The following is a 227,984-nucleotide window of genomic DNA, read 5'->3' as shown; positions in this document are numbered from 1 at the left end:
CGCCCAGGCCTACGGCGAGGAGGCCGCCGACGCGCTCGGCGTGCCGTACGAGCGGATCTTCAAGACGCTCGTCGCCGAGGTCGAGAGCGGGCTGGCGGTGGCGGTGGTGCCGGTGGCGGGCAAGCTCGATCTGAAGGCTCTGGCGGGAGCGCTCAACAGCAAGCGGGCCGCGATGGCCGACGCCGCCAAGGTCGAACGGGTGACAGGGTACGTCGTGGGCGGGATCAGCCCGCTGGGGCAGCGCAAGCAGCTTCCCACCGTGGTGGACTCGTCGGCGCTCGACTTCGAGACGATCTACTTCTCGGCGGGCAAGCGGGGGCTCCAGATCGAGACGGCTCCCGACAACCTCATCACGCTCACCCGCGCGGTCACGGCCCCCATCGGCAAGGCCGGCTGAGCCCCCTCCGCCCGCCCCCTGCCCACCGCGCTCCGGCCGAGGCCCGCGAGGGGCCGCGCGACGCACCGCCGGCCGACGCCACGCCGGGACGCGGTACCGCTCAGGCGACGCTCGCCGCCTCAGCGCCCGCGCCCATGGCGGTCTCTCTCAGGTGCCCGGCCTGGGTACGGCGCGATCGCGGCGGGGGCGGTCGAGGAGCCGGCCGGGCTCGCGCGGCGGCCCCTCCAGGGACGGCCCCGGGCCCTGCCCGAGCAGCCACTCGAACAGCCGCCGGGTCCGCCGGCCGAACGGGTTGTTCCCCCGCTTCTTGCGCTCCTCCTCCGCCAGCGCCTTCTCCAGCCCCGGCGTGTGCCCGCCCCCGAAGCGCGACATGTCGGGCCGGATGAACCCGCGCGGCTCCGTGCGCCGCAGCGCCGCGCTCATCGACTCCACCCAGATCGGCCCCGGCAGCGACGCCCCCTGCACCGACCCGTAGTACCGGTCCCCGATCTGCACCCCCTGCAGCGGGAACCGGTAGGACCCCCGGATGTCCCCCACGCTGACCGCCGCCGCCAGGTGCGGCGTGTAGCCGGCGAACCAGGCCGAGGTGTAGCCGTTGTTGGTGCCCGTCTTCCCCGCGGCGGGCCGCCCGATGCTCTGCCCCTTCATCGTGCCTTTGTCGAACACGCCCTCCAGCACGTGGTTGACGGCGTCCGCGATGGGCCGTTCGAGTACCTGCTCGCACGACGGCGGCACGTGCGTGCGCCGCCCGTCCCTGCCGACGATCTCCACGATGGCCAGCGGCCGGCAGTACTGCCCGCGCGCGGCGAACGCCGCGAAGGACGCCGCGACCGTCACGGGGTCCATCTCGTTGACCCCCAGCGTGAACGTCGGCACCTCCTTCAGCGGCCCTCCGTCCGCCCTGGTCACGCCGAGCGTCCTGGCCATGCGCACGACGTTGCAGAGCCCGACCTTGCGCTCCAGCATCATGTAGAAGATGTTCACCGACTTCCAGGTGCCGGTCTCGATGCTGTGCGGCCCGCCCTCGCCCTCGCCGCTGGCGTTCAGGACGCGGGTGTTCGGGTCGTTGACGGGCTTGCCCGAGCAGTCGCGGTAGCCCTGCCCCGGCACCAGCGAACCCGGCGTCTGGAAGCCGTCGCCGAAGCGCCACCCCTGCTGCAGCGCGGTGGCCAGGGTGAACACCTTGAACGTGGAGCCGGCCTGGAAGCCCTGCCCGCCCCCGTGCGCCACGTCGGCCGGCAGGTTGAAGGTGGTCTTGGGGCCGTTCTTGCGGTTGCCGGGGTTGCGGCCGAAGCGCTTGCTGGCGGCCATCGCCCTGATCCGCCCGGTACGCGGCTCCACCATGGCCTCGGCGGCCACCTCGGTGTCCTCCGGCGAGACGTGCTCGCGGATGGCCCGCTCGGCGGCGCGCTGCGCGATCGGGTCGAGGCTGGTCCTGATCGTCAGGCCGCCCCTGGCCATCCTGCGCTGCCGCTCACGGGCCGTGTTGCCGAAGACGGGGTTGGACAGGAGCTCCTGCTGCACGTACAGGCAGTAGAACGGGTACTCGCTCTGGGCGCAGCCGCCGGGCTCCGGCCGCAACCGGATGCCGAGCGGCGCGGCCTTGCCGCTCGCCGCCTCCTGCTGGGTGATCTGCTTGAGCCCCGCCATGCGGTCGAGCACGAGGTCGCGGCGCATCTTCAGGCGCTCCCTGTGCGCCTGCCCGAGCGAGGGGTCGGTCGAGTACGGCATGCGCACCGCGCCGGCCAGCGTGGCCGCCTGGGTGAGCGTCAGCCGGGAGGCCGAGGTGGAGAAGAAGCGCCTGGCCGCCGCCTCCACCCCGTGCGCGCCCGCGCCGAAGTAGGCGATGTTCAGGTACCGCTCCAGGATCTCGTCCTTGCGGTACTTCTTCTCCAGCGCCAGCGCCAGCCGCAGCTCGGTGATCTTGCGGGCCAGGTTGGGGGCGCGGGCCTTGTTCCGTTCGGCGTCGCTGCGCGCGCTCTCCACCAGGATGTTCTTGACGAGCTGCTGGGTCAGGGACGAGCCGCCCTGCCGGATGCCGCCTGCCTGGGTGTTGGTGAGCAGCGCCCGGATCGTGCCCCTGACGTCGAGGCCGCCGTGCTCGTAGAAGCGGGCGTCCTCGATCGCCACGATGGCCTTGCGCATCACGGGCGCGACCGCGCCGAGCCGCACGGCCGTCCTGTTGGCCTCGTAGAACTGGGCGAACGGCCGCCCGTCCTTGTCCAGCAGCCTGGTCACCTGGGCGAGCGGCTCCTCGCGCGGGGCGGGCGGCAGGTCCACGAAGGTGTTCGTGACGCTCATCGCCGCGAGGCCGCCCCCGCCCACCAGCGGGGCGGCCAGCGCGGCCGTCAGTACCCCGCCGAGCGCCCCCGCCAGGCCGAGCGCCCCGACGGATCTGAGTACGGTCACGTAAGATGATCTGCGACGTCCCGATCAGCGGCAAACGCCCGCTTCCGGCCTCTTTACCGTTGCCGTGTGATGTTCAGACCGAGCGACACGAACTGCTCGAACGGCCGGTGGTAGCCGCGCTCGATGTGGTGCACGCCGCGCAGCGTGGACGGCCCGTCGGCGACCGCCGCCGCCAGCACCGCCGAGAAGCCGGCCCTGATGTCGGGCAGCGTCACGTCGGCGCCCTTGAGCTTGGACACGCCGCGCACGACGGCCGAGTGACGGGCGTTGGTGTCGTGGTAGCGGCAGGCGGGACCGCCGAGGCACTGGTCGAACACCTCGATCTCGCAGCCCATCTTCTGCAGCGCCGGCACGTACACCAGGCGGTTCTCGAAGACCGTCTCGTGCAGCACCGACATGCCCTGGCTCTGCGTGAACAGCACCATCAGCGGCGTCTGCCAGTCGGTCATGAACCCGGGGTGGGTGTCGGTCTGCACGGCCGCCGAGCGCAGGCCCTCGGGGGGCGCGGTGGCGCACAGGTACTCGTCGTTGATGTCGAACTGGGCGCCCATCCTGGCCAGCGTGGTGATCGCGGTGACCAGGCGGTCCTGGGGGCAGCCGTGCACGCGTACCTCGCCCTGGGTGACCAGGCCCGCCGCCAGGTACGAGAACGCCTCGATGCGGTCGCCGGTCAGCCAGGTCTGGGCGCCGCGCAGCCGTTCGACGCCCTCGATGACGATCCGGCGGTCCGGCGACAGCTCGATCCTGGCCCCCATCCGCTGCAGGAACAGCGCCAGCTCCACCACTTCCGGCTCCGTGGCCGCGTTCTTCAGCACGGTCTTGCCGTCGGCCAGCACCGCCGACATCAGCACCGTCTCGGTGGCGCCCACGCTCGGGTACGGCAGCTCGATCCGGGTGCCGTTGAGGCGCTTGGCCTTGGCGTAGATGCCGGTGTCGCCGACCTGCACCTCGGCGCCCATCGCGCGCAGGGCGTCCACGTGGAAGTTCACCGGCCGCCGCCCGATCGGGTCGCCGCCCACCAGCGGCACGAACGCCTCCCCCGCCAGGTGCAACAGGGGGCCGAGCATGAGGATCGGGATGCGGTTCAGGCCGGTGAACGCGTCGGGGACGCGGGGCTCGATCTCCGCGCCCTTCTCGATCCTGATCTCCGTGCGGGAGATCTCGACGTGGATGCCGAGCGCCCGCAGCATCTCGGCGGTGATGCCCACCTCGCCCACCTCGGGGGCGTTGTGGATGCTGCTCTCGCCGTTGCCCATCATGGCCGCGACCATGTGCTTGGACACGCCGTTCTTCGAACCGCGTACTTCGACGTCACCCCGGAGCGGGCCGGAGGGTTCAATCTGCCAGACCTCTTCTGCAATCACGAAGTGAGCCTAGCCGGGGGATACCATCGAGCTGATTCGGACGTACATGTGAGGGGGAGTGGCGTGACGAGGGAAGTACGCGCTTTTGCGGTAACTGTCCTCGCACTCGCCGCTCTCGGGGTCGCCGCCGGACTGCTCTGGTCAGGGCTGACACCGCGGGCGCCGTACCAGGTGACCGATCAGGGCACGGTGCTGGCCGATCCGACCACGCAGGCCCTGATCGCGGCCGACGGATGGTTCGCGGTGATCACGGGCGGGCTCGGGCTGCTGTGCGGCGGGGTCGCCTGGTTCTCGGCGCGGCGGTTGATGCTGCCGGTGCTGCTGGGGCTGTGCGCGGGCGGGGTGGCGGCCGCGTTCCTGACGTTGTGGGCGGGCTCCACGTTCACGCTGGGGGCCGTCATGGTGGAGGCGGCCCCCGCCGCGACCGGGGTGAAGATCGTCCCAGGCGCGCTGAAGCTGACCGCCGAGGGCGTGCTGGTGTCCTGGCCGCTGCTGGCCGTGGGGTTCTTCGGCCTGCTGGAGGGGATGCACGGCTACCGGGAGTCGCCGCTGCGGCAGCCGTACGGCGGGATCGGGCCGACCTAGAGCGGGGGACGGCGCAGGCCGTGGCCGGTGGCCTGCTCGAAGGCGCGCGCCACCCGGAGCACCCTGGCGTCCTCGAACGGCCTGCCCACGATCTGCACGCCCACCGGCAGCCCGTCGCCGGTGAACCCGGCGGGCACGGAGGCGGCCGGCGCGTGCAGCACGCTGATCCAGTACGCCGAGCGCATCCACGCCAGGTAGTCGGGCAGCTTCTGGCCGTTGATCTCGCTGACGTGCGGGTGCTCGATCGGGAACGGCGGCACCTGGCTGACGGGCGCGATCAGGACGTCGTAGGTGTCGAAGAAGGCGGCCATGCGCTGGTAGAGGCGGCTGCGCGCCCTCTCGGCCCTGGCCAGGTCGGCCCCGGTGACCTTGCGGCCCTGCTCGACGTTCCAGGCCGTGTTGGGGCCGAGCCCGCTCTTGTCGCCGTGGACGAGCAGGTAGTTCCACGCCCGGTAGGTCCTGAACGCGTCCTCGGCGTCGCTCAGGTCCAGCTCGACCTGCTCCACGCGGGCGCCGAGCCGCTCGAACACCCCGGGCGCGGTCGCGGTGACCGCCGCCGTCCGCGGGTCCACGGGCAGCCCGCCCAGGTCGGGGCTCCACGCCACGCGCAGCCCGGCCACCCCCTGCTCGGGCTCGGGCGCGAACACCTCCTTGATCGAGTACGGCGAGCGCCGGTCGAACCCGGCGACGACGCCGAGCATCAGCGTCACGTCCTCGACCGTCCTGGCCATGGGCCCGGAGACGCTCAGCGTGTACCAGGCGTTGATGTCGGAGATGTCGGGCACCCGGCCGGGCGTGGGGCGCAGGCCGACGACGTTGCAGAACGAGGCGGGGTTGCGCAGGGAGCCGCCCATGTCGGAGCCGTCGGCCAGCGGCACCATCCCGGTCGCCAGCGCGACCGCCGCTCCCCCGCTGCTGCCTCCGGCCGACTTGGACAGGTCGTAGGGGTTCCTGGTGGCGCCGAACACCTCGTTGACGGTGTGGGAGCCGGTGCCGAACTCCGGGGTGTTGGTCTTGCCCACGGTGACGGCCCCCGCCGCGCGCAGCCGCTGGACGATCAGGTCGTCCTGCTCGGGCACGTGGTCGGCGAACAGCGGCGAGCCGTAGGTGGTCCTGATCCCCGCGGTGTCGACGAGATCCTTGTGCGCGACCGGCACGCCGTGCAGCGGCCCGGCGGCCCCCTCCGAGGAGAGGGCCGCGTCGGCCGCCTCGGCCGCCCGCATGGCCTGCTCGGCGACGAGGGTGACGATGGCGTTGACGTGCGGGTTGACCTGTTCGATCCGGTCGAGGTGGGCCTGGAGGACCTCCACGGCGCTCACCTGCCTGGTCCTGATCAGTCGGGCCAGCTCGGTCGCGGTCAGGAAATGCAGTTCGCTCACGCCTGCGATCCTGCCCCACGGCCGCCCTGTCGGGGAACGGGGGTCAAGCGCCGAGGCACGCCGGGCCGAGGAGCTGCTTCAGGTCGCCCATCAGCGCCGGCGAGGGCGTGACCCGCAGCCGGTCGTCCACCCGCATCACCGTCGTCTTGGGCCCGTTGTGGACCTGCAGATGCACCTCGGACGTGCCCGGATGGGTGGTGAGGATCTCCTTCAGCCGCCCGACCACCGGCGGCGTGCAGCGGGTCAGCGGCAGGCTCACCAGCAGCGGCCCCCCGGCCTCCACGGTGAGGTCGGGCGCCGTCACCTCCATCGCGATGATCTTGGCGACGTCCTCCCTCTTGTCGATCCGCCCCTTGACGAACACGATCGCGTCCTCGGCCAGCAGCGTCGAGCAGAGCTGGTACGCCGACGGGAAGATCATCACCTCGATGGAGCCGGCGAGGTCCTCCAGCTGGGTCAGCACCCAGGTGTCGCCCTTCTTGGTGACCTTGCGCTGCACCCCGCTGAGGATGCCGCCCACGGTCACGACCTGCCCGTCGGTCCGGCTCTCGTCCTGCACGGCCGCGACCGAGCAGTCGGCCCCGGCGGCCAGGATGTGCTCGACGCCGAACAGCGGATGGTCCGACACGTACAGGCCGAGCATCTCCCGCTCGAACTGCAGCAGCGTGTTCTTGTCCCACTCGCCCACCGGGATCTGCACGTCGAACGTCTGGTCCTCGCCGCCGTCGATCGCGCCGAACAACGAGTCCTGGCCGATGGCCTCGTTCTTCTTGATGTCGATGATCGCGTCGACGGCCTGCTCGTGCACCATGACCAGGCCCTTGCGCACGTGCCCCAGCGAGTCGAACGCGCCCGCCTTGATCAGCGACTCGATCACGCGCTTGTTGCAGACGATGGCCGGCACCTTGCGCAGGAAGTCCTTGAAGTCGCCGAAGCGGCCCTTCTCCTTGCGCGCGGCGATGATGCCGTCGACGACGTTGCCGCCGACGTTGCGGACGGCCGACAGGCCGAAGCGGATGTCGGTGCCGCGCGGGGTGAAGTCGAAGTCGGAGTCGTTGACGTCCGGCGGGAACACCTTGATGCCCATGCGGCGGCACTCGTTGAGGTAGAGGGCCGACTTGTCCTTGTCGTCCTTGACCGACGACAGCAGCGCGGCCATGTAGGCGGCCGGGTAGTTGGCCTTGAGGTAGGCGGTCCAGTAAGCGATGAGGCCGTAGGCGGCGGTGTGGGCCTTGTTGAAGGCGTAGTCGGAGAACGGCAGCAGGATGTCCCACAGCGCCTTGATGGCCTCGGCGGGATAGCCGTTGTCCAGCATGCCCTTCTCGAAGCCGGCGTACTGCTTGTCCAGCTCCGCCTTCTTCTTCTTGCCCATCGCGCGGCGCAGCAGGTCGGCGGCGCCGAGGGTGAAGCCGGCCACCTTCTGGGCGATGGCCATGACCTGCTCCTGATAGATGATCAGGCCGTAGGTCGTGTCGAGGATGTCCTTGAGCGGCTCCTCCAGCGCCGGGTGGATCGGCGTGATGTCCTGCTGGCCGTTCTTGCGCAGGGCGTAGTTGGTGTGGGAGTTGGCGCCCATCGGGCCGGGGCGGTAGAGCGCGAGGGCGGCGGAGATGTCCTCGAAGTTGTCGGGGCGCATCAGGCGCAGCAGCGAGCGCATGCCGCCGCCGTCGAGCTGGAACACGCCCAGCGTGTCGCCCTTGGCCAGCAGCTCGTACGACTTGCGGTCGTCGAGCGGCAGCGAGAGCAGATCGACCTTCTCACCCGTGGTCGCCTCGATCATCTTGAGGCAGTCGTCCATGATGGTGAGGTTGCGCAGGCCCAGGAAGTCCATCTTCAGCAGGCCGAGCGTCTCGCAGGTCGGGTAGTCGAACTGCGTGATGATCGCGCCGTCGGAGTCGCGGCGCATGATCGGGATGTGGTCGGTCAGCACCTCGGCGGACATGATCACGCCGGCGGCGTGCACGCCGGTCTGCCTGATCAGGCCCTCCAGGCCCTTGCCGAGGTCCATCGTCGCCTTGACGTCGACGTCTTCCTCGTAGAGCCGGCGCAGCTCGCCCGCCTCGGCGTAACGCGGGTGGTCCTTGTCGAAGATGCCCGACAGCGGGATGTCCTTGCCCATCACGGCGGGCGGGAACGCCTTGGAGACCCGGTCGCCCAGCGCGTAGGGGTAGCCCAGGACGCGGCCCGCGTCCTTGATGGCGGCCTTGGCCTTGATGGTGCCGAACGTGGCGATCATGGCGACCTTGTCGGCGCCCCACTTCTCGGTCACGTACCGGATCACGTCGCCGCGCCTGCGCTCGTCGAAGTCGATGTCGACGTCGGGCATGGAGACGCGCTCGGGGTTGAGGAACCGCTCGAAGATCAGGCCGTGCGGGAGCGGGTCGAGGTCGGTGATGCCCATCGCGTACGCCACCAGCGAGCCGGCGGCCGAGCCACGGCCGGGGCCGACCGGGATGCCGTTCTGCTTGGCCCACATGATGAAGTCGGCGACCACGAGGAAGTAGCTCGGGAAGCCCATCTGCTCGATGATCCCGATCTCGTACTCGGCCTGCTTGCGGTGCTCCTCGTCGTAGCCCTCGGGCCAGCGCCGGGCCATGCCCTCCCAGACGGTCTGGCGGAAGAACTCGCTCTCCGTCATGCCGTCGGGGATGGGGTAGGTCGGCATGAGGTTCTTGAACTCGAAGAACCCGGTCGCGTCGACCTTCTCGGCCACCAGCAGGGTGTTGCGGCAGCCCTCGGCCCACAGGTCGGAGGAGTCGACCGCGCGCATCTCGTCGGCGCTCTTGATGTAGTAGCCGGAGCCGTCGAAGCGGAAGCGGTCGGGGTCGGACAGCTGCTTGCCGGTCTGGATGCACAGGAGGGCGTCGTGGGAGGCGGCGTCGGCCTCGTAGGTGTAGTGCGAGTCGTTGGTGACCAGCGGCGGGATGCCCAGCTCCTTGCTGATCCTGGTCAGGCCGTCGCGGACGCGGCGCTCGATGTCGAGGCCGTGGTCCATGATCTCCAGGAAGAAGTTTTCCTTGCCGAAGATGTCCTGATATTTCGCGGCGGCCTTGAGCGCCTCGTCGTACTGGCCGAGCCGCAGCCTCGTCTGCACCTCGCCCGACGGGCAGCCCGTGGTGGCGATCAGGCCGTCGGCGTGCTCGGCCAGGATGTCGGCGTCCATGCGCGCCCACTTGCGCACGAAACCCTCGGTGTAGGCGCGCGAGGACAGCCGCATCAGGTTGTGCAGGCCCGTCTTGTTGCGCGCCCAGATCGTCATGTGGGTGTAGTAACCACCCGCCGAGACGTCGTCGCGCTTCTGGTGCGGCTCGCCCCACAGCACCGGCTTCTTGTTGTGGCGCGACTCCGGCGCGACGTACGCCTCGATGCCGATGATCGGCTTGATGCCGGCGCCCGTGGCCTGCTTGTAGAAGTCGTAGGCGCCGTGCATGTTGCCGTGGTCGGTGATCGCGATCGCGGGCATGCCCAGGTCGCCGACCTGCTTGAACATCTGCTTGAGGCGGGCCGCCCCGTCCAGCATGGAGTATTCCGTATGAACATGCAGGTGCACGAACGAGTCGCTGGACGACATGGAGCGGCGCCTCCCGGTCTCGATGGGGTTGTGGCATCTGACTTTAGTGGCCCCGACCGACAACCCGGGGCCCATCCGGCGCCCCCGGGGACCGGCGCGCCGCGGGTCGCGGCGATCAGCAGCACCGATATCCTCGGATTCACACTGGGTGATCAAGGAGTCACGGGGTGCGCACGCAGACCGAAGAGGGATACACGCACGCGCTGGGCAACCGCCAGGTCCAGATGATCGCCATCGGCGGCGCCATCGGCGTGGGGCTGTTCCTGGGCTCCGGGGGGCGGCTGGCCGCCGCCGGTCCCGCGCTGGTGCTCTCCTACGCCGCCGCCGGGGTGGCGGCGTTCTTCGTCATGCGGGCGCTCGGCGAGCTCGTGCTCTACCGGCCGGTCTCCGGCTCGTTCGTCGAGTACGCCGGTGAGTTCATCGGCCCGTGGGCGGCCTTCGCCAGCGGCTGGATGTACTGGATCAACTGGGCCGCCACCGGCGTCGCCGAGCTGACCGCGATCGCCGCCTACATCCATTACTGGGCCCCGGCCTTCCCCCAGTGGCTCACGGCGCTGATCGCGCTCGGCTTCGTCATGACGGTCAACCTGCTGTCGGTGCGCCTGTTCGGCGAGCTGGAGTTCTGGTTCGCCATGCTCAAGGTCCTGGCCATCACGGTGTTCCTGGTCGTCGGCCTGGTGCTGGTGGTGTTCGCGATCGGCGAGGCCGGGCCGCACAACCTGGTCTCGCACGGCGGGTTCTTCCCGACCGGGTTCCCGCTGGTGCTGATGAGCCTGCAGTCGGTCGTGTTCGCGTACGCCTCGATCGAGCTGGTCGGCATCACGGCGGGCGAGACGGCCAGGCCGCACGAGGTCATGCCGAAGGCCATCAACGGCGTGGTGTGGCGCATCGCGGTCTTCTACGTGGGCTCGGTGGCGCTGCTGGCCATGGTCCTGCCGTGGACCGCCTACCGCGCGGGCACGTCCCCGTTCGTGACGGTCTTCTCCGGGCTCGGGGTCCCGTGGGCGGCCGACGCCATGAACCTCGTCGTGATCACCGCAGCGCTCTCGTCCTGCAACTCCGGCCTGTACGCCACGGGCCGCATCCTGCGCTCGATGGCCATGAAGCAGGAGGCGCCCCGCTTCGCCGGCGCCCTCAGCACCAGGCACGTGCCGATCGGCGGCATCCTGTTCACCGCGGCCATGTTCCTGGCGGGGGTGGCGCTGTTCTACTTCCTGCCGGAGCGGGCCTTCAACATCGCCACCGCCGTGGCCTCCCTGGGCGTGATCACCACGTGGGGGGTGCTGGTGCACTGCCAGACCCGGCTGCGCCGCACGGGCCACCGCTCGGCCTTCCCGATGCCCGGCTCGCCCTACACCAACTGGCTCACCATGGCGTTCCTGGCGCTGGTGGTGCTGCTGATGCCGTTCGCCGACCAGGACCAGCGGGTGGCGTTCTACCTGATCCCCCTGCTGGTCGCCGCCATCGCCCTGGGCTGGTGGACCGTCCGGCGCCGCCGCCCGTCCTGAAGGCCGCCGCACGGGCACGCCCGCGGCGGCGGGGTCGCTGGGTAGTCTCGATGGCGCAGCAGAGGAGTCGCCGGGCAGGGAGGTCGCACTGGACGCTGCGAGACGGAGGATCGTCCAGACGGCGGCCGCGGCCGCGATCGGCGTCGCGCTGGCCGTGGCGTGCCTGCCCCTGGGCCTCTACCCCAAGCTGGCCTGCGCCGTGCTGGACGCGGGCTGCCCCACCGGCGCCGCGCCGCGGGGCGAGTTACCGCGGGTCACCAGGCTGACGGCCGTCCAGGTGGCCCAGAGCGGCACGTACGTGGCGCTCGGCGACTCCTACTCCTCCGGCGAGGGGGTGTGGGAGCTGAGCCAGGCGCCGGTCAACGACGGGGCCGACCGCTGCCACCGGTCCGAGGGCTCCTACGTGCCGCTCGTCGCCCAGGCCTACCGGTTCGGCGGCGGCACCGCCTTCTACGCCTGCAGCGGCGCCACCACCCGCGAGCTCCTGTCGGGCCAGCACGGCCAGCCGCCCCAGATCACCCGCGTGAGCGCGGCGGCGAGCCTGGTGACGCTGAGCATCGGGGGCAACGACGCAGGCTTCTCCAAGGTGCTGACGGGCTGCATCGTCAAGATCCCGTGGTCGACGGCCTGCGTCGACCAGGACGCCGCGGTCAACCGGCGCATCGAGGAGCTGCGTACGAGCATGCTCAAGGTGCTCAAGGAGGTGCGCGTGCGCGCGCCGGCCGCGCGCGTCATCGTGCTCGGCTACCCGCGCCCGTTCCCGAAGGAGCCGGTGGAGACCGTCGACAACCTGACCGTGGCCGACCAGCGCTGGCTGAACACCATGACGCGGCGGCTCAACGACACGGTGGGGTCGGTGGTGGCCGAGTTCGACCGCGCCATCGCGGCGTTCGGGGCGCCGGGCAGCGCCGAGTACGTGGACGCCTACGAGGCGTTCACGGGACACGAGGTGGGCCGGCCGCGCCCGTTCCTGAACGGGCTGGCCGTGGACATGGACGAGCTGCGGGTCAACGCGCGCAGCTACCACCCGACGGGCGACGGCTACCGCCGCTTCGCCGAGCTCATCACCGGGCAGATCGCCGCCGGCCCCGGCCGCCCGATGAACAACGTGCTGGTCACCGACCCGAACGCTCCTCGGCGAGGTGCAGCCCCGCCTCGATGACGGCGTTCATGATGGCCGACAGGCGCGACTCGCCCAGCGCGGGCGCCCGCACGGCCATCCTGGCCACGACGTCGCGCTCCCTGCCCAGGTCGCGCCCGGCGAAGCCGCCGACGGGCTTGAGCCGCTGCACGATGCCCGCCAGCTCGGCCCGCCGCTCCAGCAGCGTGGCCAGGGCGGCGTCCACCCGGTCGATCGCCTGCCTGCACTCGGGCAGCGTGCCGGGCGTCTCGTCGCGCAGCAGCGCGCCGACGACGGTCACGGCCTCCTCGGCGACCCGCCGTCCGGCCGCCGGGGTCTGCGCCTGTCCCGTGCCGATGATCAGGCCGTCGGCGCCGGCCGCGACGGCGGCGGCCGACAGGCCGAGGTCGGCGGAGACGTCCACCAGCGCGGGACGCCCCGAGGCGGCCCGCGCGGCCCGGACGAGCGCCAGATCGGGACGGCCTCCCCCCTCGCAGAGGATCACCCTCCCGTCGCCCTCGCCCGCGCAGTAGGCGGCCAGCCCCAGCCACTCCTCCATGGAGGCCGACGCCCGCCGCTCCACCACGACCGGCAGCCCGAGCCCTGCCGCCGCGCGCACCAGGGGGATGTCGCGCGTCCACGACGCCCCCACCACGACGGCCGCCGCGTGCTCGGCGATGGCCGGCAGGTCGGCGGCCGTGGCCGGCTCGGCGAGCGTGACGCCCGCGCGCAACGCGGCAGGCGGGTCGGTGCGCAGGCTCACCCGGTCGCCGATCACCACCGCGGGCCCCGCTCCCACGAGGAGGCCGCCCACGGCGACCGCGTGCCGTTCCAACGTCGATGACATCCCGACTCCCCACTGTGGCCGGCCCTCGGAGCCGGCGGAAACCAAAAAGGCAGAGACGGTTGTCTCTGCCTCGTGCCGACTCCAGGTGGTCGCTAGCTGACGACCGGCTCTCCCGGAGCCGGCTCGGTAAACGCGTAGCGACGACAAGTCATATCTGAACCCTACACCCGCGCCTCCACCTGCTGGGCGGCGCTTCTCACATGCCGGACTGGCCTTCGGGCGAGTCGCCGTTGATCCCTGCCCGTGAGAGTATTTCTTGGCCTAGAGGAGGGTTTGAGGCCGTTGATGTCGGATCGCAAGCAGGACGGACGCCGCATCGCCGGCCGCTACCAGCTGCAGGAACCCATCGGCAGGGGCGGGATGGGCATCGTCTGGCGCGCCTACGACGAGCTCCTTGACCGCACGGTCGCGGTCAAGGAGGTCAGGTACGCCGCCGCCCTGGGCGAGGAGGTGCAGCTGCTGAACCGGCGCACGATGCGCGAGGCGAGAGCGGCGGCGAGGTTCGAGCATCCCAACGTGATCGTCGTGCACGACGTGATCGAGGAGGATGAACGTCCCTGGATCGTCATGCAGCTCGTCCAGTCGCGCTCGCTGGGCGCCGTGATCAAGCAGGACGGGCCGCTGCCGCCCAAGCGGGTGGCCGAGATCGGCCTGGCCGTGCTGGACGCGCTGCACCGCGCCCACGAGGCGGGCGTGCTGCACCGTGACGTCAAGCCCGAGAACGTGCTCCTGGCCGACGACGGCCGCGTCGTGCTCACCGACTTCGGCATCGCCACGCTGGAGACCGAGACGCAGCTCACCGTGACGGGCCTGGCGGGCACGCCGGCGTTCATCGCGCCCGAGCGGCTCAAGGGCCTGCCCGCGCGGCGCGAGTCCGACCTGTGGTCGCTGGGCGCCACGCTGTACACGGCGGTGGAGGGCCGATCCCCGCACGAGCGCGGGATGGCGCTGGCCACCATGCACGCCGTGCTCACCGACGAGCCCGATCCCCTCACGCACGCGGGCCCGCTCACCGACGTGATCAACGGGCTGCTGGTCAAGGAGCCGGTGCAGCGGCTGTCGTACGAGGAGACGCAGCGCATGCTGCGCCGGGCCCTGCGCGACATGAACGCCGCCGAGCCGGACACCGGCTCGACCTCGCCGTCGAACCCGCCGCTCACCAAGCAGTTCCCCGCCGCGCAGGAGCTGCACGTGCCGGCCCCGGCCGAGCCGAAGCGCCCCGCCGCGCCCCCGGCCAGGCCGAAGCGGCCGGGCCCCGCCAAGGCCAGGCGCCCGTACGAGCCCGTCGAGGACGACACCCCGACCGACCCGAACCTCCTGGCCGCCCGCGCCCCCCAGGAGGCCATGCCCGAGACCGGCGCGCGCATCCCGCAGACGCCGACCGTGGAGCCGCCGCGGCCACCCGCCGAGTCCACGATGGACGCGGCCAGGCCAGACCCGCAGCGCAAGCCCACGATCGTCATCGCTGCGGCCGTGGCGGTGCTGCTGGTGGCGGTCGTGGGCGGCTACCTCGGCCTGAACTCGGCCCCCGACGACGAGGCCAGGCAGCAGGCCGGCGCGCGTGCGGCGGCCGTCACGACGAGCCCGTCGCCGAGCGCGCCCGCCTCGCAGTCGCCCTCGTCCACGCCATCGTCCTCGTCGTCGCCCACGTCGTCGGCCACGTCGTCGCCCACGGTCTCGTCCTCCCCGCCGGCGTCCCCGAGCTCCTCGCCCACCTCGGCCCCCGAGGAGACCAAGGAGGCCGAGAAGGACCCGCTGCCGTCCGGGTGGAAGTACTACACGGACAAGAAGCTCGGCTTCAAGATCGGCCTGCCCAAGGGCTGGGACGAGTGGACGCGCACCGGCAGGAGCGTCGAGTTCAAGGGCCCCGGCGGGGCGCCGAACGCGCACGTGCGGGTCGAGGAGATGCCCAAGCTGGGCAAGGACCCGCTGAAGGGCTGGAAGAAGCTGGAGCCGAGCCTCAAGGACCGCTACGGCGGCTACAAGAAGATCGGCATCGACAAGGTCGACTTCCGCGAGGCCGCCGCCGACTGGGACTTCTACTGGCCCACCAACACCGGCAAGAGCCGCATCCGCTACCGGGGGTTCGTCGCGGAGGACGGGAAGTCGTACGCCATCTACTGGCACACGCTGAGCAGCCACTGGAAGAAGGACTACGACTTCTTCGAAGGATTCTGCGCGACGTTCGTTCCCCCCAAGTAGGTAGGCTCGCTGCGTGCACGTCAGCAACCGCTATCGCCTCATCGAGCCGCTCGGCGAGGGTGGGATGGGCGTCGTCTGGCGGGCCCACGACGAGCTGCTCGACCGTACGGTGGCGATCAAGGAGGTCCGCTACACGGGCGTCGGCGACGCCAAGCGGGCCGAGCTCAACCGCAGGACCATCAGGGAGGCCAGGGCGGCCGGGCGCCTCGACCACCCGTCGGTGGTCGTCATCCACGACGTCGTGGAGGAGGACGGCCGGCCGTGGATCGTGATGCAGCTCGTCCGCTCGCGCTCGCTGGCGCAGGTGATCGGCGAGAGCGGGCCGCTGCGGCCGGCGCAGGTCGCGGTGATCGGCGGCCGGCTGCTCGACGCGCTGCGCGCCGCGCACGCCACCGGGGTGCTGCACCGTGACGTCAAGCCCGAGAACGTGCTGCTGGCCGACGACGGCCGCGTCGTGCTCACCGACTTCGGGATCGCCTCGATGGAGACCGAGGCGGGGCTGACGGCCACGGGCGGCCTGGTGGGCACGCCCGCGTACATGCCGCCGGAGCGGCTGAACGGCGACCCCGCGCGCCCCGAGTCCGACCTGTGGTCGCTGGGCGCCACCCTGTACGCGGCGGTCGAGGGCCGGCCGCCGTTCAAGCGCGACTCGTGGGCGGCGACGGTGGCGGCGGTGCTGCGCGACGAGCCGGAGCCGCCGGTGCGGGCCGGCGTACTGGAGCCGGTCATCATGGGCCTGCTGCGCCGCGACCCCGGCGCGCGGCTGCCCGCCGAGCAGGCCGCCAGGCTCCTGTACGAAGCCGCCGCCGCCCCGCCGACCGGCACGCCCGGCGGCCCCGCCCCGCACTCCAGCGGCCTCACACCGCGCCCCGGCACCCCGGCCCCGCACCCCGGCGGCCTCACACCGCATCCTGGCGGCCTCACACCGCACTCCGGTGCTGGAACGCCGCACCCCGGCGCGCCCGACACGCCGCCGCCGTCCTGGCAGCCGGGCGCGGGCACCGGTCCGGGCGGGACCGGCTGGCAGGCGGCCGGCACCGGCCCGGACGCCGGCCCCTCGCACGCGACGATGCCCGACCAGCGGCGCGGCCCCGCCGGCGGGCGCCGCAAGGCGTTGTGGATCGGCCTGCCCGCCGCGCTGGCGACCGTGGCGGTGCTGGGCACGGGCGGCGTGCTGCTGTCCGACCGCTGGACGGCCACGTCCCCCACCACGGGCCCCACCACGGGCCCCACCGCGGGCCCCGCCACCGGTCCGACCGGGGCCGGCCCGTCCCCCACGACGGGCGAGCCCACCACCAAGCCCGCCGAGCCCACCCCGACCGCCACCACGCCACGGCCCACCCGCACCGCGGTCCCGGCGGGCTGGCGCTCCTACAGGAGCGCGATCGGCCGCTTCCAGATCGCCATGCCCGGGCAGTGGCGCCCGACGAAGAACCCTGACCGGGACAGCATCGCCATCAAGGGCCCCGGCACCCCCGGCACGCTGATCGTGGAGTGGACCGTCCCCGACATCCCGTGGGACGACCCGGAGCAGCACTGGCTCGGCCTGGAGAGGGCGATCCGGGCGAAGGGCGAGTTCCAGCAGTACAAGCGGGTCCGCATCAGGCCGGTCGACTACCTGGGCGTGAAGGCCGCCGACTGGGAGTTCACCCGGGTGCGCAACGGCCAGACGATCCACGTGATCAACCGCGGCTTCCACACCGAGGACGGCCGCCCGTACGCCCTGTACTGGGAGACCCCGCACGCCCGCTGGGCCGAGGACCGGCACTACTTCGAGACGTTCGCCAGGACGTTCAGGCCGCTGTGAAGGAGCAGGCCCGGTTCTGGCGGCACCCGGCGGTGCCGGAGACGGACCTGCTCAAGGCCCGCTACGTCACCCACCGCTTCTCCAGGCACGTGCACGACGGCTACGCGATCGGCCTGATCGTCTCGGGCGTCGAGGAGTTCGACTACCGGGGCACGCTGCACCGGGCGGGAGCGGGCGAGCTGGTCCTGGTGAACCCCGACGCGGTGCACACGGGGCAGGCGGGCGTGCCGGGCGGGTGGGCGTACCGCATGCTCTATCCCTCGATCGACGCGCTGAGCGGCATCGCGGCGGAACTGGGCGCGCCCCGCGGCACGCCGCACTTCCCGCGGCAGGTGGTGCGCGACGACCAGGTGGCGGCGCTGCTGGCGCGGGCGCACGAGGCGGCCGAGCGGGGTGACGCGCTGGCGGCCTCGACGCTGAGCCGCACGCTGTTCGCCAGGCTGGTGGCCCGCCACGCCGCGCCCAGGCCGGCCACGGTGCTGCCGGCGGAGGGCAGGCGGGCGGTGCGGGCGGCGCTCGATCTGCTGCACGAGAGCCTCGTCGACCCGCCGACGCTGGAGGACCTGGCCGGGGCGGTGGGGGCGCGGCCGTTCGCGCTGCTGCGGGCGTTCAAGGCCGCGACAGGGCTGCCGCCGCACGCGTACCTGACCTCGCTGCGGGTGCGCCGGGCGCGCCACCTGCTGCAGACCGGCGTGCGGCCGGCACAGGTGGCCGCCGAGGTGGGCTTCACCGACCAGGCCCATCTGAACCGTCACTTCAAGCGCATCGTGGGTGTTCCTCCTGCCGCCTACCAACGCGCTGCAGGAACGTACAAGACGGACGATTCGCCCAACGCCTAGCCTCGGGCGGCATGGAAGAGACAACCTCCCGTTCCGCCGCCGTGCGGGACGGTCTCGGCGTGGGACTGGCCGTGGGGCTGTCCGGGATCGCCTTCGGCGCCGCGGCGGTCACCGCGGGCCTGTCCGTGCCGCAGGCGTGCGTGCTGAGCCTGCTGGCGTTCACGGGCGCCTCGCAGTTCGCGCTGACCGGCGCGGTCGCCGCCGGCGGCGACCTGGCGGCCGCCACGCTCGGCGCGGTGCTGCTCGGCGGCCGCAACACGCTCTACGGCCTGCGCATGGCCGGCCTCCTGCGCGTACGCGGCCCGCGCCGGCTGCTGGCCGCCCACGGCGTCATCGACGAGACCACGGCCGTCACCATGGCCCAGCCGGACCCCGAGGCGGCCCGCACGGGCTTCGTCACCACGTTCGCCAGCCTGTACATCGCCTGGAACCTCAGCACGCTGGCCGGCGCGTACGGCACCTCGTTCCTGGGCGACCCGGGCGTGCTGGGGCTGGACGTGGTGGGCCCGGTGGCGTTCCTGGCCATCCTGTGGCCGCGGCTGGCCGAGAGCGCCGAGCTGCGCTGGCTGGCCGCGGGGGCGGCGGCGATCGCCCTGTGCGCCACCCCGTTCCTGCCCGCCGGCGTGCCGGTGCTGCTGTCGGCCGTCGCGGTGCTGGCGGTGATGCTGCGATGACGCTGTGGTGGGCGATCGCCGCCGTCTGCCTGGGCTGCTACGCGCTGAAGCTGGCGGGCCTGGCCGCGCCCCGGCGGGTGCTGGACCATCCGCGGGTGCGCAGGTTCGCGGAGCTGGTGCCGGTGGCGCTGCTGGCGGCGCTGATCGCGGTGCAGACGTTCACCGCTCAGGGCGGGCTGAGCTTCGATCCGGCCCGGACGGCGGGGCTGGGGGCGGCGGTGGTGGCGCTGCTGCTGCGGGCGCCGTTCCTCGTCGTCCTGGCGTCGGCGGCCGTCGTCACCGCGCTTGCCCGGATGCTTCTTGGGTAGTCGCCGTCCATGTCCGATTCAGCTGGCTTGGTGGTCGGTGGGCGTTACCGGCTGCTCAAAACGATCGGCAAGGGCGGCATGGGCATGGTGTGGCACGCCCACGACGAGGTGCTCGGCCGGGACGTGGCCGTCAAGGAGGTCCTGCCGCCGCCGAACATGAGCGGCCCGGAGCGTGACGAGTTCGCCGTGCGCACCTTCCGTGAGGCCAGGGCCGCGGGCCGGGTGGCGCACCCCGGCGTGGCCACCGTCTACGACGTGCTGGAGGAGCGCGGCCACCCCTGGATCGTCATGCAGCTCGTGCCCTCGCGCACGCTGGGCGCCCTGATCCGCGACGACGGCCCCATGCCGCCCGCCGAGGCCGCCGGCATCGGCGTGCAGCTCCTGGAGGCGCTGCGCGCGGCGCACGCGGCCGGCGTGCTGCACCGCGACGTCAAGCCCGACAACGTGCTGCTGTCGGAGGACGGCCGCGCGGTGCTGACCGACTTCGGCATCGCCACCACGGAGGACGAGGCGCCCGTCACGAGGACGGGCATCCTGGTCGGCACCCCCGCCTTCATGGCGCCGGAACGCGCGGCCGGCGGGCAGGCCAGGCCCGCCTCGGACATGTGGTCGCTGGGCGTGACGCTCTACATGGCCGTCGAGGGCAACTCCCCCTTCCAGCGGGACAACGCCCTGGCCACGCTGGGCGCCGTCATGCACGCCGAGCCCCGGCCGCTGGCCCGCGCGGGCGCGCTCGCCCCCGTGCTGCACGGGCTGCTGCGCAAGGACCCGGCCGAGCGCATGTCGCTGGACGAGGCCGAGCGGCGGCTGGCCGCGATCCTGACGGGCGACGCCCCCGAGCGGACCGGCCCCGTCACCGTGCCGTCCGGGGCGCGGCCGTGGCGGTCCAGGCGGCGCCTGCTGCCGCTGGCCGCGATCGCCGGGGGCGCGCTGCTCGTCGGGCTGGTCACCGGGGGCGCCGCCTGGTGGTCGCAGCGCCCGCGCGAGGCGATCTCCCCCAGCCCCGCGCCCGCCGTGGTGACCACCGAGGCGACGACCGTGTACGAGTCCCCCACACCGGAGCTGAAGACCACCCGCCCGGAGAGCACCCCGACACCGCAGGGCGTCCAGCCGCAGGGGAGCCAGCCACAGGGCACCACGACGCCGCCACCGCCGCGGAGCACCCCGCCGCCGACCCGCGACCAGCCGCGCAGCCCGTCACCCAGCGGGAACAAGAAGAGCCCCACCAAGGAGCCGAAGCCGACCAAGAGCAAGGACGAGGAGGGCCCCGGCCGGGTCGAGGGCTCGGACAACGGTCAGGCGGCCGACAACGACGAGGAGCGGGGGCAGGGGGAGGAGGAGTCCTTCTGAGCGGCGGGCTCAGGACTCCGCGCGGACGATGTCCAGCGCCTTCTGCAGGTCCTGCGGGTAGTCGGTGCTGAACGACATCCACTCCCCCGACGAGGGGTGCTCGAACCCGAGCGCGACCGCGTGCAGCCACTGCCGCGTGATCCCCAGCCGGGCCGCCAGCGTCGGATCGGCGCCGTACAGCAGGTCTCCGACGCACGGATGGCGCAGCGCCGACATGTGCACCCTGATCTGGTGGGTGCGGCCGGTCTCCAGCTTGATGTCCAGCAGCGACGCGGCCCTGAACGCCTCCACCGTGTCGTAGTGCGTGACGGACGGCTTGCCCCCCGCCACCACCGCGAACCGGCCGTCGCCCGACGGGTGCCGGTCGATGGGCGCGTCGACCGTGCCCCTGAACGGATCGGGATGCCCCTGGACCAGCGCGTGGTAGCGCTTGTCGACCGTGCGCTCCTTGAAGGCCCGCTTGAGCCGCGAGTAGGCGTGCTCGCTCTTGGCCACCACCATCGCGCCCGTGGTGTTGGCGTCGAGCCGGTGCACGATGCCCTGGCGCTCGGCCGCGCCGCTGGTCGCGATCGTGTGCCCGGCGCCGAGCAGCCCGCCGATCACGGTGGGGCCCGTCCAGCCGACGGTCGGGTGCGCCGCCACCCCGATGGGCTTGTTGACCACGACGATGTCGTCGTCCTCGTACACGATGGCCATGCCGGGCACCGGCTCGGCCACCGGCATGGGGGTGGTGACCGGCGGCGGCAGCGTCACGTCCAGCCACGCGCCCGCGTGCACCCGGTCCGACTTGGCGGGCTGGCGGCCGTCCACGAGCACCTCGCCGGCCGTGATCAGTTCGGCCGCGCGCGTGCGGGAGAAGCCGAACAGCCGCGAGAGCGCGGCGTCGAGCCGCTCGCCCTCCAGGCCGTCGGGCACGGGCAGGCTGCGCTGCTCAGTCATCCTTCTCCACCTCCCTGGAGCCGTCGATCTGCACGTTGCGCCAGGCCAGGAACACGGCCAGGATGCCGCCGCAGACGATCGCCGAGTCGGCGATGTTGAAGACCGGGAAGTAGTCGATGACGGGGAAGTTGCCCGGCAGCACCTCGATGAAGTCGACGACGTGCCCCTGGAGCTGCGAGGAGCGGCCGATCCCCGAGGGGTAGCGCAGCAGCCGGTCGGTGAGGTTGCCGGTCGCGCCGCCCAGCAGGAGGCCGAGCGTGACGGCCCAGGACCGGCTGCCGAGCTTGCGCGCCGTACGCACGATCGCCACGACCACGCCGGCCGCGATGAGGGTGAAGACGAACGTCATCCCCGTGCCGATGCTGAACGCGGCGCCCGAGTTGAAGATCACCCGGAACTGCAGCACGCCCGGGATGACGACCAGCGGCGGCTCACCCTCGAGCGTGCGCAGCACCACCGTCTTGGTGGCGAGGTCGGCCGCGTAGATCACGGCCGCCAGCGTCACGAGGACGGCGAAGAGGCGCCGGCGGGGCCTGCCCGCTGCGCCTCCCGAGCCTGCGGCGGAGCCGGTTACCTGCGCTCCTCCTTCTGCTTGCAGGCCACGCACAGCGTCGCCCTCGGGAACGCCTGGAGGCGTTCCTTGCCGATCGGCTTGTGGCACGATTCGCACACTCCATAGGTCCCTGCGTCGATCCTGGCGATCGCACGTTCGTTCTGCGCGACCAGATCGCGCGCATTCAGGGTAAGGGCGATCTCGCGTTCGCGCTCGTACGTCTTGGCGCCGGCGTCCGCCTGGTCGTCGCCCGCGCCCTGGGTGACGTCTCCAGAGGCTATCTCCGACTCGTGGCGGAGGATGTCCGCCTCGAGCTCCTCGATCTCCTCCTGGAGCCTGCCGCGTACCTCGGCCAGCTCCTCTTCCGACCACATCGAGGGTGTCGCGGTCTGCGTGACTGCCGCCATGGCTGCCTCCATTGCTGATCAAGGCCGTGAATGGTGCGGGCAGCTTAGGATCCATATAACGGAACGGCAAACGACCCGCCGGACGGTTTACCTCCCCCGTACTATCCCGCCTCGCGCATTCAACTCCTCACCGTCGGCGTCCATTCCCACAACTTTGCGCCGTTTACGACTCGCGTACCGGCGCGGGGCCGCCGCCACCAGGAAAACAGGGAAGCCTTCGCCCCCACTCTGCGTTATGGTTTGAGTCTGCAAGGCGTCGATGGGGCCCGACTGTGAGGGATATCACCCCGGAGCCGCCGGAAGAACGGCTCTCGCGAGCTCATTAGAACCGGCAGCAGACCAAATGAAGAGGGCCCCGCCCGAGGCGGGGTCAAGAAGGGTGGTACCGCGGAGCCGCCAGGCTTCGTCCCTTCACGCGTCCAGCCAACCGGCCGATCAAGCGTGGAGGTCACGCCCGAGATGTCTTCCCCATCATTCCGCTCTCTTCCCGCGCAGGTCGACCTGCCCGCGCTCGAGCGCGAGGTCCTCGACCGCTGGCGGGACGGGAAGATCTTCGAGCGTTCCGTGGAGCAGAACGCGGGCAACCCCGCCTGGGTCTTCTACGAGGGCCCGCCCACCGCCAACGGCCTGCCCGGCGTGCACCACGTCGAGGCCCGCGTGTTCAAGGACCTGTTCCCCCGCTACAAGTCGATGCGTGGCTTCAGCGTGCCGCGCAAGGCGGGCTGGGACTGCCACGGCCTGCCGGTCGAGGTGAGCGTCGAGCGCGAACTGGGCCTGTCCGGCAAGCGCGACATCGAGACGTACGGCATCGCCGAGTTCAACGACAAGTGCCGCGAGTCCGTGCTGCGGCACGTCGACGCGTTCGAGCAGATGACCGAGCGGATGGGCTACTGGATCGACCTGTCCCAGGCCTACCGCACCATGGACCCGTCCTACGTCGAGTCCGTGTGGTGGTCGCTGAAGGTCATCTTCGACAAGGGGCTGCTGTTCCGCGACTTCCGGATCACCCCCTACTGCCCGCGCTGCGGCACCGGCCTGTCCGACCACGAGCTGGGCCAGCCCGGCGCGTACGAGACCGTCTCCAGCCCGTCGGTCTACGTCCGCATGCCCGCGACCTCCGGCCCGCTGGCCGAGCTGGGCGCCGCGCTGCTGATCTGGACGACCACGCCGTGGACGCTCGTCTCCAACACGGCCGTCGCCGTGCACCCCGACGTCACCTACGTCGCGGCCCGCACCGCCGGCGGCGAGGTGCTGGTCGTGGCCGAGCCCCTGCTGTCGGTGCTCGGCGAGGGCGCGACCGAGGTGGCCCGCTTCACCGGCCGCGAGCTGGAGCACACCAGCTACACCCGCCCGTTCGACCTGGTCGACATCCCGGGCGCGCACTACGTCGTGCTCGGCGACTACGTCACGGTCGAGGACGGCACCGGCCTGGTCCACCAGGCCCCCGCCTTCGGCGCCGACGACATGGCCGTGATCAAGAAGTACGAGATGCCGGTCGTCAACCCGATCGGCCCCGACGGCCGCTTCCTCGACGACGTGCCCATGGTCGGCGGCAGGTTCTTCAAGGACGCCGACGAGGAGCTGACCGAGGACCTGCGGGCGCGCGGCCTGCTCTACCGCGGCGGCCACTTCGAGCACAGCTACCCGCACTGCTGGCGCTGCCACACGGCACTGCTCTACTACGCCCTGCCCTCCTGGTACATCCGCACCACCGCGGTCAAGGACCAGATGCTGGCGGAGAACGCGAACACCAACTGGTTCCCCGACACGATCAAGTGGGGCCGGTTCGGCGAGTGGCTGCGGGGCAACGTCGACTGGTCGCTGTCGCGCTCCCGGTACTGGGGCACGCCGCTGCCGCTGTGGGTGTGCTCGCAGGACGAGTCGCACGTGACGTGCGTCGGGTCGATGGAGGAGCTGGGCGCCCTGTCCGGCCAGGACGTCTCGGCCCTCGACCCGCACCGCCCGTTCGTCGACGACGTCACCTTCGACTGCCCGTCGTGCGGCGCCCTCGCCACGCGCGTGCCCGACGTCATCGACGCCTGGTACGACTCGGGCTCCATGCCGTTCGCCCAGTGGGGCGAGCGCGGCAAGCCCGAGGGGGTCTACCCGGCGCAGTTCATCTGCGAGGCCACCGACCAGACGCGCGGCTGGTTCTACTCGATGATGGCCGTCGGCACGCTCGTCTTCGGCCAGTCCTCCTACGAGAACGTGCTCTGCCTCGGCCTCATCCTGGCCGAGGACGGCCGCAAGATGAGCAAGCACCTGGGCAACATCCTGGAGCCGATCCCGCTGATGGACCAGCACGGGGCCGACGCGCTGCGCTGGTTCATGGCCTGCGCGGGCTCGCCGTGGGCGGCCCGCCGGGTGGGTCACGGCACGCTGGAGGAGATCGTCCGCAAGGTCCTGCTGACCCTGTGGAACACCTCGTCGTTCTTCACCCTCTACGCCAACGCCGAGTCCTGGTCGCCGGCCATGCTCGCCGAGGCCACCCCGGCCGCGCAGCGCCCGCTGCTCGACCGCTGGGCGCTGGCCGAGCTGCACCGCACGGTGGCCGAGGTCACGGCGGCGCTCGACGAGTACGACACCCAGCGCGCCGGCCGCCGCCTGGCCGACTTCCTCGACGACCTGTCCAACTGGTACGTGCGCCGCTCGCGCCGCCGCTTCTGGCAGGGCTCGCAGGACGCGTTCGCGACGCTGTACGAGTGCCTGGAGACGGTGCTGCGGCTGATGGCTCCCGTCACGCCGTTCGTCACCGACTACCTGTGGGACGTCCTGCGCCCGGCCGACGCGCCCTCCTCGGTCCACCTGGCCTCCTGGCCGGAGGTGCGCGAGGACCTGCTGGACCCGGCGCTGTCGGACCAGATGGCTCTCGTGCGGCGCCTGGTGGAGCTGGGCCGCTCGGCCCGCGCCTCGTCGGGCGTCAAGACCCGCCAGCCGCTGCGGCGGGCCCTGGTGGGCGCGCACGGCTGGCCGTCGCTGCCTGCCGAGCTGCGCGGCCTCGTGGCCGACGAGCTGAACGTCCAGACGCTGGAGGACATGTCCGGCTTCAGCGCCGACCTCGTGTCCTACACGGTCAAGCCCAACTTCCGGGCCCTGGGCAAGCGCTTCGGCTCGCAGACCAAGCTCGTGGCCGCCGCCGTTACCGCCGCCGACGCCACCCGCGTCGCCAGGGCCCTGCGCTCGGGCACCACGGTCCTGGTGGAGGCGGACGAGCTCGGCGAGGTCATGCTGGGCCCCGACGAGGTGATCGTCAACGAGCAGCCACGCTCGGGCTGGGCGGTCGAGACGGGCGCCATCGGCACCGGCACGGGCGAGACCGTGGCTCTCGACCTGGAGCTGACGGACGAGCTGCGCCGCGCCGGCCTGCTGCGCGAGGTCATCCGCCTGGTGCAGGAGGCCCGCAAGTCGACCGGCCTGTCCATCACCGACCGCATCGACCTGTGGTGGACCGCCACGTCCGACGACCTCGCCGCGGCGCTGCGCGCGGAGGGTCACGTGGTCGGCGAGGAGGTCCTGGCGACCGGCATCACGGAGGGCACCGCCGCGGACCTGCCGTCCCACACGGACGCCGACCTCGGCCTCACCTTCCAGCTCCGCCGCGCCTGACGCGCCCCGCGAGGGGCGGCACCCGGCCCGGGTGCCGCCCCTCGCGCTCAGGGCCCGTGCCAGGGCGGGACGTCCTCGACGTCGCGGATCCCGCGCAGCGCCGCGTACACGGGCAGCGGTGACAGCAGGATGACCACGGCGGCCGTCCAGAGTGCCTGACGCGGCCCGGCCGCCTCCCCGAGCACCCCGCCCACCAGGGCGCCCAGCGGGAACAGGCCCATCATGAGGAAGCGCATGGTGGCGTTGACCCGGCCGAGCAGGTGCTCGGGGCACAGGCGCTGGCGCAGGCTGACGTTCGTGACGGCGTACACGATCTGGCCGAGCTCGCCCGCGGCCGTCCCGGCCACCAGCAGCGCCACCGCCCAACCCGGCCGCGCCAGGGGGCTGAGCAGCCCGATGGGGCCCGTGACGGCCAGGGACAGCCAGATGACGCGGGCCGAGCCCGCGCGGCGGGCCAGGCGAGGCGTGAGGGCCGCGCCGGCCAGGGCGGCGAGCGAACCCGCCGCGAGCACGAGCCCGATCGCGGCAGGCGAGAGGCCGAGCGTGCGGACCATGAAGACGAAGCTCACCGCCGAGGCGATCGCGAACGAGAAGTTGCCGGCGGCGCTGGTGATCGCCACGGCCCGGAGGACCCTGGTCCTGGCGACGAACGCCAGCCCCTCCCGGATCTCCGCGACGAGCCGGCCCGGCAGCGGGCGCGGAGGCGGGGGCGGCTCCGGAGCCCTGATGGCCAGCAGCGACGCGGCCGAGACGGCGAACGTGACGGCCTGGACGAGCACGACGTTCGCGGCGCCGAGCACGGTGACGGCCCAGCCTCCGACGCCCGGCCCGGCCACCTGGCCGCCGGCGCGGATGGTCTCCATCGCCGAGTTGCCGGCGAGCAGCCCGGCCCGCCCGACGACGGACGGGAGGTAGCTCTGGTAGCCGACGTCGAAGAAGACCCTGGCGGCGCCGGCCAGCAACGAGACGACGACGAGCTGCGCGATGGTCAGCATCCCGAGGAACGCGGCGAGCGGGATCGTGACCAGCAGCACCGCGCGGGCCACATCGGCCGCGACGAGCACGGGGCGGCGCCGCCAGCGGTCGATCCACGCGCCGGCGGGCAGGCCGATCAGCGCGAACGCGACCGTCCCCGAGGCCGTGACGAGGCCGAGCTGCAGGGGTGAGGCGTCGAGGGTCACGACGGCGAGCAGCGGGATCGCCACGCCGCTGACCTGCGTGCCGAGCTGGGTGGTGGTCTGTCCGAACAGGAGCAGCCGGAAGTCGCGCCGCCGGAACGGCGAACGGCTGGACATCGAGGAGCCTCCAGAGAACGCGGGTGGGTGTCGAACCCCACCCGCAGCTCCGAAAGCGTCGCTAGGGGTGGGGTACGTTACCGACCCCCACCCCGCACGTCAACCACCGCACTCCACGCCACCACCCCGCACCCAACCGCGCATGCCGACCGCCACACCCCCACCCCGCACGCCCACCGCCACACCCCACGCCGCCACCCCACACGCCCGACCCCCGCACCACCACCCCACACGCCCGACCGCCGCACCCTCACGCCCGATCGCCGCGCCCCCGCGCCACCACCCCACACGCCCAACCGTCGCACCCCCACACCCCAGCGACGTCCCGTATCACCAGGCCTACCGGACTCAGCGCCCTAGGCACACCGGCCGGCCGATCGCCCCGCCAAGCCCTCTGGCGCGTTGGCAGGAGGAATCCCCGCCCGGTCTCGGCCCTCGCACGCCAAAACGGCCTCCAGCATCATGCCGGAGGCCGTGGCCAAGGTTCCCAAGGAGGGTGATCGGTTGGCGGCACTCAGCCGACCGTCTCGCGTCGAGCGCTCAGCCGAGCGCCCCACGACCGGCGCTCAGCCGGCCGTTCGGGGAGCGGCGCTCAGCCGACCGTCTCGCGGTCGTGCTGGCACACCGAGCAGCTCGTCAGCCCGGCCGCCTCAGCCGCGGCCAGCGTCATCGTCTCCACGCCGGTCTCACCCGCGCCCCGGATCAACGGGCAGGCGGTGCTGTGGTAGCGGCGGGTGCCGACGATGACCTTCACCGTGTCCGGCCGCTCGCCCTTGCCGCTCCCGCTGCTCCCCTCGCCGGGCTCGTCACGCTCGTCACCGCCCTTACCGGCCGCGCCGCCCTTGGAGCCGCTCTCCGCGTTCCGCGGCGGCTCCCCCTTGGCGACCCCCGCCTTGGGCGCGGGCGGACGCTCGGCCGTGGTCTTCCCCGGGACGGCCGCGGGCTTGGCGGCCGACGGCCTGGCCGGAGCACCGGTAGGCAGCGGCCCCTTGGGCTTGGCCGTCGACTCGGCCGAGGACGCGGGCCGCTCGTGCAGGACCACGGTCTCTCCGGACGACGGCGGCTCCTCAGCGGAGCCGGACGGACGCTTGGCGGCTCCGCCCGACGGCTCGACGGGCATCCCGGACGCGGTCACACGCGGCTGCGGCGCCGTGTCGGACCCCGACACGTCATCGTCATCACCCCGCCTGGCCGCCGCGCCTGACGTCTTCCCTGGAGCACCGGAGGCCGCTCCAGGCGCACCAGAGGCCGGTCCGGAGGCCGACCCGGTGGCACCAGGGGCCGACCCGGGTCTGCCACCTGCCTGGCCGCCCTTACCACCGGCCGTCTGAGGCTTGCCACCCGACGTCTGGGGCTTGTCACCGGCCGTCGGAGGCTTCCCGCCGGCGCTCTCCGGCTTGCCCCCGGATGTCTGCGGCTTGGCCTCGGAGGTCTGCGGTCCGGCCTCGGGCGTCTGGGTCTTGGCTTCGGAAGTCTGCGGCTTGCCGCCCGCCTGCCCCGGCTTGGGCCCGGGCTGCGCGGGCTTGTCAGCGGCCTCGCCAGGCCGTCCGGCACCGGCACCCGGCCTGGCGGGCTGCTCGCCCCGCCCCGGCTCGGCCGCACCGGGCGGCGGTACCGCGGCGCCGGGTTGCCCGGATCTGCCGCCTTGCTGCTCGGGCGAAGCAGTCGTCCGGCCGGGCCTACCGCCCGCCTGACCGGCACCGGCGCCGGGCCGCTCGGACGTGCCGTTGGCCTGCCCGGGCCTGGCTTCGGGCTTCGCACCCGGCCGCCCGGCTCCAGGCTTCGTGCCCGGCCCGCCCGGCTGCTCGGGGCTGCCGGTGGTGGCAGGCCGCGGGGGCTTGCCCACCGGTCTGGGGTTGCCCGGTGACGTCTCCGTCTCGTCGGAGGAAGGCTCGTCCGGGCCCGGACGGGGCTCGCCGGAGGAGGGGCCGGCCTGGCGCGCGAAGGGCGGCGGCCGGAAGTAGGAAGTCTGTGAGTCGTCCGCCTGCTCGTCATCCGAGCCGGGCTCGGGGGCGGCGGACGAGGCGGCCTTGGCCTGGCCCGCGGGGGCGGCAGGGGAACGGCCGAACCACCCGGTTGCGCCTTCCTCCTCGTGGGAGGCGGCAGGCTCCGGGCTGGGGGTGGAAGCCTTCGTGTCGGGCTTCGGCGGGGCGACCGGCGGACGTACGTCGCGGGTCTCCGCGGAGTTCTCGGCCCGGCTCGCCGTGGGAACGTCGGCGGCGGGGCCGGGGGTGACGGCGGGCTCGGGGTCGGCGGCAGGCGGTAGCTGCCGTCCGCCGAGCGCTGCGTCCGGCAGGCACGCCGTGCAGGGCGTGAAGCCCTCCTCGCGCGCCTCTTCGTAGGTGAGCTCCTCGTGATCCCGGCCGATCAGCTGCCTGCAGCCGGGCACGTGGTAGCGCTTGCGCCCGGGGATCACCAGCACGATCGCATCCGGCGCGATGCCGCCCGGCGCGGGCCTGCGCGGAGCGGGGCCCGGTGCGGTCGCCGTACGCTGCGGCGGCGCCTGGGGATGCGCCTGCGGAGGCTGCCGCGGCTGCGTGTGCTGCGGGTGAACCATCGGACCGGTCTGGTTGTACGGCGGCGCGGACGGCATGAGCCCCTTCGGGGGGGTGGCCGGCGCAGCGGCCTGCCCACCTCCGGGAAAAAGCTCGTTGCGCCGCAGGAACGCCCCGATCACCAGGAACAGCGCGGACAGCACGCTGACCACGATGGACCACATGATCAGGAACGGCTTCGCCAGTACGAAGCCCGCGATCAGCAGAACCACTGCCGCGAGCACCAAACCAGCACTGATAAGGATCACAGGGGGCTCTTTCGAGTGTCAGGTCCTAGTGACCCGCTACTTTACCGGCGGTCGTTGTGCGGACCGTCACCGCCGGGGAAGGCGCCCTGCGGAGCCTCGCCACCGAACGGGCTCGGACCACCGGGAAGAGGCTGCTGTCCACCCTGAGGCACGGCGTGCGACATGGCGGGAGCCTGACCCTGCGGACCACCGGACATCACCGGGAAACCACCGCTGCCCTCGGCGGAGACGTTGAGCTCGGCGAGCTGGTTCTCCAGGTAGAGCTTGAGGCGGCTGCGGTATTCGCGCTCGAAGCTGCGCAGCTCCTCGACCTTGCGCTCGAGCTCGTCACGGGTCTGCACCAGCGAGCCCATGGCCTGGCGGTGACGCTCCTGCGCGTCGCGCTCGAGCGTCTCGGCGCGGGCGCGGGCGTCGCCGATGACCTGCTCGGCCTGGCGGCGGGCCTTGGTGAGGATCTCGTCGGCCTCGCGGCGGGCGCGGGTGACCGTCTCGTCCGCCTCGCGGCGGGCGTCGGAGATCGCCTGGTCGGCGGTCTGCTGGGCGAGCGCGAGCACGCGGGCCGCGGTGTCCATGTTGTCCTCGGCGGGAGGCATGCTCATCGCCACGGGGACCGGCGGCTGCTGCTGCATCGGCGGCGGCTCGGGGGCCCGCATGGGCTCCGGCTGCGGCGGCGCCATCATCTCGGGCTTGGGCTGCTCCTGGACAGGGGCGGAGGCCATGGGCATGTTCATGCCGCCCGGCACCTTCCCGCGCAGGCACTCGGCCAGCTTGGCGCGGAGCTCCTCGTTCTCTTGGATCAGGCGGTCGAGCTCAGCTTCCACCTCGTCGAGGAAGGCGTCGACCTCTTCCTCGTCGTAGCCCGGCCGCAGCCGGGTGGTACTGAACTGCTTGTTCCGCACATCAGCGGGCGTCAGCGGCATTTTTTGGTCTCCTTGGCGCGCTTGGAGTCTGTCCGGAGGACGGTAACCCGAATCACCTCAGCGCGGACACGAGTTGGATCACGACCGGCGCCCCACCGGCCCCATCATCGCAGCGTTCCGGCGATCTGGATCAAGATCAGGACCACGATGAACAGGACAGTGAAGCTTAGGTCAAAGGCCACCGTACCCAACCGGAGCGGAGGAATGAAACGGCGGAGGAACTTGAGGGGTGGGTCAGTTGCGGTGTATGTGGCCTCAGCCAGCACCAGCACGACACCGGAAGGCCGCCACTGGCGGGCGAAAGCCTGAACCGTCTCAAAGATCATCCTGCCGATGAGCAGCACCAGATAGAGAGACAGGACAACGACCAAGATCCCACCGATGATCTCCACGGCCCGGCCGCGCCTCCACTTCTGATGTGCCCTCCCGGCCTCGGCGAGACCAGGTTGGGTCCGATAGGCATACAGAGACTCTAACTCTGATTGAAGAACCCGCGTTCCGCGATTCGAGCCTTGTCCTCGGCGGTCACCTCGACATTGGCAGGGGACAACAGGAACACCTTGTTGGTAACACGTTCAATGCTGCCGTGTAGGCCAAAGACCAGACCTGCCGCGAAATCAACGAGCCGCTTGGCGTCACTGTCAACCATCTCGGTCAGGTTCATGATGACCGGGGTGCCGTCGCGGAAGTGCTCGCCGATGGTGCGGGCCTCGTTGTACGTGCGGGGGTGCAGGGTGGTGATGCGGGCCAGATCGGTCGTGCGGCGTTCCAGGATCGTCGTGGTGGGCCTCGGTGCGGGGGCCCCGGCGTCGGGCTCGTCCTCGCGCTCCTGGACCGCCACGGCACGCTCCTCGCCGGGCCGCTGCACCTCGTCGTCGTAGGTGTAGTCGTCGGTGTAGGTCTCGTACCTCTCGTAGCGGTCGTCCTCCACGAGACCGAGGTAGACCGCCATCTTGCGCATCGCGCCGGCCATCGCTACGTCGTCCTCCTGCTCATGGTCGCACTCGCTCGGGCCCGTCGCCGTGTCCGAGGCGGTAGCCGTACCCCCTTGGAGCTCACCGCTGATCGACCTCTACTTGGTCATGGGCCTGAAGACCCACTTGAGGGGACATTACCTGACGAAGGGCTTGCGACGACCGAGCAACGCCGTACCGACCCGCACGTGTGTCGCGCCGTAGGCGATGGCCTCCTTGAGGTCCTCGCTCATCCCGGCCGAGATCATGGTGGCGCGCGGGTGCTGCTCCTGGAGGCGGAGCGCCAGGTCGCGCAGCCGGGCGAACGCCTTGGCCGGTTCCTCGCCCAGCGGCGCGACCGCCATGACCCCGCCCAGCCACACCCCCTCGGCCAGCGCGATCTCGTCGGCCAGCTCCAGCAGGCCGGCGGGGGGCACGCCGCCCCTGGCCGGGTCGTCGTCGAGCGAGACCTGCACCAGGCAGCCGACCCTGCGGCCCTGGCGCACGGCCTCCTTGCTGACCGCCTCCACCAGCCTGACGCGGTCGACGGAGTGGATCACGTCGGCGTACCCGACCACGGAGCGGACCTTGTTGGTCTGCAACTGGCCGACGAAGTGCCAGGTGAGCGGGAGTCCGGCGAGCTCGTGCGCCTTGGCGGCGGCCTCCTGGTCGCGGTTCTCGCCGACGTCGCGCACGCCCAGCTCCGACAGGATGCGCACGTCCTCGGCCGGACGCGTCTTGGTGACGGCGATCAGCGTGACCTCGCCCCGGTCGCGCCCCACCGCGTGGCACGCCTCGGCGATGCGCGCGTCGACCTCGGCGAGACCGGCCGCGATCTCGTCCCTTCTCACGTGCCTTCCCCCTCCCCCTCACTCCAGGTGTCCTCGCCGGCACCCCGTACGCACGACGGCGCCGCTCCCGTGTCCCTGGGGGGAGCGGCGTCAGGCGCGGCTACTTGACGGCTATTTGAGGAAGTCGGGAACGTCGAGTTCCTCTTCCTGCTCCTCGAAGATCACTCGAGGACGTTTGGGGGGCTCCGACATGCGGGAGGTGATGGGCGTGGGCGGGTTGGCGGGCTCGGGCGTGGGCCGAGGGATCGAGACGGGACCGGACGGCTCGTCCGCGGCGTCGTCGCCGGACCCGGTGTCGCGCACGGAGTCGCGCACCGTCTCCCGCGCCGTCTCCCGCACGGCCTCCCTGGGGACCTCCCGCACCGCTTCGCGCACCGGCTCGACCGGGCGCACCGGCTCGGGCCGGGGCGGCTCGGGCCTGAACTCCGCACGCGGCTCGGGCCTGAACTCCGCACGCGGCTCGGGACGGGGCTCGGGGCGCGGCTCGGGCCTGAACTCCACACGCGGCTCCGGGCGGGGCTCAGGGCGCATCTCAGGGCGCGGCGCGGGCGGCTCCGACTTCACGCTCGGGGCGGCCGCGCTCGGCCGCGGAGGCGAGACAGGAGCCGCGGCGGGCGGCGGTGCGGGCGCGCGGCCCACCGGGCGCGGCACCTGCTTCTCGGCCGGCCCCGGCACGTCGTCGAAGCCGGCGGCGATCACGGTCACGCGCACCTCGTCGCCGAGCGCGTCGTCGATGACTGTGCCGAAGATGATGTTCGCGTCGGGCGCGGCGGCCATGGAGACGAGCTGGGCCGCCTCGTTGATCTCGAACAGGCCGAGGTCGGAGCCGCCCGCGATCGACAGCAGCACGCCGTGGGCGCCGTCGATGCTGGCCTCCAGCAGCGGGCTGGAGACGGCCATCTCGGCCGCCGCCACGGAGCGGTCGTCGCCGCGCGCGTGGCCGATGCCCATGAGGGCCGAGCCGGCGCCCGACATGACCGACTTCACGTCGGCGAAGTCGAGGTTGATCAGACCGGGGGTGGTGATCAGGTCGGTGATGCCCTGGACACCCGACAGCAGCACCTGGTCGGCGGCCTTGAACGCGTCGAGCACGCTCACCTGCCGATCCGAGATCGACAGCAGCCGGTCGTTGGGGATCACGATCAGCGTGTCGACCTCGTCGCGCAGCGTCTCGATGCCCGCTTCCGCCTGCGACGCCCTGCGCCGTCCCTCGAAGCTGAACGGCCGGGTCACGACACCGATGGTGAGCGCGCCGAGCGATCTGGCGATGTTGGCCACGACGGGAGCGCCGCCCGTGCCCGTGCCGCCGCCCTCGCCCGCCGTGACGAAGACCATGTCGGCCCCCTTGAGGACCTCCTCGATCTCCTCACGGTGGTCCTCGGCGGCCTTGCGTCCGACGTCGGGGTTGGCGCCCGCGCCCAGTCCGCGCGTGAGCTCTCGGCCCACGTCGAGTTTCACATCGGCGTCACTCATCAGCAGCGCCTGGGCGTCGGTGTTTATCGCGATGAACTCGACGCCCTTGAGTCCCTCCTCGATCATCCGGTTGACGGCGTTGACTCCGCCGCCGCCGATGCCGACGACCTTGATGACCGCGAGGTAGTTCTGCGGTGCTGCCACGACGAGGGGCCTTTCCGCTCGTTGACTTGCCATTTCGGTGCGGATTGTCTCCGCTTTTTGTCAGTTCGGGTAACTCTCAACCTCAGGTTGAGATTTAGATTTATGTCAACCTGAGGATTGATACGGACAGTAGGAGTTACGCTCCAGGCGGGTCAACTAACCGCGCCGCAAGCACGTCCGGCGTGTCGCGGGCTGTCCGGTTCGCTCCGCAGTCGCGCCTGGTGGCGGCCCTCCTTCGCCGAAAGTCCGGCTTACAGGCTCTCACGCCGCGGCCCCCGCCTCGCACAGGCTCGGCGATGCCCTTGCCCCTGAGTTGCCAGACCCTGACGATCACGATCACTTCAGCGTCACCACGTCGGGCGAGCTGACGTCGTACAGGGTGACCGACCTTTCGCGTTTGAGCAGCGAGCTCAGGATGCGGCCCTTCTCCTCGGGCCGGTCCGGGCCGCCCCAGATGACGGTACGGCCGTCCGACAGCACCAGCGTCACGCCTTCGGCCGTGCCCGCGCGTACCTGCCTGACCTTGGCCGCCACCTCGTCGGGCACCGCCTCGATGACCTTGAGCGCGGCCATCATGGTCGGGTCGCCCTGCTGCGGGCGGTCCACCTTGAGCAGCGGCAGCATGGGCGGGGCGGCCGGCTTCAGCTCGATCACCACGCCCTGCCCGTCGACGATCGCCACCTTGTCGCCCACCGGGACGGCGGCGACCGGCTGGCGCTCCACCACCTCGATCTTGAGGGTGCCGGGCCAGACCCGGTCGACCTTGGCCGAGGCGAGCTGTCTGATGCCCAGGACGCGCGTCTGGACGTCGGCGAGGTTCACGGTGGCGAGGGGATGCAGGTCCGCCACGCCGGCCTGCTGCTCGATCCGCTCGCTGGGGACTGTGAGATTTCCCACGATCTCGATCGAACGCACTCCCAGCACGGGCGAGAAGAACACCAGCCACGCGGCCGATCCCACCACCCCTGCCGTCAGCAGCACCAGGAACGCCGTGCGTGCCTTCATCGCCCTCCTACCAACACGCGGCTCATGTCGGCACCGAACCTACGCCGACGCGCGGCCCGGCACCCGCACGCCACGCCCAAACGCCCTTCGGGCAAGGGCCTGGCGAGTGGCGCCCGGATGGGCGGCGGGCAGGTGCGGGCGGCACGGCACAGCCCGCGGCCGCGCGGCGCGGGCCGGCCTCCGTCAGGACAGGCGGGCCACGATCTGCGGCCCCAGCTCCGTCACGTCACCGGCCCCCATCGTCAGCACGATGTCACCGGGCCGCGCCCGCTCGGCGACCATCCCCGGCACCGCGGACCGGTCCGGCGCGTACGCCACCCGCTCCGGCGGCAGCGGCACCCGCCCCGCCACCATGGCCCCCGACACCCCGGGCTCCGGATCCTCCCTGGCCCCGTAGACGTCGAGCACGATGGCCTCGTCGGCCAGCCCCAGAGCCATGCCGAACTCGTCGGCGAAGAACCGGGTCCGCGAGTACAGGTGCGGCTGGAAGATCGCGATCACCCGCCCGGTGCCGGAGTAGGACGCCACGACGTCCCTGGCGGCCCGCAGGTCGGCGGTCAGCTCGGTCGGGTGGTGGGCGTAGCTGTCGAACACGGCGATGCCCCCGGCCTCGCCCTTGGCCTCGAAGCGCCGCTTGGCCCCGGTGAAGGCCCCCAGGCCCTCCCTGATCTCCTCGAACGGGAGCCCCAGCTCGTCGGCCACGGCGATCACCGCGGTGGCGTTGAGCGCGTTGTGAGCCCCGGGAACGGCCAGCCGGACCTCGCCCCTGCCCTCGATGGTGAAGACGGTGCCGAAGCCGTCGGGCCTGACGCCGGACACGCGGTAGTCGTCGCCCTCGGCGCCGTACGTCCGCACGCGCAGCCCCCGCTCCCTGGCCCGCCGCGCCAGCTCCGCCGCGCCGGGGTCGTCGGCGCAGACGATGAGCAGCGAGCCGACCCGCTCGGCGAAGCGGGCGAAGCTGTCGTGCACGGCCCGCGGGTCGCCGTAGTTGTCGAGGTGGTCGGCCTCGACGTTGGTCACCACGGCGATGTCGGGGGCGAGCATGAGGAAGGAGCCGTCGCTCTCGTCGGCCTCGGCCACGAACACCCGCCCCTGCCCGTCGTCGGCGCCGAGCCCGGTGGTGACGAGCTGGCCGCCCACGCAGTAGGACGGGTCGGCGCCGCACTTCTGCAGCGCCACGGTGAGCATCGAGGTGGTGGTGGTCTTGCCGTGGGTGCCGGCGATGGCGACCGCGGTGCGCCCGGCCATGACGGAGGCCAGGGCGGCGGCCCGCGGGATGATCCGCAGCCCCTGCTTGAGCGCCTCGCCCAGCTCGGGGTTGGAGTCGCGGATGGCGGTGGAGACGACCACGGTGTCGACCTCCCTGATGTGGGAGGCGGCGTGCCCGATGTGCACGGTGGCGCCCAGCTCGCGCAGCTCGGTGATCTGCTCGGAGCTGCGCGCGTCGCTGCCCGTCACCCGCACGCCGCGCTTGAGCAGGATGCGGGCGATGCCCGACATCCCGGCGCCGCCGATGCCGATGAAGTGCACCCGCCCCAGCTCTTCGACGGACACGGGATCGACCAGCTTCACGAGACTCATCGGGCTATCTCCAACACTTTCCTGGCAAGCATGATATCGGCGTCCTTCCTCCCCAGTCTGGAGGCGGCCTCCGACATGACGGCGACCCGCTCCGGGTCGTGGAGGATGGGCAGCACGTTGTGGATGATCCATTCGGGTGACAACTCGGCGTCGTCGACCATGAGGCCGCCGCCGCCCGCGGCGATGCGCTCGGCGTTGATGCGCTGCTCGCCGTTGCCGTACGGCAGCGGCACGTACGCGGCGGGCAGCCCCACCGCGGTCAGCTCCGCGCAGGTCAGCGCGCCGCTGCGGCACAGGGCCAGGTCGGCGGCGGCGTAGGCGAGGTCCATGCGGTCGATGTAGGGCAGCAGGACGTACTGTGGGTCGCCGGGCGGCGGCTCGTGCTCGACGGTGTTCTTCGGGCCCAGCACGTGCAGCACCTGCACGCCCGCCCGGCGCAGCACGGGGGCGGCGGCGAGCGCGGCCTCGTTGATCGACCTGGCGCCCTGCGAGCCGCCGAACACCAGCAGCGTCGGCCGGTCGTTCTCCAGCCCGAACCACGAGCGCGCCTTGTCACCCGTGGACAGCCGGTCGAGCGTGACGATGTCGCGCCGCAGCGGCGTGCCGATGTACTCGGCCTTGGGCAGCGCCGCGTCGGGGAAGCCGCTGAACACGTGGTCGGTCAGCCGCGCGCCCAGCCGGTTGGCCAGGCCGGGGCGCGGGTTGGCCTCGTGCACGACGATCGGCACGCCGCGCCGCTTGGCCGCCAGGTAGGCGGGGGTCGCCACGTAACCGCCGAAACCGACCAGGACGTCGGCCTTGACCCGGTCGAGTATGCCCATGGTGGCGTTGATCGCCCCGGCCAGCCTGCCGGGCACGGTGAGCAGGCTCGGAGTGATCGCCCTGGGCAGCGGCACGGCCGGCACCAGCTCCAGCTCGTAGCCTCTGGCAGGCACGAGCCGCGTCTCCAAGCCGCGCTCCGTGCCCACGCAGGTGATACCGACGCTCCCGTCAAGATGACGCAGCGCGTCCGCAAGGGCGAGCGCGGGCTCGATGTGCCCGGCTGTCCCCCCACCGGCGAGGACCACCCTCATCTCGGTCACTCCCTAACGTGTCGCTCGGCCTCTGGACGTACCCCCCAGGCCAAGCCAGCTTAGGGCCCGGGCGGCCGGTCCGGGGCCACGAGCCGCCAAGGCCTCACGCGCGCCTGGCTCGCGCTTGGCGAACGACAGCAGCATGCCGAGCGCGGCGAGCGTGGGCAGCAGCGCTGAGCCGCCGTACGAGACCAGAGGGAGGGGGATGCCGGTGATCGGCAGCACGCCGAGCACGGCACCCATGTTGACGGTCGCCTGCCCGACGATCCAGGCCACCATGGCGGCGGCGGAGAGCCTGATGAAGGCGTCGTTGACGCGGACGGCCACGCGCAGCCCCGCGTAACCGAGCAGCCCGAACAGCGCCACCACCATCAGCGTGCCCATCAGCCCGAGCTCCTCGCCGACGATGGCGAAGATGAAGTCGCTCTCGCCGTGCGGCAGCCAGCTCCACTTCTGCCGGCTGCTGCCCAGGCCCAGCCCGAACCAGCTCCCGGAGCCCATCGCGATCTGCCCCTGCACGGCCTGGTAGCCGGCGCCCTGCGCGTCGGCCCACGGGTCGAGGAAGGCGCCGATGCGCGCCATCCGGTACGGCTCCACCTTGATCATGATGACCGCGGCCAGCACCGCCAGCGCCATGATGCCGCCGAACAGCTTGACCGGCGCCCCCACCACCCACAGCAGCGACAGGAAGATCATGAACAGCACCAGCGTGGTGCCCAGGTCGCGGCCGAGCATGACCATGACGGCCAGGATCGCGGTGCCGGGCATGAGCGGGATCAGCATCTGCCGCCACTCGATGCGGCCCTGCCGCGCCCGCCTGGCCAGCAGGTCGGCGCCCCACAGGACGAGCCCCAGCTTGGCCGGCTCGGACGGCTGGATGGTCAGCGGGCCGATGTAGATCCACCGCTGCGCGCCCAGCTCCGAGGAGCCGATGAACAGCACCATCACCAGCGCGATGATCGACAGCGCCATCAGCGGGTAGCCGGCCCAGCGGAAGAACTTGACGGGCAGGCGCGAGCACACGTACATGACGGGCACGCCGATCGCGGCCGACAGCGACTGCTTGATGAACCACGAGAACGGGCTGCCGGTCTTCTGCAGCGCCTCGATGCTGGAGGCCGACAGCACCATCATCAGCCCGAGCGCGAGCAGCAGCGCGCTGCACATGATGATCAGGTAGTAGGTGGTCAGCGGCCGGTCGAGCAGCTCCTTCAGCACGCCGAGCTGCTCGCGCGCCCAGCCCTGCGGGCCCTCACGGGCGGGGGCGGGCGGCCGGACCCGTTCCTCAGCGCTCGTGCTCATGTCGCTGCTTCAGTTCACGTACGGCACGCGCGAAGGCCTCCCCCCGCGCCGGATAGTTCGCGAACATGTCGAGGGAAGCCCCCGCCGGGGAGAGCAGCACGGTGTCCCCAGGGGAGGCCAGCCGCGCGGCTTCGGTGACGACTTTTTCCATCGCACCAGTGTCCCGATCGGGGATGTCCACGAGGGGGACATTCGGCGCGTGTCGCGCAATGGCTTCGGCGATCCTGGCACGATCGGCGCCCAGCAGCACCGCACCGCGCAGCCTGGGGGCGGCCTGGCGCACCAGGTCGTCGACGTCGGCGCCCTTGAGCAGCCCGCCCGCCACCCACACCACCGACGGGTACGACGCCAGCGCCGCCGCTGCGGCGTGCGGGTTGGTGGCCTTGGAGTCGTCGATGTAGTCGACCTCGCCGATCCGGTCCACGTGGGCCAGCCGGTGCGGGTCGGGCACGAAGTCGCGCAGCCCCTGGCGTACGGCCTCGGACGGCACGCCGAGCGAGCGGGCCAGGGCGGCGGCGGCCAGCGCGTTGGCCACGTTGTGCGGCGCGAAGGGACGGATGTCCTCCAGCGTCGCCAGCTCCTCGGCCGCCTCGACCGGGTCGGCCACGAACGCCCGGTCCACCAGCAGGTCCTCCACCACGCCGATCTCGCCCCGCCTGGGCACGCGCAGCGTGAACCCGACGGCGCCGGGGTACGGGGCGGCCAGCCGGGCGGCCTCGGGGTCGTCGGCGTTGAAGATCACGGTGCCGGCCCGCTCGTAGATGCGGCCCTTGGCGGCGGCGTACGCCTCCATGGACCCGTGCCAGTCGAGGTGATCGGGCGCCACGTTCAGGATGGCCGCCGCGTGCGGGGCCAGCGTGCCGGACCAGTGGAGCTGGAAACTGGACAGCTCGACGGCCAGCACGTCGTACGGCTCCGCGACGGCCTGCACGACGGGCACGCCCACGTTCCCCACGGCCAGCGCCTTGCGGCCGTCGGCCTGCAGGATGGCGGTGAGCATGCGCACCGCGGTGGTCTTGCCGTTGGTGCCGGTGAGCGCCAGCCAGGGCGCGGCCTGCGCGGGCCGCAGCCGCCAGGCCAGCTCCACCTCGCCGACGACCTCGACCCCGGCGCTCAGCGCGGCGGCGATCAGCGGATGGTGCGGCGCCCACCCGGTGGTGACCACCCGTGTCACCCCTTCGGGCAGCGCCATCTCGCCGAACCGGGTCTCCACGCCGAGCCGGGCGAGCTCGGCCGCGGCGGCGAGCTGCCGCTCGCCCTCCGTGGCCTCGACGACCACGACCCGCTCGCCGCGCGCGGCCAGCACCCTGGCGACGGCGGTGCCGGACACTCCGAGCCCGGCCACACAGGTGTAACTCATTACTTGGGCATCCACTCCACGTAGAACAGCCCGAGCCCGAGCGCCGCGCACAGGATCGCGATCAGCCAGAAGCGGACCACGATCGTGGTCTCGGCCCAGCCCTTGAGCTCGAAGTGATGCTGCAGGGGGGCCATTCTGAACACGCGTTTGCCGGTCATCTTGAAGGACCCGACCTGGATGATGACCGACAGCGTGATGATCACGCACAGACCGGCGAGGATGATGAGCAGGAGCTGGGTGCGGGTGGCGATGGCCAGCCCGGCCAGCACGCCGCCCAGGGCCAGCGAGCCGGTGTCGCCCATGAAGATGCGGGCGGGCGGCGCGTTCCACCACAGGAACCCGATCAGCGCCCCGAGCACGGCGGCGGCCACCACGGACAGGTCGAGCGGGTCCCGTACCCAGTAGCAGTTGGGGCCGAGCTGGTCGATGCAGTTGTTGCGCAGCTGCCAGTTGCCGATCAGCACGTACGCGGCCAGCACGGCGCCGGTCGCGCCGCTGGCCAGGCCGTCGAGACCGTCGGTGAGGTTCACCGCGTTGGAGAACCCGACGATCATGATGAGCACCCAGATGGTGAACCCGACGATGCCGATCGACGGGCCGATGTCGCGCAGGAACGACACGCGGGTCTCGGCGGGGGTGATGCCGTAGACGTTCGGCTGGCGGGTCACCAGGACGGCGAAGACGGCGCCGACGATGAGCTGGCCGAGCGCCTTGGCGCCGCTGCGCAGGCCGAGGCTGCGCTGCTTGTAGATCTTGATGAAGTCGTCGAGGAAGCCGACCGCGCCCAGCCCGGTCATCAGGAAGAGCACCAGCATGCCCGACACGGTCGGGGGCTCCAGCGTGGCCAGGTGGGAGGCTCCGTAGGCGAGCAGCGCGGCCAGCACGAACACGATGCCGCCCATCGTGGGCGTGCCCTTCTTGCCGAGGTGGGCCTGCACGCCCTCCTCGCGGACGTTCTGGCCGATGCCGCGCCTCGAGAACAGCCTGATCGCCAGGGGGGTGCCGAGCATCGACAGGACCAGTCCCACCGCGCCGGCGATGACGATGTTGATCACTGGGTGGCACCTCCGAGCACGAGCTCGGCCGTCCGCTCCAGACCCATCGCCCTCGGTCCCTTGATCAGCACGGCGTCACCGGGCCGCAGCCACGCGGCCAGCTGCGCCGCCGCCGCCTCGGCGTCGGGCACGTGCACGATCCGCACCGGCTGCCCGTGACCGGGCTGCCCCTGGTACGCGGGCGCCCCCGAGGCCGCGCCGGGCGGCACCTGCGCGGGCCCGGCGGGCGGCTGCGCGGGCCCCGTGGGCGCCTGCGGAGCGCTCGCCTGGGCGGCGGCGTGGGCGCCCGCCAGGACCGGCTCGGCGTCCGGCCCGGCGACGATGAGCCCCGCGAGCCCCGCCCCGCCGGCCAGCCGGCCGAGCTCGGCGTTGAGCGCGGGCCCGTCCTCGCCCAGCTCCCGCAGCGCCGCGATGACCGCGAAGCGCCGCCGTCCCTTCCCCAGCACCTCGAACGCCGAGAAGGCGGCCTTCATGGAGTCGGGGTTGGCGTTGTACGCGTCGTTGACCACGGTGACCCCGTCGCCCCGGTCGGTGACCTCCATCCGCCACCGGCTGCGCGCGGTGGCCTCCGACAGCTCCTCGGCGATCGTGGCCACCGGCAGGCCGAGCTCGTACCCGGCCGCCGCCGCGGCGAGCGCGTTCTCGACCGCGTGCTCCCCGTACAGCTGCAGCGACACGCGCGCGGCCCCGGACGGGGTGCGCAGCGTGAACGAGGCGCGCCCGCGCGCGTCCACCACGACCCCCTCGGCCCTGATCGACGCCGACTCGCCGCGCCCGAAGTAGGTGACCCGCGCCTCGGTGCGCGTGGCCATGCCGCGCACCAGCGGGTCGTCGGCGTTGAGCACCGCCACGCCCGAGCGCGGCAGCGACTCGACCAGCTCCCCCTTGGCCTTGGCGATGGCCTCCTTGCCGCCGAACACGCCGAGGTGCGCGGTGCCGACGTTGAGCACCACGCCGATCTGCGGCGGCGCGATGCGGGTCAGCTCCTTGATGTGGCCGATGTTGCGCGCGGCCAGCTCCAGCACCATGAACCGGGTGTCGAGGTCGGCGCGCAGCACGGTCAGCGGGTGGCCGAGCTCGTTGTTGAAGCTGCCCTGAGGCGCGATGGTGGCGCCGACCCTGGCGGTGAGCCGGGCCAGCAGGTCCTTGGTGCTGGTCTTGCCGGCCGAGCCGGTCACGCCGATGACGGTGACGTTCGACAGCGTACGGACCTGCGCCGCGGCCAGCTCTGCCAGCGCGGCGGCGGCGTCGGGCACGATCACCGCGGGCGCCTCGACCGGCCTGGTGGCCAGCACGGCGACGGCTCCGGCCCGGATGGCGTGCGCGGCGTAGTCGTGACCGTCGACCCGCGCGCCCTTGATGGCGACGAACAGGGATCCCGGTTCTACGGCCCGCGAGTCGATCACGACGGGCCCGCGCACCACCGCGCGGGGATCGGCCATGCCCGACAGGGCGCCCGAGGTTATCTCGGCGATCCTGGCCAGCGGCAACGGGATCATTAGTGCTTCCTGCTTTCCTTGCGTGCGTCGATCGCTCCGGCGACCACTTCGCGGTCGTCGAAGGGGATCACCTCGCCTGAAACGTACTGGCCCTGCTCGTGACCCTTGCCTGCTACGACGATCACGTCGCCGCGCCCGGCCCGGGCGATCGCCAGGCCGATGGCGGCCGCGCGGTCGGGCTCAATGATCACATGAGCGCGGTCGTGCTGCGGAACGCGGAGCGCTCCCTCCATCATCGTCGCGAGGATGGCCAGCGGATCCTCCGAGCGAGGATTGTCGCTCGTGAAAATGGCCACATCCGCCAGCTCGGCGGAGATCTGGCCCATGACGGGCCGTTTGCCCTTGTCGCGGTCGCCGCCGCAGCCGAGCACGATCGTCAGCGTGCCCTCCGTGACCGTACGCAGCGAGCGCAGCACCGACTCGACGGCCCCCGGCTTGTGCGAGTAGTCCACGACGGCCTGGAAGTCGTCCTGGGCGCCCGTGACGCGCTGCATGCGCCCCGGAACCCCGCTCAGCGTGCCGACGCCGTGCACGGCCGTGTGCAGCGGCACCCCGGCCTCGACGAGCGTGACGATGGCGCCGAGCGCGTTGGCCACGTTGAACGGGCCGGGCAGCGCGACGCTCGCGTCGGCCTCGACGCCGCCGGGCCCGACCACCCGGAAGACGCTGCCGTCGGAGCCGAGCCTGGCGTCCACCGCCCGCCACTCGGCCTCCGGGTCGCCCAGCGCCGAGAACGTGGTCATCGGCACCTTCGCCAGGTCGAGCAGCTCGCGTCCGTAGCGGTCGTCGAGGTTGGTCACCCCGGCGCGGCTCAGCTCCGGCTGGAACAGCTTCACCTTGGTCGCGAAGTAGTCCTCGAAGTCCTTGTGGAAGTCGAGGTGGTCCTGCGACAGGTTCGTGAACAGGGCGACGTCGTAGTAGATGCCGTCGACCCTGCCGAGCGCGAGCGCGTGGCTGGAGACCTCCATGGCGGCCGCGGTGACGCCCTCCTCGCGCATCAGCGCGAACAGGCCGTGCAGGTCGCTGGCCTCCGGCGTGGTCAGCGTGGGCTGGAAGCGCAGGTCTCCCGCGTGGATCTCGACGCCGCCCACCAGGCCGGCCCGGTGCCCGGCGGCCCGCAGGCCCGCCTCCAGCATGAACGTGGTGGTGGACTTGCCGCTGGTGCCCGTGACGCCGAGGACCTGGATGTCGTGGGCCGGCTGCCCGTACACCCAGGAGGAGATCTGCCCGAGCAGGGCGCGCGGGTCGGGCACGATGAGCACCGGCAGGCCGGTGGCCACGGCCGCGTCGCGGCCCGCCCGGTCCGTGAGCACGGCCACGGCGCCGCCGGCCATCGCGTCGGCGGCGAACGTGGCGCCGTGGACCCGGTTGCCGGGCAGCGCTACGTACAGATCGCCGCGGTGGACGTTGCGGCTGTCGATGGTGACGCCGGTCAGCGCGGCATGAGGCGACCGCGCAGTGCCCGAATCGGCGTCGAGCATGGTCGCGAGCCCGGTCAGCGGGCGAGGCGGGCTGGTCGTGGGACGCATAGACGACGGGGGACGCACGGCGAGAGCGTACCTTCCCTGGTCACTGTCCGGCGCGCGTACGCACCGTCGGCGCGGCGGAGCCTGTGGCAGGAATCTTCTTGCTCTTGATGGCGAACGTCATCACATCCTTGAACACGGGGGCCGCCAACTGCCCGCCGAAGTGGCCCTTCTTCGGGTTCTGCAGCACCGACAGCACCACCAGCCGCGGCTTGTCGGCCGGGGCGAACCCGACGAACGAGGCGGTGTAACCGTCGTAGCGGCCGAGCTCGGCGTCGTACCGGTTGGCCGTGCCCGTCTTGCCCGCCACCCGGTAGCCGTCGATGGCCGCGAGCTGGCCCGTGCCCTCCTCGCCCACCGCGCTCTCCAGCATGGTCGTGATCTCCTTGGCCGTCGTCTCGCTCACCACTCTGGTCTGCTTACCAGCAGGAGCCGGGACGAACCTGCCCGTGGCGTCCGTCGTGCCCGCCACGATCTGCGGCTCGATCTTCACGCCGCCGTTGGCGATGGTCTGGTAGACGCTCGCCATCTGCAGCGCCGTCACGGAAACGCCCTGCCCGTAGGCGACCGTGCAGCTCTGGCTGCCCGACCACTTGCGGTAGTCGGGCAGCAGGCCCGCCTCCGCGCTGGGCACGCCGCCGCCCGGCGTGGAGCCGAACCCGAACGCCTTCAGCATCTCGTACAGCTTCTGGCTGCCGACCTTGCGCGCCGCCATGACCGTGGCCACGTTACTGGACTGGGCCATCGCCTGGCGGAACGTCAGCGCCTCCACCTTGTGCGCGTGGGCGTCGCGCAGCACCTGGTCGGCGCACCTGATCCGGTCGGGCACCTGGTAGACCGTGTCGGGCGTCACCGCCTTGGCCTCCAGCGCGGCGGCGGCGGTGATCACCTTGTTGGTGCTGCCCGGCTCGAACACGTCCGCGGCGGCCTTGTTGACGTATCTGGACTCGGGGGCCTTGCGCCAGTTGTTCAGGTCGAGCTCGGGGGCGTTGGCCATGGCGACGATCTGGGCCGTCTGCACGTCCATGACGATCACGGTGCCGCTGTCGGCCCCGGACTTCTGCACCTGCTCGCCGATCGACTTCTGGGCGGCCCACTGGATGTCGCGGTCGATGGTCAGCCGCACGTCCTGGCCGTCGACGGGGGCGGTGCGCTGGCTGCTGGTCATCGGGATGCGCTGGCCGTCGCGGCCGGTCTCGACGCGCTGCTCGCCGTCACGCCCGGCCAGCAGCGAGTTCCTGGCCTGCTCCATGCCGCCCAGGCCGTTGCCCTCGTCGCCGACGAACCCGATCAGGCTGCCCGCCAGGTCGCCCGCCGGGTACAGCCGCTTGTAGGTCTTCTTCGTCGACAGCGCGGGCACGCGCGCCTGCAGCAGCCGCGTGGCCACGACGGGATCGACGTCCCTGGCCAGGAGCTGGTAGTGGGTGCCGGTCCTGGCCAGCTTGGCGACGATCTCCTGCTCGTCCTTGCCGAGCTGCTGGGCCAGGACCTTGGCGATCTTCGCGCGCACGTCGGCCGGCACCTTGGAGGGGTCGATCGACACCTCGCGGGCCTCGACGGTGACGGCCAGGTCGTGGCCGTTGACGTCGGTGATCGAGCCGCGCTTGGCCGGGATCGTCTCGGTGTGCCGGCGCTGGTCGGCCGCGGCGGCCTCGTACACCTTGGAGTCGAGGCCCTGCATCTGGATCAGCCGCCCGGCGAAGATCGACAGGATGAACGTCATGCCGATCAGGCCGAAGTTGATCCGCCTGCGCGGGCTGCCCAGCCGCAGCACCAGCGGCGGGCGCGGCGGCCTGGGCGGCGGCCTGCGCGGGCCTCTGGGCGGCGGCACGTCCCCGCCGCGCCGGGTCACCCGCTCGCGCGCCTCCGGCCGGGAGCTCCCCGGCTGGGCACGGCGCTGCGGCCCTGCCTCACGCCGCGCGCCCGCCCCGCGGGCCGCGGCGCCTCCGGAACCGGCGCCCCCGGACGCCGCGGGCCGGTCGCCCGCGCGACCGCGAGAACGCTCGTCCCGCCCCTGCACGCGGCCCCTGAGCCGCTCGTCGTCCTCAGCACCCCGGGGGCCGCGCCCCCTGGGCCGGTCGGTGTCCTCGCGCCCCTGGGCGCCGCGCCCGCGCGGGGGGTCGCCCTCGTCGCGCCCTCTCGGGCGCTCACCGTCGCGGGGCCTCCTGCGGGTATCGTCCCCGGCCTCCGGGCGCGAGCGGCCGCGGGCGCCGTCGTCCCGGGTGCGGGGACGTTCGCCGTCGGGCTGCCGCGAGCGGCCGCGGGCGTCGTCCGCAGGCTCCTGCCGGGAGCGGCCGCGCGCCTCCTCGCCGGGGTCACGCCCTGCCCGGCCGCGCGCGTTGTCGCCGGAGTCCCGCCCCGGCCGGTCGCGGCCGTCGTCGCGGCCGTCGTCGCGCCCGAACGTGTCACGTCCGAACGGCAGGTCGAGAGGGTCGCGCGGGCGTCGCGGCGGGTTCTCCGGCGACGCCGGACGGGCCGCCCCGTCAGAACGGCCCCCGTCAGAACGGGAGGCGCCGCCCTGGCGCCCCGCCCGCCCCGGACCTCCCGGCGTACGACGAGCGGCGCCTGGCCCTCCCTGAGAGCCGGCGCCGCCAGCGCCGCGGCCGGGACCCTGCCCCCTGCCGCCTGAATCCCTCACCGCTCCGTGTCCACCCGGTTCGCCTGGTCGCCGGCGCTGCTCCAGCTGTCGACCTCGTCCCAGTTGCGGCCGTAGCCCTGCTTCTCGGCCAGGTCGGCGATGACTCCGGGCTGGGTCTTGCGCTGGTACTCCTGGTCGATCTGCTCGTTCTGCAGCCGCGCCTCGGCGATCTGCTTGCGCAGGGTGGCGTCGGTGATGGCGTCCTGGGCGAGCATGGTGTTGAGCAGCAGCAGGCTCACCAGGCCGCCGCAGAGCAGCCCGACGACGAGCAGCACGAACGGCGCCCGCTGCCGGCGCGCGGGACCGCGCCGCGCCGCGGGACGGCCCGCGGCCGCCTCGGCACGCGAGCGCCCGCCGACCGGCCGCTTGGCGGCGGCCTGGTCACGCACCCGCTCGACGACCGGTGTCCCGCGGCCCGTGCCCCGCGCCCGCTCAGCGGCCGGCGCCTCGCCACCGGCGGCCTCACGCACCCGCTCACCCGTCTCACGAACGGCGGCACCGCGCACCCGGCCGGCGGCCTCACGCACCCGCCCAGCCGTCTCGCGAACGGTGGCACCGCGCACCCGCCCAGCGGCCTCACGAGCACCGGCGGCGCCGCGCGCGCGGCCGGTGGCGGGCGCCGTGCCGTCAGCCTCGGCCCGCGCGCGCTCGTCGGCCGGCCGCCTGCCGGCGGCCTCGGCGCGGGCCCGTTCGGCGGCCGAGCGCTTGGCCTCTGGCTCGTGCCGCGTGTCGGGACGGGGACGCGGTTTGGGCTGGTGCCCCGTCGCCGAGCGGCGCGTGCCCGTCTTGGGCACGGCGCGGCGGCCGGGCGAACCCTTGCCGGTCTCCTGCTCAGTCGTCAACACGGATCCTCTCTGCCGCCCGTAGCCGGGCCGAGGCCGCCCGCGGGTTGCGGGCGAGCTCTTCGTCGCTTGGGAGCTCCGCTCCCCTCGTCAACAGGCGGAACCTCGGCTGGTGAGCCGGTAGCGGGACGGGCAGCCCGGGAGGACTGGTGTCCCTGGTTCGCGCCGTGAGGGCCTGCTTGGTGAGCCGGTCCTCGAGTGAGTGGTAGGAGAGCACGACGACTCTCCCGCCGAGCACCAGCGCGTCGAGGGCCGCAGGGAGCGCCGCCTCCAGGGCGGACAGCTCCGCGTTCACCTCGATGCGCAGCGCCTGGAAAGTCCGTTTGGCCGGGTTGCCCCCGGTGCGCCGGGTCGCGGCGGGGATCGCCTCTCGGACGATGTCCGCCAGCCGCTTCGTAGACGTTATTGCCTCTTTGGCCCGTTCCTTGATGATCAGCCCCGCGACACGCGGGGCGAATCTCTCCTCGCCGTAGTCGCGCAGGATGCGCGTCAGCTCCGCGGCGCTGTAGGTGTTGACCACCTGCTCGGCCGTCAGCTCCTGCGAGGTGTCCATGCGCATGTCGAGCGGCGCGTCGTAGGAGTAGGCGAACCCGCGCTCGGCCTCGTCGAGCTGGGGCGAGGAGACGCCCAGGTCGAACAGCGCCCCGTTGATCGCGGTGCGGCCCGTGCGGGCGAGCACGTCCGCCAGGTCCTCGGAGGAGGCGTGGACCAGGGTGATCCTGTCCGCGTACGGGCTGAGCCTGCGCGTGGAGAAGTCGATGGCGAAGGGGTCGCGGTCGATCCCGATCAGATGCAGCCCTGGGTGGGCGGCGAGCAGGGCCTCCGAGTGGCCACCGAGGCCGAGGTTGGCATCGACGACGACCGGATCGGGCACCGAGAGCGCGGGGCCCAGCAGCTCCAGAACGCGCTCGAGCAGCACCGGAACGTGACCGCCCGTGCCGACGTCGTCACTCATCTCCAACCCCCCTCTCGCGTCCTTGCTCGCGGATGACGCGTTCATCGATCGTTCGCCGGTCCTTCCCTGGGTCCCCACCCGGAGCCGCCCGGCCAGGTCCCCATCCGCACCCTCTTCGTGGACGCCCGCCATCTGACACCGGGGAAGGTGCATCAGCTGGCGGACAGTGGTTGCGGGTGGAGACCTCGCCGAACGACATCACCGACGGATCGACCGTGGTCACTACAAGATCCCTGGCAGCACCTCCTCCGACAGCTCGGAAAACGCCTGCTCCTGCGCGCTGAGATAGGTGTCCCAGGCCTGTGCGTCCCAGATCTCCAGCCGGGTGTTGGCCCCGATGACGACGCAGTCACGTTCCAGCCCCGCGTACTGGCGGAGGCTCTGCGGGATCGTGATGCGCCCTTGCTTGTCTGGTTTCTCGTCGGACGCGCTGGCGAAGAAGACGCGGCTGTAGTCACGCACCGCCTTGGCGGTGACCGGGGCGGTGCTGAGAGCCTCGGTTATGCGCTGGAACTCCTCCACGGGAAACACGTAGAGGCATCGCTCCTGGCCTTTGGTGATCACAAGACCCTCCGCCAGCTCCTCACGGTACTTAGCCGGCAGGAACAGCCGTCCCTTGTCGTCCAGACGCGGTTGATGGGTGCCGAGGAACACCGGCCCCACCTCCCGTGCCTCGTGAAGCGCTCAGCGCTGGTGCACCGGGCCCTCCACTGCGCACCACCATACTCCACTTCTCCCCACCGTCAACTGATTCGAACCGTCTTCATCATCAGTTTCCGTTGCGTTACCGCAGGTCAGAGCGATGGAGTGGGGTGGGGGGCGGGGCGCGGGGGGTCAACCCTCATGGGCGTGTCGAGGGTTCGAAAGCCCGTGGAAATAGGACCTGGAGGGGCCGGGGAGTCGCCGGGTGGTGGAAAGTGGGGCGCTCCGCGGGGTCCGCTGTGTCACTGGATTGGCACTGCCATGCCACAAGAACAGGAACTTTGCCGGTGTTCGCTGGAATATCCGCAAATGTCGCTCAAGAACCCGCAGCGTCGTAGGGTCGTACAGACAATGGAAAAGGAATGGCATGGCTCCCGCAAAGGCACCGTACCGGGACAGCCGTCGCACTTCTCATGGAGGCCTGGTGGCAGTAACCCATGACGTCCCTCCCCAGCTCGACGAGCTGGTCTCCACAGCCCACCGGATTCGGCTGGCCATCGAATCGGTGATCGAGGGCAAGAGCGATGCCGTCCGCCTCACGCTGACCGTCTTGCTCGCGGAGGGCCACCTCCTGATCGAGGACGTGCCGGGTGTCGGCAAGACGATGCTCGCCAAGGCGCTCGCCCGCTCCATCGACTGTCCTGTGCGCCGGGTCCAGTTCACCCCCGACCTGCTGCCCAGCGACATCACCGGAGTGAGCGCCTACAACCAGCAGACCAGAGAGTTCGAGTTCAAGCCGGGGCCCGTCTTCGCCAACATCGTGGTGGGCGACGAGATCAACCGTGCCTCTCCCAAGACGCAGTCGGCGTTGCTGGAGTGCATGGAGGAGCACCAGGTGACGGTGGACGGGCACACGTACCAGCTCGACGCGCCGTTCATGGTGATCGCCACCCAGAACCCGATCGAGATGGAGGGCACCTATCCCCTGCCCGAGGCGCAGCGCGACCGCTTCACCGCGCGCGTCGCGATGGGCTACCCCGAGCCGACCGCCGAGCTGGAGATGCTCGACGTGCACGGGGGCACCTCGCCGCTCGACAAGCTCGAACCGGTGGCGACGACCGCCGAGGTGCGCGCGCTGATCGAGGCCGTACGCGGCGTCTACGTCTCCCAGGCGGTCAAGAAGTACGCCATCGACCTCGTCGTGGCCACCCGTCATTCCCCCGACCTGCGGCTGGGCGCCTCCCCCCGGTCCACGCTGCAGCTCGTACGCGCCGCGCGGGCACACGCGGCGCTGGCCGGACGCGACTACGTCATCCCCGACGACCTGCAGGACCTGGCCATCCCCGTGCTGGCGCACCGCCTGCTGCCCAGCGTCGAGGCCCAGGGGCAGCGCCGCCTGCCGGAGCAGGTGGTGACCGATCTGATCAGGCGCGTTCCGGTGCCGGAGACCCGCTGATGGATCCCCAGCGAAGCGAGAACCTCCAGCGAGGTCCCGGTCCCGGGCCGGGGGAGACACAGTGAGAGCCGGGATGCGGGCGCTGACGTCCAGGGGACGGTCGTTCCTCGCGTCCGGGATCGCCGCTCTGCTGATGGCGTTCCTGCTGGGCGAGAACGACCTGTTCAGGATCGGCGTCCTGGTGACGGCGCTGCCGCTGCTGGCCGCGATGGTGGTGGCGCGGACCCGCTACCGGCTGAGCTGCGCCAGGCGCCTGGACCCGCCGAGGGCCGAGGTGGGCGGAGAGGCCACCGTGACCCTGCGGCTGGAGAACGTCACCAGGCTGCCCACCGGCCTGCTGCTCATCGAGGACACGGTGCCGTACGCGCTGGGCGTGCGGCCCCGGTTCGTGCTGGACCGGGTGGAGCCGCGCGGCGTGCGGGAGATCGACTACCGGGTCCGCTCCGACCTGCGCGGCCGGTACACGATCGGGCCGCTGTCCATCCGCATCGCCGACCCGTTCGGGCTGGTGGAGCTGACCCGCTCGTTCACGATCAGCGACACGCTGGTGGTGACGCCGCACGTCGCGGCGCTGCCGCACGTACGGCTGTCGGGTGAGTGGACGGGCGGCGGCGACAGCAGGACCAGGAGCGTGGCGGCGGCCGGCGACGACGACGTGGCGCCGCGCGAGTACCGCCAGGGCGACGACCTGCGCCGGGTGCACTGGCGTTCGACTGCCCGCTACGGCGAGCTGATGGTGCGCCGCGAGGAGCAGCAGTGGCAGAGCCGCGGCGCGCTCCTGCTGGACACGCGCAGGCACGCCCACCGCGGCGAGGGCCCGCGCTCGTCGTTCGAGGTGGCGGTCTCGGCCGCGGCCTCGATCGGCGTGCACCTCGCCCACGAGGGCCTCGGCCTGCGACTGGTCACCGACCAAGGCGCCGAGCACCTGACCGACTCCGGCCTGAGCTACTCGCTGCTCGACACCCTGGCCATGGTGCGGCACAGCCCGGCCCGCTCCCTGGAGATGGGCATCTCGGCGCTGCGCTCGGGCGGCGGCGACGGGCTGATCGTGGCGGTGCTGGGCGCGATGGACGCCGAGGAGGCCAGGGAGCTGGCCAGGCTGCGGCACAGCGGCATCACCGGCGTGGCCGTCCTGCTCGACGTGAGCACGTGGGAGAGCCGCGACCGGGCCGCCGAGGAGAACCACCAGGCCGTGCAGACCGTGCTGGCCGGGTACGGCTGGCGCATCGTGAACCTGCCCGCCGGCACCTCGATCGCGTCCGTGTGGCAGGACGCCGCCAACCGCGGCAGGTACGCGCTCAACCCCACGGGAGGGGCGGCATGAGACTGACGATCGCCTCCGGAGTGGCCGCGTTCACCGCGGCGCTCCTGCTCTCCCCGCTCTTCCAGGGCGGCGGCTGGTTCTGGACCTCGCTCGGCGCCGTGCTGGCCGTGGTGGCGGCGGGGCTGCTGAGCAGCCGCCTGTCCCTGCCCGCGTGGGCGGCGCCGCTGGTGGGCGTGGCCGCGACGTGGATCTACCTGACGGCGGCCTTCGCCTCCGAGGAGGCGTGGGCGCTGGTGGTGCCCACCAAGGGATCGGTGGTGGAGCTGGCCAGGCTGCTGGGCGTCGGCTGGGCCGACATCCAGCGCTTCGCGGCCCCCGTGCCGGAGACCGAGGGCATCACGCTGCTGACCGCCGGCGGCGTGGCGCTGATCGCGATCGCCGTGGACCTGCTCGCCGCGCGGGTGCGGCGAGCGGCTCTGTCGGGGCTGCCGCTGCTGGCGCTGGCCACGGTGCCGGCGACGATCCTGACCGAGCCGGTCAGCTGGTGGGCGTTCATCGTGGCCGCGCTCGGCTTCGTCAGCCTGCTGATCGCCGACGGGCGCGAGCGGGTGGGCCACTGGGGCAGGGCGGTGCTGGTACGCCGCACACGCCAGGCCACGTCCGGCGCACCGGCCGGTGGCGGCGCGCCGGCGGACACCAGCGGCCTGCGGCTGTCGGGCAAGCGCATCGGGTTCGCCGCGATCCTGCTGGCCGTGCTGCTGCCGGCGGCGCTGCCGGCGATGGAGCCGGTGTCGTTCTTCACGTTCGGCGTGGGCGGGCGCGGCTCGGGGCCCGGCAACTCGATCAGCATCCCGAACCCGATCGCCAACCTGAAGGGACAGCTCGACCTGCCGCAGCGGCGGGTGGTCCTGTCCTACACCAGCTCCGACAACAAGCCCCGCTACCTGCGGATCTACGCGCTGGACACCTTCGACGGGCAGCAGTTCGGCATGACGCAGCCCAAGGGCGCGCCGGAGAACAGGACGGAGAACGGGCCGCTGCCCGAGCCGCCGGGGCTCGGCCCCGAGGTGAAGATCAACAACGTCGTCACGAACGTCCAGATCAGCGACGAGATCGCGCGGCTGCAGTTCCTGCCGCTGCCGTACCCGGCGCGGGAGATCAGGGTGGACGGCGACTGGCGGGCGGACGTGGACACGCTCATGGTCTTCTCCACCCGCGAGGAGGCCGCCGGCATCGACTACGACGTGATGACGAGCGAGCCGGAGCCGACCGCGGACCTGCTCGACTCCTTCGACGGCATCAGGCCGGAGGTGGACGAGCGCTTCCTCGCCCTGCCCGACGGCCTGCCGCCGGAGATCAGGAAGCTGGCCGAGGACGAGACGGCGGGCGCCAGGACCAGCTACGACGCGGCACTGAAGCTCCAGGAGTTCTTCACCAGACCGGGCAACTTCCAGTACGACCTGCGCACGCAGGGGCACAACAGCTCGGCGCTGCGCAACTTCCTGATCAGTGACCGGGTCGGTTACTGCGAGCAGTTCGCCGCGTCGATGGCGGTGCTGGCCAGGATGGTGGGCATCCCGTCTCGGGTGGCGATCGGCTACACGGGCGGCGTGCAGGTCGGCGACCGGTGGGAGGTGGGCACGAACGACTCCCACTCCTGGCCGGAGCTGTACTTCGAGGGCGTGGGCTGGCTGCCGTTCGAGCCGACCCCGTCGGGGGCGGCCGGTCAGGGCAGCGCGATGGTGCCGGCGTACGCGGAGCCGCGGCCGACGCCGACGCCAGGGACGAGCAGCACGCCGACGCCGGGGGCGACCAGCTCCTCCGCCGACGAGCCGCAGAGCCCGACGGCCCGGCGCAACATCCGCGAGCTGGACCGTGAGGGCACGGTCGCGACCGGCGCGCTGCCCCCGGACGACTCGATGCCGCTGATCGGCAAGATCGGCATCGGGGCGGCGGCGCTGGTGCTGGTCCTGCTGATCCCGGCTGGCCTGCGGCTGATCACCAGGAACCGGCGGGTGCGCAGCCTCGGCTGGAAGGTGTCGCAGCCCTCCGACGAGCTGACGGCCAGGATGGTGTCGGGCCGCGACCAGGTCACGGTGGCCGCCGCGTGGGCCGAGCTGGACGACGTGCTGTACGACTACGGCATGGCCCGCGAGACCAGCGAGACCCCGCGGGCGCTGGCCCGGCGGCTGACCCAGCAGTACGAGTTCGACGCCGGCTCGGCGGCGGCCATCACGGCCATCGCCTCGGCGGTCGAGCGGGTGCTGTTCGCCCGCGACCCGGGCCGGATCGAGCCCATGAGCAAGGACCTGCGCAAGGTGCGGCAGGCCCTGGCGGCCACGGTGTCACGCGGCCGGCGGGTACGGGCGGTGCTGCTGCCCCCGTCGACGCTGCGCCGGCTGCGGCTCCTGGGTGAGCGGCTGCTGGACGGGTTCGACCTGCTGGAGACGATCAGGCTGCGCCGGACGGCGACCCAGAAGGGCGGCTGAGGCACAGGACCTGGCGTGCGAATGGCGGTCGTCCCCCTGGGGGGGCGACCGCCATCTGCTGCTGGGGGCGCTCATGCGCCGGCAGGCGAGTGGAGCGCGGGGGACGGCCGGTGCGGGCGTGCCGTCGGGGCCCCGTCACTCCCCGGCGGGCAGTGCCCGGCCGTCAAGATCTGCAGAGAGCCATGGCGCCGCCGAGGAAGCGGACGGTGCCGTCGGGGGTGGTGCGGCCGGCGCGGCGACGCCGGAACTCGCGAGGGCGCGGCGCGCCGAGCCCCGCCTTCACACCGACCGCACATGCGGCCGTCCCCGTGAGGGGGCGGCCGCACGCCGTCGGTCTGCCGGTCGGGTCAGCGCTCGTCGTGGCGACGGCGCCAGCGCTCTTCCATGCGCTCCATGAAACTGCCCCGGTTTCCCCTGCGGGCCTGCTTGCCCGGAGGAGGCGCCGCGCCTGCGGCGGGGGCGGAGTCACCGAACCCGTTCATCTTTTTCCAACTCGACAGGCCCCACAGACACGCGGCGAGCATGACCACGAAACCGCCGACGCCGAGCGGGATCAGGGCAGCGCCACTCAACACCACGCCGACCATCATGGTCACGACACCGACAGCAAAGCCGATGGAGGCCTTGATGAGGCGACGCTTGTAATGGCTGCGCGGGTCGCTGATCCTTACGGTGTTGGCCCACTTCGGGTCCTCGGCGTAGAGGGCCTGCTCGATCTGGTCGAGCAAGCGCTGCTCGTGCTCAGAGAGCGGCACGGCGCCTCCCAAGGACAGCCCCAGGACGGGGAAGACGGCAACGGACGACACGGGGTGTCCGAACCTCGCGGTCGGTTATCCCCAGAATACGAGGCTGTAGACGTAGGCGAAAGCAAACGTCCAACGCAGACCAAACCGGAGGTGACGTCATGGCTCTATTGTGGACCATCTCGCCCCCCTTCCCCCAAAATCCTGACACGGACGCCCCCAGCATGTCCGCACATCGAACGTCATGTCTCTATTTCATCAAGCTTGCCACGTACAAGCGACGCCGGGAGCACCGCATCGGGTCCGAATCTTCGGATCGCCTTGTCCATGGCCTGCTCTGCCTCGCGCCACCCGGTCTCCTTCTCCCCCAGAGCGAGCTGGCGGGTGGCCTCGTCTGCCGGCCGCAGGTTCTCCATCCGGACCCCCACCAGGCGCAGCCGCACCCGGTCGAGCCCGGCCGCCTCGAACAGCTCGCAGGCGGTGGCGTAGATCACCTGTGCCACGTCAGTCGGCTCACGCAGCGTGCGCGAGCGGTTGATCGTGGTGAAATCGGCTCGGCGTAGCTTCACACTTACAGTTCTTCCCACGTGACCGGCCTTACGCATGCGGGCCGCCACCCGCTCCGACAGACGCAGCAGCTCCCGCTTGATCACTTCGGGGTCGTCGACGTCGGCCGCGAACGTCTCCTCGTTGCCGATGCTCTTGTCGGGCACGTGGGCGGTCACGGCCCGCTCGTCACGCCCCCAGGCCAGCGCCGCCAGATGGGCCCCCACGGCCTGCCCCAGCTCCCGCTGGAGCGTGCTGGACGGCACTCTGGCCAGATCTCCGACCGTGCGGATGCCCAGGCGCACGAGGGACTGCTCGGTGCGCTCGCCGACCCCCCACAGGGCCGACACGGGCAGCGGGTGGAGGAAGTCGACGACCTGGTCGGCGGGCACCACCAGCAACCCGTCGGGCTTGCACTGCTTGGAGGCGAGTTTTGCCACGAATTTGCTGCTCGCCACGCCGACGGAGCACGTGATGCCGTAGCGGTCGAGGACCTGCTCCCTGATCATGGCCGCCACGGAGGCGGGCGCGCCGAGCCGCCGCCGCGCGCCGCCGACGTCGAGGAACGCCTCGTCGGACGCGATCGGCTCCACCAGCGGGGTGACCGTATGGAAGATCTCCATCACGCCCTTGGAGACCTCGGAGTACTTGCCGTGGCTGGGCGGGATGATCGTGGCCTGGGGGCAGAGCCGGCGCGCCCTGCTCATCGGCATCGCCGAGTGCACGCCGAAGGCCCTGGCCTCGTAGGTGGCGCTGAGCACGACGCCGCGCCCCGCGGGCGAGCCCACGATCACCGGGCGGCCGCGCAGCTCGGGACGGTCGAGCAGCTCGACGCTGGCGAAGAACGCGTCCATGTCGACATGGAGGATCGGGCAGCCGCTGTCATCGACCCCGGTCCGCGGAGCGGGGCCGATGCCGGTGATCTGCTTGCGAGACACGCCTCCGAGTCTATCCGAACAGGCGTTCTATACCGAGGGGAGCGGGCATGGGAACTTCCTTCAGTTGCGGTGGCCGAGCACGTGGAGCTGCATGGCGATGTCACGCAGCACGGGATGGGTCGAGGCGGCCTGCTCCAGCGCCACCAGCGCCTCCGCGGCGCCCGGCTCGCCGTCCACGAGCCTGCTGGGCACCAGGTCGGCGAAGACGCGCACGCCGTGGATCGCGCCGACCGCGAACCCCGTCGCGGTCAGCAGCTCGACGAGCGTGTCGGCGGCGAAGCGCCTGGGCGTGGGGTCACGATCGCCCCAGGTGCCCCTCGGGTCGGCCAGCACGGCGACGGCCTCGTCGAACTGCCCGGACAGCGCCCGGTGGATGGCGCTGCCGACGGGGTTGGCGGCCAGCACGCTGACGGCCCCGCCCCTGCGCAGCAGGGCCGCGACCGCGGTCAGCGCGCTGATCGGGTCCTCCACGTACTCCAGCACGCTGTGGCACAGGACCAGGTCGGCGGCGTCGCGATCGAGCAGCTCGCCCAGGTCGGCGGCGTCGCCCTGCAGGCCGCGCACGCTGACGCCCTTCTCCTTGGCGCGGCGCTCCAGCGCGGCCAGCGAGTCGGGGCTCGGGTCGACGACGGTGACGGCGTGGCCCAGCGCGGCCAGCGGCACGGCGAACCCGCCGGTGCCGCCGCCGGCGTCGACGATGTCGAGCGACTCCCGGCCGGTGGCCGCCGTGCGCTCGGCCAGCATGGACCGCAACGCGTCCCAGACGACGGCGGTCCGCACCGCCGGGGTCCTCGTGGTGACGCCTTCAGCACGCAACGTCGGCTCGCCTCTCTCCCCGCAAAATGTGCACGCCGCGAAGGTGCACGTCGCGAACGGCTTTCTTCGTGGTCGGGCCCAGCCTACGCCGTACGCGGGAGCTCCCGCTCCCCACCGCCGATACCCGTTCCGCTCAGCCGTCACCCAGGCAGGCGGCCAGCCGCCCGGGCGCCCGCAACCGCCACGCGTCGGTCAGCGGCTCGCCCATCTCCGCGGGGTCCACCGCCCCGAACCGCACGAGCACGATGGCGTGCCCGTCGTAGTGCGGCGTGCTGCCGAACGTGCCCGGCTGGGCGGCGATCAGCTCCTGCTTGTCCTCCTGCGAGGCCACCGGGAGCACCAGCAGGTCGCCCTCCTCCTTGATCCGGGCGAACCACCTGCCTCGCACGTAGAAGGCGGGGGTGCCGTACATGAGTTTCTCGGAGGTCTCGGGCAGCGCGAGCGCGAGCCTGCGCACGTCGTCCTCGGTCACCATGGGCCCACGCCGGCCGGAGACGGAAAAGGGCGCGTCGCGGCTGGTGACGCGCCACTTTCCGTACGGGCTCGGCCACACGGTCAGGCACCCGCCCCGGGCTGACGGATGCGAAGCCTGACCGCGGACCAGTACTCGTCCCTCGCCTCGCAAGCCGTGGTGCAGGCCGGCGTGGTCAGAACGTACCCCGAACGGGCGGCCCCGGCCCGCGAACGCGTGACCAAAGGGGGTGTCTAAAGGGTGAGGCTTGGCTTGAGTTGCTTGAAGCGGGCCAGCAGGCCGTTGACGAACTGCGGGGACTCGTCGGTCGACAGCTCCCCCGCCAGGTGCACCCACTCGCTGATGACCACGCCCTCGGGCACGCCCGGCATCCAGAGCAGCTCGTACGTGCCGCCGCGCAGCAGGTTGCGGTCGACCGCGGGCATCCGGTCCAGCGTCCAGCCCTCGGCGTAGGTGGTGATCAGCTCGTCGATGCGCGCGTGGTGCCTGGCGACGCCCTCGACGATGGTCGAGGTGTACTCGTTCACCGGCGGCTCCTGCCGCTCCACGCGCTCGGCGAGGATCTTCAGCGGATTCTCGCTGCGCAGCTCGGCCTCGAACAGGATGTCGAGCGCTCGCCTGCGTGCCTTGCCCCGTGCCGACACCTCAGGCCCGGCCGAGGTATTCGCCGCTGCGGGTGTCGACCTTGACCTTCTCGCCGGTGGTGATGAACAGCGGCACCTTGATCTCGGCGCCGGTCTCCAGCGTGGCGGGCTTGGTGCCGCCGGTGGAGCGGTCGCCCTGCAGACCGGGCTCGGTGTTGGAGATGGTCAGCTCGACGGCGGCGGGCAGGTCGACGTAGAGCGCGGAGCCCTCGTTGAAGGCCACCGTGGCCAGCGTGTTCTCCAGCATGTAGTTGGCGGCGGTGCCGACCGTGGCGCTGGGCACGTTGACCATGTCGTAGGTCTCGGTGTCCATGAACACGAAGTCGTCGCCGTCCTTGTACGAGTACTGCATCTCGCGCTTGTCGACGTTGGCCACCTCGACCTTCACCCCGGCGTTGAAGGTCTTGTCGACGACCTTGCCGGAGAGGACGTTCTTGAGCTTGGTACGCACGAACGCGCCGCCCTTGCCCGGCTTGACGTGCTGGAACTCCACAACGGCCCAGAGCTCACCGCCGTCGAGCTTCAGCACCATGCCGTTCTTGAGGTCGTTGGTCGTCGCCACTCGTTCTCTCCCGCGTGTGGCCGCTCTAAAGGACGAGCAGCTCCTTGGTCGTCTTCGTGAAAAGTTCCGGCCCGCCCTCACGTGTCACGAGGGTGTCCTCGATCCGGACGCCGCCCCGGCCCGGGAGGTAGACCCCAGGCTCGACGGTGATCGGAACTCGATCCTCTAGTCTACCGGTCCGCGAGGGGCCCAGGAACGGCTCCTCGTGGATCTCCAGCCCGACCCCGTGACCGAGACCGTGCCTGAAGTGCCCGCCGTGGCCCGCACTCTCGATGACGGAGCGGGCGGCGTCGTCCACCTCCCCGGCGAGCGCGCCCGGGGCGAGGGCGCGCCTGCCCGCCCGCTGCGCGGCGGCGACCAGCTCGTACACCTCGCGCTGCCAGCCGGCGGGCGGGCCGAGGCTGACCGTCCTGGTCATGTCGGCGTGGTAGCCCTGGTAGCGGGCGCCGAAGTCGAGGGTCACCAGGTCCCCGGCGCGCAGCTCCCGCGAGGCGGGGGTGTGGTGCGGGATCGCGCCGTTCTCGCCGGATGCCACGATCGTGTCGAACGCGGGCTTGTCGGCGCCCAGCTCGGTCATGCGGCGATCGAGCAGGCCGGCCAGCTCGCGCTCGGTCATCCCGGGGGCGATCCGCGGGGAGACGTCGGCGAAGGCCTGGTCGGTGATGGCGCAGGCGGTGCGGATCAGCTCCAGCTCCGCCTCGTCCTTGACCGCGCGCAGCAGCTCCACCACCGGCCCCAGCGGCACGAGCCCGTCCCCCAGCCGGCGGTAGGCGGCCACGCTCATGCTCGCGGCCTCGATCCCGGTGCCCGGCGCCGCCAGCCTGCCCGCCACGTCCGCCGCCTCGGCCGACGGCACGTCCAGCTTGCGCGCCGCCTCGATGTAGCGGTTGTCGGTGGCCAGCAGCGCCGTGCCGTCCGCCCTGACCAGGACGGCGGCGTTCGAGCTGGCCAGGCCGGTGAGGTAGCGGACGTTGACGGGGGAGGTGACCAGCAGGGCGTGGACGTCGTGGGCGGGCAGCAACTCGGCCAGCCGCCCCCTGCGCGCCGCGTAGTCGAAGGTCATTCGCCCAATGTACGTGTAACGCCCCTCTTGTCACTATTGCCCGTCAAGTCCCAAATGCCGGTCGGCTACCTGGTGGGGAGCCGCCACTCCCCCATGAACGCCGCAGCCGGGCCATCCGGCGCCATGTCGCCCTTCTCCTGCGCCCTGGCCAGGTCACGGTAGACATCGGCGATCTGGTCGAGCGTGGCGTCGGGCTTGCCCTCGCCGAACTTCCTGGCCGCCCTGCGGAGCTTCTCCCGGGCCTTGCCCGCGACCCGGGGGTCGATGCCGCCCATGCTCTGCTGGGCCATCAGCGCCTCGTCGAACTCCTGCAGCCACTTGGCGTACCCGCCGGGCGGGATCGCCTCCCCGAGCGTGGCCTTGGGGATCGAGGTCTCGCGCAGGTAGTCGGGATCCTCGTCGGGGTCCTCGTCGGGACCGGCGGTGAGCCCGAGGTCCGGCGAGGGGTCGGGGGTGGACGGCAAGGTGCTGGGGGTCGCCGGCGGCGTGCTGACCTCGGCCGTCGGGGTGCTCTGCGCGACCGGCGGCTCCTCGCGCGCGCCCGCCCACATCACCATGCCGACGGTCACGGCCGCGATGACGACGACGGCGGCGGCCAGCTGGATGATCAGCTTGCGGTTCGGGGCCGAGGGCGGCTCCGGCTCCAGGTCGCCCGCCTGGAAGACCGCGGTGTCGCCGGCCCTCGGCGGCGCCCCGCCTGCCCCGCCCGCCGCACCGGCGTGGAAGACCTCCGTCGCCCCTTGCCCCGGACGGCCGAAGCCACCGGTCGGCGCGCCACCCGCACCCGGCCCAGTCCCAGGACCGCCCGGACCCCCGACTCCGGCGCCCGCACCCATCGCGCCCGCGGCGCCCGGGTTGAGGCCGGGGTCACGAAGGGAGACGCCGGTCACGGGCGGGCCGGCCAGGCCGGGCTTCGGCCGGGCGATGGCCGCGAGCGCGCGCCTGATGGCCTCGCCGCTGGCGGGCCGCTGCGCAGGGTCCTCGGCGAGCATGGCCAGCACCAGCCGGTCCAGCTCGGGCGGCACCTCACGCCTGATCGCGCTCGGCGGAACGGGCCGTCCCCGGCCGGCGGCACCCTGCCCCGCCGCACCACCCGGCGCACTCCGCTCAGCCGCCGCACCACCCGGCGCACTCCGCTCAGCCGCCGCACCACCCGGCGCACTCCGCTCAGCCGCCGCACCACCCGGCGCAGTCCGCTCAGCCGCCGCCTCGCCCGGCGCGGCCTCCTGGCCGGACGCGCCCGCCTCGGACGCCGCACCGTCTCCGAAGGGCGGTCGCCCGCACAGCAGCTCGTAACACACCCACCCCAGCGCGTACACATCCCCGGGAGCCCGCGCCACCTCCCCCGCGGCCCGCTCGGGCGCCACGTACCGGCTCCCGGCGGGCGCGGGCGCCCGCTCGTCCATCCCGAACCCGACGACCTTGAGCACCCCGCTGGCGGCCTGCCGGAAGCTGTCGGGACCGACCCGCCCGTGCACCACGCCGGCCCGGTGCGCGGCGTCCAGCCCGGCAGCCGCCTGCCCGACCAGGTCGCACACTTCGACGATCTTCATGGGCCCGCGCGCGGCCAGCTCCTCGCCGAGGCTGAGCCCGGTGAGGTACTCCATGACCAGGAACGGAGCCCCCTCGTGGTCACCGACGTCGAGGACCATGGCCACGTTCGGATGGATCACCCGCGCCACGGCCTGAGCGTGCTGCCTGAGCACCTCCCGGGTGGCGGCACCCGCCGCCCTGGCGCCCAGCACCTTCACGGCCACGACCCAGTCGGCCCGCGTGTCGTACCCGCGCCACACCTCGCCCATCGGCCCGCTGCCGATGCGCTCGTCAAGCCGGTACCGGTCAGCGACCAATGACGGCGCACGCTCCGTCCCGTCGGACATATCCCCGCCAATTACTCGAATATCAGGATTTCCGACCCACCATAGGGCCCTCGCAACCCCGCCCGCCCCACCTTCGCCCCCCACCCCTCTCGACATAACGACTTTCGTTATTTACGATTATCGTTATGCCAACTCGCTGGATCATCAGACTGGAAACCCTGCTGAGCACCGGCCTGGCCCTCGGCGTCCTGGGCGCCCTGGCCGGCCTCCTCGCCAACGTCGCGATCGCGTTCTTCGGCACCGCGAAGGGCATGGGCATCCCCCTGCAGGTCTTCGACGCGCCGGCGGCGGGCATGACCGTCGGCGGCGCCACGGTCGAGGCCATCAGCGCCGAGGTGACGGTCCGCCCGCGCGGCGCCGCACCGCTGGTCGGCCTGCTCTACCTGCTGATGTGGGCGCCGGGCACGGCGACGGCCCTGCTGGCGCTGTTCACGGTCGTACGGGCGCTGCGCAGGGCCAGGTCGGGCGATCGTGCCCTGTTCTCCACGGTCACGGCCGATCACCTGCGCAGGCTCGGCTGGATCCTGATCGTGGGCTCGGTCGTGTCGGCCGTGCTCGGCGCCGTGGCGCAGGCCATACTCTCCCCCATGCTGCTGGCCGAGACCCATCCCTTCTACCTGCCGTCGGGCGAGCTGGTCGGCGCCGTCGTCGCGGGACTCGCCGCGCTCGGCGTGTCGGAGATCGTCCGCCGGGGCCTGGCCCTGCTCGAAGAGGTCGAGGCCACGATCTGATGGGGGAGCCGATCATCAGGGTGCGGCTGGACGAGGTGCTCAAGGAGCGCGGCATGACGCTCACCGAGCTGTCGCACCGCGTGGAGATCACCGTCGTCAACCTGTCCATCCTGAAGAACGGCCACGCCAAGGCCGTGCGCTTCTCGACGCTGGCGCGCCTGTGCGAGGCGCTGGGCTGCCAGCCCGGAGACCTGCTGACATACGAATGAGGGGGCGGCCGGAGCCACCCCCCTCAAGGTCGAGCCGGATCAACCGGCGGCCGGATCAGGCAGCGGCCGGCTCGGGCACGCGCGGCGCGGGCGCGCGGTCGAGCGACTGCGGCGGCGCGTTGAAGACCGCCGTGTCCAGGCGCCCCTCGGAGCGCGCCACGAGCACCGGCACCACCATCTGGCCGGTCACGTTGGTCGCGGTGCGGATCATGTCGAGGATGGGGTCGATCGCCAGCAGCAGCCCGACGCCCTCCAGCGGCAGCCCCAGGGTGCTGAGCGTGAGCGTCAGCATCACCGTGGCGCCGGTCAGGCCCGCCGTGGCGGCCGAGCCGACCACCGAGACGAACGCGATCAGCAGGTAGTCGCCGAACCCGAGCGGCACCCCGAACACCTGGGCCACGAAGATCGCGGCCAGCGCCGGGTACACCGAGGCGCAGCCGTCCATCTTGGTGGTGGCCCCGAACGGAACCGCGAACGAGGCGTAGTCACGGTCCACGCCGTTGCGCTCGACCGTGACCCGCTGCGTCAGCGGCAGCGTGCCGACCGAGGAGCGCGAGACGAAGGCCAGCTCGATGGCGGGCCAGGCGTTGCGGAAGAACGTGACGGGGCTGACCTTGCCCCACACGGCCAGCAGCGTCGGGTACACGGCCAGCAGCACGACGAAGCAGCCGACGTAGACGCCGGCGCTGAACTTGGCCAGCGGCGCCAGCAGCTCCCAGCCGTACGTGGACACGGCCTTGCCGATCAGGCCCGCCGTACCGATCGGCGCCAGGCGGATGACCCACCACAGCGCCTTCTGCACCAGCTCCAGCACGGAACGGGCGAGGTTCAGGAACGGCTCGGCCTTCTCGCCGACGGCCATCGCCGCCGCACCGAGGACGACTCCCAGAAACACGATCTGGAGGACGTTCACCTCGGTGAAGGCGGTCACGACGTTGGTCGGCAGGATGCCGGTGACGAAGTCGAGCCAGGTGCCCTGGGTGTCGGAGGGCTTGGCCCCGGCGGTGTCGAGGGTGACGCCCTGGCCGGGGTTGATGAGCAGGCCCAGCCCGATCGCCAGCGAGACCGAGACGAACGCCGTGATCAGGAACCACAGCAGCGTCTTGGAGGCGAGCCGGGCCGCGCCGTTGACGTTGCGCAGGTTGGCCACGCTGACCAGCACGGCGGTGAAGACGAGCGGCGGCACGGCCAGCTTGAGGAGCTGGACGAAGATCTGACCGACCTGCTTCAGCGTCTCAGCGAGCCAGGCCACGTCCCAGATCTTGGCGGCGAAGCCGAGCACCACGCCGACGAGGAGGCCCAGCAGGAGCTGCAGGGAAAAGGAGAATCTCTTCACGGATGAGGAAGCCTTCGCGAGAAGGGCATGCCGAAGGGGCACGCCTGGTGAGGGGTGTGGACGGACGGGCAGCCGTCAGCTACAGAGCGAGCCGTGCAAGCGGCACAGATCGATGTGCAGCCGCTCTACGAGCCACACGAACACCAGGGAAAACCTCACGACGTGCAACAACAGCCGCGAAAAAGGGAGCATTCCCCCAATCCGGGTGATCTACCTCACTATGCGGCAAACTCCTTGATCGTCTCGATCAGCCGGAGCCGCTCCTCGTGCGTCCTGCCGAGCGGCGTCACGTTCAGGGTCGTCACGCCCGACTCCTTCATCGCCTGCACCCGATCGCGCACGTAGCCCTCGCTGCCGACCAGCGACATCTTCTCCAGCAGCTCGGCAGGCACCTGCGCGGCGGCCTCCTCCTTCTTGCCCTCCAGGTAGAGGTCCTGGATCAGCTCGGCCTCCTTCTCGTAGCCGTAGCGCCTGGCCAGGTCGTTGTAGAAGTTCCTGCCCTTGGCGCCCATGCCGCCGATGTAGAGGGCCGCCATCGGCCGCCCGAACTCCAGCAGCCCGGCCACGTCGTCACCGATCGCCAGGCTGGCCTGGGCGATCACGTCGAGCTCGCCCAGCTCGGGATCGCGCTTGGCCTTGCCCGCGGCCAGCGCGGGGCCCCACACCTCGGCGGCCTTCTCGGGCACGTAGAAGATCGGCTCCCAGCCCTCGGCCAGCTCGGCCGTCAGCTCGACGTTCTTGGGCCCGATGGCGGCCACCACGATCGGGATGCGGGGGCGTACCGGGTGATTGATGATCTTGAGGGGCTTGCCCAGGCCGGTGCCCTGGCCGGCCGGGAGCGGCACGGTGTAGTGCCTGCCCTCGTACTGGACGCGCTCGCGCCGCCAGACCTGCCGGCAGATCTCGATGACCTCCCTGGTACGCCCCAGCGGCGCGGTGTACGGCACCCCGTGGAAGCCCTCGATCACCTGCGGCCCCGAGGCGCCGATGCCGAGCGTGAAACGCCCGTCGGAGACGTAGTCGAGGCCGGCGGCCGTCATGGCCATCAGCGTCGGCGTGCGCGAGTAGATCGGCAGGATGCCCGAGGCGATCTCCAGCCGCTCGGTCTTGGCCGCGATGTAGCCCATCTGGCTGACCGCGTCGAAGGAGTAGGCCTCGGCCACGAACACGATGTCGAGCCCGGCCTTCTCGTAGTCGGCCAGCTCTGCCACCGACTCCTTGAAACCACCCGAGTACTTGAGTGCCATACCGATGCGCATGCCGGGCTCCCGCTGGACCGAATGATGTTCTGTTACGACTCGGACATGTTATCGCGTCGGCGATGCGGGGTGGGAGCCGCTAGCCTGGTTCGGGTGCTGAGTCGGCTCGTCATCGTCGTGTCCGTCGTGGTGGCCGCGGCCCTGGCGGGGCACGGGTTGATCCCCGCTCTCGGCGGGTTCACGCCCGTCCTCGAGAGCCTGCTGCCCTGGATCGGGCTCGCCGTTCCCGTGCTGCTCGCCGCCGCCGCGGTGGCACGTTCCACCGCTGCCGCCGCCGCGGCGCTGGTGCCGGGGCTGGTGTGGGCCGTCATGTTCGGCTCCACGCTCTTCCGCACGCCGCCGGGCGGGCCCAGCGACCTGGCCGTCGGCACCGTCAACGTGGGCGTGCGCAACAGCGCGTCCGGCGAGGCCGTACGCGTGATCGCCAAGGACCTCGACGTGCTGGCCGCGCAGGAGCTGACCAAGGGCGGGCCCGCGGCCAAGCAGCTCAACAAGATGTTCAAGTACCACTACCCGGTCAGCACGGTCGGCCTGTGGAGCCGCTACCCGATCAGCGAGACCGAGCCGCTCGACATCGGCCTCGGCTGGCCGCGCGCCCTGCGCGCGGTCGTCACCACCCCCAAGGGCAAGGTGACCGTCTACGTCATGCACCTGGCCTCGGCCAGGCCCGGCCAGACCACCTCGCGTGACGCCTCGCTGGCGCACGCGCGCAAGCTCATCGACGCCGACCGCAGCAAGCGCATCCTGCTGCTCGGCGACCTCAACACCGCCACCACCGACCGCGGCATGCGCGGCCTGACGCCGCCGCTGACCGACGCGCAGGTCGCGGCGGGCGACGGGTTCGGCTTCACCTGGCCGGCCGAGTTCCCCGTCACCCGGCCCGACCACATCCTGTTCAAGGGGATGACCGCGACCAAGGCGGGCGTGGCCCCGGCGACCGGCAGCGACCATCGGGCCGCGATCGCCTCACTGCGGCTCTAGACGAACGGCCCAGAACGGCCCGGACGAACGGCCCGGCCGGACAGCCCTGGGCTGACGGCCCGGACGGGCCCGCCTGGACGGGCCTGCCTGGACGGACGGCCTACGCGGACGGCTCCAGGCGGGCGAGGTCCTCCGGCGTGTCGATGTCGGCCGGGTCGCCGTACTCGTCGCACGGCACCTCGGTGACCAGCCCGGGATGCGCCTGCATGAACGGCCGCGCCCCGACGTCGCCCACGGCCAGCGCGGCCACGCCGGCGAAGTGCGGGCGGGCGATCAGCACGGGGTTCCTGCGCCGGCCCCCGTAGGTCGCGACCGCCAGCCCGGTGGCGCCCGCGGCGATCAGCGCGCGTACCGCGCCCGGCCCGATCAGCGGTTGGTCGATCAGCGCGACCACCACCGACTCGGCCTCCTCGGGCAGCGCGGCCAGCCCGACCCGCAGCGACGACCCCATGCCGGAGGCCCAGTCCGCATTGCGTACGGTGACGGCCCCGCGCACCTGCACCGTGGCCGCGCCCAGCACGACCACGACCGGGTGGCAGCCGCCCTCCTCCAGCATCCGCACACCCCGGTCCACCAGCCGCTCGCCCGCGAACTCGACCAGCGCCTTGGGCCTGCCCAGCCGCGTCCCCTCGCCGGCCGCGAGCAGCAGCCCGGCCGTCCTGGACGACCTCATGGCGCCTCGTGGTGGATGCGGCCCCGCGTCGTGGACAGCGGGCGGCCGGAGCCGCCCCACCGGAGCTGAATCAGCTCGGCGGCGATCGACACGGCCGTCTCCTCGGGCGTGCGCGCGCCCAGGTCGAGGCCGATCGGCGATCTCAGCCTGGCCAGCTCGGCCTCGGTGAGCCCGGCCTCGCGCAGGCGGGCCAGGCGGTCGTCGTGGGTGCGGCGCGAGCCCATCGCGCCGACGTACCCGGCTCCGGTACGCAGCGCCACCTCCAGCAGCGGGACGTCGAACTTGGGGTCGTGGGTCAGCACGCAGATCACCGTACGCTCGTCCACCTGCACGGAGGCCAGGTAGTCGTGCGGCCACTTGACCACCACCTCGTCGGCGTCGGGGAAACGCTTGGCGGTGGCGAAGATCGGCCGCGCGTCGCACACCGTGACGTGGTAGCCGAGGAACTTGCCCACCCTGGCCACCGCCGCGGCGAAGTCGATCGCCCCGAACACCAGCATCCGCGGCGGCGGCGCGAACGAGTGCACGAACACCGCCAGGTCGTCCAGCCGCCGCTCCCCCTGCCCGCCGTAGTGCCGCAGGCCGGTCAGGCCCTGGGCGAGCATGCCGCGGGCGTCGTCGTCCACGGCGTCGTCGAGGCGTTCGAGGCCGAGCGTGCCCTTGGTGCGGTCCGGCCAGATGATGCGGCGGGCGCCGGCCTGGCCGGGACCGGAGACGATGGTGGCCACGGCGACCGGCTCGTGCGCCTCCACCGACGCCGCGATCTCGCCCAGCTCGGGGAAGGTCTCGATGGAGACGGGCTCCACTAGGATGTCGATGATGCCGCCGCAGGTGAGCCCGACGGCGAAGGCGTCGTCGTCGCTCACGCCGTACCGCTGCAGGACGGGCGTCTCGATCCCGGCGGCCAGCTCGAACACCGCGCCCTCGACGCAGCCGCCCGAGACGCTGCCGACCACCTCGTCCCCGCGCACCGCCATCGCCGCGCCCGGCGGCCTGGGCGCGCTGCTCCAGGTGCCGACCACCGTGGCCAGCCCGAACCTGAGCCCCGACCGCCACCACTTCATGATCTCCGGCAGCACGTCACGCATGCGCGAGCCTTTCGCTGAGTTGCTCGAAGGCGGCCAGGCTGTGCCCGGCCACCAGGTCGTCGAGGTACGGCAGGGCGGCCCGCATGCCGCCGGTGAGCGGCTGGTAGTCCTCGTACCCCTTGTGCGGGTTGACCCAGATCACCCGGTACGCCTGCCTGGCCAGCCTCGCCAGCTGCGTGCCCAGCAGCTCGGGGTCACCTCGTTCCCACCCGTCCGATGCGATCAACGCGATCGCGCCCCTTGCGCTGAAACGGGCGAGATACTCCTTGAGTTCCTCCCCCAGCCGGGTGCCGCCGCTCCAGTCGGGGATGACCTTGGACACCTCGTTCAGCGCGGTGCCGGGGTCGCGGTGGCGCAGCTCGGCGGTGATCGGGGTGAGCCGGGTGCCGACCGAGTAGACCCTGGTGGCCCTCGGCTCGCTCCTGACCAGCGCGTGGGCGAAGCACAGCAGGGTCTCGGCGTACGGGGCCATCGAGCCGCTCACGTCCACGAACATCACCACCGTGCGCGGCCTGGTGGTGTGCCTGCGGTGCCGGAGCCTGGCGACCTCGCCCTTCCTGAGCGCGTCGCGGATGGTGCGGCGCTGGTCCAGGCTGCCCCGGTGGGCGCTCTCGAAGCGCCGTGACCGCCGCCGCGCCCGGCCGCCCTTCAGCAGCGCCATCATGCGGTGCACCTCGGCGCGCTCGGCCTCGGTGAGCCTGGCGACGTCCCGGTGCCGCAGCACCTCGATCCGGCTCGCGGTGGCGGGGGCCGGCGTGCCGTCGTCACCGCCGCTCTCGCCGTCGCCCTGCCGCTCGGCGAGGTGGCGGGTGACGCTCGTCGTCGCCGTACGCTGCAGCGCCGCCTTCCGCCCGCCGAAGTAGGCGGCGAAGCACCGGTCGTAGCGGGGCAGGTCGTCGGGGCCGGCGCACAACGTCAGCCGGCCGGCCCAGTACACCTCGCCCGGGTCGGTCACGTCGAGGTGGTCGAGCGCCCTGAGCAGGTTCTGCGTACGCTCGTGGTCGGCCGCGACGCCCGCCGCGCGCAGCGTCCTGGCGAACCCCGTCATGGTGGCGGCGAGCTCATCCATGGGAGAGCAGCCCGTTGCCGATCACCGCCGCCACGTCCTCCCGGTACTTCAGCGCCGCGCCCAGCGTGGCGGCCGCCCGGTCGGGGTCGAGCTCCTTGGCCCCCAGCGTCAGCAGCGCCTCCGTCCAGTCCAGCGTCTCGGCCACGCCGGGCGGCTTGACCAGATCGGCCTGCCGCAGCCGCTCGGCCGCCCGCGCCACCTGCATCGCCAGCGTCTCGGTGCAGCGGGGCAGCCGCCGCAGCAGGATGGCCACCTCTCGGTCGAAACTCGGGTGCTCCAGCCAGTGGTAGAGGCAGCGCCGCTTGAGCGCGTCGTGCACCTCGCGCGTCCTGTTCGAGGTCACCACGACCACCGGCGGTATCCTGGCCTTGATGGTGCCCAGCTCGGGGATCGAGATCGTGAAGTCGGAGAGCACCTCCAGCAGGAACGCCTCGAACTCGTCGTCGGCCCGGTCGATCTCGTCCACCAGCAGCACGCTCGGCTGCGTCTCGATCGCCTTTAGCAGCGGCCTGGCGATGAGGAACCTGCGGTCGTAGATCTCCCCCTCCAGCCTGCTCACGTCGGTGATCCCGGCGGCCTCGGCGGCCTTGAGGTGGAGGAGCTGGCGGGCGAAGTCCCAGTCGTACAGCGCCTGGGCGGCGTCCAGGCCCTCGTAGCACTGGAGCCTGATGAGCGGCGCCTTCAGCAGCGCGGCGAGCGTCTTGGCCAGCTCCGTCTTGCCGACCCCCGCCTCCCCTTCGAGGAAGAGCGGCCGCCCCATCCGCAGCGCCAGGAAGGCGGCCGTGGCCAGCCCTTCGTCGGCCAGGTAGGCGTGCCGGTCGAGGAGCTCGATGAGCTTGTCCGGCGACTCGATGTCCATTGCCCTGATTGTCCGCCGCAGCACGCCTTCAGGCTACGTCGACACCAGCTTCGGCGATATTCACCCGGAGCGACCATGACAGAGTGTAAGATCTTGATCACCGAGTGAGAGGATGTCAAGGCATGCCCCCTCGCCTTGCTACCGACATGACCCCGTGTGCCGTCTCCGCCACCACGGCGGCCGAGATCCCGGTCGAGGACTGATGCCCGTTCCCCCAGGCATGCCCGAGTCGTGGGAAGACCACCACGTCTCGCCGGCGACCAGAGAACAGCGCAAGATCACCGCCGCTCGCAGGGCGATCGACGTCGCCCTGCAGACCCGCTTCCTGTGGATCTGCCCGGAGAAGCGGGAAGCGATCGCCACCTGCGAAGACTTCGAGCTCCTGCAGCAGTGGCTGATCCGCATCCTCACCGTCGACACCGTCGACGAGCTCTTCGCCGAGCCGGGTTAGCCCTCGGGCGCCTCGCCGCGCTCCCGGATCAGCGCCCGCAGCTCCGCCGTCGCCTGACGGGCGCGGGCCTTCTCCGAGCCCTGGATGCCCATGACCCCGACCGTACGCCCGTCCGACAGGTCGAGCCGCGGCCACGGATCGCCCACCACCATCGTGACCTCCAGCACCTCCGGCCACGTCACCCGCTGGGTGCGGACGGCGTTGACGATCGTGAGCCCCTTCTCGTCCGCCTCCACCCGCACCCGGCCCAGCAGATGCAGCACCCACGCCACCGCGCACCCGAACGCCACGATCGCCACCCGGTCCGGCAGCTTGAACGGCTGCGCGATGAAGACCGCCATCACCACCGCCCCCAGCACGATCACGACCGCGAAGCCGTAGGCGACGACGCGGCCCCGGCGCGGACGCCAGGTGACGGGCAGGGGCGGAGGGGATACGGGCTCTGGCACGAAGGAAACCTACCGTAGGTCAGTGGAGGGTCCTGAGCAGGAGGGCGGTCTCGAGCGCGGCGATGGCCGACTCGTACCCCTTGTCCTCCTTGCTTCCTGGCAGCCCCGACCGGTCGAGCGCCTGGTCCATGTTCTCGACGGTGAGCACGCCGTTGCCGATCGGTGTCTCCTCATCCAGCGAGATCCTGGTCAGACCCGACGTCACCGAGTCGCACACGTAGTCGAAGTGGGCCGTCTCGCCGCGGATGACCGCGCCCAGCGCCACCACCGCGTCGCAGCGGCGGGCCAGGGCCTGGGCGACCACCGGGATCTCCAGCGAGCCGGGCACCCGTACCACGGTCGCGCTGGCGCCGCTGTCGTCGCACGCCTGCACGGCCCGCGAGACGAGCTGGTCGGTGATCTTGGCGTGCCAGCTCGCCGCGACCACGCCCACCGTCAGCCCCGACGCGTCGGGCACCGCGACGCCCGGCCTTCCTTCCCCGCTCATGCGTTCTCCCCGATCATGACGCCTCCGAGATGTCGTGGCCGAGGCGCTCGCGCTTGGCCTTCAGGTAACGCTCGTTGTACGGGTTCATGGCCACCGGCATGGGCTCGCGGCCGAGCACCTTGATGCCGTAGCCGTCCATGCCCTTGAGCTTGGCCGGGTTGTTGGTGAGCAGCCGGATGGACTTGACCCCGAGGTCGGCCAGGATCTGCCCCGCGTTGGAGAACTCCCGCGCGTCGATCGGCAGCCCCAGCTCCACGTTGGCGTCGACGGTGTCGCTGCCGTTGTCCTGCAGGCTGTACGCCTTGAGCTTGGCCAGCAGGCCGATCCCCCGGCCCTCGTGCCCGCGCAGGTAGACGATCACACCGCGGCCCTCCTGCGCGATGGCCGACATGGCGTTGTCGAGCTGCACCCCGCAGTCGCACCGCATCGAGCCGAACACGTCGCCCGTCAGGCACTCCGAATGCGCCCTGACCAGGATGTTCTCGCCGCCGGCCAGGTCGCCGTAGACGAGCGCGACGTGCTCGCCGCCGTCGAGCGCGCTGGCGTACCCGTACGCCCGCCACATCCCGTACGTGTTCGGCAGCCGCGTCTCGGCGACCCTGGTGACCATGCTCTCGGCCCGCCGCCGGTAGTCGACGAGCTGCTCGATGGAGACCAGCGCCAGATCGTGCTCGTCGGCGAAGCGGCGCAGCTCGGGCAGCCTGGCCATGGTGCCGTCGTCGTTGACCACCTCAGCCAGCGCGCCGGCCGCCGACAGCCCGGCCAGCCTGGCCAGGTCGACGGCCGCCTCGGTGTGGCCGCGCCGGGCCAGCACGCCGCCCTCGTGGTAGCGCAGCGGGAAGACGTGACCGGGGCGGACCAGCTCGTTGGGCTCGGTGGCCGAGTCGGCCAGCGTGCGGATGGTCTTGGCCCGGTCGGCCGCCGAGATGCCCGTGGTGACGCCGTCGCGGGCGTCCACGGTGATCGTGTACGCCGTGCGCATGCGCTCCTTGTTGTGGAAGACCATGAGCGGCAGGCCGAGCCGGTCGAGCTCCTTGCCCTCCATGGCCACGCAGATCATGCCGCTGGTGTGCCTGATCGTGAACGTGCACAGCTCCGGCGTGGCCTTGGCCGCGGCGAAGATGAGGTCGCCCTCGTTCTCCCGGTTCTCGTCGTCCACGACCACCACGGGCCTGCCGTTGCGGATGTCCTCGATCGCACGCTCGATCGGGTCGAGCTTGATGTCGTTCACTGCGCCACCGCCGCCACGCCCAGGGGTCCCGTACGGTATTCGCGCAACCACTTCACGAACCCGACCAGGACCAGCACGAAGAACACCCCATACACCGCTCCGGAGACCACCAGCCCCGAGCTGAACGCCAGCGGCACCCCGACCAGGTCCACCGCCACCCACACGATCCAGAAGTCCACGAGCGCCCTGCCCTGCGCCCAGGTGGCCATCGCGCTGCCGACGAAGATGTAGGCGTCGGCGGCCACCAGCGCCATACCCTTGACCCCCGGCACCGAAGCCCCCCAGGACAGGCCCGTCACGTAGAACAGCAGCCCGATGACGGCCGTGCCCACCAGCATGACCGCGATCAGCATCGACCGCTCCCACCAGTGGGCGGGCCTGATCGCCAGTTGCCCGCCGTTCTGGGTGCCGCGCCGCCAGGCCCACCAGCCGTAGACCGCCAGGCCCGCGAACAGCGCCTGCTTGAGCGCGTTGCCGGTGACGTGCGCGTTGATCGAGGCGGCGAACAACAACACCGCCCCGGCGAACTGCACCGGCCACGTCCACATCGACGTGCGCATGGCGAGCAGGACCGTGGCCAGGGCGGCGATGTTGCCCACCAGGTCGGTCCAGAGCACATGCGTGTTGAATATCTCGAATCCGGCGTTGAGCCAGTTCATCGCCTGACCACCAGCCTCTCCACGTATTTCGCGATCACGTCCACCTCGATGTTGACCACGTCACCCACCCGCCGCTCGCCCATCGTGGTCAGCTTCAGCGTGGTCGGGATGAGGCTCACGCCGAAGCTGTCGTCGTCAACCGTCGTCACCGTCAGGCTGATTCCGTCGATGGCGATCGAACCCTTCTCCGCGACGTAGGGGGCGATCGGCTCGGGCAGGGAGAAGCGCAGGTCGTCCCAGCTCTCGCCGGGGTCGCGGGACATCAGGACGGCGGTGCCGTCCACGTGGCCCTGCACGATGTGCCCGCCGAGGCGCTGGTCGGCGCGTACGGCGCGCTCCAGGTTCACCGCGGAGCCCTCGGCGAGGCCGCCCAGGGAGCTGCGGTCGAGAGACTCCTTGATCACGTCCACGGTGAACACGTCGTCCTTCACCTCGACGACCGTGAGGCACACGCCGTTGACGGCGATCGAGTCGCCGTGCTTGGCGTCGGAGGTGACGATCGGGCCGCGCACCGACAGCAGGGCGCCGCCGCCCGCTTGCTCGATGGCCACCACTTCGCCCTTTTCCTCAATGATTCCGGTGAACATCACTACTCCCTGCCTCGTTGGGTGAGGGGCCGGGCAATAAGCCGTACATCCGGCCCTATGGGGGAAATTTCGTCAAATGTCAGGCGGTGGAGCTCGCCGATCGTGCCCACCCCGGCCGCGCCCAGCGCGGCCCGCCCCGAGCCCAGCAACGCCGGAGCCAGGTACGCCACCACGCGGTCGACCAGCCCCCGCCGCACGAACGAGCCGGCCAGCGTCGGCCCGCCCTCCAGGAACACGCTCACCACGTCGCGCGCGGCCAGCTCCCGCAGCAGCGCCTCCAGGTCGAGACCGCCGTCGCGGCGGGGCAGGCGAAGCAGATCGGCCTTCAGCCGGGTGTCGGCGTCGTCGGCCACGGCAATGAGGGTGGGCGCCTGGTCGTCGAGGACGCGGGCCGACTGGGGCGTCCTGGCGTCGGCATCGACCACCACCCGCAACGGCACCCGCCCGCCTGGGCCCGCATCCCTGCCCGCGCCTCCAGGCCGCCCGCCATCGCCTCCGGGCCGCCCGCCATCGCCTCCCGCGGCGGCGTGCCCATCGGCACCTCCCGCACCGCCCTCGCTCCCGTCACGGCCGTCAGGTGCCTCGGCGCCCTCCCGCCCCGCGGCGCCCTCCCACCCCGCGGTGCCCTCCCGCCCTGCGGCGCCCGACCCCGGCACGCCGCCGGAGCGCTCCAGAGCCTCCTGCGCCGCCACGGCCGGGAGCTCCACAGCTGCCCGCACCTCGGCGGTGGGGCGGGCGGTGAGCTGGGGGTCGTCGGCCAGAACGGTGCCGATCCCGGCGACGATCGCGTCGGAGGCGGCTCGCAGCCGGTGCACGTCCGCCCGGGCCTCGGGCGAGGTGATCCACTTGCTGGTGCCGTCCTCGGCCGCCGACCGCCCGTCGAGCGTGGCGGCGAACTTCCAGGTCACGTGGGCCCGCCCGAGCCGCGCGCAGGTCAGCCACTCCTCGTTGACCCGCTCGGCCACCCCGGCGAGGACCCCGGTCGTGACGGCCACGCCATGGTCCCGCACCCGTGCCGCTCCACCGGCCGCCTTCGGGTTGGGGTCGGACACGGCGATCACCACCCGCGCCACCCCCGCCGCCAGCAGCGCGCGGCTGCACGGCCCCGTCCTGCCGGTGTGGTCGCAGGGCTCCAGCGTCACGTACGCGGTGCCGCCGCGCGCCCGCTCCCCCGCCTGTGCCAGCGCGACGACCTCGGCGTGCGGCCCGCCGGCGTACGCGTGGAAGCCCTCGCCCACGACCTGCCCGGCGGCGTCGAGCACGACGCAGCCGACGACGGGGTTGGGGCTGGTGGTGCCGTGCCCGTGCGCGGCCAGCTCGACGGCGCGCGCCATGTGGGCGGCGTCCTGCGCGGGTGTCTCCAACCCCGGGTCTCCTACTCGCCAGTAGCTCCAAGCCACGGCGGGCCCCGGGGGATTTCTCGCCATGATGCGGCACACGCATCACGGCAGGCGCCCGGCTGGGACACCGGACACCTCGCGCGCTTCCTCCCATCCGGACTTTAACCGTCGGTCCCGGAATTTCACCGGGTCAACCGGCCGATGGCATCGGCCGGGTCGCGGACTGTCACCGCCGGTTCGGAATTTCACCGACCCCGGAGCACGCTAGCTCTCTTCGCATACCAGTTTGCCATGCCGGTGACCGAGCACGCGACCACCCCCGCAAAAACAACCAAGCGCTCGCTTCAGGCAGCCATCAGCCGGTGCGCGCGCCGCGCCGCCGGGCTGTAGCGGACGTGCCCCGGGACCAGGCCGAGCCCGGTGTGCAGGGTCCGCAACGTGGCGGTCGCCCACAGGTCGCCGACCGGCGTGGCGGGCAGCCCGTACAACCTCCTCGCCCAGCGCGGCAACGTCGCGAACGCCAGCAGCGTCAGCGCGGGCATCGCCGGCTTGAGCGGCGTGAGCAGGCGCGGCAGCGGGGCGTTCAGCGACAGGCGCAGCGGATGCGCGGCCTCGGGCACGAAACGCAGCCCGGGACGCTCGGCCTCGATGTAGTCGCGCAGCTCCGCCACCGAACCGGGCACGTCCGCCGCCGCCAGCCCCACGACCTCGGCGGCCCTGCGCCACTCCGCCACGAACGTGTCGGCCTCCTCGTCCGACAGCCCGACCCCGGCGCGGCGGGCGACCGACAGGTACGAGTCCACCTCGCCCACGTGCACCCAGCGCAGCGCGTCGGGGTCGTCGAGGTGGAAGGTGACCCCCGTGTCGGGGTCGTACGCGGTCAGCTTGGCATGGATCTTCCGTACGCGGCGGCCGGCGCGTTCGACCTCGGCATGGGTGCCGTAGGTGCGCACGCGGACGAACTCGGTGGTCCGTACGAACCGGGACCAGGCCTCCTGCGGATCCATCAGCGCGGAGTTCTGCAGCACCCCGCGCATCGCCCTCGGATGCAGCCCCTGCATGAGCAGCGCGCGGATGCCACCCACGAGCAGGATCGGCTCGCCCATCACCCGCCACGTCACCGAGCGGGGCCCGAAGATCCCATGGTCGCCCATAAGTGAAGAATTACCCAGGTGATGCCGGGTTCATGTCAGGAAATGGCGCGATCGGCGGCGGCGCGCAACTCGTCGATCGCGGCCCCCGGATCGGAGGCCCCGTACACGGCGCTGCCGGCCACGAACACGTCGGCCCCCGCCTCGGCGCACCGCTCGATGGTGCCGGCGTCCACGCCCCCGTCGACCTGCAGCCAGACCCCGCCGCCGTGCCGGCCGATCAGCTCGCGGGCCCGCCGGATCTTCGGCAGCACCACGTCGAGGAACTTCTGCCCCCCGAACCCCGGCTCCACGGTCATCAGCAGCAGCATGTCGACCTCGCCGAGCAGGTCTTCGTACGGCTCGACGGCGGTGGCGGGATTGAGCGCGAGCCCCGCCCTGGCGCCGAGCGAGCGGATCTCGCGCAGCGTGCGGATGGGCGCCTTGGCCGCCTCCGCGTGGATGGTCACGCTGCCCGCCCCCGCCTCGGCGTACTGCGGCGCCCAGCGGTCGGGGTCGGCGATCATGAGGTGGCAGTCGAGCGGCGTGTCGGTCGCCTTGCGCAGCGCCTCGACCACGGGCAGCCCAAGGGTCAGGTTGGGCACGAAGTGGTAGTCCATGACGTCGACGTGCAGCCAGTCGGCGTTCGGCACGGCGGCGGCCTCGTCGGCGAGCCTGGCGAAGTCGGCGGCGAGGATGCTGGGCGAGATCTGTACGGCCATGATCCCCCTAGTCTAGTGACCCGCGCCGCCCCGCCCTCGCCCGGCGCCCTGAGACTCCTTCTCCCGCCGGGCCATCAACCCGAGCCTGATGAACAGCACCGGCGCCCCCACCTGCACCCACAGGGTCAGCACCGCATACCCCGCGTACGTGCCGACGGCTCCCTCCGGCAGCACTTCGCGCTCGGCGTACCAGATGAGCACCGCCACGACCGTCCCGATCACCCACCGCCCGGCCCGCGCCCCGAGCGACCCGCCCGCGTCGAACCACCCTAGCCGGTACATGATCGACGCCCCGGCCAGCGTGCCCAGCAACACCCCCGCCAGAGTCACGACGGTGTCCATGCTCTCGGGGTCGATCGTCCCCGCGGAGCTCCAGCCCGCCGGCACCACCCACCCGGCGTACGGCGCGTTGGCCAGCGCCGCGCCGCCGATCATCGCGCCGGACAGCACCGCGGACGCGGCGAGCTGCACCCACAGCGGCCGCCCGCGCCACCAGGCCGTCGCCGGCCGTTCCAGCCGCCGGACGAGCAGCAGCACCACGAGCCCGAGCAGCACGCCGACGACCACGTCCGAGATGAAGTGCACGCCCAGATACACCCGGCTCAGGCACACCAGCACGACGATCGCCCCGGCCGCCCACCACGCCCACGGCCTCGCCGCCGCCATGGCGAGCCGCCCCAGGCCCGCGGTACCGGTCTGCGCGTGCCCGGAGGGCAGCCCGAAGGCCCCCTCGACGGAGAACGGGTGGATCCTGGGGTCGATCCAGTACGGCCTGGGCTGGTGGACGGCGAGCTTGCCGATCGCGTTCGTAGCGGCGGCCGCCAGGACGGTGAACCCGAGCCGCAGCGCGAGCGCCGGGTTGACACACCAGTAGAGCAGGGGCAGGCAGAGCAGGAAGAACGTGTCCGTGCCGAACACCGAAACCAGCTCCAGCACGGGCCGGACGGCGTCAGGCCAGCTCTGGAGCCAGATGATCGGTCCCAGCTCCGCCAGGTGAAGGTCGTCCAGAAAATCCACGTTTCCGATCGGATCACACGGACGGGCGGCGCGTCAGGCGATCTTGCGCAGCGGGACCAGGAACACCTCAGGCGATCTCACGCAGCAGGACCACGAAACACGTCAGGCGATCTTGCGCAGCAGGGCCAGGAACATCGCGTCGGTGCCGTGCCGGTGCGGCCAGAACTGGGCGTGCGGCCCGTCGCCGAGCCCCTCGATCCCGGGCAGGTAGTCGCGGGAGTCCAGCTGCTCGACGTCCTTCCTGCGCGCCAGGACGTCGCCCACCACGACCCGGGTCTCTGCCAGGTGCGGGGAACACGTCACGTAGGCCACGACGCCACCCGGCCGCACGGCGTCGAGCGCCGTCTCCAGCAACCGCCGCTGCAGCTTGCCCAGTTCGGCGATGCCCGCCGGATCGCGCCGCCAGCGTGCCTCGGGCCGCCGCCGCAGCGCGCCGAGCCCGGTGCAGGGCGCGTCGAGCATGACCCGGTCGAAGACCCCCGGCCGCCACGCGGGCTCGGTGCCGTCGGCGGTGACCACGGACGCGTTCCTGGTCGTCTCCCAGACGAGCCGCGCCCGGTGCCGCTGGACGTCGGCGGCCAGCAACCGCGCCCCGCCGGGAAAGGCCTCGGCAGCAGCGCCGTCGCCCGCCGACCCCGCCTCGGCGGCGGCGTGCATCGCAGAGCCCGCCTCGGCACCGGCGTGCATCGCAGAGCCTGCCTCGGCGCCGGCGTGCATCGCAGGGCCCGGTTCGGCGCCGGCGCTGCTCGTGCCGCCGGCCGCGCGCCGGCGGGCCTCCTCGTCCAGCCCGGCGAGATCACCGTGGGTGGCGATGGCGTCCAGGAGCCCGGCCTTGCCGCCGGGCCCCGCGCACATGTCGAGCCACAGCTCGTCGCCGTCGCCGTCCACCGGCACCCGGGTGAGGGCGAGCGCCACGAGCTGGCTGGCCTCGTCCTGGACGGCCGCGCGCGTCTCGGCCACGGCCTCGATCTGCCCGGGGTCGCCTTCGCGCAGGTAGGCGGCGTACGGGGAGTAACGCCCCGGGACGGCGCCGGCCTCCTCCAGCTCCTCCACCGAGCTGCGCCCCGGCCGCGCGACGAGCGTCACCAGGGGACGGGCGTTGTCGGCGTCGAGCAGGTCGGTCATCTCATCGGCCGTGCCGAGCGCGTCGCGGAAGGCGGAGACGATCCAGCGGGGGTGACCGTAGGCGACCGCGAGGTGCCCGACCGGGTCGTCGGCCGGGTCGGGCGCCACGATGGGCACCCACTCCTCCAGCGTCCTGGAGCCGATCTTGCGCAGCACCGCGTTGACGAACTTGGCGGCCCCCTGGCCAATGCGCAGGCGTACCAGATCGACGGTGGTGCCGACGGCCGCGTGCGGGGGCACGCGCATGCGCAGCAGCTGGTGGGCGCCGATCCGCAGCGCGTCGCGCACGTCGGGGTCGGGCGCGCGGTCGCTGCACATCTCGATGATGGCGTCGTAGGTGCCGAGCCCGCGCAGCGTCCCGTACGCGAGCTCGGTGGCCAGCGCGGCATCGCGGCCCTTGATGCCGCGCTCGCGAAGCAGCCGCGGCAGGAGCAGGTTGGCGTACGCGTCGCGCTCGTCCACCGCGCGCACCACGTCGTAGGCCGCGTTGCGCGCCGGGTCACGCGACGGCCTGCGCGGCCTTCCCGCACGGTTGTCGCCGCCCCTGCCGCCGGGCCCCTGCTGCCCCCTGGTCTTCATCGCCTCAAACTCTCGCTCGCACCCGGTCGCCACGCCGCCGGCCCGATGATCCGGCCCGCTCGGTCACTTGAAGGCCTCATCGCCTTCGGGGCGAACCCCGCGGGCCCACTCCACGGCCCCCATCAACCGCTTGCCCTGCGGCTGCACCTCACCCAGCTCCACCGCGTCGCTGGCCGTCCCGACCAGCACAGCGGTCTTCGTGGCGAGGACCTGCCCGGGCGCCAGCCGCTCCCCGGCCACCACCCGCACGGGCCCCACCTTCATCCGCTGCCCCCGGAACTCGCTCCACGCCCCCGGGTTGGGGGTGCAGGCCCGGATCAGCCGATCGACGTGCATGGCGGGCTTGGCCCAGTCGACCCGCGCGTCGCCCACCGCGATCTTGGGAGCGATCGTGACGCCGTCGGCGGGCTGCGGGCGGGCCTCCAGGGCGCCGTCCTCGACCCCGTCGAGGGTGGCGGCGAGCAGCCCGGCGCCCGACACCGCCAGCCGCTCCAGCAGCGCCCCGCTCGTGTCGGAGGGGCGGATCTCCTCGGTCACGACGCCGTAGACGGGCCCGGCGTCCAGCTCCTTGACGATCTGGAACGTGCTCGCCCCGGTGATCTCGTCACCGTGCAGGATCGCGTGCTGGACGGGCGCGGCGCCGCGCCAGGCGGGCAGGATCGAGAAGTGCAGGTTGATCCAGCCGTTCCGGGGCACGTCGAGCGCCGACTGCGGCAGCAGGGCGCCGTAGGCGACCACGGGGCAGCAGTCGGGCTCCAGCGCCCGGAGCCGGTCGAGGAAGGCGGGGTCGCCGGCCTTCTGCGGGCGCAGCACCTCGATGCCCGCCTCCTCCGCGAGCTCGGCCACCGGCGAGGGGTGGACCCTGCGGCCGCGGCCCGACTGGGCGTCGGGGCGGGTGACGACCGCCACCACCTCGTGCCGGGGCGAGTCGATCAGGGTGCGCAGTGACGGCAGTGCCGTCTCGGGCGTGCCCGCGAAGACCAGACGCATGCTCTCAGAGTGCCTTTCCGCCGGTGGCGTGGGGCGAGACCTTGATCACGGGAGCGGACAGGCCGCTCCACTCCGCCTCGCGTACGGCCTTCATGGCCAGCTTGCGCTGCTTGGGATCCATGCGGTCGATGAACAGGATGCCGTCGAGGTGGTCGGTCTCGTGCTGGAAGCAGCGTGCCATGAGGTCGGTGCCCTCCAGCGTGACCGGCTCGCCGTGCATGTTGAAGCCCTTGGCCACGGCGCGGATCGCGCGCGGCGTCGGGAACGACAGGCCGGGGAAGGACAGGCAGCCCTCCTCGCCCTCCTCGTCGAGCTCGGCGGACAGGTCGAGGTCGGGGTTGATCAGGTGGCCGAGCTGGTCGTCCACGTAGTAGGTGAACACCCGCAGCCCGACGCCGATCTGCGGGGCCGCCAGGCCCGCGCCCGGGGCGTCCATCATCGTGTCGGTCAGGTCCTTGACCAGCTTGCGCAGCTCCTTGTCGAAGTCGACGACCGGGGCCGCCGGGGTGCGCAGCACCGGATCTCCGAACAGCCGGATCGACTGGATCGCCAAGGGGGTTCACTCCGTTCTCAAGCGTGGATCAGCCCAGTTTAGTGCAGGTCCGGGCCCGATCAGGTGGGCCGACTACCCGCTCTGGCGGGCGTGCTCCAGCGAACGGGCCTTCATCGCGGCCTTGCGCGCAGCCTTGACCACGGCCTGGTCGTCGTGGGCGGCGGCCAGCATGTCGAGGACGGCGATCGTGTCGGGATGGCCGACCGCCGGCATGTCGCCGACCAGCTTGATCAGGTCCTCGCCCGGCTCGGGCGGGTCGATCCGGCCGGCGGCGGGGCCCGACAGGTGCATGAGGGCCGCCAGCGAGTCGACCGCGATCCAGGTGTGGTCCTCGGGGCTGAGCGTGGGGGCCTCGAGGTCGCGGATGTGCAGCCAGGAGGCGGCGTAGCGGCGCATCAGCGGATGCTCCAGCGCCTGCCTGACCGGCGCCTCGGCCTCCGGCCCGAGCTCCTCGAGAATCGCGCCGACGGCGCCGCGCTGCCCGGCCGTGCCGGAGGCGGCGATCTCGATCAGGTCGCGGGCGGCCGACTCGGGCGAGCGGCGCTCCAGCCAGCCGGCCACCGCGCTCTGCGTGGCGCTGCCCTTGACCAGCGCCTCCACCAGCTCGGCCGCCGACAGGTCGGCGAACACCTCCACCTCCGCGGTGGTCGGCGCGTCGTGCCCCTCGCGCAGCAGGTCGCGGCGGATGGCCCAGACGCCGAGCGGGGTGAGCGCGGTGCGGCCGGCGGCGGTCTGCTCGACCAGCCCGCAGTACGTCAGCAGCGACAGCGCCTCCAGCAGCTCCGCTGGCAGCGCGGCGGCGATCTTACGCATCTCGGCGGGGCCGGGCGCGCAGGCCACCTCGTGGGACTGCAGGATGCCGCGGGCGAGGTTGGCGGTGGCCACTCCCGACCGTACGGAGTAGATCGTGGCCAGCATCTCGGCCAGGTGACCGTCGACCACGGCCGAGCCGGTCAGGCCCTCGTCGGCGCGGTCGAGCACGTCCATGACCACGCCGTCCCAGAACTCCAGCGTGGCCTCGACCGTGAGCTGCATCGACAGCGGCCCCCGCGAGGCCCGGCCGCCCAGGATCTGCAGCAGGCCGGTGTTGACCGCGACGATCCAGATCAGGCGCAGGCGGGAGGCGGGCAGGCCGAGCTCCTGCGCGGCGGCAGCGGCGTCGGCCTCGGTCAGGTGCCCGCCGGGGGTGACCTGGCGCTCGCCCGTCCACGTGGTGAGCCTGATGGCGTCGGCCACGAGCGGCACGACGGGCACCGCCCTCGCCAGCTCGGCGTCGGGTGCCAGCAGGACCGGCGGGAACGTCAGCGCCTCATGCTCCACGTGAGTCTCCTCAGGGGGCCGTGGAGGCACGGCGGCCTGCTCATCGATCAGCTTGCGCAGCTCGGCGAGGTCGAAGACGTTGTTTGCCACCCACGAAACTTACTGCACACCGGTCACATGAGCGTACTCAACGGATGCCTCGGGAGCGGGCCTTGAACGCCGCCTTGCGCGCCGCCTTGGACACCGTGCCGTCGGGGATGGACCGTCCGAGCAGCTCCAGGACCTCGACGACGTCGGGGTGGTCGACCCGCCACATCTCCTCGATGAGGTGGGCCGGCGGGCCGGAGGCGGCCATGTTCTCGGCGAAGATCTCGGGGTCCTCCTCGGCCGCGGGCATGGCCAGGGCCAGCATGTCGACGCTGACCCAGAGCAGCTCCTCCTGGGTGAGCGACGGCGCGGGCAGCTTCCTGGCGGCCAGCCAGTGTATGGCGTGCGGGCGCAGCTCCTGGTCCTCCAGGTAGCCGCGGACGGCGGGCTCGGCCTCGGCGCCCAGGCGGTCGACGATGGTGATGGCGATGCCGCGGGCCACCGCGGGCGCGCCGGAGGCGGCGGCCAGGAGCTCCGCGGCGGCCTCGCCGGGCTCCTTGCCGGACAGCCAGCGGCTGATGTCGTCCTCGGCGATCTCGGTGGGCACGCCGTCGAGCAGCCCCTCGATGAGCCCGCGCGCGTCGGCCTCGGCCAGGTCGGGCGCCTGGGGGGCGTCGACGCCGAGCGAGAGGTAGTGCTCGCGCAGCGCCCAGACGCCCAGGGGCGTCAGCTCCGCGCAGTCGCCGTCGACCCTGATCATTCCGGTACGCTCCAGCCGGCCCAGCACGGTGGCCAGGTCGACGTCGCCCTCACCGGCGATCTCGTCGAGGTACTCGCCGATCACGGTGACGGGCACCCGCACCTGGAGCCGGTAGATCATGTCGAACAGGTCGTAGAGCCCCTCGTCGAGCTCCGCCGAGCCGGTGACCGCGCCGCCGGTGTCCTGCTCCAGCAGGTCGGCGACGCGCCGCGCCCAGGCGGCCAGCGGATCGCCGCCGCCGGGCAGCGGCTCCTCCGCCAGCATCGGAACGCTCTCCAGCGCGGCACGCAGCTCCTCCGGCGCGGCCAGCCGCACGGCGGGCAGCGGCGTGCAGCCGGGGCAGTCGCAGGGCGCCTCGCCCAGGTCGGGCAGCTCGCCGGAGGGGATGGGGATCGACTGCTCGAGCGACTCGGGGCCGATGGAGCTGAACAGGCTCTTGGCCATGCCGAAGTTCGAGGTGTCGGCGAGCGCCTCGGCCATGCGGGGCGCGATGTCGTCGAGCCGCTCGCGCATCCGCGCGGCCGTGTCGCCGCTCACCTGGGCGGCCTCGTCGAGGAAGTCGACGAGGGTGCGGGCGGCGGCGATGGTCTCCGGCGCGCTCTCCGGAGGGGCGATGACCTTGCGCGGGTAGATGGACAGCAGCAGCTCGTCGAAGGTCTCAGGTGTGAAATCACCCAGTTCGTTGACGTTGAGGTAGTCGCTGGCGTAGTCGCAGAGCAGGCGGACCTCGTCCGCGTCCACCTCGACTTCCCGCGCACGCCCCCATGCACGCAGGTCGTCGATGGCCCGGTTCACCCATTCGATCGACACAGGGGCACGCTAACGGGTGACCAACAGATGAGCGAATCGGGGAAACGGTCTAAATCAGGTCGAGCGGGTCGACACTCACCCTCACGACATCTGGTGTCTTTCTGGCCGCACGCACCCCACTGGCCCCTTTGAGCGCGGCGGCCAGCGCCGCTCCCCCTGCCCTCCGTACCCGGATCATGGCGCGTTCCTGGCCGGACTCGTCCACCGGCACCGGGCCGAGCACCTGGGCGTCGGGCGGGAGGCGGACCTCGTCGAGCATCTGCCTGACCGCACTGGCCGCGCCGGTGAGCGTGGCCATCCGCACCGCCGGCGGGAACCCCAGCTCGGCGCGGTCGCCGAGTTCGCGCTCCGCGTGCGTGATCGGGTCCCACCTGAGCAGCGCCTGTACGGCCGGCAGCGCCGCGTCGCCGAGCACGACCAGCTCGGCGGCGGGGCGCAGCAGGGCCGCGGCGTTCATCCAGCGGCGCACGGTCTCCTCGGCCGCCCGCAGGTCCGCCCGCCCCAGCAGCGCCCACCCGTCCAGCAGCACGGCCGCCGCGTAACCGCCCTCCACCACGGGCTCCGCTCCCGGGGTCGCGACGACCAGCGCGCGGGTGGCGGGCACGGTCGCCAGCACGCCGTCGCGTCCCGAGGTCCGCACCGGCACGGAGGGGAAGGCCCTGCCGAGCTCCTCCGCCGTACGCCTGGCGCCGGTGACGACGGCACGCAGGCGCGGGCTGCCGCACGACGGGCACCGCCAGTCGGCGTCCACCCTGCCGCACCAGCGGCAGTACGGCGCCGCGTGGCCGCCCCTGAGCGCCAGCGGCCCATGGCACCGCGGCCCCTGCCCGCCAGACCCACCGGACCCGCCTGGCCCCTGCCCGCCGGACCCGCGTGGCCCCTGCCCGCCAGACCCACCGGACCCGCCGGATCCGCCTGGCCCCTGCTCCGGGCTGCCCAGCGCGATCTGTGCCTGCCCTGTCGGCGAGGCACCGTCCTGCGCGCCCGGTGCGGCGTGCGCATGGGCGTGAGCCGGCTCAGGAGACCGGGGGCCGGTGCGGGTCGGGGGCAGGACGCAGCGGGCGGGAGCGCGGCAGTGCTGGCATGCCAGGGCGGGCAGGTAGCCGCGCCTGGGCACCTGCACCAGCACCGGGCCGCTCTCCAGGCCGACCCGCAGGGCGCGCCAGGCGATGCTGGGCAGGCGGGCCTGCCGGGCGGCCTGGTCCTTGGCCAGCTCCGCGTCCTCGCCCGCCGGGCGTACGCGGGGGGCCAGGGTCCTGAGCGTCGTGCGCGCCGCCACGATCGGCCTGGCCCAGCCGCTCGCGACGAGCTGGGTGGCCTCGGCCGTGCGGGCGTAGCCGCCGATGAGCATGGCCGCGCCGGTCCTGTGGGCACGCAGGCCGAGCACCTCGCGGGCGTGCGGGTACGGGGCCAGGCGCTCGGAGTGCAGGTCGTCGCCGTCGTCCCAGATGACCACCAGGCCGAGCTCCGCGACGGGGGCGAACATGGCGGCCCTGGTGCCCACCACGGCCCGCACCTGGCCCCGCAGCACCCTCAGCCACCGCCGGTACCGCTCAGCGGGGCCCAGGTCGGCGGTGAGCGCCACGTGCCTGCCGGGGCCGAGCAGCCGCCCGAACTCGGCGTCGGCCAGCGCCACGTCCTTGCCGTCGGGGACCACGACGACCGCTCCCCTGCCGCCGTCCAGCGTGGCCCGCACCGCCTCGGCCACGGCTCCCGCCCATCCCCGCGCCCCGGGCAACGCTGACCACACGGCCCGGGGCGCACGGCCGTGTCGCAGGGCATCGAGGAAGGAGGGCCCGGTGGGGTACGCGTCCCACGCGCTGGCGGCCTGGGCCGCGCCGGCCGCGCCCGGGGCCTGGCCCGCCGAGCGCACAGGCGCGGGGGGCAAGGCTGCGGCCTGGGCCGCGGAACGCTCGGGCGTCGGCTGGGACGCGGAGGTCGGGCCCACGCCGGTCGCGCTAGGCGTCTGGCCCGCCGCGCTCACAGGCGCGGGCTGAGGCGCGGAGGGGAGGGCTCCAGCCTGGGCCGGGGAACGCTCGGGCGTCGGCCGGGACGCGGGGGCCGGGGCCGCAGCGCTCGCAGCCGTGGGCTGGGCCGCGCCGGTCGCGGTCGGGGTCGAGGTCGGTGTTGCGCCGGCCGCGCTCGAGGCCGGGGTCGGGGTCGCGCCGGTCGGGGTCGGGGCCGCTGATGGACGTGCTGACGGGTCCGGGGCCTGGCCCTGGGGGCCTGCGGGCACGTCGGTCTTCGGGGGCTCCGACTCGGCCTTGGCGTGGCGGGGCGGGATGGCCAGGCGGAGCACGTCGGTCAGGGTGCCCGCGTACCGGTCGGCCACCGCCCTGGCCAGGCCGGCGATCTCCGGGGTGAGCACCCGCTCGGGCGAGACCACGCGTTCGAGCGGGGTGAGCCTGCCCTCGTGCTCGCTCTCCGGCACCCGCTCCAGCAGGAACCCGTCCACGAGCTTGCCCGCGAACCGCACCCGCACCCGCACCCCCGGCTCGGCCGTCTCGTGCATGGGCTCGGGGACGAGGTAGTCGAAGGGCCGGTCGAGGTGCGGCAGCGGGCTGTCCACCACGACCCTGGCCACGGGGTTCTCGGGGGCGGGGACGGGCGCCCCCTTGGTGTCCTTCGACGACGCCGCGGGCCGCACGGCTTCGAGCGGCAGGAGCGCGTCGTCGGAGGAAGGGGTCACGCAAAAGGTCTACCAGACCCATGCCCGCGCCCACGCCCGCGACGTGAGCGCCGAGCCCGGGCCCACGCGACGGCGAAGCCACCGCGGCAGCAATCACGGGGGCCGCACGCCCGCCGAAGAGCGCACGCTGGAAGACGCGCGCATGCGGACCGGAACCGCCCTTCAGGCATGCCCAGAACCGGTGCGCCCTCAGCCACACCGATCGGCACGCCCTCGGCCGCACCACCCCTGCAGGCCCTTGGTCACGCCACCCGGCGCTCCCCCGGTCACACCACCGGGTGCTGCCTCGATCACGCGAATGACCGGTGCCGCCCCTCAGGCGGCACCGGTCAACGAGTGTGAGCCGTCACAGACCCGCGGCGGTCCGCAGGGCCTCAGCGCGGTCGGTGGACTCCCAGGAGAAGCCCTCGCGCCCGAAGTGCCCGTACGCGGCGGTCTCCGAGTAGATCGGCCGCAGCAGGTCGAGGTCGCGGATGATCGCGGCGGGCCGCAGGTCGAACACCTGCAGCACGGCCTCCTGGATCTTCTCCACCGCCAGCTTCTCGGTGCCGAAGCACTCGACGAACAGGCCCACCGGCTGCGCCTTGCCGATCGCGTACGCCACCTGCACCTCGCACCGGTCGGCGAGCCCGGCCGCGACGACGTTCTTGGCGACCCAGCGCATGGCGTAGGCGGCCGAGCGGTCGACCTTGGACGGGTCCTTGCCGGAGAAGGCGCCGCCACCGTGGCGGGCCATGCCGCCGTAGGTGTCGATGATGATCTTGCGACCGGTGAGGCCGGCGTCGCCCATCGGGCCGCCGATCTCGAAGCGGCCGGTCGGGTTCACCAGCAGGCGGTAGCCCTCGGTGTCGAGCTCGAGGTCCGCGAGCACGGGGTCGACCACGTGCTCCTTGATGTCGGGCGCCAGCATCTCCTTGAGGTCGATCTCCGCGGCGTGCTGCGTGGAGACCACCACGGTGTCGAGGCGGACGGGCGTGTCGCCGTCGTACTCGATCGTGACCTGGGTCTTGCCGTCGGGGCGCAGGTAGGGGACCGTGCCGCTCTTGCGCACCGCCGACAGGCGCTGGGCCAGCCGGTGGGCGAGCGTGATCGGCAGCGGCATCAGCTCGGGGGTCTCGCGGCAGGCGTAGCCGAACATGAGGCCCTGGTCACCGGCGCCCTGGCGGTCGAGCTCGTCACCGTCACCGTCGACGCGGTGCTCGTAGGCGTCGTCGACACCCTGGGCGATGTCGGGCGACTGCGCGCCGATGGACACCGACACGCCGCACGAGGCGCCGTCGAAGCCCTTGTGGGAGGCGTCGTAGCCGATCTCCAGGATCTTCTCGCGGATGACGCCGGGGATGTCGACGTAGGTCTCGGTCGTGACCTCGCCTGCGACGTGAACCTGGCCGGTAGTGATCATCGTCTCGACGGCGACCCGGCTCTTGGGGTCGTCCTTGAGCATGGTGTCGAGAATCGCGTCACTGATCTGGTCGGCGATCTTGTCCGGGTGGCCCTCGGTGACCGACTCGGATGTGAACAGGCGACGTGACAACTCAGTGGCTCCTCATGCAGCGGCTGCTGACGGATGTAAGGCCCGGGACCAATGGGCACGGCTGGGCCTCGCCGAAGTCTAGCCCTACCAGGCGCCAGGTCGCGAAACTGTCCACCATATGTCTCCCATCAGAGCTCGGGCAGGGGATCGGCCGGCAGGATCTCCGGGGCGAAGATCTCCGCGTCCGCGGCCGACACCACAGCGGCGTACTCCTCATCAAACTCGAACACGATCGAGCCGAGCTCGAGAACGTGTCCCGGCAGGATCGGACCGAGCCTGGTGTGCCGGGGAAACTCCGCGAAAACCGACACCGGCCTGTCGGTCCTGAGCGTTCTCGTGGCCAGCACGGAGATGGCCGTGCCGGTGACCACGATCAAGAAGTTGCCCGTCCCCGCCGGACCCTCGGAGAACGCGGGGAAGACGTAATGGATCTCCCCTTGGTCGCCGAGCAACGTTCTGCAACGCTCCCTGACAGCGGAACCCACCGGCATCCCAACCCCCTTGCCCCCAAGTATCCGCAGGCACAGAGGTTTGTTGCAACAGGTGATCGAGTAATCAGGTCTGTACGCTTTGTACGATTTTCCGCCGACTCAGCCGAGGCGTACGGCGACCAGATCCCACACGGCGTCGGCGAGATCCTCCTTGGGCCCGAACGGCACCTCCACCGGATCCCCGCCCGCCACCAGCACGGTGGCCGCGTTGTCAGGGGTGCCGAAGGCGAGACCCTCTCCCACCTGGTTGACGACCAGCAGGTCGCAGCCCTTGCGGGCGAGCTTGGCCTGCCCGTTGGCCAGCACGTCGTGCGTCTCGGCCGCGAAGCCCACGATCACCGGGGGGCCGGGCTCCAGGCGGCGGCGCTCGCCGAGCTCGGCGAGGATGTCGGGGTTCTTGACGAGGTGGATGGCCTCGGGCTCCCCGTCGGTCTTCTTGATCTTGGCGTCGTGCCGCGTCGCGGGGCGGAAGTCGGCCACCGCGGCGGCCATGACCACCACGTCGGCTCCCGTGGAGGCGGCGAGCACGGCGTCGCGCAGCTCGGCCGCGGACTCGACCCGCACCACCTTCGCACCGGCGGGGTCGGGAAGCGTGACGTTCGCCGCCACGAGCGTGACCTCGGCGCCCCGGGCGGCCGCCGTACGGGCCAGGGCGTAACCCTGCAGCCCGGAGGAGCGGTTGCCGATGTAGCGCACGGGGTCGATGGCCTCGCGGGTGCCACCCGCGGAGACGACGACCTTGCGGCCGGCCAGGTCGAGGGGCCTGCCACGGAGCACGCGCAGGCAGACCTGGAAGATCTCGGCGGGATCGGGCAGCCGGCCGGGCCCGGTGTCGGCGCCGGTGAGCCGGCCCACCGCCGGGTCGATCACGACGGCGCCCCGCTCGCGCAGCGTCGCGACGTTGGCCTGCGTGGCGGGATGCTGCCACATCTCGGTGTGCATCGCCGGCGCGAACACCACCGGGCACGTCGCCGTCAGCAGCGTGTTGGTGAGCAGGTCGCCCGCCAGCCCGTGCGCGGCCTTGGCCAGCACGTCGGCGGTCGCCGGCGCCACGACGACGAGATCGGCCCGCTTGCCGATCCGTACGTGCGGCACCTCGTGGACGTCGTCCCACACCTCCGGCGACACGGGGTTGCCGGACAGGGCGGCCCACGTGGGCGCGCCCACGAACTTCAGGGCCTCGCGGGTCGGCACGACCCGCACCCCGTGGCCCGACTCGGTGAACAGCCGCAGCAGCTCACACGCCTTGTACGCGGCGATGCCGCCGCTGACGCCCAGGACGACCTGCATCGAAGGGGTCAGGCCGCGCCTTCGATGGGCTCGGCGTTGAGCAGGCCCTCGGAGACCTCTCGCAGCGCGATGGACAGCGGCTTCTCCTGGGCGTGCGTCTCGACCAGCGGCCCGACGTACTCCAGCAGGCCCTCGCCGAGCTGGGAGTAGTAGGCGTTGATCTGGCGAGCGCGCTTGGCGCCCATGATCACCAGGGAGTACTTGCTGTCGACGATGTCGAGCAGCGCGTCGATCGGCGGGTTGGTGATGCCCTCCGCGGCCGGGGTGGTGCCTGCCACGATGTCAGACCTCTCGGTTGGTGGTTGTCGTGACCCCCTGAGGGTCAGTCATCAAGGCTATCAGCCGGTGGCACACGTCTTGGACGCTCGTGTTCACCAGTGTGAGGTCGAATTCCGACTCGGCGGCCATCTCGACCCGCCCGGCCTCCAGCCGGCGCGCGATGACGTCCTCCGGCTCGGTGCCGCGCCCGCGCAGCCGCTTCTCCAGCTCCTCCCAGGTGGGCGGGGCCAGGAACACCAGCAGCGCCTCCGGCATGCTCCTGCGCACCTGCCTGGCGCCCTCGAGGTCGATCTCGAGCAGGGTCGGCACGCCTTCGGCGAGTTTCTTCAGCACCGGCTCGCGCGGCGTGCCGTAGCGGTTGCCCGCGAACTCCGCCCACTCGAGCAGCTCGCCCGACTCCACGAGCCGGTCGAACTCCTCGCCGTCGACGAAGAAGTAGTGGACCCCGTTCACCTCGCCGGGACGGGGCCTCCTGGTGGTCACCGAGACCGACAGCCACACCTGGGGGTGCGCCCGCCGGAGCTCGGCGACGACCGTGGACTTGCCGACGCCCGACGGCCCTGAGAGGACCGTCAGCCGCCGTTCGCTCAAGGGCGGGAAGTCGACTTCCACTTCCGGTCCGACCGCCTCGTGGGCACTGACTTCGCCGGACCAGGACCTGTCGGTCACTTCCTACCCCCCGTTGAACCTGCGCTTTCGTGTGGAACAGAGATTAGCTCTCGTTGCCACCGAACTCGCGCTCGAGGGAGGCCCTCTGGTTCGCGCCGAGGCCCCGCACGCGGCGGGACTCGGCGATGGCAAGCCGCTCCATGAGCTGCTTGGCGCGGACCTTGCCCACGCCGGGGAGCGATTCCAACAGGGCCGACACCTTCATCTTGCCGATGACGTCGTCGGTCTGCCCATCCTTGAGCACCTCAGCCAGAGAAACCGCGCCATGCTTGAGCCGGTTCTTGACCTCGGCACGCTCTTTACGGGCCTTGGCAGCCTTCTCCAGGGCTGCGGCGCGCTGCTCAGGGGTCAGGGGAGGAAGAGCCACGCCGGGTCACCTCGAATTTCTGTCGATGTACTCGGACGGGAAGGGAAACTAGCTGGTCATCGCCCCCTAAGCAACGTCAAGAGCGGTTTCTCTCGCCACAAAATCCACTTCATCACTGTGCGTGGTCGTAAAATCACATTGTGCTGATCAAATCGCCCTCACTTCCCCCTTCGCGCGTCGGCTCGCGCCGGTGTCGCGAAACGCAAGGACGCTCACCGGCTCGCATCCCGCCGATGTCCGAAACCCGCCCCACACCTGGGCCGAAACCACGTCACGCGATCGTCCGCGGATGCATTATGATCTTGTGAGCAGGGCCCGGCAGGCGTGGCGCAGGCGGCGCGCGACGCATGCCCGGGCGACGCGCTTCCCGGCCGGGCGCTTCCCAGCCGGCGTGCGCCTCAGGTGGCGCGTGGCTCAGACGGCGCGCCTCAGACCGCGCGGCGCAGCGAGGCGGCGATGGCCGCCGCCGCCGCTCCCGGGTCGGCCGAGCCCGTGATGGGCCGTCCGATCACGAGCAGGTCGGCGCCGTCGGCCAGGGCCTGCTCCGGCGTGGCGACGCGCATCTGGTCCTGCGTGGCGGCCCCCGTGGGGCGCACGCCGGGGGTGATGAGCGTGATCTCCTCGCCCACCTCGGCGCGCACCGCCGAGACCTCGTTGGGCGAGCACACGAGCGCCGTGGCGCCCGCCTCGACCGACAGCGCTGCCAGGCGGCGCACGGCGGAGTCGGCCGGCCCGGCGAGCCCGATGCGCTCCAGGTCGCCCTCGGTGAGCGAGGTCAGGACGGTCACGGCGGCGATCTGGGTGTGCGGCGCGGCCTCCACGGCCGCCCTGATCATCGCGGGCCCGCCGGCGGCGTGCACGGTCAGGATCGAGGGCCGCAGCCGCGCCACCGCCCGCGCGGCCCCGGCCACGGTGTTGGGGATGTCGTGCAGCTTGAGGTCGAGGAACACGCGTACGCCGCTGGCCCCGCGCACGGAGGCGATCACGTCGGGCCCGTAGCGCAGGTAGAGCTCCAGGCCCACCTTGACCGTGCTGACGTGCGGCGTGACCAGGGCGGCCCACCGGGCGGCGGTCTCCAGGTCGGGAGCGTCGAGAGCGACGGCGATCGGTGCGGGGGTCAAGACGTGCTCTCCAGGGTCTCGGGAGTCAAGGCGTGCTCTCCTCGGTGTCGACTAGCAGGTGCCGGGGCGCGCTCCCCGGCGGGCGGTGCGCCAGGCCGACGGCGTCGGCCAGCCGCTGGAAGCCGCGGGCCCTCAGGAGCTCCTCAAGCTCGCGTTCGATGCGCAGGCAGGCGTAGGGGTCGTGGAACAGCGCCGTGCCCACTCCGACCGCGCAGGCGCCCGCCAGGACGAGCTGGAAGGCGTCCCTGCCCGTCATGACGCCGCCGACGCCGATCAGGGGCACCCCGGGCAGGGCCGCGTGCACCTGCCAGACGCACCGCACGGCCAGCGGCAGGATGGCCGGCCCCGACAGCCCGCCGGTGACGGCGGCGAGCGAGGGGCGCAGCGCCTCGGTGTCGATGGCCATGCCCAGCGGATTGTTGATCATGGACAGCGCGTCGGCCCCGGCGTCCACGCAGGCGCGCGCGACGGAGACGATGTCGGCCACGTCGGGCGCGAGCTTGGCGACGACCGGCACGTCGTAGCGCATGATGGAGCGCACGGAGGCGATCACCTCGGCCGCGGCGCTGCCCTCGCGGGCGAAGACGCGCCCGCGGTCCTCCATGTTCGGGCAGGAGAGATTGACCTCCAGCGCGGTCACCCCGGGCGCGTCGGCGAGCCTGCGGGCCAGCTCGGAGTACTCGGCGACGGTGCCGCCGCCGATCGAGACGATGGTCTTGATGCCGCGCTGGGCCAGCCAGGGCAGCTCGCGCTCCAGGAACGCCTCGATGCCCGGCCCCTGCAGCCCGACGGCGTTGAGCATGCCCGAGGGCGTCTCGGCCATGCGCGGCGTGGGCCGGCCGGCGCGCGGGGCCATGGTGATCGAGCGGGTGGTCAGCGCGCCGAGCCGGTGCAGGTCGAAGAACTGGGCCAGCTCCCGCCCCGAGGAGGCGCAGCCGGCGGCGGTGGTGATGGGGTTCGCGAGCTCCACATGCGCCAGAAATGTCCGCATATCAACTGACATGTCGTGCACCGCCTCCGGGGGCGCCGAGCGCGTCGAACGGGATCGTTCCCACGTCCTCGAAGCGCACCCGCTCCCCCCGGAACACCGGCCCTTCGGCGCACGCCCTGACCATCCTGGTCGCCCCGTCGTCGCCGATGACGGGCAGCACGCACGTCATGCACACCCCGATCCCGCAGGCCATGGCCTCCTCGACCGCCACCTGCACCGGGATGTCGAACTCCATCCCCACCGCCGTCACCGCCCGCAACGTCTCCATGGGCGCGCAGGCGTACACGGCGTCGGCCCGCGTGTCGGCGATCACCGCGGGCAGCGCGTCGGTGACCCTGCCGCGCAGCCCCAGCGAGCCGTCCTCGGTGGTCAGCGTGGTCGTCTCGGCGATCCTGCGTGCCCGCATCGCGCCGAACACCCGCTCCGCCCCGGCCCCGCCGAGCACGAAGTCCACCCGGCAGCCCCGCGCCAGCAGCGCGTCGGCCAGCGGGAACAGCACGGCGGAGCCGTACTCGGAGCCGACCAGCACGCAGTGGACGGGGTCGCGCGGCAGCGGGAAGGGCCGCCCGAGCGGCCCTACCAGGTCGAGCGTGTCACGGGCGCGCCGCTCGGCCAGCCAGGCCGTGCCGGACCCGCGGACGGTGAAGACGAGCTCGACCGTGCCGCCGTAGTCGGCCTTCACGTCGTGGATGGACAGCGCGCGGCGCGTCACCATCGACGTGTACGGCCCGCCCACCGCCACGGAGACGAAGTGGCCGGGGCGGTAACGCTCGGCGATGCCGGGCGCCACCACCGTCAGCGCATGGTAGGCGTCGACCCGGCGCGTCGTCAGCACCGTGCCCGTCACCTGCACCGGTGTGCCGGCCAGACGTCTTCACCTCCCGTGCGGGGTCAGCCCCGGAGTGCCTGTGCGTGCTCCTGGAGAGACCGTACGCCGACGTCGCCGCGCACGATCGCCTGGATGCCGGCCGCGGCGGCGGCCAGGCCCGAGACCGTGGTGATGCACGGGATGCCGCGCAGCACCGCGGCCGTGCGGATCTCGTAGCCGTCGAGCCGTGGCCCCGACTGGCCCGGGCTGCCGAAGGGCGTGTTGACGATCAGGTCGACCTCGCCGTCGAGAATGGCCTGCACGCTCGTGGGTTCACCTCCGGGACCCGTCCCCTCGCTGTGCTTTCGCACGATCTTGGCATGGACGCCGTTACGGCGCAGCACCTCGGCGGTCCCCTCGGTGGCCAGGATCTCGAATCCGAGATCCGCGAGCGCCTTCACAGGGAAGATCATCGCACGCTTGTCCCTGTTGGCCACGGATACGAACGCGCGTCCCTTGGTCGGGAGCTGCCCGTACGCGCCCGCCTGCGACTTGGCGTAGGCGATGCCGAAGAACTCGTCGATGCCCATGACCTCGCCCGTGGAGCGCATCTCGGGCCCCAGGACGATGTCCACGCCGCGGAAGCGGTTGAACGGCAGCACCGCCTCCTTGACCGCGATCGAGGCGTCGAGGGGCAGCGTGCCGCCGTCGCCCTCGGCGGGCAGCATGCCCTCCTCGCGCAGCGAGGCGATCGACGCGCCGAGCATCACCCTGGCCGCCGCCTTGGCCAGCGGGGTGCCCGTGGCCTTGGACACGAACGGCACCGTGCGGCTGGCGCGCGGGTTGGCCTCCAGGACGTACAGGACGCCGGCGGACATGGCGTACTGGACGTTCAGCAGGCCGCGCACGCCCACCCCGGCGGCGATGGCCCGCGTGGCGGCGCGGATGGCCTTGATGTCGGCGCCGCCGAGCGTGATCGGCGGCAGGGCGCACGCCGAGTCGCCGGAGTGGATGCCGGCCTCCTCGATGTGCTCCATGACGCCGCCCAGGAACAGCTCCTCGCCGTCGTAGAGGGCGTCCACGTCAATCTCGATGGCCTCGTCGAGGAACTTGTCGACGAGCACCGGGTGGCCGCCCTCCTGGGCCGCCATGTACGTGGTGAGCGTCTGCTCGTCGTACACGATGGCCATGCCGGCCCCGCCGAGCACGTACGAGGGGCGCACGAGCACGGGGTAGCCGATCTCCTCGGCGATCTCCACGGCCTCGGCCACGGTCAGCGCGGTGCCGTGCTTGGGCGCGGGCAGCCCCGCCTCGGCCAGCACCCGCCCGAACGCGCCGCGCTCCTCTGCCAGGTGGATGGACTCGGGCGAGGTGCCGACCACGGGCACGCCGGCGTCCTTGAGCGCCTGCGCGAGGCCGAGCGGCGTCTGGCCGCCGAGCTGCACGATCACGCCCACGACCGGTCCGGTCTGCTGCTCGGCGTGCACGACCTCCAGGACGTCCTCCAGCGTGAGCGGCTCGAAGTAGAGCCGGTCGGAGGTGTCGTAGTCGGTGGAGACGGTCTCGGGGTTGCAGTTGACCATGACGGTCTCGAACCCGGCCCGCGACAGCTCGAACGAGGCGTGCACGCACGCGTAGTCGAACTCGATGCCCTGCCCGATGCGGTTGGGCCCGGAGCCGAGGATGATGACCTTCTGCCGCTCCCCTGCCGGGACCTCGCTCTCCTCGTCGTAGGTGGAGTAGAGGTAGGGCGTCTTGGCGGCGAACTCGGCGGCGCAGGTGTCGACCGTGTTGTAGACCGGCCGCAGCCCCAGCGCGTGCCGCAGGTCGCGCACCCTGGCCTCGTCGATGCCGCGGATCTCGCCGATCTGCACGTCGCTGAACCCGAGGTGCTTGGCCCGCTCGAGCACCTCGGCGGTCAGGTCGTCCGCCTCGGCGACCGCCTGGGCCTCCTCGTGCAGCAGGAAGAGCTGGTCGATGAACCACGGGTCGACGCTGGTGGCCTCGTACAGCTCCTCGGGCGTGGCGCCGGCCCTGATGGCCTGCTGCATCGTGCGCAGCCGGCCGTCGTGCGGGGTGCGGCAGGCCGCCAGCAGCTCGTCCTTGGGCGCGACGTCGCCGGCCCAGGTGAAGGAGGAGTTCTTCTTCTCCATCGAGCGCAGCGCCTTCTGCAGCGCCTCGGGGAACGAGCGGCCGATGGCCATGGCCTCGCCCACCGACTTCATGTGGGTGGTGAGGGTCTGGTCGGCGCCCCTGAACTTCTCGAACGCGAAGCGCGGCACCTTCACCACGATGTAGTCGAGCGTCGGCTCGAAGGAGGCCGGGGTCTCCTTGGTGATGTCGTTGGGGATCTCGTCGAGCGTGTAGCCGATGGCCAGCTTGGCCGCGATCTTGGCGATCGGGAAGCCGGTGGCCTTGGAGGCCAGCGCCGACGAGCGCGACACGCGCGGGTTCATCTCGATGACGATCATGCGCCCGGTGCGCGGGTCCACCGCGAACTGGATGTTGCAGCCGCCGGTGTCGACGCCGACCTCGCGGATGACCGCGATGGCGACGTCGCGCATGTTCTGGTACTCGCGGTCGGTCAGGGTCAGCGCGGGCGCCACGGTGACGCTGTCGCCGGTGTGCACGCCCATCGGGTCGATGTTCTCGATGGAGCAGACGATGACGACGTTGTCGGCCTTGTCGCGCATGACCTCCAGCTCGTACTCCTTCCAGCCGAGGATCGACTCCTCCAGGAGCACCTCGGTGGTCGGGGAGGCGTCGAGCCCGGCGCCGGCGATGCGGCGCAGGTCCTCCTCCGTGTACGCGAAGCCGGAGCCGGCGCCACCCATGGTGAAGGAGGGCCGCACGACCAGCGGGTAACCCAGCTCGCCCGCGGCGGCCAGGCACTCGTCCATGGTGTGGCAGATGACGGACCTGGCGGACTCGGCGTTGAGGCCGTGCTCGCGGGCGACCTTGGCGACGATCTCCTTGAACTTCTCGCGGTTCTCGCCCGCCTGGATCGCGTCGAAGTCGGCGCCGATCAGCTCGACCTCGTACTTCTCCAGCACGCCGGACTCGTGCAGCGCCACGGCGGTGTTGAGCGCCGTCTGGCCGCCCAGCGTGGGCAGCAGCGCGTCGGGCCGCTCCTTGGCGATGATCTTCTCGACGAACTCGGGGGTGATCGGCTCGACGTACGTGGCGTCGGCGAACTCCGGGTCCGTCATGATCGTGGCGGGGTTGCTGTTGACCAGGATCACGCGGAAGCCCTCGGCCCGCAGCACGCGGCACGCCTGGGTGCCGGAGTAGTCGAACTCGCACGCCTGGCCGATCACGATCGGCCCCGAGCCGATCACCAGGACCGACTGGATGTCCTCACGCTTTGGCACGGGTCATGACCTCGCAGAACTCGTCGAAGAGATAGGCGGCGTCGTGCGGGCCGGCGGCGGCCTCCGGGTGGTACTGGACGCTGAAGGCGCGGCCGTCGAGCAGCCGCAGCCCTTCCACGCAGCGGTCGTTGAGGTTGACGTGGCTGACCTCGGCCTGCCCGTACGGGGTCTCGAACGGCCCGTCGAGCGGCGCCTCCACCGCGAACCCGTGGTTGTGCGCGGAGATCTCCACCTTCCCGGTGCGCACGTCCTGCACCGGCTGGTTGACGCCCCGGTGGCCGTAGCGCAGCTTGTACGTGGACAGCCCCAGGGCGCGCCCGAAGAGCTGGTTGCCGAAGCAGATCCCGAAGAACGGCACCTTGGCCTCCAGCACTCCCCGCAGCGCCGACACGTCGGCGGTGGCGGGGTCGCCGGGCCCGTTGGAGAAGAACACGCCGTCGGGCTCGACCGCCATGATCTGCTCGTAGGTGGCGTCGGCCGGCAGCACGTGCACCTCGCAGCCGCGCTCGGCCATCCGGTGCGGGGTCATGCCCTTGATGCCCAGGTCCACGGCCGCGACCGTGAAACGCTTCTCGCCGATGGCGGGCACGACGTAGCTCTCCCCCGTGGCCACCTCGCGCGCCAGGTCCGCGCCCTCCATCCGGGGCGACTGCCGCACGCGCTCGACGAGCTCCTCGACCGGCGCCTCGGTCGCACTGAAGATGCCGGCGCGCATGGCGCCGCGCTCGCGCAGGTGGCGGGTGAGCGCGCGGGTGCCGGAGATGGCGATCCCGACGACGCCCTGCTCCTTGAGGTAGTCGTCGAGCGAGCGGTTGGCCCGCCAGTTGGAGACCACCCTGGACGGCTCGCGCACCACGTAGCCGGCCACCCAGACGCGCCGGGACTCCGGGTCCTCGTCGTTGACGCCGGTGTTGCCGATGTGCGGCGCCGTCATGGCGACGATCTGCCGGTGGTAGGAGGGGTCCGTGAGGGTCTCCTGGTAACCGGTCATGCCGGTGTTGAAGACCATTTCGCCGAACGTCTCGCCTTCGGCGCCGTATGGAGTGCCATGGAAGACGCGGCCGTCTTCCAGGACGAGCACCGCAGTGTTCAAACCAGCTTCCCTTCGAGAACGGTCGGCCTGCCGCGCAGGAACGTCGCCACTACCCTGCCGGGCAGCGTCATCCCCTCGTAAGGGGTGTTCCGGCTCTTGGACGCGAAGGCGGACGGGTCCACCTTCGTGCGCACGGACGGGTCGTACAGCGTGATGTTGGCCGGGGCGCCCACCTCGATCGGCTGCCCCTGGCCGGCGAGCCGCCCGATGCGGGCGGGCACGACGGACATGCGCTGGGCGACGCCCGCCCAGTCGAGCAGCCCGGTCTCGACCATGGCCTCCTGGACCACGCTGAGCGCGGTCTCCAGGCCTACCATGCCCATGGCCGCGGCCGACCACTCGGTCTCCTTGTCCTCGACCGGGTGGGGGGCGTGGTCGGTGGCGACGATGTCGATCGTGCCGTCGGCCAGGGCGGCGCGCAGCGCCTCGACGTCCGCGTGGGTGCGCAGCGGCGGGTTGACCTTGTAGATCGGGTTGTAGGCGCCCACCGGCGACTCCTCCACGAGGTCGTCGGTGAGCAGCAGGTGGTGGGGGGTCACCTCGGCGGTGACGTTCCAGCCCTTGGACTTGGCCCAGCGGATGATCTCGACCGAGCCTGCCGTGGAGACGTGGCAGACGTGCAGCCGGGAGCCGACGTGGGCGGCCAGGAGGCAGTCGCGGGCGATGATCGCCTCCTCCGCGACCGCGGGCCAGCCGGTCAGGCCGAGCCTGCCGGAGACGACGCCCTCGTTCATCTGGGCGCCGGAGGTGAGCCTGGGCTCCTGGGCGTGCTGGGCGATGACGCCGTCGAACGCCTTGACGTACTCCAGGGCGCGGCGCATCAGCACCGCGTCGTCCACGCACTTGCCGTCGTCGGAGAAGACCCGCACGCGGGCGGCGGAGTCGGCCATCGCGCCCAGCTCGGCGAGCTGCCTGCCCTCCAGGCCGACGGTGACGGCGCCGACCGGGTGCACGTCGCAGTGGGCGAACTCGCGGCCCAGCCGCCAGACCTGCTCGACCACGCCGGCGGTGTCGGCGACGGGCGAGGTGTTGGCCATGGCGTGCACGGCGGTGTAGCCGCCGCGGGCGGCCGACTGGGTGCCGGTCTGGACGGTCTCGGCGTCCTCGCGGCCGGGCTCGCGCAGGTGGGTGTGCAGGTCCACGAGGCCGGGCAGCGCGACGGCGCCCGCGCCGTCGATCGTGTCGTCGCCGGCCAGGCCGGGCCCGATCTCGGCGATGGCGCCGCCCTCGACCCGGATGTCGGCGGGCTCCGCGCCCAGGATCCTCACGTTGCGGATGATCATGCGGTCTCTCCCCCGAGCAGCAGGTACAGGACGGCCATGCGGATGGTCACGCCGTTGGCGACCTGTTCGACGATCGTGGATCGCGCCGAGTCGGCCACCTCGGCGGCGATCTCCATGCCCCTGTTCATCGGCCCCGGGTGCATGACGATCGCCTCGTCGGGCATCTTCGCGAACCGGTCCCTGTCGAGACCGTAGCGGCGGGAGTACTCGCGCTCGCTGGGGAAGTACGCGGCGTTCATCCGCTCCTTCTGCACCCTCAGCATCATCACCGCGTCGGACTTCGGCAGCACCGCGTCGAGGTCGTAGGACACCTCGCACGGCCAGGTGCCGACGGAGACCGGCAGCAGCGTGGGCGGCGCGACCAGGGTGACCTCGGCGCCGAGCGTGTGCAGCAGCAGCACGTTGGAGCGGGCGACCCGGCTGTGCAGCACGTCGCCGACGATGGTGACCCTGCGGCCCTCCAGGCTGCCCAGGCGGCGGCGCATGGAGAAGGCGTCGAGCAGCGCCTGCGTGGGGTGCTCGTGGGTGCCGTCGCCGGCGTTGACGACGCTGCCGCGCACCCAGGTGGCCAGGCGGTGCGGCGCGCCCGAGGCGCCGTGGCGGATGACGACCGCGTCGGCGCCCATGGCCTCCAGGGTGAGCGCGGTGTCCTTGAGCGACTCGCCCTTGGACACGCTCGACCCCTTGGCGGAGAAGTTGATCACGTCGGCGGACAGCCGCTTGGCCGCCGCCTCGAACGAGATCCGCGTGCGCGTGGAGTCCTCGAAGAACAGGTTGACCACGGTGCGCCCGCGCAGCGTGGGCAGCTTCTTGATGGAACGTTCCGAGACCCTCGCCAGCTCCTCGGCGGTGTCGAGGATGAGCAGCGCGTCGTCCCGGGTCAGGTCTCCGGCGGAGATCAGGTGCCGCTTCACTTCGCGCCCTCCTTCATGAGCAGGACGGCGTCGCGGTCGTCGATCTCCTGCAGGTAGACCTTGACCTTCTCGCTCTTGGCGGTCGGCAGGTTCTTGCCGACGTAGTCGGCGCGGATGGGCAGCTCGCGGTGGCCGCGGTCGACCAGCGTGGCGAGCTGCACGGCGGTGGGCCGGCCGAGGTCGTTGAGCGCGTCGAGCGCGGCGCGCACGGTGCGGCCGGAGTAGAGGACGTCGTCGACGAGCACCACGACCTTGCCGTCGATGCCGTCGGAGGGCAGCTCGGTGGGGCCGAGCGGGCGCACGGGCCCGCGCCGCAGGTCGTCGCGGTACATCGTGATGTCGATCGAGCCGACGGGGATCTTGACGCCTTCGAACTGCTCGATGCGGTCGCCGAGCCGGCGGGCCAGCGTGGCGCCGCGGGTCGGGATGCCGAGGAGGACGACGTCGCCTGCGCCCTTGGTGCGCTCGAGGATCTCGTGCGCGATCCGGGTCAGTGCCCGGTGGATGTCCGGGGCTTCCAGGACGGCCCTGGAATCACCCGCAGGTGCGGACATGGCGAAGCTCACCACCTTTCCCGCCTCACGGGACGGGTCTTAAAAGGGTGTTGGTCGGGACACACAGTACCAGGGGCTACCAGGTACAACGCGAGAGCCCTCCCGTGGAGCCCGTACGGGGAGCGACGGCGCGGTCGCGGATCAGGGGGATCGTCTGGATCAGGTAATTTCCCGCGCCCCGCCGTGTCGGGGCGGCCCGCGCCGGGCACGTCTACCCGGCGCGCGGGGCGGGAGTCGGGCGTGACTTCCGCTTCCTGGAGGGGGATACAGGACAGATGACGTTCCATGTCGATTCCGAGGTCGGGCACCTGCGGCAGGTCCTGCTGCACAAGCCCGACCTGGCGCTGAAACGGCTGACCCCCACCACCAAGGACGCGTTCCTCTTCGACGACGTGCTGTGGGTGCAGCGCGCGATCGAGGAGCACGAGGAGTTCCAGCAGGTGCTGACGGACCGCGGCATCCGCGTCCACCTGCTGGCGGACCTGCTCAAGGAGACCGTCGACATCCCCGAGGCGCGCAAGCACATCCTCGACGCGGTCATCGACGAGCGCTGGCTGGGCCCGGTCGCCATCGACGACGTCCGCAACACGCTCGACGGGATGGACAGCGCGACCCTGCAGGTCTACCTGACCGGCGGCATCACCAGGCGCGAGCTGGTCGCGATGGGCTGCGACCCCAAGTCGGTGACCTTCCACGCCACGGGCGAGGACGACTTCATCCTGCCGCCGCTGCCCAACCACCTGTTCACGCGGGACACCTCGTGCTGGATCTACGACGGCGTGTCGATCAACGCGATGAAGAAGAAGGCCCGCATGCGGGAGACGGTCAACATGGAGGCCGTCTACATGTACCACCCGACGTTCGCCGGCGGCTTCGACCGGGCGGGGCAGGGCGGCTACCACTGCTGGATGCCCGGCCAGTCGGTGGCCCCCGCCACCATGGAGGGCGGCGACGTGCTGGTCATCGGGCGGGGCGCGGTGCTGGTCGGGATGAGCGAGCGCACCCAGCCGCAGGCCGTCGAGATGCTGGCGCAGCGGCTGTTCAGCGCCGGGTCCGCGCGGCGGATCGTGGCGCTCGACATGCCGAAGGCGCGGGCGTTCATGCATCTCGACACGGTGATGACGATGCTCGACGTGGGTGTCTTCACCAAGTACGCCGGCCTGGGCATGCTGCCGGCGTACACGATCGAGCCTGGCGAGACGTCCAAGGAGCTCAAGGTCACCGACCATCCGCCCGAGGACATGCACAAGGCCATCGCGCACGCCCTTGAGCTGCCCGACATCAGGGTCCTGACTCCCACCCAGGACGTCTACGCCGCCGAGCGGGAGCAGTGGGACGACGGCTGCAACGGGCTGGCGCTGGAGCCCGGCGTGGTCGTGGCCTACGAGCGCAACGCCACCACCAACAACTACCTGCGCGACAACGGCATCGAGGTGATCACGATCAGGGGCAGCGAGCTCGGCAGGGGGCGCGGCGGGCCGCGGTGCATGAGCTGCCCGCTGGAGCGCGACGCCGTCTAGGGGGACGACACATGGCGGTGGACCTGCGGGGCCGCAGCTTTCTCAAGGAACTCGACTTCACCCAGGAGGAATTCGGCCATCTGCTGCGGCTGTCGGCCGAGCTGAAGGCCGCCAGGCACGCCGGTGCCGAGCGGCAGCGGCTGCGGGGCAGGAACATCGCGCTGATCTTCGAGAAGACCTCCACGCGGACGCGCTGCGCGTTCGAGGTGGCCGCCCGCGACCAGGGCGCGCACGTCACGTACCTGGACCCGGCCGGCGCCCAGCTCGGGCACAAGGAGTCGGTCGGCGACACCGCGCGGGTGCTGGGGCGGATGTTCGACGGCATCGAGTACCGCGGCTCCCGGCAGGCCCACGCCGAGGAGCTGGCGGCCCTGTCGGGGGTGCCGGTGTGGAACGGGCTGACCGACGAGTGGCATCCCACGCAGACGCTGGCCGACATGCTCACCATGCGCGAGCACAGCGGCCGGCCGCTGCGCGAGGTGTCGTTCGCCTACCTGGGCGACGCGCGCAACAACATGGGGCACTCGCTGCTGGTCACGGGGGCGATGCTGGGCATGGACGTACGCCTGGTCGCGCCGAGGGCCCTGTGGCCGGACCCGGAGCTGGCGGCCGGGCCGGCCGAGAAGCTGGCGGCCGGCACCGGGGCCAGGGTCACCGTCACCGACGACCTGGGCAAGGGCGTCAAGGGCGTGGACTTCCTCTACACCGACGTGTGGGTGTCGATGGGCGAGCCGGCCGAGATGTGGCAGGAGCGGATCAAGCTGCTGCTGCCGTATCAGGTCAACGACGCGGTGGTGCGGGCCACCGGCAACCCGTCGGTGCGGTTCACGCACTGCCTGCCCGCCTTCCACAACAGGGAGACGCAGGTCGGGCGCGACCTCTACGACAAGACCGGGCTCGACGCGCTGGAGGTGACCGAGAGCGTCTTCGAGTCGCCGCGCTCGATCGTCTTCGACCAGGCCGAGAACCGGCTGCACACCATCAAGGCCGTCATGGTCGCGACGCTGGGGGACTGACATGCGGGTCATCGTGGCGCTGGGCGGCAACGCGGTGCTGCGGCGCGGGCAGCGGCCCGACGCGGACGTACAGCTCGCCAACGTGCGGGCGGCCGCCAGGGCGCTCGCCGGGCTGGCGGACGAGCACGAGCTGGTCATCACCCACGGCAACGGCCCGCAGGTGGGCCTGCTGGCCATGCAGAGCGCCGCCGATCCCGACCTGAACGGGCCGTACCCGTTCGACGCGCTCGGCGCGCAGACGCAGGGCCTGATCGGCTACTGGATGCAGCAGGCCCTGCAGAACGCGCTGCCCGGCAGGCAGGTGCTGGCCATGGTGACGCAGACGCTGGTGTCGGCGGTCGACCCGGCCTTCGCGGAGCCGGCGAAGTTCGTCGGCCAGGTCTACGAGCAGGAGGAGGCCGAGAAGCTGGCCGCCGAGCACGGCTGGACGGTGCGGCAGGACGGCCGGCACTGGCGGCGGGTCGTGCCGTCCCCGGCGCCGCAGCGCGTGGTCGAGACCCGGCTGATCCGGCGGATGGTGGGCGAGGGCGTGATCGTGGTGTGCGCGGGCGGCGGCGGGGTCCCCGTCGTACGCGACGAGCGCGGCCGGCTGACCGGCGTGGAGGCCGTGGTCGACAAGGACCTCACCACGGCGATGCTGGCCGAGGCGCTGGAGTGCGACGCGTTCCTCAGCCTGACCGACGTGCCGCGCGTCATGCGAGGCTTCGGCACGCCGCACCAGAGCGAGATCGGCCACACCACGCCGCACGAGCTGCGCGCGCTCGACTTCCCCGCCGGGTCGATGGGGCCGAAGGTGGAGGCGGTCTGCCGGTTCGTGGAGACGACCGGCGACATGGCGGCCATCGGCAGGCTGGAGGACGCCGGGCGCATACTCGGCGGCTCAGCGGGCACCATCGTCACACCCAACGGCCGGTGGCCGCTGACGAGCACGTTGTAGGGGGTGTCCGATGACACTGGCCCGGCGGCTCCTGCGTACCAAGCCGACGGAACGCATCGTGGCCGAGGGCGGTCACGGCGAGGGCGGCGAGCTGCGGCGCACGATGTCGCTGTGGCAGCTCACGCTGTTCAGCGTCGGCGCGACGCTGGGCACCGGGATCTTCGTGATCCTCGGGCAGGCGGTGCCCAAGGCGGGGCCGGCGGTGGTGCTGGCGTTCGTGCTGGCGGCGATCACGGCGCTGCTCTCCGCGCTGTCGTACGCCGAGCTGGCCGGCACGATGCCGGTGTCCGGCTCGTCCTACTCCTACGCGTACGCGACGCTGGGCGAGCTCGTGGCCTGGGTCTGCGGCTGGTGCCTGATGCTGGAGTACGCCGTCTCCGTGGCGGCCGTGGCCGTGGGCTGGGGCGAGTACCTGAACTCGTTCCTGCGCGCGCTGTTCGGCTTCACGCTGCCGGAGGCGATCACCCGCTCCCCCGGCCAGGACGGCGGCGTGGTGAACGTCACCGCGATCGTCATCGTGCTGCTGGCCACGTGGCTGCTGCTGTACGGGGCCTCCGAGAGCGCCAGGGCGAACGCCTTCTTCGTGCTCATCAAGATCGCGGTGCTGCTGTTCTTCTGCGCGGTGACGTTCACGGCCTTCCGGTCGGGGAACCTCGCGCCGTTCGCCCCCATGGGCGTGGCCGGCATCACGGCGGCGGCCTCGCAGGTCTTCTTCTCCTACATCGGCTTCGACGCCGCCTCCACCGCCGGTGAGGAGGCCAAGAACCCCAGGCGCGACCTGCCGCTGGCGATCATGCTGTCGCTGGCCATCGTGACGGCCGTCTACGTGCTCGTGGCGCTGGCCGCCGTCGGCGCGATGCCGTGGACCGAGTTCGACCCCGACAACACCGAGGCCAGCCTGTCGTACATCGCCGACCTGGCCGTGGGGGCCACCTGGCCGGGCTTGATCGTCTCGTTCGGCGCGGTCATCGCCATCGCCAGCGTCGTGCTCACCGTCATCTACGGGCAGACGCGCATCCTGTTCGCGATGTCGCGCGACGGGCTCATCCCCCGGATCTTCCAGAAGGTCAACCCCCGCCGGCAGGTGCCGATCGCCAACACCCTCATCGTGGCCGCGTTCATCTCCGTGCTGGCCGGGCTGGTGCCGCTCGGGCAGCTCGCCGAGGCGACCAGCATCGGCACGCTGTTCGCCTTCGCCATCGTCAACGTCGGCGTGCTCGTGCTGCGTTACCGCAGCCCCGAGCTGCCGCGCAGCTTCCGCACGCCGCTGTTCCCCGTCACGCCGGTGCTGGGCGCGATCATGTGCGTGGTGGTCATGGCGGGGCTGGCCGGGGTGACCTGGCTGGCGTTCGGGCTGTGGATGCTCGCGGGGCTGATCTGCTACTTCCTGTACGGCTATGGCCATTCGCGGCTGAATGCCGAGGTGCGCTGAATGAAGCTCGACGACGTGCTGGCCGGATACGTCCCCGGATCGCGGGGACGGGACGGGCTGGCGCTGGCCGTACTGCTCGCGGAGCAGGCGCACGCGCGCCTGACGGTGGCGACCGTGCAGCCGCCGGCCCGCTCCACGCCGGGGCCGGCCAGGGCCGAGGAGAGCGCCTGGCGCGCCTACCTGCGCGAGCAGGCGGAGGCGACGCTCGCCCAGGCCCGCGAACTGGCGGGCGACGAGGCCGAGTACGTCGCGCACACCCACAGGGGCAGCGGGCGCGGGCTGGTGGAGCTGGCGCGCAGGCGCGGCGCCGGCGTCGTGGTGATCGGCTCGGCCCCGGGCGGCGGCAGAGGACGCATCTCGGTGGGCAGCACCGCCGACCAGCTCCTGCACTCCTCCTCCGTTCCCGTCCTGCTCGCCCCGCGCGGCTACGGCGACCTGCCGCCGTCCGCCATCGACCGCCTCACCGTCGCCTACCGCCGCGGCCCCGGCTGCGACGCGGCCGTCAGGGACGCGGCGCGTACCGCCGCGGCGCTCGGGGTGCCGCTGCGGCTGGTCACTCTGGTGATCAGCAGCGGCAGGCGGGCGAGGATCGAGGAAGAGATGCTCGTACGCCTGCGCGACCAGGCGGCAGCCGACCTCCACGCGGCGGCGCGGGGACAGCGGCCGGCGGGACGGCCCGCGGGGCGGCCCGTGGAGGTCGAGGTGCTGGAGGGCCGCAACGTGGCCCAGGCACTCGGGACGACCTCGTGGCTGCCCGGCGAGATGATCATATGCGCTTCCAGCGACACCGGGCCACTCAGGCGGGTCTTCCTCGGGGACACCTCGATCAAGATCGTCCGGGCCTCGACCTGCCCTGTCATGATTCTCACTCGAGAGCCCTGACCGCCGGAATTTCTCGTCAAAACCTGACGAAGTCATCGTTGCCAGTGGGACATGAGGGATGATTGTGGCGATCCCTACCGGACCGGATTCGGCATCTTTTTTCCAATCAGCTTGACCTTAGGCGTCCGCCCCTTTACCGTCACTGTGCGTAACCACACCGCGCGGCGTTCCGGGGTAAACCCAGAGCCATGGCTACCGATGGTGCCGAGCCAGGCACCAGACCCCCCGGTGGCCCGGGCATACGCCGCAAGGGAGCACAATCTACTGAGAGCGATACATACGAGAGCCGGGGGGCCACACGATGCCGTCTGAGTACGCAAAGTCGCTGGGTGCACGACTCCGCGCCATCCGCACCCAGCAGGGCCTGTCCCTGCATGGAGTCGAAGAGAAGTCGCGTGGCAGGTGGAAAGCCGTAGTCGTGGGCTCTTACGAGCGTGGCGACCGAGCGGTGACCGTGCAGAAGCTTGCCGAGCTTGCCGACTTCTACGGGGTGCCCGTATCCGAGCTGCTGCCGGGCGGAGCCGCCCCCAGCCCGCTCGGGCCGACACCCAAGCTTGTGATCGACCTGGAGCGGCTCGCGACGCTGCCGAAGGAGAAGGCCGGCGCCCTGGCCCGGTACGCCGCCACCATCCAGAGCCAGCGTGGCGACTACAACGGCAAGGTGCTGTCGATCCGCCAGGAGGACCTGCGCTCCCTGGCCGTGATCTACGACAAGTCGCCGAGCGAGCTGACCGAGGAGCTCATCAGCTGGGGCGTCCTCGACGCCGAGGCCCGCCGGGCCGTGGAGTCGTTCTGACGTCCTGAGGTCGTCCAGGCCTCGGGACGTCGTGGTCCTGAGGCCGTTTGCGGGTCTCGGCTCCCGTTCGCGGGTCGTTCCGCTTCGGAACGCCGTGTTCGAGGCCCGTGGTTTTGAGGTCACCCGCTCCAACCGAGGGCTCGCCGCACTCCGGCGAGCCCATCGGCGTTTCTGCCCGCACCGCGACGAGCCACCGAAACCGCACCGCCTGCCGGGCCGGGCGCGTGCCAAGCGGAGCGCATGCCGAGCCGAGCACATGTCAAGCGGCCGCACGCCAGGCCGAGCGCATGCCGACCCGAGCGCACGTCGATCAAGGCGGACGCCGATCCAGGCCCATCAGGAGCTTGGCGCACGCCGATCCAGGCCCATGCCGAACAGGCCGCGCACGTCGGCCGCGCCATGCTCGACCGGCACAACGTTCAACGCCGCAGCGCCCGACGCCGCAGTACCGGGCTTCGTGGCCGCACAGCGTCAGGCTTCCTGGCGGCGCGAAGCCGCGCCTCCGGCCCCGCAGCCCTTCATGGCCGCGGGATCATGCCTCCGGGGCCGTCAGCCCGCCAGGGGCACGTCCACCGGGAGTTGTGGCTGGCTAGGGACCCCGAGGATGCCCTCGACGGTCGAGACGAACGTCTCCGCCTCCGCCAGGATCTCGTCCGCGTCCGCCGCGCTGATCCGGCGGACCATCCCCGCCTCCGCGGCGGCGCGCTTGGCGGCGGTCATCGCGAAGTAGGCGGCCCACTGCGCCAGCTCGGGCTCCGCCTCGGGCAGCAGCTCCCAGGCGCTGCGCAGCCGGCGACGGCGGCCCTCCGTGGGACGGGGGTGGGCGGCGAGGATCGCCGCTGCCGCTCGCAGGGCCGCCAGGTGGGCGGCCACGTATCGGGATGCCGGGGTGCGAGCGCCGGTCGCCTCCGCCAGGCAGGAACGTGAATCGGTCAGGTGTGCCCGAACCGCAGGCGACAGCCGGGGCCCGGGCGTTTCTCTAGGCCGTGGTGCCATCTTGCGCGCCTCCTCTGGAGTCGTGGGCGGCGTCCGGCTTCTGCGCCGATGGAGCCAACAATCGCAGACGCCACCGACATTTCCGCCGGGCAGGCCGGACGAGGAGCTTCCCCTCTCCCCGTCCGGCCAGGACACGCCCACTCGTCTCCGCCGACGACGAGGACGAGCCCTTCGCCCGGGAACCTGGCCGCGGGAATCGCTTGAGGAAGCGAACGGCCCGCGACCAGGTCCTGGTGACGTTGAGCCGCGAGCCTCACCGCCACTAGGTCGAACATAATTTCGATCACGCCCTGTTGTCAACCGATCCACGAACATAGGTTCGATGACCATGAAGTGAAAGGAGCCACACGCGGCGGAGGCCGTCCGGTTGACGGCGGCGCAGACGAAAGAGCCGCCGCCGCGGTTCGGGATGCGGCGACGGCGAAGTGGTGCTGTCAGGGCAGTGTCAAGACGGGGCCCGCATCAGGAGACCGAGATGGCCCCTGACGGGCAGAGGGTCACGGCCCGGCGAACGGCCTCCTCCAGCTCCTGCGGTGGCTCGTCCTGCAGCAGGACGACCGTGCCCTCGTCCTCGCTCTGGTCGAACACCTTCGGCACCGTCAGCGCGCACATGCCCGCACCGATGCACACCGTCGTATCTGCCTTGATTTCCATCGCGACCTACCAAGTGACAGGGAGGCGGTGCACTCCGTAAATACTCATGTCCGAGCGCATCGGCACCTCCTCGGGTGTTACCGCCAAGCGTAGGCCAGGGAACCGGCGCAGCAGCGCAGGGTAGGCGATGCGCATCTCGGCGCGGGCGAGCTGCTGGCCGAGGCACTGGTGGATGCCGTGGCCGAAGGTGAGGTGCCCGCCGGCGGGCCGGGTGACGTCGAGCCGCTCGGCGTCGGCGAAGCGGGCGGAGTCGCGGTTGGCTGCGGGCAGGTGGATGGTGACGGCCTCACCGGCCCCGATCGTGACGCCCTCGATCTCCACGTCCTCCAGCGCCGTACGCATCGGGCCGAGATGGATGATCGTGAGGTGGCGCAGCAGTTCCTCGACGCCGTTGTCCACCACCGAGGGGTCGTCGCGCATGGCGGCGAGCTGGTCGGGGTTCGTGAGCAGCGCGTACGTCCCCAGCCCCAGCATGTTGGCGGTCGTCTCGTGCCCCGCGATGAGCAGCAGGACGCCGACGCCGGTGAGCTCCTCGTCGCTCAGCTCCCCGCCCTCGATGAGCCCGCTGAGCAGGTCGTCGCCCGGCTCCTTGCGCTTGCGCTGGACGAGCCCGTAGAGGTAGGACGAGATGCCGCCGAGCGCCGCGATCGCCTCCTCGGCCTTGGCCTCGAGGCTGGCCAGCACCTTGGTGTCGGCCTGGAACTGCGCGCGTTCCTCGTACGGCACGCCGAGCAGCTCGCAGATCACCAGCGAGGGGATCGGCAGCGCGAACTCCTGGACGAGGTCCACGGGCGGGCCGGCGGCCTCCATGGCGTCGAGGCAGGCGGCGGTGATCTCCTCGATCCGCGGCTCCAGCATCTTCATCCGCCGGACCGTGAACTGCCCGGTCAGCAGCCTGCGGAAGCGCGTGTGGTCGGGCGGGTCCATGCGCAGGAAGAAGCCGGGCGGCACGCGCAGCTTCTCCGGCCGGGTGGCCAGCTCCATCCTCGCGGACGGGATCGGCGGGTGCATGTGCTCGGGCCGGTTGCTGAAGTGCGGGCTGGCGAGCACGGCGCGGGCGGCGGCGTGGCCGGTCACGAGCCAGCCCTGGTGGCCGTCGGCGTACGTCATGCGGTGGATCGCGCCCTGTTGTCGCAGCGCGGTGACTTCGTCGGGCGGGTCGAGGGGACGCTGGCGGGCGGTGGGCAGGGTCAGTTCTGACATGTTCCGCTCCTTTCCGAGCTCTCCCCTCCAGAAAACCTCAACGAATGCAAAACTTCAATGGATGAAAACAATTAGGACGTGCAGTATAGTTCCGGCATGGTGGAAGGGCTCCGGGAACGCAAGAAGCAGCGCACGCGCCAGGCGCTGATCGAGGCGGCGCTGCGGCTGTTCCAGGAGAAGGGCTTCGAGGAGACCACGCTCGCGGAGATCGCGGAGCAGGCCGACGTGTCGACCCGCACGTTCTTCAGCTACTTCGCCAGCAAGGAGGACGTGGTCTTCTACGACACCGCGGCCCGGCTGGAGCTGGCGCTCAGGGTCATGGAGGGCAGGCGGCCCGACGAGACCGTGACCGGCGTGCTGATGAGGATCGTCGAGGAGAGCTTCGAGCAGGCCGTCTCCTACCAGGACCTCACGAGCGAGGACGCGGTGCTGCGGGTGCGGCTGATCCTCACCGAGCCCGCGCTGCAGGCGCGGGCGCTGCTCCTGCTGTTCGACACCCAGCTCAAGCTGGCCGAGGCGCTGCACGAGGCGTTCCCCGAGCTGGCGCTGGTGGACGCAGCCGCGGCGGTGGGCGGGCTGATCGGGGCCGTCAAGCTGGGCGTCATGGCGACCCTGGAGGAGGAGCAGTCGCTGGGCGACGTCCTGGCCAACGCGCGCCGCGCGGCCGAGGTCGCCATCTCGGGCCTGCACACCCTCGGCTAGCGCAGGCCGGCTCCGCGCAGGTCCGTTCTGGGGCATGCCCGCTCCGCGCAGGTCCGTTCTGCGCGGGTCCGTTCTGCGCAGGTCCGTTCTGCGCGAGTCTGCTCTGCGCTCGTCCGCTCTGCGCGATTTCGCGTGGAGGGTGCCCGGATCCTTCTGAGAAGCTGTCTCACGGAAACCGCCGCGGGAAGGGAGAGCGGATGGCGGGAAGCGGTCGCCCGGCGGGGATCGTGCTGCTGGCTCTGGGGCCGGCCCTGGCGGCGGCGTACGCGGGCGCGGGCTACCTGGCCATCCGGGCGGCGGTACGCGCGCAGACCGCAGGCCCCGAGTGGGAGGGCGGCAGGATCGACGGCTCCGGGCTGACCTCGCTGGGCGTGGACACGTGGCGGCTGACCTGGTGGACCGCGATGGTCGTGGGCCTGGCGGCGGTGGCCTACCTGGTCTTCGGGGTGCTGCTGCTACGGGAGCGGCGGGGCCGGACGGTGATCCTCGTGGTGTCGGGCGTGCTCATCGTCCCGTACGCGCTGGGGTTCGGGGTCGCGCTGTTCAATCCCGTCGAGCTGCTGGCGGGCCTGTACGACTCCCCCGACTTCCTCGCGGGCCTGCCCGCGTGGCAGCCGTACACGGCCTGGCTGCTGCTGGCGGGCGGGCTGGCGCAGGCCGTGGGGATGGTGATGGCCGCCGCGCACGGCAAGCGCGCGGCCCCGAAGCCCCCGAAGCCCCCGAAGCCCCCGGAGGTCGCGGAGGTCAAGGGACAGAGCTGACGCCCGCGCCCGTACGGCCGCCGGGGACAAGGGGCGGAGTTCGCGCCCGCCGGGTCAGCGAGCGGGGCTGACGCCCGCCGGGGTCAGCGGGCGGAGTTGACGCCCGCCCGTACGGCCTCCGCGATCAGGTCCCGGGCCGGCCGGGGCGCGTCCAGGAACGCGGGCAGGTCGCTCCTCCCGGCCTCCATCAGGCCGGCCCCGATGTTGGAGAAGGTCGAGATCGTGTGGCCCGCCTGGTACGCCTCCAGCCCGGCCAGCCCCGCCCGCGCGTCCCGCAGCGGCACCGGGTGGTAGGCCACGGGCCGCCCCAGCACCTCGGAGAGCACCTCGGCCAGGTCGTGCCCGCCGACCGCGCTCACGCCCTCCAGCTCGTACGTCCTGCCCGCGTGCCGACGCGCCCCGCCCGACACGACGTCCTGCCAGGCCTCGGCCGCCACGCGCACGGCCACGGCGGCCAGGTCCTGCCTGGCCGCCACCGACACCCGCCCCTCCCCGAGGGGCGCCGCGAACACCCCGCTCTCCGCCGCCGCGGGCACGCCGGCCAGCGCCAGCCCGGCGGGGATCTCGGCGTACAGGGCGTTGCGCAGCACCGTGACGTCGAAGGGCGCCTCGGCCAGCCGCGCCTCGGTCCAGCGGTGGGCCAGGGCGATCGTGAGCCGCTCCCCCGAGCCTGCCAGGCTGGTGTAGATCACGTGCTCGACGCCCACCGCGGCGGCCGCCCGCACGACCGCGCCGTGCCGGGCGAGCACGACGTCGTCCTCGGCGTACCCGGCGGACACGAACACCAGCACCCGCGCCCCCTCGAACGCCCGCTCCAGCGTGTCCGGCCGGTCGAAGTCGGCGTGCCTCACCCCGGCGCCGTCGCCCGAGCTGCTGGCTCCCGCCACCACCGGCCCGCCGGCGGCCCGCAGCCCGACGAGGATCGCTCCGCCCAGTGCACCGGACACGCCCGTCACGACAATCATGGGTCCCCCTAATGTGGATCTGCCAGGTGAAACGAACCCAGCATGGGCGAGGCCCCGCGCTCGCCGTAAGGAGGCACTCTCATGTCAGTCGCGCACACGGAGGTAACCCCCCAGGCCGCCGGGCCGTGCGGGGACGACGACTGCGGCATCAGGGACGTGCTCGACCGCATCGGCGACAAGTGGACGGTGCTGGTGATGGTGGAGCTGGCCAAGGGGGTGCGGCGGTTCAGGGAGCTGCACCGGGCGGTGCCCGGCATCTCGCAGCGGATGCTGACGCTGACGACGCGGCGGCTGTGCCGGGACGGGCTGGCCGAGCGCACGGCGTACGCGACGATCCCGCCGCAGGTGGAGTACCGGCTGACGCCGATGGGCCGCAGCCTCGCCGAGGCCGTGCAGCGGCTGGCCGACTGGTCGCGCGAGCACAAGGACGCCATGGAGGACGCCCGCGCCCGCTGGGACGCCGGGCATCCCGGCGAGGGCTAGCAGCGTGACCAGGTGGCCCAGCCGTGCCGGGCGCCGGTGGCGGTCCAGCCCGCCGGCGGCGCGGCGTCCTGCGGGACGACGGCGGTGCAGACGCCTTCGGGAGGCGTGCCACGGAAGCGCTCGATATCTGTCCACCACACGCGGTACGACAGCGGGACCCAGATGTTCCACTTCACTCCTGCCTCCACCGCCACCCGGCCCGGCGGTGAGGGCGCGGGCAGCCAGTCGGGGCCGGGCGCGGGCGGGGCGGGCGCCAGGTGGGCGACGAACGCCACCTGGATCAGGCCCAGGACGCCTGCGGCGAGCATCGCGGGCCGCCGGACCAGGGCCGCGCCCGCCAGGCAGGCCAGCAGCGCCAGGGCGGACAGGGAGGCGGCGACCAGGTCGAGCGAGTCGGAGATCCGGGTGAGGAAGATCACTTCGGGGAAGTCGAAGGCGATGAAGGCGTGCCTGTGGAGCCGGTCCCCCGCGTACCAGGCGGTCACGCCGCCGGTCACGGCGAGCAGCCCGGCGGCCGCCAGCACGTGCCGCACCACGGCGGGCAGCCCGGTGGCCGCCACGACGTGCCGCACCACCGCGAACCGCCCGACCCCGCCCACCGCGAACCGCCCGACCCCGCCCGGCGCAAACCGCCCGACCCCGTCCAGCGTCATCCGCCCGACCCCGTCCGGCGTAGGACGCGCTGCCCCAGCAGGCAGCCGCCTCGCGCGCAGCAGGACGAGCACGCCCGCCAGCGTCCACGCCACCGCGACGCACGCCAGGTAGCGGCCGTAGGCGAAGTTGCCGACCCGGTGCTCGTCCGGCAGGGCGGCGGAGGAGGCGTACGCGATGCCCAGGGTCAGCATCAGCAGCGCCCCTGCCAGGACGCGCGGCACGAGCGGCGCCGATCTCCGCGCCAGCAGGGCCACCGCGCCCGTCAGCCCCACGCCCGCCAGGCCCCACGTGCCGGCGATGAGGTACCAGATCTGCCCGGCCGCCCCCGACAGCGCCCACGCCTGCCCCTCCAGGCTCGTCAGACGCTCCAGCAGCAGCCCTGACAGGTCACGGGGCCCGCCGGGGTAGAGCGCGGCCTGCAGCGCCCCGTTGAGCGCGTCGCCGGCCACCGCGCCCTCGACCGCGCTCACCAGCGTCGCGATCAGGGCGGCGCGCGGCAGCCTGCGCCACATCGCGACCAGCACGAGCAGGCACACCGCCACGATCACGGTCCCCCGCAGGTGCACCGCCATCGCGTACGCCGCCAGCCCGCCCGCCGCGATCCCGGCCAGGACCCGCCGGCGCCCGGGCCCGTCCGCGACCAGGTCGTGCAGGGCGACCAGCCACCCCAGCACGATCACCGGCAGGACCGCATCGGCCAGCGCGTACCCGGAGAACACCACCAGCGAGGGCGACATCCCCGCCGCGAACGCCGGCACCAGCGCCGCCCGCCTGCTCACGCGCAGCCGCCGCAGCAGCACGTACGCCAGCGGGAACGCGCTCGCCGCCGCCACCGCCCCCACCCCGACGGCCAGCCGGTACGCGAGCCCGGGGTCGGCGGTCAGCCAGAAGATCGGGACGAGCAGCAGCGCGTACCCGGCCTGGTAGAAGGTCGAGCCCGACAGATCGGCTCCCGCGCCGCCGGCCAGCCATCGGGCGGCCAGGAGGTAGCCGGTCTCGTCCGGGTTCGCCACGGGCATCGTGTGATAGCGGTTCAGCCACAGCCGCAGCGCCACCTGCGCGGCCCACCCCGCGGCGAGCAGCCACCGCACCCGCGGATCCGCCCCGCTCCGGCGTACGGGCGGAGCGGGCGTCCTCAGCATGAAAGCCGTAGTCATGAGATCCCCCAGAAGTTCGGGGGAAGCTCACCAGACCACGGATAACCGGCCTGTCACCTATTTCGGTTATGCGGGGGTTATACGGGCTCAGGCACGCTTGTACGCGCCCCTGACGTGCACCGGGACGCCCTTGCCCAGCAGCCTGGGCAGCTCCTCCGCCACGTTCATGGGCATGCGCACGCACCCGTGCGAGGCCGGGTAGAGCGGCACCGACAGCGCGCCGTGGAAGGCGATGCCGCCGTTGAAGAAGATCGGGTTGTACAGCTCGCCCAGGTACGACTTGTGCCAGCCGCTCGCCCGCCAGGTCGTGCGGTAGTTGCCCGTCGGCGTGCGGGCCGAGCCGCAGAAGCGCTGCTCCTTGCCCTGCCAGGTGGTGGTCTCGCAGTACGGGACGCCGCTGCCGGAGGAGATGTGGGTGATCAGCTTCACCTCGCCGCGCACGTACAGGACCATGACCTGCTTGCTGAGGTTGACCTCGGCGCGGGTCGCCTTGCCGTTCGGGGCCAGGACCTTCGGCGTCCGCGGCGTCTCCAGCGCCTCCCACGTGCGCCTGGCGATCGTGCTGGTCGGCTTGATGCCGTTGACCTTCTGGAACGCCCAGACGGCGGCCAGCGTGGTGCCGCCGTACTGGCCGTCGGCCTTGCCGGGACGGTACCCGAGCTCGACCAGCCGCTTCTGCATCCAGGTGACGGCCTTGCCCTTGGCGCCGAGCCTGAGCGTCTTGCGCGGCGCGGTGACGGGCTCGGGAGAGACGGCGGACGGGCCCTGCTGGGCGGCGGCCGCCGGAGGGGACGCGGGCAGGGACGTCTCGGCCCGCCGTTCCACGGGCTGCGTGCCGCAACCGGAGACGACGACCGCACCGGCCGTCAGAAGAGCAGCCACCCCGGGCAGCCGTCGAACCTGCACCCGTACCACCTCTCCTAAAGGACGGATCAGGGGACCCTACACCACTTACCAGGAATGGGTAATAGAGGCGTCAACCTGTTTAGAGTGTCTCCATGTCTGAGAAGTTGCCTGCGAACGCCGTCGTCGTGGAGTCCGCCCTGCGCGCGCTCGGGGCCGGCGGCGAGATCGTGGTCCTGCCCGAGAAGGCGCCCACGGCCGCGACCGCGGCGGCGCAGCTCGGCTGCGAGGTGGGCGCGATCGCCAACAGCCTGATCTTCGACGCCGACGGCGCGCCACTGCTCGTGCTGACCAGCGGCGCGCACCGGGTGGACGTCGACCTGATCGCCCGTACGGCGGGGGTCCAGCGGGTACGCCGGGCGACGCCGGAGTTCGTCAGGCAGGCCACCGGGCAGCCCATCGGCGGCGTGGCCCCGGTCGGGCACCCCGCGCCCGTGCGCACCCTGGTGGACAACTGGCTGGGCAAGCACGAGGTGGTGTGGGCCGCGGGCGGGCATCCGCACACCGTGTTCCCGACGACGTTCGACGAGCTCGTGCGGATCACCGGGGGCACGCCGGTGGACGTCGAGTAGTGTGCGACGAGTGATCGAGTTTCGCGGGGCGGGGCCGGCAGAGTTCACCGAGCGGCTGGAGACGGTGATCGACATTTACACGGCGGCCATGAACCCGCCGGAGGAGCAGATCACCGGCCGCAAGACCATCATGCGAAATCACGCGACATATCCCCATTTTCAGTGCTATTTCGCGGAATTGCGTGATTCATCCCCAGATATGCCTGCCCCGGAACCCCGAACCGTCGGCTTCGCGTACGGGTTCCGGGGCGCGCCCGGGCAATGGTGGCACGACGTCGTCCTCCGGGGCCTGACCGACCGGCTGGGCGAGGAGGCGGCGAACGCCTGGATGGGGCACGCGTTCGAGCTGGCCGAGATCCACGTGCACCCCGACTACCAGGGCAAGGGCATCGGCCGCGCCATGATCACGACGCTGTGCGCCGGCCGCCGCGAGCGCTCGGCCGTGCTGTCCACCCACGACCAGCCCACGGCCGCCCGCCACCTCTACGCCAGCATGGGCTTCAGCGACCTGCTGACGAGGTTCCTCTTCCCCGGCGGCTCGGAGGAGTACGCGATCGCGGGCCGCCCGCTCCCCTTGACCTGAGCTGGTAAAGCTGTGACCTGTGGGTTTGCCGTGCCATGACACCGGGCACGATCAATGACAGAAAGTAGCCGACCCTTTACCCGCTGTCCGTCCTTCCCCTGCCCGTCACCCGCCCGGTCCCCCTGCGGGCGGGTGGCGGGCATCCGCTCACGCGGAGGCGGGCAGCGGCTCCAGCCGCTGGAACACCTCGCGGGACGCGCTCGACCGGTTGAACGTGATGAAGTGGATCCCCGGCGCGCCCTCGTCGAGCAGCCGCTGGCACAGCTCGGCCCCGTGCTCGATGCCCAGCCGCCGCACCGCGGCCGGATCGTCCTTGACGGCCTCGAACCTGGTCGCCACGTCGGGCGGGAACGGCGCCCCGGAAAGCTGCTCCGACCTGGCGATCGTGCTCATCTGCGTGACCGGCATGATGCACGGGATGATCGGCGTGTCACAGCCCTGGGCCACCACCCGGTCGCGCAGCCGCAGGTAGTCGTCGGCCTGGAAGAACATCTGGGTGATCGCGTAGTCGGCCCCCGCCCGGCACTTGCGGACGAAGTAATCGGTGTCGGACTCGATGGACGGCGAGCGCGGGTGCTTGTACGGGAAGGCGGCCACGCCGACGCAGAAGTCGCCCGCCTGCCGGATCAGCCGCACCAGCTCCTCGGCGTAGAGCACGCCGTCGGGGTGCTGCACCCACTCGCCCATGGGGTCGCCGGGCGGGTCGCCGCGGACGGCCAGGATGTTGCGCACCCCGGCGTCGGCGAAGCGCCCCACGAGGTGACGCAGCTCGCGGATCGAGTGGTTGACCGCGGTGAAGTGCGCCACAGGGGTGAGCGTGGTGTCGTGGGCGATCCGCTCGACGATGTCGACCGTGCGGTCGCGGGTGGAGCCGCCGGCGCCGTACGTCACCGACACGAAGGTCGGCCGCAACGACTCCAGCTCCCTGATCGCCCGCCACAGCTGCCGCTCGCCCTCGTCGGTCTTCGGGGGGAAGAACTCGAACGAGAACGACCGGCCACCGGAGGCGAGCATCTCGCGGACGGTGGGAACACGATCGGGCCGGATGGAGGGTCGACCAAGCGCCATGAGGCAAGGTTACAGTCACATCCTCGAACCGGCGGGTGACAGGAGCTACCTGGAGATCCGGACCTGTCCCCGGGGCCACTAGTCTCAGGGGCATGACCACTGACGCCGCCGGCATGGAGACCCTGCGCGCCCAGGTGGAGCGTGCCCTCGCCGAGTTCGTCGAGCGGAAGCTGCCCTCCGCCGACGACTCCGAGTTCGCTCCGCTGCGCACGGCAGCCGACGAGCTGCTGTCCGGCGGCAAGCGGCTGCGCCCGGCGTTCTGCTACTGGGGCTGGCGCGGCGCCGGCGGCACCGACGTGCCCGGCATCTTCACCGCCGCGGCCTCGCTGGAGCTGCTCCAGGCCAGCGCCCTCGTGCACGACGACGTGATGGACAAGAGCGACCTGCGCCGCGGCATGCCGTCCGCGCACCGCCGCTTCCAGGCGATGCACGAGAAGTCCGGCTGGTACGGCTCGGCCGAGCAGTTCGGCGAGGGCGCGGCGATCCTGCTCGGCAACCTGCTGCTGATCTGGTCGGGCGAGATGTGGCGGGCCAGCGGGCTGCCGCGCGAGTCCCTGGAGGCGGCCCAGCCCGTCCACGACCACATGCGCAGCGAGCTGATGTGCGGGCAGTACCTCGACCTGCTGGAGCAGGCCAACGGCGAGAACACGTTCGAGTCGGCGCTGCGGGTGGCGCTGTTCAAGAGCGGCAAGTACTCCGTGGAGCAGCCGCTCAGGCTCGGCCTCACGCTCGCCGGCCGCGAGCTCGCGCCGTGGATGGACGAGCTGTGCACCGGGTACGGGCGGCGGGTCGGGATCGCCTTCCAGCTCCGTGACGACATTCTCGGGGTGTTCGGCGACCCGGCGCAGACGGGCAAGCCCGCGGGGGACGATCTGCGGGAGGGCAAGCGCACGATGCTCGTGGCCCGCACGCTGGCCGCCGCCTCGCCCTCGGACGCCGAGACCGTGCGGCAGCTGCTCGGGGATCCCGAGCTGGACGAGGCCGGGGTCGCCACGCTGCGGGAGATCATCGACGGCACGGGGGCGCTGCAGGAGTGCGAGGACCTGATCGGCGACTACCTCGGCCAGGCGCTGGCGGCCCTCGATACGGCCCCGGTCACCCCGGAGTCCCGGGCGGCGCTCACCGAGCTCGCCATCGCCGCCACCTCCCGCAAGACCTGACCCGCCACGCGCCCGCCGCTGCCCGCGAGCACCGCATGTCACGCTGACGCAGCTCGCGGGCCATACAGGTCACGCGGGCCTCACGTCACGCATGCCTCACCTGTCACGCTGGCCTCGCCAGTCACGAAGGCTTCACCGGTCACCTGCGCACCGCGAGTCTCGCGGGCACCGCGACTCATGAGGTGCGGGGCCGCGCAGGTTGGAGGCGCCCGCGGCGAGAGCGGGCGCCCCGGTGCTCAGCCGGCCGACAGCCGCTTGGCGAACTCCGCCGCCGCCGCCCCAGGGTCGTCGGCATCGGTGATCGCCCGTACCACCACCACGCGCCGCACCCCGTACGACATCACCTCGTCCAGGTTGCCGAGGTCGATGCCGCCGATCCCGAACCACGGCCGCGAGGTCTCCAGCGCCGCCGCGTGCCGCAGCAGTGACGGGCCGGGAGCCGGGCGGCCCGGCTTGGTCGGGGTGGGCCAGACGGGACCGCAGCAGAAGTAGTCGACGCCCTCCTCCACAGCCGCGGCGGAAGCCTCGGCGGCGGAGTGGGTGGACCTTCCGATGACGATGTCGTCGCCGAGTATCTCTCGCGCGACCGTCACAGGAAGGTCGTCCTGCCCCAGATGGAGCACGTCGGGCCGGGCGGCGTAGGCGATGTCCGCCCGGTCGTTGACGGCCAGCAGCTTGCCGTGCCGGTCGCAGGCGTCGCGGAAGACTTCGAGGAGCGCGAGTTCTTCGCCGGCCTCCAGGCCCTTCTCCCGCAGCTGGATGATGTCCACGCCCCCGGCCAGCACCGAATCGAGGAACTCTGCCAGATCGCCGCGGTCGCGGCGGCCGTCTGTGCAGAGATAGAGGCGGGCCTCAGAAAGCGAGGGCTTGGGCACGCCGCTTGACCTCTGTGTGACGGCCGGCCTTGATCGCCTCGATGGGCGACCCTGGCAGGGACTCGTCTGGGGTGAAGAGCCAGCGCAGCGACTCGACATCGTCGTAGCCGGCGTCCTGCAACACGGTCAGTGTGCCGGGCAGGCCCTTCATCACGTCCTTTCCATCGAGGAACACCGCGGGCACCTGCGGCCCGCCGCTGCCCCGGCGCACGCCGAGGAGCTTGTGGTCCCGGAGGAGTTGCTTGGCCCGCCCGATCGGGAGATCCAGGCGCGAGGCCACTTCGGGGAGCGTGAGCCACTCGTCAACGAGCTGGTCGGTCTCCCGGTCGATCTGTGCAACAGAAAGCGTCACGAAACCACAACTACCACATGCCGTGCTTGCTCAAACAACACAATCCCGTAGGGGTACTTGTGGATCTACCAGGCGTTCCGCGTCGAGGCGCGCGCCCGCGTCGATGAGCCGGCGCCCCTGTACGAGGTCGCGGGGCCGGTCCACGGCCAGCACAGCGGCCAGAGTGCCGTCGCCGGCGAGCCACACGGCCGACCACTTGCCCTCGGGTTCGCCGCGATAGACGAGCCGGTCACCCGCGGGATGGTGGCCGGCGTACTGGAGCATGTGACCGAACTGCTCCGACCAGAAGTACGGCACCGGGTCGTACACCGCCTCCTCCCCCAGGAGCGTCGCGGCGGCGACCTCGGGGGCGTTGAGCGCGGTGTCCCAGTGCTCCACCCGCAGCCTGGTCCCCCAGCGGCGCGACCACCAGGCGGCGCAGTCGCCGACCGCGACGACGCCGGGCAGCGACGTGCGCAGGTGCTCGTCGGTGACGACGCCGTTGTGCAGGTCGATGTCGGCGTCGGCGAGCCATTCGACGGCCGGGCGCACGCCGATGCCGGTGACCACCACGTGGGCCTCGACGAACTCGCCGCCCACCAGCCGCACGCCGCCCTCGTCCACGGAGTCGACCATGGTGCGCAGCCGCAGGTCGATGCCGTCGTACCAGGGCAGCGTGCGCCCCCCGAGCTCGGCGCCGACGGCGGTCGAGAGCGGAGCGGGGGCGGACTCGACGACCGTCACCGCGCAACCGGCGCGGCGGGCCGCGGTGGCGACCTCGGCGCCGATCCAGCCGGCGCCGATGATCGCGACCCGGGCGCCAGGGACGAGCATGGCGCGCAGCTCGTGGGCGTCGTCGATGGTGCGCAGGACGTGCTGGGGGCCGTCGCCGGGCAGCCGGATCGGGTCGGCACCGGTGGCGATGACCAGGCCGTCGTAGGCGACCTCGCCCTCGGTGGTCTCCACGACGCCCGCGCGCAGCGACTTGGCGCCGACGCCCGGCCAGAATTCGACGCCGAGCCCGTCGAGGTCGGTGTCGACGAAGCTGCTGTCGGCCTCGCCCTTCAGCACCGCCTTGGACAGCGGCGGGCGGTCGTAGGGCCGATGCCGCTCCTGCCCGATCAGCGTGATCCGGCCGGTGAAGCCGCGCCCGCGCAGGGCCTCCACCGTACGCACTCCGGCCAGGCCCGCTCCCACCACCACGACATGGTTCACGGTGATGACCATAACGGGGGGCGTGCTCGGACGTCGCACCGAGGCCGTAGGCTGTTCGGGTAAGACGCGCGGGAGTCCGGCCGTAACCGGGCTGAGAGGAAGGCTTTGCCGGGCCTTCGACCGCAAGACACCTGATCCGGATCATGCCGGCGAAGGGAGCGCAAGTGGATGTGATCGTGGGTGGCGGGGTCGTCGGGCTCTCCGTGGCCTGGCGGATGGCACGCGCGGGGCGGCCCGTCACCGTGGTCGACCCGGCCCCCGGCAGGGGGGCCTCGTACGCGGCGGCGGGGATGCTGGCCCCGGTCAGCGAGGTGACCTACACCGAGGCGCCACTGCTGCGGCTGGGGGTGGCCTCGCTGCGCCGCTGGCCCGCCTTCGCCGCCGAGCTGGCCGCCGACGCCGGCCTGGCCGGGGACACCGGGCCGGGACCAGGCGCCCGACCGGGACCAGGCGCAGTGCCGGGATCGGGCGCGATGCCGGGACGAGACTCAGCGGCGGGACCAGGCTCAGCGCCGGGATCGGGTGCCGGCACGAGATCCGGCGGCGGGCCGGGATCGGGCGACGGGCTGCGGTTCCCCGAGGTGCGCGGGCTGGACCTGCGGGCGGACGGGACGCTGGACGTGGCGTTCGGGGCCGACGACATGGCGGCACTGGACGAGCTGGCCGCGTACATGGAGAAGCTGGGGCTGCCGGTCGAGCGGCTCACCGGGCGCGAGTGCCGCCGCCTGGAGCCCATGCTGGCCCCCTCCGTCCGCGGCGGCCTGCTGGCGCCCGGCGACGCGTGGGTGGACCCGCGCCGCGTGACGGCGGCCCTGCTGGCCGCGCTGGAACGGCTGGACGTCCCTCTGGTGCGGGCCCGGGCGACCGAGCTCCTGTACGAGGGCGGCCGGGTCGTGGGGGTCCGCCTCGCTCCCCCGGGCTCCGAGGACGGCCCGGGCCGCCAAGACCTCCCGGCCCACCCGTACACCACCGGCCCGAACACGACCGGCCCGGACATGACCGACCCGGACGCCACCCGGCGGGGCCCAACCCGCCGCGACGCCACCGGCCGGGAGACCACCTGGCGGGCAACCACCGGGCGGGACGCCACCCATCGGGACGCCTGTCCCCCCGAGGTGCGGGGCGAGCGGGTCGTGCTGGCGGCGGGGGCGTGGAGTGCCGAGCTGGCCGAGGTGCCGGTGCGGCCGGTCAAGGGGCAGATCATGCGGCTGCGCTCGCCGCAGCCGCTGCTCAGCCGGTGCGTACGCGGCACCGTGCACGGCTCGTCCGTCTACCTGGTCCCCCGGGGCGACGGCGAGCTCGTGGTCGGGGCCACGCAGGAGGAGATGGGGTTCGACACCAGGGTGACGGCCGGCGGGCTCTACGAGCTGCTGCGGGACGCCAGGGAGCTGGTGCCGGGCGTCACCGAGCTGGAGGTCGCCGACGTGGTGGCGGGGCTGCGTCCGGGGACGCCGGACAACCTGCCGCTGATCGGCCCGGGCGGGACGCCGGGGCTGGCGTACGCGACCGGGCACCACCGGGGCGGCGTGCTGCTCGCCCCGCTCACGACCGCGATCCTGCTGGGCGAGGAGAGCGAACTGGCGGCGCTGTGCGCGCCGGGGAGATTTCGGGAAATTTCATGATTGTTGTCATCAACGGCTCCACCCACGAGGTGGCCGACGGCACGACTGTGGCGCAGGCCGTACATACGCTGACCTCGGCCACCACCGGAGTGGCCGTGGCCGTGAACGACGAGGTGGTCACGCGCGGCGCCTGGGAGACGACGGCGCTGCGCGACCGTGACCGCGTGGAGGTTCTGACGGCGGTGCAAGGTGGATGATCTGATCATAGCCGGGGAGAAGTTCTCCTCCCGGCTCATCATGGGGACAGGCGGCGCGCCCTCGCTGGAGGTGCTCGACCAGGCGCTGGTGGCGTCCGGCACCGAGCTGACCACGGTGGCGATGCGCAGGCTCGATCCCGGCGCCCGCGGCTCCGTGCTGGACGTGCTGCGCGAGCGCGACATCAAGGTGCTGCCCAACACGGCGGGCTGCTTCACCGCGGGCGAGGCCGTGCTGACGGCCCGGCTGGCCAGGGACGCCCTGGGCACCAACTGGGTCAAGCTCGAGGTGATCGCCGACGAGCGCACGCTGCTGCCCGACCCGATCGAGACGTTCGACGCGGCCGAGCGGCTGGTGGCCGACGGGTTCGTGGTGCTGCCGTACATCGGCGACGACCCGGCGCTGGCGCGGCGGCTGGAGCAGGCCGGCTGCGCGGCCGTGATGCCCCTGGGCGCGCCGATCGGCTCGGGCCTGGGCATCCGCAACCCGCACAACATCGAGCTCATCGTGGAGGCCGCCTCCGTGCCGGTGATCCTCGACGCCGGCATCGGCACGGCCAGCGACGCCGCGCTGGCGATGGAGCTGGGCTGCGACGCCGTGCTGCTGGCCACGGCCGTCACCAGGGCGCAGCGGCCCGACCTCATGGCGTCGGCGATGAAGGCGGCCGTGGTGGCCGGTCGGCTGGCGCGGCAGGCGGGCCGCATCCCGCGCCGCCGCTACGCCGAGGCGTCGTCCCCGATGACGCCGTAAGGCCCCGAGGCATCGCACGCGCGACGCTGTGAGGCCCGAGGCATCGCACCTGCGACGCTGTTAAGCCCGAGGCGTCGCACCCCGCGGCGCCGTGAAGCCGGGAGCACCACCGATGCGGCCGTGGCCTCAGGGGCCGCTGGGGCCGTGAGGCCGGGGCGGAGGCGTTCGGACGGGAACGTCTCCGCATCGGTTTCGGGCGCCGAGGCCATGCCGGTGGCAAAACGCCCGTAAACTCAGCGGGGTGGATACGACGACTGCGGACCCCCTGGTCGGGCGGCTCCTCGATGGGCGCTACCGCATCGAGAGCCGGATCGCCCGGGGCGGTATGGCGACCGTCTACCTCGCGCTGGACATCCGGCTCGACCGGACGGTGGCGCTGAAGGTCATGCACCGCTCGCTCGCCGAGGACCCGGCGTTCGTCAGAAGGTTCATCGGCGAGGCCAAATCGGTTGCCAGCCTCTCGCACCCCAACGTGGTGCACGTCTTCGACCAGGGCACCGACAACGACGTCGTCTACCTGTCGATGGAGTACGTCCCGGGCCGGACCCTGCGCGACATCCTGCGGGAGCGCGGCAGGCTGCCCGCCCGCGAGGCGCTCGAGATCATGATCCCGGTGCTCGCCGCGCTCGGCGCCGCCCACCAGGCCGGGATGGTCCACCGTGACGTGAAGCCCGAGAACGTCCTGATGACCGACGACGGCCGGGTCAAGGTCGTCGACTTCGGCCTGGCCAAGGCGATCGAGGCGACCAACCAGACCCGTACCGGCGTGATGATCGGCACGGTCGGCTACATGGCGCCCGAGCAGGTCATCACCGGCGCCGCCGACGTGCGCAGCGACGTCTACGCCGCGGGCATCATGCTGTTCGAGCTGGTGACGGGGCAGCAGCCGTACGACGGGGAGACCCCGATGTCGGTGGCCTACCGGCACGTCCACGACACGGTCCCGGCGCCGTCGTCGCTGGTGCCGGAGGTGCCGCCGCTGATCGACACGCTGGTGGCGAGCGCGACCGCCCGCGAGCCGGAGCACCGGCCCGCCGACGCGACCGCGATGCTCGTGGCCGCCGTCGACGCGCACCGCATGCTGCCGCGCACGACCATCCCGCCGGGCACCGGCCCGGTCATGTCGCACTCCCAGCCGCTCGCCGCGCCCCCGGGCACGGCCTCGATGCCGTTCGGCGCGCCGTCGATGCCGCAGCCGGCGCCCGCCCACACGCTGATCCAGCCGCGGGCCGAGGCGGCCGAGCGGCGGCGCGGGTTCCGCCCCAACTGGTTCCTGGTCACGCTCGCCGCCGTGATGGTGGTGGCGGTCGGGCTCACGGGGTGGTACTTCTCCCAGCCCGAGTACGTCATCGTGCCGAACCTGGTCGGCAAGGACCTCACGGCGGCGGAGAAGAACCTCGCGGGCGCCGGGCTGCTGATGCGCAAGGCCGAGGGGCGGTACGACGAGAAGGTGGCGGAGGGCCTGGTCCTCAGCACCGACCCGGCGGCCGACGTCGAGCTGGAGAAGGGCTCCACGATCACGCTGGTGCTCTCGCTCGGACCCAAGCGCATCGTGGTGCCCAACGTCGAGGGCAAGACCCCCAACGAGGCCCGCGCCGAGATCGCGGGGGCCGGGCTGACCGTCGGCGTCGTCAAGCGCCTGGCCAACCCGGAGGTCGAGCGCGACAGGGTGATCCGCACCTCGCCGCAGTCGGGCGAGAGGCTCAAGGAAGGCGCCAAGGTCAACATCTACGTCAGCGCCGGGCTCACCATGCCCGACGTGGGCGGGATGCCGAAGGACCAGGCCGCCGAGTTCCTCAGCCGTCAGGGCTTCCAGGTGCAGGTCAACGAGGTCGACGACGACGCGGAGCCGTGCACGGTCATCGCCCAGGCGCCCAAGGCCAAGGCGGAGGTGGACAAGGGCGCACCGGTCATGGTGACGGTGGCGCGCTGCCAGACCGACATCTGGGACTTCTTCCGCAGGCACGGCGAGGCCAGGGACGGCGACCAGTTCGCCCTGGTGCCCGGGGTGATCGGCAAGAACGTCAACGACGCCAAGGCCGAGCTGGAGGCGCTGGGCTTCCGGGTGCAGGTGCAGCGGCTGGGTGGTGGCGGCGTGGTGCAGTACCAGCGGCCGCTCCCGAACAGCGAGCGCCCGGCCGGCAGCACCGTCTACCTCTGGCAGTGAGCCCGGCGCGCGTGCCCGGCGAGCCGGGCACGCGCGCGGGTCGAGCGCCCGGCCGCCGAGCGCGGGACTGCGGTGCTCCAGGCCGTCGGGCGTCAGGCCAGGTGGCCGTGCAGGCGGACCCTGGCCAGCCCGCCGTCCGGGTAGATGTCCACGCGCACGTGCGTGACCGGCTCCCTGGGCTCCAGGCGGAAGCGGTGCGGCGTGTCGGGCTGGAGGCGGGTCCTGGGCAGGAGCTCGACCTCGCGCTCCCCGTCCAGCCCGGTCAGCGCCACCGCGGCGGGCGCGTTGAACAGCAGGTTGGTGGTGTCGATCTCGGCCAGCCTGACGACGCCGCGCCCGGCCAGCCGGATGACGAGCCAGTCGTTGCCCCCGCCCCGCCGCCGGGCGGTCTCCCACCCTTCCGCCTGGTGCCTGGCCAGGCCGGGCGCGATGACGTTGTTGGGCGCGGAGTAGAACTCGTCGGAGCAGGCGGTGACGAGCCCGCCGTTGGCGAGCGCGGCCAGGTCGAGCCCGAGCCCGTCGTGGACGGTCAGGTCGGGGCGGGCCTCCCCGTGCACACGCAGCCGGGCGACGCCCCCGTCGGGGTGGATGGTGAGCCGTACGTGGGTGTACCGGCCCTCGTCGAGCACCTCGAAGGCGTGCTCGGCGTCCCCTCCGAGCTTCGACAGCGGCACGATCTCCGTCCACGGCGCCGCCAGCACCTCGGCCGGTGACGGATGCCCGCCGACGGACGCGGCCTCCACGGAGGCGTGGGTGGGATAGTTGCCCTTGAACCAGGACGTGTCGATCACCACCCCGCGGATCACGCCCGGCATCCCCAGCCGCACCAGGGCCCAGTCGTGCCCGGGCGCGCGCCTGCGCCGGGTCTCCCAGCCGTCGTACACCTGCCCCTTGTTGCCGAACGTCTCCGGCCGGAAGCCGGGCCTGCCGGGCCTGATCAGGCTCTCCTTCTCGGCGAACGACTCGTCGCTGGCGGCCACCACCGAGCCGCCGAAGGTGCGCAGGGCCAGGTCGGGCAGCGTGGTGAAGGAGCTCATCTATCGCCTTTCCAGGAGCAGTCGTCCGTGCGGCCGGCCGTCCACCGGCCGCCCGCGCAGCCAGGTGGTCAGGACGGCGCCCTTGAGGGTGCGGCCGTGGTAGGGGGTGACGGGGTTCTTGTGGTGCAGGCGGGCGGCGTCGACGAGGGTGTCGGCGGCGGGGTCGAAGGCCACGAGATCGGCATCGTTCCCGGCCTTGATCCCGCCTTTCCCGGGAATGGCCGCCAGGGCGGCCGGGTTGGCCGACATCCAGCGGACCACGTCCCCCAGCCCGTGCCCGCGGCGCGCGGCCTCCGTCCAGACCGCCGTCAGCCCGAGCTGGAGCGAGGCGATGCCGCCCCACGCGGCGGCGAAGTCGGGCACCTTGAGCTCGGCCGTCGAGGGCGAGTGATCGGACACGACGCAGCTCAGCACGCCCCGCGCCAGCCCGTCCCACAGCAGGTCGCGGTTGGCCCGCGAGCGGATCGGCGGGCAGCACTTGTACGCGGTCTCCCCCTCGGGCACCTGCTCGGCCGCCAGCGTCAGGTAGTGGGGGCACGTCTCGGCGGAGACCGGCACGCCGCGGGCCTGGGCCGCCTCCAGCACCTCCAGGCACTCGGCGCTGGAGACGTGCAGGATGTGCACCCGGCACCCGGTCTCCTCCGCCAGCCGCACGACCCGGGCGACGGCGCTGCGTTCAGCGGCGCCCGGCCGCGAGGCCAGGAACTCCCGGTAGCCCGGCCCGCGGGGTTCGGCCAGCAGCTCGGGATCCTCGGCGTGCACGATCACCATCCCGCCGAATCCGGCGACCTCCTCCAGCGCGGCCCGCAACTCGGCGGGGCCGAGCGGCGGGAACTCCTCCACGCCCGACGGCGACATGAAGCACTTGAACCCGTAGACCCCGCGCCCGTGCAGCGCCGCGAGCTCCTTGACGTTCCCCGGCACGGCCCCGCCCCAGAACCCGACGTCCACGTGGCACTGCCCCTCGGCGGCCCGCAGCTTGGCGTCCAGCGCCTCGCAGGAGACGGTGGGCGGCAGGGAGTTGAGCGGCATGTCGACGATCGTGGTGACACCTCCGGCCGCCGCGGCCCTGGTCGCGCTGGCGAAGCCCTCCCAGTGGGTGCGGCCGGGCTCGTTGACGTGGACGTGCGTGTCGACCAGGCCGGGCAGCAGCGCCAGGTCGCGCAGGTCCACCTCCTCGGCCGCGGGCAGGGGCGTGGCGTAGTCGTGCAGGGCGGCGATCCGCTCACCCCGTACGGCGACCGCGGCGGCCCGCTCCCCCTCGGGCGTGACGGTCCTGCGGGATCTGACGACGAGATCGAACGGCGTACCGGACGGGGTCATCCATTGCCCTCCAGGTGACGGTCGGCGGCGAGCCGGGTGGCGAGGCGTTCGAGCAGGGGGCCGGCCTCCGCCATGCAGCGGGCCGGGTCGGGCTCCAGGTCGGTCAGGGCGTAGGCGGCCTCGATGCCCGCCGCCTTCAGCTCGGCGTCGGTGAGCGTGCGGCGCCCGCAGACGGCCACCACGGGCACGCCCGCCCTGGCCGCGGCCTGCGCCACCCCGACGGGGGCCTTGCCGCGCAGCGACTGCTCGTCCAGCGACCCCTCGCCGGTGATCACCAGGCGGGCGCCCTCGACCAGCTCGCCGAACCCGAGCAGGTCGAGCAGGTAGTCGATGCCGGGCCTGATCTCGGCGTGCAGGAACGCCAGCGCCGCGAACCCGACCCCGCCGGCCGCGCCCGCCCCCGGCGCCCCCGCCACGCCCATGGCGCGCACCACGTCGTCGTGCTCCACCGCGCCCATCAGCCCGTGCGTGGCCGTCGCGACGGCGGCCAGGCGGGCCAGCGCCGCCTCCAGCGTCTTCACGTCGTCGGGCGTGGCGCCCTTCTGGGGGCCGTAGACGGCGGCGGCGCCGTGCGGGCCGAGCAGCGGGTTGTCCACGTCGCTGGCCACCACGAACTCCACGCCTGAGACGTTCAGGAAGCCCGACAGGTCGATGCGGGCCAGCTCCTTCAGCGCCGCCCCGCCCCTGGGCAGGTCGTCGCCGCCGGCGTCGAGCAGGCGGGCGCCGAGCGCCTGGGCCATGCCCGCTCCCCCGTCGGTGCAGGCGCTGCCGCCCAGCCCGAGCACCACGCGCTTGGCGCCGCGGCGCACGGCGTCGGCGATCAGCTCTCCGGTGCCGTAGCTGGTGGCGGTCAGGGGCTCGCGGTCGCCGGGCAGGCGGCGCAGGCCGGACGCCTCCGCCAGCTCGACCACGGCGGTGCCGGCGGGCTGCCAGGCGTACGAGGCGGGGACACGCTCGCCGGTCGGCCCGGTCACCTCGATCGTGATCCGGTCGAAGCCGCAGGCCACGGCGGCGTCCACGGTGCCGTCGCCGCCGTCGGCGACCGGGAGCTCCACCGTGGGCACACCCAGCCCGGCCGACACCCGGGCGGCCACCTCGGCGGCGGTCAGCGACCCCTTGAACTTGTCCGGGGCGACCAGAACATGCTGAACCACTACGAACTCCCACCTGATGATGAACAATGTCCAGACACGCCTTCCTGCCCGGTGCGAGCGGGCAGGAAGGCGTGACTCATCATCACATCCCGCGCTCGGCGGGGGCAGACCGCAGGTGGCCGAAGACCGGGCCGTGGTTGCCACGGGTCCGTCGACCGGCGTCTCCAGACGGGCGGTCCTCCGGCTAGGCTCGCCGCAGGAAAAAAGGGGGCGTTTGTGCGGATTTCTCAGGCGCAGCGGCGAGCGCGGCTCGGAGCCCGGCACCGGCTGGCCGGCAAGGCGGCCGGCCCGGAGGAGGCGGCGGCGGCCGTGGTGGCGCTGCACGGCACGGACCCGGCGACGGTGTTCCTGTCGGCGGGCGCGCGCCTGACCGCGCCGGGCCCCGAGCCCGTCGAGCGGGCCCTGTACGCCGACCGCACGCTGGTGCGGATGACCGGCATGCGGCGCACGGTGTTCGTGGTGCCGGCGGAGCTGGTGCCGGTCGTGCACCACTCCTCGGCGCTGGCCATCGCCCGCAAGGAGCGCGCGTCGGTGCTGCGGACGTTCGGCGAGGGCGGCTGGGACGAGGCGCGCCTGAAGGACGTGGAGGCGTCCGTGCTGCGGCTGCTGGCCTCGGGCGAGGCGACGGCTGTCGAGCTGGGCAGGCTGGAGCCGCGGCTGCGCGAGCAGGTCAGGGTGGCCGTGGGCAAGCCGTACGAGGGCGTGGTGAGCATCGGCTCGCGGCTGCTGCCCCTGATGGCGATGGACGGCCTGCTGGTACGGCGGGCCCGCTCGGCCGGCACCTGGGTCAACGGCACCCACTACTGGGCACTGGCGCCGGAGATGGCCGAGCTGACCGTGCACCAGGCGCAGGCGGAGCTGGTGAGCCGGTGGCTGGCGGCGTTCGGGCCCGGCACGGAGGCCGACCTGAAGTGGTGGACCGGCTGGTCGCTCAAGGACGTGCGCCGGGCGCTGGCGGCCGTCGGCGCGGTGACCGTGGAGCTGGACGAGGGCACCGGTCACGTGCTGCCGGGCGACGAGGAGGAGGTCGCCGCGCCCGAGCCGTGGGCGGCGCTGCTGCCCGCGCTCGACCCGACGCCGATGGGCTGGCAGGCGCGCGACTGGTACCTGCCGCGGGAGCACCGGGCCGAGCTGTTCGACCGCAACGGCAACGTGGGGCCGACGGTGTGGTGGGACGGCCGGGTCGTGGGCGGCTGGGCACAGCGGCCGGACGGCGAGATCGTCTGGCGGCTGCTGGAGGACGTGGGCGGGGAGGCCGTGGCCGCGATCGAGGCCGAGGCGGCCGTGCTGGCCGCCTGGCTCGGCGAGGTCAGGGTGACTCCCCGCTTCCGCACCCCGCTGGAACGCGCGCTGTCGTCCCCGTAGGAGACCGTGCGGATCCGTACGAGACCGTGCGGATCCGTACGACCTAGGAGACCGTGCGGATCCGTAGAACCTACGAGACCGTGCGGACGAACTCCTCGAAGGAGTAGCGGCCGTCCTGATCGGAGTCGGCCTCCTGGCTCATCGCGCCGAGCGCCTCCGCCGGGAGGTCGGGGAAGTGCCGCTTCAGCTCGGCCTCGCTGATGTAGCCGTCGCCGTCGGTGTCGATCGAGGCGAACGCAATCTTGAGCTCCGCCAGGCGCTCGTCTGGGAGTTCCGCCGACACGGGACCGCCTTTCCTACTCGTTTCGGACATTCCCACCCTAGTGGGCCCGCCTACCGAGGTGACGTGGCCGTCGGCGGCCTAGTGGATCTGCTCGGCGGCGGTGAAGCCGCGTTCCTCCGCCAGCCGCGCCAGCCGCCGCCGCGCCCGCACCCCCGCGCGTCCCGCCTCGTCCTGGGGAAGCGTGCGCAGCTCGCCGTCGGCCACCACCGTGCGCCCGCCGACCAGCACCCTGGCCAGCGGCGGCACGGGCCCGAAGACGAGCGCGCAGACCGGGTCGGCGACGGCGGCCGTGTAGGGGCCGTCCACCCGCCACAGGGCGATGTCGGCCAGCTTGCCGGGCTCCAGCGAGCCGAGCTCGTGATGACGCCCGAGGTTGCGGGCGCCGCCCAGGGTGGCCAGCTCCAGGGCCTGCCGGGCGGTGAGGGCGCGCGGCCCGTACCTGGCGCGCTGGAACAGCAGGGCCTGCCGCATCTCCCCGGCCAGCGGCGTCAGCTCGGAGGAGGCGCTGCCGTCCACGCCGAGGCCCACGTTCGCGCCGCGTCTGAGCATCTCCGACACCCGGGCGATGCCCGCCCCGAGCCGCCCGTTGGAGGAGGGGCAGTGCGCGGTGCCGGTGCCGGTGGCGGCCAGCTTGCCGATGTCGGCGTCGCTGAGGTGCACGGCGTGCGCCAACCACACGTCCGGGCCGAGCCAGCCCAGCTTCAGCATGTAGTCGACGGGGCGCAGCCCGAACTGCTCGCGGCAGTGCTCGTCCTCGTCGACGGTCTCGGCGAGGTGCGTGTGCAGCCGTACGCCCTTCTCCCTGGCCAGGGCGGCCGACTCGGTCATCAGCTCGGCGCTGGCCGAGAACGGCGAGCACGGCGCGACCGCCACGCGCAGCATGGAGGAGAACGACGGGTCGTGGTAGGCGTCCACGGCCTCGGCGGTGGCGCTCAGGATGTCGTCCAGCTCCTCGACCACCACGTCCGGCGGCAGGCCGCCCTTGGACTGTCCCCGGTCCATGGAGCCGCGCGCCGGGTGGAAGCGCAGCCCGACGGCGCGGGCGGCCTCGATCTCGGCGGCCAGCAGGTCGCCCCTGCCCTTGGGGAAGATGTAGTGGTGGTCGCTGGTGGTGGTGCAGCCCGACAGTGCCAGCCAGCTCAGCCCGGCGGTGGCCGCGCCCTCGACCACGTCGGCGTCCATGGCGGCCCACACCTGGTAGAGCGCCACCAGCCATTCGAACAGCGTGGCGTCCTGGGCCAGCCCCTGCGAGGCCCACTGGTAGAGGTGGTGGTGGGTGTTGACCAGGCCGGGGGTGGCCAGGCAGCCGGTGCCGTCGATCCGGGTGACGCCCGGGGCCTCGGGGGCCGGGCCCGCCGCCACTTCGGCGATCAGGTCACCATCGATGCGGATATATCCGGATTCGTACTCGGGGCCGACGACGGGGGCCACGTGGACGTTCTCGATGATCATCGGGCCTCCTTGCGGGAAGCGGCCAGGCGTACCGCGTCGAGGATCTTCTCGTAGCCGGTGCACCGGCACAGGTTGCCCGCCAGCGCCTCCCTGATCTCGGCGTCCGACGGGCGTGGGCAGCGTCCGAGCAGGTCGTGCGCCTGCACGATCAGCCCGGGCGTGCAGAAGCCGCACTGCACGGCCCCGCACTCCACGAACGCCTCCTGCACCGGGTCGAGCCGGTCGCCGTCGGCGAGCCCCTCGACGGTGCGCACCCGCCGCCCCTCCACCTGCCCGGCGGCGACCAGGCAGGCGCAGACCGGCACGCCGTCCAGGTAGACCGTGCAGGAGCCGCACTCGCCCTGCTCGCAGGCGTTCTTGGAGCCGGGCAGGCCCAGGCGCTCGCGCAGCACGTACAGCAGGCTCTCGCCCTCCCAGACGCCGTCGGCGCTCTCCTCGCGGCCGTTGACGGTGAAGTTCACGCGCATCAGGCGGCCCTCCTCCCCACATGACGTGCCGGCATCAGGCGGCCCTCTTCTCCAGGTGGTCGTTCCAGGCCCAGGTGAGCGTGCGGCGGGCCAGCACACCGATGGCGTGCACGCGGTAGGCGGCGGTGCCGCGCACGTCGTCGATCGGCGCGGCGGCCCGCGCGCACAGCTCGCCGAACCGCTTGACCAGCGCGGGGGCGAGCGGCGCTTCCCAGTCGAGCTCCGCGGCCAGCAGCTCCTCGGCCTCCAGGGCGCGGCGCGGGGTGGGCGCGGCCGAGCCGAGGCCGGTGCCGACCCGCCGCTCGCGCGGGTGCAGCGCGATCGCGAACGAGCACACCGCGATCACCATGGCGTTGCGCGTGCCGACCTTGGAGAAGTACTGCGGCCCCGTGGCGGGGGGCACGTGCACGGCCCTGATCAGCTCGTCCGGCTCCAGCGTGCTGCGCTTGACCCCGCGGTAGAACTCCGTGGCCGGGATCATCCTGACGCCCCGGTCGCGCGACTCCACCTCGACCACCGCCCCGGCGGCCAGCAGCGGCGGATGGCTGTCGCCGGCGGGCGAGGCCGCGCCCAGGTTCCCGCCGACGGTGCCGCGGTTGCGGATCTGCGGCGAGCCGACCGTGCGCGAGGCCTGCGCGAGCCCCGGCAGCGGGCCGCCGAGCTCGTCGACGACCGCCGCGTACGGCACCCCGGCCCCCACCCGGCACAGGCCGCCGGTCATCGACCAGTCACGCAGCTCGGCCACCTGGTTGAGGTCGAGCAGCGCGGGCGGCCTGCGCACGTCGAAGTTGATCTCCACCATCACGTCGGTGCCGCCCTGGATGGGCACCGACTCCGGCTGGTCCGCCTTGGCGGCCAGCGCCTCCTCCCACGTCGTGGGTCGCAGAAAGTCCATCTTCCCTACTCCCAGGCGAATCCGGCGTCGGGGGCGTCGTCGCGCAGCACGCCGCCCTCGATGAGCCCGTACGGCCGGTCGGCGGCGTGGAAGACCTCGTTGTCGTTGTCCAGGCCGAACGGCGACAGGTCCACGGCGAAGTGGTGCTTGTTCGGCATGGACAGCCTGACCTCGCAGATCTCGGGGCAGGTGGTCAGGGCGCGCTCGCCCATGGCGTACAGGGTCTGCTGGAGGGAGAGGCTGTGGGTGCCGGCGAACGCGTCGATCAGGCACCGCCTGACCTCCTCGTACGACTTGGCGTAGGAGGAGGCCTCAGGCGCGGCGTGCCGCCACCGGGCGTTGACGGCGGTGGCCAGGATGCGGTCGGTCGTCGGCTGGAGCGTGGTGTACTCGTCGGTGATGTAGCCGTGGAACTCCGAGCCCGTCGAGTTCAGCACCACCAGGTCCCGCAGGCCGGACAGCACGGTGGTGCGGCCGTCCTCGTCGTGGTGGACCACGCACGTGCGCACCTCGCCGCCGTCGCGCACGAACGAGTGCGGGCCCGCGCGGTTCCAGCCGTACTCCTCGATCGTCACCCTGGCGTGCCGGATCGTGGGTTGCGCGGCGACGAAGTGCCTGGCCAGGCGGAGGGCGAACTCCTCGATCTGGCCGACGCCGTACCGCCTGGCGAAGGCGTACACGGTGTTCTTCTGCGTGTCGGTCGGCAGGACGGCCGAGTTGTCGCCGGTCAGGTGCGCGGCCTCCATGTCGCCCGACAGGGAGGTGCTGACGTTGACGTCCTTGACGTGGTGCACGGGGCCGTCCCTGAGCACGTGGACGAGCCTGGTCTCCGCCTTGCCGTAGCGGTTGGCGCCGAGCTTGACGATCATTCAGCTCCCTCGGTAGGTGGAGTAGGCGTACGGGCTGAGCAGCAGCGGCACGTGGTGATGCCGGTCGGGGTCGGAGATCACGAAGGTGACGACGACCTCCGGGTAGAAGGTGTCCTCCAGGTATCCCCCGGTGTCGAAGACGACCCGGTGCACGCCGGCGCCCGGGTTCCAGCCCTTGATGCGGCCGTCGTCGTCGGTGCGGCCCTCGGCCACGACCTCGCCGTCGTGCTCCAGGCGTACGCGCAGGCCGGCGGCGGGCAGGCCGGTGACCGCGTCGAGCACGTGGGTGGAGAAGCTCATCGCCCCTCCCCCACGAGCCTGCGCAGCCGCAGCCGGGTGATCGCGGCCAGCTCGGCCCGGACGACCGCGCGCTCGCGCTCCTCGTCGTTGCCCAGCCGCTCGCGCAGCCGGGCCAGCATCTCGGCGCCGGTGAGCCCGGTCGCGCAGACGAGGTAGACGTGCCCGAACCGCTCCTCGTAGGCCCGGTTGCCCTCGGCGAGCGCCGCGCGCAGCCCGTCCTCCACGCCCGACTGCTCCTGCCGGGACCACGACGCCTCCCTGCCGCCCCCGCCAGGGCGCTCCCCGATCCTGGGATGGGCGCTCAGCGCCTCCAGGACGTCGTCCCAGGCCAGCTCCAGCACCGCCGCCCCGGCGACGTCGAGCAGCCGCTCCGGATCGGCGTACGGCCGCAGCGCGGCCACCTTCCCGGCGAACGCGCGGGAGGCGCAGCAGGCCAGCAGGTCCGCCTCGGCCTCGGCCGGGGACCGGGCGTTGAAGTCGGTGAGCATGTCAGAAGTACACACACGCGCTTCGTGCCCGGTCCATCCGCCAGAACTCCCAACTCGCGGTCCGGATGCCGGACACTTTTCGTGTCATGCTCCAATCACGGCCGGTGGGCGCGTGTCGCCGCGACGGAAACGGTCAGGGGCTGCGCCTACACTGAGAGCCATCATGACCCCAACTTCCCTGATCGGCGGACACGTGTCCGTGACGGGCGGCCTGGCGACGGGCGGCCTCAAGTACATGGCCGAGATCGGCGCCGAGATGATCCAGGTCTTCGTCACCAACCCGCGCGGCTGGGCGCTCAACGACGGCAAGCCCGACGAGGACGCCAAGCTGGCCGAGTCGGGGGTGGTGGCCTTCATCCACGTGCCCTACCTGGTCAACTTCGGCTCGCCCAGCCCGGAGACGCTGGCCAACTCCATCGCGGTCGTACGCCACGCGCTGCGCCGGGGGGTGGAGACCGGCGCCCAGGGGGTCGTGGTGCACACCGGCTCGGCGGTGACGCAGTCGCGTGACGACGCGCTGCGGCAGTTGCACGACAACCTGCTGCCGCTGCTCGACGAGATCCCCGAGGGCGGGCCCGACCTGCTGCTGGAGCCGATGGCCGGCCAGGGCGCCATGCTGTGCGCCACCGTCCAGGACCTCGAGCCCTACCTGGCCGCCCTCGACTGGCATCCGCGGGCCTGCGTCTGCCTCGACACCTGCCACGCCTTCGCCGCCGGTCACGACCTGGCCGCCGAGGGCGGGGTGCGGGAGACGTTCGACGCGCTGCACGCGATCGTGCCGGGGCGGCTCAAGCTGATCCACGCCAACGACTCCAAGGACGTGTGCGGCGCCAAGAAGGACCGCCACGAGAACATCGGGGCGGGGCACATCGGCGCCCAGCCGTTCGCCGACATGATGCGGCACCCGGCGGTGGCCGGCGTGCCGATCTGCATCGAGACGCCGGGCAAGGCCCCCAAGAACGCCGAGGACATCGCGCTGCTGAAGAAGCTCAGGGACGGCTGAGCGGAACAAGCCCGCGAGCGGGCGGTGACCACCGGGAGCCCGGGGGCGCCGATGCGCCGGGGATAAATCCCCCACCGGAGCGACAACCGTGATAGGGGCACCCGCTCACGCGATCCGACCGCCCCCGAAGGCCGGATCGCGGGGCCGCCGGCAGCGGCCTCAGCGGGCGCCCCTTCACGTTCGGCATGGCGGGCCCCACCCCCCGGTAAGGGGCCCGACAGCCGCGGCGACCTGCGCGTCGCCGGTGAACCCCGCGCACCGGACCTCTCGATGAGCCTCGCGGCCCGTCCCCCCGATGCGCCGGGATGGCTTCCGATGCCGAAACACTACGGTTGCGATCTTGTGGGCGAAACCCTGTTTACGGACAGCTCGTCGAACGGTCCGTAGTCATCGATATACGGAGAGTGGTGTTACGACGAGCGGTCGGCGCCACGCGACGAGCGGTAGGTCAGGGGGCCCGCAAGATGCTCGGGCACATGCATCCTGGTCATCATCCGGCCCACCACTCGCGGCACTCGACCCGGTGTGACCAGGGATATCACCACCATGGTGGCGAAGGAGACCGGCACCGCGACCGGTGCGGGGCAGGAAGTCAGCGCGCCCGTCTTCACGCCTGCCTCCTCCGCGATCACAAGCACCGCCGTCACACCCCCACCGGCCGCGAACCCGGCCGCGACGCCCACGTCCGTCAGCCGCCGCCACCAGATGCCGAGCACCAGCATCGGGCAGAACGTGGCCGCGGAGAGGCTGAGGCCCAGGAGCACGAGCGCCACGGACACGCCCGGGCCGGTGACCGCCGTCAGGGCCAGCCCGGCCAGCATGACGGCGAGCACGGCCGCGCGGAACGACCGCATCCCCGGCCGCGGCACGCACGCCGACAGCGCGCCCCCGACGGCCACCAGCACGCCGCCGGAGGTGGCCAGGAAGGCCGCGAACGCCCCCGCCGCCAGCAGTCCCGTCAGCACGTCCCCCACGGCCCCGGAGAGCAGCCTGGCGGGCAGCAGGAGCACGATCTCGTCCGCCGCGGCGCCCCGCACGTGAACGCTCCCCAGGATCCCGTACAGCGGCGGCACGACGCCGAACAGGGCCAGCATGACCTGGGTGGCCACGATCGAGCGCCGGGCGCCGCGCCCGTCCCTGCTGGTGTAGACGCGCACGATCACGTGCGGCAGCCCCATCGTGCCCAGCGCGCAGGCCACCAGCACCGACAGCACCCCGGGCAGCGACGGGTCGCCGGCCCCCGCCAGCCCCCCGCCGCCGGCCCGGTAGGCCCCCTCCAGCCAGGTGACGGGCCCAGTGACGAGCGAGGTGCCGGCCATCCCCCAGCACACCGCCCCGACCCCGAGGAACACCGCCAGCTTCAGCCAGAACTGCGCGGCCTGCACGCTCGTCACGCTGCCCAGCCCGCCGGCGAGCGCCATGGTCAGCGCCGCCACCGCGACGGCCGCCCAGCCCAGCCACGGCGGCAGCCCGGTCAGCAGCCGCACCACCACCCCGGCGGCGTGGAGCTGGGCGACCAGGAACGCCAGCCCGACGGCGAGCACCAGACAGGTGGCGAATCGGCGCAGCGGCGCCGAGCGCAGCCGCCATTCGGCGAAGTCGGGCAGCGTGTACGTCCCCGACCGCCGCAGCGGCGCGACCACCAGGGCCAGGATGACGACGAACCCGGCGGCGGCCCCCGCCGGGTACCACAACATCGGCGAGCCGTGCGTGGCGATGAGCCCGGCCGTGCCCAGGCAGGCGGCGGCCGAGGTGAACTCGGAACTGATCGCGGCGCCGTTCCACCAGGGGGGAACCGCCCTGGCCGCCACGTAGAAGTCGCAGGCGCCGCTGGAGCGGCGCGGTCGCGCGGCGCCCACCATGACGCCCAGAACCAGCACGTAGGCGATCCCGGTCAGCACCGCGACGGTCATCTCTCCAGCCGCTCCGCCCGCCTGAGCTGCAGCAGGGACAGGCCCACCCAGGCGCACTGGACCGCCACCGACAGCGCCACCCAGGCCCAGAGCCCGGGCACCCGCGCGGCGAGGACCGGCACGCCCACCAGCAGCCCGGCCACGGCGCCCACGGTGCGCAGCGCCTGCCGTAACTGCAGGCCGACGATGGCGGGCACGCCGGGCGGGCCGCCGGGCGGGCCACCGGGCAGGTCGCCGGGCGGGCACGGCGTGCCGCGGCCGGCGAGTACGGGAGGCCGCCGCGACACGACGACGCGGCGCCCGCCCGTCACGAGATCACTCCCCTGTGCTGGCGCACGAGCTGCTCGCGCACCTGACGGCTGTGCCTCCTGCTGACCTGCAGCGTCTCGGTGCCTACGGTCAGCGTCACCCGCCCTCCCTCGAACCTGAGCTCGCTGACGTGCCGGCCGGAGACGAGCGTGCTGCGGTGGATGCGGATGAACCCGGCATCCGACCAGCGCCGCTCCAGCGCGGCCAGCGACATGCGCACCAGGTAGCTGCCGTCGACCGTGTGCAGGCGCACGTAGTCGCCCTTGGCCTCGGCGAACCAGACGGCCTGCTGCGGCACGAACCTGGTGCGCCCGCCCAGCTCGACCGGGATCACGTCGTCCTGGCCCGGCTCGGGGACCGGGCTGGTGGCGGCCTCCAGCCTGCGCACCGCCTCGGACAGGCGCTCGGCCCTGACGGGTTTGAGCAGGTAGTCGACCGCCTCCAGCTCGAACGCCTGCACCGCGCACTCCTCGTGCGCCGTGACGAACACCAGCCTGGGCGGGCTGGGGAAGCCGCCGACCAGCCTGGCCAGGTCGAGCCCGTCGAGGCCGGGCATCCGGATGTCGAGGAACACCCCGTCGAGCCGTTCCCCGCCGCCGATCATCTGGACCATGTCCTGCAGCGCCGTGACGCCGTCGGCCGCGGTCGTGACGTGTTCGATTCGGTCGTCCTGGCGCAACAGGTAGGCGAGCTCTTCCAGAGCAGGCACTTCGTCGTCAACGGCCAGAACTCTCAGCATGTCCACCACGCTGTCGTATGAAAGCAGAGGTTACCAGCGCCACGCTAGCACAGGGTAAGGAATTGACTACAAAGAGCTAAGTTGTGCCTTGGGTACGCGCAGCCGGACCTTGGTGCCGGCGCCCAGCGCCGTCTCCACGACGAGGCCGTAGCCGTCGCCGTAGATCTGGCGCATGCGCAGGTCCACGTTGGCCAGGCCGATGCCGCTGCCCTCGCGCGCCGGGTCCTCGTCCAGCATGCGCCGCGCGCACTCGGGGTCCATGCCGGCGCCGTCGTCCTCGACCGTGATGTGCGCCTCGGGGCCCGCGTCGCGCACCACGACCCGCACCTCGCCGGGGCCGCCGCGCCCGGCCATGCCGTGCTTGATGGCGTTCTCGACCAGCGGCTGCAGGCACAGGAACGGCACCGGCACCGGCAGCACCTCCGGGGCCACCTGCATGCTGAAGCGCAGCTTGTCGCCGAAGCGGGCACGTTCCAGCAGCAGGTAGCGGTCCACGCAGGTCAGCTCGTCGGCCAGGGTGGTGAAGTCGTGCGCCCTGCGCAGCGCGTACCGGGAGAAGTCGGCGAAGTCGAGCAGCAGCTCGCGGGCGCGCTTGGGGTTGGTGCGGACGAACGAGGCGATCGTCGTGAGCGCGTTGTAGACGAAGTGCGGCGAGATCTGCGCGCGCAGGGCGCGCATCTCCGCCTCCAGCGCGCGCCGCCTGGAGGCGTCGAGCTCGGCCAGCTCGAGCTGGCCGGAGACCCAGCGGCCGACCTCGGTCACGGTACGCACGAGCGCGGCGCTCACCTCGCCGTCGAAGGCCGCCAGCACGCCCACCACGGTGCCGTCCACCGTCAGCGGCACCGCCACGGCACCCAGGTCCGGCCCCTGCGGCTGCCCGGGGAAGACCTGGGCCCGCCCGGCGGCCAGCGTGGCGCGGGCGTAGGTGAGCACGTCGTCGGTGCACGGCCCGTCCCACGCCAGCGCGGCCTCCGTCGAGGTGATCGCGACGGCGGAGGTGCCGAGCAGGGTGCGCAGGTGCCGCACGGCCTTGCGGGCGGAGTCGCGGTCGAGCCCCGAGCGCAGCGCCGGGGCCGCCATCGCGGCGATGTGCAGCGTGGTGTACGTCGCGTCGTCCGCCCTGTGGGCCTCTGCCGGCACCGCCCGGCCGCGCCACGGCGCGCGGGCGAGCCCGTAGCCCAGGAGGAAGGTCAGAGAGCACAGCGCCACGCACACGGTGGTCAGCATGCTGGAAACCGTAACCAATAACGGAGCGTGCCCGGGGGAAAACCGGGAGTTGCGTCAGGGTGGGCCCTCTCCGGGTTCTTCCTGGTAGGAGTAGCGCTGCTCGCGCCAGGGGTCGGCCACGTTGTGGTAGCCGCGCTCCTCCCAGAAGCCCCTGCGGTCCTCCAGGAGGTATTCGATGCCGCGCACCCATTTGACGCTCTTCCACGCGTACAGGTGGGGCACCACGATGCGCAGCGGGAAGCCGCGCTCGGGGCTGAGCGGCTTCTCGTCCAGCTCCATGGCGAACAGCGTGCCGGGCGCGGTGAAGTCGGACATCCGCAGGTTGGCGCTGTAGCCGTACTCGGCCCAGATCATCACGTGGCGCACGCCGGGATCGGGCGGGGCGGCCTCGATGATCGTGGCAGGGGTGACGCCGCGCCACTCGTTGGCCATCAGGGAGAACTTGGTGACGCAGTGGAAGTCGTCGATGTGCGTGGTGCGCGGCAACCGCTCGAACTCGCCCCAGTCGAAGCGGTGCTCCTCGCCCGAGGCGGTGGCCCCGAACACCCGGAAGTCCCAGCTCTCCGGCTTGAACGCGGGCACCCTGCCGTAGTGGATCACGGGCCGGCCGCGCGGGACGTACTGGCCTGGAGGCAGGCGCGACTCCTCCACGATCACTCCCCTCACCGGTCTCGCGGTCTTGGGCCATCCTGCCATCGGGCCGTGAGTGGTTCGCGAGCGGGTGCGGTGCGGTAGGCTTGCGCACTATGCACGCAGCGTTCCTGTTTTCCTATGGCGGCGGACCCGAGTCCGTTCGCCATCTGGTGCTGCGCTAGCAGACAGGCGAACGAAGGCCCCGGGTCCGATCGGACCCGGGGCCTTCTTGTTTTTCCGGCAGAAGTTCCCCGGCAGGAGTTTCCCGCCGGCGGAGTTTCCCTCCAGAAGGAGCAAGCAGATGGTGATCGTGATGGGGCCCGAGGCCACCGCCGCCGACATCGAGGCGATCGTGTCCGTCGTCGAGGCGGCCGGGGTGGAGGCGTTCGTCAGCAAGGGGGTGCGGCGCACGATCGTCGGCCTGGTCGGCGACGTGACGCAGCTCGACGCGGCGAGCCTGCGGGGCATGGCGGGGGTGCGCGACGTCATGCGCGTGTCCACGCCGTACAAGCTGGTCAGCAGGGAGAACCATCCGGAACGTTCCACGGTCCATGTGGGCGGCGTGCCGATCGGCCCCGACACCGTGACGCTGATCGCGGGGCCGTGCGCGGTGGAGACGCCCGAGCAGACGCTCGCCGCGGCCAGGATGGCGCAGGCGGCCGGGGCGGCGCTGCTGCGCGGCGGCGCCTTCAAGCCGCGTACGTCCCCGTACGCCTTCCAGGGGCTGGGCGAGAAGGGGCTGCGCATCCTGGCGGACGTGCGCGAGGAGACGGGCCTGCCGATCGTGACGGAGGTCGTGGACGCGCGGGACGTGGAGATGGTCGCCTCCTACGCCGACATGCTGCAGGTCGGCACCCGCAACATGCAGAACTTCGCGCTGCTGCAGGAGGTCGGCGCGGCCGGCAGGCCGGTGATGCTCAAGCGCGGCATGACCGCCACGATCGAGGAGTGGCTGATGGCGGCCGAGTACATCGCCCAGCGCGGCAACCTCGACATCGTGCTGTGCGAGCGGGGGGTGCGGACCTACGAGACGGCCACCCGCAACACGCTCGACGTCTCGGCCGTGCCGGTGGCGCAGCGGCTGTCGCACCTGCCGGTGATCATCGACCCGTCGCACTCGGGCGGGCGGCGCGACCTGGTGCTGCCGCTGACCCGGGCGGCCATCGCGGTCGGCGCCGACGGCGTCATCATCGACGTGCACCCGCAGCCCGAGCAGGCGCTCTGCGACGGGCCGCAGGCCCTGGTGGACGCCGACCTGGGCGAGCTGGCCCAGGTCATGACCGACTTCCCGCCGCTGCTCGGCAAGACGGCCGCGACCGCCTGAGCCTTCCCGGGTGAGGCCGGCCGCCACAAGCCACTCGCCGGTTGTACTCATGGGTAACTTGAGTACGAACCCTCATGTGCCGGGCTTCGCCCGCGCCGCACCATGGCCACATGACGAAGCCCATTCAACCCACGCAGACCACCGCGTTCTACGTCCAGGCGCTCCTGTCGTTCGCCGTCTCGCTGACCTCCGTGGTGATCGCCCTGGTCTACCTGCCCGTCGAGGGCTGGATCAGGGCGTTCCTCGGGCTCGGCCTCCTGTACGTCGTCACCTCCACGGTCACCCTGTGCAAGGTCGTGCGGGACCGGCAGGAGCTCTCGGAGGTCAGCAACCGCGTCGACCAGGCCAGGCTGGACAAGCTCCTGGCCGAGCACGACCCGTTCAAGGTCGACGCCTAGCTACAGGGTGTACTCCTGGATCGAGTCGGCGAGCTGCACGCACAGCTCCTCGGCGTCGAGCCGCTTCTCGATCAGCTTGAGGTCCTCGATCTTGGCCCGCGTCTCGGCGCGCTTGGGAGCCAGCAGCGAGCAGCAGTCCTCGTCGGGCAGCTCCGAGATCTCCAGCGTGCCGATGCGCCGGGCCTCGGCCATGATCTCGGTCTTGTCCCAGCCGACCAGCGGCCGCAGGATCGGCAGGTCCACCGCGTTGTCCTGGGCGGTGATGTTGGCCAGCGTCTGCGAGGAGACCTGCCCGAGCGCGTCGCCGGTGATCAGAGCGGCGGCGTGGATGCGGTGGGCGACCTCCTCGGCCGTCTTGAGCATCAGCCGCCGCTGCGCGATCACCGCCAGCCGGTCCTGCCCGGAGGTGCGGATCGACTGCTGCGCCTTGCCGAACGGCACCACCCACAGGCGGGACTTGCCCTGGAACCGGTCGAGCTTCCTGACCAGCGCGTACGCCTTGTAGATCGACTCGGACGTGGTGAACGGGATGCCGGAGAAGTGCAGGAAGTCGACGTGCAGGCCGCGCCGCATCATCCGGTACGCCGCCACGGGCGAGTCGATGCCGCCCGACATGAGCACCAGGGCCCGGCCGCTGCTGCCGACGGGCAGGCCGCCCTGGCCGGGGATGCCGCCGGTGAAGACGAACACCTCGTCCCTGTCGACCTCGATGAAGACCGTCAGCTCGGGGTTCTTCAGGTCGACCGGCAGGCCGTACTCGTCGTTGATGGCGCCGCCCACGAGCCGGTCGAGCTCGTTGGAGCGCAGCGGGAAGCGCTTGTCACGGCGGCGGGAGCGGACCGCGAAGCGGGCGCCCCGCTTGGCCTCCTCGCTCTCGCCGACCAGCTCGAGGCCCGCCTTGAGCACGGCGTCTGGGTCCTTGGCGACCCGCCAGGCGCGGTGGATCCAGACCAGCCCGGGCACGTCGGCGACCCGCTGCGCCACGGCCTCCGCCTGCTCGGCGGTGGCGCCCTCGGGCAGGAAGATCGCGATCACGCCGTGCCGCTTGCGCACGTCGACCTGGACGCCGACCGTCTGCAGGGCATCGCGGATGTTGGCGATGAGGCGGCGTTCGAACAGCTCGCGGTTCTTGCCCTTGAGGACGATCTCGCCCAGCTTGAGCAGAACGCACGGCTCGCCCAGGGCGGACATCGTCATGGTGGAACCTCCGGGAAGATGGGGACGGGCGCAGCGGTTGACGTTTCCAACGCCGCGACCACCCGAGTTTAGTCCGCGTCGAGCCCGCGCTCGATCGCATATCGCACCAGCTCGACCCGGTTGTGCAAGTGAAGCTTGCCGAGGGTGTTCTGCACGTGGTTCTGCACGGTGCGGTGGGACAGCACGAGCCGTTCGGCGATCTGCTTGTACGACAGCCCCTTGGCCACCAGCCTGAGCACCTCGGTCTCCCGCTCGGTCAGCCGGGGCCCCTCGGTGGGCTCGAGCTGGACGGCCAGCCGCCGGTACTCCCCCAGCACCAGCCCGGCCAGCCCCGGGGTGAACACGGCGTCGCCGTCTGCGGTGCGGCGCACGGCGTCGAGGAACTCCTCCCGGCTGGCCGATTTCACCAGATATCCGCAGGCGCCGGCCTTGACCGCTTCCAGCACGTCGTCCTGCTCGGCGCTCGCCGACAGCACCAGCACCCTGGGGGCCGGGTCCACCTGCGCCAGGCGGGCCGCCACCTCGGGGCCGGGCAGGTCGGGCAGCCTCAGGTCGAGCACCACGACCTCGGGCAGCACCGCGGCGGCCACCCTGACCGCCTGCCGCCCCTCCCCCACGGCGGCCACGACCTCGTAGCCGGCCTCCGCGAGATCCCTGGCGACGCCGTCGCGCCACATGGGATGATCGTCCACCACCATGACCCGCACCATGGCGCAACTGTAAGCGTTGGTCAGGCGGAAAGGGTGATCTCCACCTCGGTGCCCTGCCCGGGGACGCTCACGATCGAGACCCGCCCGCCCAGTTCGGCCATCCGCCCCCGGATCGACCTGGCCACCCCCATGCGCCCGTCCGCGGCGGCCTGCTCCAGCCGGCCCTCCGGGATGCCTGGCCCCTCGTCCCTGACAGTGACCGTGACCGCGCCGTCCAGGAATTCGGCCAGCACCCAGGCGCGCGCCTGGTGACCGCAATGCGCGCGGACGTTGTCCAGGGCCGCGCCGACGGCGGCCGAGACGGACGCGGCGGCCTCGGCGGGCAGGAGCAGCGGCGTGGCCGGGGTCGAGACCGTCACCGCGGGCGAGCCGTACCGGGCCAGGAGCGAGCGCAGGTCAATCGTTCCCAGGGGAGGCGGCGGCCCGGCCGAGACGAGCTCGCGCAGCGCGGCCTCCTGCTCCCCCGCCAGGCGGCCCAGCTCGGCCGCCTCGCCACCGAGCTCCCGCCCGCGCCGCTGCACCAGGGCGAGGACCTGCAGGACCGAGTCGTGGATGTCGCGGGCCAGCCGCTCCCGCTCCCGCTGGGTGGCCTCCATCTCGGCGGCCCGCTGCATGCGCTCCTCCGCCCGCTTGGCCAGCCGGACCATGTGGCCGACCAGCCAGCCCGCCATGAGCAGGAGCACCGTCTCGTTGATGAGGACGGACGCCTCGTCGACCCGCGACCGTGACCACAGCTCGCCGGCCGCGACCACGCACGCCGCGATCGTGCCCGCGCGCCTGCCGTGGTGCACGGCCCAGGCGAGCACGGGTGCGGCGATCCAGGTCGCGGGCACGGGCATGGCGCCGATCGTCACCTGCTGGGCGCCCTGCACGTACGGGGTGGTGAGCAGGCACGCCGTCGTCACCGTCAGGTCGGCGGTCAGCAGCGGCCACCGGCGCAGCGGCTCGGCCGCGTAGGCGAACGTCGCCGCGGCGGTCCACAGCGCCATCACGCCGATCACCAGCCAGCCGAGCAGCGGCTGCTCGTAGCCGCGGTGCTGGGCCATCAGCACGGCGGCGTACACCAGCGAGGCGACGCGGAAGACCGCGATCGCCCGCCAGAACGGCCCCTCGATAGCCATGAGCCTTTCTCATGTTTCCGACACGGATGTTGACAGATAGTTCGGGTATCCATGCGAAAGGGACATCCGGGATGGCACAATCCGGGAACCCCTAATGCAAGGAACCGATAGATGACCTCCGCTGTGAATCATTTCACCTACGGACTGATCACGCCGTTGCTCGCATACGTCATGTCCTGCATCGGCTCGATGCTCGGACTGCGGCTCACCGCGCAGGCTCACGCCTCCCGCGGCGGCGCCCGCGTGCGCTGGCTGCTGGGAGCGGCCGTCTCCATCGGCGGCACGGGCATCTGGGTCATGCACTTCATCGCCATGATGGGCTTCGAGGTGGAGGGCACCCAGATCAAGTACGACGTGCTGCTCACCGTCGCCTCGGCGGTGGTGGCCATCGTGGTCGTCGGCACCGGCCTGTTCCTGGTCTCGTACGGCGGCGGCCGGATCCTCGCGTTGCTGGGGGGCGGCCTGCTGACGGGGCTCGGCGTGGCCTCGATGCACTACCTCGGCATGTACGCGATGAACATGTCCGCCCACGTCTCCTACGACCGGCTCACCGTGGCCGCCTCCGTGGGCATCGCCGTGGTCGCCGCGACCGTGGCCCTGTGGTTCACGCTGCGCGTCAAGAAGCCCATCTGGATCACCGGCGCCGCCCTCGTCATGGGCGTGGCCGTCGCGGGCATGCACTACACCGGCATGTACGCCATGCACGTCTCGGTCGACGGCGAGCCCGGTGTCGTGGCGGGCGCCGAAGCGCTCGACTTCCTCGTGCCCCTCATGACCGTGATCAGCCTCATCACCCTGACCATGCTCCTCATGGTCATCCTGTCGCCCTCGGAGGAGGAGCTGCACGAGGACGCGGAGCTCGTCGCGAAGCTGGAACTGCGCCGCCGCACCGCTCATCAGCAACAACTCACCTACCCCACGCCGATGCCGCGCCAGCAGCCGATGCAGGCTCGGCGAAGGTAGTTGCGCGGGCGACGAATCCCCACTCATACTCCCTTATCGGTGCGTAAGGGGATGGTGGGGTATGTCGCCGATCGATCATTTCTCCCACGGGCTCTTGACACCCGTGCTCGCGTACATCATGTCCAGCGTGGGCTCCATGCTCGGCCTGCTGCTCACCTCGCGTGCGAGGCTGATCGGCGGGCGTGAGTCCAAGTGGTGGCTCGTCGGCGCGGCCTTCGCGATCGGCGGCACCGGCATCTGGACGATGCACTTCATCGCCATGCTCGGCTTCTCCGTGGACGGCCTGGCGATCAGGTACGACGTGCCGATCACCGCCGCGTCCGCCTTGCTCGCCGTCGTCGTCGTGGGCACGGGGCTGTTCCTGGCCGCCCACGGCGGCGAACGGCTGGGCTTCCTGATCAGCGGCGGCGTCCTGACCGGGCTCGGCGTGGCCGGCATGCACTACCTGGGCATGGCGGCCATGAACATGTCCGCCCACGTCGACTACGACCCGGTGGTCGTCTCGCTGTCGGTGCTGATCGCGGTGGCGGCGGCCACGGTGGCGCTCTGGTTCACGCTGCGCGTCAGCGGGGCGCTCAGGATCGGCGGGGCGGCGCTGGTCATGGGTGTGGCGGTCTCGGGCATGCACTACACCGGCATGTACTCGATGTCGGTCTCGTCGCATCTGGAGATGGCGGCGGTGCCCGGCGCGCGGGCCATCGACTTCCTGCTGCCGCTCATCGTGGGCATCAGCGTGATCACGGTGGGGCTGCTCCTCACCGTCATCCTGTCGCCCTCGGAGAAGGAGCTGCGCAGCGAGGCAGAGTACAGGGAGCGGCTGCGCGGACGCGACGAGGGCGCGCCGGAGGTCGATCTCTTCGGCACGCCCCGCGGCTGAGCCATATGTGCTGGGTACGGCTTGCGACGCAAGGTGGGCCGCCGACTCTCTGCGGCGCAAGCCGTACCTCGAGGGGGTTGTAGCGGTAACCCCGCTGACTCGAAGGTACGGCCGCCCGCTTGCAAGCCGCTTTCAGCCGGTCATCCGAAGAACACCTCGGCCTCGGAGTAGCGCTCCACCGGCACGGTCTTCAGCTCGGCCGTGGCCTCGTCGAGGCCGACGCGCACGATGTCGGTGCCGCGCAGCGCGACCATCTTGCCGTAGTCGCCCTCGTGGGCCGCGTCGATCGCCTGCAGCCCGAACCTGGTCGCCAGCACCCGGTCGTATGCGGTGGGGGTGCCGCCGCGCTGGATGTGGCCGAGCACCGTGGTGCGGGCCTCCTTGCCGGTACGCTTCTCGATCTCCTTGGCCAGCACCTCGCCGATGCCGCCCAGGCGGACGTGGCCGAACGCGTCGAGCGTGCCCGCCTGCAGCTCCATCTGTCCCTCGATGGGGTGCGCGCCCTCGGCGACCACGACGATCGGCGAGTAGCGGGTGCGGAAGCGGGACTCGACGTACTCGCAGACCCGGTCGATGTCGAACGGCTTCTCCGGGATGAGGATGACGTTCGCGCCGCCGGCCATGCCCGCGTGCAGCGCGATCCAGCCCGCGTGCCGGCCCATGACCTCGCAGATCAGCGCCCGGTGGTGGGACTCGGCGGTGGTGTGCAGCCGGTCGATGGCCTCCATCGCGATGTTCACCGCGGTGTCGAAGCCGAAGGTGTAGTCGGTGCCCGACAGGTCGTTGTCGATGGTCTTGGGCACGCCCACGACGTTGACCTCGCGGTCGTAGAGCTGCTTGGCGACGCCCAGCGTGTCCTCCCCGCCGATGGCGATCAGAGCGTCCACGCCGGTGGCGGCCAGGTTCTCCTTGATCCGGTCGACCCCGTTCTCGATCTTCATCGGGTTCGTCCTGGAGGAGCCCAGAATGGTGCCGCCGCGCGGCAGGATGCCGCGTACGGCCTGGATGTCCAGTGGCATCGTGTCGCCTTCGAGGGGACCGCGCCAGCCGTCACGGAAGCCGACGAACTCATGACCGTAGACGCTCACCCCCTTACGCACCACTGCCCTGATCACGGCGTTGAGCCCGGGGCAGTCGCCGCCTCCGGTCAGCACTCCAATACGCATGGCGGGTTCCTCCCAGATAGGGGTCACGAACCAGACCTTGATGTCAGACTCGCATTGTGCCCGGCATCCCGCGCAGTGGTCTAGACCAAACGCCAGCCCGAAAAACTAAACCCTTACCCCGGAGGAATTTTCATGGTTGTGCTCGCGATTGATGCCGGAACAACTGGGGTGACAGCGCTGCTTGTCACAGAAAACGGGCAGATCATCTCCAAGGGGTACGAGGAATTCGCGCAGCATTTCCCCGAGCCCGGCCGGGTCGAGCACAACCCCGAGGACATCTGGCAGGCCACCCTGTCGGCCTGCGCCACCGCGCTGCGCGGAGCCGCGCAACCGCCCTCCTGCGTGGGCATCACCAACCAGCGCGAGACCGCCGTGTTGTGGGATCGCCGCACGCTGGCCGCGCCGCGGCGGGCGATCGTCTGGCAGGACCGCCGCACGGCCGGGCTGTGCGGGCGGCTGCGCGAGGCGGGGCACGAGCCGCGGGTCTCGGAGCTGACCGGGCTGCGCCTCGACCCCTATTTCACCGCCACCAAGCTGACCTGGCTGGCCGAGAACGACCCCCAGGTCTGGGAAGGGGTCGAGTCCGGAAATGTGGCCATAGGGACGGTGGACTCCTACCTGATCGCCAGGCTGACGGCGGGCGCGCGGCACGTCACCGACCCGTCCAACGCCTCCCGGACCCTCCTGTACGGGCTGGCGTCCGGCACCTGGGAGCCGGAGCTGTGCGAGCTGTTCGGGGTGCCGCGGGAGGCCCTGCCGGAGATCGTGCCGAACTACGGGCCGATCGGGCGTACGGAGCCGTCGGCGTTCCTCGGGCTGGACGTTCCGATCAGCGGGGTCGCGGGCGACCAGCAGGCGGCGCTGTTCGGGCAGACCTGCTTCGACGTGGGGGACGTGAAGTGCACCTACGGCACGGGCTCGTTCGTGCTGACCAACCTCGGCGGGGAGATCGTGCGCTCGGAGTCGGGGCTGCTGACCACGGTGGCCTGGCAGACGCCGTCGGGCGAGCGCACGTTCGCGCTGGAGGGGTCGATCTTCGTGACCGGGGCGGCGGTGCAGTGGCTGCGTGACGGGCTCGGGGTGATCGGGACGGCGCCGGAGTCGGAGGCCGTGGCGCGTACGGTGCCCGACAGCGGCGGGGTGGTGTTCGTGCCCGCGCTGACCGGGCTGGGGGCGCCGCACTGGGATCCGCAGGCGCGCGGGCTGATCACCGGCATCACCCGCGGCACGACGCGGGCGCACCTGGTCAGGGCCACGCTGGAGGCGATCGCGTTCGAGGTGCGGGACGTCGTCGGGTCGATGACCGGCGGTTCGGTGCCCGTGCTGAAGGCCGACGGCGGGGCGAGCGCCAACGACCTGCTCATGCAGCTCCAGGCCGATCAGCTCGGGGCGGCGGTGGAGCGGCCGGCGATCCAGGAGACGACGGCGCTCGGGGCGGCGTTCCTGGCCGGGCTCGGCGCAGGCGTGTGGGGGTCGCGGGCCGAGCTGCGCAAGACCTGGCACCTGGACCGGCGCTTCGAGCCTGGCGAGCGCGACGACGCCGCCTACGAGCGCTGGCGCGCGGCCGTCCGGCTCGCGACGGCGGGCACCCACGGCTCCTGAACGCCCGGCGTCACGGCTCCTGAACGCCCGGCGTCACGGCTCCTGAGCGGCCGGGTGCGGCGGCTGCGCGCCTTCCTTCTGGGCGCGGCCGGCCGGACCCTTGGCGAAGCGGGTGAGGAGGTTGAGCGTGGCGCGGCGGGTGAAGGCGGCGGCGGAGTCGGTGACGCCGTGCCCGCACCGCCGCCCGCGCAGCGCGCACACCCAGCGCATGGTGCCTGAGGCGAACACCCCGGCCCCGCTCGGCGCCGTGTAGTACGTGCTGTGCGTGACGGCGGCCCGGCCGCCGCACGAGAACGGCGATTCGGCCAGCACCTGGACACCGGGCGGCGACCCCCGCGACACCCGGTCGGTCTCCACGCCGACCATCCCGGGGAAACGCCGCCCCTTCGTCCCGGCGAAGATCCAGTGCCCTGGCCTGCTGACCCGGTAGACGCCCTCGGCGGGGAAGCAGTCGTACATCTGCCCGATCAGCGAGCTCTCCGGCTCCGACTCCCGCCACAGCTCGCAGACCCGCTCCTTGTCGCACAGCACCTGCCTGCCGCGCATGGCGATGCGCCAGTAGACGGCGTTGGCGCCGAGGAAGGCGAGGTTCGTGCCCCGGTCCCTGGCCCTGGTGACGGCCCTGCGCATGCCGGGCGACCAGTACTCGTCGTGACCCAGCGAGATCACCGCGCGGGCGCCGTCCAGCGCGCCCGGCACGAGGTCCAGGTTGGTCAGGTACGCCAGCGGCACCCCGCTCTGCTCGGCCACGGCCAGCGCCTCCTCCTCGAAGTCCAGGAAGAGCCGGGCGCCGGTGCCGTCGTAGGGGCGGTCGAAGGTGACCGCGCGCGAGCGGTACCCGTACCCGCCGGGGCCCGTGTAGAGGCTGCGGCCGCCCCACAGGTTGTACGCCTGCCAGGTGGTGACCGCGTTCACGATCACGACGCGGCCGGCGGTGGAGGCCGAGCGCACGGTGATCGGGACGTAGCGCTGGGCGCCGGTGGAGGCGTCGAGCCTGACGAGGTAGGCGCCCTCGGGCCAGCCGGCGGTGTCCACGGTCAGGGACGGGTCCCAGTGGGCGGCGGTCACCGTGCCGTCCACGACCCGCGCCGCCGCCTGCCGCGTCCCCCGCACCCACGCCGACTCCCACACCTTCGACGGGTTGGCGCCCATGCGGAAGGCGCGGGCGGAGAAGCGCGGCGCGGTGGTGGAGACGTGCAGCCGGAACCGCTCCCCCGGCAGCACGCTCACCTCGTCGGCGTAGCCCTCGATCTCGTGCGCGGCGCCGTGCCGGGTGATCCGCCACGACTCCTGCACGTCGGCGACCGGCGGCTCGGCGGCCTGCCGCGTGACGGGCGGATCGGCGTGCTGATCGACGGGCGGCTCGACGGCGGGCGCCTCGCCGCAGCCGGCGGCCAGCAGGACGAGGGCGAGCAGGATCTTGCGCACGTGCCCATGGTCGGGACCGGACGCCCCGGCGGGCCCCGACTTGGCGAACTCCTTACATGATCAGCACACAGGCCGGGCTTTCCACCTCGTACGACTCCCCGTCCGGCACCGGCACGCCGTCCTCGATCCGGAAGGAGGTGACGGTGTTCGCGTACTGGTTGGCCACGTACATGCGCTCGCCGTCGATGGCGAAGTGCCTGGGCCAGTTGCCGCCGGAGGGCACCTCGGCCACCGGTGACAGGTCGGCGGCGCGCAGCACGGAGATCGTGTTCGGGCCGCGGTTGGCGACGTAGACGAGGTCGCCGTGGAGTTGCAGGTGGGAGGGGGCGTTCTCGCCCTCCTGGCGGGAGGCGCGGACGACCGTGCGGCGCTCGCCCTCGATCAGGGTGACGGTGCCGTCGAGCTCGCCCGCCACGTACAGGCGCGAGCCCGCGAAGGCGAAGTGGCGCGGGCCGGTGCCGGGGGCCAAGGTGATCGGCTCCAGCGGGGTGCCGTCGTGGCGGTAGCGGCGGATCTCGTCGGTGCCGAGGTCGGAGACGTGCAGCAGGCCGTCGTGGAAGGCGGCCTGGTGGGCGTGCGGGCCCTCCTGGCGCTCGGCGTCCGGGCCTGAGCCCGTGTGGCGCAGCACGATGGGATCCCCCGTGAACGCGCCCCGCTCGTCCAGCCGGTAGAGGGTGGCCGTGCCGTCGCCGTAGTTGGCCACCGCGAGCAGGCCGCCCTCGGGGTCGACGGCGACGTGGCAGGGGCTGTGGCCCTCGCTGGGGCGCTCGTCCAGCGGGCCGAGCTCCGCCCCCTGGGCCTGGTACGCGGTGAGCCAGCCGCGTTCGAGCTCGCCGACGGCGTACAGCACCGGCAGCGAGGGGTGGGCGGCCAGGAACGAGGGCGCCGTCACCCGGGTGAGGCCGCCGCCGATGGTGACGATGCCGGGACCGTATCCGCCTATGCGCACGTGCTTCACAGCGGGGATCCTCCTATGGTTGACTATGGCAATGAGTTCGTTGACAGAGGCAAGGGTCTCTGAGGTCAGAGCCTTCAACCGGTTCTATACGAAGGTGATCGGCGCGCTCCAGGTGGGGATGCTCGAATCGCCGTACTCGCTGACCGAGGCCAGGGTGCTGTTCGAGCTGGCGCACGCCGAGCGCAGGGAGACCGGCGAGCTGCGCGCGCTGCTCGGCCTGGACGCGGGCTACCTCAGCCGGATCCTGGCCCGCTTCGAGGGCGACGGGCTGGTCACCCGCGAACGCTCGGCGGCCGACGCGCGCAAGCAGCTCGTCGGGCTCACCCCGGCGGGGGCCGAGGTGTTCGCGGCGCTCGACCGGCGCTCGTCGGAGGAGATCAGGACGCTGCTCGGCGGCCTGCCCGAGGCGGACCAGGAGCGGCTGGTCTCCAGCATGGCTGCGATCAGGCGGTTGCTGGGCGGCGGGCAGGAGCGCGCGCCGTACGTGATCAGGCCGCCGCGCACCGGCGACCTGGGCTGGGTCGTCCACCGGCACGGCGCGCTCTACAGCGCCGAGTACGGCTGGGGCACCGGGTTCGAGCAGCTCGTCGCCAGGATCGTGGGCGACCTCGACTTCTCCCGCGACGCCGGATGGATCGCCGAGGTCGACGGGGAGCGGGCCGGATGCGTGTTCTGCGTGCGGCAGGACGACACCACGGCCAAGCTGCGGATGCTGCTGGTCGAGCCGTCCGCCCGCGGGCTGGGCATCGGGCGGCGGCTCGTGGACGAGTGCCTGCGGCACGCGCAAGCCGAGGGGTACAAGCGGATCGTGTTGTGGACGCGCGACTGCCTGGAGAGCGCGCGGCGCATCTACCAGGCAGCCGGATTCGAGCTGGATTCGGAGGAGAAGGGGGTGGAGAACGGGGTCGAGGTCACCGAGCAGATGTGGTCGCGCGACCTCTAGGCGTGTCCGGCCACCAGTTCAGCGGGCCCGCCAGGCGCATCAGGCTCGGCACCAGCACCGCCCTGATCACGGTGGCGTCCACCAGCACCGCCACCGCCATGCCGACACCCAGCATCTGCACGAACGTCACCGACGCCGTGGCGTACGCGGCGAACGTCAGCGCCAGGATGCCGCCGGCCGCCGTGATCAGCGGCGCCCCCGCCTGCAGTCCGGTGGCCACGGCCGACTCCGTGTCGCCCGTCCTGTCGTACTCCTCCTTGATCCGGGAGAGCAGGAAGACCTCGTAGTCCATCGACAGGCCGTAGGCCACGCAGAGCATCAGGATCGGGATGCTCGGGTCGAGCGTGCCCGTCGGAGTGAAGCCCAGCAGGCCCGACAGGTTGCCGTCCTGGAAGATCCAGACGATGGCGCCGAACATCACGCCGAGGCTGAGGACGTTCAGGAGGGTCGCCTTGATCGGGATGATCACGCTCCTGGTCATGAGGAACAGGACGGCGAACGTCACGCCCAGCATGAGCGCCAGCACCAGCGGGAGCCGGTCCACGACGGAGGAGCGGTAGTCGGACAGCTCGGCCGGGTAGCCGCCGACCAGCACCTCGAAGGGCGGCCGCACCGTGCGTACGGCCTCGACCAGGCGTACGGGGTCGTCGGCCAGCGCCGCCGCGGACGGGACGACGGACAACCACGTGCCCCGGCCCTGGCCCTGGAACCTGGCCGGGTCGCCGTCGCCCACGCGCGTGCCGCCCGCGTACGAGCCGGCCGCCGAGTCCACCTGCGCCACGCCGGGCAGCCTGGACAGGCTCGCGGCGTACCCGGAGACGTCGCCCGCGCGGGCGTCCGCGGAGACGAGCTGGATGGCGTCGGTCTCCTCGGCCGGGAAGGACTGGCGGATGACCTCCTGGGTCTGGCGGGAGGAGGCCTCCGGCGGCAGGATGCGGTCGTCGGCCACGCCGAAGCGCAGACCCAGGAACGGTGAGGCGAGCACGAGCAGCAGCACCGTGGCCAGCCCGCCGAACACCAGAGGCCGGCGCATCACCCGGGTGGCCAGGCCGTGCCAGAAGCCGTCCGCCCGCTCGGGCCTGTCCCGTCTGGGCAGGATCGTGCCGCCGATCGTGGCCAGCACGGCGGGCAGCACGACCACCGCCGCCACCAGGCCGCCCAGGACGACCGCGATCCCGGCGTAGGCGAAGGAGCGCAGGAAGTCGAACGGCAGCGCGAACAGCACGGCCAGCGACGAGGCCACGGTCAGGCCGCTGAACAGGACCGTCCTGCCCGCGTGCTCGACCGCCCCGGCGACCGCGGCGGCCCGGTCGGCGCCGCGCCGCGTCTCCTCGCGGAAGCGCTGGATGACGAACAGGCAGTAGTCGATGCCCAGGCCGAGGCCCATGGCCAGGGTCAGGTTGAGGGCGAAGGTGGAGATCTCGGTGAACAGCAGGACGCCGCTGAGCAGCGCCAGGCCGATCACCATGGCGTACACGCCGGCGAGGATCGGCACCAGGGCCGCCATGGCGCGCCGCTGGTAGAGCCAGAGCAGCACGAACGCCAGCGGGAAGATGACCAGCTCGGCCCGGACGAAGTCCTGCCTGGCCAGCGGCACGGTCTCCCTGAAGACCTCCTCCCCGCCCCCGGCCCGCACCTGGAGCAGGTCCGTACCCCTGGTGATCTCGGGGACGAGCCTGGGCAGGACCTCGGCGCGCACGTGGTCGGCGTTCCCCGGGATGCGCACGACGATCAGCGCGTGCCTGCCGTCCTCGCTGCGCAGGGTGGCGGGCCTGCCGCGGGTCCAGTAGGAGGCCGACTCGGCCACGCCCTCGTGGCGGCCGACGCGCTCGGTCAGCTCCCGGCCCGCCGCTTCGACGGCGGGGTCGTCCACGGTGCCGCTCCGCGCCGTCACCAGGAAGATCATGTCGGGGCTGCCGGTGCCGAACCGCTCCTCCAGCTCGGCCTGCGCCCGGTCCGACTCCGACCCCGGCGCTTCGAACCTGGCCAGCGACAGCCCCGACGCCGCCCCCGCCGCCAGCACGCCGGCGCCGATCAGCACGGCCAGGGCCAGCGCGAGCACCAGCCTGCGGCGGCGGACGAGCAGGAAGCCCAGCCTGCGCAGCGGCGGGCCGACCGCGGCCTGGCGGGCGGGGCGGGCGCGGGTGGTCACCATGAGATCTCCCCGAAAACTCGGTAAACTGCTCGTGTTTTACTTCCGGACCCAGAAATACAAGTAAATGCTCGTATTTGTCAACGAGGAGACCCATGGCTGAACGCACGGTCCGCCGGCAGGCGCGCGGCCTCAAGCGCATGGCCGAGATCCTCGACGCCGCCGAGCTGGTGATCGCCGAGGTCGGCTACCCGGAGCTGACCACGAACCAGGTCGCCGCGCGGGCGGGGGTGTCACCGGGGTCGCTGTACCAGTTCTTCAGGAACAAGGAGGAGATCCTGGACGGGCTGGTGGCTCGCTACACGGTCGACCGGCAGGAGTTCTGGGCCGACCGGCTGGCCGCCGTCACGCCGGAGGTGCCCCTGGAGGTGCTGGTGGGGCAGCTCGTGGACGAGAGCGTGCGGTTCAAGAGCGCCTCGCCCGCGTACTGGTCGCTGCTGTACGGCTCGGCGACGGGCGACCAGCTCGCGGCGGCGTCACAGCGGCTGCACGAGGACATCGCCGGGCACATCGCGGCCATGCTGCGCCGCCGCTCCCCCGGGCTGTCCGAGGAACGGGCGCTGCTGACCGGGACCATGGCGCTGGCCATGGTGAAGGCGGTGATGCCGATGATCACCTCGTCGGCGCCCGAGCGATCGGCCGAGCTCGTGGACGAGCTCAAGCTCATGCTCGTCCGCTACCTGGAATGAGCGAGGTCGGGCGCGGCAGCGGCTCTGGGGACCTGGCTCAGGGGCGGAAGGGGCCTCTCACCTCGAACGTGTGCCCCTCGGTGCGGCCGCGCCTGGCCGAGAAGTAGAGCCGCTCGCCGTCGGGCGAGAAGGCCAGCCCGGTCAGCTCGGCCCCGTCGTGCCCCTCCAGCCTGAGGAACGGTGTCACCGCCCGGTCGGGCGCGATGACGTCGATCTCGGGGCGCTCCCTGGCGACGTACAGGTCGCCGGAGGGGGCGGCGGTGATGGCGCGCACGCCCTCGCAGAGCCGGTCGAGGGTCGAGGTCTGCGCGTCGTACGCCCACAGCCCGGTGTCGCCCTTCGTGGTGAAGTAGCACACCCCTCCGGCGTAGTGGCAGCCGTCGCCGCCGTCGAAGTGACGGGCGTCCTCGACCTGGTGGCGGGCCTCCTTGAGCAGGGCGGCCGGCGAGGGCACGGCCTGCCAGTGGCCCGAGGCGCACAGCACCTCCAGCGTGCCCTCCGTCAGGTCACCCCAGTCGCCCGGCCGGAACCGGTAGAAGCAGCCGTCGGGCTCGTCCTCGGTCATGTAGATGACATGCCGTTCGGGGTCGCAGGCGGCGGCCTCGTGCTTGAAGCGCCCCATGGCCAGCCGGGGCCGGGCGGCGCGGGCGCCGTAGGGGTCGCACTCGAAGACGCGGCCCCGGTGGCCGAGCTCGCACGACAGCCAGGTGTGCCACGGCGTGGCGCCGCCGGCGCAGTTGAGATCGGTGCCCGACAGGATGCGGTAGGCGTCGCCGACGCTGCCGTCGGCGCGGAAGCGCAGCGCCGAGGCGCCGCCGAGCAGGGGCAGCTCGGAGTTGCTCACGTAGATCCAGCCGTCGCCGTCGGGGAAGCAGGCGCCGCCGTCGGGGGCGGCGTGCCAGGTCAGGCCGGCGACCTTCTCCCCTGAGCGGGCCACGACCCGGCCGGTGAACCCTGGGGGCAGCGCCAAGCCGCCCGTGCCTGCCAGGCCGAGCGGACCGTACGGGCTGACGCCGCCCGGCACGAGCGGGCCCGTGCGGAGGAGAGTCTTGCGCGACATCGTGGGGCCTCCCTCTAGGTGCCACGCTAGTCGACCGCACCGACATGAATGGCAGGGACTCGCGACATCAAACTCTGCGCAAACCCCGACTGCCGTTCGCCGGGCGGTCCGTGCGCGGTGACGTTCCGTACAGCTGAGGGCGGTACGCGAACCGGCGACCTGCCACCTCGTGACGGCCGGTGACGGCGGGACCGGTCGCGATGAGGCACCGCCCGCCCGCCGGAAACGAGGGCCGGTGACGGCACCGTGGCGGAGGCGGACACGTCGGTGCCGGCGTGCCGGACTCCAGGCTCCAGGCTCCAGGGGGCCGACGTCACGGCCGTCAGACGCGATCCCGACATCGTGGCCGTCAGGCGCGACGCCGTCTTCGCGACGCTCATGACATGCGAGAGCCCGGGCTCGGGGCCCGGGCTCTCCTCGCGATGGGTCAGCGCTGCGCCTGGAACATCCAGTGCTGCTTGTCGATCTCCTGCGCCACGGCGATCAGCAGGTCCTGGGTGACGGGGTCGGCCTCGTCGGTGGCCCGGATGCGCTCGTACATGCGCTTGCTGATGCCGTCAAGGACGTCGGTGATCGTCGCCAGCACCTTCCCGTCCTCGATCCAGCCGCTCTCCGGCTGCTGGAGCCTGCTGGAGCGGGAGATCGTGGCGGCACGGCCGTCCGGGTTGACCCCGAGGGCGACGGCACGCTCGGCGATGGTGTCCATATGCGTTCTGGCCAGCGTGACGACCTCGTCGAGCTGGAGGTGGATAGAGCGGAAGTGGGTGCCGATGAGGTTCCAGTGTGCCTGCTTGGCGACCAGCGACAGGTCGATGAGGTCCACCAGGGCGCCCTGGAGGGCCTCCGCGACGGTGTTCCTGGCGTCGCCCGAGAGCGGGCCGGTGATGGTAGCCATGTCTACCTTCCTCCCCAGCGGTCGGAATTTACACATTTAGCAACAAAACCGCTCCGCCAGATCTTCCGCCGTCCGGCGTCGTTGACAGTGTAATAGTGACAGTGTCATCGTGGGTTCATGAGTGACACCTGGACGATCGGCGAGCTGGCCGAGCACGCGGCACGCGCCCTGCGCGCCGGCGCGCCGGCACCGCCCAACGGGCGGGTCCGCGACGTGCCGGGCGAGCGGCTGATCAGGTGGTACACGACGATCGGCCTGGTGGACCCGCCGCTCACGCGGCGCGGCCGGGTGGCCCGGTACGGGCGGCGGCACCTGCTGCAGCTCGTCGCCGTGAAGCGGCTGCAGGCGGCCGGCCGGTCGATCGCGGAGATCCAGGCGGCCCTGGCCGGAGCCACGGACCGGATGCTGGAGGCGGCGGCGCACCTGGAAGCCCCGCCCCCCGCGGACCTGGAGGCCCCGCCGCCCGCACACCACCCGGACGGCCACCCCGCGACGCACCACCCGGACCGCCACCCCGCGACGCACCACCCGGACGGCCACCCCGCGATGCGCCACCCGGACGGCCACCCTGCGACGCACCACCCGGACGGCCCTCCTGCGGCACACGGCCCGGACGGGCCGTCGGCGGCCGAGCATCCGGACGTGACCGGTCACGTGCCGGCGGCGGCCGACAGGGCGCGCGCGGGAGCGGCCGGTGGCGGCGAGGCGGCGCGCGACCGGTTCTGGGCCGAGCGGCCGGGCAGTGGCGCGGCGCACGGTCGCGAAGCAGCCCCCAGCACACCGGCACCCAGCACACCGGCGCCCGGCGCACGGGCACCCGAGCCTGGCGCACCACGGAGCGCGCGCCCGTCCCAGGACGCGCCCGCGCTGCGCCGCGAGCACCCCGCTCACGAGCCGGGCGCGATGCCCACCAGCGGCTTGGAGCCTGAGCCGGGCCCGATGCCCACCAGCGGCTCCGAGCCCGAGTCGGGCACGATGCCCGCCAGCGGCGCCGCCCCCGAGGCGGGAACTCTGCGGCCCGGCGGCCCGGCGAGGCCATCGGCCGTGCACCCCGTCGACGACCCGGCGGACGGGACCAGCGCGCCACCTGCTCGCGGTCCGTCCCGCGGGGCGGGCTCGGCCCCCACGGCGATGCGGGCCGGCGAGGGTCAGGGGCGTGTCGGGGCGGCCGGAGGGGAGAGGACCGGCGGGTCACGTGGTGGGGTGGTGACGGGGGTCAGGCTGGGCGACGGGGTGCGGCTCGTGCTGGACGCGGGCCGGGTGCCGTCCGATGAGGACGTTCAGGCGGTGCTGGCGGCCGCGCGGCCGCTGCTCGCGGTGCTCGAAGAGAGGGAGCTGATATGAGGATCACTTCGCTGGAGCCCGCACGGTGCCTGCCGGTGCCGGACGCCGGGTTCGGCGCGCTGCTGACCGAGCGCGGCAACCTGCCGCTGGAGAGCGTGGACGTGACCGCGGACATCTCGGGCCTGATCGCCGGGGTGGAGGTCACGCAGGGCTTCAGGAACCCGTTCGACGTCACGCTGGAGGCCACGTACGTCTTCCCGCTGCCCGACAGGGCGGCCGTCACCGGCTTCCGGATGGAGGCCGACGACCGGGTGATCGAGGGGGTGCTGAAGGAGCGGGGCCAGGCCAGGGCGGACTACGACCGGGCGCTGCGCGAGGGCAGGCGGGCGGCGATCGCCGAGGAGGACCGGCCCGACGTGTTCACGATCAGGGTGGGCAACATCCTGCCCGGCGAGCGCGTCTCGGTGAGGCTCACGATGAGCCAGCCCCTGCCGTACGAGGACGGCGCGGCCACGTTCAGGTTCCCGCTGGTCGTGGCCCCGCGCTACATCCCCGGCAGCCCGATCGACGGCCCGCCGGCCGGTGACGGCACGGCTCCCGACACCGACGCCGTGCCCGACGCGTCGAGGATCAGCCCGCCGGTCCTGCTGCCGGGCTTCCCCGACCCCGTGCGGCTGTCGCTGGCCGCCACCGTGGACGCGGCCGGGCTGGAGCTGCGCGAGCTGGCCTCCAGCCTGCACGTGGTCGAGGAGGAGGGCCACACCGTACGGCTGCGCCCCGGCGAGCGGCTCGACCGGGACTTCGTGCTGCGGCTGTCGTTCGACGCCTCCACGTCGTTGCAGCTCGACGGGCGGGGAACGTTCGCCCTCACCGTGCTGCCACCGCCGCTGGAGGCCACCCGGACGCCGCGCGACCTGGTGCTGCTGCTCGACCGCTCGGGCAGCATGGGCGGCTGGAAGATGATCTGCGCCCGCCGGGCCGCCGCGCGCATCGTCGACACGCTGACGCCGCAGGACAGGTTCGCGGTGCTGACCTTCGACTCGGTGGTGGAGCAGGCGTTCGAGGGGCTGGTGGAGGCGTCCGACCGCAACCGGTACCGCGCGGTCGAGCACCTGGCCAGGGTGGACGCCCGCGGCGGCACCGAGCTGCTCGAACCGCTGCGCCAGGCCACCACCCTGCTGGGCGGCGCCCAGAGCGGACGCGAACGCGTCGTGGTGCTGGTCACCGACGGCCAAGTGGGCAACGAGGACCAGATCCTGGAGCAGGCGGGCGGCGCGCTGTCGGCCATGCGCGTGCACACGGTCGGCATCGACCGCGCCGTGAACGCCGGGTTCCTGGGGCGGCTGGCCGGGCTGGGGGCGGGGCGGTGCGAGCTGGTCGAGTCGGAGGACCGGCTGGACGCCGCCATGGACGCCATCCACCGCAGGATCGGCGCTCCCCTGGTGACCGGCCTGTCGCTCAAGGACCTCGACGTCGAGCCCGGCACGGTCACCCACCTGGGCTCGATCTTCCCCGGCGTGCCGCTGCGCGCGTACGGGCGTTGCCGCCAGGGCTCCTCGGTCACCGTGCGCGGGACGGCGGCGGGCGCGCCGTGGGAGGAGCGGGTCCCCGGCGTGACCGCGGACCATCCGGCCATCCGCGCGGTGTGGGCGCGGGCGCACCTGCGCGAGCTGGAGGACCGCTACGCCATGGGCGAGCACGACCTGGAGTCGCGCATCGTGCGTACGTCGCTGGAGTACGGCGTGCTCTGCCGGTTCACCGCGTACGTGGCCGTCGACACCAGGCAGGTGGCCGGCGAGGGGCCCGAGCATCGCGTCATCCAGCCGGTCGAGCCGCCGAGCGGCTGGGAGCTGCCGAGCGCGGCGCCGGCGGCGGGCACGTTCGCGGCCGGCATGATGCTGACCGCCGCCCCCATGTCGGCGCCCCGGATGCGGATGCCCGCGCCCGGGCTCGGCCAGGCCGACCTGGACCAGGGGTTCGCGGGCGGTGGCGGGCAGGAGGGCGGCGGTCCCGTGTTCGGCGGTCCTGGCGGCGCTCCCGGTGGCGGACTTCCGCGTTCTGGCCCGGCTCCTCGGCCGGCCGCGCCCGGCGGGCCGCCGATGCCGGCTCCGGCCGCTCCCGGAGGCGGTCGCTGGGGCAGGCCGGGCGCGCGGCCCGCTCACCGGCTGGACTCGGTACGGCCCCAGCTCACCGCCGAGCTCGACCGGCTCAGGGCCCTCCCGGCGCCTGACCTGCTGTACCTGGCGGACCTGGGCACCCGGCTGGCGGCCCTGGCGGCCTTCCTCGGCGGGAACGAGGACCTGGAGACGCTGGCCCGCGAGCTGGAGGGCGCCGAACGCCCCGGCGCGGACGCGCAGGCGCTGCACGATCGCGCCGTCGAGGTGCTGACCGCGCTCACCGGCGGCGGCTCCTCTCCGTCCCCCGCGCCCGGGCCTGCCGGCGGCCAGCGGCGCGGCCCCTTCTGGAAGCGCGCCTGACCGTCCGGGGACCCGCGGGTGCCGCTACCGTCACCGTACGGTGGCGGCGCCCGCGGGCGTCACATGATCGGAGCCCACTCCCTCAGCAGCACGATCTCGTAGCCGTCCACCGCCGTGTACGGGTCCTCCTGGAGGATCGCCCGCAGCTCGGCCTCGTCCGCCACCTCGTAGACGTGCAAGGCCCCGCTGTCGTCCGCCCACGGCCCGGCGGTCACCAGCCGCCCCTGCTCCTTGAGCCGCCGCAGGTGCTCCCGGTGCGCGGGGCGGGCCGCGAGCCGCCGGGGATCGCCGTCGAAGGCCAGTTGCAACACATATCTCGCCATGCCCCCGCACGCTAGGCGCCGGCCGCCCCCGCGCTCAGCATCGCGCGGCACGGGCATGGTGTATCACGGGATACATGACGTACACGCTGGCCGACCTGCCCATGCTCGGGGGGCTCGGTGAGGAGCGGCTGCGCGGGCTGGCGGCGCAGGCCCGGTGGCGGCGGTATGCGGCCGGGCAGGTGCTCTGCACGGAGGGGGATCCGGCCGACCACCTGATCGTGCTGCTGGCCGGGCGGGTCAGGGCGGCGCGGGTGAGCGCGGAGGGCCGGGAGGTGGTGCTGGCCGTGGAGGAGGCGCCGGTGGCGTTCGACAAGACGGCCCTGCTGGTGGACGGCACCCATCGCGCCACGCGGACGGCGCTGACGGCGGTGGGGGTGGCGTACCTGCCGCGGGCCGCCGTGCTCGAACTCGTCGGCGCGGAGCCGTCCGTGGCGGCGCGGCTGCTGCGCACGCTGGCCACGACCGTGCGGGACCTCGACGAGCGGCTCCTCGACGCGTCGGTGCGGGACGTGCCGTCGCGGGTGGCCACCTGGCTGGTACGCCGCTGCGCCGCCGGACGGGTGCCGCTGCACGGCGGGCAGGCCGGTCTGGGGGCCGAGATCGGGGCGACCAGGGTGAGTGTCAACCGGGCCCTGCGGGGCTTCGAGCGCCGGGGCCTGATCGAGATCGGCACCGGCGAGGTGATCGTGCTGGACCACCCGGCACTCGCCCGCGCGGCCGCCCTCCAGACGCCCGTCCCCTGAACCGCCCACGCGGGCCGCTCACTCCCGCGAACGGCGCCGTCGTGGCGCGGCGCGGTGGAGTGGTGGGCCACGACCACGCCATCCGCGCATTTCCGGCGGCCCCGTAGGCTGGATAAGTGACGACACTTGTCCTGGACGGCGGGCTGGCCACGCGGCTCGAGGAACTCGGCGCGGATCTGAGCGACGCGCTGTGGTCGGCGCGGCTGCTGCTGGAGGAGCCGGCGCTGATCCGGCGCGCGCACGCGGACTACTTCGCCGCCGGGGCCGACGTGGCGACCACGGCGAGCTATCAGGCGACGCTGCCGGGGTTCGCGCGGCGCGGCCTGGACGCGGTCGAGGCCGAGCGGCTGATCCGGCTGTCGGTGGAGCTGGCCGCCCAGGCACGGGACGAGGCCGGGCACGGGCTGGTGGCGGCCTCGGTCGGCCCGTACGGCGCCTACCTGGCCAACGGCGCCGAGTACACCGGCGACTACGACCTCGACGAGGACGGCCTGTACGCCTGGCACCTGCCGCGCTGGGAGATCCTGGCCGCCGCCGGGGCTGATCTGCTGGCCTGTGAGACGATCCCGTCCTTCGCCGAGGCGCGGGCGCTGGCCGCGCTGCTGGCCCGCACGCCGGGGGTGAAGGTGTGGGTGAGCTTCTCGTGCCGCGACGGCGAGCGGCTCAACGACGGCACCCCGATCCGCGAGGCGGCGGCGCTGTTCACGGGAAACCCGCAGGTGGTGGCCGTCGGCGCGAACTGCACCGCGCCGCGCCACATCCCCGGCCTCGTCGCGTGCCTGTCGGGCGGCCTGCCCGTGGTGGTCTACCCCAACTCGGGCGAAGCGTGGGACGCCGCCGCCCGCCGCTGGACGGGCCTGGCCGACCCGGTCGAGTACGGCCGGGCCGCCCAGGAGTGGCAGCGGGCGGGGGCGTCGCTGATCGGCGGCTGCTGCCGTACGACGCCGGAGCACATCAGGCAGATCCGCGCGCACCTGACCTGAGCCGCCAGGCGGTCAGCAGGGGCTCGGGCGGCCTCCCCGCTCCCGGGGGACCGCACCGGAGTGCGCCGGAAGAGGAGAGGCGGCGGCGGAACCCCCGCTAGGCGGTCGCCGTGGCGGCGCTGCGGCGGCGGATCAGGACGCGGTCGAGCGCCAGCGCGCCGCCCCCGGTGAACCCGACGGCCAGGCTGGCCGCGGCCAGCGCCAGCACGAACTCGTAGCCACCGTCACCGGCCAGCCCGTTGGCGCCGTGCACGAAGGCGATCGCGCCCAGCATGTCGAGGGCGAGCAACGTGCCGGCGATCGGCAGCGCGGCGCCCAGGATCAGCGCCAGGCCGCCGGCGACCTCCAGCACGGCCACCGCCGGAGCGGCCAGGCCGGCCAGCGGGATGCCGACGGACTCGAAGAACTTGGTCGTGCCCGCGATCCCCATCGTCGCGAACTTCTGATAGCCGTGCACCAGGAAGATCACCCCGATGGCGACCCTCGCCAGCAACAGGGCGAAGGGACGCGCCTGATCCACCATGCGGACTCCTCGATGGTTGTTCAGATTTGAACAACGACTCTAGCAGTGATTTGTTCAAATTCGAACGACAGTACACTGAATCGGTGACGGACACCCGATGGCTGGACGCGACCGAGATGGCGGCATGGCGCGCCTTCGTGTCCACCTCCCACCTGCTCGAGCGGCGCATCGAGGAGCAGCTCAAGGCCGCCGCCGGCCTCACGCACCCGCAGTACGAGATCCTGGTGGTCCTGTCGGAGTCCCCCGGCCGCCAGATGCGCATGACGGAGCTGGCCAGGGACGTCGTGGTGTCGAAGAGCGCGCTGACGTACCAGATCAACCAGTTGGAGAAGGCGGGGCTGGTCGAGCGGGCGACGTGCCCGTCCGACGAGCGCGGCGTGCTGGCGGTGCTGACGGAGAAGGGCGCGCACTGCCTGGCGCGGGTGGCTCCCGGTCACGTGGAGGTCGTGCGCGCCTTCCTGATCGACCGGCTCAGCCGGGAGGAGCTGCGCGCGATGACGAGCGCCATGCGCAAGACGGAAGAGGCCTTACGTTCCTCCGCCTGACCGCCCCCGCGATCACTCGCTCTTGTTGCTGCCCGCGGCGGCGGCGCGCGCGGCGCGCTCCATCTCGACGCGGGCGCTGGCGGCGTACTTGTCGACGTACTCCTGGCCCGACAGCTCCATCAGCGCGTACATGATCTCGTCGGTCACCGCGCGCAGCACCAGCCGGTCGTCCTCCATGCCGTAGTAGCGGGAGAAGTCGAGCGGCTTGCCGAACCGCACACCCGGCCTGATGCCCAGCTTGGGCAGCAGCCGCCCCGGCGGCATCATCTCGTACGTGTTGATCATCGCCCACGGGATCACCGGCACCCGCGACTCCAGGGCGAGTCTGGCCACGCCGGTCTTGCCCTTGTAGAGGCGGCCGTCAGGGGTGCGGGTGCCCTCGGGGTAGATGCCCAGGATGTTGCCCTCGCGCAGCACGCGCAGCCCCGTGCGCAGGGCGGCCTCGCTGGCCTTGCCGCCCGAGCGGTCGATCGGGACGGTGCCCACGCCGCTGAAGAACAGCCGGGTGAAGAAGCCCTTGATGCCGCGCCCGGTGAAGTAGTCGGCCTTGCCCAGCGAGATGACCTTGCGCCTGATCTGCAGCGGGCCGAAGAAGTGGTCGGCGAAGGACAGGTGGTTGCCGGCCAGGATCGCGGGCCCCTGCTTGGGCACGTTTTCCGCGCCCTCGGTCCACGGCCTGAAGACGAGGTGGAGGAACGGCCCCAAGATGGCCTTGACCACCCAGTAGAACACCCTGGCACCTCTTCCTGCGCACTTCTCGTCGGCGGGCATTGTCAGCAGCGGGCAGAGTCATCTTCCCATCTCGACGGCCATGCTCCTACATCAGCTCTCGCACAAATACCCCGGAACATGCGACGATCGGGCCGTTCCGGCGGAAATTGCCGGAATGAAACGGCACAGAGGAGCTGTTATGCCGCTCATGCCAGGCGCAGAGCCCTACCACCACGAAGCAGGCCAGATCGGCGTGCTGCTGTGTCACGGGTTCACCGGCACGCCGCAGTCCCTGCGGCCGTGGGGTGAGTACCTTGCCGGGCACGGGGTCAGCGTTTCGCTCCCCCGCCAGCCCGGGCACGGCACCAGGTGGCAGGAGATGAACAGGACGCGCTGGGAGGACTGGTACGCCGAGGTGGAGAAGGCGTTCGCCGACCTCCAGGGCAGGTGCGCGGAGGTGTTCGTGGCGGGGCTGTCGCTGGGCGGCTGCCTGGCGCTGCGGCTTGCCGAGGTGCACGGCCCGGCGATCTCGGGGGTGATGGTGGTCAACCCGTCGATCGCCAACGACGTGCCGTTACTGAAGCTGGCTCCGCTGCTCAAATGGTTCGTGCCGTCGGTGCCCGGCGTCGCCAACGACGTCAAGAAGCCCGGCGTGCGCGAGCTGGCCTACACCCGCACCCCGGTCAAGGCGGCGGCCTCGCTGCCCGGGCTGTGGTCGCTGGTGCAGGCCGACCTGGCGAAGGTGACGCAGCCGCTGCTGGTCTTCCACAGCACGGAGGACCACGTGGTGAAGCCGACGAGTGTCGCGATCATACGCGCGAAGGTCCCGCAGGCCACGATCGAGGAGCTTACCGATAGCTACCATGTTGCGACGCTTGACAACGATGCCGACAGGATCTTTGCCGGGAGCCTCGACTTCATCCGGACACATGCCTCGGTACCCTTGCAGAGGGACTGATCGCACCCAGGGGGAAGTCGCGATCGCTGCGGAGAGGCCCATCTAGGTGACGCCCCAGAGTGACGAGGACGAGGTCTGGCGGCAGATCGTCGCGTCCTTCAACGACACCGCCGAGCGCGACTCGGCCGACCAGCCATGGCCGGACAGCGAGAACGTGCCTGCCGAGCCGACCCGCCGGGTGGTCAAGCCCCCGGAGGAGGAACCCGCGGCCGGCACCGTCCTGGACGACACCCCGCCGGAGCGCGGCGACGACGGCGAGGAGGAGGACGAGGGCCACTTCGAGCCTCCGCCGCCCCCTCCGCTGCCCAAGCTGGACCTGCCGACCAAGCTGGCGTGGGTGGCGCTGTTCGGCGGCCCCGCCTACCTGCTGGTCGCCGCCATGGCGAGCTGGCACATGGAGGGCTGGGCGCTGTTCACCGCGGTGGCGGCGTTCATCGGGGGGTTCGTGGCGCTGGTGGTCCGCATGGGCGACGGCCCGCCCAACGACTCCGGCTGGGACGACGGCGCCGTCCTCTAGCGGCTACGACTTCGACGTGGTGGTCTTGGGCGCGAACGACTCCACCACGTCGGTGTAGCGGTCCTTGGTGTCCACGGTGTGGCCGACCGCCCAGACCGTGCTCTTGCCCGCCAGGTACGCCACCGCCTGCAGCCGCACGCTGCTCCTGCCCTGCTGCGCGTCGCCCCTGATGGTCTCGCACTCGCCCTTCTCGCAGCGCAGCATGAACGGCTCGGCGGCCCGCGCGGGGTCGTAGCCGGTCATCCAGTAGCGCCCCTTGCCGTCGCCGGTCACGCCGTACAGCCTGGCCTCGGAGCGGGGCAGACGCAGCTCCCGCCACCGCTTGCCGTTCCAGGCCAGGGCGAGCGGCGAGATGTCGCCGGGGCCGCGGTAGATCCCTCCGACGGCCAGCGCCCGCTTGGAGCTGTCGACCTGAACGTCGCGCAGGTAGCCGCCGGGGACGGAGGGCAGCGGCATGGACTTCCACGAGCCGCCCGAGTAGTGCACGATCAGCGGCTCGGTGCCGGTGTCGCCGACGGCGAACCCGCCGGACACCGCGTACAGGGCCCCCTCCTCCTTGGTCTCGTGGACCGCCCAGGAGTTGCCCTGACCGGTGAGGATCAGCCCGTTCTTCTCGCGGCTGCCGACCGCCACCACCTTGCCCGACTTGGCGTCGATGCCGCCCAGCCAGTCGCCGGCCCGCAGGCAGGGCGGCCTGACCCGTTCGGCCCCTGCCGGGTCGCCGGCCTGCGCGCAGAGCGGCCTGACCCGGTCGAAGCCCGCCTGGTCGCCGTGCGCCAGGTACGGCAGCCCGTCGTGCCCGTCCCCGACCGCCCACACGTCGGAGGAGGAGACGGCCGCCAGGCCGCGCAGGTTGCCCGCCGCCGTGTTGTCGCGGACGCCGACCTCGGCCCACCTGCTGCCGTTCCAGTGGCGGATGGTGCCGCGGTTCTTCCAGACGTCCCAGATCTCCTGCTGGCCCACCGCCCAGACGTCGCTCGGCGAGATCGCCAGCACGTCGGAGAGCGAGCCGTCGGCCTGGAGGCGCACGCTGGTCGACTGCTGCCACGCCTCGATCTGCGTGGGGCGGGGATCGGCATGCGCGGCGGGCGTGACCTGCGTCCAGGCCACGAACGTCGCCAAGATCAAGGAGAGCGCACGCCGCTGAGAGCGACGGGTCATGAGGGAAATGCTACGGGCTGGAGAGCCTGACATGCCCGCTAGTGCCCAACTCGCAACTCCGCGACGACCGGCAGATGGTCGCTGGCCCCGGTCAGATCGGCGATCGAGGCGTCCACTCCGCCGCACGACACGACGTGTGTCCCGCGCGCGGCGAACACCCCGTCGATGCGCGCGGACGGCCTCGCGGCGGGGAACGTCAGCCCCTCGCCCTTGGGCGCCACCGCGTAGCAGTCTGCCAGCCGCCCGGCCAGGTAACGCCAGGCGGGCCGGTGGGGGTGCTCGTTGACGTCACCGGCGAGCACGACGGCGGCGCCGTACCGGGCCGCCACGCCCTCCATCAGCGCCACGGCCTCGGCGGCGTGATGCATCCTGGCGGGGTCGCTGAGGTCGAGGTGGAGCGAGCCGACGGCCAGCCGGGCCCCCTCGGCCTGCACCACGGCGACGGCCAGCGCGCGCCGTTCCAGGCCGAGGAAGGCACGCAGCCTGTGGCTCCCGGCGTGCAGCACGCGGGCGCGCCGCCCGACGAGGACGGCCACTCCACCCGCCCTGCCCGGCGTCGCCACGGCCAGGCCCGCCGCGGCGGCCAGCGCCGCGCGCCTGGCCCGCCAGCGGCCGAACCTGGGCGCCTCCTGCACGCACAGCACGTCGGCGCGCGCCGCGGCGATGACCCTGGTGAGCGCGGGCACGCTGTCGCGCAGCCCGTGCAGGTTGTACGTACCGACCCTGATCGTCACGTGCCCGGCTCAGCGCTGCCTGGCCAGGTCGGCGGCCCCCACCACCCCGGCTGAGGCGCCCAGCTCGGCCAGCCTGATCTCGGCGAGCGGCCGGTGCCCGCGGCCGGTGAGCCGCTCGGCGAAGGACTGCCTGGCCCGGTCGATGAACAGGTCGGCCGCGCGGGAGACGCCGCCGCCGACGATGAAGCAGCCGGGGTCGAGCACGGCGGCCAGGTCGGCCATGCCCTGCCCGAGCCAGTCGGCCAGGTTGCGGAAGGCGGCCAGCGAGGCCTCGTCGCCCTGCCGCGCGGCCTCGGTCACCTCCTCGCCCTCGATCTTGCCGCCGGCCAGCCCCAGCAGCGTGGCGGCCTGCTCAGGGTGCGCCGTGGCGATCTCCCTGGCCTCCTTGACCAGGGCCTGGCCGCTGGCGTACTGCTCCCAGCAGCCGATGTTGCCGCACCCGCACGGCCGCCCGCCGGGCAGGACCTGCATGTGGCCCAGCTCTGCGCCCATGCCCCAGCGGCCCCGGTAGAGCGCGCCGTCGATGACGATGCCGCCCCCGATGCCGGTGCCGAGCGTCAGGCAGACCACGTGCGACTGGCCCCTGCCCGCGCCGAACCGGGTCTCGCCCCAGGCCATGGCGTTGGCGTCGTTCTCCACGACGACCGGCAGGCCGACCAGGCCGCTGATCTTCTTCTGCAGCGGCTCCTCGCGCCAGGCGAGGTTGGGGGCGAAGCGCACGACGGACCTGGTCTCGTCCACGAAGCCCGCCGCGCCGACGCCGACGGCCTCGATCGTCCTGTCCCTGGACAGCTCGCGTACGACGTCGGCCACCGTCTCGGCGACCACGTCGGGGCGGTCGGCGGCGGTGGGCCTGAGCGTGTGTTCGACGATCTCGCCACTGTCGTCGACCACACCGGCGGCCACCTTGGTCCCGCCGATGTCGACACCGATCGTGAGCATGCCCCGTGTCTCCCTAGTTCAGATCTATGCGTTCCACGTCGTCGCGCGGGTCGTCGTCGGGCCGGTCGTCGGGCCGGTCGTCACGCGGCCCGCTGGTGCGCGGCGCGGGCTTGCCCAGTGCGTCGAGCGCGCCCTTGAAGGCGGCGAACAGCTCGCCGCCCGCGGCCATCAGGTGCCCGGTCACGTCGCCGCCGCCCGACTCGCGCTGCGCCGCGATCGCCCGGCAGACGGGGCAGGCGCGGCAGATGTACTCGTCGTGGGGCTCGGAGACGGCCTCCTCCCACACGTCCCGCTCCCTGCGGCCACCGCCGGTGAAGGAGTTGAACACGCTCCTGCCCACCTGGCGGGTGGCCCGCCCCTGGATCGAATCGAACAGCTTGCGCGCCTCGTCGGCTACGGTCCCGATGGGGTCTCTGTCCTGGCTCTCGCTCATCTTGGCCCTTCCTGGCGTTTGGGGTCGCTCCTCCATGTTCAACTCTTCAGGTGGCGGATTCGCTCCCCGAGCCGGACCGTAGTGCGGACCCCGCGCTCCCGGGCGGGCCCTCGTCGGCGGCCCAGCGCACGCGCAGCACGCCGTCGCGCAGCTCCGCCCCGCTGATCCTCCTGCGGGCCAGCGCCGCCGGCAGCGCCAGGATCCTGCGGTACGGACCGGCGGTGACGATCAGCTCGTCGCCCTTGCGGGCCAGGTCGACGTCGTCGCAATCGGCGCCGGGCAGGGCCAGCGTCAGCTCGTCGGCGCTCATCCGCAGCGGCGGCTCGACGGCATGGGGGGCGAACGGGTCGGACTCGCCGTACATGGCGGCGCCCACGCCGGCCAGGGCCTCCTTGCCGACGGGCTCGGCGGGCAGGTACGGCACGACGTGGATGGGCAGCGGCGCGAACGACTGCTCCGCCTCGGCCAGCAGCCGGGACTGCGCCGCCACCCACCGGGCACGCCACTCGTCGGCGCCCTCGCCGGGGAAGACCCGGTTGGCGATGACGGCGTCGACGCGGTAGCCGTACAGGTTGAGCGAGGTCAGGGTGCGCCTGGCCTCGGCGAGCACCACGGACTCGGGGGTGAGCACGAGCCGCACGGAGGCGTGGTCGCCGGTGAGCAGCTCGCGCACCTCCATGAGGCCGCGGTGGAAGCGCTCGCCCGCGCTCATCACGTCCTCGCCGGGAGCGCTCACGCGGGCCACGCCGCGCACGAACGGCGCGACGAGCCGCACCAGCTTGCGCCCGACCGGCATGAGCCGGTTGACGTGCCAGTCGAGCGCCTCGGGCAGGGCCAGCAGGCGCAGCGTCTCGGCGGTGGGCGCGCAGTCGACCACGATCACGTCCCAGCGGCCCTCGCGGGCGTGCTCGCGCAGCTCCAGCAGGGCGATGACCTCTTCCGCGCCCGGCAGGACGGTGATCTCCTCGGAGGTGATCTGGTCGAGGCCCAGCTCGGCCAGCACTCCCCTGGCGTAGTCCTGCAGCTCGCCCCAGTGGCGCTCCAGCGTCTTCTGCGTGTCGACCTGGTGCAGGTGCAGGCCCGGCGCGATCTCCCCGGGCCCGGTCGCCAGCGCGTCGGACAGCGAGTGCGCCGTGTCGGTGGAGATGATGAGCGTCTTGAGACCGCGGCCGGCGGCGAGCGTGGCGGTGGCCGCGGCGGCCGTCGTCTTGCCGACGCCTCCCTTGCCGGTGAAGAGCAGGACCCGCGGGCTCAACTCAGCGGCCTTCGACGCGCTTCTTGAGGCCCTTCAGCGCGGTGTCCACGATCACCTTTTCCGCCTTGCGCTTGATCAGGCCGATCATGGGCACGCTGAGATCGACCGTCAGCTCGTACGTCACCTCGGTGCCACTGCCCGCGCCGGCGAGCCGGTAACTCCCCCGGAGGTCGGAGACCATCTTCCCCGGCTCGGCCACCTGCCAGCGTACGCCGTCGCCCTCCCAGGTGTAGGCGAGGGTGTAGGTGTCGCTGATCGGGCCCGCGTCCAGGGCGAACCGCACCGTCCGCGGCCTGCCGTCGGTGTCGGTGCTGAGGACCTCGGCGCTCTTGACCTGCCCGGCCCATTCCGGGTACGAGGGGAAGTCCGCGATGACCGCCATCACGTCGGCCTGCGGGGCGCCGATGGTGATGCTCGAAGTGGTGCGATCAGACATGCGACCACCGTAATGCACAAACCACCGACCGCGGCGGACCGCTGCACGGTGCCGGTCAGATCACCATTCGAGAACGTACGGCACGCCCTTCCCCCGGAAATGGCCCACGTTCACGCATTCGGTGCGCCCCACGCGGGCACGCGCGCGCAGGGGGTTGTGCACGTGGCCGAACAGGGCGTAGCGCGGCTGGGTGCGCCTGATCGCCTCCAGCGTCGCCTCGCTGCCGCGCTCGAACCGCCGGGCCACCACGTCGTACAGCAGCTCGGGCAGCGCGGGCGGGATGTGGCAGCACAGCACGTCCACCTCGCCGACGGCCTCGACCTTGGCTGCGTACTCCTCGTCGGGGATCTCGTGCGGGGTGCGGTAGGGGGTCCTGAGCCCGCCGCCCACGAAGCCGAACCGCAGCCCGCCGATCTCCGCGACCTGCCCGTCGAGCACCTGGTGGCCCGGCCTGAGGTAGTCGCCCCACAGGCGGGGCAGGTCGACGTTGCCGTAGGTGAGGAAGGCGGGGGTGGGCATGGCGGCGAAGAGGGCGTCGTACTGGGCGCGTACGTTGCGCTCGATGTGCTCGCGAGGATCGCCGTCGAGCGAGGCCCACAGCCGCGCCGACATGGCCCTGGCCTCGTCGAACCGCTTGGCCGTGCGCAGCTCGATGAACCGCCTGGCGTTCTCCGCGCCGAACAGGTCGGCGAAGATGCCCTGGGCGTGGTCGTCGTAGTCGACGAACAGGATCAGATCGCCCAGGCAGATCAGCGCGTCCGCGCCGTCGGCCGCGCCGGCCAGGGCGTCGGCCCTGCCGTGGACGTCACTGACGACATGCACCCTCATGGGGAGATCCTAAGCCCGCCCGGATCGGCGTTTCCGGTGCGCGTACGGGCGGGCGGTGGCTGCTAGCGTGAGAAACGCCCTTCATAACGCCTCAATGACGGAGCTACCGGCGCGTAACTTAAGGCGGTAACGTCCAGGCGGTCCCCGAAGAGGAGTTGAGTTCGTGCGCGAGTACAGCGTCCCCGTCCTGGTCGACGTGCCTGCTTCGGCGGGCCTGGCCGACACCGTCTTCCGGCGCGCCGAGCAGGAGCCCGGCGCGGTGGTGATGCGCCGCAAGGTCGGCGCGGGCTGGCCCGTCGTCACCGCGGCCGAGTTCCGCGACCAGGTGGTCGAGGTGGCCAAGGGGCTGATCGCGGCGGGCGTCGAGCACGGCGACCGGGTCGCGCTCATGTCGCGCACCCGCTACGAGTGGACGCTGGTCGACTACGCCATCTGGGCCGTCGGCGGGGTGACCGTGCCGATCTACGAGACGTCCTCCGTCGAGCAGGTCAGGTGGATCCTGCACGACAGCGAGGTCAAGGCGGCGTTCGTCGAGCTCGACGGGCACGAGGAGGCCGTCAGGGAGGCGGCGCCCGAGCTGAAGTCGCTCTGGCGGGTCGACGGCACGCTGGAGACGGGCGAGGTCACCGCCGCGGACGTGGACGAGCGCAGGAAGCGCGTCACCTCCGCCGACCTGGCCACGGTCGTCTACACCTCGGGCACCACGGGCCGGCCCAAGGGCTGCCGGATCACCCACGACAACCTGCTGTTCACCGCGCTCAACGTGCTGCGCGGGCCGCTGGAGCCGCTGTTCGCCCGCAAGGACCCGGCCGCGCTGCTGTTCCTGCCGCTGGCGCACATCTTCGCGCGGATGATCCAGGTCGTGCTGATCGAGGCGGGCGCCGTCATGGCGCACACCCCCAACATGAAGAACGTGGCGCCCGACCTCCAGGACTTCCAGCCGACGTTCCTGCTGGGCGTGCCGCGGGTGTTCGAGAAGGTCTACAACGGCGCCGAGCAGAAGGCCATCTCGGGCGGCAAGGGCAAGATCTTCGCCCGCGCGGTGGACGTGGCGGTGGCCTGGAGCAAGGCCGAGAGCTCCGGCGGCGCGCCGCTCGGCCTGCGGCTGCAGCGGGCCGTGTTCGACAAGCTGGTGTACTCCAAGCTGCGCGCGGCCACCGGCGGCCGCCTGTCGGCCGCGGTGTGCGGCGGCTCCGCCCTGGGCGACCGGCTCGGCCACTTCTTCCGGGGCGTCGGCATCGAGGTCTTCGAGGGCTACGGCCTGACCGAGACCTCGGCCCCGGTCTCGGTCAACATGCCCGGCGCCAACAAGATCGGCACCGTCGGCAAGCCGCTGCCCGGCGTCACGCTGCGCATCGACGGCGACGGCGAGATCCTGGCCAAGGGCCGCAACGTCTTCCCCGGCTACTGGAAGAACGACTCGGCGACCGGCGACGTGATCGACGCGGACGGCTGGTTCCACACCGGCGACATCGGCGAGCTGGACGCCGACGGCTACCTGCGGATCACCGGGCGCAAGAAGGAGATCCTGGTCACGGCGGCGGGCAAGAACGTCGCGCCGGGGCCGCTGGAGGACGCGCTGCGGGCGCACCCGCTGATCTCCCAGGCCATGATCGTGGGCGACGGCCGGCCGTTCGTCGCGGCCCTGATCACGCTCGACCCCGAGGCCGTCCCCGCCGGCGCCAAGGTGGCGGAGCTGCGGGCCGACCCGAAGGTGCAGGCGGAGATCCAGGGCGCGGTGGACCGGGCGAACCTGTCGGTGTCCAAGGCCGAGCAGATCAAGAAGTTCACGATCCTCGACGTGGACATCACGGAGGAGAGCGGGCACCTCACGCCCACGCTCAAGGTCAAGCGCAGCCTGGTGATGCGCGACTTCGCCAAGGACATCGACGAGCTCTACAGCGGTCACTGAGCCGGCGAGGCCCGGCGGGCGCCGGGGCCCGTGAAACCGGGCGAGCGCCGGCCCGTGCGGCTGGGCGGGCGCGCGCCGGGCCCGTGACGCCACTCACGGTCAGGCGGCGCCCGCCAGAGTGCCCGCCAGGGGTGCGGCCTGGCCGGTCGTCCGCTCCGTCTCCGCCACCAGCGCCGCCAGGCTGTCACGGGTCGCCTGGATCTCGGCGAGCTGCTCCTCCAGGCCCGCGAGGCGATCGCGCAGGTGCCCCAGCGTGCAGGCGTCGAGCACCTCGCCCGAGCCGGACGCGCACGGCAGCACGTCCCTGATGACCTTGGTCGGCAGCCCGGCGGCGAGCAGCGTGCGGATCCGGCGGACGACGACGGGGGCGTCCGCGTCGTAGCGCCGATGGCCGCCCTCCCCGCGGTGGGAGGTCAGCAGCCCCTGCTCCTCGTAGTAGCGCAGCAGCCTCGCGCTGACCCCCGTCTCGCGCGACAACGCCCCGATCCTCATGTGACGCTCCTCACAGCCTTCCCGCTTGAATCTCACATCCATGTGAAGTCCTAGCGTGACGGCCATGAGCGAAATTCCTGCACGTGAGACCTTTTCCCTCGGCGGCGACCTTCCGGTGAACCGGATCGGCTACGGCGCGATGCGGCTGGCCGACGGCCCCGAGCCCGCGCCGTCCGCCACCGAGGCGCACATCTGGCGTCCCCCGGCCGGCCGGGCGGGCGCGATCGCGCTCCTGCGCAGGGCCGCCGAGCTGGGGGTCGACCTGTTCGACACGGCCGACGCCTACGCCCTGGGCGCCAACGAGGAGCTGATCGCCGAGGCGCTGCACCCGTACGCGGGAAGCGTGACGATCGCCACCAAGGTCGGCGTGGTACGCCCCTCGCCCACCGAGTGGGTCACCCACGGCCACCCGGCCTACCTGCGCCAGCAGGCGGAGCTGGCGCTGCGCCGGCTGCGCGTGGAGCGCATCGACCTCCTCCAGCTGCACCGCATCGACCCCGAGTACCCGCTGGCGGACCAGATCGGCGCGCTCAAGCAGCTCAGGGACGAGGGCAAGGTGCGCCACATCGGCCTCTCGGAGGTGGGCGTGGACGAGCTGCGCCGCGCCTCGGAGATCACGCCCATCGCGAGCGTCCAGAACCTGTACAACCTGAGCACCCGCGAGCACGACCCCGTGGTGGACTACGCGGCCGGGCACGGGATCGCGTTCCTGCCGTGGTTCCCGTTCGCGGCCGGCTCGCACGCCGGGCCGGGCAGCCCGCTGGCGGAGGTGGCGGCCGAGATCGGGGTCACGGCGGCGCAGGCGTCGCTGGCCTGGCTGCTGCGCCGCTCCCCCACGGTGATCCCGATCCCCGGGACCTCCTCGATCGCGCATCTGGAGGAGAACGTGGCCGCGCTGTCCGTCAAGCTGACGGACGACCAGTACGACCGCCTCTCCCGCGCGATCTAGCCGGTCACGCGACAGCCTCGGGATGGACGCCACAGCACGGCGGCCCGATCCGTCCGTTGACAGTTTGAAATGTTGGCTTTTCGATGAGGGAAGGTGAGCGAACTCGGGGGATTCTGACGGGTCCGGCAAGGAGGCACCCCCATGAACCAACGGCCGCCGATCTCACGCCGCAATCTCCTGCTGGGCACCGCCGCCGCGTTCGGCGTCCCCGCGGCCCTGACCGGATGCGGCTCGGGCAGCCCGTCCCCCGCGCCCGGCGGGACGGGCGGCAACCTCGGCACGGTCACGATCGGCTCGAACGCCTCCGACGAGATCCCGAAGAAGTCCCTCGAGACCGTGGTCAAGGGCTTCACCCAGGCCACGACGAGGATCAACACGGTCGATCACAACACCTTCCAGGAGAACATCAACCGCTACCTCAGGGGCACGCCCGACGACGTGTTCACCTGGTTCGCGGGCTACCGCATGCAGTTCTTCGCCGAGCAGGGCCTGGCCGTGGACATCTCGGACGTGTGGCAGGAGATCGGCGGCAACTACACGCAGGCGTTCAAGGACCAGTCGACCGGCGTGGACGGCAAGCAGTACTTCATCCCGTTCACCTACTATCCGTGGGCGGTCTTCTACCGCAAGAGCCTGTGGCAGGAGAAGGGGTACGAGCCGCCGGCCACGCTGGACGAGCTCACCGCGCTGGCCAGGAAGATGAAGGCCGACGGGGTGATCCCGATCGCGTTCGCCGACAAGGACGGCTGGCCGGCGATGGGCACGTTCGACATCCTCAACCTGCGGACGAACGGCTACGACTTCCACATCTCCCTCATGGCCGGCAAGGAGTCGTGGACGGACCCGCGGGTCAAGCAGGTGTTCGAGACCTGGCGGGGGCTGATGGAGTACCACCAGCCCGCGGCGCTGGGCCGTACCTGGCAGGAGGCCGGGCAGTCGCTGGCGCAGAAGAAGACCGGGATGTACCTGCTCGGCATGTTCGTCGCCCAGCAGTTCCCCGAGGCCGACCGCGACGACCTCGACTTCTTCACCTTCCCGGAGATCAACCCGGCGCACGGGACGGACTCGATCGACGCCCCCATCGACGGCTACATGATCTCCGCCAAGGCCAGGAACGTCGAGGGCGCCAAGGCCCTGCTCAAGCACTTCGCCCAGCCGTCCTCGCAGGACGTCGCCACGGAGCTGGACCCCGGCACGCTGGCCGCGAGCTCGAAGGCCGACACCTCCGGCTACAGCGCGCTGCAGAAGCGCGGCGCGGAGCTGGTGTCGAAGGCCACGCACATCGCCCAGTTCCTCGACCGTGACACGCGGCCCGACTTCGCCTCCACCGTGATGATCCCGTCGCTGCAGTCGTTCGTGAGCAAGCCGGACGAGATCGACTCCCTGCTGGCGAGCATCGAGAAGCAGAAGGCGAACATCTTCCGCTGATGGCCGCCAAGACCCGTCGCTACTCCGCCCGCGACGTGACCGTCCTGGTCATCGGGCTGGGGGTGGCCGTCGCCGTCAACGTGAGCGTCATCTGGGGGCCCACGCTGGCCTCCATCGGGCTGTCCGGCACCGACTGGGACGGGATCGGGCCCGTCGAGTGGGTGGGCGGGCGGAACTACCACGACCTGTCGGCCGAGTACCCGCCGTTCTGGTCGGCGGTCCGCAACAACGTGCTGTGGCTGGGCTTCCTCGGGCTGGTCGCGACGCCGTTCGGGCTGTTCTGCGCGGTGCTGCTGGACCGGCGGCTGCGGCTGTCGCGCTTCTACCAGAGCGCCCTCTACATGCCGGTCGTGCTGTCGCTGGCCGTCGTGGGCTTCATCGCGCAGCTCGTCTACTCCTCCGACTACGGCGTGCTGAACGCGGTGACCGGGCTGGGCGTGGACTGGCTGGGCGACAGCTCCGTCAACATCTGGGTCGTCATGGTCGCGGCCGGCTGGCGGCACGTCGGCTACGTCATGATCATCTATCTGGCGGGGCTCAAGGCGGTTGATCCGGCGCTGAAGGAGGCCGCGGCCATCGACGGGGCGAACGAGCGGCAGGCGTTCTTCCGGGTGGTGTTCCCGACGCTGCGGCCCGTCAACGTGATCGTGCTGGTCATCACGGTGATCGAGGCGCTGCGGGCGTTCGACATCGTCTACGCCATCAACAAGGGCAGGAACGGGCTGGAGCTGCTGTCGGTGCTGGTCACGGAGAACATCGTGGGCGAGGCCAGCAGGATCGGGTTCGGCTCGGCGATCGCGGTGATCCTGCTGGTGATCTCGATGGGGTTCATCGTCGTGTACCTGTCGCAGATGTTCAGGGAGGAGCGATGACTCTCAGCCTGTCACGGACGCCCGGGGAGGAGCGATGACCCTCACCGCGCCCGCCTCCGCTCCCCCGGCCCGGGCGCGGCGCGCGCCCTACCGGCGTCCGGTCAGGCCGCTGCGGGTCCTGCTGCACGCCTTCCTCGTGCTGGTGGCGCTGGGGTGGCTGCTGCCGCTGGTGCTGGCCGTGTACGCCTCGCTGCGGCCGTACGAGGAGACGGCCCGCCTGGGGTACGTCTCGCGGCCCGAGCAGCTCACGCTCGGCTACTACACGCAGGCGTGGACGCAGGCCGAGCTGCCCCGCTACTACCTCAACACGTTGATCATCGTGGTGCCCGCGGTGGTGGTGACGCTGCTGCTGGCCTCGTTCACGGCGTTCGCGATCGCGCGGCTGCGCATCCCCGGGCGCAGGACGCTGCTGATCGTGTTCACCGCGGGCAACCTGCTGCCGCCGCAGGTCCTCATCACCCCGCTCTACACGCTCTACACGCTCGTCCCGCTGCCGGCGTGGCTGTCGGACTCGCAGTCGCTCTACGACTCCTACCTGGGCCTGATCCTCATCCACGTGGCGTTCCAGTTCGGCTTCTGCGTCTTCGTGATGGCGAACTTCATGCGCACGATCCCGGAGGAGATCACCGAGGCGGCGCTGGTGGACGGGGCGGGGGTGTGGAAGCGGTACTGGCGGCTGACGCTGCCGCTGTGCCGGCCGGTGCTGGCGGCGCTGTCCACGCTGCAGTTCACCTGGATGTACAACGACTTCCTGTGGGCGCTGGTGCTGATGTCGTCGGGCGACAAGCTGCCCGTCACCTCGGCGCTGAACAACCTGCGCGGCCAGTTCTTCACCGACTACAACCTGCTGGCCGCCGGCTCGATGCTGGTGGCGCTGCCGACGCTGATCGTCTTCCAGCTCCTGCACAAGCAGTTCGTGGCCGGGCTCACGCTCGGCTCCACGAAGGGCTAGAGCAGCTGGCGGAAGCGGGCGGCCACCTGGTCCCACGCCCACTCGCGGGCGACCCAGTCGCGGCCGCCCGCGCCCATCTTGCGGGCCTTGTCGGGGTCGGCCAGCAGCTCGACGACGGCCCGCGCCACCTCGCCCGCGTCCTCCCCGTTCACGACCAGCCCGGTCTCGCCGGGCCTGACCGCGTCGGGCGCGCCGCCGGACGCGCCCGCCACCACCGGCAGTCCGGTCGCGGACGCCTCCAGGAACACGATCCCGAGCCCCTCCACGTCCACCCCCTTGAACCTGGTACGGCACGGCATCGCGAACACGTCGGCCGCCGCGTAGTACCCCGGCAGCGCGGCCGCCGGCACCGTGCCGGTGAACCTGATCGACTCCTGCCCCGCCGCCAGCCGCTCCAGCCTCCTGCGGTACGGCCCGCCGCCCACCAGCAGCAGCACCGCCTCCGGCACGGAGCGCAGCACCTGGGGCCAGGCCCTGATGAGCTGGTCCTGGCCCTTGCGCGGCACCAGCCGCGAGACGCACACCACGACGGGCCGCCCCGGCGGCAGGCCCAGCTCCGCCCTGGCGGTGCCGGGGTGGAACTGCCCGACGTCCACGCCGGGCGCGAGCCGGACGAGCTTGCCCGCCGGGATGACCGCGGCCAGCCGCTGGCGCGTGTACTCGCCCAGGTAGGTCACCACGTCGGCGTACCCGCCGATCCTGCGCAGCACCGAGCGGAAGCCCGGCGCGCTCGCCCACGACGCCTCGTGGCCGTGGGTGAGCATCACCACCCGCCGCGCGCCCGCCCGCCGCAGGCGCGGGGCGAGCAGGCCCAGCGGCGCCGCCGCGCCGAACACCACGGTCCGCGCGCCGTGCTCGGCCACCAGCCCGGCCGCCGTGCGCGCGACGGCCGGGGTGGGCAGCATGAGCCGCGTCGGGTGCCGCACGATCCGGTACGGCTGGCGCCGGTCGAACTCGGCGGCGCCCGGCCAGGCGGGGGCGTAGACCACGACGCCCGGCGTGCGCAGCGCGAGCCCGTGCACGAATGACTGGATGCCGCCCGGCCTGGGCGGGAAGTCGTTCGTCACGATGAGCACGCCGCCGCCGGTGTCGTCGGCTGGGCGGCCGGGGTGGGTCACGGCTCGGGGACGCCGTTCAGCTTGGCCCATGCGCGGGCCATCGCGATGCGCTCGGGGCCGGAGGGATGGGAGGCATAGAGCACATATTCCACCGCATCCGGCGACAAGTCGGAAATATTGGTTATGGCGAGCCGTTTTTGCATGGCGATGAACATGGCCGGATCCCTGGTCAGGTCCAGCGCGTGCACGTCGGCCCTGGCCTCGATGTGCCGGCTGATCACGTTCTGCGCGGGGCCCATGATCAGCGAGCCGAGCGTCATGAGGCCCATGACCACGCCGACCGCCCGGGGATCGGTGATCGAGGTGACGCCGGTGCGCCGCCGTACCGGCTTGAGGACCAGGAACAGCGCGATCGCGCCGAAGCCGGCTCCCAGGGCGCCGATGATCGTGCCGTACAGCACGTCGTCGTACTTGGCGTGCCCCAGTTCGTGCGCCGCGACCAGCTCGACCTCCCGCTGCGGGGCCTGCAGCAGCGTGTCGTAGACGACGATGCGGCGCGTGGCGCCGAAGCCGGACACGTACGCGTTGAGCGCCGTCGTGCGGCGCGAGGCGTCGGCGACCAGCACGTCCTCGACCGGCACGCCGTCGCGCGCGGCCATGTCGAGCAGGTTCGTGCGCAGGGGGCCCTGACGCATGGAGCTGAAGTCGTTGAACAGCGGCTCGAACACCACCGGGTACACGAACGACGTCACCACCGTCAGCGCGAACGCGCCCACCGCCGCGGGGATCCACCAGCGCCTGACCTTGCGCGCCAGCGCGACCAGGGCCAGCAGCATGACGCAGAGCAGGAACACCTCCACGCCCAGGTTCTTCAGCCGGTCGCCCGCCCAGCCGGCCCAGTCCTGGGTGGACAAGCCGTAGTCGCGCAGGATCGTCTCGACCCACATGCCGAGCGGCCACCTGATCACTTCGACGAGCGCGGTGATCGCCAGGGCGCCGAGGACGACCCGCAACCACCACGGGCCCCGCAGCCTGCCCAGCACCCTGGCGCTGAACGGGGTGGCGACCAGGATGCCGGCGATGATGATCGTGAGGGCCAGCGAGAGGTAGCTCGGCAGGGTGGTGGCCGCGTCGAACGCCCGCGCCCTGGCGATCTGGGCGGCGCCGAAGTCGCGGGCCGGGTCGGGCGGGCCGCCGGTGAGCACCTGCCAGGGGGTGCTGAAGGCGGCCACGGCCAGGATCACCAGCCCCAGCAGCACGAGCGCGATGGCCGCCGGGCGCCTCCCACCGCCGTCCTCGCCGCCTCTTCCTGTCACGGGCACCTCCTCACGATGCCCCGGCGCGGCCCTCTCCGCATCGCCCGGCACGTGCCGCATCGCCTCGCCCCGCATCGCCTCGCCTGTCGCGGAGGCCACCGTCTCGCCCGTCGTGAGCCGCTCCGCGTCGCGCGGCACCGCCGCCTCCCCGAGGCCGGCGCGCTCGCTGCGCCCCGTGTCCTCGTCCGGATGGCCGGCGGCGCCGACGGCGGCCATCGCGCCATCCGTCACCTCGTCTTCCCGTGCCGCGTCGTCGGTGTCTCTTCGATCGTCCATCTGCCTCCCCTTCACACGAGCTGATCCCGCACGTATGCGCGCCACCGTGCCGTCAGCGTGGCGACGGAGAGCCCCAGCGAGGCGAGCGCCCGATCGGCGCCTGCCGCCTGGGCTTCACGGTAGAGCCCCACCAGGGTCCCCTCACCGAACCGGTCAGCGAGGAAGCGACACGCCAGCCAGGCCTCCTGGTACGCCCGGGCGAGCCGGTTCGGGTCACGCCCGTCGGCCGCGAAAGCCTCAGGCCCGGGCAAAGCGCTCGGCAGCCGCCCGGCCCGCACCTCCGCCGCCAGCTCGGCGGCGGCGGTCGCCACCGGCAGCCCGGCGTCGCGGTAGCCGACGTAGTCGGCGAAACCCTCGTACAGCCAGACGGGCAGGCCGTCGGTGCCGGCCACGACGTGGGTCAGCTCGTGGGTGAGGACCACGTCCCTGCCGGTGGGGTTGAGGGTGGCGAACGCCTCGGGCACGACGATCACGCGCCGGCCGTCGGCCACGGCGGCCAGCCCGTCGAGCCGTCCCGCACCGGCCAGGCGGGCGGCGTCGCGGCCGGACTCCGGCAGCACGACCAGGGGGCGTACCGGCCTGCCGAGCACGGCCGAGACCCGCGCGCCCGCGCTGTCGGCCCTGCGCGCCAGCTCGTCGAGCCGCTCGGGCGGGACCGTGCCGGGACCTGCGACGGTGGACCGGACGCCGCGGCTGACGGCCGTACGCCGCCCCGGCCACAGGCCGCGCAGCTCGGGGGGAAGGATGGGGGAATCGGGCAGCGGGGTGGCCGCGGCGGGGACGAGGAGCAGCAGGCCCGTCACCACGGCTCGCCGGCTCACCTGCTCGAACACGATGCCCGATCGTAGTGCGCCCTGCCTGCTGAGAGCCCCGGACGTGCGAGAGCCCCGTCCGGATCCAGGAAATCCTCCAAGAATCCGGACGGGGCTTCTTCACATGCCGGGACGAACAGCGCCCACGAAGGACGATCGGCGCCATCCGCTCAGCTTGTCGATGCGTACCCGTTCGCCTGTCCGTGGCGAGTGGATCATCTTGCCCTTGCCGACGTACATGCCCACATGGCCGAGCCCGCTGAAGAACATCAGGTCGCCAGGCTTGAGATTGCGCCAGGAGACCTTCTTCTTGGTACGGGCGAACTGGCTGCTCGCCACGCGCGGGAGCTTGACGCCGGCCTTCTTCCAGGCGAACTGGACGAGACCGGAGCAGTCAAACGAACCAGGCCCTGTGCCTCCGTACCGGTACGGGTCACCGATCTGGTTCTTGGCCACGGCGATGGCCTTGCGGGCTTTCACTTTCTGCCGAGCGAGCTTGGCTGCCCTTCGCTGGGCGACCGTGGCCTTCTTGGACGACTTGGCGGTGGTTTCCGCCTTCACCGTCGTCGGAGCGGCCGCATCGCTCGTCGTCGTCGCCTGAGCCGTTGGGGCATGGAGGACGAGACCTCCGGCCGTCACGGTCATCGTGAGTGCTACGCCACTCAGGGCAAGGCAGGACAGGCGGGGGTTCTGCAGGGGACTAGACAGGATTTCTCCTTGTGTCTTCCACGAACGCCTACCGGGTTAGCTGACGGATTCGGGCGTGGAAGTCGCCCTACGGCGCGATGGCGCGCCGACTCACCCCTGATCCCTTGGGAACTCGGGATCGCTTGGGTCCCCGGCTCCGTGCTCCTGGCTGCACGGATTCGGCAGGCCGCGTGCCCCGATCCAGATTCGATGTGGGGATGCTCGGGGAGCGACCGGCGGATTCTTTTGTCTGTCTCGCATCGGGGCAGACCCGGTGCGGGGTTCGCGGCGACATGGCTTGTTCACCGCGACGACGCCAGAAGCTACGTCGAAAGGTCAAGAATCGGCAAAGGGTGAGTCAGCTTGTAAAGATCAGGCAGAGGGTGGTGTCAAGTTTGAAACCCCTGCTGGAACACCAGGTTCTGTTACCGAAATGTGACTCTGCTCACACTTGGAAACCGGCGGGCTTGTCAGGTCCCAATTGTCACTTAAGCCACATTTGACACCCTTTAAACGTGAGCAAGGCCACTGGGAGCGCTCCCGCTCGCTCTGTCCCGCAACGCCCCGCCATGCCCGAGCAAGCACCGAAATCTACGGACCCCGCAGTATTCGTCACCCCTGAGCAGAGTGGACCTCAGGCCGCCACGAAGGCGACGATCTACTATTCTCGATCGTAGTTACTGACCTGGCAGGGCGCCGGATGCGCCCACAGAGGCCCGCGCACTTCGGCACGCCTGAATACGGCCACCGGAGACCGAAACGGGTGCGGCCACGCCCGGCCCTCAGGAGACCAGAACTGGTTACGGGCGGACCGCTCCGACGAGGGAACGACCGTAGCCCGAGAGCTTGACGACCTTGACGACATCGCCTGTCTGCGGCGCGTGGACGATCTGGCCGTTGCCCGCGTAGATGCTGACGTGCCCGAGCCCTTCACTGAAGATCAGGTCCCCGGGCTGCAGCGCGTCGAGCGACACCTTCCGGCTCGCCCCCCACGACCACTGCTGCCACGTCGTACGGGGCAGCGACACGCCCGCCGCCGCCCAGGCCGCCTGGGTGAGCCCGGAGCAGTCGTAGCCGCGCGGCCCCGTACCTCCGTAGATGTACGGCTTGCCCACCTGCGCGTACGCGAACCGCAGCGCCGCCGCCGCGCTGCCCGAAGCCGGACCCGTGTACTTGATGCCCGTGCTGTTGGGATTGCCGGGGTTGTACGCCCCCAGCCTGTCCAGCAGCTTCTTCTGCTGGGCGATCAGCTTGCGGATCTCGGCGCGCTCCTTCTCGACGGCGTCGCGCTCCTCCTCGGCCTCGTCCAGCGCCACCTCGGCCTTGTCGCGCTCGGCCTTCAGCCCCTTGTTCTCGCGGTCGAAGGCGGCCAGCTTCTCGGCCCGTTCGCGCGAGAGCTGCCCGGCCACGGCCCAGCCCGAGAGCATGGCCTGAGGGTTGTTGGAGCCGAACATGCCGGGCCAGGAGGTGACGTCCTCGCCGAGCTTGTAGCTCTCGACGGCCATCCCGATCACCTGCGCGCGCAGGTCCGCGACCGTCTGCAGCTTGCGCTTGTAGCTGTCGTTCAGCTTCGTGTAGGTGCTCTTGGCCGTCTTGTAGCGCTCGTTCGCCTGGTTGAACTGCTCGACGACCTTGTCGGCCTTGTCGTTGAGCTTCTCCAGCTTGGCCTTGGCCTGCGCCAAGGTGGGGCGAGGATCAGCGAGGGCAGCCCCCAGCGGGGTCAGCACCAGTCCGAACGCGAGACCCGCGGCCACCGGTACCCGGCCAAACCTCACTGTATCGCCTCCCAGGGATTACACCTGGGGCGAAATAGTACAGAAGTGGCAGACGAGGTATGGCCAAACCTACCAATTCGTAATTTATGCGCGGCCCAGCCTGCGCAGCAGCAAGCCAGACGGAACGGGTCTGGCGCCCATCCGCCTGACGGACTCGGCCACCTCCCGGTCGGACGACACCACGGCGATGGCCCTGCCGGACGGCTCGGCGCGGACGAGCTGCCTGATGAGGTCGTCGGCGATCTCCCCCGGCGCGCTGAACAGCACCCGCACCCCGCGGGGCGCCACCACCTGCACGGGCGCGTTGAGCTCCGCGCCGTCGAACACCACCGTCACCTCGACCCTGGTCTGCGCCACCAGCCCGCCCAGCGAGGTCATCAGCCGGGTGCGCTGGTCGGCGAGGGTGAGGGTGCCGTAGCCGGTCTTGGTGACGTTGTAGCCGTCGATGATCAGATGCACCTGCGGCAGCGCGAGGAGCTGGTCGAGGAGCTGCGGGTCGTCGTCGGCCAGGGCCCGCGCGGGCACGCCGCGCACGCCGGGGCGCTCCCCGGTGACGGCCGCGACGGAGTCGGCGGGCCGGCTGATCGTGGTGGGCAGGGCCAGCTCGCGGCGGAGCCCGGCCGAGGCGTCCTGCAGGGCGTCGAGCAGCACCCGGATGCGGGCGTCCTCGATGCTCCTGCCCTCGCGGGCGGCCCGGCGCGAGGCCTCGAGCTGTTTCTCCACGTCGGCCACCCGCTCGCGCAGCCGCCGCAGCTCGGACTCGCCGGCGCTGCCCGCGGCCGTGGCGGCCGATCTGGCCTCCTCCGCCGCCCGCTCCATCTCCTCGGCCCGCCGCGCGGCGGCCTTGGCCCGCTCGCGCGCGTCGTGCAGCTTGCGGCGCAGGTCGGAGTTCTCCGCGCGGGCCGCCTTGATCTGCTCGCGCAGCCGGTCGGCCTCCTCCTTGGCGGCGCTCTTCTGCGCGGCGAGCTGCTCGCGCAGCCGGGTGACCGTCTCCTCGCGCTCCAGGTCCTCGGCGGCCACCGCCGACTGCTCCAGGTCGGCGCGGGCGGTCTCGATCATCTCCGCCCAGCCCGGCGGCCGGGTCAGGTACGCGGCCGCGGCCACGAGCACGGGGTCGGCGGCCGGCGGCACGTTGCCCTCGGCGAGCGAGGCGACCAGCTCGGGCCATCCGGCGGCCACCGACTCGGCGACCAGCTCGCGGAACTTCTTGTCGTTCTCGAGCTGCGCCGCGATGGGCGCGCCGCCCAGCTTGGCCCGCTTGCGGGGGTCGAACTTGGCGATGCCGCGCAGGGGCGGCGGGATGGTGGCAGCGGGCATCGACCCGAGGACCTGGGAAGCCAGATCCACGACGTTGAGCCGCACCTGCTCGGGAAGCGGGCGAGACAGGCCTTCACCCGCTGAACTCATCCCACTTGTCCCTTCGTGACATGCCCTTTCAGACAAGGGTACGGCTGTTGCGTACCTGACCGTAACGGCCGTCCGTATATGGACAAGCGCTTGCTAGGGGGTATACGACTGTCGAAGGGCACGTGTCCAACCGGGAGGCCCCCTGTGACGGAACAGCTGCGCACCTCCACCCGTGACCTGGAAGAACTGCGGAAACGCGCCACCGCGTGGCTCCGCACCCAGGTCGGCGCCGACGCCACGGTGTCCGAGATGTCCAGACCGTCGGAGAACGGCCTGTCGAGCGAGACCCTGTTCTTCACCGCCACCTGGGACGGGCGGAGCACGCGCTGCGTAGCCAGGCTCGCACCTGCGGTGGAGGCCGTTCCGGTTTTTCCTTCCTACGATCTGCGGGCCCAGTTCCAGATGATGCGCCTGGCCAGGGAAAAAGCTGGGATCCCAGCGCCCAGGCCCCTGTGGTTCGAGCCGGATCCCGGCCCGCTGGGCACCCCGTTCTTCGTCATGGAGCGGGCCGAGGGCGAGGTACCGCCCGACGTGATGCCGTACACGTTCGGCGGCTGGCTGCACGACGCCTCCCCTACGGACCAGCGCCGGCTCCAGGACGCCAGCGTGGGCATCCTGGCGGCGCTGCACCAGACCGCGTTCACGCCGGAGGAGCTGGCCCCGTTCGGCGCCGCCGGGCTGCGCGCGCACGTCGAGGCGCAGCGCGCCTACTACGAGTGGGCGCACGGCGAGCACCGGATCCCGCTGCTGGAGCGGGCGTTCGGCTGGCTGGAGGCGCACTGGCCGGACGACCCCGGCCCCGACGTGCTGACCTGGGGTGACGCCAGGATCGGCAACGTGATGTACCAGGGCTGCGACCCGGTCGCGGTGCTGGACTGGGAGATGGCCGCCGTCGGGCCGCGCGAGCTGGACCTGTCCTGGATGATCTTCTTGCACCGGTTCTTCCAGGACATCACGGTCAGCGCGGGCCTGCCCGGCATGCCGGGGTTCATGCGCCGCGAGGACGTCTGCGCGACCTACCGCGAGCTGACCGGCTACGAGCCGCGCGACCTGGACTTCTACGAGATGTACGCGGCGCTGCGGCACGGCGTCATCATGGCCAGGATCTGGCACCGCAGGATCCACTTCGGCGAGCTGCCCATGCCGGACGACCCCGACGATCTGGTGCTGCACCGGGCCACCATCGAGGAGCTGCTGGCCGGCTACGAGCCGGCGTCGTAGACCAGCAGCGCCACCTGGACCCGGTTGTTGAGGCCCAGCTTGGTGAGGATCCGGGAGACGTGCGCCTTGACCGTGGGCACGCTCATGTAGAGCTCGCGCCCGATGTCGGCGTTGGACTTGCCCTGCCCGACGGCCGTGGCCACCTCGCGCTCGCGCTCGCTGAGCCGGCCGAGCAGCCTCCTGGCGCGCTCGCCGCGCTCCCCCGCCCCGCCGCCGTCGGAGACGTGGGTGATGAGCTGCCGCGTCACCGCGGGCGACAGGATCGGCTCGCCCGCGGCCACCTTCCTGATCGCCTGCACGAGGTCACCGGGCGCGATGTCCTTCAGCAGGAACCCGGCCGCCCCGGCGCGCAGCGCCCGCAGCACCTGCGCGTCGGCGTGGAAGGTGGTCAGCACCACCACCTCGGGCGGCTCCGGCGTGCGGCGCAGCGTCTCGGTGGCGGTCAGCCCGTCGATGCCGGGCATCCGGATGTCCATCAGCACCACGTCGGGCCGGTGCGCGCCCACCAGGGGCGGCACCTCGGAGCCGTCGCCGGCCTCCGCGACGATCTCGATGTCGGCCGCGCCGCCGAGGATCATCGACAGCCCGGCCCGCACCATCGCGTCGTCGTCCACGATCAGCAGCTTGATCGGCCCGTCAGCGGTCATGCCTCGTCCTCCCGAGTCGTCTCCACCGGCCACGGCAGCCAGGCGCGTACCACGAACTCCCCCTGCGGCGTCGCGCCGTGCTCCAGCCTGCCGCCGGCGAGCTCCGCCCGCTCGGTCAGCCCGATGAGCCCGGCGCCCGCCCCAGGGATGCGCGCGCCCGCCCCGGGAAGGCGCGCGCCGTGCCGCGGCCCCAGCGGGTTGCGCACCTCCGCCGACAGCGCCCTGCCGGGGGCGCCCTCGACGGTGACGGCCACCGGCGCGCCGCCCGCGTGCTTGCGCGCGTTGGTGAGCGCCTCCTGGACGATGCGGTAGAGGTTGCGGCCCAGCCCCTCGGGCGCGCCGTCGGCCCGCAGGTCGAGCCGCACGTCCATGCCCGCGTGGCGGCACTCCTCGACCAGCGCGGGCAGGTCGGCGAGCGTGGGCTGCGGCCGTTCCGGCACCGTGTCCTCGCCTTCGGAGGTGGAGTGGCGCAGCACGCCGATCACCTCGCGCAGGTCCTGCAGCGCCAGGTGGGCGTTGGTCCTGATCGCCCCGGCCGCCCTGGCGATCTCGGCGGGCGGCGCGTCGGGCCGGAACTCCAGCGCGCCCGCGTGCAGGCTCAGCATCGAGATGCGATGGGCCAGCACGTCGTGCATCTCCCTCGCGATGCGCTCGCGTTCGAGCCGCTTGGCCTCCTCGGCGGCGCCGTCGGCGCGCTGCCTGAGCGACCAGACGAGCTGCCGCCTGGCCCTGATCACGATGCCCCACGCGAACACGGTCAGGACGATGGCCACGCCGAGCGCCGCCGCCCAGGTGCGGTCGAGCTCGCTCTGGGGCCGCAGCGAGACGTACGGGATGAGCGTGAGGAGGTTGAACAGCGTGATCGGCCCCGAGACCTTAAACGGGCGATGCACCGCTACCGTGAACAGCGCGACCACCGACGCCCCGCCGGGCATCTCCAGGTAGGAGGAGAGCAGGCCGGTGACCACCGCGAGGCCCACCGGCCACCTGCGCCGCAGCCACACCGCCGCGCACGACAGCGCCCCCGTGACCTGCTCGATGAACACCAGGGGCTCGGACGGGTTCTGCTGCTGGAGCTCCTCCAGGGACAGGAAGGTCAGAGCGCAGGCGAGCAGGAACATGACGATGTCGACGATCCAGTCGCGCATCGAGCGCCGCACGCGCCCGCCCGCGCGGCCGTCGCCGAGCAGCACCGACGGCAGCGCCCACCGGTATTCGGAGGTGGCGGCGCCGTCTCCCCGCAGTTCCGTCACGTTCATCGAGGTTAGGCCCTTCCGCGGGTACGGCGACAGCGACCAAAGTCGGTGCCTGCCGAGACCAACGACCGACGCGGGCGGCCGGGTGGCCGGGCGAGGCTTGACGGCATGCAAGCGGTGTTGAAGGTGTTCGGCTGGCTGCTGATCCTGCAAGGGGTGGGCGGCCTGGTGAACGGCCTGCTCGGATGGTGGCGGTGGGCCCACGACCTGCTCGTGGTCAATCTGCTGCCACTGCTGGAGGGATACGAGGTGTTCGCGGCGATCGTGATGGGGGTGCTCGGGTTCGCGCTGCTGGCCGTCGCCGAGTCCATGGACGGAACGGAGGCCGGGCAGTGAGCGCGACCCGGCTGCGGCCGCCGCGCCATCAGGTCGATCCGCGGGCGGTGGCGTGGTGGACGGTGCAGTGGCTGATCCTCATGGTGCCGGTGGCGGGGGCGTCCGTGGCGGCGTACTGGTGGTTCACGGAGCGGCCGGTGTGGCTGGGCGCGGTCGTGGGGGCGTTCGCGGCGGGCTGCCTGGCGCTGGCGGTGGTGGCGCCGCGGGCCTCGTACCGGGTGGAGCGGTGGGAGGTCACCGACCAGGCGGTCTACACGCGCAAGGGGTGGCTGACGCACACCTGGCAGGTGGCGCCGATGTCGCGGATCCAGCGGGTCGACACCGCGCGGGGGCCGGTGCAGCGACTGTTCGGGCTGGCGGACGTCACGGTGACCACCGCGTCGTCGGCCGGGGCCGTCAAGATCGAGGCCCTGGATCACGAGGTGGCGGCCGAGCTGGCCGAGCGCCTGACCGCCATCACCCAGGCCACCCAGGGGGACGCGACGTGAGCCCGTACGACACCTCCCCGGCCGCGGCGGAACGGCACGGCACGACCCCGGGAAACGCTCCCGTTGACGGCGGGTGGCAGGGGCTGGCGCGGCGGAGCCTGTGGGCGTCGGCGGTCAAGTCGCTGGCCATCGTGGCGGGCGCCACCGCGGGGCTGGTGCGCCTGCTGGCGGGCCGCGACTGGCCGGTGGGCGGCATCGTGGCGGTCTGCGCGGGCGCGGCGGTGCTGATCGTCGCGGGCGTCGTCGCCTACGACGTGCTCAGGCTGCGCACCACCCGCTGGCGGCTCACCCCCGAGCGGCTGGAGCTGCGCTCCGGCATCACGGTCCGCCAGCACCGCGCGATCCCGCGCGACCGGGTACGCAGCGTCGACCTGCGCGCCGACCCGGTGAACCGGATGTTCGGCCTGACCGTGGTCAAGGTGGGCACCGGAGAGCGCGCGGAGGACGGCTCGGAGGTCAAGCTCGACCCGCTGAGCAGGCACGACGCCGAGGCTCTGCGCCGCACCCTGCTGCACCAGGGCCAGGAGGCCGCTGCGGGCGAGGGGCCGCTGGCGGAGCTGAGCTGGTCGTGGATCAGGTACGCGCCGCTGTCGGTGTGGACGTTCACGGGCGCGGCCGTGGTGCTCGGGGCGCTGTACAAGGCGCTCGACTCGTTCGGGCTCAAGAGGTTCACCACCCGTCTCGCGACGGGCCTGTGGGAGTGGCTGGTGGCCCAGCCGCTGCTGGCCGTCCCGCTGGTGGTCGCGGCGAACGTGCTGGTGGGCGTGCTGGGCGCGGTGCTGCTGTTCGCCGAGTCGTGGGCCCGCTACCGGCTGGAACGCGAGCCGGGCCGGCTCAGGCTGCGCAGGGGCCTGCTGACCAGCCGGTCGCTGACGCTGGAGGAGCGCAGGCTGCGCGGGGTGGAGATCGGCGAGCCGCTGCTGCTGCGGCTGGCCGGCGCGGCCCGGCTCAGGTCCGTCGCCACCGGGCTGGGCAAGAGCGCCGACAACGAGACCGAGGACGCCGCCGCGCTCACCCCGCCGATGCCGCGCGCCCTGGCGGTGCGGGTCGCCGCCGCGATCATCGGCGCCGGCGTGCCCGCGCTGGCGGCGCACCCCGCCGCGGCCAGGCGCAGGCGGCTGGTACGGGCGGTGACGGCGGCGCTGGTCACCGGGCTGGCCACGGCGCTGCTCACCGGCACGGGCGTGGCGGTGCCGTGGCCCCGGGTGAGCGGCTGGGTGAGCACCTGGCTGGGCGGCTGGGTGTGGCTGTTGCCGGTGGCGGTGCTGACGTACGGGCTGTGGCACGCCGTGGCGAGCGCCGCGAGCCTCGGGCACGCGCTGAGCCCCCGGCATCTGGTCACCAGGACAGGCGCCGTGGTGCGGCGCACGGTCGCGCTCGACCGCAAGGGCATCGCGGGCTGGACCTTCACCGAGTCGTTCTTCCAGCGGCGCTCCGGCCTGCTGACGGTCTCGGCGACGACGGGGGCGGGCCGGGGTCACTACGACGTGGTGGACGTGGGCCGCGGCGACGGTCTCGACCTGGCCGCGCAGGCCGTTCCTGGGCTGCTCGAGCCCTTCCTGTCCCGGGACAAGCAATGAGCCGCGAGATCCCCCACGGTTTGCCCATGCCCCTGTACTGGACAAACGTGATCGCGCGGCTCAGGTGCTTGCAGACATAACCGTATTTGTCCCGCTTGCAACCGGGTTGCAGCCGCATTAACCGTTGCCGCAGATCATGAGTCAGAGTCACGAAAGCCGCGACCGGCCGCGCGGGCAGCGGCCGGAGCGCCCCGCTCCGTCAGTTGCCGGCCGCCTTCTCCAGGTAGGCCCTGGCCAGGGTGAGCGCGCCGGCCATCGCCTCCTTCTCGGGCATGAACTTCACCTTGGGCGAGTTGGTCGCCTCGCCCTCGGGCCGCTGGTGACCTGAGTAGTCGACGGCGACCACGACCGAGCCCCGGCGGATGATCACCGAGCCGCTGGAGGCCGAGACCTCCCCGCTCCTGCTCTGCACGAACTGCTGGTACGCCTGGTCGCCCAGGCCCTTGACGCCGGTCAGCGCGCCCCAGGTGATGCCGCCGATCGAGGACTCGGCCGTGGTCCTGGCCCGGCCGTACTGGCCGGAGTAGTACGCCTTGGCCGCGAGCTCGTCCGCCGCCCCCGCCCGGTTCGTGAACCGGTGCACGGTGATCAGCGCGCTACGGATCTTCGCGACGCCGGGGCCGCCGGACAGCTCCCGGTTGAGCCACCGGCACTCGGTCTGATTGTCGTCGCCGACCGCGGTGCCGCGCGCGCGGGTCGTCGGCTCGGGCACGAGCCGGGTGGCCGTCTCCGTCACGGCCTGGCAGTCCGCGGGGAAGGAGGCCAGCACGGTGGGCGAGGGCGTCGCGGTGACGGTCGGCGAGACGGTGGCCGCCGCCGACGGCTCGGCCTTGGCCAGCACCCCGGGGTGCTGCGCCTGCCAGGCCGCCGCCCCCTTGGCGAAGTGCCCGACGAGCCCGCTCACCTCGCGGATGGCGTTCTCCTCCGTGACCGCCTGCGTGCTCTCGTTGCTCAGGACCTGCGCGTCCTTGCGCTGCTGGCCCGCCTGGAACTTGACCTCGATCGTCATGTCGCCGACGCGGGCGTGCGCGGTGCCGTAGGCGTACCAGAGCAGCTCGCCGTCGCGGCGCCAGGTGTACTGGGCGAACGCGGCGTCGCCGACGCCCGTGATGTCCTTGACCGGGGAGACGTACTCCTTCTCGCCGGGATCGAGCGACGGCTTGGCGGTCTCGCCGTACTTGCCGCCGCGGTACTCCATCTCGTACGAGGTCTGCGCCATCGCCCGGCCCGTCTTGGCGCCCTCGCCCTTGTGCTGCTCGATCTTGACGTCGATCTCCCGGCTGCGCCAGAACTCGCCGAACGAGATGCGCTGGTTGATCCAGTTGCAGCCGAAGTTCACCGTGTAGTCGCCGTCGCGGGACGCCTTGGCCACGGTCGCGCCGGGCACCAGCCGCTCGGCCTCCTCCTCGGGCAGCATGGCGCACACGTCGGGAGCCGTCACGGCGGCCGCGGGCTGCTTGGCGGGCGAGGAGGAGCCTGTGGCGGAGGGGGCCGCGCCGCCGGAGACCTTGCCGTACAGGAAGTAGGCCCCCACTCCGCCCGCCGCGACCAGCACGACGAGCGCGGCGGCGAGGGTGGGCAGGAGCCAGGCCGGACGCCGCGGGGGCGGTGGGGGCTGCGGCATGGGCGGCATGGGCGGCATGGGCGGCGGCATGCCCGGCGGCATGGAAGGCATGGGCGGCATGGGCGGCGGGCCCGGTGGCTGGTAGTGCCTGCCTGGCCCCTGATGAGGGGTGCTGGGCGGCTGGAACTCGCTACCGGGGTTCACGGGGACTCCTGGGGTTGCCCTGACTTGCGCGGAGACATAGTAGTCACGCCTCTTGCAAGGCGCTTGCAGCGTGTTTGCTCGCTATGTCTCATTTGGCCAGCGCCGCCGAGATCAGCCGCGCGGCGGCGATGGCCGTCTCCGGGTCCGCCATCGCGTCGGCCGCCTCCTTGCGCGGTGAGGCGCCGGCCGACACGTCCTCGCGGTGCCAGACCACCTCGCCCAGCAGGTTGCTCGTGCGGAAGAGCAGGATGCTGCCGGCGGTGCCGCTCTCGGTGGAGTTGATGTAGAACCTGAAGCCGTTCTGGACGATCGCCGCCTCGCCCACGCCGGTGACGTCCCTGACCGCTCCGTACGCCTGCCGCTGGCCCATGCCCTCGGCGGCGGCGCGGGTGCTCTTCTCGCTGGCGAAGCGGCGCTGCGCCACCTGGGGGCCGCCGAGGTCGCGGGTGGGCTGCTCGGCCCAGACGCGTACGACGAGGCTGCGGGCGGGGGCCGTGCCCTCGCGGATGAGCCACTGGCACTCGCCCGGCCTGGTCAGGCTGCGTTTCGGGGCGCCCTTGACGAGCCGGGCGGCCTCGGCGTCGGTGAGCAGGGTGCACGGGTCGGGCGCCGTGACGTACCGGCCGGTCTCCTGCTCGCTGAGCGCGGCGGCGGCGTACCAGCCGCCCGCGCCCAGCGCCACGACGGCGGCGAGCGCGACCGGCACCGGCCACCACCTGCGGGCGCGCCTGTGGCGATGGCGGGGAGCCATGCTGGGGGCCGTGCTCGGGGCCGTCAGCCGGTTCAGCACCTGGCGGACCTGGTCCGCCGTGGGGCGGACGGCGGGGTCCTTGGCCAGCATGGCCATGAGCAGGCCGCCCAGCTCGTGCCCGGCCCTGGCCGGGAACGGCGGCTCGTGCAGCAGCACCGCCGCCGCGACGGCGGCGGGCAGCGCCCGCTCGAACGGCCCGCGGCCCTCCACGGCGGTGTACAGGCTCGCGCCCAGCGACCACAGGTCGGCGGACGGGCCGGACGGCTGCTCGTTCAGCCGCTCGGGAGCCATGTAGCCGGGCGAGCCGGCGCTGCCGAACATGTCGCCCCTGCCGCCCATCGGCGCGGCGATGCCGAAGTCGGTGAGCATCGCCGAGCCGTCGGCGTCGAGCAGGATGTTGGCGGGCTTGACGTCCTGGTGCAGCATGCCGTGCGCGTGCGCGACCTCCAGCGCCGACAGCACGCGCAGCCCGACCGCGGCCACGAAGGCCGGCGGCAGCGGCCCCCGCTCCTTGATCACCTTGTCGAGCGAGCGGCCGGTGGTCAGGTCCATGATGATCCACGGCTGGTCGCCCTCGAGGACCACGTCGTGCACGAGCACGATCGCCGGGTCGCGCAGCCGCCCCGCCGACCTGGCCTCGTGGATGGCCCGGTCGGCGAACTCCGCCCGCTCCCGCGGGCCCAACCCCTCGGGCACCCGCACCTGCTTGACCGCCACCTGCCGGTCGAGCATCTCGTCGATCGCCCGCCACACCGTGCCGGCGCCGCCCTGCCCGAGCCGCTCGATCAGCCGGTAGCGGCCCGCCAGCAGGTAGAGGTCACCCGGCATCGCGCAACGCCCGCTCGCTCGCCTGCGCGGCTTTCAGGGCCGCCTGCTTGATGTCCTCGTCGGTCGGCTTGTCGCTGAGAGTGGTGTACTCGACGCTCACCACCAGGTTGGCCAGCCGGTAGTAGACGTGGGCCGAGATCATGCGGCCGGTGGGGCCCTTCAGCTCGAAGCCGAACGCCTCCTCGCCGATGCCGGTGACCTGGCGCACCGGCGTGCGCGCCGCCCTCATGGCCTGCTTCACGCCGATCTCCGGCCAGCTCCAGTCGACGGAGTCGTACTTGTTCCAGTAGCGCTGCTGGTTCTGGAAGAGCTTGCGGGCCGAGGCCTCGGTCATGGACCAGGGGTCGACGGTGTCGGAGTCCTTCTGCACCTGCAGGCCCACGCCGGTGCCGGTCAGCGGCCAGCCGCACTTGGGGCCGACCTCGTCGGAGTCCGGCCGGCCCGCGGGCGGCCGCTGCGTGAGCAGCAGCCTGCCGACCTCCTGCTGGTCGATGAGCGTGCAGACGTCCATCGGCACGGTGAACGCGCCCGTGCCGCCCCCGCCGTCGCGGTTCATCAGCACGAACCCGGTCGCGCCCGCCCCCGCGAGCACCACCACCGCCGCCGCGGCGGCGATCCAGAGCGCCGCCCGGCCGCGCCGCCCCGCCGCGTGCGGCGCCGTCACCTCGGCGGTGACGGGAAGCCGCGGCGCCGGGCCGCCCGCCGCCACCTGCCGCAGCGCCTCCACGACCACGCGCGGGTCGGGCCGGGCGGCCGGCTGGTAGGCCATCATGGCGGTCACCACCGGCCCGAGCGGGCCGTGCATGGCGGGCACCGGCTGCGTCAGCGTGGCGCGGATGCGCTGGGCGGCCGAGCCCTCGTAGGCGGGCGCGCCCGTCAGCGCGACGTGCAGCGTGGCGCCGAGCGACCACAGGTCCGCGGCGGGCCCGCCGGGCTCGCCCTCCAGCCGCTCCGGCGCGATGAACCCGGGCGAGCCGATCATCAGGCCCTGCTCGGTGAGCGTGGCCTGGCCCTCCTGCCTGGCGATGCCGAAGTCGGTGAGCACCACCCGGCCGCTGTCGGTCAGGAACACGTTGCCCGGCTTGACGTCGCGGTGCTGCATGCCCTGGGCGTGCGCGACCATCAGCGCCTCGAGCACGTCGGCGCCGACCCTGGCGGCGTAGTCGGGCGGCATGGGGCCGAACTCGCGCACGGTCTCGGCCAGCGTGCGGCCGCGCAGCAGCTCCATGACCAGCCACGGCCGCTCCTGCTCGACGACCACGTCGTGCAGCGCCACGATGCCGGGGTGACGCAGCCGCGCCATGGCCTGCGCCTCGCGCACCGCCCTGGTCACGAGGTCGTGGCGCTCCTTGTCGGACATGCCCTCGGGCAGCGTGAGCTCCTTGACCGCGACGTCGCGATCAAGCATCTCGTCCCTGGCCAGCCACACTTTCCCCATGCCGCCCGCGCCCAGCGGGTGCAGCAAGGAGTAACGGCCGGCAAGTCTTCCCGCGGACATAAAGGGAAGGGTAACTAAGGATCAAGAGGGGTGCTTACTCGTTCCTGTCGGTCCGGCTCTCTATGGTCTTGGTTCGTGGATCCGGTTCAAGGCACTCTCGACGAGCTCGGCACGCCGCTGAGCGAAGTCACGTTCGTCGTGTTCGACCTCGAGACGACCGGCGGCGCGCCCGCCGAGGACGCCATCACCGAGATCGGGGCGGTCAAGGTGCGGGCGGGCGAGGTGCTCGGCGAGTTCTCGACGCTGGTCGATCCCGGAGGGCCGATACCGCCGTTCATCTCCGTGCTGACCGGCATCACCGACGCCATGGTGACGGCCGCCCCCAAGATCGACTCGGTGCTGCCGAGCTTCCTGGAGTTCATCCGCGGGTCGACGCTGGTGGCGCACAACGCGGGGTTCGACACCCGCTTCATCAAGGCCGCCTGCGCCACGCTCGGCTATCCCCCGCCGGCCAACCCGGTCGTCGACACCGTCGACCTGGCCAGGCGGGTGCTGACCCGCGACGAGACCCCCAACGCCAAGCTGGCCACGCTCGCGCGGTTCTTCCGCAGCCCCGTCGAGCCGTGCCACCGCGCCTTGCAGGACGCCAGGGCGACCGTGGACGTGCTCCACGGGCTGATCGAGCGGGCCGGTTCCTTCCAGGTGCACACGCTGGAGGAGCTCAAGTCGTTCGTCCGCGCCCCCACGCCCGAGCAGCAGCGCAAGCGCCACCTGGCCGAGTCGGTGCCGCACGCGCCCGGCGTCTACCTGTTCGAGGACGAGCGCGGCGAGGTCCTCTACATCGGCAAGAGCACCAACCTGCGCAACCGCGTGCGCTCCTACTTCACCGCCGGCGAGACCCGGCCCCGCATCCGCGAGATGATCGGCATCGCCGAGCGGGTGCGGCACATCGTCTGCTCGACCGCGCTGGAGGCGGAGGTACGCGAGCTGCGCCTCATCGGCGGCGCCAAGCCCCGCTACAACCGCCGCTCCCGCTTCCCGGAGAAGATGGTGTGGCTCAAGCTCACCACCGACGTCTTCCCGCGGCTGTCGATCGTCCGCGACCTCAAGGACGACGGCGCCACCTACCTCGGCCCCTTCACCAGCACCCGCCTGGCCGACGACGCCCGCATCGCCCTGCACGAGGCCGTCCCGCTGCGCCAGTGCACCCAGCCGGTCACGCTGCGCACCCGGCGGGCGGCGTGCGTGCTGCACGAGATGGGCCGCTGCGGCGCCCCCTGCGAAGGCAGGGAGAGCCCCGAGGAGTACGCCGTGCACGTCGAGAACGCCCGCCGCGCCATGACCCTCGACGCCTCCTCCGTCTTCAGCGCGGTGTCGGCCCGCATGGAGCGGCTGTCGGTCGAGCAGCGCTACGAGGAGGCGTCGGTCGATCGTGACCGGCTGGCCGCGTTCGTCCGCGCGGCGGCCCGCATGCAGCGGCTCAGCGCCATCACCCGCATCCCGCAGCTCGTGGCCGCCAGCCCGGCCTTCGGCGGCGGGTGGGACATCCACGTGGTCCGCTACGGCCGGCTCGCCGCCGCCGGGGTCATGGCGAAGGGCACCCATCCGACCCCCTTCGTCGCCTCGCTCAAGGCCACCGCCGAGGTCGTGATCCCAGGGCCGGGGCCCGTGCACGCGGCCAGCGCGGAGGAGACGGAGTGCATCCTGCGCTGGCTGGAGTCGCCCGGGGTGCGGCTGGTGGAGGTGGACGGCGAGTGGAGCCTGCCCGCCTTCGGCGCCGGGCGACACAAGGCCCGCATTGACCTCGCTTACCGGCATCTCGACCAACGCCGCCCTCGGGAGGGGCGACCTTTGAGGTGAAACGATAGAGTTGATACATGGTCACGGCTATCGTCCACATCAATGCAGAGGTAGACCGGATCCCGGAGGTCGCCCAGACGATCGCCGAGATCGAGGGGGTCAGCGAGGTCTACTCCATCACCGGCGAGTACGACCTGCTGGCCATGGTCAGGGTCGCGGCGTACGAGGAGATCGCCGAGGTCGTGCCGGGGCGGATCAACAAGGTCGCCGGGGTGCTGCACACGGAGACGCACATCGCCTTCCGCGCCTACTCCAAGCACGACCTGGACGCCGCCTTCTCGATCGGCTTCCCCGAGGCCGACTGACCGCCCCTCCGGGACCACCCCGGTCCCGCACCGGCGCGCACCGCACCCCCGGCCACCGAACGACGCCACGGCCCGCGCCGCCATGCCACCGCACGGGCGGCCGCTGAGCGACGTCACGGCCCGCGCCGCCGTGCCACGGCACGGGCACCGGCCGCTGAGCGACGCCACGCCCCCGCGCCCGCGCATCACGCCGGCCCGGGGCCCCGCGCCGCCCGCCACGCTGATCCAGCGCGTTCACCCGCATACGCCACGCCCCGTCAGGCGAACCCCAGGCATGCCAGGCGCACGTGCGCGCACCGGAACCCCGCACCAACGCCGACGGGCCCGGACGAGAGATTCTCTCGTCCGGGCCCGTGCGGTTGTGGCGTCAGGGCTCAGTGGGTGATGCTGCGGTCGTCGCCCCCACCGCTGCCGATGGCGGCGTGCTCGTCCTCGTGCTCGTGCCCATGCCCGTCGTCCATGGGGATCTTCTCCCCGCCGTACGCCTTGGACATGCGCCCGCGCAGCTTGCCGAGCGGCCCGCGCATGCCCTTCGGCGGGATGCCCGAGGTGTCCTCGTCCACCGGCAGCATCGGCACCGGCTCCTTGCCGCGCATGTGGGCCTCGATGTCCTCCGACGGAGGCGTGTGGACCTCGATGAACTCACCGTGCGGCAGCCGCTTGATCACGCCGGACTCCACACCGTGCGAGATGATCGCCTGGTCGGAGCGCTGCAGGCCGAGGCAGATGCGGTAGGTGATCAGGTAGGCCAGGGCCGGCCCGACGAAGATCAGCACACGGCCCGCGTAGGTCGTGTGGTTCAGGCTCACGTGGAAGTTCGCCGCGATCTCGTCGTTCGCGCCGAGCAGCCACAGCACGCCGTAGAACGTGATGGCCGCCATGCCGATCGAGGTGCGGTGCGGGTTGTTGCGCGGGCGGTCGGCCACGTGGTGCTCGCGGTTGTCGCCCGTGACCCAGCGTTCCAGGAACGGGTACAGCGCCAGACCGGTCATGATGATGCCCATCGGCACCAGCGCCGGGATGATCACGCTCAGCGGCAGCGTGCCCGCGTGGGACGAGCCGAAGAGGTTGATCTCCCACGGCGGCATGATGCGCAGCGCGCCTTCGAGGAAGCCCATGTAGAAGTCGGGCTGCGAACCCGCCGACACGTCCGCCGGCGTGTACGGGCCGAACAGCCAGATCGGGTTGATCTGGGTGAACGTCGCCAGACCGCTGACCACGCCCAGCGTGAACAGGAAGTACGCGCCCGCCTTGGCCATGAAGGCCGGGTAGAACGGCGCGCCCACCACGTTCTTGTTGTCGCGGCCCTTGCCCGGCATCTGCGTGTGCTTCTGCACCCACATGAGCACCATGTGCGCCGTGACCAGCGCCAGGATGATGCCCGGGATGAGCAGGATGTGCAGCGAGTAGAACCGGGAGATGACCGCCTCGCCGGGATACTCGCCGCCGAACAGGAAGAACGTGATGTACGTGCCCACCAGCGGCAGCGAGATCGCCACACCCTCGGTGATCCGCAGACCGGCTCCGGAGAGCAGGTCGTCGGGGAGGGAGTAGCCGGTCAGGCCCTCGGCCAGCGCCAGCGTCAGCAGCAGCACGCCGATGATCCAGTTGATCTCGCGCGGCTTGCGGTAGGCGCCGGTGAAGAACACGCGCAGCGCGTGCACCATCATGCCGGCCACGAAGAGCAGGGCCGCCCAGTGGTGCATCTGCCGCATGAGCAGACCACCCCGGACATCGAAGCTGATCTCCAGCGACGACGCGTAGGCCTCGGACATCATGACGCCCTTGAGCGGCGCGTACGAGCCGTCGTAGGCGACCTCCATCATGCTGGGCTTGAACCAGAACGTCAGGAACGTACCGGTCAGCAGCAGGATGATGAAGGAGTAGAGCGCGATCTCGCCCAGCAGGAACGACCAGTGGTCGGGAAAGACCTTGCGCAGGTTGCGCTTGAGGGCGTTGGCACCGCCGAGGCGCTCGTCGAGGAAGTTCGACGGTCCGGCGATGGCCTTGGGCACGGCCTTCAGATCACTCATGCCTGGCCTCCCTTCTCCCTGACCGCTGCCTCAGCGTCACCACGCTCCCAGTAGCTGGGGCCGACGGGCACGTCGAAGTCGCCCTGCGCGATGAGGTAGCCCTCGGCGTCGACGGTGATCGGCAGCTGCGGCAGCGGCCGCGCGGCCGGACCGAAGATGACCTTGGCGCCGTCGGCGGCGTCGAACGTCGACTGGTGGCACGGGCAGAGGATGTGATGGGTGTTCTGCTCGTAGAGGGCGGCGGGGCAGCCCACGTGGGTGCAGATCTTGGAGTACGCGACGATGCCGTCGTGCGTCCAGTTCAGCCTGGTGCCGCCCTTGATCTCTTCCGGACGGAACTTGATCAGGATCAGCGTGGCCTTGGCCAGGGCGTTCAGGTCGTGCTCGTACCCCTCGGGGACGACCGACAGGATGCCGCCGGGCGAGTTGAAGTCGGCCGCCCTGATGGGCTGGCCGGTGCCCTCGACGACGAGCCTGAGCGGCTTGCCCTCCTTGTTCTTCTCGCCCCACACCGTGTGGCGCAGCTGCTCGTTGAACTTCGCGCCCGGCATCCGGTTGTTGTCGAGGTCGCGCAGCAGCACCAGCGGCACCAGGCCGAGCGGCGCGGCCGCCAGCAGCAGGGTGCGGCGCAGCAGCTTGTGCTTGACGAAGCCGCTCTCGTTGGCGCCCCGCAGGAAGGTGTCCGCGACGACGTCGCGGTCCTCCTCCTCGGAGGCCATCGTGTGGCGCTCCTGGATCAGCGAGTACTTCGGCATGATCTGGCGGACCCAGATCACGATGCCGACCGCCAGACCCAGGATCGCGATCGTGAGGGTGCTGCCCAGCGCCAGGTTGGAGTTGCCCGTCGCCTCGGGGCTGCCGACCTGGAAGTAGACGTAGGAGATGATGAACGCGATGGCCGCGAGGAACGTGATCGTGAAGCAGAGCGCCACGATCTTCTCGGCCTTGCGTGCCTTGACCGGGTCCTGCAGCGTCACGCCGGGGACGTCCTGGTCGGCCTCTGCCGTTTCCGCGGTGCCGAGCATCGAGGTGCCCGGCGCGGGGGTCCCGATGACGCGCTTGGGCACGCGCTCATCCGGCTGCTCGATCTCGTGCTCGTTGTCTGTCATGACTTCTGTCGCTTCTTCGCGGTGATCCAGATGGCGGCGAGTGCTAGGGCAGCGATGCCCACCACAAACGCTACGAGACCTTCGGTGACCGGGCCAATACGGCCGAGGGCGAAACCGCCCGGGTCTCTCTGCTCACGAACCTGGGTGATGTAGGCGATCATGCTGCGCTTCTCTTCGGGCGTGATCGTCGTGTCGTTGAAGACCGGCATGGCCTGCGGACCGGTGACCATCGCCTCGTAGATCTGCGTCGGCGTCGCCTCGTTGAGGTTGGGCGCGTACTTGCCCTGCGTCAGCGCACCACCGGCGCCGACCCAGTTGTGGCACTGGATGCAGTTGGCGCGGAAGAGCTCGCCACCCTTGCCGGCGTCACCGAGCTTGGGGTCGACCTGCTCGGCGCCGGGCACCTGCGGGCCACCGCCGAGCGACTGGACGTAGGCCGAGATCTGGCGGATCTTCGTCTCGTCGACCCACTCGGGCAGCGGCTTGCGCGGCGCCTGGGGGCCGGGCGCGCCGGCCGGCATGCGGCCGGTGCTCATCTGGAAGTCGACGGCCGCGGCGCCGACGCCGATGAGCGTGGGCGCCGTCGTGGTGCCCTGCGCGTTGGTGCCGTGGCAGCTCATGCAGTGCGCTTCGAACAGGCTCCTGCCCTCGGCCACGTCATCGACCTTGCCTGTCGCCAGTGCCGCGTCGGCAGGCTTACCCGCCTGGACAAAGGCGGTGTATACCATCCCGACCAGCGCCAAGGCCAAAATCAGGACGGCGTATCTCGCGAGGGGATGCCGCCGCCAAGCGGTGATCCTAGTCACAGAGATCCCGTTCCTTAACGAATGATGTAGATGGTCGCGAAAAGACCGATCCAGACGACGTCTACGAAGTGCCAGTAGTAGGACACGACGATCGCGCTGGTGGCCTGCTCATGCGTGAAGCGCTTCGCGGCGTACGTGCGTCCCAGCATGAACAGGAACGCGATCAGGCCACCGGTCACGTGCAGGCCGTGGAAGCCCGTCGTCAGGTAGAACACCGAGGTGTAGGCGTTAGCGGACAAGGTCGCGCCCTCTGACGCCAGCTCCATGTACTCGTACAGCTGCCCGGCGACGAAGACGGCGCCCATGAGGAAGCTGACGATGTACCAGAAGCGGAGCTTTCCGACCTGCCCCTTCTCTGCGGCCCACACGCCCAGCTGGCACGTCACACTCGACAGAACCAGGATGATCGTGTTGGCCGTCGCGAACGGGATGTTCAGGTGAGCGACTCCCTCTGCGGCCTCTGCGCCTGCAGGAAGGAGCGCGGGACCCCACTCGAGGCCCTTGCCCTCGCTCACCGACCGGATGGTGAAGTACATCGCGAACAGCGCCGCGAAGAACATGAGCTCAGAGGACAGCCAGACGATCGTGCCCACACTGACCAGGTTCGGTCTGCGGTACGACTGTGCTGTCGTCGTCGAAGTTATTGCGGATGCTGTCGCCACGGGCAGCATTATTGCGGCTCCGGTGGTCGGTCCGGCGCACGACCCCCCGTTAGCAGGTACAAACCGGGAGCCAAGCTGGGATAATTGCCACATAACACCCACCAGGCATGGTGCCCTGGGTATGCATCCCGGCACACCGGTACGATCCCAGGTGACCATACCGCTTCGACTGATAGTGAGCGCGACCGATGTCCACTGGGAGCACCGACGAGAAGATGAAGGTCCTCGTCTACAGCGACGACGCCGCCACCCGGGCCGAGGTGAGCCAGGCCATCGGCAGGCGCCCCGCGGCCGACGTACCCCTCGTGGAGATCGTGGAGTGCGCCACCGAGCCCAAGGTCCACCAGTGGCTGGGGTCGGGCGAGATCGACGTGGCGATCCTCGACGGCGAGACGCAGCCCGCGGGCGGCATGGGCGTCGCCCGCCAGGCCAAGGACGAGGTCTACGACTGCCCGCCCATCTGCCTGATCATCGCCAGGCGCGACGACCGCTGGCTGGCCGACTGGTCCAAGGCCGACGCGGTCGTGTCGCAGCCCCTGGAGCCCATGGTCGTGGCCGACACCGTGGCCGATCTGATGCGCCGCCGCAACTCCACCCGTCTCAACGCTAAGTAGGTGCCCATGGACTCCCGGACGACCTGGCCCACCCTGCTTTCCGCTCTCCTGTCGGGAGAGCACCTCACTTCCGACGAGTCGGCCTGGGCGATGCGGGAGATCATGTCCGGCGCCGCGACGCCGTCCCAGATCGCCGGCTTCGTGATCGCGCTGCGTGCCAAGGGCGAGACCGTGGCCGAGGTGGTCGGGCTCGCCCGCACCATGCTCGACCTGGCCACGCCGCTGAGCGTGGAGGGGCCGGTGGTCGACATCGTCGGCACCGGCGGCGACCGGGCGCACACCGTCAACGTCTCCACCATGGCCGCCATCGTGGCCGCCGCGGCGGGAGCCAGGGTCGTCAAGCACGGCAACCGCGCCGCCTCGTCCTCCTGCGGGGCCGCCGACGTGCTGGAGCACCTGGGCATCCGGCTCGACCTCACGCCCGAGCAGACGGCGCAGGTGGCGCGCGACGCGGGCATCGCGTTCTGCTTCGCCCCCGTCTACCACCCCGCGCTGCGCTTCGCCGGCCCGACGCGCAAGGAGATCGGGGTGCCCACGATCTTCAACTTCCTGGGCCCGCTCACCAACCCGGCCCGCCCGTCGGCCCAGGCCATCGGCGTCTACGACCCCGGCATGCTGCCGGTGCTCGCGGGCGTCTTCGCCGAGCGCGGGGTCTCCGCCCTGGTGTTCCGCGGCGACGACGGCCTCGACGAGCTCTCCATCGCCACCACCTCGACGGTCTGGGTGGTCAAGGACGGCACCGCGACGCAGACCACGTTCGACCCGGCGGTGCTCGGCATCCCGCGCGCCGACGTCGGCGCGCTGCGCGGCGGCGACGTGGCGTTCAACGCCCAGGCCGTGCACGACCTCGTCCGCGGCAAGACGGGCCCGGTGCGCGACGCCGTGCTGCTGAACACGGCGGCCGCCCTGGTGGCGCTCGACGGCCCCGGCGACGACCTCGACTCGGCCATGATCGACGGGTACGCCCGCGCGGTCCAGGCGGTCGACTCCGGCGCCGCGGCGGCCACCCTCGACCGCTGGATCGAGGCCAGCGGCTCCTTCCGCCCCGCCTCCTGACGCCACCGCCCGGGCTCCGCGCCGCTCACCCGGAGCCCGGCAGCCCGGCAGCCCGCAGTCCGGCAGCCCGGCAGTCCGGCAAGTTGCGCCGACGCTCTCGCTCGCGCCCAGGACCCCGTGCCCGACGCCAACGACGTCACTGGGCGCACAGCGCAGGCGCGCCTGGCGGCCTGCAGCGCCGCTCGGCAGGCGCGAGGCACGCCGGGCGGCCTGTAGCGCCGCTCAGGCGCGAGGCGCGTCAGGCAGCAGGCGCCCTGCGGCCCGGCCCACGGCAGGCGCGAGGCGTATCAAACGGCCCCGGGCACCGCACCGGCAGGCGCGACGACGCGCGCCCGGCCCGCCCGTGTGGCGACAGGAGCGAGCAGGCCGGGCGCGAGCCGTCACGTGGCCGGCCGCCGGGCGCGCCTCAGCGCAGCGCCAGGGTGGGTCCCGCCTTGAGCGAGCTCCACTTGAGCCACTGCTTCCAGTTCTCCTGCCAGTGCCCCCACCCGTTGGTCGGCTCCAGCTTCCGCGGCGACCCCGTGATGATGATCGGATCCCCGATCAGCGTGTTCTTGATGAACCAGGCCGCGTTGGCCGGGCTGATGTTCACGCACCCGTGGCTGACGTTCGAGTTCCCCTGCGACCCCACCGACCACGGCGCGCTGTGCACGTACTCGCCGCTGTTGGAGATCCGCACGGTGTTGTAGACGGTGAGCCGGTAGTAGCCAGGCGACCCCGGCCCGATCCCGGGCGAGGTCATCACGGTGACGGGCTCGCGCGACATCGCCAGGTGGATGCCCGAGGTCGTGTAGTACTTCCACTGCCCGCCCTGCCCGGCGCTCATCGGCATGGTGCGGATCTTCTTGCCGTCCCGCCTGACGACGAGCACGTGCTCGTCGGTGCTGCCCTTGGTGATCTGCGAGCGGCCGATCTTGAAGTCGACCCGCACGTCGCGCTTGCCGTACATGCCGGGCCCGCCGCGCACCCCCGCGAGCTTGGCCTCCACCCGCACCTTGGTGTGCGCGGGCCAGTACTTCTCCGGCCGGAAGTCCACGTGCTGGCTGTCGAACCAGTGCCAGGCCCCCTCGACCGGCTTGGAGCTGTGCACGGTCAGGTTGCGCTCGATGGCCACCCGGTCGGTGATGGGCTTGTCGAAGGCGATCATGACGGGCATGCCGACGCCGACGGTCAGCCCGGTGTCGTCCTTGTTCGGGGTGATGGTCTCGATGTCGAAGGTCTTGTTCCCCTTGACCGTGGTGAACGCGCTCCTGGTCTCGCTCGCCCGCCCCGAGGCGTCCACGGAGACCGCGGTGACCGTGTAGGAGGTGCCGGGGCTGGCGGTCCCGACGCTGCGCCAGCGGGTGCCGTCGGCGCTCAGGACGCCCTTCAGCGGGCCGGCCTTGCCGCCTGCCACCTGTACGCTCTTCAGCTTGCCCCCGTGGACCGACACCACCACGGGCTGGTCCGTGGGCACGTTGGCACTCTTGTCCGCCGGAGAGACCCCTACAGGGGCGCCACGCGTCCCGCCCGCCATGGCGACCCCTTCTGGCTTGTCGGCCGGGCCCGCCGAGCACGCTGTCAGCAGGGCCAAGGCCAGCAGGCCGGCCGTTCCATACGCTCCGCGCCCCACGAGTACTCCCTCGTCCACCATCAAGCCACTTCTGCCTCCTTTATTACCCTGAGTGATCGAATCACCACATCCGCGCACTGGTAAAGAACACCAAAAAGCGGGCGTCCTCCCCCAAGGGAGAACGCCCGCTCCAGGTAGGTGCGCTCAGTGCGAGAAGTGACCCCGGTAGTACTGGAACACGAACCCGATCATGGCCATGATCACCAGGAAGACCCCGATCAGGAACATCCAGAAGCCGATCACGAACCCGGCGAAGGCGAAGGCCGCCGCCAGGCACAGGAACAGCGGCCACCAGCTGCTCGGGCTGAAGAAGCCCAGCTCACCCGCGCCGTCGCTGATCTCGGCCTGCTTGTTGTCCTCCGGCTGCGCACCGATGCGGCGCGCGGTGAACATCAGGTAGTACCCCACCATGAACGCGAAGCCGACCGAGATGGCCATGGCGGTCGTGCCGACCGGCTCACCCTTGCCCGTGGCGGCCTTCGTCCAGAACCAGTAGGCGATGTCCACGCCGGCGAAGAACAGGCCGCACAGCAGGAACAACCATCCCTGCACCTTCATCAGGACTCAACCTCCGGGTGGTCGGACTTGGCGGAAGCGTGCGGGAACCGCTTGTCGAAGGCGGGACGCTCCGACCGGATGCGCGGCAGCGAGGTGAAGTTGTGCCGCGGCGGCGGGCAGCTCGTGGCCCACTCCAGCGAGTTGCCGTAGCCCCACGGGTCGTCCACGGTGACCTTGGGCGCGCTGCGCCAGGTCTTCCAGACGTTGTAGAAGAACGGCAGGGTCGAGGCGCCCAGCACGAACGCGCCCACCGACGAGAGCATGTTGAGGTCGGTGAAGCCGTCGGCCGCGCTGTAGTCGGCGTAACGGCGCGGGAAGCCGGCCATGCCCAGCCAGTGCTGGACGAGGAACGTCGTGTGGAAGCCGACGAACAGCAGCCAGAAGTGCAGCTTGCCCAGCTTGTCGTCGAGCATCTTGCCGGTGAACTTGGGCCACCAGAAGTAGAACCCGGCGAACATCGCGAACACCACGGTGCCGAAGACCACGTAGTGGAAGTGGGCGACGACGAAGTAGGTGTCACTGATGTGGAAGTCGAGCGGCGGCGAGGCCAGGATGACGCCCGTCAGACCGCCCAGGAGGAAGGTGATGAGGAAGCCGACCGAGAACAGCATCGGCGACTCGAAGCTCAGGTGGCCGCGCCACATCGTGCCGATCCAGTTGAAGAACTTCACACCGGTCGGTACGGCGATGAGGAACGTCATGAACGAGAAGAACGGCAGCAGCACCTGCCCGGTCGGGAACATGTGGTGCGCCCAGACCGTGATGGACAGACCGGCGATCGAGATCGTCGCGGCCACGAGGCTGATGTAACCGAAGATCGGCTTGCGGCTGAAGACCGGGATGATCTCGGTCACGATGCCGAAGAACGGCAGCGCGATGATGTACACCTCGGGGTGCCCGAAGAACCAGAACAGGTGCTGCCAGAGCAGCGCGCCGCCGTTCTCGGAGTCGAAGATGTGGGTGCCGAGCTTGCGGTCGGACTCCAGCGCCAGCAGCGCGGCGGCCAGCACGGGGAAGGCCATCAGCACGAGCATGCTGGTCAGCAGCACGTTCCAGACGAACATCGGCATGCGGAACATGGTCATGCCGGGCGCGCGCATGCAGATGATCGTGGTGATGAAGTTGACCGCGCCGAGGATCGTGCCCAGACCCGACAGGGCCAGACCCATGATCCACAGGTCGCCGCCGATGCCGGGCGAGTTGATCGCGTTGGACAGCGGCGTGTACGCGAACCAGCCGAACGAGGCGGCGCCGCCCGGCGTGAAGAAGCCGGAGACGGCGATGAGGCTGCCGAACAGGTAGAGCCAGTAGCTGACCATGTTCAGGCGCGGGAACGCCACGTCGGGGGCGCCGATCTGCAGCGGCATCAGCTCGTTGGCGAAGCCGGCGAACAGCGGCGTCGCGAACATCAGCAGCATGATCGTGCCGTGCATGGTGAACAGCTGGTTGAACTGCTCGTTGCTGGTGAACTGCAGCCCCGGCTGCGCCAGCTCGGCCCGCATGACGAGGGCCATCACGCCGCCGATGAGGAAGAAGGCGAACGACGTGATCAAGTACATGTGCCCGATGATCTTGTGATCAGTCGAGGACAGCCACTTGGCGATGATCTGGCCCTTGGGACTTCCCGCGGGCCGGACCGGCGCTGTCGTCAGGGGTTCGTGGATGGCGGTCACTGGGCACTCCCAGCCTGGTTGGTCGCAACGTACTGGTCGAACTCAGCCTGCGGAACGAGCTTCACGGAGAACAACATCCGGCTGTGGTCGACACCGCACAGCTCGGCACAGCGGCCGGCGTAGACACCAGGCTTGTTGAGCGTCGTGATCTGGAACTTCCGGCCCGGGTCGCCCTCCGGGATGCCGGGGATGACGTCCCGCTTGAACAGGAACTCCGGCACCCAGAACGAGTGGATGACGTCGTCCGTCTGAAGGTCGAACTCGACCTTCGTGTTCACCGGCAGAACGAGCTGCGGGCCCTGCTTGTAGTCACTCACCGGCACGCCGGCGACGGGCTTGGTGCCCTTGCCGCTCACGGTGGTGGTGAAGCGCCAGCTCCACTGGAAGGCCTCGACCTTGACCTTGACCGGCGCGTCGCCGTCGACCTTGGCGAGCGCCTCGCTGTCGCGGGCGGTGAAGAAGAAGAACACCGACACCATCACCAGCGGGATCAAGGTGTAGAGCATCTCGATCGGCAGGTTGTAACGCACCTGCGGCGGAAGCTCGGCCTTGGCCCGGCGCTTACGGTGGAAGATGCACGCCCAGATGATCAGACCGATGACGACGGCACCCGTGGCGAGTGCGGCGATCCAGGCCCCGTTCCACAGATTCTGGACGATCTCGCCCTGCTCGGTGATGTGGTCGGGAAGAAGGCCGCGAGACCAGTCGGCCTCGGGGACGTCATTAGCACACGCCGTAGCAGTGGCCAGCAGCAACGCCAAAGCGGCGGCGCGCGGCACCCTGCGCCGGGCCAACGAACGCCGCGTCGTACGGCGAGTCGGACTCACGGATCGCCTACCCCACAGATGAAGCCCAAGAGTCTTTCCCTTGGGCGCTCGTATTGCTCTTTCTGCATCAAGCACAGACTGACAAGCAGACACATTAGCGTGCAGGGGCCTCGCCCCACCGCGCGACCCCTCGGTGGTGCCGGAAGTGGGACGATGAGTCTCGTGGCTTACTTCGACGCGGCTTCGAGCGAACCGCTCCACCCTCAGGCGCGCGAGGCGCTGCTGACGGCGATCGACGCCGGCTGGGCCGACCCCGCGAGACTCTATGGCCAGGCCCGCCGCGCGCACCTGCTGCTGGAGCAGGCCCGCACGGAGGTGGCCGAGGTGCTCGGCGCGCGCCCCGACGAGGTTTCGTTCACCACGTCCGGCACGCAGGCCGTGCATCTCGGCGTCCTCGGCACCCTACACGGAAGGCGCAGGGCCGGGCGCCATCTCGTGACGAGCGCGGTCGAGCATTCCAGCGTGCTGCACGCGGGGCAGGTGCACGAGCGCGAGGGCGGCACGGTCGAGACGGTGGGCGTGACGCTGAGCGGGCGGGTGGATCCCGGCCGGTTCGCCGAGGCGGTCGCGCGGCCCGGCACGGCGCTGGCCTGCCTGCAGACGGCCAACCACGAGGTGGGCACGCTGCAGCCGGTGGCGGAGGCCGCCGCGGCCTGCCGCGAGCACGGCGTGCCGCTGCTGGTGGACGCGGCGCAGACGGCCGGCCGGATGCCGCTGCCGCAGGGCTGGTCGGTGCTGACGGCCAGCGCGCACAAGTGGGGCGGCCCCGCCGGGGTGGGCGTGCTGGCGGTGCGCAAGGGCACGCGGTTCCGCTCGTACCTGCCGGAGGACGAGCGGGAGCGGCGGCGGGTGCCGGGCTTCGAGAACGTGCCGGCCATCGTCGCGGCGGCGGCGGCCCTGCGCGCGACGGCCGCCGAGGCCGGGCGGGAGCAGGCGAGGCTTTCCGCGCTCGTCGACAGGATCAGGGAGACCGTCCCGAAGATCGTGCCGGACGTGGAGGTCATCGGCGACCCCGTTGACCGGGCGCCGCACATCGTGACCTTTTCGTGCCTGTACGTTGACGGGGAGGCGCTGCTGACCGAGCTGGACAAGGCCGGATTCGCCGTATCGTCCGGAAGTTCGTGCACCGCTAGTACGCTTCGTCCATCGCACGTCCTCGAAGCGATGGGCGTGCTGACGCATGGGAATGTCCGGGTGTCGCTGCCCAGGGGCGCTGACGCGGACGAGGTCGACAGGTTCCTCGCCGCGCTGCCCGAGCTGGTGCGCCGCATCCGCCAGGACGCGGGAGTCGCATGACCGAGGTGACACAGCCGGCTTTGACGATCGACGCGCTGGGCAAGAAGTGCCCGATCCCGATCATCATGCTGGCCGAGCAGATCAACTACGTCCCGCTGAACGCCGTGGTGGCCGTGCTCGCCGACGATCCGGCCGCCTACACGGACGTGCCGGCGTGGTGCAGGCTGAAGTCGCACCGCCACGTCGGGTCGTACGAGCTGCCCGAGGGCGGCTGGGCGATCCACGTCATGCGGAACTACTGAAGTTCCGGCCGTCCGCAAATCCCCGATTCAGTCTCGCACGGTGGGTAGGGGCCTTCCGTACGAGTCCATCGACATGCAGGGGAAAGCCATGATCAGCGGACAACCGAACGAGACCGCCCGCGACGTCATGAGCGCGGGGGCCGAGTGCATCGGCGCGCACGAGACCCTCGACCGGGCGGCACAGATGATGCGCAACAACGACGTGGGGGCGCTGCCCGTGTGCGGTCCTGACGACCGCGTGACGGGCATCATCACCGACCGCGACATCGTCGTCAAGTGTGTCGCGGCCGGTCACGATCCGGCGCAGGTGACGGCGGGAGAGCTGGCCACCGGGCTGGTCTGGGTGCCGGCGGAGGCCACCGTGGAGGACGCGCTGGCACGCATGGAGGAGCACCAGATCAAGCGGCTGCCGGTGATGGACAACGGCCGCATCGTCGGCATGATCAGCGAGGCCGACCTGGCCAGGCACCTGCCCGACGACCAGCTCGCCGAGTTCGTGCACCGGGTCTACGCGCTGCGCTGACCGCACACGTGGAGGCCGTCCCGCGAGCCGGGGCGGCCTTCACCTCTTCCTGGCACCTCTTTCCCGGCACCTCTTCCTGGCACCGCTTCCTGGGCTCAGGGGTGGTAGCAGCGGACGTGCTCGCCGATCTCGGCGGTGGCCTCGGCCCCGTACGCGGCGGCGAACCGCTCCAGGAAGACCTCCTGGCCCAGCTCGTACTCCTGCCCGCCCACGCGCTCCAGCACGTGCGTGGCGGTGAGGTTGCCGATCTGGCCGCACCGCTCCAGCGACAGGCCCCAGGCCAGCCCGGACATGAAACCTGCGCGGAAGGCGTCGCCGACCCCCGTGGGGTCGGCCTTGCCGCGCTCGGGGGCGGGAGCGACCTGGATGGACGGCTCGCCCTTGCGGTCGATGACGGCGCCCTTGGGGCCGAGCGTGGTGACGCGGACGCCGACCCGGCCGAGGATCTCCTCGTCGGACCAGCCGGTCTTCTGCTCGATGAGCCCCTTCTCGTAGTCGTTGGAGAACAGGTAGGCGGCCCCGTCGACGAGCTGGCGGATCTGCTCGTCCGCCATGCGCGCGAGCTGCTGGGAGATGTCGGCGGCGAACGGGATGCCGCGCTGGCGGCACTCGTCGGTGTGGCGCAGCATCGCGTCGGGGTCGTTGGGGCTGATCAGCACCAGGTCGAGCCCGCCCACGCGGTCCGCGACGGGCTGCAGCTCGATGAGCCGCGCCTCGGCCATGGCGCCGGTGTAGAACGAGGCGATCTGGTTGTGGTGCTCGTCGGTGGTGCACAGGAAGCGGGCGGTGTGCTGCGTCTCGGAGACGTGCACGGAGCCGCAGTCCACGCCGTGGCGCTCCAGCCAGGAGCGGTAGTCGGCGAAGTCGTTGCCGACGGCGCCCACGAGGATCGGGTTGAGACCGAGGCAGGCCATTCCGAAGGCGATGTTCGCGGCGCAGCCGCCGCGCCGGATCTGGAGATCATCGACCAGGAAGGAGAGTGACACCCTGTCGAGCTGCTCGGCGATGAGCTGATCGCCGAAGCTTCCAGGGAAGGTCATCAGGTGGTCTGTCGCGATTGAGCCGGTCACGGCAATGCGCACGGGATTCTTCTTCCTCGTTGTCAGCAGGCCAATGGGCCCCACGAGAATACGCGAAGGTCCCGCACGCACAAAGGCGGGCGGGACCTCTCTCGAGCGCCGGTCGAGCGCTAGTTGAACGAGTCTCCACAGGCGCACGAGCCCGTGGCGTTGGGGTTGTCGATCGTGAAGCCCTGCTTCTCGATCGTGTCGACGAAGTCGATGGAGGCGCCCATCAGGTAGGGGGCGCTCATCCGGTCGGTGACCACGCTGACTCCACCGAAGTCCGACACGACGTCACCGTCCATCGAACGGTCGTCGAAGAAGAGCTGATAGCGCAGGCCGGAGCAACCTCCCGGCTGCACGGCGACCCGCAGCTGCAGACCTTCCTCGCCCTGCTGCTCGAGCAGGCTCTTGACCTTGGCGGCGGCGGCCTCAGTCAGGATCAGGCCCTGTGCCGTGGTCTCGCTGCTCTCAACCGTCATCTGCTGACTCCCTAACCCGGCTGTCTGTTTCTGACGTCCTACTGATGACGCTACCAACACCTGGGCGATGCCACACATTCCCGGGGCCCGCTCCCCCGGAATAACCACGTGGCGCCGTGTGTCATGATGAGTATCGTCAAATCGACGATAAGGGGGTATGGCCATGGCTGCCCAGACCGGACTGCCGCTCTACGTCCTCGGCAGGGGTGCCGATCCGCACAGCGAGAAGGGGGTCGACTGCCCCGGCGAGCTGCCGCCCGCCTCCGATCCCGAACTGGTGGACCGCGCGCGCAAGGCGAAGGAGGCGCTCGGCGACCGCCTGTTCGTGCTCGGCCACCACTACCAGCGTGACGAGGTCATCCAGTTCGCCGACGTGACGGGTGACTCCTTCAAGCTCGCCCAGCAGGCCGCCGCGCGGCCCGAGGCGGAGTTCATCGTCTTCTGCGGCGTGCACTTCATGGCCGAGTCGGCCGACATCCTGACGGCCGACGCCCAGAAGGTGATCCTGCCCGACATGGCGGCCGGGTGTTCGATGGCGGACATGGCCACGTTCGACCAGGTCGAGGAGTGCTGGGAGGCCCTGGAGGACGCCGGGCTGGCCGATCAGGTGATTCCGGTCACGTACATGAACTCCAGCGCCGACATCAAGGCCTTCTGCGGCAGGAACGGCGGCGCGGTCTGCACCTCCTCCAACGCCCGCCGCGCCCTCGACTGGGCGTTCGAGCAGGGGCAGAAGGTGCTGTTCCTGCCCGACCAGCACCTGGGCCGCAACACGGCGGTGCTGGAGATGGGCATGTCGCTGGACGACTGCGTGGTGTGGAACCCGCACCGCCCCAACGGGGGGCTGAGCCAGGAGCAGCTGGAGCGCGCCAGGATGATCCTGTGGCGCGGCCACTGCTCGGTGCACGGCCGCTTCACGGCCGAGTCCGTGGACGACGTGCGCGAGCGCATCCCCGGCGTGAACGTGCTCGTGCACCCCGAGTGCCGCCACGAGGTCGTGCTCAAGGCCGACCACGTGGGCTCCACCGAGCACATCATCAAGACGCTGGAGGCGGCGCCCGCGGGCTCGAGCTGGGCCATCGGCACGGAGCTGAACCTGGTCAAGCGGCTGGCCCAGACCTTCCCCGACAAGAACATCTCGTTCCTCGACCGCACGGTCTGCTACTGCTCGACCATGAACAGGATCGACCTGCCGCACCTGGTGTGGGCGCTGGAGTCGCTGGTGCTCGGCGAGGTCGTCAACCAGATCACCGTGGACGCGGACACCACCCACTGGGCCAAGGTCGCCCTCGACCGCATGCTCGCCCTGCCGTAGGCGTCAGGCGAAGTCGTAGCCGAGCTTCACGTGCACCGTGAGGCTCTGGCGGCCGGGGCTGATGGAGGCGTCGCTCTCGGCCGCCAGGGTCTGCGCCATCTGCCGCATCGGCACCGGTGGCGCGCCCACGACCTCCTCGACCCGCACCACCGGGCCCAGCGGGCGGCCGGCCAGCTCGGCGTACTGGGCCGCCTTGGCCGCCGCCTGCCTGAACGCCCCGACCCTGGCCTCGGCCAGGGCCTCGCCCGGCGCCGCCACCTCGAAGGCCACGCCGTGCAGCCTGGCCTCCTCGCCCACGCCCACCACGGTGTCGATGACGTGGTCGCCCCTGCTCACGTCGCGCACGACGACCTGGAGCCCCTGCGCCGCCCGGTAGGCCGACACCTTCGGATACGACTCGTACTCCGGGCCCAGGGACAGCTCCGCGGTGGACATGTCCTCCGGCGCGATCCCCGCCTGCCGCAGCGCCTCGCCCAGCCGGGCCGCCGCGGCCCGCACGGCGGCGAACGCCTCCCCGGCCGAGGCCCTGCGGACCTCGACGCCCGCGTGCAGCCGCAGCGTGTCGGGCGCGACCAGGACGGAGCCCTCGCCGGTCACGGTGATGTCCACGAGCCCCAGCTCCTCCCGCATGGGTTCAGCCTTGATCCTAGAACGGCGGGCGCAGCTACGGGGAGACCCGGCTGAAGCGGAAGCCCATCTTGTCGAACTCGGCCTTCTTGCCCGCCGTCGCCAGCACCCGGCTGACCTTCCCGGACAGGTCGATCACCACGGCCTCGTACCCGCCGCCCTTCGCCCGCCACACCGCGAGGTGGTCGTCGTCCCACCAGCCGATGAGCCGGTTGCTGGCGAACGGGATCCTGATCGGCTCCGCGTCGCCGCCCGAGGTGGGGCGGGCGCACAGCGAGGTGCCCGCCGAGGTGCAGTGGGCCAGGAACCGGCTGCCCGACGGGGAGATGTCGTCGCCCTCCACCCACACGGGCGTGCCCACGCCGGACAGGGTGCGCACCACCTTGCCGTTCAGGTCGTAGAACCTCATCCTGCCGCCGGTCCACGTGCCCACGGTCCGGCCGCCGGCGTCCCAGAAGAAGCGCCACTCCCCCGCGCCCTCGTCCTTGATCTCGAACGCCCGCCCCTTCTCCGCCGCCACGTCGATGATGCCGAAGCCGTGCTCGGCGGCGTTGCCGTCGGTGCCCTTGTAGAGGGTGACCAGGCCGTACCTGCCGTCGGGCGACCAGCGGGGCGTGGTGGGGAAGACCGGCTTGCGGCTGAGCTTGACGACGCGTCTGGCGTCGCTGACGTGGTCGATGATGGACACGGTGGCGTACAGATCGGTGCTGTAGTCCACGTCGGTGCCCAGGGCCCGGTTGGTGGCGGGGTCGAGGGCGTACTCGAAGTAGCGGGTGTCGGAGGCGAACCGGCCGGTGGTGTGTTTCCTGACGTAGAGGCGCTTGCCGCTGTCCACGGTGTAGGAGGCGAGCCTGATGGGGTCGCCGTCGCGTTCCTGGAGCTTCACCGACGTGCCGGGAAGGGTGAGCGGGCGGGTGACGGGCGCCGCCGTCGTGCTGGGCGGGGCCGAGGTGGTGACCGCCGCGGTGCTCGGCGTGGGGGACGCGGTGCGCTCGGGGATCCCCGACAGGCGCACGGCGACGAGCGCGCTGGCGGCGGCGAGCACGAGCGCGCCCGCGACGCCGCCCGCCACCCACCAGCCGGTACGCCCGCGCCGCGCCGGCCGGGTGGCCGGGCCCCGGAAGTAGACCCCCGGGGGACCCACCGGCGGCCGGTACGCACCACCACCCGGACCACCACCCGGACCACCGCCCGAAGCACCGCCCGAAGCGCCGCCCGGACCACCACCCGGACCACCACCCGGACCACCGCCCGAAGCGCCGCCCGGACCACCACCCGCGGCGCCGCCTGGCGCGGCTGCGGCCGTGCCCTGCTGGAGCAGGCCGGGCGCCGGGGCGGGCGCCGCGTGGCCGCGGGGGTCGGCGGGCGGGATGCGGCCGGAGGTGCCGGCGGGGGCGCCGTGGCCGAGGAGGCGCATCAGGGCCTCGCTCGACGACGGGCGCCGGGCGGGATCCTTGGCCAGGCAGTCGGTGACCAGCGCGCGCAGCGCGGGATCGGTCAGCGAGCCGGTGTCGGGCTCGGTGTGCAGGATCCGGTTGACCACCGCCGGCACGCTGTCCTGCCCGAAGGGCGGCTGCCCTGACGCGGCGAACAGCAGCGTGCACGCCCATGCGAACAGGTCCGACTTCGGCCCGGGGCCGGTCTCCGTGAGCTGCTCGGGCGCCATGTACGACGGCGTGCCGATCACCGCGCCGGTGAGTGTCGAGGTCAGGTCGAGCGCCTTGGCGATGCCGAAGTCGATCACTCGCGGCCCGTCGGAGGCGAGCACCACGTTCGACGGCTTGAAGTCGCGGTGCACGATGCCGGCCTGGTGGATGGCGACCAGCGCGGTGACGGTGCCGATGGCCAGCCGGTGCAGCGAGGTGCCGGAGCGGGGGCCCTGCTCGCGTACGACGGCGGTCAGGGTGGGGCCGTCGATGTACTCGCTGACGATGTACGGCCGCCCGCCGAACAGGCCGGTCTCGACGACCTGGGCCGTGCAGAACGGCGCCACCCGCCGGGCCAGCGCCACCTCCCGGACGAACCGCTCCGACGCCTCGGCGTCGCCGGCCAGGTCGGCGCGCAGGAGCTTGAGCGCCACCTTCGTGCCGGCGGGGTTCGTGGCGAGGTAGACGATGCCCTGCCCGCCCTCACCGAGCCGCCCGGCCAGGCGGTACTCGCCCACCGTCGCGGGGTCCCCTGGTCTCAGGGCCGCGAGGTCCGGCATTGGCGACTCCCCCTATATGGCGTCTTTCCCGCCATTCTGGTGGGTCGTTCGGGGTTCCGTCATGTGTTCGGGGAAGGCGTGCGGCCCGGCTCAGGTGACGTCCACGGATGACGGCCGCCCGCACGGGCCCGGCTCAGGTGGCACGGGCGGCGTCCGCCGGCTCAGGTGACGGCGTCGGCGACGGCCTGCGGGGCGCGGAGCTGGAGCCGGCGGCCGGCCCGTGGCAGGCGTACGTGCTCGGCGGCGAGCTCGCCCGCCAGGTGGCCCGCGCAGCCGTCGGGGTCGTCCGAGCTGATCACGGTGACGGGCACCTCGGGGAACGGCTTCTCGGCCCGCAGCCGGCGCAGGTCGGCGGCCATGCCGCGGCGGGCCAGCCACTCCCCCGCCACCGCGGCGAGCACCCTGCCCGTGCCGTAGACGCCCGACGGGTCGGCCGTCCCGGTGAGCAGCCGGTGCGCGGGCGGCCCCGTCAGGCGGGCCAGGGCCGTCGCGCCCCAGGTGCGGCCCAGCGCGGGCAGCCACCTGCCCGCGGTCCCGGCGAACGGCAGCGGCCGGCGCTCACCCGCGCAGGCGGGCTCCACCAGCACCAGCCTGGCCAGGCACAGCGGGTGCAGCCTGGCGAACGCCTCCGCGTGCCAGCACGCCACTCCCTCGGCGATGAGGGTCACCTGCTGGGGGTGCGCGGGCGACAGCGCGGCCAGCCGGGCGGCCTCGCCGTACAGGGTGGGCGGGACGGGCGTGCACGGGCTGAGCCCGAGGCCGGGCCGGTCGAACCGGATGACGCGGTGACAGCTCGCGAGCCGCGCCGCCACCGCGTCCCAGTGGAACCAGGCTCCCGCCAGCCCGGCCGTGATCAGCACCGCCGGCCCGGCCCCCTGCACGACGACATGCGGCCGCCCGCACCCCACGGCGTCCCACGCGGCAGGATCGGCCCCGCCGCACCCGCCCGCCGCCCCGTCACCCGTGCCGCTCCACGCAGAAGCGTCGCCCGTACCGTTCCAGGCGGCAGCGTCCCCCGTGCCGCTCCAGGCGGGAGCGTCGCCCGTGCCGCTCCAGGCGGCAGCGTCCCCCGTGCCGCTCCAGGCGGCAGCGTCCCCCGCGCCGCTCCAGGCGGGAGCGTCGCCCGTGCCGCTCCAGGCGGGAGCGTCGTCCGTACGGACCCGGGCGCCGCCCACCCCTCCCATGCGGCCGGGCGCGATCCTCGGCCCCGCCTCCTCGGGGTCGTCGGCGACGAGCAGGCGCAGCGCGACGTACACCAGCCACACGGCGATCATCGTGAGCTGGGCGCGGTGCGCCAGCCCGACACCGTGCCCGACGGCCTGCGCGATCGCGGTGAGCAGGGTGGCGGCCAAGGTCAGCCACGTGAACAGCCACGACGCCCGTGACGCCCATCGCGCGCTGAGCAGCACCATGGCCGCCAGCACGGCGACGGTGCCCAGCACCCGCGCCAGCGCGTGCGCCACGTGCGCGAAGGACGCCTCCCGCCGCCCGCACAGCGGATCGCTGAGCGCGGCGCAGTCCAGCGGGAACAGCCCGGCCGCGAGGGTGAGGAGCCCGAACGCGGCCAGCGCCAGCCAGCCCGGCCACTCGCGCGCCACCCTCGGCACCAGCGCCACCCCCGCCAGGCAGGCCAGCCCCGACAGCACGTCGCTGACCCGGAACAGCCGCGTCCACGGCTGGTCGACGGCCGCCAGCTCGCTGACGTACCCCTCGGTCCTGTCCACGGCGGGCGTGGTGAACTGGCCGGTCACCCAGGCGCTGCCGAGCACCGCCGCCACGATGAACGCGCATGCGGCGAGCACGAACAACCTTCGCTCCACGTAACAATTAGATCACTCGGGGCTACCCGTGCCCATGAGCGCCCCGGTCAGAGCCCCGGAGCGCCCCAGACAGGGAACCATCGGCTGAGATCCTTCTCCAGCGGGAGCTCGCCCTCCAGAGCTCCCCTGGCCTGCAGTTCGAGCGGGTTGTCGCGCCTCTGCCCCGGCAGCGGGGCGAACGGGTAGAAGGTTCCGCGTTTGTACAGGTACACCACGGCCAGCCGCCGGCCGCCCTCGCCGGCGAACGACACCAGCGAGCACAGCAGCGAGGGCCCGAACCCGGCCCCCTCCAGCGTGGAGTTGACCGCGTGCAGCTCGGTGACCAGGTCGCCGAGCGCCTCCGGCGGGCGGCGCGCCAGCAGCCAGGTGTAGCCGTAGCCGTCGTCGGACTCCTCGACGCGCTCCCCCAGCAGCGCCTTGGCGTCGCTCTCCGCCGTGGCGAACGCGCCGCCCTCCGCGGCCCTGAACGCCACGGAGCCGAGGCCGGTGGGCACCAGCCCGGTCGCCGCCTGCAGCGTCACGGCCGCCGACGGCAGCGCGAACAGCGCGTCGAGGTTGGGCTTGACCGGCTTCGACCGGCCGAGCAGCGCGTCGAGCCAGCCCATGTGGCGTTCAGCCCCTTCCGAGTTGCCGGGAGATGTCGGCTAGCTGTTCGAGCCGGCGCTCCAGCGGCGGGTGCGTGGCGAACAGGCTCGCCACGGTCTGGCCCTTGGCCAGCGCCGGGGCGAAGTAGAAGGCGTTGAACGGCTCCGCCTCGCGCAGGTCCCTGGTCGGGATCCTGGCCATGTCGCCGGTCACCTTGGTCAGCGCGCTGGCCAGGGCCGACGGCCGCTGCGTGAGCAGGGCGCCCGCCCGGTCGGCTGCCAGCTCCCGGTAGCGCGACAGGGCGCGGGTGAGCAGGAAGCTGACGGCGTACACGATGACGGACACCAGCAGGATGATCGCGCCGATCGGCAGCCCTCCCTGGCCGCCGTTGCGGCGGCCACCGAGCCCGGTGTAGAGCGCGACCCTGGTCATCAGGCCCGCCACGATCCCGAGGAACGAGGCGATCGTCATGACGGCCACGTCGCGGTGGGCGACGTGGGACAGCTCGTGGGCGATCACGCCCTCCAGCTCCTGCGGCTCCAGGCGGCGCAGGATGCCGGTCGTCACGCAGACGACCGCCTTCTTCTGGTTGCGGCCGGTGGCGAACGCGTTGGGGACGTCTGAATCCGCGATCGCCACCCGCGGCTTGGGCATGTCGGCCAGCGCGCACAGCCGGTCGATCAGGCCGTGCAGCTCAGGAGCCTCCTGCGGCGAGACCTCCCGCCCGTGCATCGCGAACAGCGCGATGCGGTCGGACAGGAAGTACTGCACCAGCAGCAGGCCGCCCGCCAGCACGAGGACGGTCAGCGCCCGCACGCCGAGGGCGACCAGGACGCCGACGAACACGACGTAGAGCAGCCCGAGCAGGAACATCGTCACGACCATGCGGCTGGTCAGGCCGCGGTCGGACGCGAACCGCGTACGCACGGGACTCAGCCCGGGATGAGGCCTTGGTCGCCCAGCATCTCCCGGACCTCCTCGATCGAGGCGTCCGCGGGGGGAAGGATCAGCTCTGACGGCTCAAGGCTGTCGTCGGGGAGCGCCTTGCCCACGTGGCGCACCTTGTCGAGCAACGCGTGCAGCTTGACCCTGAAGGCCTTCTCGTCGCTGGCCTCGATGGCCGCTTCGAGCTCGCTGTCCAGCTCGTTGAGGACCGAGATGTCGTCGGCGGAGATCTCCACCTGACCCTCGCCCATGATCCTGACGATCATGCGCCCTCCCCAGGCTGGCGGTACTGCTGGGTCTGGCCGCCCTGCTGCTGGGGCTGCGCCTGCGGCTGGGGCTGGGCCTGCTGCTGCGGCTGGCCCGGCTCGATCGCCGACTTCGGCGCCGGGCCCTGGCCCAGCTCGGCCTTCATCCTGGCCAGCTCCAGCTCGACGTCCATGCCGCCGCCCATGCGGTCGAGCTCGGCCTGGATGTCGTCGCCGCGGGTGCCGCTGAAGTCGTCGAGCGCGCCGCTGGCCAGCAGCTCGTCGATGGCGCCGGCACGGGCCTGCATCTGCGCCGTCTTGTCCTCGGCGCGCTGGATCGCCAGGCCGACGTCGCCCATCTCCTCGGAGATGCCGGAGAACGCCTCGTTGATGCGCGTCTGCGCCTCGGCGGCGGTGTACGTGGCCTTGATCGTCTCCTTCTTGGTGCGGAAGGAGTCGACCTTGGCCTGCAGCCGCTGGGAAGCCGTGGTCAGCTTCTCCTCCTCGGCCTGCAGGTTGTCGTGCTGCACCTTCAGGTCGGCCATCTGCGTCTGCAGGCTGGACCGGCGCTGCAGCGCCTCACGAGCCAGGTCCTCGCGCCCGACGGACAGCGCCTTGCGGCCCTGCTCCTCCAGCCGCTGGGCCTGCTTCTCAAGGCCGGTGATCTGCAGCTCCACCCTCTTTCGAGAGGTGGCGACGTCGGCCACCCCCCGGCGCACCTTCTGCAGCAGCTCGAGCTGCCGCTGATAGGAGTAGTCAAGGGTCTCGCGCGGATCCTCCATCTTGTCCAGGGCCTTGTTGGCCTTGGACTTGAAGATCATCGAAAGTCTCTTCATCACGCTCATGCGCGTCGGCCGTCCCCTTCTAGGTCGTGCTGGTGTCAATCCCAATGCAGCGCAGCCGCCTTGGGATTACCCTACGCATAACGCACGGGGGCGTCACTAAGTTGCAGTCCAGGTAGGGTTGGCGTGTGTTGCGACGCCGTTCCCAAACCTCCGTGGACGACACCCCCGTCCCCGTTGACGATCCTAAGCCCCAGGGTAAAGGTCGTCCCACACCCAAGCGCCGGGAAGCCGAGGGCAAGCGGCGCCAGTATGTCTCCGCGCCGAAGGACCGCAAAGAGGCATATCGGCAGATGCGGGCCAAGCAGGCCGCCGAGCGCGAGCGGGCCCGCCAGGGCATGCTCGCAGGTGACGAGCGGTACCTTCCCGTTCGTGACAAGGGCCCAGCGCGCAAGTTCGCGCGTGACTGGGTCGACTCGCGGCGGCTGCCCAGCCAGTATTTCCTGCCGTTCTCGCTAGTGATCCTGCTGGCCACCTGGATCCCGTGGCCGATGGCGGTCCGCGCGCAGGTGCTCGGCTACGTCGTCACCATCGGCTGGCCGATCATGATGATCGGCGTGCTCTTCACCTCGGTCTTCGTGTCGTGGAAGGTGAAGAAGCTGGTGGCGGAGAAGCTGCCGGGCGAGAGCGTCAAGGGCGTGGGCTTCTACGCGGCCATGCGGGCACTGCAGATCCGCAAGCTGCGCTTCCCGCCGCCCCAGCTGCTGCCCGGAGGCAAGCCGGTGCCGCCGAAGCGCTAGCCGCTACGGGTTGCCGTACTCCACGTTCTCCCAGCGCAGCACGCCTCGCTTGACCGCGGGCCGCCAGCCGTCGAGCTCCGTTCCCTTCTCCAGGGCGTCGGCCACGGCCCGCACGAGCGCGTAGTAGGACGGCGTGCGCGGCGCCAGGCCGGCGATCGTGTCGTCCCAGCCGACCGCACCGTCGGCGGAGTCGACCACGGCCCACTGCGCGGAGCCGTCCTCCCGCCCGGCGAAGGAGAGGAACGGGATCAACCGGCCGCTCCAGAACTCCGCCCAGGGGTCGTCGCCGCGGTCGGTGGGGTCGAGGCGGCACATGTGGCGCCAGGTGTCCCTGATGTCGCGGATGCTGAGGTTCGACGCGCCGTAGAACCAGGCCCCGAACCCGAACCCGTCCGTCCCCCGCGAGCCGTTGTGGCGCAGCAGGGAGGCGCGCAGGTCGTCGGGGAAGTCCACGCCCATCTGCGCCTCGGCGATCGCGATCGTGCGGGCCCTGCCGGGGGCGCCGAGCGTGCGGTACGTGCGCGGCGCGTTCGCCTTCAGCCACCGCTCGATCCGCCGCCACTGCCGGTCCACGGCCCGCTTGACCCTCGGGTCGACGGGCCGCACGGTCACCGGGCGGGGCGCGGGCGAGCAGTGGGGGTCGGGGATCTCGGCCGGCGCGGGCGTCGGCGTCGAGGGCGGCCGGGACGTCGCCTGCTGCGCCGCCTGGGCCCGCAGGGCCGCCACCCTGGCCTCCTCCTGCGCCCGCAGGGCCGCCAGCCTGGCCTCCTCCTGGGTCATCGCCTTCGCCGGGCCCGTCGGGGCGGGTGTCGCCCTCCCCGCGCTGCCCGGCACCAGCGCGGCCGTCAGGGTGACCGCCACGATCGCCGCGATGGCGGCCCACACGAGCCCCATCCGCGTGCGGCGGGCCGGCGGAGCCGGGGCCGGGGTGACGGGCCGCCTTTCTGGCATGCCGGCGCGGCGGCGCAGCCGTACCGCGATCGCGGTCAGGATGGCCGCCGTGAGCGCCAGCCGAACGAGCTTCAGCACGTCGCGCACCCTATCCCGAATCGGATCATCCCATGTGCCGGGATTAAGGTCGGATCCATGGAATTCCGTCACCTTGGTCGCAGTGGTCTCATCGTCAGTGAGATCAGCTACGGCAACTGGCTCACCCACGGCTCCCAGGTCGAGGAGGACGCCGCCAAGCAGTGCGTGCAGGCGGCACTCGACGAGGGCATCACCACGTTCGACACCGCCGACGTCTACGCGGGCACGAAGGCCGAGGAGGTGCTCGGCCGCGCGCTCAAGGGCGTACGCAGGGAGTCGCTGGAGATCTTCACGAAGGTCTACTGGCCGACCGGGCCCGGCAAGAACGACCGGGGCCTGTCCCGCAAGCACATCACCGAGTCGATCCACGGCTCGCTGCGCCGTCTGCAGACCGACTACGTCGACCTGTACCAGGCGCACCGGTTCGACGCCGAGACTCCGCTGGAGGAGACGCTCAAGACGTTCGACGACCTCGTCCGCCAGGGCAAGGTGCTCTACGTCGGCGTGAGCGAGTGGAACGCCGACCAGATCGCCCGGGCCCTGAAGATCGCCGACGAGATGGGCTTCGACCGGCTCGTGTCGAACCAGCCGCAGTACTCCATGCTGTGGCGGGTCATCGAGTCGGAGATCGTCCCCCTGTGCGAGCAGGAGGGCGTGGGGCAGATCGTCTGGTCGCCGATCGGCCAGGGCGTGCTGACCGGCAAGTACCTGCCGGGCCA

The 227,984-nt window shown here is 72.0% G+C and carries 213 protein-coding genes and 3 riboswitches (2 of these 216 cut by a window edge); of the genes, 69 read left to right on the top strand and 144 right to left on the bottom strand.

Annotated elements, in window-relative coordinates; translation table 11 throughout:
- Positions 1–397: the 3' portion of a Cys-tRNA(Pro) deacylase gene (gene ybaK, locus AB0I79_RS02520; protein WP_357866050.1), read on the top strand. 98 nt of this gene lie to the left of the window's left edge; only the last 397 of its 495 coding nucleotides appear in the window; the start codon falls outside the window, past its left edge; the stop codon is at positions 395–397.
- Between the two features lie 147 nt (positions 398–544).
- Here the strand turns inward: ybaK and AB0I79_RS02515 are convergent, their stop codons facing one another.
- A complete protein-coding gene (locus AB0I79_RS02515) occupies positions 545–2,806 on the bottom strand; it encodes a transglycosylase domain-containing protein (protein WP_357866048.1) in 2,262 nt (753 codons plus the stop codon).
- 53 nt (positions 2,807–2,859) lie between these two features.
- Positions 2,860–4,170: a UDP-N-acetylglucosamine 1-carboxyvinyltransferase gene (gene murA / locus AB0I79_RS02510; RefSeq protein WP_357866047.1), complete on the bottom strand. Its 1,311-nt coding sequence runs from the start codon at positions 4,168–4,170 to the stop codon at positions 2,860–2,862.
- Between the two features lie 63 nt (positions 4,171–4,233).
- Here murA and AB0I79_RS02505 point away from each other — a divergent pair, with 63 nt between their 5' ends.
- Positions 4,234–4,755: a hypothetical protein gene (locus AB0I79_RS02505; protein WP_357866046.1), complete on the top strand. Its 522-nt coding sequence runs from the start codon at positions 4,234–4,236 to the stop codon at positions 4,753–4,755.
- On the opposite strand, the gene AB0I79_RS02500 is transcribed toward AB0I79_RS02505, so the two are convergent.
- A complete protein-coding gene (locus AB0I79_RS02500) occupies positions 4,752–6,134 on the bottom strand; it encodes an amidase (protein ID WP_357866045.1) in 1,383 nt (460 codons plus the stop codon). The genes AB0I79_RS02505 and AB0I79_RS02500 overlap by 4 nt on opposite strands.
- A 43-nt stretch (positions 6,135–6,177) precedes the next feature.
- Complete coding sequence (gene dnaE / locus AB0I79_RS02495) at positions 6,178–9,705, bottom strand: DNA polymerase III subunit alpha (protein ID WP_357866043.1); 3,528 nt, start codon at positions 9,703–9,705, stop codon at positions 6,178–6,180.
- Between the two features lie 167 nt (positions 9,706–9,872).
- On the opposite strand from dnaE, the gene AB0I79_RS02490 reads away from it, so the two are divergent.
- Positions 9,873–11,213, top strand: coding sequence for an amino acid permease (locus AB0I79_RS02490; RefSeq protein WP_357866042.1), 1,341 nt, complete (start codon positions 9,873–9,875; stop codon positions 11,211–11,213).
- 154 nt (positions 11,214–11,367) lie between these two features.
- Positions 11,368–12,375, top strand: a complete 1,008-nt coding sequence (locus tag AB0I79_RS02485; protein ID WP_357866040.1) for an SGNH/GDSL hydrolase family protein — start codon at positions 11,368–11,370, stop codon at positions 12,373–12,375.
- Here AB0I79_RS02485 and AB0I79_RS02480 read toward each other — a convergent pair.
- Entirely contained in the window at positions 12,329–13,180 is an 852-nt protein-coding gene (locus tag AB0I79_RS02480; protein WP_357866039.1) for a chorismate mutase, read from the bottom strand. The genes AB0I79_RS02485 and AB0I79_RS02480 overlap by 47 nt on opposite strands.
- Before the next feature lie 285 nt (positions 13,181–13,465).
- On the opposite strand from AB0I79_RS02480, the gene AB0I79_RS02475 reads away from it, so the two are divergent.
- From AB0I79_RS02475 to AB0I79_RS02450, 6 genes are read left to right on the top strand one after another with little or no spacing between them, the layout of a single operon-like run.
- Entirely contained in the window at positions 13,466–15,382 is a 1,917-nt protein-coding gene (locus AB0I79_RS02475; protein WP_357866038.1) for a protein kinase, read from the top strand.
- Positions 15,383–15,395: 13 nt separating this feature from the next.
- Entirely contained in the window at positions 15,396–17,189 is a 1,794-nt protein-coding gene (locus AB0I79_RS02470) for a protein kinase (RefSeq protein WP_357866036.1), read from the top strand.
- Positions 17,186–18,028, top strand: a complete 843-nt coding sequence (locus AB0I79_RS02465) for an AraC family transcriptional regulator (protein ID WP_357866035.1) — start codon at positions 17,186–17,188, stop codon at positions 18,026–18,028. The genes AB0I79_RS02470 and AB0I79_RS02465 overlap by 4 nt, the downstream gene beginning before the upstream one ends.
- An 11-nt stretch (positions 18,029–18,039) precedes the next feature.
- Positions 18,040–18,702, top strand: a complete 663-nt coding sequence (locus AB0I79_RS02460; protein ID WP_357866033.1) for an AzlC family ABC transporter permease — start codon at positions 18,040–18,042, stop codon at positions 18,700–18,702.
- A complete protein-coding gene (locus AB0I79_RS02455; protein ID WP_357866032.1) occupies positions 18,699–19,010 on the top strand; it encodes an AzlD domain-containing protein in 312 nt (103 codons plus the stop codon). Before AB0I79_RS02460 ends, AB0I79_RS02455 begins: the two co-directional genes overlap by 4 nt.
- Positions 19,011–19,019: 9 nt before the next feature.
- A complete protein-coding gene (locus tag AB0I79_RS02450) occupies positions 19,020–20,360 on the top strand; it encodes a serine/threonine-protein kinase (protein WP_357866031.1) in 1,341 nt (446 codons plus the stop codon).
- 9 nt (positions 20,361–20,369) lie between these two features.
- Here AB0I79_RS02450 and AB0I79_RS02445 read toward each other — a convergent pair whose 3' ends face one another.
- The 3 genes from AB0I79_RS02445 to AB0I79_RS02435 form a co-directional block, all read right to left on the bottom strand.
- A complete protein-coding gene (locus AB0I79_RS02445; RefSeq protein WP_357866030.1) occupies positions 20,370–21,299 on the bottom strand; it encodes an RluA family pseudouridine synthase in 930 nt (309 codons plus the stop codon).
- Positions 21,292–21,804: a signal peptidase II gene (lspA, locus tag AB0I79_RS02440; RefSeq protein WP_357866028.1), complete on the bottom strand. Its 513-nt coding sequence runs from the start codon at positions 21,802–21,804 to the stop codon at positions 21,292–21,294. Before lspA ends, AB0I79_RS02445 begins: the two co-directional genes overlap by 8 nt.
- A gap of 65 nt (positions 21,805–21,869) precedes the next feature.
- Positions 21,870–22,259, bottom strand: a complete 390-nt coding sequence (locus AB0I79_RS02435) for a TraR/DksA C4-type zinc finger protein (RefSeq protein ID WP_357866027.1) — start codon at positions 22,257–22,259, stop codon at positions 21,870–21,872.
- A gap of 459 nt (positions 22,260–22,718) precedes the next feature.
- Here AB0I79_RS02435 and ileS point away from each other — a divergent pair, with 459 nt between their 5' ends.
- On the top strand, positions 22,719–25,865 hold the full coding sequence (gene ileS / locus AB0I79_RS02430; protein WP_357866025.1) for an isoleucine--tRNA ligase: 3,147 nt from the start codon (positions 22,719–22,721) through the stop codon (positions 25,863–25,865).
- Between the two features lie 47 nt (positions 25,866–25,912).
- Here the strand turns inward: ileS and AB0I79_RS02425 are convergent, their stop codons facing one another.
- The 19 genes from AB0I79_RS02425 to mraZ all read right to left on the bottom strand — a co-directional run bounded on the left by AB0I79_RS02425 (position 25,913) and on the right by mraZ (position 49,794).
- Positions 25,913–27,160 carry an MFS transporter gene (locus AB0I79_RS02425; protein ID WP_357866024.1) on the bottom strand — a complete coding sequence of 416 codons (1,248 nt, stop codon included), beginning with the start codon at positions 27,158–27,160 and terminating at the stop codon, positions 25,913–25,915.
- 592 nt (positions 27,161–27,752) lie between these two features.
- Entirely contained in the window at positions 27,753–29,927 is a 2,175-nt protein-coding gene (locus AB0I79_RS02420) for a hypothetical protein (protein WP_357866023.1), read from the bottom strand.
- 77 nt (positions 29,928–30,004) lie between these two features.
- Entirely contained in the window at positions 30,005–30,883 is an 879-nt protein-coding gene (locus AB0I79_RS02415) for a DivIVA domain-containing protein (RefSeq protein ID WP_148434854.1), read from the bottom strand.
- A gap of 104 nt (positions 30,884–30,987) precedes the next feature.
- Positions 30,988–31,275: a YggT family protein gene (locus AB0I79_RS02410; RefSeq protein ID WP_080041054.1), complete on the bottom strand. Its 288-nt coding sequence runs from the start codon at positions 31,273–31,275 to the stop codon at positions 30,988–30,990.
- 80 nt (positions 31,276–31,355) lie between these two features.
- Positions 31,356–31,856: a cell division protein SepF gene (gene sepF, locus AB0I79_RS02405; protein WP_253746886.1), complete on the bottom strand. Its 501-nt coding sequence runs from the start codon at positions 31,854–31,856 to the stop codon at positions 31,356–31,358.
- A 138-nt stretch (positions 31,857–31,994) separates the two neighbouring features.
- Positions 31,995–32,687 carry a YggS family pyridoxal phosphate-dependent enzyme gene (locus tag AB0I79_RS02400; protein WP_357866021.1) on the bottom strand — a complete coding sequence of 231 codons (693 nt, stop codon included), beginning with the start codon at positions 32,685–32,687 and terminating at the stop codon, positions 31,995–31,997.
- A 111-nt stretch (positions 32,688–32,798) separates the two neighbouring features.
- Positions 32,799–34,304: a cell division protein FtsZ gene (gene ftsZ, locus AB0I79_RS02395; protein WP_357866019.1), complete on the bottom strand. Its 1,506-nt coding sequence runs from the start codon at positions 34,302–34,304 to the stop codon at positions 32,799–32,801.
- A 336-nt stretch (positions 34,305–34,640) separates the two neighbouring features.
- A complete protein-coding gene (locus AB0I79_RS02390) occupies positions 34,641–35,309 on the bottom strand; it encodes an FtsQ-type POTRA domain-containing protein (RefSeq protein ID WP_357866018.1) in 669 nt (222 codons plus the stop codon).
- Between the two features lie 183 nt (positions 35,310–35,492).
- Positions 35,493–36,890 carry a UDP-N-acetylmuramate--L-alanine ligase gene (gene murC, locus AB0I79_RS02385; protein ID WP_357866017.1) on the bottom strand — a complete coding sequence of 466 codons (1,398 nt, stop codon included), beginning with the start codon at positions 36,888–36,890 and terminating at the stop codon, positions 35,493–35,495.
- Positions 36,887–37,963: an undecaprenyldiphospho-muramoylpentapeptide beta-N-acetylglucosaminyltransferase gene (murG, locus tag AB0I79_RS02380; RefSeq protein WP_357866016.1), complete on the bottom strand. Its 1,077-nt coding sequence runs from the start codon at positions 37,961–37,963 to the stop codon at positions 36,887–36,889. The genes murC and murG overlap by 4 nt, the downstream gene beginning before the upstream one ends.
- 12 nt (positions 37,964–37,975) lie before the next feature.
- Positions 37,976–39,265: a putative lipid II flippase FtsW gene (gene ftsW / locus AB0I79_RS02375; RefSeq protein ID WP_357866015.1), complete on the bottom strand. Its 1,290-nt coding sequence runs from the start codon at positions 39,263–39,265 to the stop codon at positions 37,976–37,978.
- Entirely contained in the window at positions 39,249–40,625 is a 1,377-nt protein-coding gene (gene murD / locus AB0I79_RS02370; protein ID WP_357866014.1) for a UDP-N-acetylmuramoyl-L-alanine--D-glutamate ligase, read from the bottom strand. Before murD ends, ftsW begins: the two co-directional genes overlap by 17 nt.
- Complete coding sequence (gene mraY / locus AB0I79_RS02365) at positions 40,625–41,680, bottom strand: phospho-N-acetylmuramoyl-pentapeptide-transferase (protein ID WP_357866012.1); 1,056 nt, start codon at positions 41,678–41,680, stop codon at positions 40,625–40,627. Before mraY ends, murD begins: the two co-directional genes overlap by 1 nt.
- Entirely contained in the window at positions 41,677–43,179 is a 1,503-nt protein-coding gene (gene murF / locus AB0I79_RS02360; protein WP_357866010.1) for a UDP-N-acetylmuramoyl-tripeptide--D-alanyl-D-alanine ligase, read from the bottom strand. Before murF ends, mraY begins: the two co-directional genes overlap by 4 nt.
- On the bottom strand, positions 43,179–44,708 hold the full coding sequence (locus AB0I79_RS02355) for a UDP-N-acetylmuramoyl-L-alanyl-D-glutamate--2,6-diaminopimelate ligase (RefSeq protein WP_357866009.1): 1,530 nt from the start codon (positions 44,706–44,708) through the stop codon (positions 43,179–43,181). Before AB0I79_RS02355 ends, murF begins: the two co-directional genes overlap by 1 nt.
- 40 nt (positions 44,709–44,748) lie before the next feature.
- Positions 44,749–47,343, bottom strand: coding sequence for a penicillin-binding transpeptidase domain-containing protein (locus AB0I79_RS02350; RefSeq protein WP_357866007.1), 2,595 nt, complete (start codon positions 47,341–47,343; stop codon positions 44,749–44,751).
- Complete coding sequence (locus tag AB0I79_RS02345; RefSeq protein ID WP_357866006.1) at positions 47,340–48,185, bottom strand: hypothetical protein; 846 nt, start codon at positions 48,183–48,185, stop codon at positions 47,340–47,342. The genes AB0I79_RS02350 and AB0I79_RS02345 overlap by 4 nt, the downstream gene beginning before the upstream one ends.
- A complete protein-coding gene (rsmH, locus tag AB0I79_RS02340) occupies positions 48,175–49,140 on the bottom strand; it encodes a 16S rRNA (cytosine(1402)-N(4))-methyltransferase RsmH (RefSeq protein WP_357866005.1) in 966 nt (321 codons plus the stop codon). The genes AB0I79_RS02345 and rsmH overlap by 11 nt, the downstream gene beginning before the upstream one ends.
- Before the next feature lie 222 nt (positions 49,141–49,362).
- Positions 49,363–49,794, bottom strand: coding sequence for a division/cell wall cluster transcriptional repressor MraZ (gene mraZ, locus AB0I79_RS02335; protein ID WP_185106715.1), 432 nt, complete (start codon positions 49,792–49,794; stop codon positions 49,363–49,365).
- Between the two features lie 472 nt (positions 49,795–50,266).
- Between mraZ and AB0I79_RS02330 the strand changes: the two genes are divergently transcribed.
- From AB0I79_RS02330 to AB0I79_RS02320, 3 genes are all read left to right on the top strand, one after another.
- The gene (locus AB0I79_RS02330) at positions 50,267–51,238 is read left to right on the top strand and encodes a MoxR family ATPase (RefSeq protein WP_357866003.1); all 972 of its coding nucleotides are present in this window, start codon (positions 50,267–50,269) and stop codon (positions 51,236–51,238) included.
- A gap of 61 nt (positions 51,239–51,299) precedes the next feature.
- Positions 51,300–52,562, top strand: coding sequence for a DUF58 domain-containing protein (locus AB0I79_RS02325; protein ID WP_357866001.1), 1,263 nt, complete (start codon positions 51,300–51,302; stop codon positions 52,560–52,562).
- Positions 52,559–54,991 (top strand): transglutaminaseTgpA domain-containing protein, encoded by a 2,433-nt coding sequence (locus tag AB0I79_RS02320; protein ID WP_357865999.1) that lies wholly within the window; start codon positions 52,559–52,561, stop codon positions 54,989–54,991. The genes AB0I79_RS02325 and AB0I79_RS02320 overlap by 4 nt, the downstream gene beginning before the upstream one ends.
- A gap of 347 nt (positions 54,992–55,338) precedes the next feature.
- On the opposite strand, the gene AB0I79_RS02315 is transcribed toward AB0I79_RS02320, so the two are convergent.
- The 8 genes from AB0I79_RS02315 to AB0I79_RS02280 all read right to left on the bottom strand — a co-directional run bounded on the left by AB0I79_RS02315 (position 55,339) and on the right by AB0I79_RS02280 (position 62,625).
- Entirely contained in the window at positions 55,339–55,746 is a 408-nt protein-coding gene (locus AB0I79_RS02315) for a DUF3040 domain-containing protein (RefSeq protein WP_357865998.1), read from the bottom strand.
- Between the two features lie 230 nt (positions 55,747–55,976).
- Positions 55,977–57,218: a DNA polymerase IV gene (locus AB0I79_RS02310; RefSeq protein WP_357865996.1), complete on the bottom strand. Its 1,242-nt coding sequence runs from the start codon at positions 57,216–57,218 to the stop codon at positions 55,977–55,979.
- Between the two features lie 60 nt (positions 57,219–57,278).
- Complete coding sequence (locus tag AB0I79_RS02305) at positions 57,279–57,998, bottom strand: methyltransferase domain-containing protein (protein WP_357865994.1); 720 nt, start codon at positions 57,996–57,998, stop codon at positions 57,279–57,281.
- A 169-nt stretch (positions 57,999–58,167) separates the two neighbouring features.
- Complete coding sequence (locus tag AB0I79_RS02300) at positions 58,168–58,509, bottom strand: MmcQ/YjbR family DNA-binding protein (protein ID WP_357865992.1); 342 nt, start codon at positions 58,507–58,509, stop codon at positions 58,168–58,170.
- A gap of 230 nt (positions 58,510–58,739) precedes the next feature.
- Positions 58,740–59,150, bottom strand: coding sequence for a transcription antitermination factor NusB (gene nusB, locus AB0I79_RS02295; RefSeq protein ID WP_357865991.1), 411 nt, complete (start codon positions 59,148–59,150; stop codon positions 58,740–58,742).
- Position 59,151: 1 nt separating this feature from the next.
- Positions 59,152–59,712, bottom strand: coding sequence for an elongation factor P (gene efp / locus AB0I79_RS02290; protein WP_225273946.1), 561 nt, complete (start codon positions 59,710–59,712; stop codon positions 59,152–59,154).
- A gap of 25 nt (positions 59,713–59,737) precedes the next feature.
- Positions 59,738–60,775: a Xaa-Pro peptidase family protein gene (locus AB0I79_RS02285; RefSeq protein WP_357865989.1), complete on the bottom strand. Its 1,038-nt coding sequence runs from the start codon at positions 60,773–60,775 to the stop codon at positions 59,738–59,740.
- Between the two features lie 65 nt (positions 60,776–60,840).
- Complete coding sequence (locus tag AB0I79_RS02280) at positions 60,841–62,625, bottom strand: serine/threonine-protein kinase (RefSeq protein ID WP_357865987.1); 1,785 nt, start codon at positions 62,623–62,625, stop codon at positions 60,841–60,843.
- 155 nt (positions 62,626–62,780) lie between these two features.
- On the opposite strand from AB0I79_RS02280, the gene AB0I79_RS02275 reads away from it, so the two are divergent.
- Together AB0I79_RS02275 and AB0I79_RS02270 are read left to right on the top strand one after the other, a co-directional pair.
- A complete protein-coding gene (locus AB0I79_RS02275) occupies positions 62,781–63,386 on the top strand; it encodes a DUF2975 domain-containing protein (protein WP_357865986.1) in 606 nt (201 codons plus the stop codon).
- The gene (locus AB0I79_RS02270) at positions 63,386–63,595 is read left to right on the top strand and encodes a helix-turn-helix transcriptional regulator (RefSeq protein ID WP_357865984.1); all 210 of its coding nucleotides are present in this window, start codon (positions 63,386–63,388) and stop codon (positions 63,593–63,595) included. The genes AB0I79_RS02275 and AB0I79_RS02270 overlap by 1 nt, the downstream gene beginning before the upstream one ends.
- Positions 63,596–63,650: 55 nt before the next feature.
- Here the strand turns inward: AB0I79_RS02270 and AB0I79_RS02265 are convergent, their stop codons facing one another.
- Both AB0I79_RS02265 and AB0I79_RS02260 read right to left on the bottom strand, forming a co-directional pair.
- Positions 63,651–64,931, bottom strand: coding sequence for a dicarboxylate/amino acid:cation symporter (locus AB0I79_RS02265; protein ID WP_357865982.1), 1,281 nt, complete (start codon positions 64,929–64,931; stop codon positions 63,651–63,653).
- Between the two features lie 218 nt (positions 64,932–65,149).
- Positions 65,150–66,190: an LLM class F420-dependent oxidoreductase gene (locus AB0I79_RS02260; RefSeq protein WP_357865981.1), complete on the bottom strand. Its 1,041-nt coding sequence runs from the start codon at positions 66,188–66,190 to the stop codon at positions 65,150–65,152.
- Between the two features lie 93 nt (positions 66,191–66,283).
- On the opposite strand from AB0I79_RS02260, the gene AB0I79_RS02255 reads away from it, so the two are divergent.
- On the top strand, positions 66,284–67,171 hold the full coding sequence (locus tag AB0I79_RS02255; protein WP_357865979.1) for an endonuclease/exonuclease/phosphatase family protein: 888 nt from the start codon (positions 66,284–66,286) through the stop codon (positions 67,169–67,171).
- 100 nt (positions 67,172–67,271) lie between these two features.
- Here the strand turns inward: AB0I79_RS02255 and AB0I79_RS02250 are convergent, their stop codons facing one another.
- From AB0I79_RS02250 to AB0I79_RS02235, 4 genes are read right to left on the bottom strand one after another with little or no spacing between them, the layout of a single operon-like run.
- Positions 67,272–67,844: a nucleotidyltransferase family protein gene (locus AB0I79_RS02250; protein WP_357865977.1), complete on the bottom strand. Its 573-nt coding sequence runs from the start codon at positions 67,842–67,844 to the stop codon at positions 67,272–67,274.
- Positions 67,841–68,932 (bottom strand): XdhC/CoxI family protein, encoded by a 1,092-nt coding sequence (locus AB0I79_RS02245; protein WP_357865975.1) that lies wholly within the window; start codon positions 68,930–68,932, stop codon positions 67,841–67,843. The genes AB0I79_RS02250 and AB0I79_RS02245 overlap by 4 nt, the downstream gene beginning before the upstream one ends.
- Positions 68,925–70,001: a VWA domain-containing protein gene (locus AB0I79_RS02240; protein WP_357865973.1), complete on the bottom strand. Its 1,077-nt coding sequence runs from the start codon at positions 69,999–70,001 to the stop codon at positions 68,925–68,927. The genes AB0I79_RS02245 and AB0I79_RS02240 overlap by 8 nt, the downstream gene beginning before the upstream one ends.
- Entirely contained in the window at positions 69,994–70,860 is an 867-nt protein-coding gene (locus AB0I79_RS02235; RefSeq protein WP_357865971.1) for a MoxR family ATPase, read from the bottom strand. The genes AB0I79_RS02240 and AB0I79_RS02235 overlap by 8 nt, the downstream gene beginning before the upstream one ends.
- A gap of 202 nt (positions 70,861–71,062) precedes the next feature.
- Between AB0I79_RS02235 and AB0I79_RS02230 the strand changes: the two genes are divergently transcribed.
- A complete protein-coding gene (locus AB0I79_RS02230; protein ID WP_357865970.1) occupies positions 71,063–71,311 on the top strand; it encodes a hypothetical protein in 249 nt (82 codons plus the stop codon).
- Here AB0I79_RS02230 and AB0I79_RS02225 read toward each other — a convergent pair.
- The 29 genes from AB0I79_RS02225 to pyrR form a co-directional block, all read right to left on the bottom strand.
- Positions 71,308–71,760 carry a PH domain-containing protein gene (locus AB0I79_RS02225; protein WP_357865968.1) on the bottom strand — a complete coding sequence of 151 codons (453 nt, stop codon included), beginning with the start codon at positions 71,758–71,760 and terminating at the stop codon, positions 71,308–71,310. The genes AB0I79_RS02230 and AB0I79_RS02225 overlap by 4 nt on opposite strands.
- A 19-nt stretch (positions 71,761–71,779) precedes the next feature.
- The gene (gene ribH, locus AB0I79_RS02220; RefSeq protein WP_357865966.1) at positions 71,780–72,247 is read right to left on the bottom strand and encodes a 6,7-dimethyl-8-ribityllumazine synthase; all 468 of its coding nucleotides are present in this window, start codon (positions 72,245–72,247) and stop codon (positions 71,780–71,782) included.
- 13 nt (positions 72,248–72,260) lie between these two features.
- Positions 72,261–73,478 (bottom strand): bifunctional 3,4-dihydroxy-2-butanone-4-phosphate synthase/GTP cyclohydrolase II, encoded by a 1,218-nt coding sequence (locus AB0I79_RS02215; RefSeq protein WP_357865964.1) that lies wholly within the window; start codon positions 73,476–73,478, stop codon positions 72,261–72,263.
- Complete coding sequence (locus tag AB0I79_RS02210) at positions 73,475–74,137, bottom strand: nicotinamide mononucleotide transporter family protein (RefSeq protein WP_357865962.1); 663 nt, start codon at positions 74,135–74,137, stop codon at positions 73,475–73,477. The genes AB0I79_RS02215 and AB0I79_RS02210 overlap by 4 nt, the downstream gene beginning before the upstream one ends.
- A complete protein-coding gene (locus tag AB0I79_RS02205; RefSeq protein ID WP_357865960.1) occupies positions 74,134–74,724 on the bottom strand; it encodes a riboflavin synthase in 591 nt (196 codons plus the stop codon). The genes AB0I79_RS02210 and AB0I79_RS02205 overlap by 4 nt, the downstream gene beginning before the upstream one ends.
- A gap of 2 nt (positions 74,725–74,726) precedes the next feature.
- Entirely contained in the window at positions 74,727–76,088 is a 1,362-nt protein-coding gene (gene ribD, locus AB0I79_RS02200; RefSeq protein ID WP_357865959.1) for a bifunctional diaminohydroxyphosphoribosylaminopyrimidine deaminase/5-amino-6-(5-phosphoribosylamino)uracil reductase RibD, read from the bottom strand.
- 112 nt (positions 76,089–76,200) lie between these two features.
- Positions 76,201–76,331, bottom strand: a riboswitch (FMN riboswitch).
- A 77-nt stretch (positions 76,332–76,408) separates the two neighbouring features.
- Positions 76,409–77,218: an oxygenase MpaB family protein gene (locus AB0I79_RS02195; protein WP_357865957.1), complete on the bottom strand. Its 810-nt coding sequence runs from the start codon at positions 77,216–77,218 to the stop codon at positions 76,409–76,411.
- A gap of 35 nt (positions 77,219–77,253) precedes the next feature.
- Positions 77,254–77,916, bottom strand: coding sequence for a ribulose-phosphate 3-epimerase (rpe, locus tag AB0I79_RS02190; protein WP_357865954.1), 663 nt, complete (start codon positions 77,914–77,916; stop codon positions 77,254–77,256).
- Positions 77,917–77,928: 12 nt separating this feature from the next.
- On the bottom strand, positions 77,929–78,933 hold the full coding sequence (locus AB0I79_RS02185) for a phosphatase PAP2 family protein (RefSeq protein ID WP_357865952.1): 1,005 nt from the start codon (positions 78,931–78,933) through the stop codon (positions 77,929–77,931).
- 102 nt (positions 78,934–79,035) lie between these two features.
- Entirely contained in the window at positions 79,036–80,637 is a 1,602-nt protein-coding gene (locus tag AB0I79_RS02180; RefSeq protein WP_357865951.1) for a transcription antitermination factor NusB, read from the bottom strand.
- Between the two features lie 63 nt (positions 80,638–80,700).
- A complete protein-coding gene (gene fmt / locus AB0I79_RS02175) occupies positions 80,701–81,627 on the bottom strand; it encodes a methionyl-tRNA formyltransferase (RefSeq protein ID WP_357865950.1) in 927 nt (308 codons plus the stop codon).
- A gap of 4 nt (positions 81,628–81,631) precedes the next feature.
- Positions 81,632–82,180, bottom strand: a complete 549-nt coding sequence (gene def, locus AB0I79_RS02170; protein WP_357865948.1) for a peptide deformylase — start codon at positions 82,178–82,180, stop codon at positions 81,632–81,634.
- A 72-nt stretch (positions 82,181–82,252) separates the two neighbouring features.
- Positions 82,253–83,590, bottom strand: a complete 1,338-nt coding sequence (locus AB0I79_RS02165) for a hypothetical protein (protein WP_357865946.1) — start codon at positions 83,588–83,590, stop codon at positions 82,253–82,255.
- Positions 83,591–83,627: 37 nt separating this feature from the next.
- A complete protein-coding gene (locus AB0I79_RS02160; RefSeq protein WP_357865945.1) occupies positions 83,628–85,097 on the bottom strand; it encodes a hypothetical protein in 1,470 nt (489 codons plus the stop codon).
- 49 nt (positions 85,098–85,146) lie between these two features.
- Positions 85,147–87,786, bottom strand: a complete 2,640-nt coding sequence (locus AB0I79_RS02155) for a primosomal protein N' (protein WP_357865944.1) — start codon at positions 87,784–87,786, stop codon at positions 85,147–85,149.
- A 346-nt stretch (positions 87,787–88,132) separates the two neighbouring features.
- Positions 88,133–89,320 (bottom strand): methionine adenosyltransferase, encoded by a 1,188-nt coding sequence (gene metK / locus AB0I79_RS02150; RefSeq protein WP_357865943.1) that lies wholly within the window; start codon positions 89,318–89,320, stop codon positions 88,133–88,135.
- Between the two features lie 128 nt (positions 89,321–89,448).
- Positions 89,449–89,772, bottom strand: coding sequence for a hypothetical protein (locus tag AB0I79_RS02145; RefSeq protein WP_357865941.1), 324 nt, complete (start codon positions 89,770–89,772; stop codon positions 89,449–89,451).
- 138 nt (positions 89,773–89,910) lie between these two features.
- The gene (gene coaBC / locus AB0I79_RS02140; protein WP_357865940.1) at positions 89,911–91,101 is read right to left on the bottom strand and encodes a bifunctional phosphopantothenoylcysteine decarboxylase/phosphopantothenate--cysteine ligase CoaBC; all 1,191 of its coding nucleotides are present in this window, start codon (positions 91,099–91,101) and stop codon (positions 89,911–89,913) included.
- An 8-nt stretch (positions 91,102–91,109) separates the two neighbouring features.
- Positions 91,110–91,379 (bottom strand): DNA-directed RNA polymerase subunit omega, encoded by a 270-nt coding sequence (gene rpoZ / locus AB0I79_RS02135; RefSeq protein ID WP_080041099.1) that lies wholly within the window; start codon positions 91,377–91,379, stop codon positions 91,110–91,112.
- A gap of 4 nt (positions 91,380–91,383) precedes the next feature.
- Positions 91,384–91,992 carry a guanylate kinase gene (gmk, locus tag AB0I79_RS02130; protein WP_357865938.1) on the bottom strand — a complete coding sequence of 203 codons (609 nt, stop codon included), beginning with the start codon at positions 91,990–91,992 and terminating at the stop codon, positions 91,384–91,386.
- Positions 91,993–92,092: 100 nt separating this feature from the next.
- Entirely contained in the window at positions 92,093–92,416 is a 324-nt protein-coding gene (mihF, locus tag AB0I79_RS02125) for an integration host factor, actinobacterial type (protein WP_020541698.1), read from the bottom strand.
- Positions 92,417–92,844: 428 nt separating this feature from the next.
- Positions 92,845–93,537: an orotidine-5'-phosphate decarboxylase gene (gene pyrF, locus AB0I79_RS02120; RefSeq protein ID WP_357865936.1), complete on the bottom strand. Its 693-nt coding sequence runs from the start codon at positions 93,535–93,537 to the stop codon at positions 92,845–92,847.
- 25 nt (positions 93,538–93,562) lie between these two features.
- The gene (locus AB0I79_RS02115) at positions 93,563–94,540 is read right to left on the bottom strand and encodes a dihydroorotate dehydrogenase (protein ID WP_052424271.1); all 978 of its coding nucleotides are present in this window, start codon (positions 94,538–94,540) and stop codon (positions 93,563–93,565) included.
- Positions 94,530–95,381, bottom strand: a complete 852-nt coding sequence (locus tag AB0I79_RS02110) for a dihydroorotate dehydrogenase electron transfer subunit (protein ID WP_357865935.1) — start codon at positions 95,379–95,381, stop codon at positions 94,530–94,532. Before AB0I79_RS02110 ends, AB0I79_RS02115 begins: the two co-directional genes overlap by 11 nt.
- 38 nt (positions 95,382–95,419) lie before the next feature.
- A complete protein-coding gene (gene carB / locus AB0I79_RS02105) occupies positions 95,420–98,707 on the bottom strand; it encodes a carbamoyl-phosphate synthase large subunit (RefSeq protein ID WP_357865934.1) in 3,288 nt (1,095 codons plus the stop codon).
- On the bottom strand, positions 98,694–99,800 hold the full coding sequence (gene carA / locus AB0I79_RS02100) for a glutamine-hydrolyzing carbamoyl-phosphate synthase small subunit (RefSeq protein WP_357865932.1): 1,107 nt from the start codon (positions 99,798–99,800) through the stop codon (positions 98,694–98,696). The genes carB and carA overlap by 14 nt, the downstream gene beginning before the upstream one ends.
- Complete coding sequence (locus AB0I79_RS02095) at positions 99,797–101,083, bottom strand: dihydroorotase (RefSeq protein WP_357865930.1); 1,287 nt, start codon at positions 101,081–101,083, stop codon at positions 99,797–99,799. Before AB0I79_RS02095 ends, carA begins: the two co-directional genes overlap by 4 nt.
- Positions 101,080–101,997 carry an aspartate carbamoyltransferase catalytic subunit gene (locus AB0I79_RS02090; protein ID WP_357865928.1) on the bottom strand — a complete coding sequence of 306 codons (918 nt, stop codon included), beginning with the start codon at positions 101,995–101,997 and terminating at the stop codon, positions 101,080–101,082. The genes AB0I79_RS02095 and AB0I79_RS02090 overlap by 4 nt, the downstream gene beginning before the upstream one ends.
- A complete protein-coding gene (gene pyrR / locus AB0I79_RS02085; RefSeq protein ID WP_357865927.1) occupies positions 101,994–102,551 on the bottom strand; it encodes a bifunctional pyr operon transcriptional regulator/uracil phosphoribosyltransferase PyrR in 558 nt (185 codons plus the stop codon). Before pyrR ends, AB0I79_RS02090 begins: the two co-directional genes overlap by 4 nt.
- Before the next feature lie 275 nt (positions 102,552–102,826).
- On the opposite strand from pyrR, the gene AB0I79_RS02080 reads away from it, so the two are divergent.
- The 6 genes from AB0I79_RS02080 to AB0I79_RS02055 all read left to right on the top strand — a co-directional run bounded on the left by AB0I79_RS02080 (position 102,827) and on the right by AB0I79_RS02055 (position 109,134).
- Entirely contained in the window at positions 102,827–104,071 is a 1,245-nt protein-coding gene (locus AB0I79_RS02080) for an arginine deiminase (RefSeq protein WP_357865925.1), read from the top strand.
- A gap of 11 nt (positions 104,072–104,082) precedes the next feature.
- On the top strand, positions 104,083–105,087 hold the full coding sequence (gene argF, locus AB0I79_RS02075) for an ornithine carbamoyltransferase (RefSeq protein WP_357865924.1): 1,005 nt from the start codon (positions 104,083–104,085) through the stop codon (positions 105,085–105,087).
- Between the two features lies 1 nt (position 105,088).
- The gene (arcC, locus tag AB0I79_RS02070) at positions 105,089–106,024 is read left to right on the top strand and encodes a carbamate kinase (RefSeq protein WP_357865922.1); all 936 of its coding nucleotides are present in this window, start codon (positions 105,089–105,091) and stop codon (positions 106,022–106,024) included.
- A gap of 10 nt (positions 106,025–106,034) precedes the next feature.
- The gene (locus tag AB0I79_RS02065) at positions 106,035–107,456 is read left to right on the top strand and encodes an amino acid permease (RefSeq protein ID WP_357865921.1); all 1,422 of its coding nucleotides are present in this window, start codon (positions 106,035–106,037) and stop codon (positions 107,454–107,456) included.
- Positions 107,457–108,338 (top strand): universal stress protein, encoded by an 882-nt coding sequence (locus tag AB0I79_RS02060; protein WP_357865919.1) that lies wholly within the window; start codon positions 107,457–107,459, stop codon positions 108,336–108,338.
- Between the two features lie 301 nt (positions 108,339–108,639).
- Complete coding sequence (locus AB0I79_RS02055) at positions 108,640–109,134, top strand: transcriptional regulator (protein ID WP_026214021.1); 495 nt, start codon at positions 108,640–108,642, stop codon at positions 109,132–109,134.
- Positions 109,135–109,683: 549 nt separating this feature from the next.
- Here AB0I79_RS02055 and AB0I79_RS02050 read toward each other — a convergent pair.
- The 3 genes from AB0I79_RS02050 to AB0I79_RS02040 all read right to left on the bottom strand — a co-directional run bounded on the left by AB0I79_RS02050 (position 109,684) and on the right by AB0I79_RS02040 (position 111,987).
- A complete protein-coding gene (locus AB0I79_RS02050; RefSeq protein WP_357865917.1) occupies positions 109,684–110,130 on the bottom strand; it encodes an SAV_6107 family HEPN domain-containing protein in 447 nt (148 codons plus the stop codon).
- Between the two features lie 462 nt (positions 110,131–110,592).
- Positions 110,593–110,784, bottom strand: coding sequence for a ferredoxin (locus tag AB0I79_RS02045; RefSeq protein WP_148434761.1), 192 nt, complete (start codon positions 110,782–110,784; stop codon positions 110,593–110,595).
- Positions 110,785–110,790: 6 nt separating this feature from the next.
- Complete coding sequence (locus AB0I79_RS02040; protein ID WP_357865915.1) at positions 110,791–111,987, bottom strand: cytochrome P450; 1,197 nt, start codon at positions 111,985–111,987, stop codon at positions 110,791–110,793.
- Positions 111,988–112,083: 96 nt separating this feature from the next.
- Between AB0I79_RS02040 and AB0I79_RS02035 the strand changes: the two genes are divergently transcribed.
- A complete protein-coding gene (locus AB0I79_RS02035) occupies positions 112,084–112,689 on the top strand; it encodes a helix-turn-helix domain-containing protein (protein ID WP_357865913.1) in 606 nt (201 codons plus the stop codon).
- Positions 112,690–112,886: 197 nt separating this feature from the next.
- A complete protein-coding gene (locus tag AB0I79_RS02030) occupies positions 112,887–113,450 on the top strand; it encodes a hypothetical protein (protein WP_357865911.1) in 564 nt (187 codons plus the stop codon).
- 83 nt (positions 113,451–113,533) lie between these two features.
- Here AB0I79_RS02030 and AB0I79_RS02025 read toward each other — a convergent pair whose 3' ends face one another.
- Entirely contained in the window at positions 113,534–114,415 is an 882-nt protein-coding gene (locus tag AB0I79_RS02025; protein WP_357865909.1) for an NmrA family NAD(P)-binding protein, read from the bottom strand.
- 81 nt (positions 114,416–114,496) lie between these two features.
- On the opposite strand from AB0I79_RS02025, the gene AB0I79_RS02020 reads away from it, so the two are divergent.
- Positions 114,497–114,898, top strand: coding sequence for a helix-turn-helix domain-containing protein (locus AB0I79_RS02020; RefSeq protein ID WP_357865907.1), 402 nt, complete (start codon positions 114,497–114,499; stop codon positions 114,896–114,898).
- Here the strand turns inward: AB0I79_RS02020 and AB0I79_RS02015 are convergent.
- A complete protein-coding gene (locus AB0I79_RS02015; protein ID WP_357865906.1) occupies positions 114,895–116,709 on the bottom strand; it encodes a hypothetical protein in 1,815 nt (604 codons plus the stop codon). The two genes, AB0I79_RS02020 and AB0I79_RS02015, sit on opposite strands and share 4 nt — an antisense overlap.
- Before the next feature lie 87 nt (positions 116,710–116,796).
- Positions 116,797–117,615 carry a L,D-transpeptidase family protein gene (locus AB0I79_RS02010; protein WP_357865904.1) on the bottom strand — a complete coding sequence of 273 codons (819 nt, stop codon included), beginning with the start codon at positions 117,613–117,615 and terminating at the stop codon, positions 116,797–116,799.
- Positions 117,616–117,707: 92 nt separating this feature from the next.
- Between AB0I79_RS02010 and AB0I79_RS02005 the strand changes: the two genes are divergently transcribed.
- Positions 117,708–118,184, top strand: a complete 477-nt coding sequence (locus AB0I79_RS02005; RefSeq protein WP_357865902.1) for a YbaK/EbsC family protein — start codon at positions 117,708–117,710, stop codon at positions 118,182–118,184.
- Between the two features lie 10 nt (positions 118,185–118,194).
- Entirely contained in the window at positions 118,195–118,767 is a 573-nt protein-coding gene (locus AB0I79_RS02000; RefSeq protein WP_357865900.1) for a GNAT family N-acetyltransferase, read from the top strand.
- A gap of 147 nt (positions 118,768–118,914) precedes the next feature.
- On the opposite strand, the gene metF is transcribed toward AB0I79_RS02000, so the two are convergent.
- Positions 118,915–119,835: a methylenetetrahydrofolate reductase [NAD(P)H] gene (gene metF, locus AB0I79_RS01995; RefSeq protein ID WP_357865899.1), complete on the bottom strand. Its 921-nt coding sequence runs from the start codon at positions 119,833–119,835 to the stop codon at positions 118,915–118,917.
- Between the two features lie 92 nt (positions 119,836–119,927).
- Between metF and AB0I79_RS01990 the strand changes: the two genes are divergently transcribed.
- Entirely contained in the window at positions 119,928–120,995 is a 1,068-nt protein-coding gene (locus AB0I79_RS01990; protein WP_357865897.1) for a polyprenyl synthetase family protein, read from the top strand.
- 236 nt (positions 120,996–121,231) lie between these two features.
- Here AB0I79_RS01990 and thiE read toward each other — a convergent pair whose 3' ends face one another.
- The 3 genes from thiE to AB0I79_RS01975 are packed head-to-tail and all read right to left on the bottom strand — an operon-like array spanning position 121,232 to position 123,416.
- On the bottom strand, positions 121,232–121,870 hold the full coding sequence (gene thiE, locus AB0I79_RS01985; protein ID WP_357865896.1) for a thiamine phosphate synthase: 639 nt from the start codon (positions 121,868–121,870) through the stop codon (positions 121,232–121,234).
- The gene (locus tag AB0I79_RS01980; RefSeq protein WP_225273880.1) at positions 121,848–122,222 is read right to left on the bottom strand and encodes an Rv2175c family DNA-binding protein; all 375 of its coding nucleotides are present in this window, start codon (positions 122,220–122,222) and stop codon (positions 121,848–121,850) included. The genes thiE and AB0I79_RS01980 overlap by 23 nt, the downstream gene beginning before the upstream one ends.
- A 30-nt stretch (positions 122,223–122,252) precedes the next feature.
- Entirely contained in the window at positions 122,253–123,416 is a 1,164-nt protein-coding gene (locus AB0I79_RS01975) for an FAD-dependent oxidoreductase (RefSeq protein ID WP_357865895.1), read from the bottom strand.
- A gap of 58 nt (positions 123,417–123,474) precedes the next feature.
- Positions 123,475–123,591: riboswitch (TPP riboswitch) on the top strand.
- Here AB0I79_RS01975 and AB0I79_RS01970 point away from each other — a divergent pair.
- From AB0I79_RS01970 to pknB, 4 genes are all read left to right on the top strand, one after another.
- Entirely contained in the window at positions 123,581–125,038 is a 1,458-nt protein-coding gene (locus AB0I79_RS01970; protein ID WP_357865894.1) for an FAD-dependent oxidoreductase, read from the top strand. Its footprint overlaps the riboswitch before it by 11 nt.
- Entirely contained in the window at positions 125,035–125,235 is a 201-nt protein-coding gene (gene thiS / locus AB0I79_RS01965) for a sulfur carrier protein ThiS (RefSeq protein WP_357865892.1), read from the top strand. The genes AB0I79_RS01970 and thiS overlap by 4 nt, the downstream gene beginning before the upstream one ends.
- A gap of 40 nt (positions 125,236–125,275) precedes the next feature.
- Positions 125,276–125,983 (top strand): thiazole synthase, encoded by a 708-nt coding sequence (locus AB0I79_RS01960; RefSeq protein WP_357867039.1) that lies wholly within the window; start codon positions 125,276–125,278, stop codon positions 125,981–125,983.
- Between the two features lie 241 nt (positions 125,984–126,224).
- The gene (gene pknB / locus AB0I79_RS01955; protein ID WP_357865891.1) at positions 126,225–128,150 is read left to right on the top strand and encodes a Stk1 family PASTA domain-containing Ser/Thr kinase; all 1,926 of its coding nucleotides are present in this window, start codon (positions 126,225–126,227) and stop codon (positions 128,148–128,150) included.
- A gap of 92 nt (positions 128,151–128,242) precedes the next feature.
- Here pknB and alc read toward each other — a convergent pair whose 3' ends face one another.
- Genes alc through AB0I79_RS01940 form a run of 3 tightly spaced genes read right to left on the bottom strand, consistent with a single transcriptional unit; the run spans position 128,243 to position 131,664 of the window.
- Positions 128,243–129,187, bottom strand: a complete 945-nt coding sequence (alc, locus tag AB0I79_RS01950) for an allantoicase (RefSeq protein WP_357865889.1) — start codon at positions 129,185–129,187, stop codon at positions 128,243–128,245.
- Positions 129,188–130,510: an allantoinase AllB gene (gene allB / locus AB0I79_RS01945; RefSeq protein ID WP_357865888.1), complete on the bottom strand. Its 1,323-nt coding sequence runs from the start codon at positions 130,508–130,510 to the stop codon at positions 129,188–129,190.
- On the bottom strand, positions 130,507–131,664 hold the full coding sequence (locus AB0I79_RS01940; protein ID WP_357865886.1) for a glycerate kinase: 1,158 nt from the start codon (positions 131,662–131,664) through the stop codon (positions 130,507–130,509). Before AB0I79_RS01940 ends, allB begins: the two co-directional genes overlap by 4 nt.
- A gap of 216 nt (positions 131,665–131,880) precedes the next feature.
- Here AB0I79_RS01940 and AB0I79_RS01935 point away from each other — a divergent pair, with 216 nt between their 5' ends.
- Complete coding sequence (locus AB0I79_RS01935; RefSeq protein WP_357865884.1) at positions 131,881–133,029, top strand: winged helix DNA-binding domain-containing protein; 1,149 nt, start codon at positions 131,881–131,883, stop codon at positions 133,027–133,029.
- Positions 133,030–133,099: 70 nt separating this feature from the next.
- On the opposite strand, the gene AB0I79_RS01930 is transcribed toward AB0I79_RS01935, so the two are convergent.
- The 7 genes from AB0I79_RS01930 to uraD all read right to left on the bottom strand — a co-directional run bounded on the left by AB0I79_RS01930 (position 133,100) and on the right by uraD (position 137,783).
- A complete protein-coding gene (locus tag AB0I79_RS01930) occupies positions 133,100–133,312 on the bottom strand; it encodes an EF-hand domain-containing protein (protein ID WP_253746971.1) in 213 nt (70 codons plus the stop codon).
- Positions 133,313–133,390: 78 nt separating this feature from the next.
- Complete coding sequence (locus AB0I79_RS01925) at positions 133,391–134,764, bottom strand: 8-oxoguanine deaminase (RefSeq protein WP_357865883.1); 1,374 nt, start codon at positions 134,762–134,764, stop codon at positions 133,391–133,393.
- The gene (locus AB0I79_RS01920) at positions 134,761–135,231 is read right to left on the bottom strand and encodes a (2Fe-2S)-binding protein (protein ID WP_357865881.1); all 471 of its coding nucleotides are present in this window, start codon (positions 135,229–135,231) and stop codon (positions 134,761–134,763) included. The genes AB0I79_RS01925 and AB0I79_RS01920 overlap by 4 nt, the downstream gene beginning before the upstream one ends.
- Positions 135,232–135,265: 34 nt before the next feature.
- The gene (locus AB0I79_RS01915) at positions 135,266–136,126 is read right to left on the bottom strand and encodes an FAD binding domain-containing protein (protein WP_357865880.1); all 861 of its coding nucleotides are present in this window, start codon (positions 136,124–136,126) and stop codon (positions 135,266–135,268) included.
- A gap of 5 nt (positions 136,127–136,131) precedes the next feature.
- Positions 136,132–136,995 carry a factor-independent urate hydroxylase gene (gene pucL / locus AB0I79_RS01910; protein WP_357865878.1) on the bottom strand — a complete coding sequence of 288 codons (864 nt, stop codon included), beginning with the start codon at positions 136,993–136,995 and terminating at the stop codon, positions 136,132–136,134.
- Entirely contained in the window at positions 136,996–137,295 is a 300-nt protein-coding gene (uraH, locus tag AB0I79_RS01905; protein WP_357865876.1) for a hydroxyisourate hydrolase, read from the bottom strand.
- Positions 137,292–137,783, bottom strand: a complete 492-nt coding sequence (gene uraD / locus AB0I79_RS01900; protein ID WP_357865874.1) for a 2-oxo-4-hydroxy-4-carboxy-5-ureidoimidazoline decarboxylase — start codon at positions 137,781–137,783, stop codon at positions 137,292–137,294. The genes uraH and uraD overlap by 4 nt, the downstream gene beginning before the upstream one ends.
- A gap of 163 nt (positions 137,784–137,946) precedes the next feature.
- On the opposite strand from uraD, the gene AB0I79_RS01895 reads away from it, so the two are divergent.
- On the top strand, positions 137,947–138,786 hold the full coding sequence (locus AB0I79_RS01895) for a deoxyribonuclease IV (RefSeq protein WP_357865872.1): 840 nt from the start codon (positions 137,947–137,949) through the stop codon (positions 138,784–138,786).
- A 410-nt stretch (positions 138,787–139,196) separates the two neighbouring features.
- Here the strand turns inward: AB0I79_RS01895 and AB0I79_RS01890 are convergent, their stop codons facing one another.
- The 5 genes from AB0I79_RS01890 to AB0I79_RS01870 form a co-directional block, all read right to left on the bottom strand.
- Complete coding sequence (locus tag AB0I79_RS01890) at positions 139,197–140,699, bottom strand: cation acetate symporter (RefSeq protein ID WP_357865871.1); 1,503 nt, start codon at positions 140,697–140,699, stop codon at positions 139,197–139,199.
- A complete protein-coding gene (locus AB0I79_RS01885; protein ID WP_357865869.1) occupies positions 140,696–141,010 on the bottom strand; it encodes a hypothetical protein in 315 nt (104 codons plus the stop codon). The genes AB0I79_RS01890 and AB0I79_RS01885 overlap by 4 nt, the downstream gene beginning before the upstream one ends.
- The gene (locus AB0I79_RS01880; protein WP_080047045.1) at positions 141,007–141,747 is read right to left on the bottom strand and encodes a LytTR family DNA-binding domain-containing protein; all 741 of its coding nucleotides are present in this window, start codon (positions 141,745–141,747) and stop codon (positions 141,007–141,009) included. The genes AB0I79_RS01885 and AB0I79_RS01880 overlap by 4 nt, the downstream gene beginning before the upstream one ends.
- A gap of 66 nt (positions 141,748–141,813) precedes the next feature.
- Positions 141,814–142,974, bottom strand: a complete 1,161-nt coding sequence (locus tag AB0I79_RS01875; RefSeq protein ID WP_357865867.1) for a histidine kinase — start codon at positions 142,972–142,974, stop codon at positions 141,814–141,816.
- Positions 142,975–143,028: 54 nt separating this feature from the next.
- On the bottom strand, positions 143,029–143,625 hold the full coding sequence (locus tag AB0I79_RS01870) for a molybdopterin-dependent oxidoreductase (protein ID WP_357865866.1): 597 nt from the start codon (positions 143,623–143,625) through the stop codon (positions 143,029–143,031).
- Between the two features lie 283 nt (positions 143,626–143,908).
- Here AB0I79_RS01870 and aroF point away from each other — a divergent pair, with 283 nt between their 5' ends.
- Positions 143,909–144,931: a 3-deoxy-7-phosphoheptulonate synthase gene (gene aroF / locus AB0I79_RS01865; protein ID WP_357865865.1), complete on the top strand. Its 1,023-nt coding sequence runs from the start codon at positions 143,909–143,911 to the stop codon at positions 144,929–144,931.
- Between the two features lie 110 nt (positions 144,932–145,041).
- Positions 145,042–145,329: a YiaA/YiaB family inner membrane protein gene (locus AB0I79_RS01860; RefSeq protein WP_357865863.1), complete on the top strand. Its 288-nt coding sequence runs from the start codon at positions 145,042–145,044 to the stop codon at positions 145,327–145,329.
- Here the strand turns inward: AB0I79_RS01860 and thiI are convergent, their stop codons facing one another.
- The 3 genes from thiI to AB0I79_RS01845 all read right to left on the bottom strand — a co-directional run bounded on the left by thiI (position 145,330) and on the right by AB0I79_RS01845 (position 148,357).
- Positions 145,330–146,526, bottom strand: a complete 1,197-nt coding sequence (gene thiI / locus AB0I79_RS01855; protein WP_357865861.1) for a tRNA uracil 4-sulfurtransferase ThiI — start codon at positions 146,524–146,526, stop codon at positions 145,330–145,332.
- 68 nt (positions 146,527–146,594) lie between these two features.
- Positions 146,595–147,236, bottom strand: coding sequence for a response regulator transcription factor (locus tag AB0I79_RS01850; RefSeq protein WP_357865859.1), 642 nt, complete (start codon positions 147,234–147,236; stop codon positions 146,595–146,597).
- 20 nt (positions 147,237–147,256) lie between these two features.
- A complete protein-coding gene (locus tag AB0I79_RS01845; protein WP_357865857.1) occupies positions 147,257–148,357 on the bottom strand; it encodes a DUF5931 domain-containing protein in 1,101 nt (366 codons plus the stop codon).
- 111 nt (positions 148,358–148,468) lie between these two features.
- Between AB0I79_RS01845 and AB0I79_RS01840 the strand changes: the two genes are divergently transcribed.
- Both AB0I79_RS01840 and AB0I79_RS01835 read left to right on the top strand, forming a co-directional pair.
- Positions 148,469–149,320, top strand: coding sequence for an MHYT domain-containing protein (locus AB0I79_RS01840; protein WP_357865855.1), 852 nt, complete (start codon positions 148,469–148,471; stop codon positions 149,318–149,320).
- 61 nt (positions 149,321–149,381) lie between these two features.
- The gene (locus tag AB0I79_RS01835) at positions 149,382–150,197 is read left to right on the top strand and encodes an MHYT domain-containing protein (RefSeq protein WP_357865854.1); all 816 of its coding nucleotides are present in this window, start codon (positions 149,382–149,384) and stop codon (positions 150,195–150,197) included.
- Between the two features lie 140 nt (positions 150,198–150,337).
- Here AB0I79_RS01835 and AB0I79_RS01830 read toward each other — a convergent pair whose 3' ends face one another.
- The gene (locus AB0I79_RS01830; protein ID WP_357865852.1) at positions 150,338–151,363 is read right to left on the bottom strand and encodes a 6-phosphofructokinase; all 1,026 of its coding nucleotides are present in this window, start codon (positions 151,361–151,363) and stop codon (positions 150,338–150,340) included.
- Between the two features lie 132 nt (positions 151,364–151,495).
- Here AB0I79_RS01830 and glpK point away from each other — a divergent pair, with 132 nt between their 5' ends.
- On the top strand, positions 151,496–152,965 hold the full coding sequence (glpK, locus tag AB0I79_RS01825; protein WP_357865850.1) for a glycerol kinase GlpK: 1,470 nt from the start codon (positions 151,496–151,498) through the stop codon (positions 152,963–152,965).
- A 33-nt stretch (positions 152,966–152,998) separates the two neighbouring features.
- Here glpK and AB0I79_RS01820 read toward each other — a convergent pair whose 3' ends face one another.
- Positions 152,999–154,393, bottom strand: coding sequence for a N,N-dimethylformamidase beta subunit family domain-containing protein (locus AB0I79_RS01820; protein ID WP_357865849.1), 1,395 nt, complete (start codon positions 154,391–154,393; stop codon positions 152,999–153,001).
- Positions 154,394–154,445: 52 nt separating this feature from the next.
- Positions 154,446–155,351: a beta-propeller fold lactonase family protein gene (locus tag AB0I79_RS01815; protein WP_357865848.1), complete on the bottom strand. Its 906-nt coding sequence runs from the start codon at positions 155,349–155,351 to the stop codon at positions 154,446–154,448.
- A gap of 94 nt (positions 155,352–155,445) precedes the next feature.
- Between AB0I79_RS01815 and AB0I79_RS01810 the strand changes: the two genes are divergently transcribed.
- Positions 155,446–156,294, top strand: coding sequence for a helix-turn-helix domain-containing GNAT family N-acetyltransferase (locus AB0I79_RS01810; protein ID WP_357865847.1), 849 nt, complete (start codon positions 155,446–155,448; stop codon positions 156,292–156,294).
- On the opposite strand, the gene AB0I79_RS01805 is transcribed toward AB0I79_RS01810, so the two are convergent.
- Positions 156,263–158,449 (bottom strand): MMPL family transporter, encoded by a 2,187-nt coding sequence (locus tag AB0I79_RS01805; RefSeq protein ID WP_357865845.1) that lies wholly within the window; start codon positions 158,447–158,449, stop codon positions 156,263–156,265. The genes AB0I79_RS01810 and AB0I79_RS01805 overlap by 32 nt on opposite strands.
- A gap of 92 nt (positions 158,450–158,541) precedes the next feature.
- On the opposite strand from AB0I79_RS01805, the gene AB0I79_RS01800 reads away from it, so the two are divergent.
- The gene (locus AB0I79_RS01800) at positions 158,542–159,135 is read left to right on the top strand and encodes a TetR/AcrR family transcriptional regulator (RefSeq protein ID WP_357865844.1); all 594 of its coding nucleotides are present in this window, start codon (positions 158,542–158,544) and stop codon (positions 159,133–159,135) included.
- A 37-nt stretch (positions 159,136–159,172) separates the two neighbouring features.
- On the opposite strand, the gene AB0I79_RS01795 is transcribed toward AB0I79_RS01800, so the two are convergent.
- Together AB0I79_RS01795 and AB0I79_RS01790 are read right to left on the bottom strand one after the other, a co-directional pair.
- A complete protein-coding gene (locus AB0I79_RS01795; protein WP_357865843.1) occupies positions 159,173–160,195 on the bottom strand; it encodes an alkaline phosphatase PhoX in 1,023 nt (340 codons plus the stop codon).
- 427 nt (positions 160,196–160,622) lie between these two features.
- Positions 160,623–161,090, bottom strand: coding sequence for a DNA starvation/stationary phase protection protein (locus tag AB0I79_RS01790; protein WP_357865841.1), 468 nt, complete (start codon positions 161,088–161,090; stop codon positions 160,623–160,625).
- Between the two features lie 117 nt (positions 161,091–161,207).
- Here AB0I79_RS01790 and AB0I79_RS01785 point away from each other — a divergent pair, with 117 nt between their 5' ends.
- Positions 161,208–162,434: a MerR family transcriptional regulator gene (locus AB0I79_RS01785; RefSeq protein ID WP_357865839.1), complete on the top strand. Its 1,227-nt coding sequence runs from the start codon at positions 161,208–161,210 to the stop codon at positions 162,432–162,434.
- Positions 162,431–164,851 (top strand): VIT domain-containing protein, encoded by a 2,421-nt coding sequence (locus AB0I79_RS01780; RefSeq protein ID WP_357865838.1) that lies wholly within the window; start codon positions 162,431–162,433, stop codon positions 164,849–164,851. Before AB0I79_RS01785 ends, AB0I79_RS01780 begins: the two co-directional genes overlap by 4 nt.
- 59 nt (positions 164,852–164,910) lie before the next feature.
- On the opposite strand, the gene AB0I79_RS01775 is transcribed toward AB0I79_RS01780, so the two are convergent.
- Complete coding sequence (locus AB0I79_RS01775; protein WP_357865836.1) at positions 164,911–165,174, bottom strand: YciI family protein; 264 nt, start codon at positions 165,172–165,174, stop codon at positions 164,911–164,913.
- 74 nt (positions 165,175–165,248) lie between these two features.
- Between AB0I79_RS01775 and AB0I79_RS01770 the strand changes: the two genes are divergently transcribed.
- Together AB0I79_RS01770 and mmuM are read left to right on the top strand one after the other, a co-directional pair.
- Entirely contained in the window at positions 165,249–165,917 is a 669-nt protein-coding gene (locus tag AB0I79_RS01770; RefSeq protein WP_357865834.1) for a Crp/Fnr family transcriptional regulator, read from the top strand.
- 116 nt (positions 165,918–166,033) lie between these two features.
- Positions 166,034–166,900, top strand: a complete 867-nt coding sequence (mmuM, locus tag AB0I79_RS01765) for a homocysteine S-methyltransferase (protein WP_357865832.1) — start codon at positions 166,034–166,036, stop codon at positions 166,898–166,900.
- A 97-nt stretch (positions 166,901–166,997) separates the two neighbouring features.
- Here mmuM and AB0I79_RS01760 read toward each other — a convergent pair whose 3' ends face one another.
- On the bottom strand, positions 166,998–167,423 hold the full coding sequence (locus AB0I79_RS01760; protein ID WP_357865831.1) for a DoxX family protein: 426 nt from the start codon (positions 167,421–167,423) through the stop codon (positions 166,998–167,000).
- 83 nt (positions 167,424–167,506) lie between these two features.
- On the opposite strand from AB0I79_RS01760, the gene AB0I79_RS01755 reads away from it, so the two are divergent.
- Positions 167,507–167,968 carry a MarR family transcriptional regulator gene (locus AB0I79_RS01755; RefSeq protein WP_357865830.1) on the top strand — a complete coding sequence of 154 codons (462 nt, stop codon included), beginning with the start codon at positions 167,507–167,509 and terminating at the stop codon, positions 167,966–167,968.
- A gap of 12 nt (positions 167,969–167,980) precedes the next feature.
- Here the strand turns inward: AB0I79_RS01755 and AB0I79_RS01750 are convergent, their stop codons facing one another.
- Entirely contained in the window at positions 167,981–168,700 is a 720-nt protein-coding gene (locus tag AB0I79_RS01750) for a lysophospholipid acyltransferase family protein (protein WP_357865828.1), read from the bottom strand.
- A gap of 178 nt (positions 168,701–168,878) precedes the next feature.
- Between AB0I79_RS01750 and AB0I79_RS01745 the strand changes: the two genes are divergently transcribed.
- Complete coding sequence (locus AB0I79_RS01745; protein ID WP_357865826.1) at positions 168,879–169,637, top strand: alpha/beta fold hydrolase; 759 nt, start codon at positions 168,879–168,881, stop codon at positions 169,635–169,637.
- 46 nt (positions 169,638–169,683) lie between these two features.
- Positions 169,684–170,154 carry a hypothetical protein gene (locus AB0I79_RS01740; RefSeq protein WP_357865825.1) on the top strand — a complete coding sequence of 157 codons (471 nt, stop codon included), beginning with the start codon at positions 169,684–169,686 and terminating at the stop codon, positions 170,152–170,154.
- A 3-nt stretch (positions 170,155–170,157) separates the two neighbouring features.
- Here the strand turns inward: AB0I79_RS01740 and AB0I79_RS01735 are convergent, their stop codons facing one another.
- The 7 genes from AB0I79_RS01735 to AB0I79_RS01705 are packed head-to-tail and all read right to left on the bottom strand — an operon-like array spanning position 170,158 to position 175,943.
- Positions 170,158–171,315, bottom strand: a complete 1,158-nt coding sequence (locus AB0I79_RS01735) for a hypothetical protein (protein WP_357865824.1) — start codon at positions 171,313–171,315, stop codon at positions 170,158–170,160.
- 38 nt (positions 171,316–171,353) lie between these two features.
- On the bottom strand, positions 171,354–172,049 hold the full coding sequence (locus AB0I79_RS01730; RefSeq protein WP_357865823.1) for an endonuclease/exonuclease/phosphatase family protein: 696 nt from the start codon (positions 172,047–172,049) through the stop codon (positions 171,354–171,356).
- Between the two features lie 9 nt (positions 172,050–172,058).
- Positions 172,059–172,991, bottom strand: a complete 933-nt coding sequence (locus AB0I79_RS01725) for an ROK family glucokinase (protein ID WP_357865821.1) — start codon at positions 172,989–172,991, stop codon at positions 172,059–172,061.
- 13 nt (positions 172,992–173,004) lie between these two features.
- The gene (locus AB0I79_RS01720) at positions 173,005–173,424 is read right to left on the bottom strand and encodes a DUF5304 family protein (protein ID WP_357865819.1); all 420 of its coding nucleotides are present in this window, start codon (positions 173,422–173,424) and stop codon (positions 173,005–173,007) included.
- 46 nt (positions 173,425–173,470) lie between these two features.
- Positions 173,471–174,679 carry an ArsA family ATPase gene (locus AB0I79_RS01715; protein ID WP_357865817.1) on the bottom strand — a complete coding sequence of 403 codons (1,209 nt, stop codon included), beginning with the start codon at positions 174,677–174,679 and terminating at the stop codon, positions 173,471–173,473.
- A 1-nt stretch (position 174,680) separates the two neighbouring features.
- Entirely contained in the window at positions 174,681–175,115 is a 435-nt protein-coding gene (locus AB0I79_RS01710) for an SRPBCC family protein (RefSeq protein WP_357865815.1), read from the bottom strand.
- A 60-nt stretch (positions 175,116–175,175) separates the two neighbouring features.
- On the bottom strand, positions 175,176–175,943 hold the full coding sequence (locus AB0I79_RS01705; protein ID WP_357865814.1) for a metallophosphoesterase: 768 nt from the start codon (positions 175,941–175,943) through the stop codon (positions 175,176–175,178).
- A 163-nt stretch (positions 175,944–176,106) separates the two neighbouring features.
- On the opposite strand from AB0I79_RS01705, the gene AB0I79_RS01700 reads away from it, so the two are divergent.
- Entirely contained in the window at positions 176,107–177,855 is a 1,749-nt protein-coding gene (locus AB0I79_RS01700; RefSeq protein WP_357865813.1) for an AMP-dependent synthetase/ligase, read from the top strand.
- Positions 177,856–177,954: 99 nt separating this feature from the next.
- Here the strand turns inward: AB0I79_RS01700 and AB0I79_RS01695 are convergent, their stop codons facing one another.
- Positions 177,955–178,347, bottom strand: coding sequence for a MerR family transcriptional regulator (locus tag AB0I79_RS01695; RefSeq protein ID WP_357865812.1), 393 nt, complete (start codon positions 178,345–178,347; stop codon positions 177,955–177,957).
- 64 nt (positions 178,348–178,411) lie between these two features.
- Here AB0I79_RS01695 and AB0I79_RS01690 point away from each other — a divergent pair, with 64 nt between their 5' ends.
- The 4 genes from AB0I79_RS01690 to AB0I79_RS01675 all read left to right on the top strand — a co-directional run bounded on the left by AB0I79_RS01690 (position 178,412) and on the right by AB0I79_RS01675 (position 182,548).
- Complete coding sequence (locus tag AB0I79_RS01690; RefSeq protein ID WP_357865810.1) at positions 178,412–179,296, top strand: aldo/keto reductase; 885 nt, start codon at positions 178,412–178,414, stop codon at positions 179,294–179,296.
- Between the two features lie 141 nt (positions 179,297–179,437).
- The gene (locus AB0I79_RS01685) at positions 179,438–180,724 is read left to right on the top strand and encodes an ABC transporter substrate-binding protein (protein WP_357865808.1); all 1,287 of its coding nucleotides are present in this window, start codon (positions 179,438–179,440) and stop codon (positions 180,722–180,724) included.
- Entirely contained in the window at positions 180,724–181,596 is an 873-nt protein-coding gene (locus tag AB0I79_RS01680; protein ID WP_357865806.1) for a sugar ABC transporter permease, read from the top strand. The genes AB0I79_RS01685 and AB0I79_RS01680 overlap by 1 nt, the downstream gene beginning before the upstream one ends.
- Positions 181,597–181,630: 34 nt before the next feature.
- On the top strand, positions 181,631–182,548 hold the full coding sequence (locus tag AB0I79_RS01675) for a carbohydrate ABC transporter permease (protein WP_357865804.1): 918 nt from the start codon (positions 181,631–181,633) through the stop codon (positions 182,546–182,548).
- Here the strand turns inward: AB0I79_RS01675 and AB0I79_RS01670 are convergent.
- From AB0I79_RS01670 to AB0I79_RS01645, 6 genes are all read right to left on the bottom strand, one after another.
- A complete protein-coding gene (locus AB0I79_RS01670; protein WP_357865802.1) occupies positions 182,545–183,666 on the bottom strand; it encodes a glycosyltransferase family 4 protein in 1,122 nt (373 codons plus the stop codon). The two genes, AB0I79_RS01675 and AB0I79_RS01670, sit on opposite strands and share 4 nt — an antisense overlap.
- Positions 183,663–185,198 (bottom strand): M48 family metallopeptidase, encoded by a 1,536-nt coding sequence (locus tag AB0I79_RS01665; RefSeq protein WP_357865800.1) that lies wholly within the window; start codon positions 185,196–185,198, stop codon positions 183,663–183,665. Before AB0I79_RS01665 ends, AB0I79_RS01670 begins: the two co-directional genes overlap by 4 nt.
- 11 nt (positions 185,199–185,209) lie before the next feature.
- A complete protein-coding gene (locus tag AB0I79_RS01660; protein ID WP_357865798.1) occupies positions 185,210–186,031 on the bottom strand; it encodes a hypothetical protein in 822 nt (273 codons plus the stop codon).
- A gap of 99 nt (positions 186,032–186,130) precedes the next feature.
- Complete coding sequence (locus AB0I79_RS01655; RefSeq protein ID WP_357865796.1) at positions 186,131–186,655, bottom strand: C40 family peptidase; 525 nt, start codon at positions 186,653–186,655, stop codon at positions 186,131–186,133.
- A 73-nt stretch (positions 186,656–186,728) separates the two neighbouring features.
- A riboswitch (cyclic di-AMP (ydaO/yuaA leader) is annotated at positions 186,729–186,892 on the bottom strand.
- A 605-nt stretch (positions 186,893–187,497) separates the two neighbouring features.
- On the bottom strand, positions 187,498–188,451 hold the full coding sequence (locus tag AB0I79_RS01650) for an NlpC/P60 family protein (protein WP_357865795.1): 954 nt from the start codon (positions 188,449–188,451) through the stop codon (positions 187,498–187,500).
- A gap of 105 nt (positions 188,452–188,556) precedes the next feature.
- The gene (locus AB0I79_RS01645; RefSeq protein WP_357865793.1) at positions 188,557–189,879 is read right to left on the bottom strand and encodes an NYN domain-containing protein; all 1,323 of its coding nucleotides are present in this window, start codon (positions 189,877–189,879) and stop codon (positions 188,557–188,559) included.
- 144 nt (positions 189,880–190,023) lie between these two features.
- Here AB0I79_RS01645 and AB0I79_RS01640 point away from each other — a divergent pair, with 144 nt between their 5' ends.
- Positions 190,024–191,100: a phosphotransferase family protein gene (locus tag AB0I79_RS01640; RefSeq protein WP_357865791.1), complete on the top strand. Its 1,077-nt coding sequence runs from the start codon at positions 190,024–190,026 to the stop codon at positions 191,098–191,100.
- Here the strand turns inward: AB0I79_RS01640 and AB0I79_RS01635 are convergent.
- Together AB0I79_RS01635 and AB0I79_RS01630 are read right to left on the bottom strand one after the other, a co-directional pair.
- Positions 191,082–191,747, bottom strand: coding sequence for a response regulator transcription factor (locus tag AB0I79_RS01635; RefSeq protein WP_357865789.1), 666 nt, complete (start codon positions 191,745–191,747; stop codon positions 191,082–191,084). The genes AB0I79_RS01640 and AB0I79_RS01635 overlap by 19 nt on opposite strands.
- Positions 191,744–193,000, bottom strand: a complete 1,257-nt coding sequence (locus tag AB0I79_RS01630) for a histidine kinase (RefSeq protein ID WP_357865787.1) — start codon at positions 192,998–193,000, stop codon at positions 191,744–191,746. The genes AB0I79_RS01635 and AB0I79_RS01630 overlap by 4 nt, the downstream gene beginning before the upstream one ends.
- Before the next feature lie 111 nt (positions 193,001–193,111).
- Here AB0I79_RS01630 and AB0I79_RS01625 point away from each other — a divergent pair, with 111 nt between their 5' ends.
- From AB0I79_RS01625 to AB0I79_RS01615, 3 genes are read left to right on the top strand one after another with little or no spacing between them, the layout of a single operon-like run.
- Complete coding sequence (locus AB0I79_RS01625; RefSeq protein ID WP_357865785.1) at positions 193,112–193,339, top strand: hypothetical protein; 228 nt, start codon at positions 193,112–193,114, stop codon at positions 193,337–193,339.
- Entirely contained in the window at positions 193,336–193,827 is a 492-nt protein-coding gene (locus tag AB0I79_RS01620; protein WP_357865783.1) for a PH domain-containing protein, read from the top strand. Before AB0I79_RS01625 ends, AB0I79_RS01620 begins: the two co-directional genes overlap by 4 nt.
- Complete coding sequence (locus AB0I79_RS01615; RefSeq protein ID WP_357865781.1) at positions 193,824–195,407, top strand: PH domain-containing protein; 1,584 nt, start codon at positions 193,824–193,826, stop codon at positions 195,405–195,407. The genes AB0I79_RS01620 and AB0I79_RS01615 overlap by 4 nt, the downstream gene beginning before the upstream one ends.
- Before the next feature lie 199 nt (positions 195,408–195,606).
- Here the strand turns inward: AB0I79_RS01615 and AB0I79_RS01610 are convergent, their stop codons facing one another.
- From AB0I79_RS01610 to AB0I79_RS01600, 3 genes are all read right to left on the bottom strand, one after another.
- On the bottom strand, positions 195,607–197,175 hold the full coding sequence (locus AB0I79_RS01610) for a hypothetical protein (RefSeq protein WP_357865779.1): 1,569 nt from the start codon (positions 197,173–197,175) through the stop codon (positions 195,607–195,609).
- An 88-nt stretch (positions 197,176–197,263) separates the two neighbouring features.
- The gene (locus tag AB0I79_RS01605; protein ID WP_357865777.1) at positions 197,264–198,754 is read right to left on the bottom strand and encodes a serine/threonine-protein kinase; all 1,491 of its coding nucleotides are present in this window, start codon (positions 198,752–198,754) and stop codon (positions 197,264–197,266) included.
- On the bottom strand, positions 198,744–200,252 hold the full coding sequence (locus AB0I79_RS01600) for a serine/threonine-protein kinase (RefSeq protein WP_357865776.1): 1,509 nt from the start codon (positions 200,250–200,252) through the stop codon (positions 198,744–198,746). The genes AB0I79_RS01605 and AB0I79_RS01600 overlap by 11 nt, the downstream gene beginning before the upstream one ends.
- A 75-nt stretch (positions 200,253–200,327) precedes the next feature.
- On the opposite strand from AB0I79_RS01600, the gene AB0I79_RS01595 reads away from it, so the two are divergent.
- Both AB0I79_RS01595 and AB0I79_RS01590 read left to right on the top strand, forming a co-directional pair.
- Positions 200,328–202,052 (top strand): DEDD exonuclease domain-containing protein, encoded by a 1,725-nt coding sequence (locus AB0I79_RS01595; RefSeq protein ID WP_357865774.1) that lies wholly within the window; start codon positions 200,328–200,330, stop codon positions 202,050–202,052.
- A 17-nt stretch (positions 202,053–202,069) separates the two neighbouring features.
- A complete protein-coding gene (locus tag AB0I79_RS01590) occupies positions 202,070–202,357 on the top strand; it encodes an Lrp/AsnC ligand binding domain-containing protein (protein ID WP_043638385.1) in 288 nt (95 codons plus the stop codon).
- Positions 202,358–202,731: 374 nt separating this feature from the next.
- On the opposite strand, the gene AB0I79_RS01585 is transcribed toward AB0I79_RS01590, so the two are convergent.
- From AB0I79_RS01585 to AB0I79_RS01570, 4 genes are read right to left on the bottom strand one after another with little or no spacing between them, the layout of a single operon-like run.
- Complete coding sequence (locus tag AB0I79_RS01585; RefSeq protein WP_357865773.1) at positions 202,732–204,390, bottom strand: cytochrome bc complex cytochrome b subunit; 1,659 nt, start codon at positions 204,388–204,390, stop codon at positions 202,732–202,734.
- Complete coding sequence (locus tag AB0I79_RS01580; protein ID WP_357865772.1) at positions 204,387–205,499, bottom strand: Rieske 2Fe-2S domain-containing protein; 1,113 nt, start codon at positions 205,497–205,499, stop codon at positions 204,387–204,389. Before AB0I79_RS01580 ends, AB0I79_RS01585 begins: the two co-directional genes overlap by 4 nt.
- Positions 205,496–206,305, bottom strand: a complete 810-nt coding sequence (locus AB0I79_RS01575) for a c-type cytochrome (RefSeq protein WP_357865770.1) — start codon at positions 206,303–206,305, stop codon at positions 205,496–205,498. Before AB0I79_RS01575 ends, AB0I79_RS01580 begins: the two co-directional genes overlap by 4 nt.
- A 14-nt stretch (positions 206,306–206,319) precedes the next feature.
- Entirely contained in the window at positions 206,320–206,976 is a 657-nt protein-coding gene (locus AB0I79_RS01570; protein WP_276083084.1) for a heme-copper oxidase subunit III, read from the bottom strand.
- Between the two features lie 179 nt (positions 206,977–207,155).
- Between AB0I79_RS01570 and AB0I79_RS01565 the strand changes: the two genes are divergently transcribed.
- Together AB0I79_RS01565 and trpD are read left to right on the top strand one after the other, a co-directional pair.
- A complete protein-coding gene (locus AB0I79_RS01565) occupies positions 207,156–207,581 on the top strand; it encodes a hypothetical protein (protein ID WP_357865768.1) in 426 nt (141 codons plus the stop codon).
- 6 nt (positions 207,582–207,587) lie between these two features.
- Positions 207,588–208,637 carry an anthranilate phosphoribosyltransferase gene (gene trpD, locus AB0I79_RS01560; RefSeq protein WP_357865767.1) on the top strand — a complete coding sequence of 350 codons (1,050 nt, stop codon included), beginning with the start codon at positions 207,588–207,590 and terminating at the stop codon, positions 208,635–208,637.
- A gap of 406 nt (positions 208,638–209,043) precedes the next feature.
- Here the strand turns inward: trpD and AB0I79_RS01555 are convergent, their stop codons facing one another.
- The 4 genes from AB0I79_RS01555 to AB0I79_RS01540 form a co-directional block, all read right to left on the bottom strand.
- Positions 209,044–210,093: an Ig-like domain-containing protein gene (locus tag AB0I79_RS01555; RefSeq protein WP_357865766.1), complete on the bottom strand. Its 1,050-nt coding sequence runs from the start codon at positions 210,091–210,093 to the stop codon at positions 209,044–209,046.
- Positions 210,094–210,393: 300 nt separating this feature from the next.
- A complete protein-coding gene (locus AB0I79_RS01550) occupies positions 210,394–210,807 on the bottom strand; it encodes a cytochrome c oxidase subunit 4 (protein ID WP_080041195.1) in 414 nt (137 codons plus the stop codon).
- Positions 210,807–212,480, bottom strand: a complete 1,674-nt coding sequence (gene ctaD, locus AB0I79_RS01545; protein WP_357865764.1) for a cytochrome c oxidase subunit I — start codon at positions 212,478–212,480, stop codon at positions 210,807–210,809. Before ctaD ends, AB0I79_RS01550 begins: the two co-directional genes overlap by 1 nt.
- Positions 212,477–213,274: a cytochrome c oxidase subunit II gene (locus AB0I79_RS01540; RefSeq protein ID WP_357865763.1), complete on the bottom strand. Its 798-nt coding sequence runs from the start codon at positions 213,272–213,274 to the stop codon at positions 212,477–212,479. Before AB0I79_RS01540 ends, ctaD begins: the two co-directional genes overlap by 4 nt.
- Before the next feature lie 186 nt (positions 213,275–213,460).
- On the opposite strand from AB0I79_RS01540, the gene AB0I79_RS01535 reads away from it, so the two are divergent.
- From AB0I79_RS01535 to AB0I79_RS01525, 3 genes are all read left to right on the top strand, one after another.
- Positions 213,461–214,603 (top strand): cysteine desulfurase family protein, encoded by a 1,143-nt coding sequence (locus AB0I79_RS01535; RefSeq protein ID WP_357865761.1) that lies wholly within the window; start codon positions 213,461–213,463, stop codon positions 214,601–214,603.
- Entirely contained in the window at positions 214,600–214,845 is a 246-nt protein-coding gene (locus tag AB0I79_RS01530; RefSeq protein ID WP_225273752.1) for a sulfurtransferase TusA family protein, read from the top strand. Before AB0I79_RS01535 ends, AB0I79_RS01530 begins: the two co-directional genes overlap by 4 nt.
- 88 nt (positions 214,846–214,933) lie before the next feature.
- A complete protein-coding gene (locus AB0I79_RS01525) occupies positions 214,934–215,368 on the top strand; it encodes a CBS domain-containing protein (protein ID WP_357865759.1) in 435 nt (144 codons plus the stop codon).
- A gap of 95 nt (positions 215,369–215,463) precedes the next feature.
- On the opposite strand, the gene AB0I79_RS01520 is transcribed toward AB0I79_RS01525, so the two are convergent.
- Together AB0I79_RS01520 and erpA are read right to left on the bottom strand one after the other, a co-directional pair.
- On the bottom strand, positions 215,464–216,450 hold the full coding sequence (locus tag AB0I79_RS01520; RefSeq protein WP_357865757.1) for a carbohydrate kinase family protein: 987 nt from the start codon (positions 216,448–216,450) through the stop codon (positions 215,464–215,466).
- A gap of 107 nt (positions 216,451–216,557) precedes the next feature.
- Positions 216,558–216,911 carry an iron-sulfur cluster insertion protein ErpA gene (erpA, locus tag AB0I79_RS01515; protein WP_185106933.1) on the bottom strand — a complete coding sequence of 118 codons (354 nt, stop codon included), beginning with the start codon at positions 216,909–216,911 and terminating at the stop codon, positions 216,558–216,560.
- Between the two features lie 157 nt (positions 216,912–217,068).
- Here erpA and nadA point away from each other — a divergent pair, with 157 nt between their 5' ends.
- A complete protein-coding gene (gene nadA / locus AB0I79_RS01510; RefSeq protein ID WP_357865755.1) occupies positions 217,069–218,226 on the top strand; it encodes a quinolinate synthase NadA in 1,158 nt (385 codons plus the stop codon).
- A 3-nt stretch (positions 218,227–218,229) separates the two neighbouring features.
- Here nadA and AB0I79_RS01505 read toward each other — a convergent pair whose 3' ends face one another.
- From AB0I79_RS01505 to AB0I79_RS01475, 7 genes are all read right to left on the bottom strand, one after another.
- Complete coding sequence (locus AB0I79_RS01505) at positions 218,230–218,856, bottom strand: SIMPL domain-containing protein (RefSeq protein WP_357865754.1); 627 nt, start codon at positions 218,854–218,856, stop codon at positions 218,230–218,232.
- 34 nt (positions 218,857–218,890) lie between these two features.
- On the bottom strand, positions 218,891–221,059 hold the full coding sequence (locus AB0I79_RS01500; RefSeq protein ID WP_357865752.1) for a serine/threonine-protein kinase: 2,169 nt from the start codon (positions 221,057–221,059) through the stop codon (positions 218,891–218,893).
- A gap of 161 nt (positions 221,060–221,220) precedes the next feature.
- Positions 221,221–222,879, bottom strand: coding sequence for a DUF998 domain-containing protein (locus tag AB0I79_RS01495; RefSeq protein WP_357865750.1), 1,659 nt, complete (start codon positions 222,877–222,879; stop codon positions 221,221–221,223).
- A gap of 47 nt (positions 222,880–222,926) precedes the next feature.
- Positions 222,927–223,484 (bottom strand): hypothetical protein, encoded by a 558-nt coding sequence (locus AB0I79_RS01490; protein WP_357865749.1) that lies wholly within the window; start codon positions 223,482–223,484, stop codon positions 222,927–222,929.
- A gap of 7 nt (positions 223,485–223,491) precedes the next feature.
- Positions 223,492–224,391: a zinc metalloprotease HtpX gene (htpX, locus tag AB0I79_RS01485; RefSeq protein WP_357865747.1), complete on the bottom strand. Its 900-nt coding sequence runs from the start codon at positions 224,389–224,391 to the stop codon at positions 223,492–223,494.
- Between the two features lie 5 nt (positions 224,392–224,396).
- A complete protein-coding gene (locus AB0I79_RS01480) occupies positions 224,397–224,675 on the bottom strand; it encodes a hypothetical protein (protein ID WP_080041207.1) in 279 nt (92 codons plus the stop codon).
- Entirely contained in the window at positions 224,672–225,499 is an 828-nt protein-coding gene (locus AB0I79_RS01475; RefSeq protein WP_357865745.1) for a PspA/IM30 family protein, read from the bottom strand. Before AB0I79_RS01475 ends, AB0I79_RS01480 begins: the two co-directional genes overlap by 4 nt.
- A 125-nt stretch (positions 225,500–225,624) precedes the next feature.
- Here AB0I79_RS01475 and AB0I79_RS01470 point away from each other — a divergent pair, with 125 nt between their 5' ends.
- Entirely contained in the window at positions 225,625–226,236 is a 612-nt protein-coding gene (locus tag AB0I79_RS01470; protein WP_357865744.1) for a DUF3043 domain-containing protein, read from the top strand.
- Between the two features lie 3 nt (positions 226,237–226,239).
- Here the strand turns inward: AB0I79_RS01470 and AB0I79_RS01465 are convergent, their stop codons facing one another.
- On the bottom strand, positions 226,240–227,265 hold the full coding sequence (locus AB0I79_RS01465) for an SMI1/KNR4 family protein (RefSeq protein WP_357865743.1): 1,026 nt from the start codon (positions 227,263–227,265) through the stop codon (positions 226,240–226,242).
- 57 nt (positions 227,266–227,322) lie between these two features.
- Here AB0I79_RS01465 and AB0I79_RS01460 point away from each other — a divergent pair, with 57 nt between their 5' ends.
- Positions 227,323–227,984, top strand: the 5' portion of a protein-coding gene (locus tag AB0I79_RS01460) for an aldo/keto reductase family protein (RefSeq protein WP_357865741.1). It continues 337 nt past the right edge of the window; 662 of the gene's 999 nt are visible here — the first part of the coding sequence; its start codon is at positions 227,323–227,325; its stop codon lies beyond the right edge, outside the window.

It is taken from the genome of Nonomuraea sp. NPDC050202 (genome assembly GCF_040656115.1).
Classification (GTDB): Bacteria; Actinomycetota; Actinomycetes; order Streptosporangiales; family Streptosporangiaceae; genus Nonomuraea.
This window is presented reverse-complemented; position numbering and strand designations above follow the sequence as displayed.

Bases quoted from the DNA above. Each gene is read 5' to 3' on its own strand.
- AB0I79_RS01775 (WP_357865836.1), bottom strand. From the start codon at position 165,174: ATGGCGAGATATGTGTTGCAACTGGCCTTCGACGGCGATCCCCGGCGG.
- AB0I79_RS01800 (WP_357865844.1), top strand. From the start codon at position 158,542: ATGGCTGAACGCACGGTCCGCCGGCAGGCGCGCGGCCTCAAGCGCATG.
- AB0I79_RS01530 (WP_225273752.1), top strand. From the start codon at position 214,600: ATGACCGAGGTGACACAGCCGGCTTTGACGATCGACGCGCTGGGCAAG.
- AB0I79_RS01655 (WP_357865796.1), bottom strand. From the start codon at position 186,655: ATGACCGTGACGGCCGGAGGTCTCGTCCTCCATGCCCCAACGGCTCAG.
- AB0I79_RS02205 (WP_357865960.1), bottom strand. From the start codon at position 74,724: ATGTTCACCGGAATCATTGAGGAAAAGGGCGAAGTGGTGGCCATCGAG.
- nadA (WP_357865755.1), top strand. From the start codon at position 217,069: ATGGCCATGGCTGCCCAGACCGGACTGCCGCTCTACGTCCTCGGCAGG.
- AB0I79_RS02270 (WP_357865984.1), top strand. From the start codon at position 63,386: ATGGGGGAGCCGATCATCAGGGTGCGGCTGGACGAGGTGCTCAAGGAG.
- AB0I79_RS02055 (WP_026214021.1), top strand. From the start codon at position 108,640: ATGCCGTCTGAGTACGCAAAGTCGCTGGGTGCACGACTCCGCGCCATC.
- AB0I79_RS01710 (WP_357865815.1), bottom strand. From the start codon at position 175,115: ATGTCTGATCGCACCACTTCGAGCATCACCATCGGCGCCCCGCAGGCC.
- AB0I79_RS01875 (WP_357865867.1), bottom strand. From the start codon at position 142,974: ATGCTGACCACCGTGTGCGTGGCGCTGTGCTCTCTGACCTTCCTCCTG.
- AB0I79_RS01695 (WP_357865812.1), bottom strand. From the start codon at position 178,347: ATGAGGATCGGGGCGTTGTCGCGCGAGACGGGGGTCAGCGCGAGGCTG.
- AB0I79_RS01580 (WP_357865772.1), bottom strand. From the start codon at position 205,499: ATGACAGACAACGAGCACGAGATCGAGCAGCCGGATGAGCGCGTGCCC.
- AB0I79_RS01625 (WP_357865785.1), top strand. From the start codon at position 193,112: ATGCAAGCGGTGTTGAAGGTGTTCGGCTGGCTGCTGATCCTGCAAGGG.
- AB0I79_RS02095 (WP_357865930.1), bottom strand. From the start codon at position 101,083: ATGATCATCCGCAACGTGAGGATCCTGGGCGCGGAGCCCGCCGACATC.
- fmt (WP_357865950.1), bottom strand. From the start codon at position 81,627: ATGCGTCTGGTCTTCGCGGGCACGCCCGAGACGGCACTGCCGTCACTG.
- murF (WP_357866010.1), bottom strand. From the start codon at position 43,179: ATGATCCCGTTGCCGCTGGCCAGGATCGCCGAGATAACCTCGGGCGCC.
- AB0I79_RS01830 (WP_357865852.1), bottom strand. From the start codon at position 151,363: ATGCGTATTGGAGTGCTGACCGGAGGCGGCGACTGCCCCGGGCTCAAC.
- AB0I79_RS01565 (WP_357865768.1), top strand. From the start codon at position 207,156: ATGTCCACTGGGAGCACCGACGAGAAGATGAAGGTCCTCGTCTACAGC.
- AB0I79_RS02035 (WP_357865913.1), top strand. From the start codon at position 112,084: ATGGTGGAAGGGCTCCGGGAACGCAAGAAGCAGCGCACGCGCCAGGCG.
- AB0I79_RS02245 (WP_357865975.1), bottom strand. From the start codon at position 68,932: ATGCGTGACGTGCTGCCGGAGATCATGAAGTGGTGGCGGTCGGGGCTC.
- AB0I79_RS02480 (WP_357866039.1), bottom strand. From the start codon at position 13,180: ATGTCATCGACGTTGGAACGGCACGCGGTCGCCGTGGGCGGCCTCCTC.
- AB0I79_RS01760 (WP_357865831.1), bottom strand. From the start codon at position 167,423: ATGGTGGATCAGGCGCGTCCCTTCGCCCTGTTGCTGGCGAGGGTCGCC.
- AB0I79_RS01675 (WP_357865804.1), top strand. From the start codon at position 181,631: ATGACCCTCACCGCGCCCGCCTCCGCTCCCCCGGCCCGGGCGCGGCGC.
- AB0I79_RS01990 (WP_357865897.1), top strand. From the start codon at position 119,928: ATGACCACTGACGCCGCCGGCATGGAGACCCTGCGCGCCCAGGTGGAG.
- AB0I79_RS02025 (WP_357865909.1), bottom strand. From the start codon at position 114,415: ATGATTGTCGTGACGGGCGTGTCCGGTGCACTGGGCGGAGCGATCCTC.
- AB0I79_RS02045 (WP_148434761.1), bottom strand. From the start codon at position 110,784: ATGGAAATCAAGGCAGATACGACGGTGTGCATCGGTGCGGGCATGTGC.
- AB0I79_RS01665 (WP_357865800.1), bottom strand. From the start codon at position 185,198: ATGGACGATCGAAGAGACACCGACGACGCGGCACGGGAAGACGAGGTG.
- AB0I79_RS01735 (WP_357865824.1), bottom strand. From the start codon at position 171,315: ATGACCCGTCGCTCTCAGCGGCGTGCGCTCTCCTTGATCTTGGCGACG.
- AB0I79_RS02230 (WP_357865970.1), top strand. From the start codon at position 71,063: ATGCCCGTTCCCCCAGGCATGCCCGAGTCGTGGGAAGACCACCACGTC.
- thiI (WP_357865861.1), bottom strand. From the start codon at position 146,526: ATGACGATGTCCGCCCTGGGCGAGCCGTGCGTTCTGCTCAAGCTGGGC.
- thiS (WP_357865892.1), top strand. From the start codon at position 125,035: ATGATTGTTGTCATCAACGGCTCCACCCACGAGGTGGCCGACGGCACG.
- AB0I79_RS01880 (WP_080047045.1), bottom strand. From the start codon at position 141,747: ATGCTGAGAGTTCTGGCCGTTGACGACGAAGTGCCTGCTCTGGAAGAG.
- AB0I79_RS02015 (WP_357865906.1), bottom strand. From the start codon at position 116,709: ATGACTACGGCTTTCATGCTGAGGACGCCCGCTCCGCCCGTACGCCGG.
- ftsW (WP_357866015.1), bottom strand. From the start codon at position 39,265: ATGAGCACGAGCGCTGAGGAACGGGTCCGGCCGCCCGCCCCCGCCCGT.
- AB0I79_RS02060 (WP_357865919.1), top strand. From the start codon at position 107,457: ATGAAGCTCGACGACGTGCTGGCCGGATACGTCCCCGGATCGCGGGGA.
- metF (WP_357865899.1), bottom strand. From the start codon at position 119,835: ATGGCGCTTGGTCGACCCTCCATCCGGCCCGATCGTGTTCCCACCGTC.
- AB0I79_RS02250 (WP_357865977.1), bottom strand. From the start codon at position 67,844: ATGAGGTCGTCCAGGACGGCCGGGCTGCTGCTCGCGGCCGGCGAGGGG.
- AB0I79_RS01890 (WP_357865871.1), bottom strand. From the start codon at position 140,699: ATGACCGTCGCGGTGCTGACCGGGATCGCCTACGTGCTGGTTCTGGGC.
- AB0I79_RS02320 (WP_357865999.1), top strand. From the start codon at position 52,559: ATGAGACTGACGATCGCCTCCGGAGTGGCCGCGTTCACCGCGGCGCTC.
- AB0I79_RS01850 (WP_357865859.1), bottom strand. From the start codon at position 147,236: ATGGTGCGGGTCATGGTGGTGGACGATCATCCCATGTGGCGCGACGGC.
- AB0I79_RS01505 (WP_357865754.1), bottom strand. From the start codon at position 218,856: ATGCGGGAGGAGCTGGGGCTCGTGGACATCACCGTGACCGGCGAGGGC.
- AB0I79_RS01805 (WP_357865845.1), bottom strand. From the start codon at position 158,449: ATGGTGACCACCCGCGCCCGCCCCGCCCGCCAGGCCGCGGTCGGCCCG.
- AB0I79_RS02450 (WP_357866031.1), top strand. From the start codon at position 19,020: ATGTCCGATTCAGCTGGCTTGGTGGTCGGTGGGCGTTACCGGCTGCTC.
- AB0I79_RS02235 (WP_357865971.1), bottom strand. From the start codon at position 70,860: ATGGACATCGAGTCGCCGGACAAGCTCATCGAGCTCCTCGACCGGCAC.
- AB0I79_RS01680 (WP_357865806.1), top strand. From the start codon at position 180,724: ATGGCCGCCAAGACCCGTCGCTACTCCGCCCGCGACGTGACCGTCCTG.
- murD (WP_357866014.1), bottom strand. From the start codon at position 40,625: ATGAGTTACACCTGTGTGGCCGGGCTCGGAGTGTCCGGCACCGCCGTC.
- AB0I79_RS01925 (WP_357865883.1), bottom strand. From the start codon at position 134,764: ATGATCATCGAGAACGTCCACGTGGCCCCCGTCGTCGGCCCCGAGTAC.
- AB0I79_RS01835 (WP_357865854.1), top strand. From the start codon at position 149,382: ATGTCGCCGATCGATCATTTCTCCCACGGGCTCTTGACACCCGTGCTC.
- murG (WP_357866016.1), bottom strand. From the start codon at position 37,963: ATGAGGGTGGTCCTCGCCGGTGGGGGGACAGCCGGGCACATCGAGCCC.
- allB (WP_357865888.1), bottom strand. From the start codon at position 130,510: ATGACCCCGTCCGGTACGCCGTTCGATCTCGTCGTCAGATCCCGCAGG.
- AB0I79_RS02240 (WP_357865973.1), bottom strand. From the start codon at position 70,001: ATGGATGAGCTCGCCGCCACCATGACGGGGTTCGCCAGGACGCTGCGC.
- AB0I79_RS01745 (WP_357865826.1), top strand. From the start codon at position 168,879: ATGCCGCTCATGCCAGGCGCAGAGCCCTACCACCACGAAGCAGGCCAG.
- AB0I79_RS01635 (WP_357865789.1), bottom strand. From the start codon at position 191,747: ATGACCGCTGACGGGCCGATCAAGCTGCTGATCGTGGACGACGACGCG.
- AB0I79_RS01600 (WP_357865776.1), bottom strand. From the start codon at position 200,252: ATGTCCGCGGGAAGACTTGCCGGCCGTTACTCCTTGCTGCACCCGCTG.
- AB0I79_RS01590 (WP_043638385.1), top strand. From the start codon at position 202,070: ATGGTCACGGCTATCGTCCACATCAATGCAGAGGTAGACCGGATCCCG.
- murC (WP_357866017.1), bottom strand. From the start codon at position 36,890: ATGAGTCTCGTGAAGCTGGTCGATCCCGTGTCCGTCGAAGAGCTGGGG.
- AB0I79_RS02005 (WP_357865902.1), top strand. From the start codon at position 117,708: ATGTCTGAGAAGTTGCCTGCGAACGCCGTCGTCGTGGAGTCCGCCCTG.
- AB0I79_RS01785 (WP_357865839.1), top strand. From the start codon at position 161,208: ATGAGTGACACCTGGACGATCGGCGAGCTGGCCGAGCACGCGGCACGC.
- AB0I79_RS02080 (WP_357865925.1), top strand. From the start codon at position 102,827: ATGACGTTCCATGTCGATTCCGAGGTCGGGCACCTGCGGCAGGTCCTG.
- AB0I79_RS01960 (WP_357867039.1), top strand. From the start codon at position 125,276: ATGGGGACAGGCGGCGCGCCCTCGCTGGAGGTGCTCGACCAGGCGCTG.
- AB0I79_RS01570 (WP_276083084.1), bottom strand. From the start codon at position 206,976: ATGCTGCCCGTGGCGACAGCATCCGCAATAACTTCGACGACGACAGCA.
- AB0I79_RS01895 (WP_357865872.1), top strand. From the start codon at position 137,947: ATGACCCCAACTTCCCTGATCGGCGGACACGTGTCCGTGACGGGCGGC.
- AB0I79_RS01915 (WP_357865880.1), bottom strand. From the start codon at position 136,126: ATGGACTTTCTGCGACCCACGACGTGGGAGGAGGCGCTGGCCGCCAAG.
- AB0I79_RS02460 (WP_357866033.1), top strand. From the start codon at position 18,040: ATGGAAGAGACAACCTCCCGTTCCGCCGCCGTGCGGGACGGTCTCGGC.
- AB0I79_RS02065 (WP_357865921.1), top strand. From the start codon at position 106,035: ATGACACTGGCCCGGCGGCTCCTGCGTACCAAGCCGACGGAACGCATC.
- AB0I79_RS01795 (WP_357865843.1), bottom strand. From the start codon at position 160,195: ATGTCGCGCAAGACTCTCCTCCGCACGGGCCCGCTCGTGCCGGGCGGC.
- pucL (WP_357865878.1), bottom strand. From the start codon at position 136,995: ATGATCGTCAAGCTCGGCGCCAACCGCTACGGCAAGGCGGAGACCAGG.
- AB0I79_RS01645 (WP_357865793.1), bottom strand. From the start codon at position 189,879: ATGAGTTCAGCGGGTGAAGGCCTGTCTCGCCCGCTTCCCGAGCAGGTG.
- uraD (WP_357865874.1), bottom strand. From the start codon at position 137,783: ATGCTCACCGACTTCAACGCCCGGTCCCCGGCCGAGGCCGAGGCGGAC.
- argF (WP_357865924.1), top strand. From the start codon at position 104,083: ATGGCGGTGGACCTGCGGGGCCGCAGCTTTCTCAAGGAACTCGACTTC.
- arcC (WP_357865922.1), top strand. From the start codon at position 105,089: ATGCGGGTCATCGTGGCGCTGGGCGGCAACGCGGTGCTGCGGCGCGGG.
- AB0I79_RS02445 (WP_357866030.1), bottom strand. From the start codon at position 21,299: ATGACTGAGCAGCGCAGCCTGCCCGTGCCCGACGGCCTGGAGGGCGAG.
- glpK (WP_357865850.1), top strand. From the start codon at position 151,496: ATGGTTGTGCTCGCGATTGATGCCGGAACAACTGGGGTGACAGCGCTG.
- AB0I79_RS02020 (WP_357865907.1), top strand. From the start codon at position 114,497: ATGTCAGTCGCGCACACGGAGGTAACCCCCCAGGCCGCCGGGCCGTGC.
- AB0I79_RS02180 (WP_357865951.1), bottom strand. From the start codon at position 80,637: ATGAAGACCAGGGGGCAGCAGGGGCCCGGCGGCAGGGGCGGCGACAAC.
- AB0I79_RS02300 (WP_357865992.1), bottom strand. From the start codon at position 58,509: ATGGTGACCGAGGACGACGTGCGCAGGCTCGCGCTCGCGCTGCCCGAG.
- aroF (WP_357865865.1), top strand. From the start codon at position 143,909: ATGGTGATCGTGATGGGGCCCGAGGCCACCGCCGCCGACATCGAGGCG.
- AB0I79_RS01550 (WP_080041195.1), bottom strand. From the start codon at position 210,807: ATGAAGGTGCAGGGATGGTTGTTCCTGCTGTGCGGCCTGTTCTTCGCC.
- AB0I79_RS02260 (WP_357865981.1), bottom strand. From the start codon at position 66,190: ATGCGCATCGGTATGGCACTCAAGTACTCGGGTGGTTTCAAGGAGTCG.
- AB0I79_RS01860 (WP_357865863.1), top strand. From the start codon at position 145,042: ATGACGAAGCCCATTCAACCCACGCAGACCACCGCGTTCTACGTCCAG.
- AB0I79_RS02390 (WP_357866018.1), bottom strand. From the start codon at position 35,309: ATGAAGGCACGCACGGCGTTCCTGGTGCTGCTGACGGCAGGGGTGGTG.
- AB0I79_RS01840 (WP_357865855.1), top strand. From the start codon at position 148,469: ATGACCTCCGCTGTGAATCATTTCACCTACGGACTGATCACGCCGTTG.
- AB0I79_RS01920 (WP_357865881.1), bottom strand. From the start codon at position 135,231: ATGCGCGTGAACTTCACCGTCAACGGCCGCGAGGAGAGCGCCGACGGC.
- AB0I79_RS01845 (WP_357865857.1), bottom strand. From the start codon at position 148,357: ATGGCTATCGAGGGGCCGTTCTGGCGGGCGATCGCGGTCTTCCGCGTC.
- sepF (WP_253746886.1), bottom strand. From the start codon at position 31,856: ATGGCCGGCGCGATGCGCAAGATGGCGGTCTACCTCGGTCTCGTGGAG.
- AB0I79_RS02355 (WP_357866009.1), bottom strand. From the start codon at position 44,708: ATGCGTCCCACGACCAGCCCGCCTCGCCCGCTGACCGGGCTCGCGACC.
- AB0I79_RS02425 (WP_357866024.1), bottom strand. From the start codon at position 27,160: ATGTCCAGCCGTTCGCCGTTCCGGCGGCGCGACTTCCGGCTGCTCCTG.
- AB0I79_RS01490 (WP_357865749.1), bottom strand. From the start codon at position 223,484: ATGGGCTGGCTCGACGCGCTGCTCGGCCGGTCGAAGCCGGTCAAGCCC.
- ileS (WP_357866025.1), top strand. From the start codon at position 22,719: ATGTCTTCCCCATCATTCCGCTCTCTTCCCGCGCAGGTCGACCTGCCC.
- rsmH (WP_357866005.1), bottom strand. From the start codon at position 49,140: ATGAGTGACGACGTCGGCACGGGCGGTCACGTTCCGGTGCTGCTCGAG.
- AB0I79_RS02050 (WP_357865917.1), bottom strand. From the start codon at position 110,130: ATGGCACCACGGCCTAGAGAAACGCCCGGGCCCCGGCTGTCGCCTGCG.
- pyrR (WP_357865927.1), bottom strand. From the start codon at position 102,551: ATGTCCGCACCTGCGGGTGATTCCAGGGCCGTCCTGGAAGCCCCGGAC.
- AB0I79_RS02455 (WP_357866032.1), top strand. From the start codon at position 18,699: ATGACGCTGTGGTGGGCGATCGCCGCCGTCTGCCTGGGCTGCTACGCG.
- AB0I79_RS01500 (WP_357865752.1), bottom strand. From the start codon at position 221,059: ATGCCGGACCTCGCGGCCCTGAGACCAGGGGACCCCGCGACGGTGGGC.
- AB0I79_RS02415 (WP_148434854.1), bottom strand. From the start codon at position 30,883: ATGCCGCTGACGCCCGCTGATGTGCGGAACAAGCAGTTCAGTACCACC.
- AB0I79_RS02115 (WP_052424271.1), bottom strand. From the start codon at position 94,540: ATGTCAGTTGATATGCGGACATTTCTGGCGCATGTGGAGCTCGCGAAC.
- AB0I79_RS01585 (WP_357865773.1), bottom strand. From the start codon at position 204,390: ATGAGTGATCTGAAGGCCGTGCCCAAGGCCATCGCCGGACCGTCGAAC.
- AB0I79_RS01605 (WP_357865777.1), bottom strand. From the start codon at position 198,754: ATGCCGGGTGACCTCTACCTGCTGGCGGGCCGCTACCGGCTGATCGAG.
- AB0I79_RS01525 (WP_357865759.1), top strand. From the start codon at position 214,934: ATGATCAGCGGACAACCGAACGAGACCGCCCGCGACGTCATGAGCGCG.
- AB0I79_RS02285 (WP_357865989.1), bottom strand. From the start codon at position 60,775: ATGACCTTCGACTACGCGGCGCGCAGGGGGCGGCTGGCCGAGTTGCTG.
- AB0I79_RS01705 (WP_357865814.1), bottom strand. From the start codon at position 175,943: ATGAGGGTGCATGTCGTCAGTGACGTCCACGGCAGGGCCGACGCCCTG.
- AB0I79_RS01790 (WP_357865841.1), bottom strand. From the start codon at position 161,090: ATGGCTACCATCACCGGCCCGCTCTCGGGCGACGCCAGGAACACCGTC.
- AB0I79_RS01690 (WP_357865810.1), top strand. From the start codon at position 178,412: ATGAGCGAAATTCCTGCACGTGAGACCTTTTCCCTCGGCGGCGACCTT.
- AB0I79_RS01720 (WP_357865819.1), bottom strand. From the start codon at position 173,424: ATGAGCGAGAGCCAGGACAGAGACCCCATCGGGACCGTAGCCGACGAG.
- AB0I79_RS02435 (WP_357866027.1), bottom strand. From the start codon at position 22,259: ATGGCGGCAGTCACGCAGACCGCGACACCCTCGATGTGGTCGGAAGAG.
- AB0I79_RS01475 (WP_357865745.1), bottom strand. From the start codon at position 225,499: ATGAGCGTGATGAAGAGACTTTCGATGATCTTCAAGTCCAAGGCCAAC.
- AB0I79_RS02475 (WP_357866038.1), top strand. From the start codon at position 13,466: ATGTCGGATCGCAAGCAGGACGGACGCCGCATCGCCGGCCGCTACCAG.
- uraH (WP_357865876.1), bottom strand. From the start codon at position 137,295: ATGAGCTTCTCCACCCACGTGCTCGACGCGGTCACCGGCCTGCCCGCC.
- AB0I79_RS02275 (WP_357865986.1), top strand. From the start codon at position 62,781: ATGCCAACTCGCTGGATCATCAGACTGGAAACCCTGCTGAGCACCGGC.
- AB0I79_RS01780 (WP_357865838.1), top strand. From the start codon at position 162,431: ATGAGGATCACTTCGCTGGAGCCCGCACGGTGCCTGCCGGTGCCGGAC.
- ribH (WP_357865966.1), bottom strand. From the start codon at position 72,247: ATGAGCGGGGAAGGAAGGCCGGGCGTCGCGGTGCCCGACGCGTCGGGG.
- rpe (WP_357865954.1), bottom strand. From the start codon at position 77,916: ATGGCCGTACAGATCTCGCCCAGCATCCTCGCCGCCGACTTCGCCAGG.
- AB0I79_RS02210 (WP_357865962.1), bottom strand. From the start codon at position 74,137: ATGAACTGGCTCAACGCCGGATTCGAGATATTCAACACGCATGTGCTC.
- erpA (WP_185106933.1), bottom strand. From the start codon at position 216,911: ATGACGGTTGAGAGCAGCGAGACCACGGCACAGGGCCTGATCCTGACT.
- AB0I79_RS02040 (WP_357865915.1), bottom strand. From the start codon at position 111,987: ATGTCAGAACTGACCCTGCCCACCGCCCGCCAGCGTCCCCTCGACCCG.
- coaBC (WP_357865940.1), bottom strand. From the start codon at position 91,101: ATGCAGGTCGTCCTGGGCGTCAGCGGCGGCATCGCCGCGTACAAGGCG.
- alc (WP_357865889.1), bottom strand. From the start codon at position 129,187: ATGAGCTCCTTCACCACGCTGCCCGACCTGGCCCTGCGCACCTTCGGC.
- AB0I79_RS01725 (WP_357865821.1), bottom strand. From the start codon at position 172,991: ATGCTCACGATCGGTGTCGACATCGGCGGGACCAAGGTGGCCGCCGGT.
- AB0I79_RS01770 (WP_357865834.1), top strand. From the start codon at position 165,249: ATGACGTACACGCTGGCCGACCTGCCCATGCTCGGGGGGCTCGGTGAG.
- AB0I79_RS01535 (WP_357865761.1), top strand. From the start codon at position 213,461: ATGAGTCTCGTGGCTTACTTCGACGCGGCTTCGAGCGAACCGCTCCAC.
- AB0I79_RS02030 (WP_357865911.1), top strand. From the start codon at position 112,887: ATGGCGGGAAGCGGTCGCCCGGCGGGGATCGTGCTGCTGGCTCTGGGG.
- dnaE (WP_357866043.1), bottom strand. From the start codon at position 9,705: ATGTCGTCCAGCGACTCGTTCGTGCACCTGCATGTTCATACGGAATAC.
- trpD (WP_357865767.1), top strand. From the start codon at position 207,588: ATGGACTCCCGGACGACCTGGCCCACCCTGCTTTCCGCTCTCCTGTCG.
- AB0I79_RS02195 (WP_357865957.1), bottom strand. From the start codon at position 77,218: ATGGGCGACCATGGGATCTTCGGGCCCCGCTCGGTGACGTGGCGGGTG.
- AB0I79_RS01480 (WP_080041207.1), bottom strand. From the start codon at position 224,675: ATGATCGTCAGGATCATGGGCGAGGGTCAGGTGGAGATCTCCGCCGAC.
- AB0I79_RS01685 (WP_357865808.1), top strand. From the start codon at position 179,438: ATGAACCAACGGCCGCCGATCTCACGCCGCAATCTCCTGCTGGGCACC.